We start from the raw sequence: 169,059 nt of genomic DNA, 5'->3' as shown, positions 1-169,059 counted from the left end.
AGCTGATCTGGCCCCCGTTTTACCGGACGGAATTAGGCGGTTGCAGAAACCAGTGCGCGATGCTCGCGCGGCGAACGCATTTTGAGCCCTGAGTGCGGGTGGTTGTCGTTGTAGTCCTCGATCCATCCGGCCAGCGATGTCAACGCGGTGAGTGCATCGGGGAGCGGCGAGACACGGACGTAATCTCGTTTGAGGGTATGCACGAAGGCCTCGGAGATGCCGTTGGACTGCGGGCTGCGGACAGGGGTGAAGCAGGGTTTGAGGCCCAGCTGCCGGGCAAAGGTCCGTGTTTCGCGGGCGGTATAGGCCGAGCCGTTATCGGACAGCATCTCGACCGGCGTGGTCGCGCGCATGCCGCCGAAGCGGGTTTCCACGGCTTCCAGCATGATGTCGCGCACGTCCGAGCCGCTGATGCCGGCATTGGCGACCGCGCTCCAGGCGATGATCTCGCGGTCATGGGCATCGATGATGAAGGCGCCGCGCACGACCTCGCCGTTCCAGCAGGTGAATTCGAAGCCGTCCGAGCACCAGCGCAGGTTGGAGCGGATCGTCACCACGACGCCGTCATGGCCATAGTCGGCACGCTCGGTATAGCGCCGCGCCAGCAGCAGGCGGTCCGCCGCCATGATGCGATAGACGCGCTTGTGGTTGACCGGCGCCAGCCCTTCGGCGCGCTGCTGTCGATTGAGGACCGCCGCGATGCGGCGGTAGCCGTATGTTGGCCGCTGCGCGGCGATCTGGCGAATGCGGGGCAGCAAATCCGCATCCTCGGCCTTGGTGTACGGCCCGCGAGCCTTGGTGCTGCCGGCCAGGCGGTCGTACACCGTCGAGCGCCCGACCCCGAGCGTGCTGGCGACCAGGCTCACCGGATAGTCTCCGGCAGCGGCGAGTGCATGAGCAAGCTCGCTTTTTTTGGGCGTGAACGCTCCAGCGCTTCCTTCAGGATCTCGACCTCCAGCGTCTTGCGGCCGAGCTGGCGCTCCAGTTCGCGGATGCGATTGTCCATCTCGCGGACCTGGCGGTTGCTGGTCACGTCATCGTCGCCGGCGACCGCTACGCTTCCGCCTTCCAGCATCAGCCGCCGCCAGCGGTACAGCAGGTTCGGCGCCACGCCGTTGCGGCGCGCCACCACCGAGATGCTCTCGCGACCGTCGAGCGTCTCCTCGACGATCCTCAGCTTCTCATGATGATCTCGGACACGGACATAAGCCTATGCTCAGGGGATAGCCCCAAGCCTCCTTCTTAGGCTTAATTCCGTCCGGTCAAAACAGGGGCCAGTTCAAAAGCGCGATGGTGGCGACCTTGTGTTCCCTGGCAGCAAGGAAGGCAAACCCCTGTCCGATATGACGCTATCCAAGCTCATGAAGGAGCTGAAAATCGCTGCCGTACCGCATGGCTTCCGATCATCATTCCGCGATTGGGCTGGTGAAGCGACGACTCACCCCCGCGAAGTTATCGAATTCGCACTTTCACACGTTATCAAGGATAAAGCAGAAGCAGCTTACGCCCGGTCGGACCTTTTCGATAAGCGAAAGGACCTCATGAACGATTGGTCAACGTTCACAACCGCTACTAAATAGTCCAGTATTATTTGCGCTAGTAATTGTTTTGCAATTATCCGCTGGACGAGTATGTCATCAGCGACGCGTTTTTGCTCTTCACAAGGCGTAATTTGGCACTACTTGTACCTCCACCGAACGAGGAGCAAGTAATGCAAGACAATCTCTTGCGCGGCAGTACCGTAATCAGCCGAACCGGTATCCCGCGAAGCACGATCTACCATATGATGAAGCAAGGGCGCTTCCCCTTGCCCGTGCGCATCAGTCAACGATCAGTCCGATGGCGAGAGAGTGACATTCAAAACTTTATTGAAAGCCCTTCTCGCTGGATGCTTGACAATATCACGCGATCCAAATCTGTTGATGGGAACAAATAATGGATACGCAGCTACGATTTAGCGTTAGTGGTGCTAGCAAGACACAGATTCGACAGGCGGTTGGTCAACTGCTAGTCTCTAAGGGGTTCACTAGAACAGGGAATTGGGACTTTTCACGTTCTGGTCAAATAACGCCGGAGGAAGCCCGAATAATAATTGATGATGCTTATGATATTGAAGCCCGTCACTTCCCTTCTCGTATCGTTACGTTACATATGCTGTCTGAGTTAATCGTGATGATAGTCAGACGTCACCGCAACCGATCTGCCTAGAGGTAAAAATGCGGCATACTGTATCCAGTCATGAGCGTTCAATTTATGCGGGCATACCTCCTCCTCCGCTAGGGTGATATCAATTAGATAAACCTTATTAGTTAGGTTATATAATCTAATGATATTAACGCGGAATCTTACACCCAAGATACTTTTTACAACTTCTAAAATAGCCTAACTGCGTTTTGCTCAATCCCTTGAAAGGAAGGAGACGGTAGCCACACCGTGTGATACCTAGTGACGCCACTAGGAGCATTAATATCAGCCCATATATACGTTAGGTTGTTCCATCGAACTATCTCTGTTCATCCGGAGGGTCGGAGGTTGGCCTTGCGGCTTCTAAGTTCCCCAAAGAAGTTAACTTGCCACCGCTACAAGGATACGGTGAAGGCGCGTTGCCCTAGGCCTGCTGCACATCGGCAATGAATGCCTTCGCAAGCTAGGTTGCTATCGATTTCGCGGACTCGGTCATTATAGCCTGACCGGTAGCATATAGCTTGGATGAGTTAAGGCGTTCCAGCTAGGGCAAGCATCGCCATTGCCGGGTATTGTAGCGCAACACCGCGTAAATTTCAAGGCGCGATGGGAGCTTAGTAGGTTTTCAACCTAACTGACAGCAAACAGCCCAAGCTACCTATACCGTAGGAGGAAAAACGCCCCCCGTACTATGTTTATTTCTTAGTCTGCTTAAACATGGGTAAACATACCTAAACCTCTGATAATGGTGACCCTTATAATAGACATTAATCCATCGCACTGCTTTATTTAGGTGTGAGGTTACCATGGTTCGGGTAGTTGACTGATCGTGCAAGCGTATGCGTACTTAGCAATCTTTCTAGGACTTCCCTCTTTTTTTACCTACCGCTCTATCGGGCATTCCTTTCCCCGCATCGAACGGAGCCTTGCTGCTTCAAGATCGCAGGCATGTTGTTTGATGGCTTCGGCTGCAAACCTCCTATTTGCGCCGCAACGACGATATTCAATCAGTCTTTCATGCAACTGGCGAAAATGTGGCTGACCGAGATAGGTGAGCTAGGAGGCGCAGTTATGATCTATTGACGGTCCGGTCATCGCCGGGAATTCCTCATAATTCTTTATTGGTCGAAGGCTTTGCGGTACGCCTCATCCCCTATTCATTTCGAGGTAACGATGACGGTTCCACTTTGGTTAGCAGCGCTTTTTCCGTTGCTAGGTGTCGTTACGATTTGGTTCGGAAAGATTGCTATTAAGAAGTATGTAGAACGTTCAGTGGAAGCAGCATTTGAACGCCGTATTGAAAGTGTCCGAAGTGATTTGCGCGTAAAAGAAGCAAAAATTTCGGCGTTACAATCTTCCGCCCTTTCTAACCGCGCTGGAAGGGACGCAATCATCGAAAAACGTCGAATAGAAGCTATTGAGAAGCTGTGGCAACTCTCGTTACAACTGCGTCAGTATAAGATGGCGGTGACTACATTCGGATTATTTAAGGTTGAGGAATTGAGTGCAAGGGCCGACAAACAGGAAGCTGTGAGGGAAGCCGTCAAGGCCATGTCTGGTGTAAGCAATGAAAGAATGCAGGAGCTTGCTAATATCGGCGGTGATAGTGAACGCTTGTTCGTTCCTCTAGACGCATGGGCGACTTATGTAGCGCTGCGCGCGGTTATAGTTTTTGCATTCGCGCGCCTCAATATGATTGCGATAGGAATCAAAGACTCACATAAGCTCATTGACGGCACTTACATTATTAATATCCTTAAAGCGGCAATGCCGGCCTACAATGACTATCTCGATCGCTACGGAGTTTCTGTTGTGGGCAAACTTGTTGACCCGCTCGAAGAGCTTCTTCTTAAGCAGCTTCGTAGTGCATTGAATGGAGACGATGCAGACCAACAGGCTGTCGAGCAGTCCGCCAAGGTTTTACGCCTTGTACGCGAGTTTCAAGCCGAAGCTGCTGCAACATTGCCAGAGAATTAGCGTCACTTCACCGAACGCATTATGAACGCCAGGTTTGCAGTAACGGATAGAAAATGGCTGCCAAGCAATATCATGTTTCGGCAAATAAGAGCGTTGCGCCCTAGTGCGAAAGTGCCCTGCTTCGCCGGTACTCGGGTGAATTGAATGTTAAGGGACGGTGCGAAACTGCTTGGATTTCGCTCCGCCCCAATGCGTTTACTGGCGAAGATACTTACATACGCCCGCGCCTCCCCCAAGGCCTAACAAGCCTTTAGCGGGGCCGTACACCCCGAAATCCAAGCCTTCCACGACGTTAACAGCCCGGTCACCGGAGAAGAGCACGGTATAAGGTTGGTAGCCGGTATACGCACCATAGGCATTCTTTCCGTTTATAGCGACGTTCGCAGCCCAACCTTCCCAAGCAACATTGCCGCTTAGCAAGCCGCCTTTACAGCGAGCAGGCTTTAGTTCCCCAACCTGATATTGTGCCGATTGCGGATCGCGTAGCCGTCCCGCCATAAGCTGTTTCGTGGCTGCGAGTGAGTCAGTTGGCTTCTCACCGACGTCGACAAACCCCATCTGGATAAGTGACAACGATGCAGCACCGGCTAGTGCCGCTGTCGCCAGCAAATTTAACATTTTGCATTCCCCGCGCTCTACCGCTCCAAACCCGACAAACCGGGTCGGTTGAACGACGCGAACACAGGAACACGTCTCCTGCGTATTCCCCGAAGGTATTATATTCCGCAGGCCGCCCGGAGAATCCGAGAGCCTGTGTTCACCGCCGTTTGCGGACGCTTCCTTCCGTTCAAAGTTGGAAGCGCAAAACCTGATTATGTCGCGTCAGTCACCGTGTCCACGCCTTTCCTGCCGTCGAGGTTCATCCACGAACGCGCCTTACCAACCGTCGCCGCTTCCGATCGTCCTTTGCCCTATCCCATTCGCTTTGATCGATACCCCAAGGCTTCCAATGCTGCGATGCCTTGGGACGGGAAAACCTAGGACGTGGCGGGGGCGGGTCATCGTCAGGCGGTGGCTGCGAAGGGGACCAAGTAACCTTCGGCCCCCGCGCACCGCATTGGCAACGCCGTCTTTTCGCAAAGTCGGGCCAGTCAGTACGCCAACCTTTCCGCCGCCAATGGGTTTGCAACTCAAAGGGGAAAACAGCGCGATCCTGCCACAGGCGCGGCATTCAGCCTGAACGGACCCGTCCTTTAGGTCGGTCAGATACTTGATAGGCTGAACCATGATTCACAGGGGAAGGGGGAGTTGGTTCCGATCCTGCATCGACAGGGGTTCGCCTGCATACTCACAAAGATGCGCGGCTAACGTCGTTGCCGCCTCAACGCGAAGCCGGGAGTCAGGCGCGGTAAGGCCCACTCGTGCCCATCCGGGCGCAGATAGTAGCGCAGCGGCGATCATTTCCTGCGAATCCAACATGGCGTTTCCTCCTACGCTTAGGTAGAACGAAACAAGAACATTTCACAAGATGGTTTGGGCTTGGTCGTCGTTACTCGACCAGCACTCGCAGGCGACACCGGTTGCGTTCGCCTGTGGCCTGCCCCATCGTCCGTCGTTGTAGTGAGGGGGGACGGCAATGTTCGGCATGTTGGCGATTGCAGCGTTCGGCGTTGTGCAAGGGCCTGCGGCGATGGACTTTAGCCAACCGCCCCAACTGCGCAACCCTCAAGCATTAATCACATACGAAGATTATCCCACGGAATCCTTACGTCGGAATGAATACGGCATAGTCAGCATAATGATTACCGTCTCGACTGACGGAAAGGTAAGCACCTGCCAAGTCACAGAGAGTAGCGGCTTTGCTACACTAGACCTAGCGACGTGTTCGTTGTTTAATAAGCGAGCTAAATTTGAACCTGCTAAGGACGCCGCAGGCTTGCCCATCGAAGGGAAGTACCGACTGTCGAATAGTTGGGGTTTAGAAGAGCATCAGCCAAGAACCACCATTGACGTACCCTTACAGGTATCTTCCGTTCCTTCTGACTACCGCTCGCCTGTAAAGGCCCGATTAGTCTTCGATGCGACCGGTCACGTTACAGCGTGTGAAGTTACCACTACCAGCGGCAGCGTCGTAGCAGACCGTGCAGCATGCGCTTACATAAAGCAGCAACTTGCCATCGCCGCACCTAAAAGTGCGTCTATGGACATTCCACCTGTAGCTGTACGCTATCTGATCGCAAGTCTGTCGAAACGGGAAGCCGATCCTTCTCCAAAGCAATAATTCGCCTGTCGCAACGGCAACCGTATGACCGCGATGGACCTTTAGCTCCCCCGCTTCTCCGCCCTTTGGATAGCTGCCCGCGTAACCCCATACCGAGCCGCTAGGACGCCCAAGGAAACGCCTTCTGCACGTTGTCCTAGGATTTCCTTGTGCTGTGCGTCAGTAAGGCTCCTAGGCCTTCCTAGAGCCTTCCCTTCGGCCTTTGCTCGCTGCAACCCGGCTTGGGTACGCTCAATCAGTAGATCGCGCTCAAACTCCGCCACGGCAGCAATAACCTGCATCGTCATACGACCAGCGGGGCTGCAAAGGTCAACGCCGCCAAGGGCAAGGCAATGTACCCTAACACCGATCGCGGAAAGGCTATCAACGGTCTGCCTAACGTCCGTGGCATTGCGGCCTAGGCGATCTAGCTTCGTAACGACCAGCACGTCACCGGCTTCCAACCGATCAACCAGCTTAGCGAAGCCCTTGCGCTCCATAGCGCCAACAGACCCCGATACGGTTTCGGTTACGATCCTGCGGGTATCGATGCTGAACCCGGCAGCTTCAATCTCACGAACCTGATTGTCGGTCGTTTGATCGATTGTGCTTACCCGGCAGTACCCAAACACCCGCGCCATGATCCGACTCCGTATCGATTTCCTGTATCGTTACTACTCATGTATCGAAAAGGCGTCGAGTCTATTTTTCAATGCGGCTAGCTGCGGTGTATCAAAAACGACCCATTTCGTGCGCATAGCGATCGCAAAATCTCAGGGCGATGGGAAGGCACCTGCCAATTCCTTGACGCAGCTTCTGTTGCGTTGCACCGATGAAGCTAATCACGAAAGGCTGTTCCCGATGCCTGAACAATTTAATATCGCTGCGATCCGTCACCTACGTACCGCAGAGCACTTAGAGGCCGGCGGTCATACCGATGATGCAGGCTACCATTTTGGCGTTTGCGCAGAAAACGCGGTGAAATGTGCGATGCGAGAAGCAGGCCTTGAAAGCTATTGGGCATCGCAAGGAAACCAAGCTCTAAGGGCTTCGCCAATGTTCGGACACTGGAGCTTGCTCGGTACAAAAATCGCTAACGCAGCTAGCATCATAAACGTGCATGCTCAAGGAAGACGTGCAAATCCGCTCAAGCAACTATCCGCTTCAGGCGCTACCGTATTCGCCGATTGGAGCATAGACATACGCTATGCCGATCCCACTCACGTACCTATTGACGGCGCGAAGTTGCATAGATGGAAACACGGCGCAGCGCAATTCGTCAACAGTTTTGTCTTGGTGTGAGATATGATATTTTACAACGAATCTTTGCCGCGATGTTTGTTGGCGCTGCAAGGCTGCGGAATTACGATAGACGATTCGATAACTATTGTGAGGGATGCCTCTGGTCGCCTAACTGCATGCCGTAATAATGTGGATGATATCAGTTCCGTTGAGATTGCTCTCAAGGACGCGTTAGGCGCCTATGCTGCGTCGCCTGCTATTATCGATGGGTTTTTGGCGGAAAGCCTAAATCGTGATCCGGCTGCAAAGCCCGTAGAGACAGATATTGACGGACGCTCCTACCAATTCAAGTTCATTGACCGAAGGATTGTTGGAAACGACTGGCTTGTAGGGCCATTTCCTACAGCTAAGCGCAAAACGCAGCGAATAGTCTTCGCCTCGCTCAAGGGTGGAGTCGGTCGAACCACCGCTCTTACGGTAGCGGCTGCGAATTTCGCACAGCAAGGGTTGAAGGTGCTCGCAATCGACCTTGACTTAGAGGCTCCTGGGATAGGATCGATGCTCCTGTCGCCTTCTACCGACAAATCTTTGGACAATCGTCCAAAGTACGGGGTAATAGACTACTTAATAGAGCAAGAGATTAGCGGCATTCCCGAGGAATACATTGTCGATTTTGTAGGGAACAGTAAATTCCACGATGGCTTTATTCAGGTTATACCTGCAACAGGTAGAATAATAGACGATTCTCCTAATGATTTTATACCTAAGTTATCGCGGGCGCTTACTGACGGAATTCAAGATGGTAAAATAGTGCCATTTTGGAAGAAGATAAATACAATGATAGAACGGTTTGAGGCGTTCGGAAATTATGATGTTGTATTGATTGATGCGAGGGCAGGCATATCTGAGATATCTGCCGCGCCGCTGATGACGCTTGGTGCAAATCTGCTATTATTCGGAACAGATCAGCAGCAGACATTTCTTGGATATAGATATATTGTTTCTTATATGTCGGCTCAAACCGATTATGGAGCACTCGAAGCAGGCGGCAACTGGAGAGAAAGACTGACGTTTGTTCAATCTAAAGCGCCTAGTACAGAAAGAATGCGGGAGCCATTCCGTAATAAGCTCTACGATATGTGTACGGATCTACTTTACGAATACGATGATTCATATGAATCAGAAGATTCATTCAACTTTGGACCGTCGGAAAAGGGTCTTTTCATACCACATGACGCAACGTTCATTAAGCATGATACTGCCTACGACGCTTTCGATCCGACGTTGAACGGCGACCAATTAGACGAAGAAGTTTATAGCGGACCATTCGGTCGCTTCTTGGAAAGGTTGGATGGTATCGTTCTATCCGGTACGGAGCGCCAAAATGAAATTTGAAGAAACCGAAGCAATCCGAACTGCCTTTCGGTCCATCCCTAAGGCAGGGGCTGCGTCCGTTGGGTCTCCGCCGACGGTTGAAGAAATGTACGTGCTGCCAGCACATTCCTTGGCGGTTGATCCCGACGTGTCGCTGGTGGTCGGAAACCGTGGAATGGGTAAGACCTTTTGGGCTACATCACTTGTAGATCCAGTTACTAGAAAAGCGGCAATGGCTGCACTTCCACCACGCCCGCGAGCTTTCCACAACGAAGTTGAGGTCGTCTTTGGATTCTCTGATCGCGAGGGTGTGCAGGGTATCAGTGCCGATGAAATACGATCAGTAGCTAACTGTCGCCCCGAAAGCATCTGGCGCGGTACGATCATACACATTTTGAGTAAAAGGTTTGGTAAGCAGATTTCTTTCAAGAATGCCGTGCAGCTCGCCGAGGCGCGGCCAGATGACGCGCGGCAAACATTGAGACGGTATGATGAAATTCTGACCAGAAATAAGACAAAATTTCTTATTCTATTCGATCAACTCGATCAGCTCGCAGAAACATGGCCAGAGATTCAGAGTCTCACGAAAGGTTTATTGAAAACTACTCTATCAATGAAAAGTTATCGATCTGTACGGCTGAAAGTCTTTATGAGGACGGATCAATTTTCAGATAGAGACCTTTTTGAGTTTGCTGATTCTTCAAAGGTTCATGGTGAAGCTACAAGGCTGAATTGGTTTAGTACAGACTTGTATGGTTTAGCATATTCCTGGCTATGGAGAGACCTAGCTGCGAGACAGGTTCTTGCGCCGCTCCTTCCCCTAACTGAGTTGGAGCGCAATGAAGCTATCGCTTCGGACAAAGCTCCTGTTTGTCTGCGTGCAGACCCTGATGTTCAAGCAGCAGTTTTCGACCTGTTGGCTGGTGACCAAATGGGCGGTGGCGAGAAACGTGGCCGACCGTACTCATGGATCATTACCCATTTGATGGACGGCATCGGGGAGATTTCACCGCGATCGTTTCTGCATGCATTGACTGTTGCTGCGGAGCGGATACCTGAAAGTAATCAGGGTCTTGCAATCGACTACGGAACGATACAGGCGGGCGTGTCATCTGCATCTGACATTCGGAGACGGGAATTATTTGAGGATTATCCTTGGATCGCAGAAGCGTTGGAGCCGCTACGCGGTATCACCGTTCCGGTGGAGCGTTCTGAGTTGAAACAAAAATGGCAGAAAGAAAGAACTCCTGAAAATATACTAAAGTTACATAAGGATGCTCGCGCACCAATAGAATTGGCTACTGCTCATAATAGTTCGGAATCGCGCTTAAAGGCGTTGGAAAGGGCGTTAGAGCAAATTGGTGTTATTCAGGAAAGAGATGAGGCGCGTGTGAACATTCCAGATATTTTTAGAATTGCGGCGGGAATAAAGCGGAAGGGTGGAATTAGACCTCAGCAAAGGCGTCAGATTTAGTCAACCTGTCGTAGGTTTTTGGGTTGGTTCGTTTGCGAGGTGCGGGTTTAGCTCGGTTTGCGGAACCGGCTTCAGTCTTGTTGCCGAGAAGCGACGTGTGCGCCGAAAGCCTGCTGCGCAATGTCAGCAAGAACCTGATGGTGTTTGGCGTAAAGCCGGTTAGGGCAAATGATGATTGGGTCGCCCGCCGATTGCTCAAGGGAGCATGCACCGTGTCGCGGTTTAATGCAGTCAGCTTCAACAAACGGACAGCGGGCAGACGCGGCATAAGTCGCGCCAACGGGGTCTAGTGGCCTGTAGCCGAAAAACTCAACGATACGGGTGCCCAAGTTCGATCCTTCGGCGATTCCATCGCTGTGCCGCCCTACCTGCCGGTACCAACGCAAAACCGAATGTGGGACGGAATGAGGGCTTCAGGCGATGCGTTTGCAAAAAAGTGAGTAAATTCAATATTTTCCAGCATGCGCTGGCGGAGACGGAGGGATTCGAACCCTCGGTAGGAGTAATCCCCCTACGGCGGTTTAGCAAACCGCTGGTTTCAGCCACTCACCCACGTCTCCCAAGCGCGTTGCGCCTTGGAGAGGGGGCCTATAACGAGGGTTTCCGCCGCGATCAACTCCTACGTTGAACGTAATTGACGGCCGATCGAACGCGCGTTCATTGCAGGGACAGGCGCTTGGCCGCTATCGTACGCCGACGGGCTTGCATGCGGGGAGTAGCGTGATGAAACGGTTGATCGGGTGGATGGCACCGCTGTTGTTGATAGCGATCCCTGCCCACGCACAGGTGCGCACCGTCGACCCCAATGACGCGATCGACGGCGATCTGGCACCCGCGCCGCAACCGCAGCCGACGCCGCGCAGCGACGTGCTGCCGGCCTATCGGCAGGAACCGGTCCAGCCCGCGCAGGACCAGCCGCCGGTCAGCCAGACCCCGCCCAGCAGCACCGCGACCAGCACCGCCAACGACACGTTCGAACGCGACGACCTGATCGGTGCGGCGGAGGGCGTGTTCGGCCGCGGTGCCGAGGGGCTGGCCGGCATCCTCGAAAACATCTTGAAGGATCAGGGCAAGCCCAACGCCTATATCGCCGGACGCGAAGCGGCGGGCGCGTTCGTCGTCGGCCTGCGCTATGGCTCGGGGATCATGAACCACCGCGTCGAAGGGCAGCGCCCGGTCTATTGGACCGGACCGTCGGTCGGGTTCGACGTCGGTGGCGATGCGACCAAGGTCTTCGTGCTGGTCTACAACCTCTATGATTCGCAGGAACTGTACAAACGCTTCCCGGCAGCCGAAGGTCGCGCCTATTTCGTCGGCGGTTTTTCCGCGAGCTACCTGCGGCGCGGCGATGTGGTCATGATTCCGGTGCGCCTCGGCGTCGGCTGGCGGCTCGGCGCGAATGTCGGCTATATGCGGTTCAGCGAAAAGCAGCGTTGGCTGCCGTTTTAAGGGAAAGGGCGGCCCGCAACTGCCGGACTCGCCCGAACCCGGCCGGCGGGCAAAGCCCGACCGACGACGCGGGGTAGAGGAACCACCAGGAGCGCCCCGGATCACGTCCGGGGCGACGCCGACCCGATCGCCCTCCCCGCTTCAACAGCCCCGAAACGCGGTCGATTCGAACCGGACCGGCGCGCCCAGCGCGTCCCCGACCAGTTCCGCTTCCCACATCGCGGTCCGCCCGCGCACGATGGTCCCGACCGGCCGCCCGGTCAGCGTATCGCCGGTGAACGGCGACCAGCCGGCACGCGACGCCAGCCAGCTTTCCTCGACCGTCCAGCGCCGCTTCAGATCGACGACGGTGAAATCGGCGTCATAGCCGAACGCGATCCGCCCCTTGCCCGCCAACCCGAAAATCCGCTGCGCGCCGGCGCTGGTGAGATCGATCAGCCGCGGCAGCATCAGCCGCCCTTCGGCGACATGGTTGAGCAACAGCGGCAGCAGCGTCTGCACCCCCGGCATCCCGCTCGGCGTCGCGGGATAACGCTTCGCCTTTTCCTCGATCGTATGCGGCGCATGGTCCGAACCGATCACGTCGGGCACCCCCTGGTTGAGCCAGAACCACAGCCCGTCGCGATGCGCGCCCGACCGGATCGGCGGGTTCATCTGCGCATAGGTGCCCAGCCGCGGATAGGCGTCCTCTCCGGCAAGCGTCAGATGCTGCGGCGTTACCTCGCACGACGCGATGTCCTTGTTCGCGCCCAGCAATTCCAGCTCGGCGGGCGTCGTCACATGCAGCACATGCACCCGCCGCCCCGCTTCCCGCGCCAGCCGCAGGATGCGCGTCGTCGCGATCAGCGCGCTTTCGTCGTCGCGCCACACCGGGTGCGAGGCCGGATCGCCGCTCACCCGCTCGCCCTCGCGGGCGATCATCCGCATCTCGTCCTCGGCATGGATCGCGACGCGACGCTGACCCGATCGCAACACGCGCAGCAGATCGTCATCCTCCGACACCAGCAAATCGCCGGTCGACGATCCCATGAAGATCTTGACGCCGGCCGTGCCCGGCAACCGCTCCAGTTCGTCGAGATGATGCGCGTTGCGCGCGGTCGCCCCGACATAGAAGGCGTGATCGCAATACATCCGCCCCTTTGCACGGGCGAGCTTGTCGGCGATCGCTTCCTCGGTATCGGTCGCCGGCTTGGTGTTCGGCATTTCGAACACCGCGGTCACCCCGCCCATCACCGCCGCGATCGATCCGCTGGCAAGGTCTTCCTTGTGCTCCAGTCCCGGCTCGCGGAAATGAACCTGCGTGTCGATGACGCCGGGCAGGATGTCGAGCCCGGTGCAGTCGATCGTCTCGCCGGCATCGCCCGCCACACCGATACCGGCGATGCGGCCGTCGGTAATGCCGATATCGACGCGCGCCGGGCCGCCGGGAAGGTGGACCGTGCCACCGGTAAGCTTGGTATCGAAGGTCACCATTGCCGCCTCTTGTAGCCAGGGGGTGGGCCGTCCTACCTGTTGACCATGACCGTTACCACCCCCGGAACCTGGCTTGCCGACCGCGCCGTGCTGCGCATCGCGGGCGACGAAGCACGCCCCTTTCTACAAGGGCTGGTGACGCAGGACATGGCAGCGGTCACGCCCGACACCCCGCAATGGGCGGCGCTGCTGAGCGCGCAGGGCAAGGTGCTGTTCGACTTCCTCCTGTGGGCCGACGACGACGCCATTCTCGTCGATTGCGAAGCCGACGCTGCCGATGCGCTCGCCAAACGGCTGACACTGTACCGATTGCGACGGACGGTAACGATCGAGCGCAGCGATGCCGGCGTGCACTGGTCGTACGGCGGCGGACGCGGCATCCCCGATCCCCGGCTCGCCGGCCTCGGCTATCGCTGGATCAACGCGCCGGGCGATCCGGCGCACGGCTGGACCGGGCATCGGTTACGCCATGGCGTGACCGAGGGCCGCGCCGAACTGGGCGACGGGCAGACGCTCTGGCTCGAATGCAACGCCCGCGAACTGAACGGGGTCAGCTTTACCAAGGGCTGCTACGTCGGACAGGAAAATACGGCGCGGATGAACTATCGCTCGACCGTCAACCGCCGGCTGGTCGTCGTCCCGACCGTGACCCCCGGTCCGCGCACCCGCTTCATCCACGAAGCCCTCGGGCTGGCGGTCGAACATCGCCGGATCGACGATCTCGGCGAGGCGCTCCGCCCCGACTGGCTGGCCACCGCCCTTGCCGAACCGGCCTGACCGCGTGTCAGAACAGTTCATCGAGCAGCAGATGAAAATCGATCTTGCGCTGCTCGGGCTTGGCGATGCCGTAGCGGTCGAACATCCGCCGGGTCAGTGCCGCATCGAATTCGTCCAGACCATGGCCGAGGATCGCCAGATCCTGATAGCGATCCGCGACCCCAACCCGACCTAAATCGATGCAGCCGACCACCCGCCCCCCGTCGATCAGCACATTGTCGAGCGAGAAATCGCCATGGGTCACGACCGCATCGGGCGACAACGGCAGCAACCGCCCCATCGCGTCCCAAACCTGCCCGGCGCTCCAGCCCTGCCGCGCGTCGTCGAAATCGGCTTCGTCGACCAGCCCGGCATCGATCCGCGCACGCGCCGCCGCAAGTCGAACGCCATGCCCGCTATCGAACGGACAGTCGCTGACCGGAATGGCATGGAACGACCGCAGGAAATCCACCAGCGCATCGACCAATTCGTCGGCACGCTCCGGTTCGGTGTCGAGAATCTGCCACGCCGTGCGTCCCGGCAGCGCCGTCGTCAACAGCCACGCCGTATCGGCCGTCGCCTCGCAACGCACGAGGGCCGGCACCGCGATCCGGCCGGCCAGCCAGCGTAACCGGACCAGTTCATCGACGATATCGTCGGCAACCGTGCCATGGCCGTGTTTCAGGAAGCGTTCGGGCACGCCTGCTTTGCCGTGTAGCCGGTAGATCGTCGCCCCCGACTCGCCGACGCCGTCCCGCGACCAGCGATAGCCGGCGACATCGGCGGCGAACGCCGATGGCACCTCGACCGGTGCGCAGGCGGTTTCACGCTCGTCCATAGCCCCTCTCCTGATTCAGACCGTACCTCGCCAGGCGAGACCTTTGCGCAAGTCCCGAACCGAGTCCGATCCCCGCTGCGCCCCGGCAGAGACCTCGATCCAGTCGGAAAGACGTTTTCGTGGGGTACCGGCGTCCCCTTGGAATCGCTTTCGATCGAATATGATCGCCCTCACCTTTCCACGGCTGCGCCACTCCCTCCCTCTCCCGCCGGGCGAGGGAAAAACGCTGAAGGCGGCGAAGGGTAAGCGCAACCAAAGGTGATGGAGTTCGACCTTGGCGGGCCAACGCCTTCTCCCGGTACCGATAAAGGACGTTCGCAAAGGTCTCGCGAACCAGGGCGCACAAACGAAAAGGGAGGCCGGTTGCCCGACCTCCCTTCCGAGAATTCTGCTTCGATGAAGAAGCTGAATTACATGCCCGAACCCGGACCGTAGGTGATTTCCACGCGACGGTTCTGCAGTTCGCGGACGCCATCGGCGGTTTCGACGCGCGGACGCGCTTCACCGAACGCTTCGGTCGAGATCGTACCACCCGAGATGCCACGGCCTTCCATGTACGCACGGACGGCATCAGCGCGACGCTGCGACAGACCGACGTTGTACTGGGCCGAACCCGAACGGTCGGTGAAGCCTGCCAGCATCACCTGGGCGTTGCCGCACGACTGGTAGTTCGAGATGGCGTTGTCGAGAATGCCAGCCGCTTCCGGCGTGACGTCCGACTTATCCCATTCGAAGAACACGATGTACGGTCCCGGGGTGCAGGTAACGACCGGCGCAACCGGTTCCGGCACCGGAGCAGGCGGCGGCGGAGCAACCGGTTCCGGCGGCAGCGGAGCCGGCGGCGGCGGGGTCGGCGCACCGAAGTTGAAGGTCAGGCCACCCAGCAGGCTGTGCGACCGGAAACGACCGTCATAGCCGACGCCACGAACGTTCACGAGGCGAACGTCATCGGCGTTGAAGAAGCGATACTTCAGCGAAACATCGACATTTTCGCTCAGCGGCGCACGGATACCCGCCAAAGCCTGCCATGCGAACACGGTGTCCGAATCATCGAGCGCCGCGAAGTTGTTGTTCACCCGATAATCGTGCGCCTTGACGCGCGCGACACCGGCACCGCCACCGACGAAGCCGCTGATGGCATCGTCATCGCCGAAGTCGAGCAGGGCATTCGCCATGAACGACAGCGCCGAGGTACGGCCACCGCCGCTATACGTGCCTGCGCCGACCGACGTCGATGCGCCGGTTGCGATCGAACCGGTGGTACGCAGTTCGTCGACGCTTGCGCTCTTGTACGCAACTTCGGTTTCGATGCGCAGCGCACCGAAATCGTAACCGACGGTGCCACCGACGTCGTAGCCATAGTTGCTGTCGACGGTGGTAACGCCACCGGCCGGCGTGGTCAGATCATAGTCGATATCTTCGACGATCATTGCGCCGCCTTCCACACCCACATACCACGCGTTGTCGCGGGCGAGGGCGGGAGTTGCGAGCGCAGTGGTCGCGAGCGCCAATGTGACGGCAAGCTTCCGCATTCTAGTCCCCTTTCACAGTTGTCCTACAGACAGCGCAAACCAAGTATCGAAGCGTTAGTTTCCACGCAAGCGCACAAAATCTGCGGTGTTGCACGATTACAACGGAATCAGGTGGCGATCAGCCCATGCCCGCGCAGCGCCGCCAGCACCGCCGACAACGTCTTGCGCGCCTCTTCGTCACGGACCGAACCGCCCTCTGCGCCTGCGATGGCAGCGCGTTGCGATCCAATCACCGGCACCCCGTCGATCGTCAATCGCGTACCGCGCAGGTCGCCGATGCGCCACGCACCCCCGCGGAACTCCACGGTCGTTTCGCTGGCGGACCACCAGAGCCGCATGCCGTCGCGCGGACCTGCGAACCGCCATCCGCCCGCCGTCATCCCCGCGAGATGCCGCGCTTTCCCCGCCCATGCACCGGTCGGCATCGCCCCGACGATCCAGCAGGTTCCGACCGTCGCATTCGTCGGCGGCGTGTCCTCCGCGACCCCGGCGACGCATCCATGCAACAGCATGTCGATCAGGGTCAGCGCCTCGTTGTGCGTCATTTCCTTCTGCGCCTGCGAGGCGTGCAGCAGCGGCAGCGACAGGCGGCTGGTCTGTTCGGTCATCATCTCGTCTCCGGTCGATAGATTGTCGTCGCCGCGCCCGACGGGCCATGAATGCCGATCTGGCGAACCTCGATGGTCAGCGGCATCGTCGGCAGCGCGACGCGCAGCAGCGGCTCGGCGATCTCGATGGTCCGCGTACCGCCCAGCGTGACGCGATACGCCTCGCGCTCCTCGCCGATCGGCACCTCGACGCCGTCGCGCCACGCCACCACACCCCGCGCGCACCGTATCCAGCGCAATTCGAGCATATTCTCCCGCATCTCGGCCGTCAGGTGGACCGGCGCGGGCGGCACCAGCCCGCGTCCTGCCGGAACGATGGTCGCGGTGGTGACGTCGTCGGCGGCGATCCCCACCGCCATCGCCGTCACCGTTCGTCCCACCGCCGGTACAGGCTCGTCGATCCGCCGCAGCGTCGCTGCGTCCAACAGGAAGAAGGCCTCGCCCGCCACGTGCCCGGCCATCGCCGCCGCGGTTCCACGCCGACCGCGCCACAGTCCCGACAGCCGCCAGCGTGCCGCCCCGATCCGCTCGGCCCGCGCGAACTGCACGATTTCGTCGCCGATCAGCGCCGCATTGCCGCCACGGTCGATCGCCGCCGCATCGATCCCGGTCAGCGTCATCGCGTCGTGCAGCAACGCGACCTCGACGCCATTCGTCCGGTCCTCGATCAGCGCACTCGCCGGTCCGGGCGGCACGGTGACGGTGCCGATCACCGCCGGTGCCGCGCTGTCGCCGATCTCGCTCCAGCCACCGGCATCGTCGCCCGTCAGCAACATTGCCCGCCGCCAGCCCGCCTGCGTTCCCGCCGCCGCCGCCGCAATCGCCGGCACGCTGTCGCCCGCGTCGGCCGGCAGCTCGACCAGCATCAGCCGCGTCCGGCCCGCGACCACGTCCGCCGCCAGTCGCGGCTGCCCGACCGCCGCCGGGGCCGGCAGGGTCGCCGCCGCGATCCGCACCAGTTCGATGGTCATCCGCATCGCCTCGATCCGGGTCCGTCGCACCCGCCACGATCCCGCCTCGCCCGCGATCGTCACCCGGTCGCCCGGTGCGACATCGATCGCACGCCAGTCGAGCACGACCGTCCGCACCTCCCCCGCCAGCACCGCGCGCGCGGCGATATCGCCCGCGATTTTCGCCGCACCCGCCGCATCCAGCACCGCCGGCAACTCGACCCGCAGCATGCTCCGCGCACCGCCGGGCCGCAGCACCTGCTGCACGCCCGCCTGATAATCGCGCGCGACATCGTGATAGGCGATGGCGACGTCGCTCGGGGTCGTCGGCGGCCGCCGCCATTCGGGCGCTTCGCCTGCCGGGCCATCGTCGCGGATCGTTCGCACCGGCCCGCCGCCGATCCGCAGCAGCGTGCCCTCGCCGTCGGGCGCATACCACCCGCCCAGCGGATCGACCAGCGCCGCCACCGCATCGCGCACCCGCGCCCCGCTCGCGGCATAGCCGATCAGCACCGGCCCGGCGGTCTCCGCCCGGATCGCGCCATCGCCCAGCGCCTCGGCGATGCGCCCGACCGGTACCGGCGCATCGTCCGCCATGACCTCGAAGGTCAGCGACGGAATCCGATTGCCGAAATCGGCCAGCGCCAGATCCTCGAACACGGCATAGGCCAGCCCACGATGCGCCGGGGCGTTGCCGATCCCGACGATGCTCTCGATCAGCGGATCGGGCGCTTGCGCCTCATCCCCCGGATACCAGCGGAACCCGGTCCGCGTCTTCCAGTCGCCCGCCGCCCCGCGCAACAGCTTGCCCTCGGCCCAGATCCGCCCGATTCCCCGGATCGGCCGTGCCGACAGCGCCACTGCGAACGACGCGGAATAGCTGTATTGCCGCACCCGCGACGATCCCTTGCCACTGGTCGTCCCCGCCTCGCGCAGGTCGGTCGCCCAGATCACCGTCCCCGCCACCCGCATCGTCCCGAACAGCTTCGGGATCGCCGCGCCATAGCTCGACAGCTGCACCTGCAATTCGCGCAGCCGCGGCCCCTCGCGCGGCGGCCCGGCGAACAGCTGGTCGTCGATCGCCCGCCCGGCCATCGCGCCCAGCGCCGCGCCGATCGGCCCCGCAATCGCGCCACCCACCACGGTCAGCACCACCGTCGCCATATATCCCTCCTATTTCCGCCAGATGCTCAGGATCGGCCACGGCACGTCGCGCCGCTCGACCACGCGCCGCGCCACCGCATCGGCGTGCAGGATGCCACCCCCGGTCGACAGCCCCAGATGCAACTGCCCCGGCCCGCTCAGCAGCAGCAGCACGTCGCCGGCCATCGCCCGATCGACCCGCCGAAACCCCGCCGCCGCCAGCACCGCCGCGACCCGCGTCGCATCGCCGCTGCGTCCGGGATAATCCGCCGGCACGTCGACCCCATGCGCCCAGCCGACCAGCCCGACACAGTCGAACCCGCCTTCGCCCCGACCCTGCCGCCGGAACCGCACGCCCACGACGCTGCGCGCCCGTTCGAGCGCGCTCATGCCCCCGGATAGCGCGTCAGCAGGTCGATCCCCGGCAGATACGGCTCGCCCCGAAAATTCGCGACATTGCCGAACCGGTCGCGACAGGTCGCCAGCGTCCCGTCGCACCCCTCGGCGATCTCGACCAGCGCCCCCACCCCATCGAAGCGCGGCGGCAGTTCCAGCGTCACGCCATCGCCATCCCCGGCAAGAATCACCGCCGACAGCCCGCCATTGGCACCGCCGATCCACCGCAGCCGCCCGCGCGCAAACCCCGCCCCGCCCGCCAGCGACAGCCGCGCGCCCTCCTGCGCCGTCACCCGCACCATCCGCCGCCGCCCCGCCATCGCCACCCGGCACCTGCGATCCCCCAGCGTCGCCCGGCACCCCGGCGACGTCGCCTCGACCACCGGCGCATCCAGCCGCACCTCACCCCCCAGCAGCTCCGCCGAGAAACTCCCGCGCCGCATCTCGACCCCGCCGATCCGCCCGGTCGCGACCGGCACCGGCACGCCCGGCGCGTCCCAATCGACCGCGAACACCGCCACCCGCGCGCCGTCATAGCGGCCGGCCAGCAAATCCCGCGCCCCGATCGCGCCGTGCGACAGCGCCCCCTCGATCGCCATCACCGGTGCGTCGAGCGTATCGTCGCGCACGATCGCCGACGGCACCATCCCCGGCGCGGCGCGATACGACAGCCCATCGACCACCAGATCGCGGTCATGCGCCGTCAGCCCGATCGTCACCCCGTCGCGCCGGTCGATCCGCCAGCACCACGTCAGCGTCGTCACCGCGCTCATGGCTCGCGCACCTCGATCAGCGGCACGCTGGCGGCACTCGCCGCGCCAAAGGTCGCGCGCGCCACCTGCAACCGGTCCTCGGCAAAGCGTACGGCCACGTCGAACGCGAACCCCGCCGTTATCGCCACACCCCTCGCCGGTGCGACATCGAGCTGCACCCAGCCGCCGGCGACCACCGCAAAGCCCTGCGTCTCGACCCCGCCGACGCCGACCCGCACGCTGCCCGCCACCGGCCGGGTGATCCGCCGCACCATCGCCCCGTATCGCTTCACCAGCGCGAAGCGCGTCGTCACCCCGTCGCCGGTCCCGATCGCCACGTCGCCGAACGCGGGCGGCACCCCCGTCGCGTGATCGAACGGATCCTGCAACCGGAACGCCCGCGCCGGCCCCAGCCGTGCCCGAAAGAAATCGAGCAGCACCGCCACATCGCGCTCCGACCGCACCCCTGGCCCGACATCATAGCGCGTCCGCGGCTCGGCCCAATCAACATTGCGCGCCTCGGCACCCCCGGCCCCAACCGCGATCGCGGTCGAGGTTTCCGGCATCACCTCCGCCTGCGCGCCCAGCGCCAGCGGAAAGCGCACGTCATCATACGCCTCCATCGCCCCCTCCTCCTCGAAATAGGTGAACCCGTCGCGCAACACCTGCGGCAGCGCCCAGACGAACGTCTCCGCCACGGCGCGCCCGCGCGCGACCTCCGCCGCCGCCGTGATCGCCGGCCACTGGCCACGATCCTCGGGCCGCAGCACGAAGCCCGAAAAATAATGCTGCTCATCGACCGGATAGCCGAGCCGTGCCCCCGCCGCGCTCACCCCGCGCGCGGTCAATCCGACATTGCCGGTCGCCGCCCAGTCATAATCCTCCAGTTGCAGCACATCGAACGCCGGCTTCGCCCAGCCGACCGGCATATTGGCCCGCTTCACCTGCGGACTGGCGGCATCAAGGATCGTCGGCAGATAGGCGAGCAACAGCGCCTGTTCCGCCCCCGCCCCGCGCGCCGCCGCGACCAAAGCCGCCGTCGATGCCGCCAGCAATTGCCCCGCCCGGTCGAGCACCGCCCGCTTCGCCACGGTCAACTCGCCGCGCACATCTTCGATCACCACCGGATTGCCGCCCAGCGCCGCCTTCGCCGCCGCATCGTACAGGCAGATGCGATGATCGGTCGTCACCCACCACCATGGTTCGCCGACCTGAAACCGCCCCTTGCCCCCCGCCGCGCGCGCGATCCCGACGAACGCCCGCGCCACCGCCTGCAAATACGCCATCGCCCCGCCATGCGCTGGCGACAGCAATGTCGATGGCGGCACCCATCCGGTCAGCGCTGGCGACCCGTCGCTCGCCCGCTGTTTCCAGTCGCCCCAGCAATGCGCGTCGAACACCTCGTAACTAAGCGACCAGATCACATCATAGCCCAGCGCGTCGGCACGCGCCGCGAAGTCGCGATGCCACGCCACGCAAGGGCCGTTCAGCACGCCCCCGGCCAGCGACACGAACAGCCCGTTCCCCGACCGTTCGAGCCGGAAATAATGGCTCATGCCCACATAATGGACGAGGGCACCACGATACCCCAGCCGCAGCGCATTGTGCAGCAACCGCGCGGGCGTCAGGTGATAGCTATCGTCATACCCGCTCGCGATGCGCAGCCCATGTTCGGGCACCACGACCTCGCCGATCGCCAGCACCGATCCCGGCCCGTCGCACCGGATCGCCGACAGCTCGACCCAGCCCTCCGCCGGGCTGCTGAGAAACCCGTCCCCCGCATCATAGTCCGGCGGCACCAGCGACACGAACATGCGGTCGACATCGCCCGCCCATACCGGCACGGCATCGTCGGGCAACCGGTACCCGCCGACGACATTCGCGAAATCGATCGCGATCTCCGCATCGTCGGGTGTACCCGTGGCATAGTTCCACAGCCGTACATACCAGGCGCGCGCGACACCCCCGGCATCGCGCCCCTCGATCGTCAGCACCGGCCCATGGGTCGCATCGAGCGGCCGGACTCCTCCCGAGCGCCAGCGAAACCGCAACCGGCAGTCGCGATAATCACGCGACGTCGCGTAGCGCAGCAACACATGGTCGTGCCGATCCTCCGACGCCCAGATCAGCCCCGCCAGATCGTCGCGCCGATAGAATACGCATGTCACCCGCAGCGCATCCGGCGCGGTCGTCACCACCGACGCCATCATCGGTCGCGGAAAATCGACGGTCCAGTACACCGGATCGAACCGCGTCAATACGCCCTCTTCCTGCACCGTCCGTTTATCGGCCAGCCAATGCCCCATCTCACGCCTCCATCAGCGCGGCGCGCACCGCGCGCGCGACCTGCCGGCTCGATTGTTGCAGCGCGCGCGGCGCATCCTGCCCAGGCGCATTCACCGTGATCGCCACCCGCACCTCGCGCGCAGGCCCGCCCTGCATCGCCACCACCTGTCCGCTGCTGGTCGGCACGAACAGTTCCGGCCCGCGCTCCCCCACCAGATACGGTCGCGCCGGGCTGACCGGTCCGCCGGTCGCCCGCCCCGGCGCGCCGCTCACCAGCGCCCCCAGCACGCCGGCGATCCCACCCGCCACGCCACCGCCGCCACCGCCCGAACCCAGCACCGCCGCCGCCGCGATCTCCGCCAGCATTTTCAGCGCCGTGTCGCGCAGGCCATCCAGATCGAGCTTGCCGGTACGGATCGCGCGGCCCAGCGCGGTCTCGATCGCCCGCCCCGCCCGCTCGACCCCACCGGCAAACGGCCCGTCCAGACTGGCCTGCATCGCCGCCACGTCGCTCGCAAACCCGGCGGTATCGGCGCGCACGCGCACGATCAGCCGTTCGATTTCCTCATCCATCGGGAAAACGCTCCTTCAGCGTGTCGATCGTCGCGCGGTCGCAGGGGGCGGGCGCATCGCCCCGCACCACCTGCACCAGCGCCCCCAGTTCGGCGGGCGTCGCCGCCCAAAACGCGTCCGGGCACCACCCGAACGCCACCCCCGCCAGCCCGGCCGCCCGCGCCGCGCCCTCGGCAAAACTCACCGCCCGCCCAGTATCTGCGCGATCAGCATTTTGAGCGCCGGCGTCGCCGCCGCGATCCCGGCCGCCGTCACGCCTTCCGCAAACTCCTCGCGCGACATCGCCACCGGATCGCGCAGGCAATGCCACAGCAGCGCCACCAGTTCGGCCAGCGTCAGCCGCCCCGCCGCCGCCCGCTCGACCAGCGCGAACAGCGACCCGACCTCGCCCTCCGCCGCGACCAGCGCCGCGAAACTGGGCCGCAGCACCAGCGTCTCACCCCGCACGCGCAGGCTCGCCTCGCCACGCGCCGCGTTCGCCGCGCCGCTCATGCCGACACCACCGGGCCGGAGGATTCGAGCGCCAGCGTGTAATTGCGCTCGCCATTATAATCGCCGGCATAGTCGAGCCGCGTGACGAGGAACCGCCCGGTCATCGTCTCGCCTCCCTCGAACGTCAGCCGATAGTCGTCGATCGAGCCGGCCAGCGCGTTGCTCCGCAGCCGGACCTCCGCCACCGAACCGGTGAACACCCCCGCCCCCGACACGCTGACCGACCGCACGCCCGCGCCCGACAGCAATTCGCGCCACCCGCCCGAATCCTTGCTGGTGATTGCCACCGCCTCGCCATTGACGCTCAACTGCGTCGTGCGCAGCCCCGCGACCGTCGCATAGGCCACCGGCACCGCCCCGTTCCCGATCTTCAGCAGGAACGCACTCCCCTTCTCTGCCGCCATGTCATTCTCCCGATGTTGATGATGCTCGCCGCCCCGCCTCCGGCGTATCCCCGCGAAGGCGGGGATCCAGAGCCACCGGCGCCACCTTTCCTCCACTCGTACCCCGGCGAAGGCCGGGGCCCGGTTGGGGGACGCTGCTTTGTCTTCAGAACCGTGCCGCAACTGGACCCCGGCCTACGCCGGGGTACGACCGTGCGGAAAAGCCATTCCCCTCACCCCGCCAGCATCCGCACCCGAAACTCGACCGACCCGATCCAGCCCTTGCCGTCGCGCACCACCCGGCTGCGCACGAACACCAGACTGACGATCCGCCACCCCGCCAGAGCCGCAGGCGCGGCCAGCACCGCCCCTTCCGCCGCAGCCGCCAGCGTCCGCAGCCGCACCGGCACCTCGCCATCGTCGAACAGCTGCACGACCACCCGCCCCTCGCGCCCGGCGGCGTCCTTGGTTCCCCAATCCGACAGCACCGGCATGTCGACCACGACAAAGGGCCGCGCGGCACGCACCGGCGGCGCATCGAACACGCTCGCTCCGGTCAGCACGCCCCGCAGCCGAGCGACCAGCATCGCCTGCAACAGCGTCCCCGCGATCATCGCCCCCACCCCGCGATATCCTGCAACCGCGGATCGACGATCGTCCGGCGCGTCAGCCCCTTGCCCGACAGCACCACCGCGTCGTCGACCGCTTCGGCCCGCACTCCCGGCACCGCCGCCGCTGTTGCCACCACCCGCGCCCGCATCTCGGCCGCTCGCTGCTCGGCCACCGCCGTGCCCCGCACCAGCGCCGCCCTCATCGCCGCGCCCCGGTCAGTTGCATCCGCCGCCACGGCCGCCACAGCGCCCCGACCGCTGCCGGGGGCGCGCCACTCGCCGTCCGCTGATCGAACAGGTGCGCGACCAGCACCACCACCCCTTGCGCGACCGCCGCCGGTACCGCCTCCCAATTCGCCGCAATCCCGGCGGTGAAGTGCACCGGGCTGGCCGCCGCCATCCGCACCCAACCCGTCCCGTCGGCATCGATATCGATCGCCGTGACCGGCGCGACCGCGACGATCGCGCTGACCGGTCCCACCGGCAACGCCCGCCACTCGCCGCTCGCCGCCATCATCGCCTCGTGCGGCCGCGCGAGGATCGCGGTCCCGGTATAGGCCTCGGCCAGCGCCAGCGCGGTCGCCGCCAGCCGATCGATCACCGCATCCTCGGCACTGCCCGTGATCCGCAGATAGTCCCGCGCCGCCGCGCGCACCCCCGCGATCGCCGCCGCCGGAAAAGGCGCTGCGCTCATGATATTCTCCCAGTTCGAGGAAGCAGGGGCGGAGGATCGCTCCGCCCCGCTCGATCACGCCGCCGCGATCTTGAGCAGCTTGATCGCCTCCGAATTGACCACCGCCCCGCCGACGCGCTTGGTCGCGTAGAAGTGGACGAACGGCTTGTTCGAATAGGGATCGCGCAGGATCTGCGTCTCGGCGCGCTCGGTGATCAGATACCCCGCCTTGAAATTGCCGAACGCGATCGGGAAACTGCCCGCCGCGATGTCCGGCATGTCCTCCGCCTCGACCACCGGATAGCCCAGCAGCGTATCGGGCTGCCCCGCCGCCAGCCCCGGCATCCACAGGAACGCGCCCTCGGCACTCTTGAACTTGCGGATGCGCGCCGCCGTCTGCGCATTCATCACGAAGGTCGCGCCCTGCCGATATGCTCCGCGCAGCGCCTGGACCAGATCGATCAGCCGGTTCTCCGGCTCGGCGCCAAAGTCCGCCGCCGCCCCGCTCGCCAGATATTGCATCGTCCCGAACGCCCGCGTCGCATCGCCGGTCACGGCGGTCGGCCCGCTCAGGAACCCGCGCGGCCGCCCCACGCCATTGCCGCTGACGAACGCCTGCCCCTCGGCCCGAGCGAACTCGCTCGCGATCTCGCCCGCCAGCCATTGCTCGACATCGAACGCAGCGTCATCCAACATCGCCTGGCTCGCCGCCCGATTGGCGTACAGCTCGCCCATCGGCGGTGCGATCTCGTTGAAGGTCGGCGTCGCCGTTTCCGGCCGCGCGCCGCCCTCGCTCGCCCAGCCCGACGGCGTGCCGCCGCTGGTCACCAGCTTGCGATAGCCCGCCGTGCCGACGCTCACCACCTGCGCGATGCGGCGGATCGGGCTGGCAGTCTTCAGCGTCGCGCCGATCATCGCATCGATCTCGCGCGGGACCCCCACCCCGCCCGCCGCATCGCTGGTCCCCGCCACCGCCTTGGTCTCGACCTCGGACCCGCTGCGCACGAACGCACCGAAGCCACCCCCCGGCGCGGCCCCGCTCAGCATCGGCCGGCTGCCACCGACACCCACACCCGAAAAGCTTCCCACCAGCGTATCGATCGTCATACCGTCTTCCCCATGCAAAAAGGGGCGCCGCACCTGCGACACCCCTTCGGTTGAAAAATGATCGTGAAACCGCAGCTTCACCCGTCCTCGACGGCATGAATCCGCGCCAGTGGCTGCATCGGCTGCGCGACCACACTGACCTCGACCAGCTCCGCCGCCGCGATCGTCCGCCACGCCCCCTGCCGCACCTGCGTCGCGCGATAGCCGAACGACAGCCCGGTCACCGCCCCACAGCCTACCAGCCGCGCCGCCTCGCCTGCCTCGATCCGACCGATCACCCGCAGGCCCCGCGCGTCCTCGCCCGCCAGCTCGACCGTCCCGATCGGCTCGCCCCGATGCTGCCACAGCAGCGGCACCCGCCCGACCGCCGTCAGCGCGCCGGGCAGCACCACATCGCCGCCCCGGTCGGCCCGCCCGAAGATCGCGGCGTACCCTGCGAACCTCACCGCGCCCATTCGGGCCACCCGCTCTTCACCGCGATCCCGACCAGCAGCAGCGCGAACACCATTCGCATCACCCATGCCAGCGCCGCGCGCACCGCCGATCGCTTGGCATCGCGCCACGCCTTCAACAGCTCGCGCAGTTCCTGCACATCGCCCGCCGCCGCCGCATCCGACAGCCCGATCCGCGCCATCGCCCGGCTCGCGCCCAGCTCGCCCGCCTCCTCCGCGATCGCCCGCAGCGTCTGCAGGTCGGCCCCGTCGCCCGCCGCCTGTCCCATCAGCTGCGCCAGCAGCACCCCGTCGCCCATCGCCTGTCTCCTGCCATCTGTGCTAGCGGCGTGTCGGTGAGACCCCGCCTGCGCATCATCCTCGCCGCCTTCGGCGCGGCCCTCCTCGCCTTCACCTTCGCGCTGCCCGTGCTGAAGGGGAAACGTTGCACCCAGGCCGGCGGCAGTTTCGACCGCCTGACCATGACGTGTGACCTGCCCCGCTAGGGCCGGTCACAACCCCACGAGCGTCCGCTTCTCCTCCGGCGTCAGGAAATCCGCCCCCGCCACCCGCGCCCACAACTGGTCGCGCTCGTCGCTAAGCGCGACCACCCGGTCGAGATCGACGCGCAGCGCCCCGCTCCCGATCCACCCGTCGATCGCCTGCCCCAAGGCACCCAGCACCCGCTCGCCCAAGGGCACGATCGTCTGCCGCCACAGCGCCCGGTTCGCCTCGCGATAATTCGCAAACGTATTGTCGCCGGGCAGCCCGAGCAGCATCGGCGGCACCCCGAACGCCAGCGCGATCTCGCGCGCCGCCTGTGCCTTCAACCCGACGAAATCCATGTCCGCGGGCGTCAGGCTCATCGCCTGCCATTTGAGGCCCCCGTCGAGCAGCATCGGCCGCCCGGCATTGGCCGCCCCGGCAAAGGCGTCGTCCATCTGCGCGCGCAGCCGGTCATATTGTTCGCCCGACAACACCCCGCCATCGCCCGGATCATGGACCAGCGCCCCCGACGGCCGCGCGGCATTGTCGAGCAGTGCCTTGTTCCACCGTGCCGCCTCGTTATGGATCGCCACCGCGCCTGTCGCCGCACCCAGACACCCCAGCCCATAATGATCGTCGAGCGGGTGGAAACCGCGAATATGCACCACCGCCGGCCGCCCCGCGCCGTCCTCGGCCGCGATCCGCGTCACGCGGTCGCCCACCCGATACCGATACGCGACCGGCCATCCCGCCGCATCCGCCTCGACGGTCACCCGCTCGGGGCGCAGCGCATACAGCTCACCGATCCCGCCCGCCCCGTCCTCGATCAACTGGATATAGGCATTGCCGTGCAGCAGCAGCTGCGCCCCCACGCTCTCCAGCAATTCCTGCCCCGCCGATCGCGCCGCGACCAGCGCCACCGCCCGCGCATCGCCCACGACCGGCATCGACGCGACCCCCTCGGCCACCAGCCGCACCGCGCGCTGCGCGATGGGATTGCCCAGATACGCCGCGCGCACCTGCGCCTCATAGCCCTGCGCCCATCCCCCCGCCGCCGGCCCGCTCCCCTCGCGCCACAGCACCGCACCGGCGCCGCCTCGCGCCAATACCGGACGCGACCCATCGCGCCCGGACCTGCGTCCGAACCATTTCATGTCGATTCTCCTGAAACCGAAACCGATGCCTCCCTCTCCCCTGCCAAGGGGAGAGGGATGCGCAGACTTGGTCTTTGCGAAGCAAAGGCCTAGTCGAAGCTGGGAGAGGGGTAGGCGCGCAGCGCGCGAGCCAAAGGCTCGCTCATGCCGACACTGAACCGGCCCCCGAAACATCCGCCCCGCAAAAGTGAAACCTTTGCGGAAGTCGGGCCTTCAATCTCTACTCCATCGTACCCCGGCGAAGACCGGGGTCCAGTTGGCAAGGCTTTTCCATAAGGTACGAACGTCCCCCAACTGGGCCCCGGCCTTCGCCGGGGTACGGAAAAGTGGTCGCAATGGTCTGGCGAAAGCCAGAGGCGGTCGCGAAACGCGCTCGCCGTACCCCAGCGAACGCCGCTATTCCTCCGGCTTGTCCACCGTCTCGCGCGTCACCTGCGTCTTGCGATAATTCGACAAGGCCACCGTCACCCCGACGATGATCGCCCCGCCCAGCGCCGCACCCGCCTCGGCCGCGCCGCTCGCCACCATATAGGCGACGATGCCCAGCATCATGACCAACGCGATCAGCATTGCCGCCAGACCGGCGATGTTCAGAACGAACTCCTGCGTTCCCGTCCGCCGGATCATCGCGTGGCGAAAACGCCGCTCTTCCGCCGCACCATCGGCGATCTCGCGTGCCAGCCCCGGCACGACCGCATCGTAATCACGCAGCAGGCTGGCCGGTGGCAGCGGTCCTTGATGGACGAGCATCGTCCGCTCGACGATCTCGCGCCGGACGTCGGGTTCGAACGGTTCGAGGATCGCCTCTACCCGTTCGGCGGCTTCTTCCTCCATGCTGTTGCGGTCGGGAACGATCGCCCGATCGTTCCGTCTGTCGGGGTCGTCCGGCCGTGGACCGTCACCCAATGGCGCGATCGCCCTTATGCTTCATCGACCGGCGCAGATCATCGCCCACCGCCTGCCAATCGGACAGGACCGATCCCTGTTCCAGCGACGACCAGGTCTTTTCCATGCGCGGCGGAACGATGATTCGCATCGCGCCATCCAACAGGGATCTACCGGTCCGGGCAGGGGTAATTCGCATCGCCTTCTTCATCGCTCAAATCGCCCGTCATCGCAACGACCACGTCATGCCATGAAGTAATTACGCGACGGTTGCGATCAATGTTCCCTCACAACACCCGCACCGTCGCGACCCCACGCCGCCCGAACATCAACTCCTGCATCGCCCACACCAGCGCATCGGCGCGGTCGGGCGACCGCCCCGGCCCCTGATAGCCGCCCCCGGCGATCAGCCCGCACAATTCGTCCTCCAGCGCCGGGAACGCGCCGACATGGAACGCCCGGCCATGTTCGTACAGTGCCACGATCGGCTCGGCCCGCGCCGCCTTGCCCCGCGATGCGTGGACCAACGTCACCGGCAGCCCGGCATCCGCCGCGCGCAGCACGCTGGCGACCATCGCCCCGCCCTGGTTCGATTCCGCCACCACCCGGTCGGCCCCATGCCGCGCCGCGCACGCCGCGACGGCGCCCGCCCAGCCCTCGGGCGACAGGCCCTGCACGCTCGCATCGGCCAGCACATAGCCATGGCCATCCTCGCCCAGCCCGACCGCGACGATCCCGCACGCATCGCCATCGACCCCCGCCGGCGGATCGACCCCGACCACCACCCGCACCAGCGTCGGCGGCATCGCCACCCGCTGCGTCTCGATCAGCGACCGCTGCCACAGCGCGCCCGCCACCTCCTCGATCAGTTCGCCGTCCAGCTCCTGCCGCCCCAGCCTTGTGCCCGCATAGCTGCCCTCGATCTGTGCGAAGTAACTTTCGGCCAGATGCCGGTTGTCGCGCGACCGTCCGCCCGTGATCCGCACCCCCGGCATCGCCCGGATGCGCCGCAGCAGCGGGATCAGGCGGGGCGTGGTCGTGACCAGCGTCTGCGGCCGCTCCCCCACCCGCATCCCCATCATCAGATTGTCCCAGGTCGCATCGGCATTGCGCCATTTCGCCAGCTCGTCGCACCACGCGATATGATGCTCCGGCCCGCGCAGCCCGTCCGGGCTTTCGGCGGCATAGACGAACGCCTGCGCGCCCGACCCGAACTCGACCATGCCGTGCGATGGCCGATAGTGGACGGTGCCATAATGTCGTCCGACCGCCAGCAGCCCGGCCGGTCCCCGCACCATCACCGTTTCGACATCGCGACGGTTCGCCCCGACCAACGCGATCCGCAGACCGGGCCGGTCCGCCGCCTGCGCGCATACCCATTGCGCCCCGGCGCGGGTCTTGCCGAAGCCCCGCCCCGCCTGGATCAGCCATACCGTCCAGTCAATGTCGGCAACCGTCTGTCCGGAATGGGCATAGACGCTCCACCGCGTCGCCAGTTCGAGCCGCCGGCTGGGGGTCAGCCGCGACACGATCCGCGCCTGATCGGCATCGTTCAGGCCGATCAGCTCGTCGATCATCGGATCGCGCGCGATCATGCCTGTTTCTCACGCTGGCCGCGCAGGATGCGCAATTGTTCCAGCAGCATCGCATCGGTTTCGGCCTGCGTCGCGCGATGCCGGGCCTCGCGAACTCCGGGACCGCCGCTACCCTTTTGCGACACCTGATAGCGTTCGAGCAGCCGCATCGCCTGATCGACGGTCATCGGTGCGACGATCACGTCCCCCACGTCCGTACCGCCGGTGTCGCCATCCTCGAACGCGGCCACGGCCTTGCGCAGCAATTCGGCTTCCAGCCGTTCATACCCGACCAGCATCGCGTTGCGCATCTGCTCGGCGAACACCGGATCGCGGCGGCGCAGCGCATAAAGGCCGGTCTTGGTCATGCCCACCGCCGCCAACGCCGCCGCCATGTTGCAGGTGGCGGCAATCTGATCGAGAAACGCCGCGCGACGCGCGTCGGTCCAGCCATGCACCACACGTCGTCGTTGCAGCGGACGGTTCGTCGCACTCCGGATCACGCTACCTGTTGCCATATCCCCACCCCCCCAGACGCCATTCGGGGCCGACGACGTTTCCGTCCGGCCCCGATCCCCACCATTTCCGATGTTCCTGTTTTGTGCCAGATGAGCGTGACGATGTCAAGCGCAATGTTCCCATCTGGTTCGTTTTGCATCGACCATGGCGACGGCGGCACCGCCTCCCCATATAGGGTGTATCGTTGGCAGATGGTCCGTAGGCGCCAGCGACCGGGAGACTCGCGTGCTTCCGCTTACGCTGTTGGGAGCGTCGAATATGGACCTCAACGATTTGCTGCACCGCCATCAGGTGGCGCTGATGCGCGCGGCCTCTGCCGCCACGAACGAGGCGCGCGAGTCGCACGACGGCACCGCGCGCTGCTACGAAACGAAGATCGAAACGGTGCGCAGCATCCTCGGTGCCTCCGGCCGGATGGTGGCAGCATGACCGCCGCCCCCGACACGCTGGCCGACCTGCCCGCCGACGCCGTGGCCGAACTTCCCGTCGAAGCCGTGGCCGAAGCCCCCGCCGAAACCCCGCGCAAGCCCGGCGCGATGCGCTTCAAGCGCAAATACACGACGGTACGCCTCACCCCCGATCAGGCCAGCCGTCAGGGCCAGGTCGCGACCAGCGCCTTTCGCCGCTTCGGCGAGCGGGACAAGGCGATGGCCTTCCTGAACGACCATGACGACGCCCTTGGCGGCCGCCCGCTCGACCTCGCCATCGCGAGTGCGGAGGGCCTGCAAAGCGTCGAAGCGGCGATGCTGGCGCGGACGGCATAATCACGCATCGATCCATCTCGCGGGGCAGGCGCTCCGCGAGAGTCGGATTGACGAGGGCCTCTGCGAACGTCCCGCGCTCCTTCTCGGCGTGACCATACCCACGCGCAGGCGGGGGTCCAGACGACCCGGTTCGAGCGCGACATACCCCGGAAGGCGTACCCCCGCGTAGGCGGGGGTCCAGAGCCGCACAAAACGACGGCTATTGCCGGCGGCCCTGGCCCCCGCCTGCGTGGTGGCACGGCAGAAGGCAACCGGCACTTCGCACGGGATTTGGCCAAGAGAGGCGAGACCTTCCCCCCCGTTCGGTTCGAGCGGCTTCGAGCCTGTCGAGAAGCGTCCGTCGAGAACCCCACCCGCCTGGGTCACCCCCTCTCGACAAGCCCGAACCGAACGGGAAGTGGCCAACTCACAACCCCGCCAACATTCCCTCCCAAGCCGCAACCTCCTCCTCGCGCCGCGCCACGATCCGCAGCGGCCCGACCGAACCGGTCGCCGGATCGACCTCGATCTCGCCGTCCCATGCGAATGTCGCATTCCCCGCGATCGTCACGACATCACCTACCTCGGCCGTCGCGCGCACCATGCCGCCCCGGTTGAAGACGCGCGTCTCGACGCTCCAGCCGATCCGTCCGGTCCGCGCCGCCGCCAGCGTCGATGCCGCCATCGCGCTGCCGCAGCTGTTGGTCAGCCCGACACCGCGTTCATAGGTCCGCACGAACAGCGCGCGCTCATGCCCCTGTTCGCGCAGTTCGACGAAACTGACATTGGCCCGCGCCGGGATCAGCGCCGGCCCCGCCTCGCACCAGTCGCCCAGCATCACCAGCTCGCCATCGTCGACCGCGTCGACGAACGCCACCAGATGCGGGTTGGGCATGGCGACGGCGGTGAAGCGTCGCTCGCTCGGCAATCCGGGGATCGCCGCCTCGACGAACGCCGCGTCGCCGACGGTCAGCCCGACGTCCGCCGGCAGCAGCGATACCGGTCCGACCTTCGTCTCGATCGTGGTGACGCCTGTCGCGATCGGCGCGACCCGCCGCGCCTCCGCGTCACTGACCTTCAGCCGCACCCGCCCGGCTTCGGTGTCCGTCACCTCGAACCCCAGCCGCGCGGTACAGCGCAGGCCGTTCAGGCACGTCTCCGCCTCCGACCCATCGGGATTGAACATCCGCATCCCGAAAATATGCGATCGATCTTCGCCAGTTAACAACAACAACCCATCGCCGCCAACGTCCCCGCGCCGGTCCGCCAACGCCCGCGCCACCCGCGCCCATTCCTGATCGGACAGATCGATCCCCCGCGCATCGATCAACGGAAAATCATTCCCCGACCCATGACAATGCAAAAACGAAAACCTCGTCACCCTACCTTACTCCGCACCTTGGCGATAAAACCGCGTTCCGCCGCCAGCCGCCGGGCAAAGGCTGGCCGCGCCAGCATCCTGTCCAGATAGCGCGCCAGTTCCGGATGGCCCGCCGCCTCGATCGGCGCGGTCGCATGCAGCGAACTCGCCAGCGCGCTGGTCACCGCGATATCGGCCAGCGTGAAACCGTTCCCGACCAGAAAGTCGCGCCCCGTCACCGCTTGTTCCAGATAGGCGAGGATCGGCGGCCACTGATCGCGCTCGGCCCGGTCCGCCGCCGCCGCATCGCCCGGCACCCCGCGCAGCAACGGCCCGACCACCCGATTGAACAACATCGTCCTGCCCGTGGCGAAGATCACCGTATCCGCCATTTCGTCGAACCAGATCGTTTGGCCGCGCAGTCGCGCATCGGCCGGGATCAACGCTGGTTCGGGATGTTCCGCCTCCAGATAGGCGATGATCGCGCTCGAATCGGACAGGGCGTAGTCGCCGTCGACCATCGCCGGAATCTGCCCGAACGGACTGATCGCGCGGAACGCCGGCGCGGTATCGCCCGGCGCGGTCGGGACGAGCTCGACCGCCAGCCGCTTTTCCTCGGCAAAGACCACCGCCTTGCGCACGAAGGGCGAGATGGTCGATCCGTATATCTTCATGGGTGCGTCTCCATTGGCCCCGAAGGGGGCGACACCGGCCCCCGGCCTGTGCCACAACCGGTGGTGGTGACGATAGTCCTCCTCCTCGCGGTGATCGCCCTGTCGGTCGCGCTGGCCCGGTTGCAGCGGCGCGTCGTGGCGCTGGAGGCACGACTGGCCGCCCCCACGCCGCCGATCGCCCTGCCCGAAGCGGCGGCACCGGCAGTACCGGAGGCGGTCCGCCCCCGCATCGCGCCGCCCCGCCCAAGGCTGCCGCGATCGACTATACCGAGCATCGATTTCGAAACGCTCGTCGGCAGCCGCCTGCCGGTGTGGATCGGCGGGCTGGCGCTGGTCGTCGGCGGCATCTTCCTCGTCCGGCTGTCGATCGAGGCGGGGTGGCTGACCCCGGCGATCCGCACCGCGTTCGCCGCCGCCTTCGCGCTCGCCCTGCTGATCGGCAGCGAAGCGGCCCGCCGCCTGCCCGCCACCCACGACGACCCGCGCATCGCGCAGGTGCTGGCCGGGGCCGGCATCGCCTCGGCCTATGCCACGCTCTATCTCGCCGCCGCGCTCTATCATCTGGTCGACCCGCTTGCCGGGTTCGCGATCATGCTGGCGATCACCGCGCTCGGCCTGTTCCTCGCGCTGCGCCACGGGCCGCCGACGGCGGTGATGGCGCTGGTCGGCGGGTTCGCGGCGCCGCTGGTCGCCGGCTATGACGCGGCGGGCATAGGTGCGCTGCTGGTCTATCTCGGCCTGTTCGTCGCTGCCCTGCTCAGCCTCGCCATCGTGCGTGGCTGGGCGTGGCTGGCGATGAGCGCGCTGGTTGCCGCGTTCGGCTGGGCGGGGTTGCTGATCGCGCTGGTCCCGCCCGACCGGCTGGCCGGAATCGGCGCGTTCCTCGTCACACTGGCGATCGGCGGCAGCCTCGCCGCCCCGCGCGCCGCGATCGAACGCCGCTGGCTGCGCGCCGCGCCGCTGCTCGCCGCGCTGGTCCAGATGCTGGCGATCGCGCCAATGCTCGATTTCTCGGCGATGGCATGGGGCTTCTACCTGACGCTGTCGGCGGCGGCGCTGTTCCTCGCATGGCGCGACGCGGCGCTGCTGCCCGCCGCGATCACCGCCGCGATCCTCGTCACCCTGCTGACCGCCGCCGGGATGGTGCAGGACGACGGCAACGCGACCGAATCGATGGTGCCGCTCGCCATGCTGATCTTCGCGGGGGCCGGTGCCGGATTGTCGCGGCGCAGTGCCGGCTGGGCAAGGGTCGCCCTGATCGGCAGCATCGGCCCGCTGCTGGCGACACAGCTTTGCACGCCATGGATCGCGCGCCCGGCGCTGTGGCTGTTGCTCGCATTGGCCGGGGCGGCGCTCGCATGGCGGCACCGCGACCGCAGCGGGGCAGGTGATGCCGGACTGGTCGGGGGTATCGCCACGGTCGCGCTGGCAGTCGGCATCCTGCTCGCCATCCATCTGCCCGCCCCATGGCTCGCGCTCGCGCCGCTGGCGGCGGGCGGAGTGCTGCTCGCGACGCTGCGCCTCGATCCGGTCGCGATCGGGCGGCTGGCCGCCCTGCCATGGCTGTTGCTGATCCTCGCCGCCAGCGAACCGATCGCGCAGATCGGCGTCGCGCTCGGCAAGTCGCTCGGCTTCGACGTCTTTCCCTACGCCTATCTGCCGCGCGCCGCCGATGCCGCCACGCTTATCCTCCTGCCCGGCATCGCCATCCTCACCGCGGCATGGCGCGCGCCGGCGCTGTTCGCATCGTTCCGCCGGGTCATCGTGCCGATCGAGATCGTGCTGACCGTCCTCGGCACCTATGTCCTGCTCAAACAACCCTTCGCCATCGCCACCCTGCCCGCCTTCGAGGCGAACGGGTTCATCGAGCGCGTCCTGCTGACCGACCTCGCGCTGCTGGTCGGTGCCGTGCTGTGGCAACGGCACCGCAGGCTCGCCACCGCCTTCCTCACGCTCGGCCTCGCGCGCCTCACTTGGTACGACCTGCTCGGCCTCAACCCGGTATGGATCACACAGGCGGTCGGCCCGCTCCCGCTGCTCAACGCCGCCACGCTCCACCTCGGCTTCGCCGCCGCGCTGGTCTGGCGGCTGAGCGACTTCCCCCGCCGCAGCCTGATCGCGGCGCTGCTCACCCTCGCCGCGACGCTCGCCACCATCCGCCAGCTTGCCCATGGCACGCTGCTGACCGGCCCGGTGTCGACGCCCGAAAACTGGGGCTATTCGGCGGCGATGCTCGGCCTCGCGATCGTGTGGCTGTGGCGCGGCCTGTCGGTGGGCAGCGCCGACCTGCGCCGCTTCGGCCTTGCGCTGCTGACCCTCACCACGCTCAAGGTCTTCCTGATCGATGCCGCCGCGCTGGCGGGCGTGCTGCGCATCCTGTCGTTCATGGGGCTGGGCGCGGCGCTGATCGCGATCGGCTGGGCGTATCGCAAGTTTCTGGTTGCGGCACCGGCCCACTCCCCCACCCCACCACTCACGCAAGTATCCTGAATGGGTGGTGGGGTGGGGGAGCGGGCCGGTGCCGTCTTCCTCAAAACCGGTAATGCGCCGCCAGCCGGTCGAGCGCCAGCGTAAGCACCAGCCGCCCGGCGCGCGCCGGCCAGCCCAGCGCCTTTTCCGCTGCCGGCAGCCCCTCGTTCGCGCACACCGTCCGCCACAGGATGTCCGACAGTCCGGGCCCAACCGCCGCGATCGCCGCATCGAACCGGGCTTTCGCCGCGACCTGCCTGCCCGACGGGTCGACCGGCGCGCCGTTGCCGCCGCGTGGCGCGCCGTCCCAGCGCATCGTCACCTGCGGCCCCAACGACGCGCGTTCGAAATCGCCGCGCAACCGCTCCCCCGCCTCATACTGCCGACCATCGACCAGCGACCGCGCCTTCAGCCAGTCGAGCGGCGATTCGCGCAGGTTGACCGTCACCCGCCGCCCGCCCGCCGCATCGCGGATCCGCCCGGCCTCCAGCCGCCGCTCCACCAGTTCGCGCATCCCGTACCTCCCATTACCGAGTCCGGCGGGCTTGCCATGGGGTCACCCTTGTAGGAAAGCGATTGTACCAGATGGGTTTGCGAAAGGGCCATTGATGATTACCGCCATCCGCGAGGTACGCCGCGCCCGCGGGCTGACGCTGGAGGAAGTCGCGATCCGGTGCGTGCCGCCCACCACCGCGCAGACCATCGGCCGCCTCGAAACCGGTACGCGGACCGTATCGGTCGGCTGGCTGAACCGCATCGCCGGGGCGCTGGCGGTCGATGCCGCCGATCTGGTCCGCCTGCCCGAACGGCCCGACATGCCCGTCGCCGCGCTGCTCGACGCATCGGGCGCCGCCGCACCGCGCCGGGCGATGAGCGTCACCCCGCCGCGCATCGAACCCGATCTCGTCACCGTGATCGTGCAGAGCGCGACCGGCGACTATCGCGCGGGCGACCTCGTCTGGTGCCGCCGCCTCGCACCCGCCGACTACCTCGCCGCGCTCCACCGGGACGTCCTCGCCCCCGGCCCCGCCGGCCGCTTCGTGTACGGTCGGCTGCTCGCGTTCGACGGCGACGCGGTGTCGCTGCTCCCGACCCGGCTCGGCGCCAGCCCCGTCGCGCTGATCGCCCCGTGGCTCGCGGTCGCCGAACGGCTGGTCCGCAATCTGTGATTGGCCCGCCTGAACAGGAACCGGACGTCGTCCCCGCGCAGGCGGGGACCCATATCCGCCACGGCGGCGCTTCCTGCCCGAACCTCGGCGTCAATGGATTCCCGCCTGCGCGGGAATGACGAGCAGTTGACGAGCCATCAGTACCCAATTCCCCCCGCCCCCGACCTAAAGCGTCGTGACGCCTCCTCCTTCCCGTGTTAGCCCTGCGCCATGCCCCTATCGGCCACTGCCTCCGCCCGCGAAATCCTGACGAACCTTCACGACGTGATGGCGTCGCGAAGTCCGGCGCAGGCCAAGCTCAACTCGGTCGTCCGCATCATCGCCGAGGCGCTCGATAGCGAGGTCTGCTCGATCTACCTGCTGCGCGAGGGGCTGCTCGAACTCTTCGCCACGGTCGGCCTCGCGCAGGAGGCGGTCCACGTCACCAAATTCGCGCCGGGCGAAGGGCTGGTCGGCACCATCGTCGCCAATGTCGAGACGCTGAACCTCGCCGAGGCGGCGAGCCATCCCGACTTCGCCTATCGCCCGGAAACGGGGGAGGACAAATATCACAGCTTCGCCGGCGTCCCGGTCATCCGCCGCGAACGCGCCGTCGGCGTGCTGACCGTGCAGCATGCCGACCCGCGCCGCTATGCCGATATCGAGATCGAGGCGCTGCAGACCGTCGCGATGGTGCTGTCCGAACTCATCGCCAATGCCGACCTGATCGACGCGACCGCCGGTGCGTCGATCCGGCCGCAGGCGACCGGCGCGGTGCGGGTGCCAGGCTTCAAGCTGGTCGAGGGGATGGGCGCGGGCGTCGCCGTCTTTCACCAGCCGCGCATCGTCATCGAACATACCGTGGCGGAAGATACCGAGGCGGAGCGCCACCGCGTCTATGCCGCGTTCGACAAGATGCGCGACCAGATCGAACGCATGTCGAACCAGGCCGAATTCGGCGTCGGCGGCGAACATGACGAGGTGCTCGCGACCTACAAGATGTTCGCCTATGACGAGGGCTGGGCACGCCGCATCAACGAGGCGATCGACAGCGGCCTGACCGCCGAGGCGGCGATCGAACGCGTGCAGCAGCGCACCCGGATGCGGATGCGCGAGATCAAGGACCCGTTGCTCGCCGACCGGATGCACGATCTGGAGGACCTGTCCAACCGGTTGCTGCGCATCGTGTCGGGCCAGCTCGGCACCGCCGCGCAAATGGGCCTGCGACAGGATACTGTCCTGATCGCGCGCAACCTCGGCCCCGCCGAGCTGCTAGAATATGACCGCCGCCGGCTGAAAGGGGTCGTGCTGGAGGAAGGGTCGCTGACCGCGCACGTCGTCATCGTCGCCCGCGCGATGGGCGTGCCGGTATTGGGCCGCGTCCGCGACGTCCGCCGCCTGATCGCGGAGGGCGACCGGCTGCTGCTCAATTCGGTCGAGGATCTGCTGGTCATCCGCCCGACCCCGGCGATGGAGGAAGCGTTCGAGGCGAAGCTGGCGCTGACCCAGAAACGCCGCGCCACCTTCGCCGCGATGAAGGGCGAACCGCCCGTCACGCGCGACGGCCATCGCATCACGATGATGGTCAATGCGGGCCTGCGCGACGACGTCGCCGCGCTCGACCTGACCGGGGCCGACGGCATCGGCCTGTTCCGCACCGAATTCCAGTTCCTCGTCTCCGCCACCCTGCCGCAGCGCGAACGCCAGCAGCGGCTCTATCGCGACGTACTGGATGTCGCCGGCGACCGCCCGGTCGTGTTCCGCACCGTCGATATCGGCGGCGACAAGGCGCTGCCCTATCTCGACCATGCCGAGGGGCATGACGAGGAAAACCCGGCAATGGGCTGGCGCGCGCTCCGCCTCGCGCTCGGTCGCGAAGGGTTGATGAAGGCGCAGGCCCGCGCCCTGATCGAAGCGGCATCGGGCCGAACCCTGAACGTCATGTTCCCGATGGTGTCCGAACCCTGGGAATTCGAGGAAGCCCGCACCCTGTTCGAGGCGCAGCGCGAATGGCTGCGCGGTCGCGGCAAGTCGCTGCCGACCGACATCCGCTACGGCGCGATGCTGGAGGTGCCGGCGCTCGCCGACGTGCTCGATTTCCTGTGGCCACAGTTGGATTTCCTGTCGATCGGCACCAACGACCTCACGCAATTCCTGTTCGCCGCCGACCGCGCCGATCCGCGCCTCGCCATGCGCTACGACTGGCTGTCGCCTGCGATCCTGCGCTTCCTGCGCCGCGTTACGAAGGCCGCCCATGAAGCCGGCAAGCCGGTCGCGGTGTGCGGCGAAATGGGCGGACGTCCCCTCGAAGCGATGGCGCTGATCGCGCTCGGCATCGACCGCCTGTCGATCACCCCGGCGGCGGTCGGCCCGGTCAAGGCGATGATCCGCTCGCTCGACCGGCAGGCGGCGATGGCCGAGATCGACCGCCTGCTCGCCATCCCCACCCGCACCCTCCGCCCCGCCCTCGAAGAATGGGCCAGGACGAACGGCGTGGAACTCTCCTGAAACTTCTCCCCGCCTGCGGGGAGGAGTCATGCGCCAACAAATCCTCCCCGCTCGCGGGGAGGGGGACCATGCGCAGCATGGTGGAGGGGGGCGTCCGCATACGGCATGGCTGCATCGCGCGGCGAACCCCCTCCGCCAACTGCCCCCACCCGCATGACATACGATCCCCGCCCCAATTCCCCGACAACTCCCCGCTCCGGCGTTGACAGGCGCAGCCTGCTGGCCGAAACCCCTCCGCGACCGGGGGCTGGCAGCAGCGGGTAAGAAGGGTAGTGATGATGGACGGCGACGGCACCACGGGCACGCCACGCACGGCGGGCATGATGCTGCGCTCCGCACGCGAGGCGCAGGGCCTGACCCTGTCCGACATCGCGCAGCGCACCCGCATTCCGCTCCGCCACCTCGAAGCGGTCGAGGACGGCAAGTTTCAGGCGCTCCCGTCCAGCACCTATGCGATGGGGTTCGGGCGCGCCTATGCCCGCGCGGTGAACATCGACGAGACCGATGTCGCCCGCGCGCTGCGCGCCGAACTCGCCACCAATTATCAACGTCCCGAACCGCTGCAGGACCTTGAGCCGATCGACGTGCGCCGTGGCCCGTCGGGCGGGCTGGTCGCCGCCGCCGCCGCGATCGCCATCGTGCTGTTGCTGGTCGCCGGTGTGTTCTTCGGCACGTCGCTGTTCCGGCAGGACGAACCGGCAACCCCCGCCGCAACCGTCGCCGGCGATCTCGGCATGTTGCCCGAAGCCACCCCGACCGCGGCCCCCGGCGGTGCCAGCGTCCCCGTCGCCGCCCCGGCCAGCGGCGGACAGGTGACGCTCACCGCCACCGGCCCGGTCTGGGTCCGGATCTTCGACGATTCAGGCACGCTGGTGAACAAGGAGATGGCGGCGAACGAGCGTTACGACGTGCCCGCGACCGCCAAGAATCCGCAGATCCGTACCGGCCGCCCCGACCTGCTGACCGTCACGCTCAACGGATCGAACGTGCCGCCGCTCGGCACCGCCGAACGTGCGGTCACCGTCGGCATCAGCGCCGACGCGATCCGCGGCCGCACAACGCCCACGCCGACCCCCAGCCCGGCGGGTTAAGCGTGGCGACAGGCGACATGCGCCACAGTCTTCCCCGTTCCGCCTCGAAGGGCCTTTCCATGCGACCTCTCCTCGGCCTGCCGCTCGCTGCGCTCGGCCTGCTCCTCGCCCTGCCCGCCACCGCCCAGGATCAGGGCGCGCTCGACGGCCGCGTCAACAAGCTCGAGCGCGAGATGCGCGCCGTACAGCGCAAGGTGTTCCCCGGCGGTGCCCCCAATCAGGTCGAGCCGCAGATCACCGCCCCGACCCAGCCGACCGACATTCCCGGTTCCCCGTCGAGCGGCCCGCTCGCCACGCTGACCGCGCGGATCGACGCGCTCGAATCGCAGCAACAGTCGCTGACCGGCCAGCTCGAACAGGTGCAGTACAAGCAGCGCCAGCTCGAGGAATCCTTCGCCGCCTACAAGGCCGCGACCGACGCCCGGCTGAAGACCGCCGAGGCCGGCGCGCTGCCCCCCGCCACCCCCGGCGCGGTCGCCGCGGCGGGCGACACCAGCACCGACACGCCGCCGCCGCCCACGCGCGGTCCGGGCAATGGCGGCGGCACGCTCGGCACGCCTGCCGCCGCGCCCGCCGCCGACCCGGCCCGCGCCGCCCGCGTGAACGCGATCGAAAAACCCGCGACCGGCGACGCGGCCGAGGACGGCTACACCTATGGCTACCGCCTGTGGAACGCCAAACTCTATCCCGAAGCGATCGCCGCGCTCCGTCCGGTCGTCCAGCAATATCCCAAACACCGCCGCGCCAGCTTCGCCCAGAACCTGATCGGCCGCGCCTATCTCGACGACGGCAAGCCCAGCCTCGCCAGCCGCGAGTTCTACGAAAACTACAAAAACGCCCCCGACGGCGAACGCGCGCCCGACAGTCTATTCTATCTGGCTGATGCACTGACCAAGCTGAAGAAGACGAAGGAAGCTTGCGATGTCTATGGCGAGCTGACCGATGTCTATGGTGACAAGATGTCGGCGACGATGAAATCCGACATTGTGAAGGGTCGGACGGCGAACAAGTGTGTGTGACGCACGACTATACGCACGTCGTTTATGCTGAGTAGGGACTGGACTTGTCGAGGGCCCGGATCGAAGCACTGGTGCAGGTCCTTCGCTATCCTGTTTTTACAGGCTCGACCGCACCCCAGGACGAACGGCGGAGGGTTGCGCTTTGGCGGCGCTACCGAACCAAGCTTCCCGTCGTTGGTGGGATAGCTTGCCACAACATCCCCCGTTCAGTTCGAGCAGCTTCGAGCGAAGTCGAGAAGCGTCCGTCGAGAACCCGTTCGTTTGGGCCGCCGCCTTCTCGACTACAGTTCTCGACAAGCTCGAACCTCCGCTCGAAGCAAACGGATGGGGGGAAGCAGGTGAATGTGAAACCACCGAACACCAACCCACAATGACCCTCCCCCCCAAAGCCATCACCCGCTTCACCACCGACCTCACCGCGCTCGCGCCGGCACCAACGCCCGCCGCCCCGCTCGCGGTCGCCGTCTCCGGCGGCCCGGACTCGATGGCGATGCTGGCCCTCGCCACCGCCGCCTTCCCGAACGCGGTCATCGCCGCCACCGTCGACCACCGCCTGCGCCCCGCCGCCGCGCACGAAGCCGCGATGGTCGCCAAATGGTGCGCAACCCACCGCATCCCCCACGCCACCCTGTCCCCCGATCACCCCCCGACCGGGGCCAGTATCCAGGCACAGGCCCGCCACCTCCGCTACGCTCTCCTCGCCGGCTGGGCGCTCGCGGCAAAGGCCGGCGCGCTCGCCACCGCGCACCATGCCGACGATCAGGCCGAAACCTTCCTGATGCGCGCCGCGCGCGGTTCCGGCCCCGCCGGTCTCGCCGGCATCCGCCCCCGCTGGGACTTTCGCGCCGATCGATGGGCAGCAGCAGCCGCCCCAAGCCATACCCCGGCGAAGGCCGGAGCCCAGTTGGGGGACGTCACCGCATACCAGCACCACCTTCCCGACTGGACCCCGGCCTCCGCCGGGCTACGGCCGGATGGCAAGGCACCGGCCCTCCCCGTCATCCGCCCCCTTCTGAACTGGCGTCGAGCCGAACTACGCACCCTCGCCGCCGACCTACCCTTCGTCGACGACCCGTCGAACGTCGATCCGCGCTACGACCGCACCCATGCCCGCGCGCTGCTCGCCACCGGCCAGATCGACCCGCTCGCGCTCGCTGCCGCCGCCGCGCATTGTCGCGACGTCGATACGGCGCTGACCGACACCGTCGACTGGCTCTGGCGCACCCGGCGCACGGCCGACGACGCAGCGACCCGGATCGACGTCACCGACCTGCCGCGCGAACTACGCCGCCGCCTCGCCCGCCGCGCGATCGGCGACGTCCGCGCGACTCACGCCGTCACCGAAGGCCGCTGGTCCGACGCCGCCAATATCGAATCGCTGCTCGACGCGCTCGAGCCGGGAAAACCGGCGACCCAGGCCGGCATCCTGGTCGTGCCGAAGCGGCAAATCTGGCGGTTTTCTCCCGCTCCGCCGCGTCGTTCAGTCTGATCGACGTTGTTCCATTGTCATTAACCTTCGCTGGCCTATCTTGTGGTTACTGAGAGGTAACACGTCCGCATGAACGACAACGACAAGCAGAACGGCCCCGACAACAATGGCGGCGGCAATCCGTGGATGAAGAGCCTGTTGATCTGGGTCGGCATCCTCGTATCGCTGGCGATCTTCGTCCAGTTGTTCAACGGTCCCTCGACGCAGAATCAGGGGCAGGTGATCCCGTATTCGACCTTCCTGAACAAGGTCGACGAAGGGTCGGTCCGCGACGTCAACATCGCGACGACCACCATCACCGGCACCTACACCAATGACGACAAGTTCCGCACCAACGCGCTGAACGATCCCAACCTGATCGAACGGCTGCGCGCGAAGAACGTCGTCATGAACGCGCGCCCCGACGAAGGGCCGAATATTTGGCTGGTCATGTTGTACCAGTCGCTGCCGTTCCTGCTGTTCCTCGGCATCGCCTTCGTCGTCCTGCGCCAGATGCAGAAGGGCGGCGGCGGTGGCGGCGCGATGGGCTTCGGCAAATCGCGCGCCCGGATGCTGACGCAGAAGGAAGGCAAGGTCACCTTCGACGATGTCGCCGGCATCGACGAAGCACGCGCCGAGCTGACCGAAATCGTCGACTTCCTCAAGGACCCGACCAAGTTCGCACGGTTGGGCGGCAAGATTCCGAAGGGCGCATTGCTGGTCGGCTCGCCCGGCACCGGCAAGACGCTGCTCGCCCGCGCCATCGCGGGGGAGGCCGGCGTGCCGTTCTTCACCATTTCGGGTTCGGACTTCGTCGAGATGTTCGTCGGCGTCGGTGCCAGCCGCGTCCGCGATATGTTCGAACAGGCCAAGAAATCGGCCCCGTGCATCGTCTTCATCGACGAAATCGACGCGGTCGGCCGTCATCGCGGCGCAGGTCTCGGCAACGGCAATGACGAACGCGAGCAGACGCTGAACCAGCTGCTGGTCGAAATGGACGGGTTCGAGGCGAACGAAGGCATCATCATCGTCGCCGCGACCAACCGTCCCGACGTGCTCGATCCCGCGCTGCTGCGGCCGGGCCGCTTCGATCGTCAGGTCGTCGTCCCCCGCCCCGATATCGAGGGCCGGATCAAGATCCTGCAGGTCCATATGAAGAAGGTGCCGCTGGCCCCCGACGTCGATCCGCGCGTCATCGCGCGCGGTACGCCGGGCTTCTCGGGTGCCGACCTCGCCAACCTCGTCAACGAAGCGGCGCTGACCGCGGCGCGCAAGGGCAAGCGCCTCGTCGCGAACCAGGAGTTCGAGGAAGCGAAGGACAAGGTCATGATGGGTGCCGAACGGCGCTCGATGGTCATGACCGACGACGAAAAGCGGATGACCGCCTATCACGAGGCCGGCCATGCCATCGTCTCGCTCCACGAACCGGCGTCGGACCCGATCCACAAGGCGACGATCATCCCACGCGGTCGTGCGCTGGGCATGGTGATGCGCCTGCCGGAACGCGATTCGTACAGCTATCATCGTGACAAGATGTACGCGAACCTGTCGGTCGCGATGGGTGGCCGCATCGCCGAGGAAATCATCTTCGGCTATGACAAGGTGTCGTCGGGCGCGTCGGGCGACATTCAGCAGGCGACGTCGCTCGCCCGTGACATGGTCACCCGCTGGGGCATGTCCGATGCGGTGGGTCCGGTCGAATATGGCGAACCGCAGGGCGAAAGCTTCCTCGGCTATTCGTCGTCGGCCCCGGCGCGGATGTCGAACAAGACCGCCGAACTGATCGACAGCGAGATCAAGCGTATCGTCGAAGGCGGTCTGGACCGCGCCCGCAAGCTGCTGACCGACCATGTCGATCAGCTGCACCTGCTGGCCGGCGCGCTACTCGAATTCGAAACCCTGTCGGGCGACGAGATCAAGCGCCTGATCGCGGGCGAGGATATCGGCCGCGACGAAGGCACGCCGTCCACCCCGCTGGCCGCCGGTGGCACCTCGATCCCAAAGACCCGCCGCCCCCGCGGCCCCTTCGGATCGCCAACGCCGCAGGGCGCATAACCTCGGTCCGGTGGTGGAGCCGTCGCTCCGCCACCGGATGCACCGCGTCGCACGAACGGCGTGCGAGTGTGACCTTTGTGACCTTTGGCGCGGATATGCCGATCGGGATGTTGACTTCCCCGACGGTCCGCCGAACGATGTGACATCATCGCATCGCCGCCCGGCGACACGGTCAGGAGTCCTCGTTCCCATGCGTATCCGCCCGCTTCTCCTTGCCTGCACCCTTGCCCTTGGCGCGTCGTCGCTCGCGGCGCAGACCGCCGCCCCCGGCCCCGACATCTGGCCGGCCAAGGGCGACATCCCGGCGAACTTCGTGCCGCCGACCGACAAATATGACTATGTGAAGCGCGAAGTGATGGTCCCGATGCGCGACGGGGTGAAGCTGCACACGGTCATCATGATCCCGAAGGGTGCGGTGAACGCCCCGATCCTGCTGACCCGCACCCCCTATAATGCGTCGGGCCGCGTCGCCCGCGCCGACAGCACCAGCTATGTCGCGACGCTGCCGCAGGGCGACGAGGTCTTTACCCGCGCCGGATATATCCGTGTGTTCCAGGACATTCGCGGCAAATACGGGTCGGAGGGCGAGTATGTCGTGACCCGCCCGGTCCGCGGCCCGCTCAACCCAACCGATGTCGATCACGTCACCGATGCCTATGATACGATCGACTGGCTGGTGAACAAGGCGAACCTGCCCGAAAGCAACGGCCGTGTCGGCATGCTCGGTTCGTCCTACGAAGGCTTCACCGTCGTCATGGCGCTGCTCGCCCCGCATCCCGCGCTCAAGGTCACCGCGCCCGAAAGCCCGATGATCGACGGCTGGATGGGCGACGACTGGTTCCATTACGGCGCGTTCCGCCTCGCCAATATCGGCTGGATCGGCAGCCAGACCGGCTATAAGGGCGCCGGTGCCGCCCCGCCGTCCACGACCTATGACGATTACGACCAGTTCCGGAACGTCGGCTCGGCGAACGACTGGGCCAAGGCGTCGGGCTATGCCCAGCTCCCTTTCTGGCAGCGTTTCGTCGCGCACCCGTCCTACGACGCCTATTGGCAGGGCCAGGCGCTCGACAAGCTGCTCGCCGCCAACCCCTCCAACGTGCCGACCATGTGGGAACAGGGGCTATGGGATCAGGAGGATATGTACGGCGCGATCACCGCATGGGAGGCGCTGAAGGCCAAGGGCAAGGGCGGCAACAATTTTCTGGTGATGGGCCCATGGCGGCACAGCGGTGCCAATTACGACGGCTCGACGCTGGGCGACCTGAAGTTCAACGGCGATACCGCGCTGCAATGGCGGGAAAAGTATCTGTTCCCGTTCTTCGATCAGTATCTGCGCGACGGCCGCCCCGCCTTCACCCCGCCACAGGCGCTGATCTACAATACCGGTGAGAACCACTGGGACGAGCTGCCCGACTGGCCGCTCGCCTGCGAGAAGGGCTGCGCCGCGCCGCTCAAGCCGATCTATCTGGGCGGCGACGGTGATCTCGGCTTCGCACCTGCCAAGCCCGGCGGCGATAGCTATGTCTCCGACCCCGCCAAGCCGGTTCCGCACCTGTCGCGCCCGGTCAATTTCGACGATGGCCGGTGGAAGGCGTGGCTGGTCAGCGACCAGCGCCATGCCGATGGCCGCACCGACGTCATGACCTACCAGACCCCGGTCCTGACCCAACCGGTCAAGGTGTCGGGCGCGCCGATCGCCGACATCTTCGCCAAAACGACCGGCACCGACGGCGATTTCGTGGTGAAGGTCATCGACGTCTATCCCGACGTCGTGCCGGGCGAACCGGCAATGGGCGGCTATCAGCTACCGATCAGCCTCGATATTTTCCGCGGCCGCTATCGCAACGACATGGCCAAACCGTCGGCGATCCCGGCGAACAGGACGCAACGCTATCGCTTCCGCCTGCCGACGGTGAACCATGTGTTCCAGCCGGGCCACCGCATCATGGTACAGGTGCAATCGTCGCTGTTCCCGCTCTACGATCGCAACCCGCAAACCTATGTCCCGAACATTTTCACCGCCCCCAAGGACGCGTACAAGAAGGCGACGGTCACGATCGAACGGGGTGGTGCCAGCCCAAGCGCGGTGTGGCTGCCGGTGGTGCCGGCGAAGTAAAGTCAGTCGCCCGAACCATACACGTCACCCCAGCGCAGGCTGGGGTCTCTCGGTGATAGCATATAGCAGGAACCGCGTGAGACCCCAGCCTTCGCTGGGGTGACGTTGTCGGTATGGGTGTCGGAACCCTACCCGTGATCGCGCCCGAAATCCTCGCGGGCGTCGTCCTGCCCCTGCTCGACGATCGACCGGCGGATCGCGCGGGTCCGGGTGAACAGGTCGAACAGCTCGTCGCCCTTGTCCCACCGGATCGCTCGTTGCAGCGCCGACAGGTCCTCCGAAAAACGCTGGAGCATCGCCAGCACCGCGTCCTTGTTGGCAAGGAACACGTCGCGCCACATCGTCGGGTCCGACGCGGCGATGCGGGTGAAATCGCGAAACCCCCCGGCCGAATATTTGATGACCTCGCTCTGCGTCACCGTTTCGAGGTCGGATGCGGTACCGACGATGGTATAGGCGATCAGGTGCGGCAAATGGCTGGTCACCGCCAGCACCAGATCGTGATGCGCCGCGTCCATCGTGTCGATCTCGGCACCCAGCCGCCGCCAGAACTCGGCGACCCGCTCCACCGCTATCGGATCGGCATCGGCCGCCGGGGTCAGGATGCACCACCGCCCCCGAAACAGCGTCGCGAAGCCCGCATCCGGCCCGCTGCGCTCGGTCCCCGCCACCGGATGCGCCGGGACGACCGTCACGCCCGGCAACACCTCGGCAAAGGCGGCGGCCACCCCGGCCTTGCTCGATCCGACGTCGCTGACGATCGCGCCTGCCGGCAGGTCGTCGGCGATCTCGGCGGCGACCGCACCGATTGCCCCCACCGGCACGCACAGGATGACCAGATCGGCATCGATCACCGCCGCCCCGGCATGATCGGTGCAGTCGTCGACGATCCCCAGCGCCCGCACCTGCTCACGCGCTTGCGGAGAGGCATCATGCCCGGTTAGCCGCACCGTCGGCATTTCCGCACGCACCGCCCGCGCGATCGACGATCCGATCAGCCCCAGCCCGATGATGGCGACGCGGGAAAAGGGCAGCATCAGCCGCCCACGATCTCGCGCAGGGCGGCGGCGACGCCGCGCACCTCCGCCTCGGTCCCGATCGAGATGCGCAGGCCATTGGCCAGCCCCTGTCCGGGCAGCCAGCGAACGATGAAGCCCCGGTCCATCAACGCCTGATACGCATCGCCCGCGCCGACCGGCCCGTCGAACAGCACCAGCACGAAATTGGCCTTGGACGGTACCGCGCGCAGGCCTGCATTGCCCATCGCCGCGATCTCGCCCTCGAACCACGTCCGCCACTGGCGGTTATGTTCGCGGCTCGCCTCGACGAACCCCTTGTCGCGGATCGCGGCGATCGCCGCCTGCTGCCCGGCGGTGGTCACGTTGAACGGCGCACGGATGCGGTGCATCGCATCGATCGCCTCTGCTGAACCATAGCCCCATCCGATCCGTTCAGCGGCAAGGCCATGGATCTTCGAAAAGGTCCGCGTGACCAGCACGTTCGGCTGCGTCCTCGCCAGTTCCAGCCCGTGATCGTCCTCGGCCGCGTCGAGATATTCGGCATAGGCCTGATCGAGGACCAGCAGCACGTGCGGCGGCAGGCCCGCATGCAGCCGGGCGATTTCCGACCGGGGGGAAAAGGTGCCGGTCGGGTTGTTGGGATTGGCCACGAACACCACGCGGGTCCGATCGGTCACGCAGGCGAGGATCGCGTCGACATCGGTCGCATGGTCCCTGTCGGGTGCGATCACCGGCGTCGCACCGACCCGCCGCGCCGCGATCTCATAGACCGCAAAGCCGTAGCGGACGAAGATCACCTCGTCGCCCTGACCCGCATAGGCCCCGGCCGCCAGATGCAGCACCTCGTCCGACCCGGTGCCATAGATGATCCGGGCCAGGTCCAGCCCATGCGCCTGCCCGATCGCCGCGCGCAGATCGGCCGCCCCGGCATCGGGATAGCGTTCGAGACTGCGGTCGGCGGTGGCAAAGGCCGCGCGGGCATGCGGCGAGGTGCCGAGCGGGTTTTCGTTCGACGACAATTTCGCCACCTGCCGCCCGTCGTCGGTCTTCGACCGGCCGGGGACATAAGGAGCGATGTCGAGAATCCAGGGCTTGGGAGCAGGCGCGTTCATGGTGCGGCACTGGCAAATGCCGCCGCCGAACGCAAGGCATCGGTCATGGGGAGCGGGCGCTCCTGCCCCCTTACCGCGATCCCGCCGCCTACAGTCCCGACGCGAAGCTCAGTTCGAGTTCCTTCGCATTCGCCGGAACGTCCAGCGCCGCGCTGTTGAAACTCAGGCTGCCGCTCGGTCCGATCGCCCGCGTCTGCGGCTTGATCGTCCAGCTATAGACGCTGCGATCCTGATCGTCCTTCAGCACCGCGCGAATATCGGGAATCCGCTGGCGGCTGCCGGTTTCGTTGATGATCTTGCCCGAAACCGCGAACAATTCGTTGCCGCTCGACAACAGCCGCCGTTCGGGCGTGTTGATGGCGAATTTCAGCGCCGCATCGGCATTGGTCGCGATCGGCAGGCCCAGTTGCTCGGCGATGCCCGGCGTGCCGGTGTACAGGATCGCCCCCGTCGCGGCGAGCATCGCGACGCCGGCGGCTACCGCGATCGCGGTGCGACGGCGCGCGGGATTGCGGCGCGGTACGAACGGCGGCTGATGGGCAAAGGCGCTGACCGTCTCGCCCCGCTCGGCGCGTTCGGCATCGGGGTCGATATAGCGCCGTGCCGGTTCGGCGGTGCGCGCCCGCAACGGCCGCGCCACATCGGCGGCATAGGCGGATTCGGCGAAGACCGGTGCCGCCGGGGCATAGTCGCCGACCGGGGCGGCACGCGGCATGTCGGGCACGGCATCGGCGACCACCGGCTGCGGCACGCGCACCGGCTCGGCTGGCGGCGGCGTCTCACGCGGACCGTGGCCCAGATCGACCATCGCCGGCGGCTGGAACCAGCTATGCCGGCATCCCGCGCAACGAACCGTGCGCCCCGCGGGTCCGATCGCCGAATCGGCGACCAGATAGCGCATATGGCATTGCGTACATTCGAGGATCATCGCGTCCCCTGCCCCCTGCATGAGCCGCGCCGCGCCACCGCTGATGCGGGGCGAACCGGGCGCGCCTTGAAATCAAGCGTTGAATCTACGTCCCCGACGCCATCCGGGCAAGGCGCGATGTTGCCCGGCTTGAGACAAACGCCCCCATGTGCGATTGGCAGGGTCGACCGGCGGAATCCAAGGGCGCACGTGGCCAGTATCGTTCAGTTCGAGAATGTCGGCCTTCGCTATGGTCACGGGCCGGAAACGCTGAGCGACCTCAGCTTCACGCTTAGCGAGGGTACGTTCCACTTCCTGCTCGGCGCATCGGGCGCGGGCAAGACCTCGTTGTTGCGCCTGCTCTATCTGGCGCAGCGGCCCAGCCGCGGCGTCATCCGGCTGTTCGGCGAGGATATGGTGCTGTCGCCGCGCGAACGGCTGCCGGGGTTCCGGCGGCGGATCGGGGTGGTGTTTCAGGATTTCCGGCTGGTCCCGCATCTCTCCGCCCGCGACAATATCGCGCTCCCCTTGCGCGTCGCCGGCATGCCCGAGGACGAACTGGCCGGGCCGGTTGCCGAGATGCTGGCATGGGTCGGGCTGACCGATCGTGCCGATGCCCGCCCGCCGACGCTGTCGGGCGGGGAGCAACAGCGGGTCGCCATCGCCCGTGCCGTCATCACCCGACCGGAAATCCTTATCGCCGACGAACCGACCGGCAACGTCGATCCGATCATGGCCGAACGCTTGCTCAAGCTGTTCGCCTCGCTCAATCGCCTCGGCACCACCGTCGTCATGGCGACCCACGACCATCACCTGCTCCACCGCGTCCCCGATGCGCTGGTGATGCAGCTGGACGCCGGACGGCTGCTCGCCGCCACGGACGCGGCATGATCGGGCGCGCGGCCGTGCAACCGCTGCTCGACGACCGACAGGGGCGGCGGGCGATGGTGTGGATCATGGCGATCATGATCTTCCTGACGACGCTCAGCGCCGCGCTCGGCCTGTCGACGCGAGGGGCCGGGCGCGCGCTCGACCGGCAACTGGCGGCACGGCTGACGGTCCAGGTGATCGAGGGCGACGCCGCCCGCCGCGACGCGGTCACCGCCGCGCTGCTCGGCCGGTTGCGCCGTTCCGCCGACGTCGCCCGCGCGAACGAGGTTGACCGTGCCCGCCTCGCCGAACTGCTCGAACCCTGGCTGGGCGAGGCGGGGCTGGACGCCGACCTGCCGATGCCGGCGATGGTCGATGTCGATCTGCGCAGCGGCGACGATGCCACCGTCGCCCGGGTCGACGCGCTGGCGAAGGCGGTTGGCGACGGCATCCGCGTCGATCGCCATGCGACGTGGCTGGCCCCGGTGCGCGCTTTCGTCGCGGCGCTCGGCTGGACCGCGCTCGGGCTGGTGATGGTGATGGCGAGCGCCACGGCGGCGGTCGTCCTGTTGGTGGCCCGTGCGGGGCTTGATACGCACCGCGGAACGATCGACATCCTGCACATGCTGGGTTCGACCGACCTTCAGATCGCGCGCCTGTTCCAGCGGCGCATCGGGCAGGATACGCTGACCGGCGGGCTGATCGGCGCGCTGGCCGGCGAGCTGCTGGTGGCGTTGCTGGGACAACGGATGGCGACGCTCGATTCGCAGCTGGCCGACGGCGTTTCGCTGCGGCCGCTCGACTGGCTGGTCATCGCCGTCCTGCCCGTCGCCTTCACCCTGCTTGCGATGTTCGCCGCGCGGATCGCGGTACTGCGGCGGCTGGCGCGGGTGTTGTGATGGGCCGGCTCTTCTCGGTCGCGCTGCTGCTCTATGCGCTCGGCTTCGCGCTGTTCGCGGTGACCCTGCCGCAGCCCGGCCCGCTGCAACAGCGGACCGATGGCGTCGTCGTGCCGACCGGCGGGTCGGGCCGGATCGAACGCGGGCTGGCGGTGCTGGCGGCGGGTCAGGCGCCGCGGATGCTCATCACCGGCGTCGACCCCGATGTCCGCCCGCGCGAACTGGCCGCGGCGATCGATGCGCCGCGCGCGTTGTTCCGCTGCTGCGTCGATCTGGGCAAGGAAGCGGTCGACACCCGCTCCAATGCCGACGAGACCGCCGAGTGGGTCCGCCGCAACCGCTATCGCTCGATCCGGCTGGTGACGTCGAACTGGCATATGGCGCGCGCGACGATGGAGTTGCGCCATGCGCTGGGCAATTCGGTCGAGATCGTGCGCGATCCGGTGACCGGTCATCCGGGCTTCGCGCTGCTGTTCGGCGAATATAACAAATATCTGGTGCGGGGCGTGGTGATGCGGCTGGGAATCGATCTGTGATCGCGTGGATCCGCACCTGGGTGTTCCGCATCCTGTTCTACGCCGCTTCGGGGCCGATCGTGCTGAGCGCGCCGGTCTCGGCATGGTTCGGGCAGCGCGCGATGCACGTCCACGCCCATGTCTGGATCGCCACCCACCGCTTCCTCGCCCGCTGGATATTGGGCGTGCGCGTCCGGGTAGAGGGGGCGCGCCCGCCCGGCACCTATCTGTTCGCGGTCAAGCATCAGGCGATGTTCGAAACGCTGGAGATGGCGCAGCGGATCGACGGCCCGCTGATCGTCATGAAGCGCGAGCTGATCGACATGCCCTTCTGGGGCCGTACCGCGCGTGCCTATGGCGCGATCGGCGTGGACCGCGATGCGTCGTCCAAGGCGCTGCGCCAGATGCTGAAGGAAGCCGCCGTCGCGCGGAAGCAGAACCGTTCGGTCCTGATCTTTCCCGAAGGCACGCGGGTCCCCGTCGGCGAAGCCCCGCCGCTCCGCTCGGGCTTTGCCGGGCTGTACAAGGCGCTGAACATGGCCGTCGTCCCGGTCGCACTCGACAGCGGCCACTGCATGCGACGCCCCGGCCCCAATCGACCGGGCGTCATCACGATCCGCTTCCTCGATCCGATCCCCCCCGGCCTTCCGCGCGAGGAGATCGAGGCGCGGGTCCATGCCGCCATCAACGCGCTGGAGCCGGCGGCGGGGGGCGTCGCGGCGGGGTGATCGGTTACCGTTCGCAGAAACCGATCACCGATCGGCGAGCCTATCGACTGGTTGCCGCAGTACCGTCCTTGAACTCGACCCGCACGGCAACGAATGGTGCCGTGCCCCGGTTCTTGACGGCATGCAGGCCCTCGGGTGCCCCGCGCACTGTCTGGCCGACGGTGAGGGCGTGTGCATCGAAGCGCTGGGTCTCGACGGGGCGACCGTCGACCAGCTTGTATTCGATATAGGTGATCGGCTGGGGCCGTTCGAAATACATGATACTTGGCCAACGGTGATCGTGCACCGGTTCCGTCGCGCCCGGCATCACTTCGACCCGCAACACACGCACCTTGTCATCCTCGAACAGAATGCGATGGCTCTTGGGGGCAGCAGCCACCGCATCGAAACCGGGGGTCTGCGCCGCCGCCACGGTCGCCGCGAACGGCGTGAGCGCCAAAAGCAACGTTCGCATCGAACCTCCTGTCATCACCGTTTACCGGTAGCCAAGGTACCCGACTTTCGGCCGCCATGCGAATGCCGGCCAGTAGCAAACGTGCCGGTCGATGCAAAAACATGCGTCAACCGTCACCGACCATCTGCCTTTCACGCCGCCGCCTTCGCCACCTTCCGATACGCATGCAGCAACGGCTCGGTATAACCATTGGGCTGCGCCAGTCCCTCGAACACCAGCGCCCGCGCCGCCGCCAGCGCGACGCCGCCCGCCAGCGGCCGATAGGCCGGATCGCCGGCATTCTGCGCGTCGACCTTGACCGCCATCCGGTCGAACGCCGCATCGACGTCCGCCGCCGAACACACCCCGTGCAACAGCCAGTTGGCGATATGCTGCGATGAAATGCGCAGCGTCGCGCGGTCCTCCATCAATCCGACGTCGTGGATATCGGGCACTTTCGAACAGCCAATCCCCTGATCGATCCAGCGCACGACATAGCCGAGGATGCCCTGCGCATTATTGTCGAGCTCCCGCGCAACCTCGTCCGCATCCCAGTTCCGCCCCACCGCGAGCGGCAAGGTCAGCAACCGCGTCAGCGGTACGACCGGTTCGGCCGCCCGTGCCGCCTGTCGCTGCGCAACATCGACCGCATGATAGTGCAGCACGTGCAGCGTCGCGGCGGTCGGCGACGGTACCCATGCGGTGCTGGCCCCGCTCATCGGATGCGCGATCTTCTGGTACAGCATATCGGCCATCCGGTCGGGCGCGGCCCACATCCCCTTGCCGATCTGCGCCCGCCCGCCAAGGCCGCAGGCAAGCCCGGTCCGGACGTTGCGATCCTCATAGGCCGCGATCCAGTCGGCCCCCTTCATCTCGCCCTTCGGGATCATCGGCCCGGCATGCATCGCGCTGTGCAGTTCGTCGCCGGTGCGGTCGAGGAAACCGGTATTGATGAACACGATCCGGTGGCGAACGGCATGGATGCACGCCGCCAGATTGGCGGAGGTGCGCCGTTCCTCGTCCATCACCCCGACCTTGATCGTATGGCGTGGCAGCGTCAGCAGGTCCTCGACCGCGTCGAACAACCGGTCGGTGAACGCGACCTCTTCCGGCCCGTGCTGCTTGGGTTTGACGATATAGATCGATCCGGCCCGGCTATTGGAGCGCGCACCGTTCAGGTCGTGCAGCGCGATCAGGCTGGTGACGATCGCATCGACGATGCCTTCGGGTGCCTCGCCGCCATCGGCCAGCAGCAGCGCGGGCGTCGTCATCAAATGCCCGACATTGCGCACGAACAGCAGCGACCGTCCCGGCAGGGTAAGTTCGCCGCCATCCATCCTGACATAGCGGCGATCGGCGGCGAGGGTGCGGGTGACCGTCCGTCCGCTTTTGGCAAAGCTGGCCGACAGATCGCCGCGCATCAGCCCCAGCCAATTGGCATAGGCGGCAACCTTGTCCTCGGCATCGACCGCCGCGACCGAATCCTCCAGATCGCATATCGTGGTCAGCGCCGATTCGAGCAGGATATCGGCCAGCCCCGCCGGATCGGTGCGCCCGATCGCATGGTCGCGATCGATGACCAGTTCGATGTGCAGCCCATGATGGCGCAGCAGCAGGTTGTCGCCCGCCCGACCGACCAGTTGCACGGGGTCGGCCAGTCGCGGCGCGTCGCCGGTCCAGTCGCGCCAGCTCGCCCCGGCCAGCGGCACCGTTTCGTCCAGAAACGCCTTCGCACGGTCGATCACCGCCTGCCCGCGCGCCGCGTCATAGCCGCCCGGTTCCGGCGTACCGGGGATCGCATCGGTGCCGTACAGCGCGTCGTAGAGGCTGCCCCAGCGCGCATTGGCGGCGTTCAGCAGGAACCGCGCATTCAGGATCGGCACGACCAGCTGCGGTCCGGCCAGCGTCGCGATCTCCGCGTCGACGCCGGTCGGGTCGACCTCGAACGGCGCAGGCTCGTCGACCAGATAGCCGATCGAACGCAGGAACGCCGCCTGTTCGGCCGGATCGATCGCTTGGCCCGCGCGATCGACGAACCATGCATCGAGCTGCGCCTGCAACGCATCGCGCCGGGCGAGCAGCGCGCGATTTTCGGGGGCGAAGCGCGCAAGGATCGCCGCCGACCCTGCCCAGAAGGAGTCGGCCGGGATACCGGTGCCGGGCAACGCCCGTGCTTCGATGAACTCGGCCAGTTCGGCGGCGACCGATAGTCCGGCGCGATCGACATAGGCTTGCAGCACGGCATCCTCCCCGCACGTCGTACCGGCAAATCCCGGAAGGACGGTTGTTGTGCGACGAAGTGCTACCACCTCGCTTTTCGCATCGGTAGCGATCATAATCGCAGGACAGTCATTCCATGGAGGAACGAATGACGCTCGACCCCGACCATGCGCTCTTCGTCGCGATCCTCGACAGCGGCAGCATCGCCGCGACCGCACGGGCCAGCGGCACATCGCCGGCGATGGTCTCGAAACGGCTGGCCCGGCTGGAGGCGCGGCTCGGGGTGCGATTGATCGAGCGAACGACCCGGCGGCTGCACCCGACCCCGGTCGGTACGCAACTCCATGCCGACCTGAAGCAGATTCTCGCCGCGCTTGCCGCAGCGGAGGCGCGGGTGACCGGTGCCGCTTCCGCTCCTGCCGGCCCGCTCCGCATCGCCGCACCGACCTCGTTCGCACGGCTGCACATCGCGCCCCATCTCGGCGACTTCCTGCGTCTCTATCCGGCGGTCGCCCTCGAACTGACGTTGTCGGACGGCTATGTCGATCTGGCCGCCGGCCGGATCGACTGTGCGATCCGCATCACCGCCGACCCGCCTGCCGGCTATGTCGCGCGGCGGTTGGCGGGCAACCGGCGGGTGGTGTGCGCCAGTCCCGCCTATCTGGCCGCGCACGGCGTGCCGACCAGCCCCGCCGCGCTGGCCGGCCACCGCCTGCTCGCGGCGGAGGGGCAATTGCCGTGGACGCTGCTGCGACCCGCCCGGCGCGCCGTGGTCGAGGGTGTGTCGCACGTTCGCACCGATTCGAGTGAGATCGTCCGTGAACTGGCACTGGCCGGGGTCGGTATCGCGCTGCGATCGCTATGGGATGTCGGCAAGGCGCTGGCCGATGGTCGGCTGGTCCGCGTCCTGCCCGAATGGGAGGGGGCCCATGACCTTGCCATCCACGCGCTGCACGCTGCCCAGCCGCGCCCGGCGGTCAGCGCCTTTATCGATTTCCTCGCCGATCGCCTGTCGCCGCCACCATGGGAGCCGCTTGACACATCGGTCGGTTAGGATCAGTTTCGTATCAATTGATACGAATTAGGAGGATGCCGCCGTGGAGCATATGGACGTCAACCCGATGGGTCTCGACGGTTTCGAATTCTGCGAATTCACTGCCCCCGATCTCGACCGCATGGCCGCCCAGCTCGAACAATTCGGCTTCGTCGCCGCATCGAAGCATCGCAGCCGCGACGTCGTGCGCTACAAGCAGGGCCGGATCAACCTACTGCTCAACCGTATTCCGAACGGCCATGCTGCGGACTTTGCTGCGCAGCATGGACCGTCGGCATCGGGGATGGCGTTCCGCGTCGCCGATGCGAAAGCCGCGTTCGAAGCCGCCGTCGCGCGCGGTGCGACGCCCGCCGATCCGGCGCTAGGCGTGCTCGGCGAAGGCTATGCGTTGCAGGGCATCGGCGGATCGATGCTGTATCTGGTCGACCGGCACGGCGCGGCCGGATCGCTGTACGACGACTGGGACGCGATTCCCGGCGCTGCCGAGGCGGAGGCCGCCAACAATGTCGGTCTCGACCTGCTTGACCATCTGACCCACAATGTGAAGCGCGGGCAGATGCGAACCTGGTCGACCTTCTACAACCAGATCTTCGGGTTCGAAGAACAGAAATATTTCGACATCAAGGGCAAGGCGACCGGCCTGTTCAGCCAGGCGATGATCGCGCCGGACAAGGCGATCCGCATCCCGCTGAACGAAAGCCAGGACGACAAGAGCCAGATCGAGGAATTCATCCGCGACTATAATGGCGAAGGCATCCAGCACCTCGCCTTCACCACCGCCGACATCTTCGACACCGTCGAAAAGCTGCGCGCGCGCGGCGTGAAGTTGCAGGACACGATCGAGACCTATTACGAACTGGTCGACAAGCGCGTACCCGGCCACGGCGAGGATCTCGAACGCCTGCGCCGCAACCGCATCCTGATCGACGGCAATGTCGGCGAGGAAGGGTTGCTGCTGCAGATCTTCACCGAACCGATGTTCGGGCCGATCTTCTTCGAAATCATTCAGCGCAAGGGCAATGAAGGGTTCGGCAACGGCAATTTTCAGGCGTTGTACGAAAGCATCGAGCTCGATCAGATCCGGCGGGGCGTCATTACGGTCGATGCTTGAGGCATCGGCCGGATGCGGGCACGCAGGTGCCCGGCCCCGCCCGGCCAGCGCAGCGGAGCCGGGCCATAAGGCGCGGCTTTGCCGCGACTGACGGCCCGGCGGGCAACGATCAAGCTCCTCCCCGTACCAGGGAGGATTGATGAGGTGATCATGACCTACCACCCCGGTTTCGCCAACCACATCGCCACCGAAGCCGTCGCGGATGCGCTGCCGATCGGTCGCAACAGCCCGCAGCATGTCCCGTTCGGCCTGTATGCTGAACAACTCTCCGGCACCGCCTTCACCGCGCCGCGCGGCGAGAACCGGCGTTCGTGGCTCTATCGCCTGCGCCCGACCGCCAATCACGGCGCGTTCGTGCCGTACACCGGCGCAACGACCGTCGAGACCGCACCGATCGCCGGTCCACCGCCCAGCCCCAACCGCATGCGCTGGGACCCGTTGCCCTTGCCGACCGAACCGACCGACTGGGTCGACGGTCTCGTGACCTATGGCGCGACCGGCGACGTCGCGGCGCAGAGCGGCGTCGGCATCCACCTCTATGCCGCGAACCAGGACATGGCGCGCGCCTTCTTCTCGGCTGATGGCGAATTGCTGATCGTGCCGCAGCAGGGTCGGCTGGCGATCGACACCGAACTCGGCCGGATCGATATCGCCCCGCTCCAGATCGCCCTGATCCCGCGCGGCGTCCGCTTCCGCGTGTCGCTACCCGATGGCGCGGCGCGCGGCTATGTCTGCGAGAATTACGGCAGCCTGTTCCGCCTGCCCGATCTCGGACCGATCGGCGCCAACGGCCTCGCCAACCCCCGCGATTTCGAGACGCCATCGGCATGGTATGAGGATCGCGACACCCCCTGCGAAGTGATCCAGAAGTTTCAGGGCGGCCTGTGGACCACCACCCTCGACCACAGCCCGTTCGACGTGGTCGCGTGGCACGGCAATCTCGGGCCGTGCCGCTATGACCTGACCCGCTTCAACACGATCAACACCGTCAGTTTCGACCATCCCGATCCGTCGATCTTCACCGTGCTGACCGCGCCCAGCGACACACCCGGCACTGCCAATTGCGACTTCGTGATCTTTCCGCCGCGCTGGATGGTCGCCGAAGACACGTTCCGCCCGCCCTGGTTCCACCGCAACGTCATGAGCGAGTTCATGGGACTCATCACCGGTGCCTATGACGCGAAGGAAGGCGGCTTCGCCCCCGGCGGCGCGTCGCTGCACAACCAGATGAACGGCCACGGCCCCGATCAGGCCAGCTATGACAAGGCCGTCGCCGCCGAGCTTAAACCGCACAAGATCACCGACACCATGGCCTTCATGTTCGAAACCCGCCACGTCGTGAAGCCGAGTCGCTGGGCGATGGCATCGCCGACCATGCAACTCGACTATGACGATGTCTGGACCGGTTTCGCCAAGGCACGCCTGCCCGGATGATCGACACCCGCGTCTTCGCCACCCCGGCCGGGGTGACGCTTGGAGCCTTGACCGACATCGCCGACGGTCGCGCACGCAATTACGTGCTGCAACTGCGCGCCGGGCGCTTCCACGGCTTCGTCGTGCGGCGCGGCGATGCGGTGGTCGGCTATGTCGACCGCTGCCCGCATATGGGCCTGCCCCTCGCCCAGACGCTCGACGCCTATCTGACGCCCGACGGCAGCGCGATCACCTGTAGCTGGCACGCCGCGCTGTTCGCGATCGACGATGGCAGGTGCCTCGGCGGCCCCTGCCCCGGCCAGTCGTTGACGCCATGGCCGGTGACGCTCGCCGACGGCGCGATCGTCACCGCCTGATTACGCCGCCACCGCCTCGGGCAATTCGGTCAGCGTCGATCCCTGCCCCAGCTGCGCGCCATGCGTGGCCAGCCACGCATCCGCCGTCGCCCGGCCTAGTTCGCGCAACGCCTCCAGCTGCGACCGGCGCGTATCGCTCTTGCCGGTCGGTCCCCGCTCGGACAGTGCCGGCGCGGCCTCCATCAGGTGCAGGTTGGTCTGCGCCAGTGCCGTGAAAGTATCGTCGATCGGCGGCGCGCGCCGCGCGATCGTCTGCACCTCGGTCAACGCCTTCAGGTCGCGCAACAGGCAGGCGTTGAACCCGATATCGCTCATCCGGCCCATCACCTCGACCAGCGTGTCGGGCGTCTCGTGGGTGGCGAACGGCGTGATCTGCACGATCAGCATGTCGGTCTGTCCATGCCCGTTGAAGATCAGCGGCTCCAGCGCCGGATTGGCCGAAAAGCCGCCATCCCAATAGGGTTCGCCGTCGATCGTCACCGGCCCGAACAGATCGGGCAGGCAGGCCGACGCCATCAGTGCACCGAGCGTGATCTCGTCATTCCGGAACAGCCGCGCCGCCCCGGTCGCGACCCGCGTCGCGGCGATCGACAACGGGATCGCGTCGGGCGACGTCAGCAGCGAGAGGTCGAGGCTGTCGCCGACTACCCGCCGCAGCGCCCGCATGTCCCGCAATCCCGGCGACAGCGGCGCGATATAGCGGCTGAACAGTTTACTGAATTCCAGCGACCGGCGGAGGAACGGTTCGAACGCCGGCATCATCCAGAAATCGGTATCGAACGCCTGCAACGGCGAGTTGCGCGAAACGCTGTCCCACAACCGCGCCAGCGCGTCCTTCGCCCCCTGCCGCCCGCCGCTGGCATAGCCGGTGACTAGCGCCGCACCGTTCAGCGCCCCGGCCGACGCGCCGCTTACCGCGACGATCGGCCAGTCTTCTTCGAGCAGCCGGTCGAGCACCCCCCAGCCATAGGCACCATGCGCGCCACCCCCTTGCAACGCGAGCGCCAGACGCGGCGATTGGGCGGGTGCGGTCATGGCGGTCTCCGGATAAATCGATTCCATGCTGCAACGCAATAATGCCCATTCGTATCCGATCGGCCCGTCATTGCCGGCCATGGCCCGTCTCACCCCGACACAGGCGACCGTACCGATTCCCGCCCCCTGCCGTACGCCCGCGCAGGCGGGGGGCCGGGGCGACGGCGGACACCGGCACTGACCGCCAGCAGGCGTACGCCCGCGCAGGCGGGGGGCCGGGGTCCTGAGCGCAAGCCGTTGTTATCCTTGGTGCCGCCCCTCGCCGGCGCGGGGGTACGGCGCGTTTCCGGCCAGGCCTGCGACGTTCGCAGCGGTCTGACACCACGGACACGGAAACCTTCGCGACAGGATTTCTACCGGCCCCGCGGACCTTGCCGCCGGTCTCGCCGGTTATCGGCGGACCATTGCGACGAAAGGACCATCATGCTCGAACATGTTCCGGGGTGGCTGGGCGCCTTGCTGCACAATGTCCGCGCGGGCGCGTCGAAGCTGACGATCGTCGATCCGGCGCTGGGCAGCTTCGCCAGCCTCGACCTCGCCAGCCTCGCCTTTGCCGACGGACAGCGGCTGCCCGAACGCTTCACCGCCGACGGCGAAGGGGTCTCACCGCCGCTGCACTGGCGCGGCGTTCCTCCGGAAGCGACGTCGCTGGCGCTGATCGTCGAGGACCCCGACGCCCCCTCGACCCAGCCGCTGGTCCACGCGATCCTGTGGGGCATACCCGCTGCCGACGGGCAGGTCGCCGAAGGTGCGATCCGCCCCGATGGCGACGGCGATGCCGCGCACGGCGATGTCGGCCGCAACAGCTATCTGCGCGAAGGCTGGCTGCCGCCCGATCCCCCGACCGGGCACGGCGAACATCGCTACGCTTTCCAGCTGTTCGCGCTGAAGGACGCGCCGCAGCTCGACCCCAATCCGGGTCGCGGCGCGGTGATGGAAGCGATGGCCGGCCGCGTCCTCGCCGCCGGCGTCCTCACCGGCATCTATTCGCGCGGCGAACCGGCGGAAATAGGTCCGGTCGGAGGCGTAGTGCCGGCCTAAAATCCTCCCCGGCACGGGGAGGGGGACGAGCCGCAGGCTGGTGGAGGGGGGTCTCCGCAAACGGAACGCCAGTGGAAATCCCCCTCCACCACCGCTTCGCGGCGGTCCCCCTCCCCGTGCCGGGGAGGAGCTACATCGTCAAACCGAAAACCGCTCGCGCAATTCCATCATCGCCAGCGCCGCCTTGGCCGCCTCGCCGCCCTTGTCCTTCTCGTCCCGCTTCGCCCGCGTCAGCGCCTGCGCCTCGTTCTCGACGGTCAGGATGCCGTTGCCGACCGGCACGCCTTCGAGACTCAGGTTCATGATCCCGCGCGCGCTCTCGTTCGACACGACCTCGAAATGATAGGTCTCGCCGCGGATGATGACGCCCAGCGCGACGAACGCGTCATAGACTTCCGCCGCATCGGCGATCGCGATCGCACCGGGTACTTCCAGCGCGCCGGGTACGGTCACCGTCTCGTGTTCGTGCCCCGCCGCCTCGATCGCCGCCCGCGCACCTTCGAGCAGCAGGTCGTTCAGATGGTCGTAAAACCGCGCCTCGACGATCAGTATCTTGGCCATATCAATTCTCCGTGATCGGCCGTTCGCCGACGATTTTCAGCCCATAGCCGTCGAGCCCCACCAGCGTGTGATGGGTGTTGGTCAGCACCACCATGTCCTCGACGCCCAGTTCGTTCAGGATCATCGCGCCGACGCCATAGTCGCGCAGTTCCTCCATGTCGGGCACCGGCGCGCCGCTGCGAGCATGGATCGCCAGCGTCAGCCCGTCGGGCCGCGGGCGGTTGATGACGACGACGACGCCCGCGCCCTCCTCGCCGATGATCCGCATCGACTGGCGCAGCAGCCCGCCGCGCTCGCCGCCTTCACCGAACAGGTCGGCGAACGGCGACAGCGCGTGCATCCGCACCAGCGTCGGCTTGCTCGGATCGATCAGCCCCTTGACCAGCGCGACCTGCTCGCTGCCGGTCGCCTTGTTCCAGAAGGTCATGGCGCGCCATTCGCCGCCCCATTCGCTTTCGAACACCGTGTCCGCGCGCTTTTCGACCAGATGGTCGTGGCGACGGCGATACGCGATCAGGTCGCGGATCGTCCCGATCTTCAGGCCGTGCAGCTGCGCGAAGCCGATCAGGTCGTCCATCCGCGCCATCGTCCCGTCCTCGTTCATGATCTCGCAGATCACGCCCGAGGGATTGAGGCCGGCCAAACGCGACACGTCGACCGCCGCCTCGGTATGGCCGGCACGCACCAGCACCCCGCCTTCGCGTGCGACCAGCGGGAACACATGGCCCGGCGTCACGATCTCCGACGCTTCCTTCGACGCATCGATCGCGACGGCGATCGTCCGTGCGCGGTCGGCGGCCGAAATGCCGGTCGTCACCCCCTCGCGCGCCTCGATCGAGACGGTGAAGGCGGTTTCGTGCCGCGTGCCGTTGTTGCGCGCCATCAGGTCGAGGCCGAGTTGCTCGACCCGCGACTTGGTCATCGCAAGGCAGATCAGCCCGCGCCCGTGCCGCGCCATGAAATTGACCGCATCGGGCGTCGCCATCTGCGCCGGGATGACCAGATCGCCCTCATTCTCGCGATCCTCGTCATCGACCAGGATGAACATCCGCCCGTTACGGGCTTCGTCGATGATCTCTTCGGGGGAGGACAGGAAAGCGTGGCGGAGACCCGCCAGTTCAGCGTTGGCCACGGACTTGTTCCATTCGCATCAGATAACGGGCGAGCACGTCGATCTCGATATTGACCGACTGCCCTTCGGCGAGGTCCCCGAGCGTCGTGACCGACTGGGTATGGGGGATCAGGTTGACGGTGAAGCGGGTGCCGGTCGCGTCGTCGGCCACGTCGTTGACGGTCAGCGAAACGCCGTCGATCGTCACCGATCCCTTGGTCGCGACGAACGGGCTGAGCGCGCGATCGATCGCGAAAGTCACCCGCGTCGAATCCTTGTCGGCGCTCCGGTCGACGACCGTGCCGACGCCGTCGACATGGCCGGTAACGATATGCCCGCCCAGTTCGTCGCCCAGCTTCAGCGCGCGTTCGAGGTTCAGCGGGCGTCCCGCGATCCATTGGTCGGCGGTGCGCGACACCGTCTCGCCCGACACGTCGACCGCGAACCAGCCCGGCCCCTTTTCGACCACGGTCAGGCACACGCCCGAACACGCGATCGACGCGCCCATATCGATGGTGGCGGTGTCATAGGCGCAACCGATGCGGACGCGCAGGTCGCCCGGCCCGTCGATCGATTCGATGCGCCCTACGTCGCTGACTATTCCGGTGAACACGCTTCGCTCCTTCTCGCGGATCGATCGACACATCGCCCTTCGTCATCCCCGCGCAGGCGGGAATCCATACACGCTGCCGACGGGAAAGTGCCGAAACGTCAGCGGCTATGGATTCCCGCCTGCGCGGGAATGACGATGGGGCCAGCCTATGGCTCGATCCTGACGCGCTCGTAGACTTCCAACCGGTCGCTGCCAAGCATCCGGGCGTCGTGCAGTCGCCAGCGGCCATGCGCCGCCGCCAGATCGGTCAGGGCGATATCGGGCAGCGTCCGGCCATGGCCGATCAGGATCGGGGCGCGGTACAGCAGCAACCGGTCGACCGCATCGGCGCGCAGGAACGCCGCCGCCGTCGCCGCACCGCCCTCGACCAGCACATGGTCGCCCGGCAGGTCGGACAGCGCCTCGACCCCCGGCAGCATCGTGAACCCGTCCATCGCCTCGCAATCGGCCGACAACACCACCCGCTGCGGACTGCGCGCGTTCAGCCCCGGCAGGCGCACGTCCAGCTTCGGCCGGTCGATCTCGGCGGTGCCCCGCCCGACCAGGATCGCTTCGTGGCGGCTGCGCTCCAGATGGCCGTGCGCGCGTGCCTGCGGTCCGGTGATCCACTGGCTCTGGCCATCGGCCCGCGACACCGCGCCGTCCAGCGACAGCGCCAGCTTCAGCGTGACGAACGGCCGCCCCAGCGCGCGCCGGGTCAGGAACCCCGCCATCGCCCGCGCCGCATCCCCGGCACAAACGCCGCTGACGACCGCGATCCCCGCCGCCTGCAACCGCGCGATCCCCAGCCCGTCGGTCCGCGGATCAGGATCGCGCAGGCCGATCACCACCCGCGCCACGCCGTGCCCGATCAGCAGGTCCGAACAGGCCGGCCCGCGCACCGACGCATGCGCGCACGGCTCCAGCGTGACATAGGCGGTCGCGCCCCGCGCGGCGTCGCCCGCCTGCGCCAGCGCCACCGCCTCGGCATGCGGCCGCCCGCCCGCCCGCGTCCAGCCGCGCCCGACCACCCGGCCGTCCGCCACGACGATGCAACCGACATTGGGATTGGGCGCGGTGGCCCCACGCGTCCGCGCCGACAGCGTCAGCGCCGCGCCCATCCAGCGCGCATCCTCGACCGGGTCGGTCAGATGCCCCAGCTTTTGAGCTTGTCGTCGATCTTCTTCCACTCGGCCTGCCGCTTGGCGCGTTCGCGCTCGAACTCGGCGTTCGCCGCGTCCTGCTTGGCCTGGTCGATCTTCTGCTGCGCGATGATCTCCGCATCGGTGCGGTTCGCGGGCCAGCTTTCGACATAGATGATGTTCGGCCGGTACACGCGTTCGAAATAGGAATCGTGCACGAAGCCCCATCCGATCAACAGCACGATGCAGATCGACGCCAGCAGGAACCACCATTCATGCTTCTCGCGCGTCCGCGCGAACCCGATAAAGTCCCGCACGGCATGAACCGGCGAAAAGAGATGGCGCAATTTCATCGCCGCCAGAGATAGGCGCACCCGCCGCCCACCGCCAGCCCCCTGCGCGGTCGGAAGACCTTACCGCCCGGGGACAGGTCGATGGAGGCCGCTGACACGGGAGACGCCGGGGCGATCGCAACCCCTCCGCGCCTCCGCGTGAACCACCTTCTTCCTCTACCGGCGAAGCATCGGCAAACGCTCAGCCATCCTGCATCGTGAAGCGCACCGTCATCTCGCGCCAGCTTTCGACCGCCACCCCGTCGCGGGTCGCGGGACGGAAGCGCCATTTCGACAGCGCGCGCTTCTTCGTGGCTTCGAAGAACGCGTCGCTGGTGGCGCGCACCGGCTCGATCGCGCGCACCCGCCCGTCGCCGCCGACCAGCACGCGGACGACCACCACGCCGTCACGGCCGATATTGCGTTCGAATGCGGGATAATCGGGCTGGAAATCGGCGCGATAGCGCGGATCGACGCTGGCCGACACCAGCACCGGCAGCGGCGTGGCGACCGTCACCGGCCCGCCTGTTCCGGCCCCACTTGGCGTCGTCGGCAGCGATAGCGGCGTCGGCGGAGCCGGCGGAATGACCTCGGTGCTTTCGATCGTCGGGCCGGTCACCGGATAGGGCGCGGGCGGCACGACGGGCAGCGGCACGGGGGCGGGATCGTCGATGACCCACTCGACCGGCTTTACCTCGTCCGGGATCGGCGGCGGTGGCGGATCGATCGGGATGGCGGTGGCCTCGAACGGATGGTCGACCGGCCCGCGCAGGACCGTCGTCGCCGTCATCATCGCCAGCGCCAGCAAGCCGCCGTTGATCGCAATCGCAATACCCAAGCCCACCGGGCTCAGGCCACGTTGTCCCTCATATGCCATGCCACCGTCCCTTCGATTCGTATCTCCTGCCGTCCACTCGGCCCGTGCGATGAGATACCCTCACGAAGGATCTGTAAAGCTGACGTGCGCGTCAGCGGCGCAGCCGATCGACCGCGCGCGCCCGCCCGATCAGCGGCAGCAGCGTCGCCATGTCCGGCCCATGATCAATACCCGTCAGCGCGCGGCGCAACGGCAGGAACAACGCCTTGCCCTTGCGCCCGGTCTCGGTCTTCAGCGCGGCGGTCAGCTGGCCCCATGGATCGGTCCAGTCCAGCCCCGCCGCGACCTCGGCCGCCCGGTCCAGAAACGCGCGATCCTCCGGCGCGACCGGCACCGGGTCGACCGGCCCGGTGACCACCCGCCACCAATCGCCCGCCTCGTCGACTCGCGCGATATTGCCGCGCACTGCGTCCCACGCCGCCGCATCCATTCCCTCTGGCAACGCGCCCTCGACCCGTTCGAACGGCAGCTGATGCACGATCCGCGCATTCACCTGCGCCAGCTCGCCCTCGTCGAACCGCGCCGGCGCACGCCCGAACCGGCCGAAATCGAACGCCGCGATCAACGGTGCCGGATCGATCACCGCCTCTACGGGATCGCTGGTCCCCAGCCGTGCGAGCAGCGCCACCACCGCCTCCGGCTCAATACCCTGCTCCCGGAAATGCTCGACGCCCAGCGACCCCAGCCGCTTCGACAGCTTGCCCTCGTTCCCGACCAGCAACGCCTCATGGGCAAACGCCGGCGGCACTGCCCCCATCGCGGAGAACATCTGCATTTGCGTGGCCGTATTGGAGACATGATCCTCGCCACGCACGACATGGGTCACGCCCATATCGGCATCGTCGATCACCGACGGCAACAGATACAGCCACGACCCGTCGGCCCGCCGCACCACCGGATCGGACAGCAGCGCCCCGTCGAACGTCTGCGGCCCCCGCACCATGTCGTCCCACGCGATCGGCTCGGCTTCCAGCCGGAACCGCCAGTGCGGTCGCCGCCCCTCATCCTCCAGCCGCGCCCGATCCGCGTCGGTCAGTTTCAGCGCGGCGCGATCATAGACCGGCGGCAGCCCCCGCCCCGCCAAAATCTTGCGCCGCAAATCCAGCTCTTCGGGCGTCTCATAGGCAGGATAGATGCGCCCGGTCGCGACCATGTCGGCGAACACCGCCTCATACCGGTCGAACCGCGCCGACTGCCGTTCCTCGCCATCGGGCACCAGCCCCAGCCACGCCAGATCGCGCCGGATCGCCTCGACGAACCGCTCCTCGCTGCGCGCGCCATCGGTGTCGTCGATCCGCAGCAGGAACCGCCCGCCCCGCTGCTTCGCGAACATCCAGTTGTGGAGCGCGGTGCGCAGATTGCCGATATGCAGAAAGCCGGTCGGGCTGGGAGCGAAACGGGTCACGGTCATGCCCGCCGTTTAGGGAGCGGGCGTGGCCGCGGCAACCGCATCAGCGGCGCGGCAGCCCTGCATCGGTCAGTATCGCCTCCACCTGCGCCAACTGGCCCGCATCGAACGCACGCCGCGGGATGAAATAGGCGAGCAGGTCGTTGCCATAGAGCAGCAACACCTCGCGCCCGAGATGCCAATGGAGCAACTCGCCCCATGGCAGCGCGATATCCGCCCGGACGCTCTGCTGGCGGAACCCGGTCGCATCGAATATCGTGCGATGCTCGTGATGTAGCGTTTTTTGCTGCACGAACAGCCGTCGCGACCGGCGCGGCAGCAGCAGGCGATTGACGCCGATACATGCCGCCAGTCCGACCGCACCGCTCGCAGCGCCTCCGACGGCGATCACCAGCGCCACCAACGGCGGATCCCCCGTCGTCAGCAGCAGAAGGAATATGCCCAGCACCACGACGCCTAGCAACAGCGCTGTCCGCCCGAAGAACCGGCGTGATCGCAACTGTCGCGCGAACATCGCCTTCTGTACCGCGACATAATCCTCGGCCGTCGGCGTGAACGTCACTTCGACCATCGCTCATCCCTTCGCGTCACATGGCTTTCACAATTCGTCCGCGGCCTCTATGGCGCACCCATCTTTTCATCGATACGGGCGCACCCATGAAGCTGCTGGCGGGCAATTCCAACCTTCCCCTGTCGACCGCGATCGCGGACTATCTGGAGATTCCGCTGACCACGGCCAGCGTGCGCCGCTTCGCCGACGAGGAAATCTTCGTCGAGGTGCTGGAGAATGTGCGTGGCGAGGACGTGTTCGTTGTCCAGTCGACCAGCTATCCGGTCAACGACAACCTCATGGAAATGCTCATCATGATCGACGCGCTGAAACGCGCGTCGGCGCGTCGCATCACCGCCGTCCTCCCCTATTTCGGCTATGCGCGGCAGGACCGGAAGCCCGGCCCCCGCACCCCGATCTCGGCGAAGCTGGTCGCGAACATCATTACCGAAGCCGGTGCCGACCGCGTGCTGTGCGTCGACCTGCACGCCGGACAGATTCAGGGCTTCTTCGATATCCCGACCGACAATCTCTATGCCGCGCCGGTGATGTCGGAGGATATCAAGACCCGCTTTGGCGAGCATAACCTGATGGTCGTGTCGCCCGACGTCGGCGGCGTGGTCCGCGCGCGCAGCCTCGCCAAGCGCCTCCACAACGCCCCCCTCGCCATCGTCGACAAGCGTCGCGAGCGGGCCGGCGAATCGGAGGTCATGAACATCATCGGCGATGTCGAGGGCCGTTTCTGCGTCCTGATCGACGATATCGTCGATTCGGCCGGCACGCTGTGCAACGCCGCCGCCGCCCTCAAACAGGCGGGCGCGGTCGGCGTCGTCGCCTATTGCACCCACGGCGTCCTGTCGGGCGGTGCGGTGGCGCGGGTCGAGGCGTCGGCGCTCGAGGAACTGGTCATCACCGATTCGATCGGCAACCACGACGTGATCGCACAGGGCAAGAAGATCCGCCACCTGACCATCGCGCCGCTGCTCGCCGAAGCGATCCGGCGCATCGCGGATGAATCGTCGGTATCGAGCCTGTTCGACTGAGGCGTTTCGCTCCGGGCGCGCCTTGTCAGCCGGTCGTGATGCTCTAGCATGGCGGCATCATCCTTTGGGGGAAGGAACCAGGTCATGCATGCCAGTCAGATCGCAACCGGGGCACCGACATGGGTCTATGCCCTGCTGGCGGGCCTCGTGTTCCTCGGCGTGCGGCGGTTGCGGACGCGCGAGGTGCCGGTCGCGGTCGCGCTGCTTCCGTCCATCGCCTTCCTGTTGTGGAGCGTGATCGGGGTCGCGGCCTTCGCCCATCAGGTCGGGATCCTGCCTGCACTGGCGGCCTGGGCAGGCGGTGCTGCGCTGGGGGCGGCAAGCGGTGCGTTCCTGCCCGATCCGCGCGGGCAGCGGTTGCCGGGCGGGCGGGTCCGCCAGCCGGGGTCGCCGTTGCCGCTGATCCTCTATCTCGGCGTATTCGTCGTCCGCTTCGCCTGCGGCGCATGGGCGGCGGTCGTTCCGGCGCAGGCGGTGCTCGCCACCGCGATCGGCATCGCGGCGGGGGCGGCGGTGATGGCACGGCTGCTGGTGGGCGTCGCGCGTTGGCGCACGGTTTCAACCCTGCCCGCCTGAATGCGCTGTGCGCATTTTTGCGGTGCCGGCCCGCTCCCCCACCCCACCACCCATGCAGGTATAATGACCTGGGTGGTGGGATGGGGGAGCGGGCTGGCACCGCCGGCAAAACTCGCTCTACCGCGAGTTTTCAAACAGCCTCTGGGCGGTCACATCACCCCATCCCATACCAACTTCACCCCCACCGCGATCATCAGCACATAAATCGCGGTATAGAACCGCTTCGCCGACACCCGCCGCACCAGCCACACCCCGGCAATGGTCGCCGCGATCGCCACCGGCAACAGCACCGCCGACGTCGCCAGATTCGCCGCCGTGAACTGCCCCAGCGCCAGATAGGCCGGCACCTTCAGCCAATTGACCGCGCCGAAGAACAGCGCGGTCGTGCCCACCAGCACGTCGCGGGGAAGCTGACGCGGCAACACCCATAGCTGGAACGGCGGCTGCCCGGCATGGGCGATCTGGCTGGTGAACCCCGATGCCACGCCGAACGTCGTGCCGACCCAGCCCGGCGACTGCCGCGCGACCGGCATCCCGCTGCGTTCGGTCCATAGCCGCCACAGCCCGAACGCGATCGAAATCCCCCCGACCACCGCCAGCACCGCCGAAGGTTGCACCGCGCTCGCAAAGCCATAGCCCAGCAGGATGCCGATCCCCGCGCCCGGCAGCATCCATGCGATCACCTGCCAGTCGATCGTCCGCCGGAACGCCCAGATGCCGACGACGTCCTGCACGATCAGGATCGGCAACAGGATTGCCGCCGCGCGCACCGGATCGACCGCCAGTGCCAGCATCGGCAGCGACAATGCCCCCATCCCCGAAAAGCCGCCCTTGGCCAGCCCCAGCATCAGCACCGCCGGCACCGCCAGCGCATAGAAGAACGGATCGTCGATCATGCGGTCAGTCGCGCCGCTCGCCCAGCTTCTGCGCGATGCGGAACAGCGCCAGCACTCCGACCGCCATCACCGCGACCAGCGCCAGCACCGCATAGGTCAGCACCTCCAGCCAGCGCGCAACGGCGCGGGTGGCATCGGCCTGCCGGGCGATCGCGATGCTCTGCGGCGTTTCGACCCGCGGCGCGCCGGTGGTGAACGGGGCCGGCGGCAGCGGCGGCATCGGCACGCCGGTGCGCGGATCGACCCGCTGCACGTCGCCGGTGTCAACTTCCGCGCCGGGACGCGACGTTCCGCCATCGGTCGACATGGTCGCGACCGCGCCGACCATCGCCAGCGTGGCAAAGATCGCCAGCGCCCATGACAGCGCCCGGGCCTGCCAGCCTTCCGGCGTCATCGGTGGTCGCCCCGCTCGCAGAACGGCGCGGTCGCCACGCGGACCCGCCGACGCATCGGTGGGCGATCCGCGGGACAGGCGACCCGTGCCGCGAACCCCGCCATGACGGCCATGACGGCCATGGGCGCGACGACGATCGGGATGGCGATTGCCCAGTGCATCCAGCGGCTATAGCGGCTCGGCGATGACATTGCGACGCCTTCCCGTCCCGTTCCTCCTGACCCTCGCACTCGCCGGCTGCGCCGTGCCCGAGGCGCGGTTGCGTAGCGGGTTGCAGGGTGCGGGACTGTCGCGGTCGCTGTTGGCCTGCATGGCGCGGCACATGGTCGACCGGCTCGGCCTCGCCCGATTGTTGCGGCTGTCCGACCTGCCCGCCGCGCGCGACGCCGACGACCTGCCGGCGTTTCTGCGGCGGGTGCGGGCGCTCGGCGATCCCGAAATCCTTGCGGTAACCGGCAGTTCGGCGGCGCTCTGCGTGACCGGTCTCCGATAAAGCACCTGCGACGCAATTGCATTAAGCCAGTTTACCACTGGATTCGGCGGTCGGCATGTGCTTTAGGCGTGGCAACTTTGCCAACTTACCAGACACCCACCCGAGAGGCGGAAGGCGAATCCATGAACATTCACGAATATCAGGCCAAGGAACTGCTCGCGAAGTTCGGCGTGCCCGTGCCCGCCGGCTTCTCGGCGATGACCGTCGACGAAGCCGTCGAAGCCGCCGGCAAGCTCCCCGGGCCGCTCTATGTCGTCAAGTCGCAGATCCACGCCGGTGGCCGTGGCAAGGGCAAGTTTGTCGAACTCGGCCCGGATGCCAAGGGGGGCGTCCGCCTCGCCTGGAACCTCGACGAAGTACGCGCGCACGCGACCGACATGCTCGGCAACACGCTGGTCACGATCCAGACCGGCGACGCGGGCAAGCAGGTCAACCGCCTGTACGTGACCGACGGCGCGAACATCGCCAAGGAATTCTACCTCGCGCTGCTCGTCAACCGCGCCACCGGCCGCGTGTCGATGGTCGCCAGCACCGAAGGCGGCATGGATATCGAAGCGGTCGCCCATGACACGCCCGAGAAGATCCATTCGATCGACATCGATTCCGCGACCGGCTTCATGCCGCACCATGGCCGCGCCATCGCCGCCGCGCTCGAACTGAAGGGCGACCTCGCCAAGCAGGCCGCCAGCGTCGCGTCGAAGCTGTACGACGCGTTCCTCGGCACCGATGCCGAGCAGATCGAAATCAACCCGCTCGCCGTCACCGAGGAAGGCCAGCTGGTCGTGCTCGATGCCAAGGTCGCCTTCGACGGCAACGCCATGTTCCGTCACAAGGACCTGATGGAACTGCGCGACACCACCGAAGAAGACGCGATGGAGCTGGAGGCGTCGAAGTACGACCTCGCCTACATCAAGCTCGACGGCGATATCGGCTGCATGGTCAACGGTGCCGGCCTTGCCATGGCGACGATGGACATCATCAAGCTGAACGGCATGTTCCCGGCCAACTTCCTCGACGTCGGCGGCGGCGCGAACAAGGAAAAGGTCACCGCCGCGTTCAAGATCATTCTCGCCGATCCGGCGGTGAAGGGCATCCTCGTCAACATTTTCGGCGGGATCATGAAGTGCGACATCATCGCGGAGGGCATCGTCGCTGCCGCGAAGGAAGTGAACCTGTCGGTGCCGCTGGTCGTTCGTCTCGAAGGGACGAACGTGCAGGCCGGCAAGGACATCCTCGCCAATTCGGGTCTGGCGATCGTGCCGGCCAACGATCTGGGCGATGCCGCCAAGAAGATCGTCGCGGAAGTGCAGAAGGCCGCCTGATCCATGGCGGTCCGGCGCGCACCCGGCGACACGCGACTGGCATGGTCGTTTGCCAAGGGGACAGCGGCCGGTGCCTTGGTCGTGATGGTTCTGGTCCGGCTGCTGTAAGTGCTGGACCCGGCGGAAATGGGGTCCGGGCGGAAACGTCCGGGCCCTTTTTCGTTGGGGAGGCAAGGTGATTCGGTCTAGGGTCGCCGCCTGCCGCTACGGCGTCCCGGCGTTTCCATACCGGACTTGCGAAACCCACGCAAAACCGCCACAGAAACGCGCGATGCCACCGCGCAAGACGTTTTGAGAGGGAGTGCCCATGAAGGTGCTGGTGCCGGTCAAGCGTGTGCTTGATTACAATGTGAAGCCCCGTGTGAAAGCCGACGGAAGCGGGGTCGACCTCGCCAACGTCAAGATGAGCATGAACCCGTTCGACGAGATCGCGGTCGAGGAAGCGATCCGGTGCAAGGAAAAGGGCGTGGCGACCGAGATCGTCGTCGTCTCGATCGGCGAGGAAAAGGCGAAGGACACGCTGCGCACCGCGTTGGCGATGGGCGCCGACCGTGCGATCCATGTCGTCACCGACGCGAAGGTCGAGCCGCTGGTCGTCGCCAAGCTGCTGAAGGCGATCGTGGACGAGGAACAGCCCGGCCTGGTGATCCTCGGCAAGCAGGCGATCGACGACGACAACAACCAGACCGGCCAGATGCTGGCGGCGCTGACCGGCTACCCGCAGGGCACCTTCGCCAGCAAGGTCGAGGTGTCGGGCGAGACGGTCAACGTCACGCGTGAGGTCGATGGCGGGCTGGAGACGGTCGCGCTCAACCTGCCGGCGATCGTCACCACCGACCTGCGCCTGAACGAGCCGCGCTATGCGTCGCTGCCCAACATCATGAAGGCAAAGTCGAAGCCGCTTGCGGCCAAGACGGCGGCGGATTTCGGCGTCGATGTCAGCCCGCGCCTGACCATGGTGAAGGTCGAGGAGCCGTCGAAGCGGCAGGCCGGGGTCAAGGTCGCCGATGTCGACGAACTGGTCGGCAAGTTGAAGACGCTGGGAGTGGTCGCATGAAGACGCTGGTTTGGGTCGAACATGACGGACAGGTGGTGAAGGACGCGACCTATGCCGCCGTCACCGCCGCCGCCAAGCTGGGCGAGGTCGAGGCACTGGTCGCAGGGCAAGGCGTCGATGCCGTCGCACAGGCCGCTGCGCAGATCGCCGGCGTCGCCCGGGTGCTGGTCGCCGACGACGCCGCCTTTGCCCACAATCTTGCCGAGAATGTCGCACCGCTGGTCGTCGACCTGATGGGCAGCCACGATGCGTTCGTCGCGACCGCGACGACGACGGGCAAGAACATCGCGCCGCGTGTCGCCGCGCTGCTCGACGTGATGCAGATCAGCGAAATCCTGTCGGTCGAGGGGCCGGACAGCTTCACCCGCCCGATCTACGCCGGCAACGCGATCGCGACGGTGAAGACCAGCGATCCCAAGCTGGTGCTGACGGTACGCGGCACGGCGTTCGACAAGGCGGAAGCGACCGGCGGATCGGCCATCGTCGAGGCGGTTACCTCGACCGGTGACAAGGGCGTGTCCAAATTCGTCGGTGCGGAAATCGCCGCGTCGGAACGACCCGAACTGACCAGCGCCAAGATCATCGTCTCCGGCGGTCGCGCGCTGGGATCGGAAGAGCAATTCCATGCGCTGATCGATCCGCTCGCCGACAAGCTCAACGCCGCCGTCGGCGCATCGCGTGCGGCGGTCGATGCCGGCTATGCGCCCAACGACTATCAGGTCGGCCAGACCGGCAAGATCGTCGCGCCGGAAGTCTATATCGCGGTCGGCATTTCGGGCGCGATCCAGCATCTGGCGGGGATGAAGGATTCGAAGGTCATCGTCGCGATCAACAAGGACGAGGACGCACCGATCTTTCAGGTCGCCGATGTCGGGCTGGTCGGGGATCTTTTCACGCTGGTGCCGGAGCTGACTGCCAAGCTTTGAGCGAAGCAGCGCAAGCTGCTGAACGGTGCGCAAGGGGCAAAGCCCCAAGCGCACAAAGCGACGGCCGGCCGGCGTCGCCATCGCAACGACCGACGACGCGGGATTCACTCCCGCGTCGGCCCTTTGTCGAGCAAACCCGTCCAGTCGAGCACTGCGCCCAGAGGTCGTCGTGGAACCGATGGCCCCTGCAACGAACGAGCCCCCGATCCTCCAGGCACGGGGAGGGGGACCATGCATAGCATGGCGGAGGGGGCTGTCCGCCAACGGGACGGAAGCGTTCCGCGCCCGCCCCCTCCACCAGCTACGCTGGTCCCCCTCCCCGTGCCGGGGAGGAATTACAGCCCGATCGCACCATCAACCCCTTACTTCGCTGCCGCCACCGGCAACGGCAACGGCACCGCCGGATCGAGCGGGATCGCGATCCGCTTGGCCCGCTCCTTCTTAGACGGCCTGCCCTTCACGCCGCGCACGACATCGCCGATCAGCTTACCGAAACTCGTCGCCTCGCCGGGTTCTTCGCAGCAACTGTTCGGATCGATCAGCTTGCCGACCGCGCGGATGAGGAAGGTGCCCCCGCCAAAAATATCGACCCCGGTCGTACATCCTTCCGACAGCGTCGCGCACGGACTGGACGTCGCCGCCATCGCCCCGCGCCCATCGGCATAGGGATTGGACGGCAGCGGCCGGTCGGGCGGCGTGCGTTCGGATGGCAGCGGAAGCCGCGGCGTCTGCACCCCCTTGCCGCAGACGAGGATTTCGTCGTCCTGCGAATTGCGCCGTGCCGACGCACACGGATCGACGAGGATCGAAATTCGCTCGGGCGGCGCGTCGATCGGGACGGCGGGGGTCGCGGCCTGTCCGGCAAGCAACAGCAACAGGGGAACCATCGGCGCATCTCCCTTCGGCCATGCACGCAGCCTATGACCTGCCGCTGCTGTAGCACTTGTCTCGCGCCTGCGCGACGCGGTAGCTTGGCCCCCGATGCTGCTTCCCCTGCTCCTGCTCGCTGCGCAGGCTCCTGCGCCGACCGCCGCCGACATCGCGCGCGCCGAACGCGTGCTGGCGCGCACGCCGATCATCGACGGGCATAACGACCTGCCTTGGGGAATTCGCGACGGGCATCACGCCGCGGTCGAGACGGTCGACCTGAGTGCCGATACCAGCCGCATTGAACCACCGCTCCAGACCGACCTGCCACGCCTCGCCAGGGGGCATGTCGGCGGACAATTCTGGTCGGTATGGATTCCGGTGACGACCACCGGTCCGCAGGCGGTCGAAATGACGATCGAACAGATTGACATCGTCCGCCGCATGATCGCCGCCAATCCGACGCGCATGGCGCTGGCCCGCGACGCCGCCGACATGGCGCGGATTGCGAAAAGCGGTCGCGTCGCCTCGCTGATCGGCGTCGAGGGTGGGCACCAGATCGACGGCCGGCTGTCGGTTCTAAGACAATTTTATAATCTCGGCGTCCGCTACGTGACTCTGACCCATGGCAAGAGCGTCGGTTGGGCCGACAGTTCGACCGATGCCCCGCAGGCAAACGGCCTCACCCCGTTCGGACGGCAGGTCGTGGCGGAGATGAACCGCCTCGGGATGCTGATCGACGTCGCGCATGTGTCCGATGCGACGATGGCGGCGGCGCTGGCGGCGACGAAGGCACCGGTCATCGCCTCGCATTCCAATGCCCGCGCGATCGCCGACCGGCCGCGCAACATTCCCGATCCGTTGCTGGCGGCGATCGGCCGCAACGGCGGGGTGGTGATGGTCAACGCCTATCCCGCCTTCCTGTCGAGCGCGTGGAACGACTGGGACAATCGGCGCGGTGCCTTTGCCAAGGCACAGGGCCTGCCGGGCAATCGCTATGGCAAGGAGACGCCGGCGGCGGTCAAGGCTTGGGAAGCCGCCAATCCGGCCCCCCGCGTCACCGCCGCGACGATGGCCGATCATGTAGAGCATATCGCAAAGATCGCCGGCCGTGCCCATGTCGGCATCGGCGGCGATTATGACGGCATTTCGGGCACCGGACCGGAGGGCATGGGCGGTGTCGACGGCTATCCGCACTTGTTCGCCGAACTGGCGCGGCGCGGCTGGTCCGACAGCGACCTGAGCGCACTGGCGCAGGGCAATGTCCTGCGCGTGCTGGGTCAGGCAGAGGCCGTGGCGAAGGCGATGGCCGGTCAGAAGCCGGTCGACGCTATCTACCCCTGACCGGCGCGAACCGCAGCAGCGCGGCACCGAGCAATGCCGACAACAACGATCCGGCCAGCACCCCGATCTTGACCTGATCGATCGCCGCCGCATCGCCGGCAAAGGCGAGGCCGCCGATGAACAGGCTCATGGTAAAGCCGATCCCGGCCAGCGCCGCAACGCCCCATAGATGCACCCAATTGGCATCGCCCGGCCGGCACGACAGTCCGCTGCGCACCGCCAGCCAGATCGCGCCGAGCACGCCGACCTGCTTGCCGACGAACAGCCCGACCGCGACCGCCAGCGGCAGGGGCGCCCACAGGATCGACAATGGCACGCCCGTCACCGCGACCCCGGCATTGACGAAGCCGAACACCGGCACGACCGCGAACGCGACCCATGGGTGAATGGCATGTTCGAGCCGGTGGAGCGGTGAATCGATCGCCTCCGGCGCGCCCGGTGTCGGTTTGACCGGAATGGTCATCGCAGCCAGCACCCCGGCAACGGTCGCATGGATGCCGGACAGGAACACGAGATACCATAAAGGCACGGCCAGGATCAGATACGGGGCCAGCCGCACCACGCCTGCCCGGTTCAGCGCGATGAGCATCGCCAGCACCAGCGCCGCACCGCCCAGTGCCGTCAGATCGAGATCGCTGGTATAGCCCAGCGCGATGATCGCGACCGCGCCCATATCGTCGACGATCGCCAGCGTGGTCAGGAACAGCTTCAGCGCCGCCGGCACGCGCTTTCCCAGCAACGCCATCACGCCGACGGCGAAGGCGATGTCGGTCGCCGCCGGGATCGCCCATCCGCGCGCGATGCCGGGCGTCGATCGCGCGACCAGGAGGTACAGGATCGCCGGCGCGGCCATGCCCGCGATCGCCGCGATCACCGGCAGGCGGCGCTGCTCCCATGTCGCCAGTCGCCCGTCGACCAGTTCGCGCTTGATCTCCAGACCGACCAGCAGGAAGAACAGCGCCATCGCCGCATCATTGACCCACAGATGCAGCGTCATAGGGCCATGTCGGGCGCTCAGCACCGGCCCGGTGGTCAGGTGCAGCAGATGAAAATAGGCGGTGGCGGTGCCAGGCAGGTTGGCGAGCACCAGTGCCAGCGCCGACGCCAGCATCAGGGCGATCCCGCCCGATGCCTCACCGTGAAGGAACGTGCGAAGCATGGAGCGGGGGCGGGTCATGGTGCCCCGTACCAAATCCTCCCCGGCACGGGGAGGGGGACCGCCGCAAAGCGGTGGTGGAGGGGGTTGGCCACGCGACGCAACGGCTGCGTAAGCGGACATCCCCCTCCACCAGCCCGCGGCTCGTCCTCCTCCCCGTGCCGGGGAGGAATTTCGGTCAGTCGCGCAGCAGGTCGTTGATGCTGGTCTTGCTGCGCGTTTGCGCATCGACGCGCTTCACGATGACCGCGCAGTACAGCGCCGGCTTGCCGTCGCCGCCACCGATCGATCCCGGCACCACCACCGCATAGGGCGGCACTTCGCCGTGGAAGGTTTCGCCGGTCGCGCGGTCGATGATCTTGGTCGATGCGCCCAGATACACGCCCATCGACAGCACCGCACCCTCGCCGACGCGCACGCCCTCAGCCACTTCGGCCCGCGCGCCGATAAAGGCGCCGTCGCCGATGATGACCGGATCGGCCTGCAACGGCTCCAGCACGCCGCCGATGCCCGCACCGCCCGACAGATGTACGTTCTTCCCGATCTGCGCACAGCTGCCGACGGTCGCCCAGGTATCGACCATCGTGCCTTCGCCGACATAGGCGCCGATGTTGACGAAGCTCGGCATCAGGATCGCGCCCTTGCCGACGAACGCGCCGCGGCGGACGATGCTGCCCGGCACCGCGCGGAACCCGGCGTCGCGGAACCTGTGTTCGCCCCAGCCGGTGAACTTGCTCGGCACCTTGTCGAACCAGTTGGTGCCGCCGGGGCCGTCCATGATCTGGTTGTCGTTCAGACGAAACGACAACAGCACCGCCTTTTTCAGCCACTGATGGACCTGCCAGCCATCGCCAACCGGCTCGGCCACGCGTGCCTCGCCCGAATCGAGCAGTGCCAGCGCGGCGTCGACGGCGTCACGAACCTCGCCCTGCGTATGGACGGTCAGCTCGGCACGGTTTTCCCATGCAGCATCGATCTGGGCAGCAAGGTCGGTCATGATTCCTCCACGAAGCGTAGCCACGCGACGATATCGTGCGTGATGTAATCGATATGGTCGCGGCCGACGGGCAGCCCCTGTTCGGACCCGTTGTCGACCCAGACCGTCGTCATGCCCACTTCCTTTGCGGGGACGAGGTTGCGGGCCATGTCCTCGGCGAACAGCGCGGCCTTGGGGTCGATCTCCCACGCTGCGCACAGCCCGTCATACGCGCTGGTATGCGGTTTCGGGCGATAGGCGGTGGCATGGATGTCGTGGATGCCGGCAAAGCTGTCGGACAGGCCGAGCTTGTCGAGCACCCGCTGCGCATATGGCGCATCGCCATTGGTGAACACCAGCTTGCGCCCCGGCAATCCGGCCAGCAGCCGCGGCAGATCGGGATCGGGGACCAGCGGCGACAGGTCGATGTCGTGGACGAAATCGAGGAAATGGTGCGGATCGACCGCCTGTTCGGCCATCAGTCCCGACAGCGACGTGCCATGATTGTGAAAATGCATCTTCTGGACCCGGTGCGCTTCTGCCGCATCGCAGCCGAGCAGGTCGCAGATATATTGCCCCATGCGCGCCTCGACCTCGGCGAACAGGTTGCTCGACGCCGGATAGAGCGTGTTGTCGAGATCGAAGATCCATTCACGGACATGGGCGAGCGCGGGGTGCATCGGTCGCGGGCTGTAGGCGGGTGCGAGATATGCTGCAAGCTCCTCCCCGGTACGGGGAGGGGGACCGCCGCGCAGCGGTGGTGGGGGTTGGCCGCGCAACGCAACCGTCGTGGATGCCGACAGCCCCCTCCACCATGCTGCGCATGGTCCCCTCCCCGTGCCGGAGAGGACTTACGCTGCCTCCGTCGTCTCGATCCAGCCGCCGCCCAGCACTCGTTCCCCGGCATAGAGCACCGCCGCCTGCCCCGGCGCGACGCCATATTCGGGCGCATCGAACACCAGCCGGTCACTCTCCAGTCGCGCTGGTACCGGCTTCGCCATCGATCGCACCTTGGCGGTCAACGGCCCGACATGATCGCCGCCGATCCAGTTGATCTCCGACAGCCGCGCCGCACCGACCGCCAGCGCACTGCGCGGTCCGACGACCAACCGCTTCGTCTCCGGCTCCAGCCGCACGACATAGAGCGGCTCGGCAAGGCCGCCGATCTCCAGACCACGCCGCTGCCCGACGGTATAGCCGACCAGCCCGCCATGCTGGCCCAGCACCTGTCCGCCCAGATCGACGATCTCGCCGCCCTCGTTCGCTTCGGGGCGCAGCTTGCGGACCAGCCCGGCATAGTCGCCATCGGGCACGAAGCAGATATCCTGACTGTCGGGCTTGCCCGCGACGCCCAGCCCCAGTTCGGCGGCGATCTCACGTACCCGCGCCTTGGGCATGCCGCCCAGTGGAAAGCGCAGGAAATCGAGCTGGTCCTGCGTCGTCGCGAACAGGAAATAGCTCTGGTCGCGCGCCGGATCGACCGCGCGGTGCAGTTCCGCGCCCGCCGCGCCCATCGCCCGGCGGATATAATGGCCGGTCGCGAGGCAATCCGCGCCCAGATCACGTGCCAGCGCGAACAGATCGGTGAATTTCGGCCCCATATTGCACTTCACGCACGGGATCGGCGTCCGTCCCGCTAGATACGCATCGGCGAAATCGTCGATCACCGTCTCGCGGAAACTGGTCTCGTGATCGAACACATAATGGGCGATGCCCAGCTGGTCGCAGACCGCGCGCGCGTCACGAATGTCGCGGCCAGCGCAGCACGACCCCGCCCGGCCGACCGCCGCGCCATGGTCGTAGAGTTGCAGCGTGACGCCGATCGTCTCCGCGCCCGTGGCATGGGCAAGCGCGGCCACGACCGAACTGTCGACCCCACCCGACATGGCGACGACGATCCGTCGCGCGGCAACCGGCGATTCGAGTTGAAAATCAGCAGTATTCATAGGGCCGCCGATAATCCTTTCGCGGCCGGCTTGCAAAAACGGGACGTCATTTACCGGACCTTCAGGTGTGTCGGGTAGCACCGGGGTTCGAAACCCATGTGGGAAAGATGCATTGGAACTGAGCTTCGCCCGTTTCGACCGTGGTAGCACGGTCACACCGTTACCGACGGAGCTGGCCGTGTTGCTGGCCTCGGCAACGGGTCGGCAGGCGGCGACGCCGACGGCCCGGTTGCAGACGCAACTGACGTGGAAACGCGCGCCGGTATCGCTGCTGACTCCGACCGAGGGCGCGTTCAACTGCTGGACGGCGACGCTGCTCGACCCGCGTATCGTCGTGGGGCAACGGTCCATCGCCAATCCGCCATGGGTGCCGCGCGAATGAAGACCATGTTTACCTAGCCGTTTTAGCTCATGTTCAGCCGTGTTCAGTATGACCGAAAAAGTAGGTTTCAGGGGTCTCCCACCCCGGCTCGAGGTCCAGTATGATTGAGAACCAGAAAATTCGTCCGGCAAAGGTGATCGGTCCGCTCGGCGAACCGCTCACGCTCGACACGCTGCCGCCCGCCGAAACGACCCGGTGGGTCGTCCGGCGCAAGGCGGAAGTGGTCGCGGCGGTCAATGGCGGGCTGATCACCGTCGACGACGTCTGTATGCGATACAATCTGTCGGCGGAGGAGTTCGCCGGATGGCAGCGCGCGGTCGACCGATCGGGTATGCCGGGGCTGCGGGTGACCCGGATCCAGCATTACAAAACGCTCTACGAACGCCAGCAGCGCAAATATTAAGCTATTCATTGAATACGGAGGCGGAACAACCCAGTCCCTTGAGAGTCTTTCCCTCAGTACGCCCGGTACGCACAGCATCGGGTCGCAGGCACCAAATGGAGGGACGTCAAATGGGTATCATTCTCTGGCTGATCGTGGGCGGTGTCGTTGGCTGGCTGGCCAGCATCATCATGCGGACGGACGCGCAGCAGGGCATTTTCCTGAACATCGTCGTCGGCATCGTGGGCGCGGTGATCGCCGGCTTCGTGACCGGTGCCAACATCAACAACGGCATTACGGTTACCAGCTTCCTGTATTCGCTGGTCGGTGCGGTCGTGCTTCTGGCGATCGTGAACCTCGTGCGTCGCGGGACGGTGCGGTAAGCATCTGCTCTCGAACCGAGACGAATGGGCCGCCCCTCACCGGGCGGCCTTTTTCGTTTTCGAAGACCGGGTATCTTTTGTTCGTAGCGGAAGGAGTGCCTGCAACCGTGTAGAAACGGGTTCTGCGGCACCGGCAGCCTTCAGCCCCCGGTCAGCGCCGATACCGCAGCGCGCATCGTCACCACGACCCCTTCCGGTTCGAAGCAGGTATCGCTGTCGCCATTGCCGGTCAGTCCCAGCCGCAATAATTTCGACCCGAAACCACGGCGCGTAGGCGCCCGGACCGCAGGGCCGCCGCGTTCGCGCCAGGTAAAGCACAGCACGCCGTCCTCCACGATCCAGTCGACGAAGACGCGTCCGGTGCCCGTCGACAACGCACCATATTTGACCGCGTTCGTGCCCAGTTCGTGAAGGCTCAGCGCCAGCGACAGCGCCGCCCGTGCACCGAGCGCGACGTCGGGACCCGACAGGGAGATGCGGTCGTCGCAGCCGAAGACGGCGAGCACCTGCCGTACCGTCGCATGCATATCGGCACCGACCCAGTTGCGTTCGACCAGCACGTCATGGGCAACGCCCAATGCCTGCAGGCGCTGCTCGAACGCGTCGAGCGGCTCGCGCGCGATCGTCCCGCGCAACGTCTGCGACGCGATCGCCTGCACCATCGACAGCGTGTTCTTCAACCGATGCGCCAGTTCCTGGATCAACAGGTTCCGGTGCACTTCGGATTCGACCTGCGCCATGCCGACCTCGACGCGGTCGGCGACCTTGCGCAGGAACACGATCTCCTCGGGTCGCCAGTGCCGCGGTGCCGGATCATGGACCACGAAGGCCGAAACGATGCGTCCGTCCCGCCGCACGGGGACGATCACGAACGCGGCGACCGACATCGCCAGCAAGGCATCGGCCCGATGCAGCGTGCGCGGATCGGTCTGTACGTCGCGCACGACCACCGCTTCTCCCCGTTCGATTTCGTCCTGCAGCGTTCCGAACGTGGCGAGATCGTGCTGCCCGGCGAGCGAGGAGCCGTCGCCCGTCGTCCAGTCTGGCCCAATGTCGATCTGTGTCGTCATCGCATCGATCCGGCCGAATCCGGCACCGCCGACGCCCATTGCCTTCCCGACCAACGCCGATGCCACCTGCGCCACGGCGGCGGCATCATGGCAGTCGCGCAACACGTCGCCGAGTTCGATCAGGGCGCTCTGTCGCCCTTCGGCACCGCGCTCGTCAGTGATATCCTGCAGGATCGCACCGAACCGTTCGCCGTCGATGCGAAAACAATGTCCGCGAAACCAGCGGCGCAGCGTCGGGATATGATGGACGAACCCGACCGGCGTGCCGTCGTGCAGCAATCCGTGCAGATCGTCAGCCCAGCTTCCCGGAGCAGCCGCGTCCAATATGCGTCCGGTCCTCGACAGCATCGTCGCGCGATCGATCCCCCACAGCGCATACCAGGATGGATTGGCGTCGAAAAACTGCCAGTCGACGACTCGGCCATCGTCGTCCCGCAATGCCTTGCCCAGCGCAAAACCGTCGCCGAGATTCTGGAACAGGCCCTGCCAGCGTTGCTCGTTGCCGCTCAGCGCGGTTTCGGCATCGGCGATCCGCGCCAGCGTAACGTCGCGTTCGGCCAGCAACCGCCGCATTTCCAGCATCGCCACCACCTGCCGTGCCAGGCTGCGCATCATCTCGCGCTGGATGTCGCTCAATCCGTCCGGCCGGGGAACGACGTCGAGTACGCACAGCGTACCGGTCGCCACGCCGTTCAGACGCAACGGGACCCCGGCATAGAAGCGGACTTTGGGGCCGGCCGTAACGATCCCGCTATCGCGCGTCCGCGGGTCGATCGACAGGTCGGGAATGACCAGCATGTCGTCGGCATCCAGCGCATGGATGCAGATCGCGTCGTCGAGCGACGTGCCCGGCGCATCGGTGCCGACCCGTGCCGAAAACCATTGCCAACCGGTATCGATGATCGTGACGAGCGCCACCGGCGCTGCACATATCTGTGCGGCCAGCCGTACCAGATCGTCCTGCGCCGCATCGCCGGTCGGTTGTATCAAGCGATAGTCGCGTATCGCCGCCAGCCGTTCCGCCGTCGCGGGGTCATCCGTCGCCCCCATGTCCTCTGCCCCCCAAGGCCATGTTCTGAATAGCAATTCTGCGTACACAGCACAAGGGCCGCACCATGGTTGGCACGGCCCTTGCACCATTCAGCTCCCGCCGCTCAACCGAAATCCCATCGGTTCCGGTGGCGTCCGGCCTGGATCAGGCGGTTTCGGCGCTCCGCGTCCGCGCCGCGAAGCTCTTGCGCAGCTTTTGCAGCTTGGGCGGAATGATCGCTAGGCAATAGGGATTACGCTGCCCCTCGCCGTCCCAATATTCCTGATGATAGTCCTCGGCAGGATACCAGGTCGACAGCGGTTCGATCGTGGTCACGATCCTGCCGCGTCCTTCGCCCGCCCGTTCGATCCCGGCGCGCGCCGCCGCTTCCTGTTCGGGCGACATCGGGAAGATCGCCGAGCGATACTGGGTGCCGACGTCGTTGCCCTGCCGGTTCAATTGCGTCGGATCATGCGTCGCAAAGAAGATGTCGAGCATGTCGTCATAGCCGATCACCGCCGGATCATAGGTAACCCGGATCGCCTCGGCATGGCCGGTATTCCCGCCGCAGACCTGTTTGTAGGTCGGATGTTCGGTCGTGCCGCCGATATAGCCGCTTTCGACCTGTTCGACCCCGATCACATCGCGAAACACCGCTTCGGTGCACCAAAAACATCCGCCGGCGAATATCGCCTGTTCGGTAGCCATTGCGTAATCTCCTTCTGTCAGGGAGATAGGCGCGCGCTGCGGCGGTACAATCGGGGACAGACAAGATGAGCGACGGCAAGGTTCTGGTTACGGGCGGGGCGGGGTATATCGGCAGCCATGCGGTGCTGGCGCTGCTCGATGCGGGGCATGACGTCGTCGTCGTCGACAATCTGGTCACCGGCTTCGACTGGGCGGTCGATTCGCGTGCCGCGCTGGTCGTCGCCGACATCGCCGACGACAATGCCGTCCGCGCCGCGCTTCGCGAGCACAAGGTCCATGCGATCCTGCACTTCGCCGGATCGGTGGTGGTGCCCGAATCGGTCGAGAACCCGCTGAAATATTATCGCAACAATACCGCCGCCTCGCGCAGCCTGATCGAAAGCGCGGTCGCCGAGGGGGTGAAGCACTTCATCTTCTCCTCGACCGCCGCGACCTATGGTATCCCGGAGGTCGTGCCGGTGCGCGAGGACAGCCCGAAACAGCCGATCAATCCGTACGGCATGTCAAAGCTGATGACCGAGATCATGCTGGCCGATGTCGCCGCCGCGCATCCGATCAACTATGCCGCGCTGCGCTATTTCAACGTCGCCGGGGCCGATCCCAAGGGCCGCTCGGGCCAGTCGACGGCCGGTGCCACCCACCTCATCAAGGTCGCGGTCGAGGCGGCGATCGGCAAGCGCAGCCATGTCGGCGTCTACGGCACCGATTTCGCCACGCCCGACGGCACCGGCGTGCGCGACTATATCCATGTCAGCGATCTGGCCGACGCGCATGTCCATGCGCTCGACCTGCTGATGGCCGATCCGACCAGCAACCACACGATGAACGCCGGCTATGGCCGCGGCTATTCGGTGCTCGAAGTGCTCGACGCCGTCGACCGGGTCACCAACCTGACCATCGACCGCCGGCTGGAAGGTCGCCGCGCCGGCGATCCCGACGCGCTGGTCGCCGACAACAGCACGATCCTGTCGACGCTGCCGTGGCGGCCGCAACATGCCGATCTCGACCAGATCGTCCGCGACGCATTGGGATGGGAACGCGCATTAGCGGAGCGCAACGCGCAGTAATCACCGATCGGGCAACACCTGATCGGCGACACCCCAGCCGGCCAAAAGCCGGCTGTCGGCACGCTTCAGCAATTCCCCGGCGTCGCGGATCGTCCAGCGCGCCGGGCTGTCGATATCATCGAGTTCCCGCCATGCGACCGGGGCCGCGACCGGCGCGCCGGCCCGCGCCCGCGCCGAATAGGGGAGCACGGCGGTGCTTCCGCGCTGGTTGCGCAGCCAGTCGATGAAGATGCGCCCCTTCCGCTTCGCCTTCGCCATCGTCGCCACGAAGCGGTCGGGTTCGGCCTGCGCCAGCGCCCGGGAGAAGCGATCGGCAAAATCCTTGACCGCCGGCCACTGCGCATCGGGGGTCAGCGGCACGACGACATGCACCCCCTTGCCCCCCGACAGCATCGCGAAGCTCGCCAGTCCGAGGTCGGCGAGATGGCGGTGCAGGTCGTGCGCGGCGCGCTTCACATCGTCGAAATCGAGGCTCTCATCGGGATCGAGGTCGAACACCATCCGGTCGGGCCGCTCGACATCCTCGACCCCCGCGCCCCAGCCGTGAAACTCGATCGTCCCCATCTGCACACAGGCCAGCAACCCGGCGGCGTCGCGCACGAACAGATAGGGTTCGCGCCCGCCATCCTTCTCGGCGATCTCGACCGACAAGACCGCATCGCCGAAGCTGCCAGCATGATGCTTCTGGAAGAAACACGCCTTGGCCCGCCCCTGCGGACAGCGCACCAGACTGATCGGCCGGTTCGCCGCCCATGGCAGCAACAGCGGCGCGACCGCCTCGACATAGTCGGCCAGATCGCCCTTGGTCAGCCGATCGCCGGGAAAGATCACCCGGCCGGCGCTGGTGATGCGCGCCTTCGATGCCCGTTCGACCGGTGCCGGCGTCTCGCGCACGACATCCTTGGCTGCCTTGTCGCCGCGCAGGCCCAGAAAGCTGGCATGACGGACGATGTCGTCGGCGGTGAATTCAGCAAAGGCGACCTCGGCGACCAGCGTCGGCGTCACGAACCGCGCCCCCCGCCGGACGGCGGCGGGCAGATCGAGCGGCGGGGTCTTGCGCTCCAGCGGCGCCAGCGCATCGCGCAGTTGCGCCATCGTCGCGGCATCGAACCCGGTTCCGACCCGGCCGGCATAGCGCAAGCCATCCTCGCCCTGCACCGCCAGCAACAGCGACTTGAACGGCCGGCCGCGTGCCTCGCTCGGCACCCAGCCGACAAGGATGAACTCCTGCCGGTGGGTACATTTGACCTTCACCCACCCCTTGGTCCGGGTGCCGCGATAGGGGGCGTCGGCCTGTTTCGACACGATCCCTTCATACCCCTCCCGGCACATCGCCGCGAACAGTTGCTCGCCCGATCCGGTCACATGGTCGGAATAGGCCAGCCGGGGATCGACATCGGCCAGCACCCCCCGTAACCGTTCCTTGCGCCGCACCAGCGGTTCGTCGCGCAGGTCGCCGCCGGCATCGTGCAGCAGGTCGAACAGGAAACAGCGCATATCGCCGCCGTCCTTGATCGCCGCCTGCAACGACGAGAAATCGGGCTTGCCGTCGCGGAGCGCCACTACCTCGCCATCCAGCAACAGCCCCGGCGGCAGGCTCCGCGCAGCCTCGGCAACGTCCGGAAACCTGCTCGTCCAGTCCAGCCCGGTCCGCGTATAGAGGCGCGGTCCGTCGCCGCCGGTCGCGATCAGGATGCGATAGCCGTCATATTTGACCTCGTGCAGCCAGTTGCTGCCCGCCGGCACGCTATCGACCAACGTCGCCAGTTGCGGATCGACGAAGGCCGGTCGCGCGACCTTCCCCTTTCCCCGTTTCGTCGGCTTCGTCGGCCTCGTAGGCTTCACCGATGGCTTGCCGGCGGCGATCTCCTCCATCGTCCGCCCGGTCTCGACGCTGGTCAACAGCGTATCGGTCAGCAGGTCGGTGCCCCCCGCGTGCGGGTCGGCGACCTTGCGCAACAGCCAGTTCTCGCGTTTTTCGTTTCCGCGCGGCTTCAGCCGGACCAGCAGCCATTCGCCACGCATCCGCTTGCCCGCCAGCACGAAGTGAAGATGGCCCTTGTCCAGATCCTTTGCCGATTTGCCGGCGATCGGCAACCAGGTGCCGGTATCCCATAGCATCACCGTGCCGCCGCCATATTCGCCCGCCGGGATCACCCCTTCGAACTCGGCATAGGATAGCGGGTGATCCTCGGTGCGGACCGCCAGCCGCTTCTGGTCGGGATCGATGCTGGGACCGCGCGTCACCGCCCAGCTTTTGAGCACGCCATCGATTTCCAGCCGGAAATCATAATGCAGCCGGGTCGCGTCATGCTTCTGGACGATGAAGCGATTGCCCTTGCCCTTGGCCAGCGTCCCCGCCGGTTCGGCGGTGCGCGCGAAATCGCGCTTCGCGTTATAGCCTGCCAGCGGGTCCGGTTTCGCCGCCATGTCAGGCGCGCTTGGCGGCCGCCGGCTTGCGCGCGGTCGTCTTGGCAGCCGGCTTGGCCTTCGGAGCGGCGCGTTTCTTGGGCGCAGGCTTGTCGTCACCGGTCTTCGCCGCGCCTCCCTTTTCGAGCGACTTCTTGAGCGCGGCCATCAGGTCGACGACATTGCCGCCGCTCGGCCGTTCCTCCTCGGTGGTGTCGACGATCTTGCGGCCTTTCGCCTTCACCTTGCGTTCGACCAGATCCTTCAGCGCATCGACATAGCGGTCGTGAAACTCCTGCGGATCGAACTTCGCGGTCTTCTTTGCTATCAGCGTCTCGGCAAGGTCAAGCAGATCGTCGTCGGGCTTGGCATCGGGAATGTCGCGAAAATAGCCCTGCGCGCGGTTGACCTCGTCGGCATAGCGCAGCGTTTCGAGCACCAGCCCGCGCCCGCAGGGTTTCAGGCTGACGACATATTCGCGTCCCCGCAGCGCCAATTGGCCCAGCCCGACCTTCTTCGTGCGCTTCAACGCTTCACGCAGGACGATGAACGCCTCTTCGGCCAGGTCGTCGGCGGGCACAACGAAATAGGGTTTTTCGTAATAGATAACGTCGATCTCGTGCGCGTCGACGAACTGGGTCAGCTCCAGCGTTTTCTTCGACTCCAGCTTGACCGCATCGATCTCCTCCTGATCGAGCAGGACATATTCGCCCTTCTCGATCTGGTACCCCTTCATGATTTCGTCCGGATCGACCGGGCCGATGCCCGTGACCGATTTTTCGTAATGGATCGGCTTGCCACTGGGTTCGTGGATCTGGCGAAAGCTGATGCTCGCCCCCGATTTCGTCGCGGCATAGATTTCGACCGGGATCGATACGAGAGCGAGGCGGATCTGCCCCTGCCAATATGCACGTGCCGCCATGTCGGAGTTCCCGGATTGTTACCCAACCGATTCAATTCACAGGGGAATGACTCGTTCCGCACCACCGGTCCGCGCGGGGTGAAATCGCCGCCGGAATTGCGTATGTGGCGGGACATGACCGATCCCTTCTCCCTGTTCGATCAATGGTTCGCCGAAGCCAAAACCAGCGAGCCGAACGATCCCAATGCGATGGCGCTCGCCACCGCCGATGCCGCCGGACGTCCGTCGGTGCGGATGGTGCTGTTGAAAGGGCACGGCCCCGACGGCTTCATGTTCTACACCAATCGCGAGGGGCGCAAGGCCGCCGACCTGGCCGCCAATCCCCACGCCGCGCTGCTGTTCCATTGGAAATCGTTGCGGCGGCAGATCCGGATCGAGGGGCCGGTGACGCTGGCGACCGACGCCGAATCGGATGGATATTTCGCATCGCGCGGTCGCGATTCGCAGCTGGGGGCATGGGCATCGGACCAGTCGCGGCCGCTCGCCGACCGGGAAACGTTCGAAGCGCGCTTTGCCGAAATGGCGGATCGGTTCGAGGGGCAGGCCGTGCCCCGCCCGCCCTTCTGGGGCGGCTACCGCGTGACGCCGGTATCGATCGAGTTCTGGCAGGACCGCGCCCACCGGCTCCACGAACGTCGCGTCTTTACGGCGGTCGATGGCGGCTGGAGCGAAGGACTGTTGTTCCCATGACGGAGACCGAACGCAAGCGGGTGATCCCGCTCGCCACCCGCGCCGCCATCGCGTCGGTGACGATGGCGCTGTTCCTGCTGGGGCTGAAGGGCTTTGCCGCGTGGCATACCGGATCGGTGGCGATGCTCGGCAGCCTTGCCGACACCGCGCTCGATCTACTCGCCAGCCTCGTCACGCTGTACGGCGTACGCCTGGCGGCAACGCCGGCCGATCATGACCACCGCTTCGGCCATGGCAAGGCGGAGGCGCTGGCGGCGTTGTTTCAGGTCATGCTCATCACCGCGTCGGCCGCCGGCATTGCCTGGCGCGCCATTGCCGCCTTCGGTGCGCCGGGGGAGACGCAGGACGTCGAATTCGGCATCGGCGTGTCGGTGATCGCGATGGTCGCGACCTTCGCATTGCTTGCCTATCAGAAATCGATCATCGACCGCACCGGATCGGTCGCGATCCGTGCCGACAATGTCCATTATCAGAGCGACTTGCTGCTCAACCTCGCGGTGATCGTCGCGATGGTGCTCGATCAGGTCTTCCACATCCGCGGTGCCGACCCGGTGATGGGGATCCTGATCGCGCTCTGGCTTGGCTGGGGCGCGTTTCAGGCGTCGAGTCAGGCGATCGACCAGTTGATGGACAAGGAATGGCCGGAGGACGAGCGTCGGGCGTTCCTCGACGTCGCCGCCCGGCAGGATGGCTTGCGCGGCATTCACGACTTCCGCACGCGCCGTTCGGGCAGCCACGATTTCGCGCAGTTCCATATGGAGGTCGCGCGCGACATGACCGTCGCCGACGCGCATGACGTGGTCGAGGGCGTCGAACGCGCGCTGCGCAGCGCCTTCCCCAAGGTGGAGGTGCTGATCCATCTCGATCCCGAAGGCCATGTCGACACCGACAATCCGCTGGTCGAGGCCGATGTGACCCCGCACTGGTTCGGCAAGCGCGTGGGAAGTTACTGATGGCAATGCCGTTCACCGTCGTCGACGCCTTCACCGATCGGCCGTTCGCGGGCAATCCGGCAGCGGTGATGCTGCTCGACGCATGGCCCGACGACGCACTGCTTCAGTCGATCGCGCTGGAGCATAACCTGTCGGAAACGGCGTTCGCGGTGCCGACAAGCGGTGAGGCGGATTACGAGCTTCGCTGGTTCACTCCGACCGTCGAGATCGCGATGTGCGGTCATGCGACGCTGGCAAGCGGCCATGTCGTGCTGGGCGACCGGGATACCGTCCGCTTCGCCACGCGCAAGGCCGGGGTGCTGACCGTCGGGCGCGATGGCGATGGCTATACGCTCGACCTGCCGGTGACCCGCGTCGCGCCAGCGCCCGATGCGGCGTTGCTGGCGGCGCTGCGGTGCGAGGGGGAGGTGTTCGCCAGCGTCTCCGGCGCGCAGCAGACCAGCATCATCCTGCTGGCCGATGCCGCCGCCGTTCGGACCTGCGCGCCCGACATGGCCGCGCTGGCGGCCTGCGAAGTGATGGCGATCGTCACCGCGCCGGGCGACGTCGCCGATATCGTCAGCCGGGTATTCGTGCCCGCCTGGGGCGTCGACGAAGACCCCGTTACCGGATCGGCGCATGCCGCGCTCGCGCCCTTCTGGGCCGAACAATTGGGTCGCGACCGCTTCACGGCGTATCAGGCGAGTCCGCGCGGCGGGCATCTGACCTGTACGCTTCGCGGCGAACGTGCGGTGCTGGGCGGGCAGTGCGTTACGGTGATGCAGGGCGAACTGTTGCTCTGATTGATTGTTCACGCGAAGGCGCGGAGGTACGAAGAGAAGGGGTTATGCGCGCAAAGGCGCAAAGGGCGCTAAGGGCGCAAAGGGGTTGCGCGCAGCGCGATCATTCCCGCTCCAGCGGCCTCATTCCATGGATGCTTAAGACGAAAAGTCTCGCAATCGCGATTGGCCGAACCAGAGCGTAACTCCTCGGCGTCCTTCGCGCCTTCGCGCGAACCAATTTCTTCCCCGCACGCCCCAAGCAACGCTTCGGTAGCAATCCGCAACCGAGTGCCCATTTATCTCCCATGACCCGCTATTCGATGCTCGACCTTGTCCCCGTCCGTCAGGGCGGCACCCCCGGCGAAGCGCTGGCCGCTGCCGCCGCCCTTGCCGCCCATGCCGAGGCGGAAGGCTATCACCGCTATTGGGTGGCCGAACATCACGGCATGCCCGGCATTGCCAGCGCGGCGACGGCGGTGGTGATCGGCCATATCGCCGCCGCGACGAAGGCGATCCGCGTCGGTGCGGGCGGGATCATGCTGCCCAATCACGCGCCGCTGACCATCGCCGAGCAGTTCGGCACGCTGGATGCGCTCCATCCGGGGCGGATTGACCTTGGCCTCGGCCGCGCACCGGGATCGGACCAGATCGTCGCACGGGCGCTGCGCCGGACGCTCGACAGCGATCCCAACGCCTTTCCGCAGGACGTGGTCGAGTTGCAGCGCTATTTCGCCGATGACGCCCGGGGCGGTATCCGCGCGGTGCCGGGTGCCGGGGCGAAGGTCTACCTTTGGATACTGGGCTCGTCGCTGTTCGGGGCACAACTCGCGGCGATGCTCGGCCTGCCCTATGCCTTTGCCTCGCACTTCGCACCGGCCGCACTCGATCAGGCACTCGACGCCTATCGCCGCAACTTCCGGCCGTCGGCAGTGCTCGACAAGCCCTATGCCGCGGCGGCGTTTAACGTGCTGGCGGCCGATACTGACGACGAGGCGCGGTTGCTCGCCAGTTCGACCGAACAGATGTTCGTGGCGATCCGTACCGGCCAGCCGATCGAACTGCCGCCGCCCGTCGCCGGCTATCGCGAGCGGATCGGCGCGCAGGGCAATGCGATCCTCGACCATGTGCTCGAATGCTCGGCGATCGGTGGGCCGGAAACGGTGCGTGCCGGGCTGGCCAGGTTCCTCGATCGGACGCAGGTCGATGAGGTCGTCATCACCGGCGCGATGTTCGAACCGGCGGCGCGCAGGCGCAGCGTGACGATCGCGGCAGAAGCGATGCGCGCCCTTCAGGCCGCGGGCAGCCGCAACCTGACCAGCAGCCCGCCCAGATCCTCGCTCTCTTCGAGGGAAGCGGTGCCCTCGTAGATCTCGGCCACGTCGCGGACGATGGCGAGGCCGAGGCCGGTGCCCGGTTTGCCCGAATCAAGCCGGACGCCGCGATCGAAGATGCGCAGCCGGTCCGCTTCCGGGATGCCGCGCCCGTCGTCCTCGACCAGAAGCTCGACGAAGCCGGCATCGGCGCGCACCGTCATGAACACGCTGCCCCCGCCATATTTGGCGGCGTTCTCGACCAGATTGCCGAGGATCTCGTCGAGATCCTGCCGCTCGATCCGCGCGACCAGATCCTTCTGCCCGTCGATATCGATGCGGACATTGGGATAGAGCCGGGCGACGGCACGCTCGACCGCCTCGACCGACGTCCATACTTCCGCGCGGCTATGCGCCGATCCGCGCCGCCCGACCGCGCGGGCACGGGCGAGGTGATGATCGACCTGTCGCCGCATCGTCCGCGCCTCGCGGATGACGGTGTCGGCCAGATCGTCCTGCCCGGCGGCCGCAGCGTTCATGATGACGGTCAGCGGCGTTTTCAGCGCATGGGCGAGGTTGCCGGCGTGTCGCCGCGCTTCCTCCGCCTGCCGGTCGTTATGTTCGACCAGCGCGTTCAGTTCCTCGACCAGCGGCGCGACCTCGGCGGGCATCGAACCCTCGACCCGTGCTGATTGTCCCGCACGCAGCCGCGCGATCGCGTCGCGCACCGATCGCAGGGGGAGCAGACCATACCAGGTCTGGAGCGCCGCCATGACGATCAGCCCCAGCCCCAGCAACGCGAACGACCGCACCAGCGTCTTGCGCAGCGCGGCGATCAGGTCGTTCAGCACGTCGCGCGACTCGGCGACCTGAAACCGCCAGACGGTCGGCGATCCGGGTAGCGTCAGGTCACGCTCGACGATCCGCAGTTCCTGTTCCGGGAACGGTTTGGCGTCGTACACCCGGATATCGGTATAGCGGTGGCTGCGGTCGACCGGCAGCTTGCGATCCCATAGCGAGCGCGACGGCCACGTCTCGTGCCCCGGTCCGCTCACCTGCCAATACAGCCCAGAATAGGGTTCGAGGAAACGCTGATCGGACAATTGCCGGTTGAACGTCACCTCTCCGCTGGTGTCGATCTCCGCCGACACGATCAGCGAATTGAGCAGATATTCCAGACCATCGTCGGTGTTGCTGGTCACCGCCGATACCAGCACCCGGTCGAGCGCGAAGCCGCCGCCGGCGAGCAGCAGCATGATCCACAGCGCCGCGACGACGATCATCCGCCGCGACAGCGACCCCGTCACCCGGACATAGGGACGCGGTGCCGGCGCGCGGGGGGCAGGGTCGGCACCGGTCGCCATCGCGTGTGCCTTTAGTCCTCCGCGCCCGCCGGCTTCGGCGCGCCCGGTTCGTCGAGGCTGTAGCCGAGCCCGCGGATCGTCGTGATGACGTCGGCCCCCAGCTTCTTTCGAATACGCGTCACGAACACTTCGATCGTGTTCGAATCGCGATCGAAATCCTGATCGTAGATATGCTCGATCAATTCGGTGCGGCTGACCACCTTGCCCTTGTGATGGAGCAGGTAGCTGAGCAGCTTGTATTCCTGCGCGGTCAGCTTCACCGGTTCGCCGGCGCGCGTGACCTTGCCCGACCGGGTGTCGAGACGGATGTCGCCCGCGGTCAGTTCGGCCGATGCATTGCCCGACGCGCGCCGGATCAGCGCGCGCAGCCGGGCGATCAGTTCCTCGGTCTGGAACGGCTTGGCGACATAATCGTCGGCCCCCGCGTCCAGCCCGGCGACCTTGTCCGACCAGCTGTCGCGCGCGGTCAGCACCAGCACCGGCGCGCTGCGGCCTTCCTTGCGCCAGCGATCGAGCACGGTCAGCCCGTCGATCTCGGGCAGGCCAAGGTCGAGGATGATCGCGTCATATGTCTCGGTCGACCCGAGGAAATGTCCCTCCTCGCCATCGGTGGCGAGGTCGACGGCATAGCCCGCACCCTCCAGCGTGCTACGCAGCTGGCGGCCGAGATTGGGTTCGTCCTCGACGATCAGGACGCGCATCGGCTTCTCTCCCCTTTTTTGATTTAACGACTACGGCCGGTGATCTGACCGGTACGGGCATCGACATCGACCCAGATCACCGCGCCATCGCGCAGGAATTTGAGCGTGTAAATGCCGGTCGCCGGATCATAGTCGAAACCGAGATATTGCGCGCCGCGCATCTGCGGCACGACCCGGCGTTCGATCTCGCGCATCGGCAGGATGCGCCCCTCTTCGCGGGCAGCCTGCGCCGCGCGGTGATCGCGCAGCCGCTGGTCGGCCGTCGCCTGCGCGACACCCGACACCGCCAGCAATCCCAGGGCAAGGAACCGAACGACCATCACCATGGGGCGTGGCATAGGGGCAACGCCTTGAACAGCCCGTGAATAGGGCAGACAGGCTGGCGTAACTTGCTTCGTTCGCAACTGCGGCTTACCTGCCACACATGGCTGCACCGATATTGTCCTATGAGGGCCTTGGATTGATCCAGGGCAATGGCTGGCTGTTTCGCGGCCTCGACATCCATGTCGGCACCCGGGACCGGCTGGCGCTAATCGGGCGCAACGGGGCCGGCAAGACGACGCTGCTGAAGCTGATCGCCGGTGCGGTCGATGCCGATGAGGGCCGGCGGACGATCGTGCCGGGTACGCATGTCGTGCTGCTGGAACAGGACCCGCAGGTCGACGGCTATGCGACGCTGCGCGATTTCGCGCTGCGCGGACCGCGTGCGCCGGCCGAGCATGAGGTCGACGCGATCGCCGACCAGCTCGGTATCGACCTGAACCGCGAGGCGGCGACCGCATCGGGCGGCGAGCGGCGGCGGGCGGCGATCGCGCGCGCGCTGGCCGAGAACCCGGATGTGCTGCTGCTCGACGAACCGACCAACCATCTCGACCTGTCGGCGATCGAATGGCTGGAGGAATGGCTGAACCGTTTCAACGGCGCGTTCATCGTGATCAGCCACGACCGGACCTTCCTGACGCGGCTGACCAAGTCGACGCTGTGGCTCGATCGCGGCGGCATCCGCCGGGCGGAGATCGGGTTCGGCGGGTTCGAAGCGTGGATGGAACAGGCCGCCGCCGAAGAGGAACGCGCGGCGCAGCGGCTCGACGCCAAGCTGAAGATCGAGGAGCATTGGCTCCACCGCGGCGTCACCGCGCGGCGCAAGCGCAACATGGGTCGCCTCGAAAAGCTGCATGAATTGCGGGCGCAGCGCGCGGCGATGCAGGGGCCGCAGGGCACCGCCAAGCTGCAGGTCGAGGCTGACGATACCAAGACCAAGGTGGTGATCGACGCCGAGCATGTGACCAAGGCGTTCGGCGACCGCACGGTGCTGAAGGACTTTTCGCTCCGCGTCCGGCGCGGCGACCGGATCGGCATCGTCGGCGGCAACGGTGCGGGCAAGACCACGTTGCTGCGGCTGTTGACCGGCGACCTCGACCCCGATTCGGGCAAGATCATGCGGGCACAGACGCTGGAGGGGATCGTGATCGATCAGCAGCGCAAGCTCATGGCTCCGGAAAAACGTGTCCGCGACGTGCTGGCCGATGGTGGCGACTGGATCGAGGTCAATGGGTCCAAGAAGCACGTCCATGGCTATCTGAAAGAATTCCTGTTCGATCCGTCGATTGCCGAGGCGCGGATCGGCACGCTGTCGGGTGGCGAGCGGTCGCGGCTGCTGCTGGCGCGCGAATTCGCGCGGCCGTCGAACCTGCTGGTGCTCGACGAACCGACCAACGATCTCGACCTCGAAACGCTCGATCTGTTGCAGGAGGTGATCGGCGACTATGCCGGGACCGTGCTGATCGTCAGCCACGACCGCGACTTTCTCGACCGGACGGTGACGGTGACGCTGGGCATGGACGGCAGCGGGCATGTCGATGTCGTGCCGGGCGGCTATGCCGACTGGGTCGCCAAGCGCCGCGAACGGAGCGCGGCGAAGGCCAAGGCGAAGCCGGTCGAGGCCGCGCCGGCCAAGCCGAAATCGTCCAAGATGAGCTACAAGGACCAGCGCGACCTCGACATCCTGCCCAAGCGGATCGAGGAACTGGAAGCGGCGATCGAACGCGACGAAGCGCTGCTGGCTGATCCGGCGCTGTACACCAAGGACCCGAAGCGGTTCGCGGCGCTGAACGCGCAGATCGACAAGGCGCGGGCGGAAAAGGATGCGGCGGAGGAGCGTTGGCTGGCGCTGGCGGAAATGGCGGAGGCTTAACTCCTCCTCGGCACGGGGAGGATCTAGACGGCCTTCCCGTGCCGCCCGGCCAGCTCCGTCACATATTGCCATGCGACCCTCCCCGACCGGCTCCCGCGCTTCGTCGCCCAGTTGATCGCTTCCTGCCCGTCGAACGGCAGGTCGTACGCCGCGCAGTACCGCTCGACGATCGCGACATAATGGTCCTGATCGACGACATGGAAGCCGAGCGACAGGCCGAACCGGTCGGCCAGCGCCAGCGCATCGTCGATGCCATCGCGCGGGTTGATCGCGCTATCCTGCTCCTTCAAATCGCGGGGCACCAAATGACGGCGGTTGGCGGTGACGATCAGCCGGACATTGGACGGCCGCCCTTCCGCGCCACCCTCCAGTAACGATCGCAGCGCACGGCCATCGGCAGGCGTGTCGAAGCCGAGATCATCGACGAACACCACGAACGCGCGCTCGACCGATGCCAACAGCGCGAACAGCGCGGGCAGTTTGGCAAGCGCGGTCGCCGGTGCCTCGACCAGCGCCAGCCGACCACCGGCCGCCTGCACCTGCCCGACCGCCGCCTTGACCAGCGCCGACTTGCCGGTGCCGCGCGCACCCCATAGCAGCACGTCATGCGCCGCCGCCCTCCTCGCCAGTCGGTCGAGATTGGCGGTCAGCGCGTCGCGTTGCGCCTCGATCCCGACCAGCCGCTCGATCGGCAAGGGGCGGAACCCTCGCGCCGCCGACAGCACCGCGCCGTCCCAGCCATAGGCCGGATGCGCCAGCGGATCGGCGGCGGGCGGCGGCGGTGGCGACAGGCGTTCGAGCGCGGCGGCGATGCGAAGGAGCGGATCGGTCATGTCGCCGCCCTAGCCAGCGACTAGGGCGCGATCAACGCCTGTGCCGCCGCACGATCGGCAAAGCCCCTGTCCGCCAGCGCCGCGCGCGCATTGGCGGCTGCGACGGCGCGATCCCCGGCGGCGGCGGCGATCTGTGCCATGTGCCACCGGATGCCGGCATGGGCCGGTGCGATCCGCACCGCCTTTGCCATTACCGGGATCGCCGCACCGATATTGTCGTTCGCGAACAATGCCCAGCCGAGTGCATCCGCCACCAGCGGATTGGCCGGCGCGATGCGATAGGCGGCGGCGGCATAGTCCTGCGCGATCCCCGCCTGCCCGGCACCGGCATAGGCATTAGCCAGTTCCGCCAGCACCGCCGCATCACCGTCACCGACCAGCGCGCGCAACCGTTCGAGCGTTTCGATCGCCGCGTCGTCGTCCCCGGCGGCCGCCTGCCACTGCCCCGCCAGCCGGAGTGCGGCGACGCTTGCGGGGTTCTGCGCCAGATAGAGCGACAGTGTGGCGCTGGCCTGCGGGCGCTGTCCGGCGCGGTCGCGGGCATCGACCAGCCGCAGCATCGTCGCTTCGTCGAACCGGGTCGCGGCGGCGCGCGCATAGGCATCGGCCGCCTCGCCCATCCGCCCGGCGGCGGACAGCGTATCGCCCAGCACCAGTTGCGCGGCGGGCGCGCCGGGATTGGCCACCGCCACCCGCTGCGCCGACGCGACCGCTTCAACGTTCCTGCCGGCCGCCGCCAGCGCCCGGATATAGGGGACCGCCGCCGCCGGATCGCCGGGCGTCAGCCGCGCATCCTCCGCCAGCATCGCCAGATCCTCGTCGGGGACGAAGGCGGTCGAGCGGCCGCGTCCCGGCGACGCGGCGCGATCGAGCATCGCCGCCGCCCCGGCGCGGTCGCCCAGCCGCTCCATCGCCCGCACCGCCAGCGTCAGCGTATAGCTGTCGGCATCGCCCCGCACCGCTGCCGGTCGGATATAGTCGAGCGCGTCCTGTGCGGCATTGCTCTTGAGCAGTGCCAGCGCCAGCAGCTTGCGCGCGGTGACGTTGGTCGGCTGCCGCGCGACCAGTTCGCGCAGCGCGACCGCCGCCTGCCCCTCATTGCCCTGCGCCAGATCGATCGAGCCGCTCAGCAGCAATGCGCCGGGCACGCCGGCGACACCGCGCCCGGTCTTGTCGAGGATGCTGCGCGCGGTGTCGTAATCGCCTGCCCGCGCCGCCAGCACCGCCTGCAGATAATAGCCCTGTGCGCTGCCCGGCCGGACCGCCATCGCCCGCCGCACCGCGTCCAGCATCGCGCTCGCGCGGCCGGCATCGCCGAGCGTCGCGGCATATTCGATCAGCGTGTCATAACCATAGGGATCGCGCTTCAGCGCCGCTTCGAACCAGGGCAGTGCCGCGACCAGTCCATATTGGACGCGCACCGTTTCGGCGCGCAAGCGCAGCGCGTCGGGCGACGAGGGTTCGGCGCGAACTGCCGCCGCAGCGGCGTTGACCGCGCCGACCATGTCGCCCGCGCTCATCCGTATCTGTCCGAGCGCGACCCATGCAGCCGCGTCCTGCGGCGCGCGCGCGACGATCGCCTCCAGCGCGTTCAGCCCGGCGGCGACGTTCCCGCCCGCCGCGACCGCCTGTGCACGGATGCGGTCGGCATAGGGGCGATAGCGCGCCGGAGTCTTGTCCGCCTCGGTCACCGCGCCGGCCGCATCGCCCTGTAGCAGCCGGGCATGGGCGCGCAGCTGATGGATGCGCTGGGGATCGAAGCCGTCGGCCACCGCCCGGTCGATCGCACCCTGTGCCGCGACGCCCTCGCCCAGCACCAGATGGGTGCGCGCCAGCACCGCCTGCGCCAGTCCCCATTTCGGGTCGGCGGCCGTCGCCGCCTGTGCCGCTTCACGCGCCTGCGTCCAGTGCCCGGCTTCATAGTGCGTCAGCGCCTGCGCCAGTCGGGTCCGGGCATCGGCGGCATCGGCGCGGGCGGGCAGCGCCCCGCCGATCGTGGCGAGCATCCCCGCCACGATTGCCAGCCCGCCCATGCCGAGCAGCGCGCGGATCGATCGATCAGGGTTGCAGGTCATAGCTTTTCATCAGATCGTAGAGCGTCGGGCGACTGATCCCCAGAAGCCGCGCCGTGCCCGAGATATTGCCCTGCGCCTGTGCCAGCGCCGACCGGATCGCCGATCGGTCCGCCGCCTCGCGTACCGCCTTCAGATTGATCGGTCCCGACAGCGCCTGCGCGGTGCCGAGGTCGAGATCGACGGCGGTCACCGCCTTGCCATCGGCCATGATCGCGGCGCGCTTCACCCGGTTTTCCAGCTCGCGGACATTGCCCGGCCAGCCCCATGCCTCGATCGCCGCCAGCGCGTCGGGGGCGAAACGCTTCACCCCCAGCCCCATCTGCGCGGCATGGCGGTCGAGGAAATGGCGTGCGAGCAGCGCCGGATCGCCCGGCCGCTGCGACAGCGACGGGATGCGCACCACGATCTCGGCCAGCCGGTAATACAGGTCCTCGCGGAACCGGCCATCGGCGACCATCGCATCGATATCCTGATGCGTCGCGCACACAATCCGCGTGTCGACCGGAATCGCTTTCCGCCCGCCGATCCGTTCGATCACCCGTTCCTGCAGGAAGCGCAGCAGCTTGACCTGCAGGGCAAGCGGCACATCGCCGATCTCGTCGAGGAACAGCGTGCCGCCCGCCGCCTGTTCGATCTTGCCCTCGGTCGTCTTCACCGCGCCGGTGAACGCGCCCTTCTCATGCCCGAACAGCTCGCTTTCGAGCAGCGTTTCGGGGATGGCGGCGCAGTTGATGGCGATGAAATTGCCGCGTTTGCGCCGCGATGCGTCGTGCACACCACGCGCCAGCAATTCCTTGCCGGTGCCCGACGCGCCGAGCAGCATCACCGACACATCGGCCGGCGCGACGCGCTCGATCGTGCGCGTCACCTTCAGCATTTCGGGCGCGGCGGTAATCATGCCGCCCAGCACCGCCTGCCCCTCGATCCGGTCGGCGAGACGACGGTTCTCCGCCTCCAGCGCATGGACGTGGAAGGCGCGCGCGACGATCAGGCCCAGTGCGTCGATGTCGATCGGCTTCGCATAGAAATCCCATGCGCCCAGATCGATGGCGCGCAATGCGCTCGCCCGGTAGCCATGGCCGCTGGCGACGACGATCTTGGTATCGGGCTTGATGGCGAGGATGGCCTCCATCGTCGCAAAGCCTTCGGTCACGCCATCGGGATCGGGCGGCAGGCCGAGGTCGAGCGTCACGACCTGCGGTTCCTCGGCACGCACCGCCGCGATCGCCGCGTCACGGTCTCCGGCGACGACGATGTCATAGCCTTCATAGGCCCAGCGCAACTGGCGTTGCAGCCCGGCATCGTCCTCCACGATCAACAGGCATTTCCGGCTTGTCATGCCGCTTGCTCCAGCATCGGATGCGCCGCCGCCAGGGTGACGCGAAAGCGCGATCCCCGTCCCGGCTGGCTGTCGACAGCGATATGGCCGCCCATCGCGACCGCGAGTTGGCGCGCCTCGAACGCACCGATGCCGAAGCCCGACGGCTTCGACGAGACGAACGGACGGAAGAGTTCGTCGCGAATGAACTGCCGGGTCATGCCGATGCCGGTGTCGATCACGTCGACCCACACCCGGTCGCCCGCATCGCCCAGCACGATGCGGACCGGATCGCTGCCGCCTGCGTCGAGGGCATTGTGGACCAGATGGTCGATCACCTGCTGCAACCGTGCCGGATCGGCCGAGGCGCACAGCGTCGCCGGCCCCTCGACCGCGACTGCCCCGCGCGCACGGAAGCGCGCGGCCGATCCCGCCGCGATGCTGGCCAGCGCGACCGGGCGCAGCGCCTCGCCACGCGCGGGTTCGCGTTCGGACAGGCGGGCGAGCAGGTCGTTCATCCGCGTGGCGGATTCGTTCAGCGTCGCGACCATGTCGGCTCGGAAATCGGGATTGTCGGCATGACGGACGGCGTTGCGCGCGACGAGGCTCAGCTGGCTGACGATGTTCTTCACGTCGTGCAGGATGAAGGCGAAGCGGCGGTTGAACTCCTCGAACCGGCGCGCTTCGGCCAGTGCCGACTGGGCGCGCTCCTCGGCCAGATAGCTTGCCACCTGTCGCCCGGCGATGCGCAGCAGGTCGAAATCCTCCCAATCGAGCGCGCGGGCAAGCAGCGGCCGCGCGAGCAGGATCGCGCCGGTCAGCCGGCCGAGATGCGGCAGGGGAACGACCACCCACGCGTCGCCATGCACCAGCATTGCCCCGGGCACGGCCGCCCCGTCCGCGCAATCGGGCTGGTCGCGCAGCGGATCGAGTTCGAGGATGCGGCCGGTCGCGCGCAGATGCCCGGCAAGCGCCATGCCGTCGGTGGCGGTGCCCAGCGCGTCACCCTCCCAACGCCACGATGCGCCGACCGCCAGCCCGTCGCCTTCCGCGACCAGCAGCAGGCCGGCGGGCGAGTCGGTCAGGTCGGCCACCGCCTTCACCAGCCGTTCGTCGAGCGGCGCGCCACCCTTGGGCTCGCCCAGCGTTTCGGTGAAGCGGGTCCATTCGGAACGATAGTCGTAGCGGTGAGTAAACAGGTGCTTGACCAGCTTGACCTTGATCCATGCCCGCAGCCAACCCGACGAGGCGGCGGTCAGCACCGCGACGGTCGATCCGAACACGAATGCGGTCTGGCCGATCCGGACATGGTCGCCACCCAGCGCCGCGATCAGGCTGATCGCCATGATCGTCACCGCGAAATACGCCATCAGCCCCAGCACCGACAGGGTGTGGAAGGTCGCGACGCGCGACAGTTGCACCCCGCCACTCCCCGGCCGCGACAGCGCCAGTGCGACCAGCAGCGCCATCGCCGCCAGGGCGACGCCGCGCGCCGCGATCAGTTCGGCCGGGGCCTGCCCGACCAGATAGGCGGCGATGCACAGATTGACGTCGATCAGCCAGAATGCGCCGGCCGCGACCAGCACCATCCGCGTCGCCGCCGATGCCGCCATCGGGAAGAGATCATGGAGCAGCAGCAGCGCGCCGAGGGCCGCCAGTGCGCCGAGCACCGTCGATACCGCGCCGATCATCGCCGCCGCCTGCGACCCCGGCATGGTCGCGCCGGCCAGGTCGAGCACGAGCTGCGCGATATCGACGGCGGCGACGGCGGCATAGGCGAGAATGCGGCCCAGCCCCGCATCGTCTTGGCCGGCGCGACGCTGGACGACCATCAGCAGCACCAGCCAGCCGAGCGTGCGGGCACCGGCGAACAGATGCGATACCGCCTGCGCATCGCCGATCCCCGCCACCGACAAGGTCCACAGCGCGGTCAGTCCCAGCGCCAGCGCCAGCCAGCCGCCCGGCAGCGCCGTATCGACCGCACCGCGCCGGACCGTCCAGAACGCGAGCGCGCCGAACAGCAGCGCCGCGATCGCATGTCCCCAGACGATGATCCCGATCAGCATGCGATCACCGCGCCCCGCCCGACCAGATCACGACGCGCAGCGTCTGCAACAGGATCAGCAGGTCGAGGAACGGCGAATAGTTCTTGGCATAATACAGGTCGTATTCCAGCTTCTGCCGGGCATCGTCGATCGATGCGCCATAGGGATAGTTGATCTGTGCCCAGCCGGTGATGCCGGGCTTCACCATATGCCGTTCGGCATAATAAGGCAGCTTGTCCTCCAGCGCGGACACGAACTCCGGGCGTTCCGGGCGGGGGCCGACGAAGCTCATCTCGCCGACCAGCACGCTCCAGCACTGCGGCAGCTCGTCGATCCGCGTCTTGCGCAGGATGCGGCCGATGCGGGTGATGCGGGAATCGTTCTTTTCGGCCCAGACCGCGGTCCCGGCCGCTTCGGCATCGGTGCGCATCGACCGCAGCTTCGGAATGTCGAAGCCGCTGCTGTACAGCCCGACGCGGCGCTGGCGGTAGAAGACCGGGCCGCGGCTGTCGAGCTTCACCGCGATCGCCGCGACCAGCAGGACCGGCAGCGTCAGCGTCAGCAGCAACAGGCTGGCGGCGATGTCGAACATCCGCTTGAACACGCTCGACACCATCCGTCCCGACGAGAAGCCGTCGGAAAAAATCAGCCATGACGGGCTGACGCTGTCGAGGTCGACGCGACCCGTTTCGCGTTCGAGGAAGGTCGAGATCTCGTTGACATGGACGCCGGTGGTGCGGATGCGCAGCAAGTCCTTCAGCGGCAGGGCGTTGCGCCGCTCCTCCAGCGCCAGCACGACCTCCGACGCGCCGAGCAGCACGACGTGATCGGCAAGGTTGTAGATGGCGTCGCGGGCGATCGCTTCGGGGATCACCCGGTTCGCCTCGCTCATCGCGACATAGCCGACGACGACGAAACCGGCACCGGGCGTCCGGCCGAGATCCTTCAGCCGCTGCGCGCGCGGGCCGGCTCCCAGCACGATCACCCGCCGCTTGAACGCCTGCCCCCCGAACAGCGTACCGGTCAGGATGCGCAAGGTCAGCAGCAGCACCGCCGCGAAGCCCAGCCCATAGGCAAGGTTCGACCGCCAGAAGGTGATCGACGGCGCGAGGAAAAAGACGACCGCGAGGAAGATCGCCCCCACCGCGACCGCGACGATCAGCCGCGCCGCGGCGAACTTGATCGATTGCAGCGCATCGGTGCCATAGATGCCGACCGCGACCAGTGCCGTTTCGAGACAGACGGCGAAGCTGAGCAATTGCGGGATGCGGGTGTGGATCGGCTCGACCGCCATGTCGATCTGCATCGCCCGCGTGACCCAGCCGAGTTCGGCCGCCACCAGCAGGACGAGAAAGTCGAGCAGACCCAGCAGCAAGACGGCGTGCGGAATATAATGTTTGAACAGCCGAATCATCGCCGGGCTCTCGATACAGGTGTAAGCCAGTCCGACACCCACCCCGTATCGCGCGAAAGCGCAAAGAAATACTGAACGCGACGGATACGCATCGTCACATCGTTGTTGTATCGCAACAGTCGCTTGCCCTTCCGGGCGGGCCCTTTTTGCCTGCCTGATCCTGTTCGGAGATCCGATCCATGCCCGTTTCGTCCGCCATCGTCCCCGTCATTCTGTCCGGGGGGGCGGGCACCCGCCTGTGGCCGATGTCGCGGCCCGAACGGCCCAAGCAGTTCCTCGCGCTGACCGCCGCCGAGACGATGTTGCAGCTGACCGCGCGCCGGGCCGCCGGCGAAGGCTATGCCGCGCCGATCGTGGTCGCCAACGCCGCCCATGCCGATGCGGTCGCCGACCAGCTGTCGGCCATCGGCTCGACCCCGCAGGCGATCATCCTCGAACCGATGGGCCGCAACACCGCGCCCGCCATCGCGCTGGCGGCGATCGCGGCGGGCAGCGGCGATGCACCGTTGCTGGTGATGCCGTCGGACCATGTCATCCTCGACCTCGAAGCATTTCGCGCCGCGATCGACCGCGCACTGCCGCTGGTCGAGGATGGCTGGATGGTGACGTTCGGCATCGCCCCCGACGCGCCCGAGACCGGCTATGGCTGGATCAAGGTCGGCGCGCCGTTGGCGCATGGCGTGCACCGCGTCGACCGCTTCGTCGAGAAGCCGCCGCTGGATGCGGCGGAGGCGATGCTGGCGTCGGGCGACCATGCGTGGAACGGCGGCATCTTCCTGTTCCGCGCCGACCGGTTCCTTGACGCGATCGGCCGGTTTGTGCCGACGATGCTGGAAGCGGCGCAGGGATCGATGGACCGGGCGCAGCGCGACGGCATCTGCATCCGCCCCGAAGCCGAGGCGTTCGCCGCCAGCCCGTCCGACTCGATCGACTATGCGGTGATGGAACGCGATGACCGGGTGGCGGTGGCGCCGGTGGCGATGGGATGGAGCGATGTCGGCAGTTGGGACGCGCTGCACGCGATCAGCGACCGCGACGATGCGCACAATGCCACCGGCGGCGACGTGACGCTGGTCGACACCAGCGGCTGCCTCGTCCGGTCGGACGGGGTGCGGATCGCGATGGTCGGGGTCAGCGACCTGATCGTCGTCGCCAGCGGCAACGACGTCATGATCCTGCCGCGCGGACGTTCGCAGGAGGTCAAGCGCCTGCTGGAGGCGATGAAGGGGAACTGAACCGAACCAGTACGTTAGCGCACCGGCGAAACCCCCTTCCCTTCGCCGGTACGTAGCCTAGGCTGTCGCGACAGTATGGAGTGCGCGTAGTGCGGGCAGGATTCGGTGCGGCGTTGGGCGTATTGGCGATGCTATCGGCCTGCGGAGGCGGGGGCGGAAGCGGCAGCGTCCTGGGTGGCGGCAGCAGCGGCGGGGTTTCCCCGACGCCCTCCGCCACGCCGACACCGACCCCTACCACCACGGCGGGCTGTTCGCTGCGCGAGCGGCAGGACTGGGCACTGGCCCAGCTGCGCGAATGGTATCTGTTCCCCGAAACGCTGCCGACGAGCCTCAGCCCCGCGCCCTATGCCACGGTCGACGCCTATGTCGACGCGCTGACCGCGACCGCGCGGGCGCAGGGGCGCGACCGGTACTTCACCTATCTGACGTCGATCGCCGAGGAAAACGCCTATTACGACGCGGGCGAGACCGCCGGCTTCGGCACCCGCTTCGCGCTCGACACGACCGGCCGCCGCCTGTTCGTGATCGAATCGTTCGAAGGGACGCCGGCGCTGAACGCCGGTATCGATCGCGGGACCGAGATCCTGCAGATCGGCACCAGCGGCGGCAGCCTGCGCAGCGTATCGGCGATCATCGATGCGACCGGTATCGACGGCCTGAACGATGCGCTGGGCCCCGATACGGTCGGCACCGCGCGCACGTTCGAGTTCCGCACCGCCGAGGGCACGACCCGCACCGAGACCGTCGCCAAGGCCGACTATGCGCTGCTGCCGGTATCGACCCGCTATGGTGCCAAGGTGCTGACCGATGGCGGCAAGAAGGTCGGGTATATCAACCTGCGCACGTTCATCACCACCGCCAACCAGCCGCTGCGCGATGCCTTCGCCAGTTTCCGGGCGCAGGGGATCACCGAGTTCGTCATCGATTTCCGCTACAATGGCGGCGGGCTGATCTCGGTCGCCGATCTGATGGGCGACCTGTTGGGCGGCGGCAAATCGACCAGCCAGGTTTATAGCTACACGACCTTCCGTCCCGAGAAATCGTCGGAGAACGAAACGAAATACTTCGCGCCGACCGCACAGTCGGTGACGCCGACCAAGATCGCGTTCATCGGCACCGGCCGCACCGCATCGGCCAGTGAATTGGTCATCAACGCCTTCGTCCCCTATCTCGGCAACAACATGGCGCTGATCGGCACCAACACCTATGGCAAGCCGGTCGGGCAGATCGCGGTCGATCAGGCAGCGTGCGACGACCGGCTGCGCATCGTCGCCCTGTCGGTGCAGAATTCGGCGCGCTCGGCGGCCTATTTCGATGGCCTCGCATCGGTGGTGCCCAACACCTGTTCGGCGACCGACGACATCAACTATCCGCTGGGCGACCCGCGCGAGCAATCGGTCGCCCGCGCGCTCGACTTCCTTGCCGGGCGCAGCTGTTCGCGGATCGGATCGGCGGCGGCGACCGCAGCGGCCCGCGAAGGCTTGCGCGTCGCCGGCGACGGGGTCGAGGGACGGACGCTGCTGCAACCCGCCCGCCCGTCGACCGTGCAGCGCGAGGTCCCGGGCTTGTTCTGACCCGGCCCGCTCGGCTACCCCGGCGGCGGCAAGGGGGACGGCATGGGCGACGACGACTATATCTATGACGAGGCGACCGGCGAATGGGTACCCGCGTCGCAGGCGGCGGGACCCGCGACCGACGACGACGCGGTCGTGGTGCGTGACGCGGTCGGCAACGTGCTGGCCGATGGCGATCAGGTGACGCTCATCAAGGACCTGACCGTCAAGGGCGCAGGCCAGACGCTGAAGCGCGGCACACTCATCAAGTCGATCCGCCTGACTGGCGATGCGCAGGAGATCGACTGCAAGTTCGACGGGATCAAGGGGTTGGTGCTGCGCGCCGAGTTCGTCCGCAAGCGGACATGATCGCCGGGATCGATCCCAGTTGGGAGCCGGCGCTTGGGCCCCTGCTGGCCAGCGACACGATGGCGCGCCTGCGCGATTTCCTGAAGGGCGAGAAGGCGGCGGGCAAGCGCATCCTGCCGCATTCGCGCGACTGGTTCGCGGCGCTGGCGCTGACGCCGCTGGATCAGGTGCGGGTCGTCATTCTGGGGCAGGACCCGTATCACGGGCCGGGACAGGCGCATGGCCTGTCCTTTTCGGTCCGACCGGGCGTCGCGGTGCCGCCGTCGCTGCGCAACATCTTCAAGGAATTGCAGACCGATCTGGGCCTGACGCCGCCCGCCCATGGGTTTCTCGAGCATTGGGCGCGGCAGGGGGTGCTGCTGCTCAACACCGTGCTGACCGTAGAGCAGCACCGCGCTGCATCGCATGCCGGGCGCGGGTGGGAGGCGTTCACCGACGCCGTCGTCCATGCCGTCGCCGACCGGGCGGAACCGACCGTGTTCCTGCTATGGGGCGCACATGCCCAGAAGAAGGCCGCGTTCGTCCGCGACGTGGGCGCAGGGGGTCGCCACCTCGTGCTGCGCGCCCGTCACCCCTCCCCGTTGTCGGCGCATAGCGGCTGGTTCGGCAGTCGTCCGTTCAGCCAGGCCAATGCGTTTCTGGCCGAGCATGGCCGGGGGACGATCGACTGGTCGCTGCCCGAACTCGATACGATGCCGGAACCATCCGTCCCCGTCGACGATTGATGCGGCCGACCGCCAGCCCGGCGGGACCGACTTCAAGGGGTTACAGATGAAGAAGATGATGACGGCGACCGGCCTGGCCACGTTGATGCTGCTGGGTGCCTGCGGCGGCAATGCCGACGACAAGGCCGCCGACAATATCGAGGCGATGACCGAGAACAGGGCGGACGCGCTGGAAGACCAGGCCGACCTGACCAGCAACGAGCAGGTCGAGGACGCACTGGAAGCGCAGGCCGAGAACGTCCGCGACATGGGCGAGGACGCCGCCGACAAGGCCGACGACGACGACAATGCGCAGGTCGAACAGGCCGTCCGCAACCGGATGTAAGCGGAACCGCCGCACCCCCGATCGCGGGGGTGCGGCACCGTTGCCCCCCTATCCGGCGAGCGATGCGTCCGGTGTCGCCACCACCGGTGGCAGATCGGGCATGCCCGGCAGGTCGTAGCGATCCATGCTGACCCCGGCGCAGCCATAGGTCGCCCTGTTTTGCCACTGCGCCCTGGTCAGCTTCGCCGCCAGTGCGGGTTGCCGCGTCGCCAGCGTCCTGGCCGCATCGTCGCCCTGCCCCGCAAACAGCACACCGTCGAACCGCTTCCCATCGGCCTGCCGCGCATTCACATAGGGTACGAAGTCGCCGAGATAGGCGACCTGTCCGGGTTCGACATGCACCATGGGCGCGCCGAAGCAGTTGGTGGTGGTGACCGGCAGGTTCGCGACCGACATCGCGTTCAGCACATAGTCGCCCGGCGTCACACGCAGCACCTGCACCTCATAGGGTGACTTCCGGTCGCCGCTGTTGACCGTCACGCCATAGGTGGTCAGGTCGTTCTTCGCCTTCCAGTCGCGCGGGCGGTACAGCGCGTCGTGCTTGCCCGCATCGTAGCGCAGCAGCTGCAACTGCGTCGAGCGGCCGGCGCTGGCCGCGTCGAGCCGGCGGAAGGCGACGACGATCGCCGCCTCGCCCGGTGCCAGCACGAACGGCGCGGCGGCATCGACCTTCTTGCCGAGGAACACCGTCCCCGGCAGCGTCAGCGGCGCATCGATCCGCCACGACGGATCGACCGGGGTGGTGAAGCCGGTGCGCTCGGTCACCTTGCCGGCGACCTCCGCCTCGCCGATCTGCCGGTCGAGATAGGCGATCCGATCGGCCTCGGGCATCGCCGTGATCTTCGCGGCGGCGGCATCGTCGCGCTCGACCAGCCGCCAGCCACGGATCAGCAAACAGCTTTGCCGGTTCGCCCGCCGCTGCTGCCCCTGCGCGATCGCGCCGGCGATCAGCCCGCCGAGCAGGCCACCGGCCCCCGCCGCGATCGGGGAGATCACCGCCGGGTTATAGACCATCGGCACCGTCCCCGCCGGGGTGCGCGATCCGCGCGCGATCAGCCGGCATTGCTGCCACGCCAGATCATAGTCGGCCCGCGTCGCGCCGGGCCGGTTGTAGAAGCGCGACGGCGTCAGGTCGCGCGCGGCATCCTCGGCGATCTCCTTGGGATCGTCGACGGGCTCGACCGCGTCCTGCGCGACGGGCGTCACCGCCCCGCCCTGCATCGTCTGCACCGCCTGCGCCAGCACCTGCCCAGGCAGCATCGCCGCCATTCCCGCGATCAGGATCGAACGTTTCATCTTACCCCCCTGCCGGCGCTCGCCCCCGAGGCCGGTCGACGGGACGATAGCATCGTATCCGGATCAGGAAAGCGGGCAGGCGCAGGGCAACGACAGGTTGGTCGATCGACCTTCGGTCCCGACAGCCTGCAAATGGCGGTTTCGCGCGCTTCCACTGCGCACGTTCCGACAAGATGCCGCGCGCCGGGCCACGCAAAACAACCGTTTCCGGCACATCCTCCTTCGAGGATCGACCGGCCTTCGAACGGGACGCCGGAGTCAGGCGGAGCCGCCGTCCCGTCCAAAGGTCACAAAAGTCACACTCGCCGCGTGGCGCAACCCGCGCGTGGATGCGTGGTTTTGGGCCGCGGGCGTTTGGGGCGGGGAACGGTGATGCCGCGCTTGGCCAGTTCCAGTTCGATCTCGAACGCCTCGCCCAGCGGCCCGGGTTCGGGAATATACCGGTCGTCCTGCGCGGCCCATGCCATCGCCAGTTCCGCGGACAACTGCGGCTCGATCGGTGCCGCGACCGGTTCGGGACGGCGATCGGGGTCGAGCCAACCGGGCAGTGCGCCATCGTTCAGATCGGCGACCTCGATCGCAACGTCGAGATCGGCGGGGGCCATCAGCTTTTCGGGCTCGGCGGGCGGCACGGGGGTGAGCGCGTCGAGCGCCTCGGCGACGCTGGGCGTCGGGGTTGGGGCCGGTGCCTCCGCCTCGCCGCGCGCCGGCCGGCGGCGCTGCTGTTTGCCGTAGCGGTCGGGATAATGGGCGGCGAGCAGGAACATCAGCATCCGGTCGCCGGGGCGATGCCGCGACCCGACCCGCCGCCCATTGGCATCGAGCACCGGTTCGACAGTGCCGTTGATCGCCCGGTCGAACGCGACATCGACCAGCATCCCCACGGCTTGCGCGACGGCGGCATCCCACGCGCGCGCGAAGGCCTCGCCACCGGGTGAACGGCGCAGGCGATAGGCGGTGCTGGGCGACATGCCGACCGCGCGCGCCGCATCGGCGACCGACCCGCCATCGGCGAGCGTTTCGATGAAATCGCGCTGTTTCTTATCGGACCAGCCGTCGCTGCGCGGTTTGCGGCGGACGGGGACCCATTGATAGTCGGCGGGGTCATAGCCGTTGGCGTCGAGATAGGGTGTCTCGGACGGAACGGTCAGGTTCGAGGGGGCGTGCGCCGGGACGGGCGCGGGCGAATGCTCGGAGAGCTGGCTTTGGTTGCGCATGGGCGGGAGGGGAACATATTGGGAACTTGTAGGACAGTGGTTTTTGCTTCGGATTAATGATGCTGGCTTTGCTAACGACGAAAAGCCATAGTCTTCGCCATCCGAACGCTTGGCGCTTCTGTGCCGATGGATCATCCGTCTGGAGAGGTCGCTGTAATGAAACACTACTCCCTGAAAGAGGTTTTTACTCCGGGCGGCCTTCCATCGGTAACATACGTCGACCGAGAACATCTTGACCTTGAACGAAAAATCAAAAGAGCCGTCACTCGTGGCTATGCGATAAACGTTGTCACTGGTCCTACCAAATCAGGTAAATCCGTTTTATGCCACCGGGTTCTTGGTACTGTTAATTTAGTGGCTATTGAAGGTGGGCAAATACAGTCGGAAGACGAGTTCTGGCAGTTAGTCGCGCATAAGATGCAAGTTGCAGCAAGCGAAAAGACTTCTAACACTGAAGGTTCTAAAGCAACTGTATCCGGCAACGTAGGTTGGAAGCTTGCTGCACTTTTGACACTTGGCAGCTCCCTTGAAGCTAACGACAGCAAGACTTCCGAGAAAACTCTTGTAAAATCATTAAAAATTGCCTGCATTGACAGCCTTATCAATAGCAAAGCTGTTCTACTAGTGGATGATTTTCACTACATATCCCAGAACGTCCAGAAGTCTATTATCCAAGCCGTCAAAGGCCCAGTAATGTCCGGGCTGACGGTATTTTTGCTAGCGGTACCGCATCGGGCCTTCGATCCAGTGACTGTCGAAAATGAGGTTGAGGGACGTTTCAAGCATATTGAAATTCCCCCTTGGTCAATCGACGACCTTCTATTGATACCCCATCGCGGATTTCCAGCACTGAATGTAAATTGCCCAACTTCAGTTCAGGAAAATATTTGCAGGGAAGCTTTCGGAAACCCGTTGCTTGTGCAGGAGGCTTGCTCTGAGTTGTGCCTCGAAAATGATATAGAAGAAACGCAAAAAACTTTGAAGAATATAGATGGCTCTCGGTTGGAAGCAGCCTTTTCTGAGATTGCAAGGAGTAAGGGTTTTCCTAAATTCGAGAAATTGAAGAAGGGCCCACAAGCTAGAAAGGCGCGACAACCCCGCTCGCTGGCCAATGGAACTGAGGAAGATATTTATTCAACCATCATGATAGCTATCGCAGCGAGCGGCCCAAAAGCCAAAACTTCTTACGACGACATAAGAGCCTCTGTCAAAGAAGTCCTCGCTGACGGGGCGAAGATGCCTCAGAAGAATGAGATTACTTCGGCCCTTAATCATATGAGCAATATCGCCAGAAAAGATATTAAAGGCGAACCACCTCTCGAATGGGTCAGAGATGATGACGATCTAATCATCACCGATCCATTCCTTCTATTTTACATGAAGTATGCCTTTAAAAATTAGATTACCCTCAAAGACTTTCGAATGATTGAGGTTTAATTCAATACAACCTTTCGAACGGCTCCTCCCTGCGATGCGAGGAGCCGTTCGTAACGCCTCACTCCGCCGGCAGATACACCTCGCTGCCCTTCTCGCGGAACTTCTCGCTCATTTCCGCCATGCCGGCTTCGGCCGCTGCGACCGATCCGGTGCCGTTGGCAAAACGGGCACGGTCCGCGTCGGCGTGATCGGCGGCGAGGAACGTATCCGCCGGGGCGTTCTGCTTGGCGGCAAACTCGCGCACCTCTGCCGTGATCTTCATCGAGCAGAATTTCGGGCCGCACATCGAACAGAAATGGGCGGTCTTGGCGCCTTCTGCGGGCAACGTCTGGTCGTGGTAGGATTCCGCCGTGTCGGGGTCGAGCGACAGGTTGAACTGGTCGCGCCAGCGGAAGTCGAAGCGGGCGCGCGACAGGGCGTCGTCGCGCATCTGTGCCGCCGGGTGGCCCTTGGCCAGATCGGCGGCATGGGCGGCCAGCTTGTAGGTCACCACGCCGACCTTCACATCGTCGCGGTCGGGCAGGCCCAGATGCTCCTTGGGCGTGACGTAGCAGAGCATCGCCGTGCCGTACCAGCCGATCATCGCCGCGCCGATGCCGCTGGTGATATGGTCGTAGCCCGGCGCGATGTCGGTGGTGAGCGGCCCGAGGGTATAGAAGGGCGCTTCACCGCAGACCTGCAGCTGCTTTTCCATATTCTCCTTGATCTTGTGCATCGGCACATGGCCGGGGCCTTCGATCATGACCTGCACGTCCTGCGCCCAGGCACGGTGGGTCAGTTCGCCGAGCGTGAAGAGCTCGCTGAACTGCGCTTCGTCATTGGCGTCGGCGATCGAACCGGGACGCAGGCCATCGCCCAGCGAATAGGCGATGTCATACGCCTTCATGATCTCGGTAATCTCGTCGAAATGTTCGTAGAGGAACGATTCGCGGTGATGGGCCAGGCACCATTTCGCCATGATCGACCCGCCGCGCGAGACGATGCCGGTGACGCGCTTTGCGGTCATCGGGATATAGGGCAGGCGGACGCCGGCATGGATGGTGAAGTAATCCACGCCCTGTTCGGCCTGTTCGATCAGCGTGTCGCGGAAGATGTCCCACGTCAGTTCCTCGGCGATGCCGCCGACCTTTTCCAGCGCCTGATAGATCGGCACCGTGCCGATCGGCACCGGCGAGTTGCGCAAGATCCATTCGCGGGTGTCGTGGATGTTGCGGCCGGTCGACAGGTCCATGACCGTGTCGGCGCCCCAGCGGATCGACCAGACCAGCTTGTCGACTTCGGCGGCGACGTTCGATGCGACCGCGCTGTTGCCGATGTTGGCGTTGATCTTGACGAGGAAATTGCGGCCGATCGCCATCGGTTCGGTTTCGGGGTGGTTGATGTTGTTGGGAATGATCGCCCGGCCGCGCGCCACTTCGTCGCGGACGAATTCGGGGGTCACGTAATCGGGGATCGCCGCGCCGAAGCTCTCGCCGTCGCGGACATAGTCGCGCAGCATTTCGCGGCCGAGATTCTCGCGGGTCGCGACATATTCCATTTCCGGCGTGATGATGCCGCGCCGGGCATAGTGCATCTGGCTGACGTTCGCACCGGCCTTGGCGCGCAAGGGCCGCTTGACGACATTGGGGAAGGGCTGGACTCCCCCTGAGCGGTCGGGACCGAGCTGGCCGTTATCTTCGGGGCGCAGTTCGCGGGCGTCGTAGCTCTCGACGTCGCCGCGGGACATGATCCAGTCGCGGCGCAGTTGCGGCAGGCCGGCCATGATGTCGATGCGGGCATTGGGGTCGGTGTACGGCCCCGACGTGTCATAGACGTTGAGCGGCGGTTCTCCGCAAGACGGATCGAGGTCGATCGCGCGCATCGCGACGTTCAGGGGGCCGATATGCACCTTGCGGCTGCCACGGATCGGGCCGGTGGTGACGCCGATTTCGGTCTTTGCGGGGATGTCTGCCATATTCCACTCCATGCGGAGGGGGCGGAATTGTCGTGACCGCGCCCTCCCTACGCCGGTGTCAGCCGGATCAGGTTCAGCGGGTCGAAGGCTGCGGCCTTCCTCTCAAGCGTGACGGAACGCTCCCCCGGGGACGGTGCGGTTGTAGGCGCGTTGCGGGCGGGCGTCAAAGTGTTGGTGTCCCCTTCGTCACCCCGGACTTGATCCGGGGTCCCGCTTTCTCACGACCGCACAAGAAGGAGCGGGACCCCGGATCAAGTCCGGGGTGACGGATGGGGGTAGGGTCCGTTCACATTACAACAGGTCGAGCTGGCCGGTCGGCGGCTCCTCCCCGCCGAAGCCGGCCATCGTCACCCCCACCAGCCGCAACCCCATGCGCAACGGATAGAGCGTCGCGATCAGGCCGCGCGCGGTGGCGTGCAGCGTCGCGCGGTCGCGGACCGGTGCGCCCAGCGTGCGGCTGCGGGTGACGATGCGGAAATCGGCGTATTTCGCCTTTACGGTGACGGTGCGGCCATGTTGTCCGGTCTTCTCCACCCAGTCCCAGACGTCGTCGGCCATCGCCAGCACCCGCTCCTCGATCGCTTCCGGATCGGTCAGGTCGTTGTGGAAGGTGGTTTCGGACCCCGACGATTTGCGTACACGGTTGGGGCGGACCGGGCGGTGGTCCTCGGCGCGGGCGATGCCGTGATACCAGCCGCCCGCCTTGCCGAAGGTGCGTTGCAGGTCGGGCAGCGTCCAGCCCGCCAGATCGGCGCCGGTGCGGATGCCCAGCGCCTCCATGCGCTCGACCGTCTTGGGGCCGATGCCGTGGAACTTGCCGACCGGCAGCGACGCGACGACGCGCGGGCCGGCCTTGACCGGAATGACGAACTGGCCATTGGGCTTGTTCATGTCGGACGCCAGTTTGGCGAGGAACTTGTTGTAGCTGATCCCCGCCGAGGCGGTGAGGCCGGTGACCGAAAGGATGCGGGCGCGGATTTCCTGCGCCGTCGCGGTGGCGCTGGGCAGGCCGCGCCGGTTGGCGGTGACGTCGAGATAGGCCTCGTCGAGCGACAGCGGCTCGACCAGGTCGGTATAGTCGAGAAAGATGTCACGGATCTGGCCGCTGACCGCCTTGTACACCTCGAAGCGGGGGCGGACGAAGATCAGGTCGGGGCAACGCCGGATCGCAGTGACCGACGGCATGGCGGAGCGCACACCGAACACGCGCGCTTCATAGGATGCGGCGGCGACCACGCCACGCCCGCTCGACCCGCCGACCGCGACCGGCTTTCCTTTGAGCTCAGGCGCATCACGCTGTTCGACCGACGCGAAAAAGGCGTCCATGTCGACATGGATGATCTTGCGGGTAGGGTCCGACATCTCGCGGGTTTACAATGGCCTGCGGTAGCGGCCCGCGCAAGAACAAAAGGCGAATGCGTACTCTCTCGTCAGCCCCGGCTCAAGGCCGGCGTGACGTCGCATACTTATCGGTAGAACTCAGTTGTTCGTCAGGTTGAGGAACACATCCTCCAGATCGGCCTCGCGCGTCACCACGTCGACGATGCCGTATCCTTGCGCCGCCACCGCCGCCAGCACCTCACCCGCATTCGCGACATCCTTGCGATAGGTGATCGCCAGCAGCCGGTCGCCCTTGCGCTCGACCTTTTCGAAGACCCCGGCGGCGGGCAGGTCGGTCAGGTCGCGGTCGAGCGTCAGTTCGACGGCCTTTTCCTGCGCCATGCCCAGCAGTTCGCGGGTCGGCTGGTTGGCGACGACGCGGCCATGGTTGATGATGGCGATGCGGTCGCACAACTGCTCCGCCTCTTCCAGATAATGGGTCGTCAGCACCACCGTCACGCCGTCGGCGTTCAGTTCGCGGACATAGTCCCAGAGCTGCTGGCGAAGCTGGATATCGACGCCGGCGGTCGGTTCGTCGAGCACCAGCACCGGCGGCGAATGGACCATCGCCTTGGCCACCATCAACCGCCGCTTCATGCCGCCCGACAGGGTGCGGGCATAGGCGTTGGCCTTGTCCTCCAGATGCACCGCGCGCAGCAGGTCCATCGTGCGGCGCTTCGCCTTCGGCACGCCGTACAGGCCAGCCTGGATCTCCAGCGTCTCGGCAGGGGTGAAGAACGGGTCGAACAGGATCTCCTGATTGACGATGCCGATCGACGCCTTGGCATTGCGCGGATGCTGGTCGATGTCGAAGCCCCAGATCGACGCGGTGCCGCTGGTCTTGTTGACGAGTCCCGCCAGCGTATTGATGAGCGTCGACTTGCCCGCACCATTGGGGCCGAGCAGCCCGAAGATTTGGCCGCGCGGTACATCGAACGACACGCCGTCGAGTGCGACCTTGGCCGGTGCCCCGCCCTTTCCGGCGGCATAGGTCTTGCACAGGTCGCGGATCGAAATGGCGGCTTGGGTTTCCATAGCGTCCGCCGATACGCCCGCCCCGGCCCCAAGCCAAGCACCGATCCAACTTGTCGAGCCATCGCGGCATTGCTATCGCAGGAACCATGCTGCCCCCGCCCGAACTCCTCCGCGTCTCCACCCCTCGCGTCGCCTGCGACGGCTCCGGCGAAATCGCCGCCGCACTGGGCCACCCGCGCGTGTGGTTGCAGATCGACGACACGGGCTACGTCGATTGCGGCTATTGCGACCGGCGCTTCGTGCTGATCGGTGGCCCGGCCGATGGGGCGGACCAGAGCAAGCTGAAGGATCATGGGGACGGCGCGGGCCGGTAAGGCCGAACGCAGTTCGGACGAACCAGCAGGCCCGCGCCCGGCCGGCGGCGGGCAGGCTCGGCATTGCCCGCCGACCGACGACGCGGCTTTGCCGCGGCGGTGCTGAACTCCCTCCCGTCTCTCCGAACGTCATTCCAGCGAAGGCTGGGATCTCCCGATGATGACGCGTGACAGGAGCCGCTGAAGGCCCCAGCCTAGGCTGGGGCGAAGGTTTATCCGGTCGCTGACAATACGTTCTTTCGAACGTCCCCGGTCGGACCGGCATAAGCACGCACGTTGAACGGCGTAGCCGCGCAACGCCTTATCCGCCGAGCATTTCGATCCGCTCGTGCTCAGTGCATAGCGCGATCGCGGCTAGCGTTCGCTGTCCCTTCGCCAGCGCTATTACCGTTATCAAACTGCGCACCAAGCTGTCGTCCTGTGCCTCCCGCAGATCGCGCAACGCCAACGGCAATGCAGATTTCCAAGCGGTTTCGTAATCACCAGCGAGTTCGACCGGCATTGGCACACTGCCTCCCGCCAGACGCGCCTCTTCGATCGAAGCAATCAACGCATAGCCGTTCCAATCGGGCAATTCCGCCTGTTCCAGCATCCGCACAATCCCGGGGACGGCGGCATAGGACGCCGAGTTTACCGAGCCTTGATGGTATAGATTGTCCCACAGCTCGCGGACGACCTCAGAAGCCGCGCTTTCAGGCCATGCCTCGATCAGTGGACCGGGGTCGAATGGCTCACCATAAGCGTTCAGCAGAACAGTGGTCACATGGCACTCCGCCTATCGATGGTTTCCTGCAATGCCCAAATAGATACGAAGAGTCATCTGGGTCGCTGATGTGCGCCGTGTCGCACGTCCTGCGCATTCTGCGCCAACTCTGTTCCCCATTCCCCCACGCCGCCGCCACCCTATATTCCACCAATGACCCCGACCGATCCCCGCTCGTACCTCTATGCCGGCGACCTCGACCCCGCCGCCGCCCTTCGCGCCACGCAGGAGACGCTGCGACATGCCGAGGATGGCGAACTCTATCTCCAGTATCGCCGCTCCGAGGCGTTCGGGTTCGACGACGGCCGGTTGAAGACCGCGTCGTACGACACCCATGCCGGCTTCGGCCTGCGCGCCGTGTCGGGGGAGACGACCGCGTTCGCCCATGCCAACGAACTGTCCGAAGCGGCCATCCGCCGCGCGGGCGAGACGATGGCGCTGATCGATCCGGCCAAGGGGGCCAAGGCACCGCCGCCGCGCGGCAACAACCGACATCTCTATACCGCCGCCGATCCGCTCGACCTGATCCCCTTTGCCGACAAGGTGGCGCTATGCCAGTCGATCGACGCCGCTGCCCGCGCGCGCGATCCGCGCGTCTGCCAGGTGTCGGCCAGCCTGCTCGGGTCGTGGACGGTGGTCGAGATCGTCCGTCCCGACGGCTTCGTCGCCACCGACGTCCGCCCGCTGGTGCGAATGAACGTGTCGATCGTGGTCGAATTGAACGGACGGCGCGAAACGGGCAGCTACGGCATTGGCGGGCGCTATCTGTACGACTCGCTGTTCGCGCCCGAGACGTGGAACCGCGCGATCGACGTCGCGCTGGCGCAGGCCCTGATCAATCTGGAGGCGGTCGACGCGCCGGCGGGCGAGATGACGGTGCTGCTCGGCAATGGCTGGCCCGGCATCCTGCTGCACGAGGCGATCGGCCACGGGCTGGAGGGCGATTTCAACCGCAAGGGCACCAGCGCCTTTTCGGGGCGGATCGGGGAGCGGGTCGCCGCGCCCGGCGTGACGGTGATCGACGACGGATCGATCGCCGACCGGCGCGGATCGCTGTCGATCGATGACGAGGGCACGCCGACCCAGGAGAATATCCTGATCGAGGACGGCATCCTGAAAGGCTATATCCACGACCGGCTCAACGCGCGGCTGATGGGCGTTGCGCCGACCGGCAACGGCCGGCGGCAGGATTTTTCGCATGCGCCGATGCCGCGCATGACCAACACCTTTCTGTCGGGCGGCAAGGACGATCCGGCCGAGCTGCTGTCGCGGGTGAAGAACGGCATCTTCGCCAAATCCTTCGGCGGCGGGCAGGTCGATATCGTGTCGGGCAAGTTCGTGTTTTCGTGCACCGAGGCGTACCGCGTCGAGAATGGCCGGATCGGGGCCCCGATCAAGGGCGCGACGCTGATCGGCGACGGGCCGGAGGTGTTGAAGCAGGTGCGCGGCATCGGCAACGACTTCGCGCTGGACGAGGGCGTCGGCATGTGCGGCAAATCCGGGCAGTCGGTGCCGGCGGGCGTCGGACAGCCGACCTTGCTGATCGACGGGCTGACCGTCGGCGGCACCGCCTGATGGCGCTTGCGGAACTCGGCCGCTTTCCGCGCGTCGAGGCGCAGATCATCGTCGGGCGGTTGACGAGCGAAGGCATCCCGGCGGTGGCGTTCGATGGCGAGGCGAGCATCGGCGACGGCAGCTGGCTGTTGATCCCGGTGCGGGTGATGGTCGATGCCGACGACCTGTCCGATGCCCGCCGGATCGTCGATCAAGCTGCCTGAAAAACGGGCAGTCGTGCGGCATTGCACAAATTAACCGCGCGGTAACTAATTTGCCAAACCGCCAATCGGCGCAAAACACCGCAAAACCTGGTTTGGCACGGAGGTTGCGAGGCTCCCCCACGAGCAATCATGCGACGAGGGGGCGACATGAAATTAGTCATCGCCATCATCAAGCCATTCAAGCTGGATGAGGTACGCGAAGCACTGACCGAGATCGGCGTCGCGGGCATGACCGTGACCGAGGTCAAGGGATTCGGCCGGCAAAAGGGCCAGACCGAAATCTATCGCGGCGCGGAATACAGCACCAACATGGTGCCCAAGATCAAGATCGAGGTCGTGTGCGACGCCGACATCGCCGCGCGCGTCGTCGAAGCGGTGCAGGCCGCCGCCAACACCGGCGCGATCGGCGATGGCAAGATCTTCGTTCTCGACGTCGGACAGGCGGTGCGCATCCGCACCGGCGAAACCGACCTGACCGCGCTGTGATGGGGGGCATCATGCAACATCCGAAGACATTGATGGCGGGTGCCGCACTCGGCCTGTTCGCCGCGCTGCCCGCTTGGGCGCAGGACGTGGCGCTGCAGGCCCCGGCCGCCGCCGCCGCGCCCGTCGCGACGGTGAACAAGGGCGACACGGCATGGATGATGGTGTCGACCGTCCTCGTGCTGATGATGATCGTCCCCGGCCTCGCGCTGTTCTATGGCGGTCTGACCCGCACCAAGAACATGCTGTCGGTGATGACGCAGATCGGCGCGGTCGCGTCGCTCGCGATGCTCATCTGGGTGATGTACGGCTATTCGCTGGCCTTCGGTCCCGACGTCGCGAACACGACGCTGTCGGGCTTCATCGCCAGCCCGGGCAAGGCGTTCCTGTCGGGCGTCACCGCCGCGTCGCAGGCGGCGACCTTCACCGTCGGCGTCGAAATCCCGGAATATGTCTTCATCTGCTTCCAGATGACCTTTGCCGCGATCACGATCGCGCTGGTGCTGGGATCGGTGGTCGAACGCATCAAGTTCGCCGCGGTCATGGTCTTCGCCATCGTCTGGCTGACGATCACCTATTTCCCGATCGCGCACATGGTGTGGGCGACCAGCGGCTATTTCTTCAAGGCGGGCGCGCTCGACTTTGCGGGCGGCACCGTGGTCCACATCAATGCCGGCGTGTCGTCGCTGGTGCTCGCCCTGCTGCTGGGCAAGCGGATCGGCTTCCCGACCGAGCGCATGGCGCCGCATTCGCTGACGCTGACCATGGTCGGCACCGGGCTGCTGTGGGTGGGCTGGTTCGGCTTCAACGCCGGCTCGGCACTCGAAGCCAACGGCACCGCCGGCCTCGCCATGATCAACACCTTCGTCGCCACCGCCTCGGCCGGGCTGTTCTGGATGCTGGCCGAGAAGTTCTCGGGGCATAAGGGTTCGGCGCTCGGCTTCTGCTCGGGTATCATCGCCGGGCTGGTCGCGGTGACGCCGGCCGCCGGCAACTCGGGTCCGTTCGGTGCGATCGTGCTGGGTGCCATCGCCTCGGTCGTCTGCTTCTTCGCGGTGACGGTGCTCAAGCCCAAGCTCGGCTATGACGATTCGCTCGACGCGTTCGGCATCCACGGCGTCGGCGGCATCATCGGCGCGATCGGTACGGCGGTGGTCTATGCCCCGTCGCTGGGCGGTCCGGGTGCGGCCGATTACGACATGGGTGCCAAGCTCGGCGTGCAGGTGTTCGCGGTGATCGTGACCATCGTCTGGGCGTCGGTCGGTACCGCGATCGCTTGGGTTATCGCCAAGGCGCTGACCGGTGGCCGGGTGTCGAAGGAAGTCGAACTGGAAGGTCTCGACCTCGGCGAGCATGGCGAGCGCGCCTACAACTACTGAGTTTCTCCTCTTCCGGGCGGCGGCCTAGTCCCCTGCCGTCCGGTCACCACTTTCCTCCTGCGGAAAACCCCTGGGCCGGTGCGGAAACGCATCGGCCCTTTTTTGTTTTTGGGCGAGTGGGGGAAGAAGAAGTAGGGGGTTCACGCGGAGGCGCAGAGGCGCGGAGGGGTTGCGCTGGGGGACATGTCGCGCGTCAGCGCTATCGCCTTGCCCGGTTGCGACGCGGGATCAGGCCGCTGGCGTGGGGGACGTTGCCGCAAGCGCCACCTCCGCGCCTCCGCGCCTCCGCGCGAACCTCTTTTGCTTCTTCTGCTTTGCGGACTAAGACGACGCCATGACGCCTTACCTCGACCTGATGCAGCGCGCCTTGAACCACGGCGTTCCGACCGACGATCGCACCGGGGTCGGCACCCGGTCGGTGTTCGGGCACCAGATGCGCTTCGACCTGTCCGCCGGCTTTCCGGTGCTGACGACCAAGAAGCTGCATCTGCGCTCGATCATCATCGAGCTGCTGTGGTTCCTGCGCGGCGACACCAATGTGCGGTGGTTGCAGGAGCAGCGGGTCAGCATCTGGGACGAATGGGCCGATGCGAACGGCGATCTCGGCCCGGTCTACGGCAAGCAGTGGCGCGACTGGGCGGCGGCGGACGGGCGGCATATCGACCAGATCGCGGAACTGATCGCGACCATCCGCACCAACCCCGCCTCGCGCCGGCAGATCGTGACCGCGTGGAATCCGGGCGAGTTGCAGGCGATGGCGCTCAGCCCATGCCACTGCCTGTTCCAGACTCATGTCGCCAATGGCAAGCTGTCGTTGCAACTGTATCAGCGCAGCGCCGACATCTTTCTCGGCGTGCCGTTCAATATCGCCAGCTACGCGCTGCTGACCCATATGCTCGCGCAGCAATGCGATTTGGGCGTAGGTGAGTTCATCTGGACCGGCGGCGATTGCCATCTGTACGAGAACCATCTGGATCAGGCACGTGAGCAGCTGACCCGCACGCCCGGCCCTCTGTCCCGGCTGGAGATTGCGCGGCGGCCGGATGCGATCGACGGCTACGCGATCGAGGATTTCGTGCTGCACGATTATGTCGCGCAACCGCATATCAAGGCGGCGGTGGCGATATGATCGACGCGATCCTCGCCCGTGCCGACAATGGCGTGATCGGGGTCGATGGCACCCTGCCATGGCATTTGCCCGCCGACCTGAAGCGGTTCAAGGCGCTGACGATGGGCCGCGCGATGGTGATGGGCCGCAAGACGTTCGAGAGTTTTCCATCGCCGCTGCCCGGCCGCCGCCATATCGTGCTGACCCGCGCGTCGGGGTGGCAGGCGGCGGGGGCGGAAGTCGCGCACGATCCCGACGCGGCGCTGGCGCTGGCCGGGCCGGACGCCGCGGTAATCGGCGGCGCGGAGATCCTCGCGCTGCTGCTGCCGCGGATCGAACGGATCGAATTGACCGAAGTCCATGCGACACCCGCGGGCGATGCTGTCGTGCCGCCATTTACCGGCTGGCGCGAAGCGTGGCGCGAGGACCACAGTGCCGCGGGAGATCGTCCGGCCTACAGCTTCGTCACATTGCTCCGCCCGGCCCCGACCGCGTAAGGGACTGGTCGGTGCCGAATCCAGCACCGCAGGGGTTAAACGACGGATGCGCAAGGCGGTTTGGTGGGGCGTCGCGTTGCTGGCGGTGCTGGCGGCTGCCTTTTTCGCGCTGGTGCCGGGCATCGTCGAGCGATCGATGAACAAGGTCGAGCCGTCGACGGCGCTGGCCAGACGGATCGCAACCCCGCCGCGCCCGAGCTTTGCCGGGCCGATCGTCGACCTGCATGCCGACACGCTGCTATGGTCGCGCGACCTGCTGACGCGGGCGACGCGGGGGCAGGTCGATCTGCCGCGATTGCAGGAGGGCAATGTCGCGCTCCAGATCTTTTCGTCGGTGACGAAGACGCCGCGTGGGCAGAATTACGAGGCCAATGACGGCGACAGCGACAATATCACCCCGCTGGTGATCGCGCAGTTGCAGCCGGTGCGGACCTGGGGATCGCTGCTCAACCGGTCGCTCTGGCATGCCACGCGGCTGCGGCGGGCGGCGCGGGCGTCGGGCGGGCAGTTGCGGGTGGTGACCACGCCGGCCGGACTCGACGCACTGCTGGCGGCACGCGCGGCGGGCGGGCCGGTGCGGCCGGTCGGGGGGATGCTGTCGGTCGAGGGGCTGAACGGGCTGGCGGGGGATCTCGGCAATCTCGACCGGCTGTATCGAAGCGGGTTCCGGATGGCGGGGCTGACCCATTTCTACGACAACGAGGTCGCCGGGTCGATGCACGGCGAGGCGAAGCGCGGGCTGACCCCGTTCGGGCGGCAGGTGGTCGCGCGGATGGAGGCGATGGGGATGATCGTCGACGTCGCCCATGCCAGCCATGCCGCGCTGGCCGATGTGCTGACGGTCGCGCGCCGGCCGGTGGTGTCGAGCCATGGCGGGGTGCAGGCGACCTGCAACATCAATCGCAACCTGACCGATGCCGAGGTGCGGGGCATCGCGCGGACCGGCGGGATCGTCGGCATCGGATATTGGCCGGGCGCGGCGTGTTCGACAGATCCGGCCGCGATCGCCCGCGCCATCGTCCATGTCCGTGACATTGCCGGGATCGACCATGTCGCGCTGGGGTCCGATTTCGACGGGGCGGTGACGACCGGGTTCGACACCGCATGGGTCGGGTTGGTCGCCGAGGCGCTGCGGCAGGCGGGGTTGCACCAAAGCGAGATCGACAAGGTCATGGGCGGAAATGCGCTGCGCGTGCTGCGCGCCGGCATGCAGCCCCTTTCGCACGAAGCCGCTGGACGCTAGGGGGCGGCGATGCAGCGTCTCGACGGAGGCGCGGCGATTCCGGCGGCGATGCGCGGGGGGATCGTCGCGCTCGGCAATTTCGACGGCTTTCATGCCGGGCACCAGGCGGTGGTCGCCCGCGTCGTCGCACGCGCGCGGGCCGAGGGACGACCGGCGATCGTCGCGACGTTCGACCCGCATCCGCGCCGCTATTTCCAGCCGCATCTGCCGCCGTTCCGGCTGACCAATCTCGACCAGCGCGAGCGGTTGTTCGCCGCCGCCGGGGCCGATGCGATGCTGGTCTTCGCGTTCGATGCGGCGCTGGCCGGGCTGTCGGCCGAAGCGTTCGCGGCCGAACGGCTGGCGGCGATGACCGGGGCGGCGGGCGTGGTGACCGGGACCGACTTCACCTTCGGCAAGGGGCGCGGCGGTACCGTCGGCGTGCTACGGGCCTTGGGCGAGCAATACGGCTTCGTCGCCGAAACGGTCGCGCCGGTCGGCGACGGACAGGCGGTGGTGTCGTCGTCGCGCATCCGCGATTGCCTACGCGAAGGACGGCCGCGCGAGGCGGCGGCGATGCTGACCCGGCCGTTCGCGGTCGAGGGGGTGGTCGAGCCGGGCGCGCAACTGGGGCGGCAACTCGGCTATCCGACCGCCAACCTGTCGATGGGCAAGTATCTGCGCCCGGCCTATGGCATCTATGCGGTGACCGGGCGGCTGCCCGATGGGCGGGTGTTGCAGGGCGCGGCGAATCTGGGCATCCGGCCGACGATCGCGGGCGAGCCGATCGAGTTGCTGGAGCCGTATTTCTTCGATTTCTCGGGCGATCTGTACGGGCAGGTGATTGAGGTCGCGTTGATCGAGTTTCTGCGCGCGGAGGCGAAGTTCGAGTCGCTCGATGCGCTGAAGGTGCAGATGGCGGCGGATTGTGAGCGGGCACGGGCGGTGCTGGCGGCCTAGAAGAAATTGGTTCGCGCAGAGGCGCGGAGGCGCGGAGGGGGTTCGCTCGGCGCGACCGCATCCGCGCCAGCGGCCTTTATTCCCGCTGCAACCGGCGTCGGGTCTCCCGATCTCCGGGCGGGCGCCATATGCGCAACCTCCTCTGCGCCTCCGCGCCTTTGCGCGAACCAATTCTGCTTCTTTTCAACCAACGCCCCCGACAGAAAACCACCCGCTGGCGTAGCGACGCGGCATCGGCTAATCGCGGGCATTCCTATGACCGATACGCCCGAACCCACGCGCGACTGGCGCGACACCGTCTTCCTGCCGAAGACCGACTTCCCGATGAAGGCCGGCCTTGCCGCCAAGGAACCGGCGATCCTCGATCGCTGGGCGAAGATCGGGCTGTACGAGCGGCTGCGGCAGGCACGTGCCGGGCGCGAACGCTTCCTGCTGCACGATGGCCCGCCCTACGCCAATGGCGACATCCATATGGGCCATGCGATGAACAAGGTGCTGAAGGACATCGTCGTCCGCACCCAGTCGCTGATGGGCAGGGATGCGCCGTACATCCCCGGCTGGGACTGTCACGGCCTGCCGATCGAATGGAAGATCGAGGAAGCCTATCGCGCCAAGAAGCGCAACAAGGACGAGGTCCCCCCGGCCGAGTTCCGCGCCGAATGCCGCGCCTATGCCGCCAAATGGGTCGATGTGCAGAAGGGCCAGTTCCAGCGGCTCGGCATCATGGGCGATTGGGAAGACCCCTATCTGACCATGAAGTTCGACGCCGAGGCGACCATCGCCGAGGAATTGCTGAAGTTCGCCATGTCGGGCCAGCTGTATCGCGGGGCCAAGCCGGTGATGTGGTCGCCGGTCGAAAAGACCGCGCTGGCCGAGGCCGAGGTCGAATATGAGGACGTCGTGTCGACGCAGATCGACGTGGCGTTCGAGATCGTCGATGCGCCGAATGCGCCGGAACTGGTCGGCGCGCATGCGGTGATCTGGACAACGACGCCGTGGACGATTCCGGTCAATCAGGCTTTGGCTTATGGGCCGGAGATTGATTATTCGGCCGTCCGCGTTGGGGATCGAGTATACCTGCTGGCGACCGAACTGATCGCATCGGCTCTAGGTCGATACGGCAGCAGCCCGTGGCTTTCTGAAGGTCCCGGCTGGACGATTGTCTGGTCGGGTAAGGGCACCGACCTCGCCGGAGCCACCGCCCGCCATCCGATGCATGCGCGCGGCGGGTTCTTCGCCAAGCCGCGTCCGCTGCTGCCGGGCGATTTCGTCACGACCGATGCCGGTACCGGGCTGGTCCATATGGCGCCCGACCATGGCGAGGACGATTTCGAGCTGTGCAAGGCGCATGGCATCGAACCCGTGTTCGCGGTGCAGGGCGATGGGCGGTATCGCGACGACTGGGCGTGGCTGGGCGGCGAAGGCAGCGTCATCAACCCGAAATTCGTTGCCGCCGGGCATGGCGGCAAGCTGGAGGAAGGGCCGATCTGTCGCGACCTGCGCGAAGCGGGCGCGCTGCTGGCGGCGTCGGACGACTTTGCGCACAGCTATCCGCATAGCTGGCGGTCGAAGGCGAAGGTCATTTTCCGGGCGACGCCGCAGTGGTTTATTCCGATGGATCGGAGCGCGAACAGCGACCTGCCGGGGGCAGGTCGCAGCGCGGAGATCGGCGCGGGAACCGCGCCGTCGGCCAGTGGCGATCCGCTGCTCGATGTAACCAACCTCACCGCACTTCCCCTCTCCCCAACCCTCTCCCCTGAAGGGGAGAGGGAGAGTAACGGTGCTACCCTTCGCGAAATCGCGATAGACGCGATCGAGCGGACGCGGTTCGTGCCCGAAAAGGGGCGCAACCGGATCGGGGCGATGGTGTCGGGGCGGCCCGACTGGGTCATCAGCCGCCAGCGCGCATGGGGCGTACCGATCGCGCTGTACGTCAACCGGACGACCGGCGACTATCTGCGCGACCCCGCCGTCAACGACCGCATCTTGACCGCCTTCCGCGAGGGCGGGGCCGATGCGTGGTATGCGGCGGAACATCAAGCGCTGCTGGGGCCGGACTATGCGCTGGCCGATTACGAGGTCGTGACCGACATTCTGGACGTGTGGTTCGATTCGGGCTGCACCCATGTCTTCACCATCGAAAAGCGGTTCGGGGCGGGCACCCGCGCGAACCTGTATCTCGAAGGGTCGGACCAGCATCGCGGCTGGTTCCAGTCGTCGCTGCTCGAAAGCTGCGGAACGCGGGGACAGGCGCCGTACGACACGGTGCTGACCCACGGTTTCGCGCTGGACGGCAATGGCCGGAAAATGTCGAAGTCGCTCGGCAATGTCGTCGATCCGTTGAAGGTGATCGGCGAATCGGGCGCGGACATCCTGCGGCTGTGGGTCGCGCAGACCGATTATTTCGAGGATGTGCGGATCGGCAAGGAAGTGCTGGCCGGCACCGGCGATACCTATCGCAAGCTGCGCAACACCTTCCGCTACATGCTGGGCGCGCTGGACGGTTTCAGCGAGGACGAGCGGGTGCCGGTGGCGGCGATGCAAGGGCTGGAACGCTATGTCCTGCATCTGCTGGGGTCGCTCGACACCGAATTGCGCAGCGCGGCGGAAGCGTTCGAGTTCAACCGCTATGCCCGTGCGCTGACCGATTTCGCGAACGAGGATCTGTCGGCGTTCTTTTTCGATATCCGCAAGGATTCGCTCTATTGCGATGCAGCGGACGACGTGCGGCGGCGGGCGTATCGCACGGTGCTCGACATACTGTTCCACGCGCTGGTCCGCTATGCCGCACCGATCCTGGCGTTCACCGCCGAAGAGGTGTGGCAGGCGCGGTTCCCGAGCGAGGACGGGTCGGTCCACCTGCTCGAATGGCCCGAATTGCCGCATCTGCCCGCCGATCAGCCGCTCGGCACCGAATGGGCCGATGTGCGCCGCCTGCGTAGCCAGGTGACCGAGGCGATCGAGCCGCTGCGCCGGAACAAGACCGTGCGGTCTAGTCTGGAGGCGGAGGTGACCGTGCCGGCGCTGCCGCTGTCGGCGGACGAACTGGCCGAGTTGTTCATCGTGGCGAAGGTCGCGGCGGGCGATGGCGAGATCGCGGTGACCCGGACCGAGGAAGCGAAGTGCGGGCGCTGCTGGCGGCATCTGCCCGACGTGGCGACCGACGGCGACCTGTGCGGGCGCTGTGCAGCGGTGGTGGCGTGATGCGCAAGATCGCGATCGTCCTCGCGCTGGCCGTCTTCGCGTTCGACCAGCTGGTGAAATACTGGGTCACCGGGCCGATGGGTATCGACTATCCGGGTGCCGAGCTGAACGTGCTGCCGATCTTCACGCTGCGGTTCGTGCAGAATTTCGGCGTCTCGCTGGGGCTGTTGCAGGCGGGCAGCGATACCGCGCGCTGGGCGCTGGTGGCGATGACCGCGTTGATCGCGACCGGCGTGGCGGTGTGGATCCGGCGCGAGACGCAAAAGCCCGAGCTGATCGGGCTGGGGCTGGTACTCGGCGGGGCGCTGGGCAATATCGTCGACCGCATCCGGTTCGGCTATGTCGTCGATTATGCCGACCTGCACGTTTTCGGGTACAGCCTGTTCATGGTATTCAACCTCGCCGATGCGGCGATTTCGATCGGCGTCGTGATCCTGCTCATCCGGGCATTGTTCACCCGAGAGCCGAAAACCGACGTTCCTGTGGAGAAGGCCAATGCGTAAGTTCATCGTTCTCGGCAGCCTGGGCCTGATCCTTGCCGGGTGTCAGGGCAATGCCCTCAACCGATCGCGCCCCGACGAATTCGCGGTCGCGCGACAAGCGCCGCTGGTAATTCCGCCCGATTATTCGCTGGTACCGCCGCAGCCGGGTGCCGCCCGTCCGCAGGACACCGCTGCGTCGACGCAGGCGATGCAGGCACTGTTCGGCGGCCCGGCCCCGCGCAGCGCCACCGAGCGGCTGACGCTGGAGCAGGCGGGCAATGCCGACGCCGATACCGGCATCCGTTCGGCCGTGGCCGATCCGGGCACCAACGTCGTCGACAAGGGGTCGACGACCCGCGACATCATCGCCGCTCCTGCCGGCGACGGACAGAGCGCGCGGACGACCACGCCGTAAGGGTTGCGGGTTCGGACAAGCGAAAAGGCCGGTCGCCCTGTCGGGTGGCCGGCCTTTTTGTGGTTGCATGACCTTAGGGGTTGGGCTCTGGGCCTCAACCCCATCTCCCATTCCCCATCCGCTTGCTTCGAGCGCAGGTTCGAGCTTGTCGAGAACCGAAGTCGAGAAGGCGGTGCCCTAAACGGGGCGTTCTCGACGGACGCTTCTCGACAAGCTCGAAGCTGCTCGAACCGAACGGATAGGGCGGGTGACCTTTCAGCCCCAGCCAGTCACGCTAACACCCCGACCACAACCGTCCCCCAGCGCAGACTGGCGTCTCTCGCGGCGAAGGTGTCGCCCGTTCCACGGAATATCCCGGCGTGCGTGGGCATGACGATGGTCGTGAATCTCCGTCCCGTCGGCGGGCGGTTGTACCGCCCGCCGTCCGATCAGAACGCCGCGGTCAGCGATACCACCACCGTGCTGGCGGCGATCGGGCTGCCATTGGTGGTCTTGCTGAAGTTCGGCTGGATATAGGCCGATTCCGACCGCGAAATGTCGGTATCGACATAGGCGACGCCCAGCGTCAGATTCTTGTAGGTATAGTCCGCGCCGACCAGCCAGTCCCAATATTTGCCGGTCGGGGCAAGGCTGGTGCCGTTGGGGCCGAGGCCGGGGTTGCCGTCCGAATAGCCGATATGCGCCTTCAGGGTGACCGGCGTCGACGGCACGCCGGCCGCGGCGTCGCCCGAGAGGTACAGGTTCTTCTGGCGGCTGCCGTCGCCCGCCACCAGCGGCGTGGCCGAGGCGGTGAAGTAACCGAGCGACGTCTGCTTGGGCGCGTAGAACACGCCGCCGGTCAGCGTGGCGGGACCGGCGGTGCCCGACAGCTTGCCATAGAATTCGACGACGTCGGTTTCGTCGGCACCGCCCGGATAGGTGTACCAGGTGACGCCGGCATCGACGGTCGCGGTGCCGAAGGTCTTCTTGTAGCCCGCGATCAGATCGAGTTCGAGGTTCGCGCCGCCGAACGTGCCCCAACCGGCGAGGTTCGAGCCCCAGGTGCCGATATAGAGACCGCTGTCATGGGCGATGGTAATGCCGCCCTGAACGGCGACGTTCTTGTCGCTCTGCGACACGCCGCGAAAACGATAGTCGGAGGTGACGCCGGCGCTGCCGCTGATCGTGATCGGTGCGGGCGGCGCGGTTTCGTCCTGCGCCATGGCGGGCATCGCGGTGGTGGCGGCCAGAATGGCGGCCGGGAGAATGATCGAGAATCGCATCGTAAACCCTTTCTAGGTTCCGTGGTGATTCTCCTGCGTTCGAACGTCGCCGCGATTCGGTGGGCCTGCTGGCCCGTGCGGTCTGACGCTCTGCGATCGAATATGTCTTAGCGTACCGCGCCGCACAATCGGAATTGCGCGTGGACAAGAGACGACGCGCCGGCTGTTGCGCGATCGCAACAGCCCGCCGCTCGTAAACCACGCGAATACGCGCGACGGAGGGCACCGGCCCGCTCCGGACGAGAGAGTGGGCCGGTGCCGAAGGGCTTACGGCCGGATGGCGAGGATCGCGTCGATCTCCACCACGGCACCCAGCGGCAGGACCGGCACGCCGACCGCGCTGCGGGCGTGACGGCCGGCGTCGCCGAACAGTTCGACCATCAGTTCGGACGCGCCGTTGGCGACCTTCGGCTGGTCGGTGAAGCTGCCCGCCGAATTGACGAACACGCCGAGCTTCACGACGCGTTCGATACGGTCGAGGCTGCCGAGCGCCTTTTCGGCCTGCGCAAGGATCATCAGCGCACATTTCTGCGCGGCGCTGGTCGCATAGGCAAGATCGCGGTCCTCGCCGGCGCGGCCGGTCATCAGATTGCCGTCCTCGAAGGGCAGCTGGCCCGAGAGGTGGAGCAGCCCGCCGGCCTCGACGGCCGGAACATAGGCGGCGACCGGGGCGGCGGCGGCGGGGAGCGAAAGGCCGCGTTCGGCCAGCTTTGCGGGGATGTCATATGCCATGGATGCGTTCCTTTCGTTGATCGGGGGCAAGGTCAAGCCTGTGCCGGGCGTCCTTCGGCAAACCGTGCCTCGATCCAGCCTCTGGCCTCCACCCAGTCATCGATACGGGCATGGGCGGCGGGGGCCGGCGCGACATGCACCGCAAGGTCGGGTTCGGACACCATGTGCAGCCGGAACACGTCCGGCGCGGTATCGGCGACCGATTGGTGATGCACGGCGAGGTCGTCGACGAACACGGTAACGCTGGGAGCATATTCGGCGACCAGCCGCGCGACCGGTGGCCCCTTGCCGCCCTGATTGCATTCGACGCGGTGGACGATGCCGTGCGTCGCCAGCTGGTCGATGCGGTGGCTGCGGCAATGATCCTGCAGGTTGGTGAGGACGACGATGTCGGCCTGTTCGGCCAGCGCCGCCAGTGCATCGCGGGCATGCGGCACCAGCGTCTGCCGCGCCATTTCGGCGGGGAAGAAGCCGTCGAGCAACCCCCACATCTCCAGCGGTTCGACCGTCGTACCGTCGGCGCGGGTCATGGATTCGGCGAATCCACCCCCGTGCAGGCGGAAATCGATCGCGTGCGCGTCCTTCAGCCAGGTGCCGAAATGGCGGACCATGTGCAGCAGGACTTCGTCGCAATCGGTGATGAGCAGCGGTTTCATGCAGTCTCCAGTTCGGCGCGGGCCTGCACCAGCGCGGCGGGCGGCACCGCCAGCGCATCGGCACAGGCCAGCAGATCGGGTTCATGGGATTCGAGATGGGCGACGACCTGCGCCAGAAATGACGGCTCACCGGCCCGCGCGCGCAGATCGGCCGGGTCGATGCCGGTCAGCGCGAGGAAGCGCGAGGCGCGGGTCTCATCGCCGATCACCCAGCCAAGTGCCTGTAACGCAAGGGTTGCCGCGTCTTGATTTGTCTCGCGCTGTCGCATCGCTTACACCGTCGTTGGAACTATCAGGGGATGCAACGCGCGTGGCAAAAAGGGTACTCGTTGTCGAGGACAACGAACTCAACCTGAAACTGTTCTGCGACCTGCTGCGCGCGCACGGGTACGACACCGAACCGGTGCGCGACGGGCGGGAGGCGGTGACGCGGGCGCGCGCCTTTCTGCCCGACCTGATCATCACCGATATCCAGCTGCCGCATATGACTGGCCTCGAGCTCATCACCATGCTGAAGGGCGATAGCCGGCTGCGGACGATCCCGATCATGGCGGTCACCGCCTATTCGGGGCGCGACGACGAGGACCGGGTGCGCGGGGCGGGGGCCAATGCCTATGTGACCAAGCCGATTTCGGTGGTGCGGTTCATCGGCGAAGTGCGCGGGTTGTTGCCGGCGGAGGGGGAAGTTTAAAGGCGGTCGTACGGAAGCCGGTCCGTTCGTGCCTGATGGGGGCTCAGCGAAGTTTCGAAGCACCTGTTAAGTCCTTCGATACGCCATTTCGACCAGCTCAACAGCAATTCAGGACGAACGGGGACATTCCCTTCCCCGTTTGCTTCGAGCGCAGGTTCGAGCCTGTCGAGAACCGAAGTCGAGAAGGCGTTGCCCCAAGCGACCGAGTTCTCGACGGACGCTTCTCGACAAGCTCGAAGCTGCTCGAACTAAACGGATAACGGATTTGAGCGGGTGGCGAGGAGCAAAGATCTGCGGCACCTATTGCAGGTCGACCCGCGCGACCAGCATCGTCAGCAGCGCCGACAGCGCGGCAACGACCCACAGTGCCGCCAACCCCAGCCAGTTCCAGCCGATCGTGCCGATCGTCACCCCCGCCACGAAGCCCAGCCACAATAGCGCGTCGCGACGCAGCCCCGGTGCCGAGCGGTCGCCGAGCAGCCGCCGCGCGGCGCGCTGGCCGATGCGGACCAGCGTGCCGGTCATGTAGGTGAGGCCGACCCGCACCTCGCCATCGGGGGCGACGACGCCGTTCTGCGCACCCATCGCCGCGGCGAGCAGCAGCATGGCGAGCGTCAGTGGGGCGAAGGCGGCCATCGCCGCGCCGATCGCGAGCAGCAGGGTGACGACCCCCATCACCGCCTCCGCCCGACGCCCCTGCCCCAGCCGTTCGGCCGCGGCCGCGCCGGCGATGGTGCCGAGCATCGCCCCGGCGACGAACGACAGCACCAGCGCGGCGGCCGTCGCGGCGGCATAATCCCAGCCATGGGCGAGGCCGACGCCCAAGCGCGTCGAGTTGCCGCTCATGAACGACGCGAAGAACCCGCCAAGGCCGCTGAACGCCAGCGCGTCGACGATACCGGCCAGCGCGGCCAGCAGGACGGTGGTGAGCGTGGCGGCGGAGGACAGGCGTCGCATGGCGGTTCCTTTGCCCGATCGGGCGGTGGGTCGGCAAGGGCGGGGCGCGGCCGACTCGACCTCCATCGGCTTTACGCACCGGTGCCGGCGTGGCGACCAAGGAACGATCGAGAAAAACCGACCGGCCCGCATGTTTTTGGAACGGACTCTTCCCCTGCGGTACGTTAGCGAGACGCCATGGTTCCTTCTCCGCAGGCGCTGGGGCAGATGCTCGGGGCGCTCGACATGATCGGTATCGCGGTGTTCGCGGCGTCGGGGGCGCTGGCGGCGACCCGGGCGGCGCAGACGTTCGTCACGGCGGCGTTCTTCGCGCTGATCACCGGAGTCGGCGGTGGCACGGTGCGCGACCTGTTGATCGGGGCACCGGTCTTCTGGGTCCATGGATCGCCGGTAGCGGCGATCTGTGTCGGCATGGCGATGCTGGTATGGATCACCCCCGAACATTGGTGGCGCGACAAGGCACTCGACTGGCTCGATGCGGCGGGGTTGGCGGCGTACGGCGTGTTCGGCGCGGCCAAGGCGCTGACCTATGGCGTGCCACCGTTGCAGGCGGCGGTGATGGGGGTGCTGACCGCGTGCGTCGGCGGCATCCTGCGCGACGTGCTGGCGGGCGTACCGTCCATCCTGATGCGGCCGGAACTGTATGTGACGGCGGCGGCGCTGGCGGCGGGGCTGCATGTGGTGCTGGTCGCGCTGGGCCTGCCGCCGTTCGTGGCGGCGCTGCCGGCGGCGACGGCGGGCTTCGCGCTGCGCGGGGCGGCGATCCGGTTCCGGATCGCGCTGCCGGCGTATCGGGGAAAGCGGTAGGGGGTGCCGGTCGAACGCCGTTCGTCCTGCGTCGCTGTCGAGCTTGTCGAAACAGCGTATCGACGGGGCCGTGCTTCGATACGGGTCTTGGACAGGCTCGGCCCCTACTCAGCACGAACGGTTTTGGCACGGGCGTTGTCGGTCTGCGTCTGCCGGGCGCTCCCCTCCCCCGTTCGCTTCGAGCGGAGGTTCGAGCCTGTCGAGAACCGTAGTCGAGAAGGGGGTGCCTCAAGCGGCCCGTTCTCGACGGGCGCTTCTCGACTTCGCTCGAAGCTGCTCGAACCGAACGGTTGGGGGGGGCAAACGGATGCGAGCAAGAAGGTAGGCGCGGTTTACCCCCGCACCACCCCGACCGCACTGAACGCCCGCGGTTCCTTCGGCGGGACGGTCCCTTCGTTCAGCCGGCATTGCCAGAAGCCGACATCGATCCAGCGCCCTTGTTTGAACCCGACCCCGCGGTACACCCCGGCACGGCGGAAGCCGACCGCCTCGTGCAGCGTGATCGAGGCGTCGTTGGGCAGCGACAGCACGCCGATCGCCTGCGTGAACCCCTGCGCGCGCAGGGTGTCGATCAACGCTTCGTACAATAGCCGTCCGGTGCCGCGCTGTTGCGCGCTGCCGGCCATGTAGATCGAGGTTTCGACGACGTAGCGATAGGCCGGGCGCTCGCGAAACTTCGTCGCATAGGCATAGCCGAGCACGGCATCGCCCCCCGCCTCCCCGGTGGTCGCGACCAGCCACGGATAGAAACCGTCGCTGGCGGCCATGCGGTGGCGGATCGCGCGGGTGTCAGGGGCGTCGGTTTCGAACGACACCGTGCCGCCCAGCACATAGGGCGCATAGATCGCGGCGATCGCGGCGGCGTCCTCGGGCCGGGCGGCGCGGATCGCGATCATCGGAACAGCCGCGCCACGATCAGGTCGAGCAGCGACGCATCGTCGGCCGACACCGTCACCGGTCCCAGCCCGGCGCATTCGAGGCAGCGCGCCTGCACGCCGGTCCGTGCGGTCAGCATCCGGCGGGCATCGCCCAGCGCCTGCGCCATCAACGCGCGCTGTTCGATCGCGGCGGCCCCGAGCAGGTCGGTGGCGGCCTCGGTCGTCTCGCCCTTCTCGCGATCGGCAAAGCTCTTCAGCAGCTTTTCATAGGCGCTGGGTTCGCGGTCGAGATAGACGGCACGGGCGCTGGCCGGGTCGAGCTTCGCGCGGCGGGCAGCCTCGGCGACGGCATCGTTCAGATTGCCGAAGCGGTCGACCAACCCCAGCTGGCGCGCGGTGCCGCCGTCCCACACTCGGCCCTGCCCGATCTGGTCGACGCGCTGCGGCGTCAGCTTGCGCGAGGTGGCGACGAGGCCGGTAAAGCGGCGATAGATATCCTCGACATTGCCCTGCATGATCGCGTCGAACGCCGGGCTGGTGCCGCGCATCACGTCGGGCTGGCCGCTCAGGGGGGTGGTGGCGACGCCGTCGGACGTGACGCCGATCTTCGCCAGCGTGTTTTCGAAGGTCGGAATGACCCCGAACACCCCGATCGATCCGGTGATGGTGTTGGGTTCGGCGAAGATCACGTCGCCCGGCGTCGACACCCAATAGCCGCCTGATGCGGCAAGCCCGCCCATCGATACCACGACCGGGATCTTCGCGACCTGCTTGGCCTGCAGGATCGCCTGACGGATGCGTTCGGAGGCGAGCACCGATCCTCCCGGCGAATCGACGCGGACGACCAGTGCCTTCAGGTTCTTGGTCGCGAGCCCGTCGAGCAGCAGCTTGGCGATGGTGTCGCCGCCCGCCGTACCGGCCTTCGCCTCGCCATCGACGATCGTGCCGGCAACGGTGATGACGCCGACTGCGTCGCCGCCGGTCGGGACCGGGTTCGCCGCCAGCCAATTGGCATATTTGATCGTACGGAAACTGCCCGCGGCCTTGCCCGCATCCTCACCGGCCAGCGCCGCGACGCGCTTGCCGAAGGCGATGCGGTCGCCGAGCTGGTCGATCAGCCCGCCGCGCAGATTGGCTTGGGCAATGTCGCCGCCCGCCGCCTGCACCGTTTCCGCCGGGCGGGTCAGGAAGGCGTCGAGCTGCGCCTTGGGCCGCGCCTTTTGCACCGCCGCGCGCCATTGGTCGAAGATCGCGCCGTACAGCGCCTGATTGGCGGCGCGGGCCGGTTCGGACTGGTCGGCGCGGGTAAAGGGTTCGACCGCCGACTTGAACTGGCCGACGCGGTAGACATGGGCGTTGACGCCCAGCTTGTCGATCAGCCCCTTGTAATAGGGCTGCGACCCGCCGGGGCCGCGGAACAGCGTGCCGCCGAACGGATTCTGCCAGATCTCGCTGGCGTTCGATGCGATGCGATAGCCGCCATCGGTATAGAGCGTGGCATAGGCCAGCACCGGTTTGCCCGACGCTCGGACACGGGCGACGGCATCGCCGACCTCGGCCAGTACCGCCGGATAGCCGCCGGCGAACTTGTCGAGGTCGAGCACGACGACCTTGACCCGCGCATCGCCCTTTGCCGCATCGAGCGCGCGAACCACGTTGCGCAGCCGCAATTGTTGGGCGACCGGCTGGCCGCTCAGCACCGCGACCGGATCGGTCTCGGCGGGTTGCTCGACGATCGATCCCGACAGGTCGAGCAGCAGCGCGCCATCGGTCACCCGGGTATTGGGCCGGGTGGACAGGGCAGCGAACAGACTGCCGAAGAACAGCAGCAGCAGGAACAGGACCAGTGCGTCCTTGATCCCGACCAGCAGCTTCCACGCACCCCGGACCAGTTTCACGGCAATTCCTTCATTTATCGTCTAGCGATAAATAGCCGGATGGTCGGGCGAGTAAAGTGGAGTCCGCACGGATGCCCGAACGGTCTTCCCCATAAACGTCATCCCAGCGCAGGCTGGGATCTCCCGCGGCAAGCAGACCGCGCCATCACGGGGAGATCCCAGCCTTCGCTGGGATGACGTGTTTGGCAGCAGAAAGACGCTGCGTCAGACGCGCATCGGCATCAGCACATAGAGCGCGGGCGACGCGTCATTTTCACGGATCAGCGTCGGGGCGGCTGCGTCCGACAGATGGACTTCGCACAGGTCGCTGTCGATCTGCCCAAGAATGTCGAGCAGATAGCGGCTGTTGAAGCCGATTTCGAAGGGGAGCGCGGTATATTCCCCAGGCACTTCCTCCGCCGCCGCACCGTTTTCGGGGCTGGTCACCGACAGGGTGATCTTGTCGCGGTCGAGCGCCATCTTCACCGCGCGGGTCTTTTCAGTGGCGATGGTCGACACGCGGTCGACGCCGGCCATGAAGCTTTTCGGGTCGAGTTTCAGCAGCTTGTCGTTCGCAGTCGGGATGACGCGCGAATAATCGGGGAAGGTGCCGTCGATCAGCTTGCTGGTCAGGATCGCCTGCCCCAGATCGAAGCGGATCTTGCTGCCCGACAGCGACACGCCGACCGAGCCGTCGACTTCGTCCAACAGCTTGCGCAGTTCGGCGACGCATTTGCGCGGCACAATGACGTCGGGCATCTTTTCCGCGCCTTCCGGCCGGTCCACGGTCATGCGGGCGAGGCGGTGGCCGTCGGTCGCCGCAGCCTTCAGCACCGGCTTGCCGTCGTTTTCGGCGACGTGCAGGAAGATGCCGTTGAGGTAATAGCGCGTTTCCTCGGTCGAGATCGCGAACCGGGTCTTGTCGATGATCGCCTTCAGCGTCGTCGCGGGTAGTTCGAACTGGGTCGGCAGCTCACCTTCGGCGATCACCGGGAAATCGTCGCGCGGCAGCGTCGCGAGGCTGAAGCGCGCGCGCCCGGCCACCACGGTCAGCCGCCCTTCGGCTGCCGACAATTGCACCTGCGCGCCATCCGGCAGCTTGCGCGCGATGTCGAACAGCGTGTGCGCCGATACGGTGATCGCGCCCTGCTGATCGATCGCCGCCGAAATCGTCTCGTCGATCTGGAGATCGAGGTCGGTCGCCATCAGGCGCAGCGTCGATTCGCCGGCCTCGATCAACACGTTCGACAGGATGGGGATGGTATTGCGCCGCTCGACCACCGACTGGACGTGGCTGAGGCCCTTTAACAGGGTCGCGCGTTCGATCGTCGCCTTCATGATGTTCCCCCGCGCGGATGCGCTCGCACTCGGGCCGGCGGATTCGGTGCCGACCCCTTAGAAAACCGAGCAGCGTGTCTAGCGCAAAGAAGGGCCGGCGCAAACTGCTCCGACCCTCCTCGCGCAACTTGGTTACCGGGATGTAAACGCACACGGTCTGGTCGCTCTCTCGAGCGACTTGCGGTGCCGGCCCGCTCCCCCGCCCCGCCACCCATTCAGGATACTGTCGTGGGTCGCGGGGCGGGGGAGCGAGCCGGCACCGCCTGCGGGAACGCGCATCGGGGCGTTCCCGTCGACGATCAGAACCGGATGCCGACGCCCGCCACGACCTGATGCCGGTCGGTATCGATGTCGAACTGCGACGTGGTGCTGCCATCCACGCGCTGAAAATCGGCGTTGTTGTAGTTCGAATAACGATATTCGAGCTTGGCATAGGCGCGCGACCCGATCGCCTGCTCGACGCCGGCACCCACGCGGTAGCCGTTCAGTTCGAAATTCTCGCGGCTGTCGACGGTGCCGTCGCTGGCCAGCACGTTCAGGCGGGCGTTGGTATAGCCGCCCTTCACATAGGCGAGCGTGGTCGGCGCGACGACCAGACCGGCGCGGGCACCAACATAGAGGTCGCGGCCTGTCGACACGCTGCCGAAGCCGAAGAAGTTCGGGTCGGTGCGCGCGGTTTCGACCTTGCCGGTCGATCCGGTATATTCGCCTTCGACACCGACGAGGAAGTTGCTCAGCGCGAAATCATATCCGGCATCGACGCCATAGAGCAGGCCGTTGACCGTCTGGTTATCGCCGTCGAGGTCGGTATCCTGGGTACTGCCCGGACGGATGCCGTCATAGCCGGCGAGCGCGCCGACGCGGAAACCGGTGAAGGCCGGGTTCACGTCCTGCGCCATGGCGGGTGTAGCGGAAAGGGCGGTGCCGGCAGCGGCAAGACCAAGGATGAGGGTACGCATCGTCAAAACTCCATAAACACCGTCCATATGGACGCCGGGGTTCAATGGACGCATTCGCCGGGCGTTGCATGAACCTCACCTAAACAGCGAAAACCGTTGCATTCGCGCAACACGGGCTTGAAAGCAGGACCATGACGATCCACCCCCACGCCGCCCGCAAGGGACGCGATTTCATCGCCCGCCACGGCGAGACCGTGTACAATATCGCGCAGCGGATGCAGGGCGATCACCCGCACACCCCGCTGACCCGCGCGGGGTTCGCCCAGGCCGATGCGATGGGCGCGGCGCTGCGCGACCTGCTGGGGGTCAAGCCGAAGCTGACGCTATGGGCGTCGAGCGCGGGGCGGGCACTCCAGACGCTGGCGATCATCGCCGAGCATCTCGAACTCGACTGGCATGCGGCACAGCGCGACGACCGGCTGGTCGAAATCGGCATGGGCGACTGGTCGGGGCGCTATTATCGCGAACTGACCGGGCCGGACGCCGACTTCCTCGACGTCGAGGCGCGCCTGTATCGTCGCCCCGCCCCCGGCGGCGAATGGTATGATGCGATCGCGGCGCGGGTGGGCGCGTGGGCCAGCGATACCGACGACGATCCCGGCGACCGGCTGGTCATCATGCACGGCATGTCGAGCCGGGTGCTGCGCGGCGTCCTGACCGGCATACCGGTCGATCCGCGGTTCGCCGCGCCGGTCGCCGACGATCTGCCGCAAGGATCGATCGCGCTGATCGAGGGCGGGCACGAGACGATCGCGCATCGGGGCAGCGGCGGGCCGTCGATGGCGGCACCGGCTTGATTGCGCTGTTGCTGGCGGTGGCGGCACCGCAGGCGATCGGTATTCATCAGCGTTGGGGTGCGTTTCGCGACGACGCGCCGACCCGCTGCTATGCGATCAGCCGACCGGTGCGCGGGCGCAGCGGCACATCCTTCGCCAGCATCGGCAACTGGCCCGGTGCGGGCGCGCGCGGTCAGGTCCATGTCCGGTTGAGCCGTGCGCGCAGCGACAGCGCGCGCGTGGTGCTGGCGATCGGCGAGCGGCGGTTCGAACTGAAGGCCGGGCGGGTCGACGCATGGAGCCCCGACACTGCCACCGACCGCGCGATCGTGGCGGCGATGCGCGGCGGGCGGTCGATGAGTATCGAAAGCGTCGCCGAAAACGGCGCTGCGTTCGTCGACGTCTATGCGCTGGCGGGTGCCGCGACCGCGATCGATGCGGCGGCGCTGGGGTGTTTGTAGGGTAGCCGAGCGCATCCATCGTCATGCCCGCGAAGGCGGGAATCCATTTCCGCCGACGTTCGTGCCGGAGTCGCTGCCGCTGCGTTTATGGATCCCCGCCTGCGCGGGGATGACGGCGTCGGCTGATGCGTGAAAGAGCGATCACGCAGGGACTCCGCCCGCGCGGGGATGACGGTTGGTGGGCGGGTCGTAGCGGCCAGTGGAAATCCTGCCGCAAATCGGCTATATCCCGCCGATGCTGACAGTCTCGTCGCCCCCCATGCCGATTCCCGGCCATGTCGACCCCGTGCCCGTTCCGCGGCCGCTGGCCCCGCGTCCCGATGGGCGGACCGATCTGGTCGGCCTGTCGAAACCGGAAATCCGCGCCGCGCTCGAAGCTGCCGGGTTCGACGCCAAACAGGCGAAGCTGCGTGCCAAGCAGATCTGGCACTGGATCTATAATCGCGGCGCGACCGAATTTTCGGCGATGACCGATATCGCCAAGGCGCAGCACCCGACGCTCGAACGTCACTTCGTCATCGGTCGCCCCGATGTAAAGGAGGCGCAGGTGTCGAACGACGGCACGCGCAAATGGCTGCTGACCTCGCCCGACGGGCAGGATTACGAGATGGTGTTTATCCCCGATGCCGATCGGGGAACGCTGTGCGTGTCGAGCCAGGTCGGCTGTACGCTCAATTGCACCTTCTGCCACACCGGCACGATGCGGCTGGTGCGCAACCTGACCCCGGGCGAGATCGTGGGACAGGTGATGCTGGCGCGCGATGCGTTGGGCGAATGGCCGAGCCAGCCCGAGGGGCGGATGCTCACCAACATCGTGATGATGGGCATGGGCGAACCGCTGTATAATTTCGATGCGGTGCGCGATGCGCTGAGCGTCGTGATGGACGGCGACGGCCTTGCGCTCAGCAAACGGCGGATCACGCTCAGCACGTCGGGCGTCGTCCCGATGATGGCACGCGCGGGTGCCGAGATCGGCGTGAACCTCGCCGTATCGCTGCACGCGGTAACCAAGGAAGTCCGCGACGAGATCGTGCCGCTCAACCGCAAATACGGCATCGAGGAATTGTTGCAGGCGTGCGCCGATTATCCCGGTGCCAACAATGCCCGGCGCATCACGTTCGAATATGTGATGCTGAAGGACAAGAACGACAGCGACGCCGATGCGCGCGAACTGGTGCGGTTGCTGCGCAAGTACCAGCTGCCGGCCAAGGTCAACCTGATCCCGTTCAACCCATGGCCGGGCACCTTCTACGAATGCTCGACGCCGGAACGCATCCGGGCATTCAGCGACATCGTGTTCGAAGGCGGCATCTCCGCGCCCGTACGCCGGACGCGCGGGCAGGATATCGGCGCGGCCTGCGGCCAGTTGAAGACGGCGGCGGAGAAGAAGAGCCGTGCCGAGCGCGACCGCGAGGAAGCGGACGCGCTCGGAGCGGATTGATCGGGCGGGGCGGCGGTCGCCCTGATCGCCCCGCTCGACAACGCCGGCCCGATCGTATCTAGCGCGACGATGCTGGACGTGACCTCCCTTGCCCTTGCCGCCGGTGCCGGTGTGCTCGGCGGCGCGATGAATGCGCTGGCCGGGGGCGGTACCTTTGCGACGATGCCGGCGCTGATCGGGCTGGGCCTGCCCGGATCGATCGCCAACGCGACCTCCAACGTCGCGCTGCAACCCGGCGCGATCGCCAGCGCATGGGCCTATCGCCGGGGTCTAGGGCCGCTCGGCGGGCTGCCGATCCGGTTGCTTGCCAGCATTACCTTCGTCTCCGGGCTGCTCGGCAGCCTGTTGCTGGTGTGGACGCCCAGCAGCCTGTTCGACGTGATCGTGCCATGGCTGTTGCTGGTCGCGTTCCTCGCCATTGCGGTCGGGCGGCGGGCGGCGGACTGGCTGCATGACCGGGTCACGATCGGGCCGGCGACGCTGGTCGTCGCGCAAGTGCTGCTGGGGATCTATGGCGGCTATTTCGGCGGCGGCGTCGGCATGATGGTCACCGCGACCTATGGCCTGCTGGCCGGGCAGAGCGTCCAGTCGATGGCCGCGCCGCGCACGCTGATGCTGGCCACCGCCAACAGCGCGGCGGCGATCGTGTTCGTCGCCTGCGGGATGGTCATGTGGGCGGCCTGCATTCCGATGATCCTCGGCGGCATCCTCGGCGGATGGCTGGGCGCGAAGCTGGGCGCGCGGCTGACGCCGGGGCAGATCCGGGCGTGGACGCTGCTGGTGACGTTCAGCGTGACGGTAGTCTTCTTCGTCCGCGCCTATCGCTGAACCTCAGCGCGGCCGGCGCATGTCGAAGCGTTCGCCGGGTTCGAAATAATCCCCCGCCCCGCCGCCGCGCAGGATCGGATGCGCGCGTTCGGTGCGGTAGATGCCGTCCTCCAGCAGCGCCGGGTCGATATGGACCTGCACCACTTCGCCGAGCACCAGCCACGTATCGATCTCATCGCCCGCATGATCGGTCAGGCGGACGATCTGCGTCTTGCGGCATTCGAACTGGACCGGCGATCCGGCGACGCGCGGCGGGGCGACGGTCAGCGACGGCACGGTGTCGAGGCCGGCGAGCGTGAATTCGTCGGCTTCGGTCATTGCCGACGTCGCGTTCATCGCCTCCGCCTGCGCCCGCGTCGCGAGGTTCCAGACAAACTCACCGGTCGCGCGGACATTGGCGAGCGTGTCCTTGGCCCCGGTCGATGCGAAGCCGATGATCGGCGGATGATAGTTGAAGGCGTTGAAGAAACTGTAGGGGGCGAGATTGCGTTTTCCCTGCTCCGACACGCTGGCGATCCAGCCGATCGGGCGCGGCGCGACGATCGCGTTGAACGGATCATGGGGCAGGCGATGGCCGTCGGCCGGCGCATAGGAATGGAAATCGGTCATGCCCGTCCCCAACGCACGATGCGCACCATCGACGCAAGCGTGCTTCGCATCGGCGGCGATCGGGCCTAGGGTCGGGTCATGACGGCGCAGAACATCTATCGCCACCGGCTGGCCACACGGCTGTGGCATTGGGTCAATGCGGTGGCGGTCATCATCCTGATCGGCAGCGGGCTGATGATCCTGAACGCGCATCCCCGGCTTTATTGGGGACGCTATGGCGCGAACTTCGATGCCGCCTGGCTGACCTTCGACCGGTTTCCGGGGTGGGTCACGATTCCGCAGACCTATAATCTGGCGCTGGCGCGTAACTGGCATCTGACCTTTGCGCTGGTGCTGGGCTTCGGGTTGCTGGCCTATATGATCGTCAGCCTGATCAACCGCCATTTCCAGCGCGACCTGGCGATCCGGCGGGGCGAATTGTCGCGGCGGCATGTGGCTGCCGATATCCGCGCGCATCTGGCGTTCCGCTTCCATGATCCGGAAGCGCCGGGTGACTATAACGTGCTCCAGAAACTCAGCTATGTGCTGGTGATCTTCGGCCTGTTGCCGCTCGCGATCCTGACCGGGATCGCGATGTCGCCGGGGCTGAACGCGGCGTTTCCGTGGGTGTTGGACCTGCTCGGCGGGCGACAGTCGGCGCGGTCGGTCCATTTCCTTGCGGCCAGCGGCATCACCCTGTTCGTCATCGTCCATCTGGTGCTGGTGATCCTGGCCGGAGCGGTGAACGAGGTGCGGTCGATGGTCACCGGTCGCTGGCGGGTGCCCGAATGAGCCGGATCTTGTCGCGGCGATCCGCGCTGGTGGTCGGTGCCGGCGGGCTGGTGGCGGCGTGCGACCGGGTGGCGCAGCTACCCGCCGCCCAGACACTGCTCGGCGGAGCGGAGGTCGCGCATCGCGGGCTGCAACGCGCGATCACCGCGCGTGACGCGCTGGCGGTCGAATATCGGCCGGATCAGCGGTCGCCGGTGTTTCGCGCCAATGGCACCAACAATCCCAACACGCCCGACTATAACGCCCATGCCGCGAACCGCTTCGCCGATTGGCGGGTGACGGTCGACGGGCTGGTCGCGCGGCCGCTGTCGCTCCGCCTCGACCAGATCCGGTCGATGCCGTCGCGCCAGCAGATCACGCGCCATGATTGTGTCGAGGGGTGGAGCGCGATCGGCAAATGGACCGGGCCGCGGCTGTCGCGCATTCTCGACCTCGCGGGGCTGCGGCCCGATGCCCGCTATCTGGTGTTTCACTGCGCCGATGCGATCGGCGGGCGACGCTATTACGAATCGATCGACCTGATCGACGCGTTTCACCCACAGACGATCCTGGCTTGGGCGCTCAACGACCGGCTGCTGGGGGTGCCGAACGGCGCGCCGCTCCGGCTGCGGGTCGAGCGGCAACTGGGCTATAAACACGCCAAATATGTCGAGCGGATCGAGGCGGTCGCCGCGCTGAACCCGATTGCGGGTGGCAAGGGCGGGTTCTGGGAGGATGTCGCCGGTTACGACTGGTATGCCGGCATCTGATCGACGCGGGTCCATGCCGCCGCCCGGCCGACCAGCCATGGCACCCGCCCTCCGGCCAGTAACAGCGTGCTGCCCCGCCGGTCCTCGGCCAGCGTCCTGAGCAGCCCCGCCAGCAGGATCGGACGGCGCAGCGCACGGGCCAGATCGTGCTGATAGCCGATCGCCCCCGCCGCGCCCTGACGCTGCCACGCCGCCACCGCGCGGATCGCGCTGGCGATAGCGATCCCCATGCCTTCGCCGGCGAGCGAGGGGATCACTCCCGCCTGATCGCCCAGCCGATAGACGCCCGTTTCGGTCGCGCGCGCGCGCCAGCCATAGGGGACGTTGGCGATGGCATCGATCGTCGGAGTTTCGCCGATATAGGCCAGCCGTTCGCCGAGCGCCGGACATTCGACCGCCAGCACCCGCAGCAACGCCGGCAGATCGCCCGCCGCGCGCAGCCGCGACCGGCGCAGCGCCATGCACAGATTGGCGCTGCCATCCTCCTGCGCGACCAGCCCGCCATAGCCGCCGGCAAAGGCGTGCAGTTCGATCGCATCGCCGACCAGCCGGGTCAGCGCCGGATGCGGTCCCAGCCGGACCCGCACCCCCATCGCCGGATCGGCACCGGGATCGGCATCGCGCATCGCCCCGCGCAGGTCATGCTTGCCGGTGGCGAGGAACAGCGTCTCGCCGACGACCGTGGCACCATCGCCGGTGTGCAGCGTGCGTCCCTCCGCCGACCGGATCGTCACGCCACGCTCGACGCCCGCCCCCGCCGCCTGCGCCGCTTCGAGCAGGAACGCATCGAGCCGTCGCCGCGACAGGCCGATCGCGGGTGCCGGCAAGGGGGATTCGGACCGGCGACCGCCCGCGAACAGCACCACCCGCCGCACGACATGGCCGTCCGGTTCGACCCCGATCTGGCGGAGCGACGCCAGCGTCCGCCACGACAGGAAGCCGCCGCACAGCGCGTCGGGCGTGCCGCGCGACCGCTCCAGCAGGACCGGTGCCGCGCCATGCCGCGCCAGCAGCAGCGCCGCGACCGCGCCGGCCGGGCCGCCGCCCGCGATCAGCGCCGACGTTCGACGCATAGCCGGAACGGAAAATACCGCCGCACCTGCGCGTCCGCAATCCCTGCTTCGGCAAGGATCGGCGACCATTCGGCCGGTCGATAGGAACGCGCGATCGACAGCGTCCCGTCGGCACGCACGATCGGGTGCCAGCGCATCAGCGTCGCCAGCAACGGATAGCCGCGATGGGCGAACCGATGGCGGTGCAGGTCGTTGACGAACCAGCCGCGCGTCGCCTGTGCCTCCATGAACCGCAAGAACACGACGAGCTGGTCATGGGTCATGTGATGCGCGACGAGGCTGGAGACGATCACGTCCCAGCCCTGCCCCGCCAGACCGGCATAATCGCCGGTGCGATAGGTTATGGCCAGATCGGCAGGCGTATCGGCGCGGGCGATGGTTTCGCTGCGCGGGTTCAGGTCGATGCCGACCAGTTCCGCCTCGACGCCCCGTGCCGCCGCCCAGCGGGCAATGCGGCGCAGCATGTCGCCATCGCCATAGCCGACATCGAGCAGTTTCAGCCGATCACCGCGCTTGGCGATGACCGATAGGAAGGCGAGCGTCGGTCGCGCCGCCATCGTCACCCGGTTGACCCGCGCCAGATCGCGCAGCACCGCGGCATAGACGGCGGGGTCAAGCGCGGGATCGTCCATCGCCTCCTCGGCATCGACGCGCGCAAAGCTCATGCCGCGCTCCGGAAGCCGAACCCTTCGGCGGCAAGGCCGGGACCGAAGGCCAGCGCGATGCCACTCGACACCGGCGGTCCGGCCAGCAGTTCCGCCAGCACGAACATCAGCGTCGCCGACGACATGTTGCCGTTCGCGGCCAGCACCCCGCGCGACGCGTCCAGCGCATCGGGCGACAGCGACAGGCTGCGTTCGACGGCGTCGAGGATCGACCGCCCGCCGGCATGGACCGCCCAGCCGTCGACGTCGCTGAGCGACCGCCCACCGGTCGCCGCCGCCGCAAACCCCGGATCGGTGAGCGCGGCAGCGATGCGGCCGGGCACCTCACCCGACAGATGCATCGCGAAACCGGCATCGGTGATGTCCCAGCGGATCAGGTCGGCCGAATCGGGCAGGGCGGCGGCGAACGGCGTTTCGATCGCGAGGCCACTCGGATCGCGGGTGACCAACGCCGCCGCCGCACCGTCGCCGAATTGCAGCATCGCCAGCAACGGTTCGAGGGTGACGGCCGGTTGCAGGTGCAGCGTCGACAGTTCGACCGTCAGTACCAGCACCCGCGCATCGGGTTCGGACCGGACGATATGGCGGGCGCTGCGCAATGCGGCGACGGCGGCGTAACAGCCCATGAACCCGATCAGCAACCGTTCGGTGGTGGACGGCAGGCCGAGCCGCGCGGCGACGATCTGATCGATGCCTGGCGCGACGAAACCGGTGCAGCTCGCCACGACCAGATGGGTGACATCGCCGAGCGGGGTGCGGGCCGAAAGGCGGTCGATCGCCGACAGCGCCAGCGCCGGGGCGGCTTCGGCATAGATGCGCATCCGGGCGGCGGTGCCCGGCATCGCATCGGCATAGAAGCCACCGGCCGCGACCGGCGATCCGCCATCGCTGCCGACCGGCAGCACCGACCAGCGACGTCCGATGCCGGCCCGCTCGACCATCCGGTCGAACAGCCGCGCCTCGCGCGGCGACAGTCGCTCGCGTGCCCAGTCGATAAACGCGTGATGGATATCGTGGTCGGGCGTCGCGGTGGCGATCGCGTTGATCCAGGCGACGGGCGCGGCGGTCGAAGTCATTGCGGCGTCAACGCACCGGAGCCGCGAATGGCTACGACGTCAGTCCTTCCACGCCCACCACAATTGGGCGGGCGGCATGTTCCACCATTCCATGTCGTGATCGATCCGCGCGAATTGGCGGTCGAGAAAGTCACGGACGCGCGGATTGAACTGATAGACGAGGAACGCGCCGCCCGGCCGCAGCACCGCCTGCGTCGCCGCGGCGATGTCGTCACCGACTCCGGCGGGCAACGTCGAGAATGGCAGGCCGGACAGCACGTAATCGGCATGGGGCTGCCCATGATCGGCGACGATCCGTTCGACGTCCGCCGCCGACCCATGGACCGCCGAGAACCGCGAATCGAGGATCGTCGCGTTGAGGTAGTCGATGAAATCGGGGTTGGTATCGATGACGATCAACTGCGCATCGGGAGCGAGGCGTTGCAGGATCGGGCGGCAGAAGGTGCCGACGCCGGGGCCATATTCGACCACCACCTTGGCCGTGGCCCAGTCGATCGGGCCGAGCATCTTGCGGATCAGGCGGTTCGACGACGGGATGACCGACCCGACCATGACCGGATGCTTCACGAACCCACGCAGGAAAATGCCGGCCGGCGATGGTACGCCGCGCGGCTTCCGTCGGGTCGCGGCGTTGGAACTCGTCGTCATGGAAATCCTCGAACGGATGGCCGGGCGGCCATGGTCTTCGCGTCGTCGCAAAAGCGAAACCAACTTGCAAGCATATCGGTTGCGCGGTCCGTCGCAGGTACGCGCCCCGCCTCATTCCGGTACGATCGCGATGACGGGTCCGGACGGGTCGTCGCGTCACTCCGAACCGGCTCCGGCGTGACGCGCGGCGGGGGCTATCCCTTCGGACCGCGCCCCTCGACCATGCCCGGCGCGATGAAGCCCAGCGGCTGGATGGACAGCGCATCCTGCTTCAGCCGCGACGACATGGCGCGATATTCCTCCTCCATCTCCGGCGTCACCGATGCGCGCGACTCCCCAAGTGCGGATTCGAAATGCGCCATCGTCACCGCGCGCGTATCCAGCGATTCCCGCAGCGCGAACAGGCCGGCACGGCGGACCACATCCTCCAGATCGGCACCGGTGAACCGGTCGGTCCGGCCGGCGACCACATCCAGATCGACATCGTCGGCCAGCGGCATCTTCTGCGTCTGGATGCCGAGAATGCGCGCGCGCCCTGCCCGGTCGGGCACGCCGACATAAATCAGTTCGTCGAAGCGGCCGGGACGCAGCAATGCGGGATCGACCATGTTCGGCCGGTTGGTCGCGCCGATTACCACCACGGATTGCAGTTCCTCCAGCCCGTCCATCTCCGCGAGGATCGTGTTCACGACCCGCTCGGTCACCTGCGGTTCGCCAAGGCCACCGCCACGCGCGGGCACCAGCGAATCGAGTTCGTCGATGAAGATGACCGTCGGCGCGACCTGCCGCGCGCGGGCGAACAGGCGGGCAATCTGCTGCTCGCTCTCGCCATACCATTTCGACAGCAGGTCGCTCGATTTGGTGGCGATGAAATTCGCCTCCGCCTCGCGCGCGACCGCTTTCGCCAACAGCGTCTTGCCGGTGCCGGGCGGGCCATAGAGCAAAAAGCCCTTGGCCGGCCGGATGCCGAGCCGGCGGAAGGATTCCGGCGACTTGAGCGGCAGTTCGACGCCTTCTTTCAGCTTCATCTGCGCATCGTCGAGACCGCCGACATCGTCCCAGCGGACGGTCGGGGCCTGCACCATCACCTCGCGCATGGCGCTTGGCTGCACCCGCTTCAGCGCCTCGACGAAATCGTCGCGGGTGACCGACAGGCTGTCGAGCACGTCCTGCGGGATCGTGCCCGCCGACAGGTCGATGCGCGGCATGATCCGCCGCACCGAATCGATGGCCGCCTCGCGGGTCAGCGCCGCCAGATCGGCACCGACGAAACCATAGGTGGTGCGCGACAGCTCGCCGAGGTCGACATGCTCGTCGAGCGGCATACCGCGGGTGTGGATGCCCAGAATCTCGCGCCGTCCGCGTTCGTCGGGCACCCCGACCACGATCTCGCGGTCGAACCGGCCCGGCCGGCGCAGTGCTTCGTCGATCGCCTCGGGCCGATTGGTCGCGGCGATGACGACGATGTTGGCACGCGATTCGAGCCCGTCCATCAGCGTCAGCAACTGCGCGACCAGCCGCTTTTCGGCCTCGCCCGACACCTGCCCGCGTTTCGGCGCGATCGAATCGATCTCGTCGATGAACACGATCGACGGCGATGCCTTCGTCGCCTCCTCGAACACTTCGCGCAGCCGCTTTTCCGACTCGCCATAGGCCGACCCCATGATTTCGGGACCGTTGATCAGGAAGAATTCGGCATCGGACTCATTGGCGACGGCGCGTGCCAGCCGCGTCTTGCCGGTGCCGGGCGGCCCGTGCAGCAACACGCCCTTGGGCGGATCGACGCCAAGCCGCTGGAAGAGTTCGGGATAGCGCAGCGGCAATTCGACCATCTCGCGCAACTGGTCGATCGTCTGTCCCATGCCGCCGATATCGTCATAGGTGACGTCGGCCCGGCGCGTCTCGCGCGGCGTCTCATATTCCGAGCGGAGTTCGATCTCGGTCGATTCGTCGATATGGACCACGCCCTTGGGCGTCGCCGAGACGACGAGGAGGCGGATTTCCTGCAACGAAAAGGCGGGGGCGTTCACATAGCGGCGGACATTGGGCGACAGATTGTCGACGCGCTGATGGCCGGTGGTGGCGACGATATCGCCCTGACACAGCGGCCGCCCGAAAAAGGTGCGCTTGAGCGCGTTCGACGACCCCTGCAGCCGCAAATTTTGCTGTGCGGGTGCGAAGACGACGCGGGTGGCCGGGCGCGATTCGGCTTTGCGGACCTCGACCTGATCGCCCGACCCGACGCCGGCATTGGCGCGCTGCAACCCGTCGATGCGGACGATGTCGAGGCCTTCATCCTCGGGATAGGGGGCGATGGCGCGCGCGGGCGTCGTCTTCTTGCCGACGATCTCGACCACGTCGCCTTCGTTGATGCCGAGCAGGGCCATGACCGAGCGGGGCAAATGGGCGATGCCGCGTCCGCTATCCTCTGGCCGGGCATTCGCCACCTGCAACCGCCGCCCGCCTGTTTCGCTGTCCGCCATCTATTCCCGCCATGCTCAACGCAATTGAACGGCGGATATGGGCGGTGCGCCGCCGGCAACAAGACGAAAAAAAAGGCCGGTCGCAAAGGACCGGCCGGAAAGTTTTTAGGAGAGGATGCCTGAAAGGCCTGCTCTAATTGCGGCGCAGCGTATTTTTGTGCAAGTGCGAACGAAGCAATCGATATTGCAGATTCTGCAACACGTCACCGGTCGGCAGTTGCCATACGGGCGATCGGGGTGCAGCCTGTATCGCACCGCAACGAAGTTAGGGTATCGGATGCGTCGCCTTCCGCCATTGACCGCCATCGAAGCATTCGTGCACGTCGCACGCCTCGGCTCGGTCAAACTTGCCGCCGACGAACTGGCGCTGTCGTCGCCCGCGCTCAGCCGCCGGGTGCAGGCACTCGAACGCTTCATCGGCAAACCTCTGTTCGAACGACGGCATCAGGCATTGCGCCTGAACGACGATGGCGAACGGTTGCTGACGCTGTTGTCGGGCGCGCTCGACACCCTGTCCGATGCGGTCGAACAAATGTCGGGCGCGGTCACCGTGCTGCGCCTGCGGCTGGGCGTGCTGCCGCTGTTCGCGATCCAGCGGCTGATGCCGCGCATGGGCGACCTGCACGACCAGCATCCCGAACTGCATCTCGATTTCGACACCGCGCATCATGGGTTGGGACGGCTGGGCGAAGGGATCGACGTCGCGATCGTGCTCGACCATGCGATCGACCCGGCGCTCTATGCCCGGCGGCTCGATCGGAACCGTGTCTATGCCATTGCCGGACGGGCGTTGATCGACCGGTCGCCGATCACCGATCCCGCGCAACTGGCGCAGCATACCGCATTGATCCACCGCGACATGCCCGACACCTTTTCCGACTGGATGCACGCCGCGGGCCTGCCCGATCTCGAGCCCGCCGCGATCGACCGGTTCGATTCGGGCACATTGATGCTGGAGGCGGCGGCGCAGGGGCTTGGCGTCGCCTTCATGCTCGAATCGCATTTCGAAACGGCGCGCGACGACCGGCTGGTGCCGCTGTTCGATCGGGCGGTCGATTCGACCTATAGCCACTGGTTCGTGTGCCGCCCGCGCATGTTGCAGCAGCGACCGGTGAAGCTGTTCCACGACTGGCTGGTGCAGGCGCTGGGCGCGCCGGCGGAGTAGGGTCGGGAGCGCCTTCGCCGCCCCCCCGTCATTCCGGCGAAGGCCGGAATCCATTGTGTCGGACGCTATCGAACGATCGCTGCCGTCCCCCCCGTCCGTGGATTCCGGCCTGCGCCGGAATGACGGATGGAGGTTGCCTCCCCCGTCGTCACCCCCGCGAAGGCGGGGGTCCATACACGCCGACCTCGGCGATCGAACCGGACCGTCAGCGGCAATGGATTCCCGCCTACGCGGGAATGACGAAGGGATTTACAGCAAAGGCGTCATTCCGGCGGAGGCCGGAATCCATTGTGTCGGGCGCTATCGAACGATCGCTGCCGTTCCCCCATCCGTGGATTCCGGCCTGCGCCGGAATGACGGACGGGGGAGCAAACCGCTTACGCTTCGCTACGTGCGGTCACGATCTTGCCGGGGTTGCGGGGCGGTTCGCCCTTGGGCAGCGCGTCGACGGCGTCCATGCCGCTCTCGACCACGCCCCACACCGTGTACTGACGGTCGAGGAAGGTCGCATCGTCGAGGCAGATGAAAAACTGGCTGTTGGCCGAGTTCGGGTCCTGCGTCCGCGCCATCGAACACACGCCGCGCACATGCGGTTCGGCGTTGAATTCCTGCTTGAGGTTCGGTTCCTTCGACCCGCCGGTGCCGTCGCCGCGACCGCCGTCGCCGCCCTGCGCCATGAAGCCGTCGATCACGCGGTGGAACACCACGCCGTCGTAAAAGCCCGAATCGGCAAGCTTGACGATGCGTTCGACGTGGTTGGGCGCCAGATCGGGGCGCAGCTTGATCCGTACTTCGCCCGTGTCGAGCGTCATCACGAGCGTGCTGGGGGTATCGGCCATTGAAAGCTCCTTGAAAGTCGCGCCTAGCTAGGGTGCCGGAACGGCACTGGCAACCGCACAGGGTTTGCACGGCGGTGCAGCATGGCTACAGCGGCCGGACGCACGTGGCAGGAGGGTTGCACCCATGACCGAACTCGACCTTCCCGAAACGACCAGCGAACTGGACGAGGACGACCGGCTGAAGCCCGAATTCGTCCGCGCCGTTTGCGAAGCGGTCGATCGCGGCGACGACGAGGCGGCGCGCGAGCTGGTCGAGCCGCTCCACCCTGCCGATCTCGCCGATCTGTTCGAACTGGTGCCGGGCGAACAGCGCGCGGCACTGGCGGCGGCGATCGCCGAGCGGCTGAACGGCGACGTGCTCGCCGAGATGAACGACTGGGTGCGCGATGCGGTCATCGACGCGCTGACCGCGACGCAGGTCGCCGATCTCGCCGCACAGCTCGACACCGACGACGCGGTCGCGATCATCGAGGATCTCGACGATGCCGATCAGCGCGCGGTGCTGCGCGCGCTCGACCCCGACGATCGCGCGGCAATCGAGGAGGCACTGTCCTACCCGGAGGAATCCGCCGGCCGGTTGATGCAGCGCGAACTGGTCGCGGTGCCCGAGCATTGGAGCGTCGGCGACGCGCTCGACTATCTGCGTGCCGACGAGGTGCTGACCACCGATTTCTGGGAAATCTTTGTGGTCGATCCGGCGCACAAGCCGATCGGCACCTGTCAGTTGTCGTGGATTCTGCGGACGCCGCGCGACGTCGCGATCGGCGACGTGATGGCGCGCGAACAGACGCTGATCCCGGTCGACATGGATCAGGAAGAAGTCGCGCTCCGTTTCCAGAAATACGCGCTGATCTCCGCGGCGGTGGTCGATGGCAGCGGGCGGCTGGTCGGCATGATTACCGTCGACGACGTCGTCCACATCATCCAGGCCGAGGCGGGCGAGGACGCGCTGCTGCTGTCGGGCGCGGGCGAAGGCGACATCAACGAACCGATCCGCGATTCGTACAAGGCGCGCGTGCGCTGGCTGATTACCAATCTGATCACCGCGCTGTTGCCCGCGACGATCATCGGCGCATTCGGGGCGACGATCGACCGGATGGTGACGCTGGCGGCGCTGATGCCGATCGTCGCGGGTCTGGGCGGCAATGCGGGGACGCAGACCATGGCGGTCACCGTCCGCGCGCTGGCCACCAATCAGCTGACCCAGTCGAACACGCTGCGCGCGATCCGGCGCGAGATGGTGATCGCGCTGATGAACGGCCTGACCGTCGCCGCGCTGATCGGCACCGGCGTGACGCTATGGTTCGGCAACCCGCAACTGGGGGCGGTGATCGGCACGGCGATGCTGCTGAACGTCGTCATCGCCGGCTTTGCCGGGGTGTTCGTGCCGCTGACGCTCGACCGGTTCAATGCCGATCCGGCGGTCGCGTCGTCGATCTTCGTGACGATGACCACCGATTCGATGGGGTTTCTGGTGTTTCTCGGCCTTGCGACGGTCAGCGGACTGACAGCTTGAGGCACGCGACTGCGCTTCCCATGTGGGTCGCGTGCCGCTGCATCTCACCAAAGTCGCGTTCGCCATCGAATCGGTCGAACAACTCGCCGAACGGCTGGCCGCGCGCCATGCCGAGGGCGGGGCGCTGACCACCCGCTATCTGCCGAAACGCGCCGCCGAGATCGAGGGCGGGTCGCTGTTCTGGATCCTGAAGCACCGGCTGGTCGCGCGCTCGCCGATCCTCGGCTTCGGCGAGGCCGAGGGTGGCCGCGTTGCGATCCATCTGGGGCCGAAACTGGTGCTGGTCGAGGCGCGACCCAAGCGGGCGCATCAGGGGTGGCGCTATCTGGAGGAGGCCGACGCGCCCGCCGATCTGGGTGGCGAGGGCACGGGCGCGGACGCGTTGCCGCCGCGTCTCGTCGGGGAGTTGATGGCGCTGGGGTTGCTGTAAGAAGAGTGGTTCGCGCGGAGGCGCGGAGGCGCGGAGGAGGTTGCGGCTTCCCGCGGTTCCGCGTCAGCGGAACCTTCCATTTCATGGCAGCGATCGAGAGGATTGATCGCTGCGCGATCCAGTTGCAGCGAACGCAACTGCTCCGCGTCTCCGCGTGAAACCGAATCTTCTTCTACCCAACCAGCCCCGGATACGCCGCCCGTGCCGCCGCGACCTTCGGCTTGTCCCACCGCACGATATACGGATGCGACGGGTTTCGCCGTGCGAAGTCCTGATGACCGGCTTCGGCGGGGTAGAAGGCACCCGTCTCGACCTTCGTCGCGATCGGCTTGGGGAACGCCTTCGCCCGGGTCAGTTGCGCGATATAGCGGCGCGCCACCGCCGCCTGCTCGGGGGTCTGCGCAAAGATCGCCGAGCGATAGCTGGGGCCGCGATCGGGATATTGGCCGTCGACCTGCGTCGGATCGTGCGCGACCGAGAAATACAGGCGCAGCAACGTGCCATAGCTGACGACGCGCGGGTCGTAGGTGATGCGAATCGCCTCTGCATGACCGGTGCGTTCGGTCGATACCTGGTCGTAGGTGGCGGTAGCGCGGGTGCCGCCGGCATAGCCGCTGACGACCGATCGCACGCCCTTCACCCGTTCGAACACCGCCTCCATGCCCCAGAAACAGCCACCCGCCAGCACAGCGGTGGCAGCGCCGGGGCTGGCGGGAACATCGCTGGCGATGGCGGGGACCGGCACCGCGCGTTCGGCGGTGGCGGGCTGGATCGTCAGTGCGGCAGCAAGGCCGATGGCACCGATCGACAGAGGTAGCAGGGGTTTCATGGTCGGTTCCTCGACGCGGACCGACCAAAGATGGGGCGCGACCGTGCGCCCCGCCAGATCAACCGATGCGTTCGACGACCGCCGGTGCGGAACGGACCGACTTCGCATCGCTCGGATCGGCGATCTGCACCGCGAACAGCGCGACGGCGCCCATGGCGAAGCCGCTGACGAAATGGCGAAGGAATCCGGTGCGCTTGGCGGTCATCTGTCTCATCCTCTTGCCCGGCCGCACACCCGGATGGTGCGCGGCAGCGGGTCGATCGCCATGGCGGCGGGCGACCCGTTCTTCAGCGGCAAGATATAGTTGGGGGCGGTGAACCGATGCTGGCGCGTCCGTTCATCTCCTGCACAGCCTCAACCATGTTGCGGGTGCGAAATCAAGTCGATGACGGGGTGGATTTCGGAAACGCTGCGTTGCACGACCGGCATTTTGGTGCGGTTGCGCTGCTTGACGGCATACATGTCGTGGTCGGCGGCGACGATCAGGTCGGTGATATGGTCGAGCGTCCCGACCGCGGTACCGATGCTGAGCGCGACGGGCAGGTCGCCCGGCACGATTCCCGTCATCGCATGGGCATAGCGGACGGCGATGGCGGCGGCGGTGGCATCGGCCCCCGCCTGATCGGCATCGGGCAGGACGCACACGAATTCGTCGCCGCCCCAGCGAAACACCCGCCCCCCGTCGGGCAAGGCCGCCGTCGTCGCGCGGACCAGCGCGACCAGCGCGGCATCGCCCACCGCATGGCCGCAGCGATCGTTCAACGGCTTGAAATGGTCGAGGTCGATCATCAGCACCGCGCCCCCGCCCCGCCACCGCGCCAGCCGCCGGTCGAACCCGGCACGGTTATAGGCATTGGTCAGCGGATCGCGTTCGAGCAGCGCCGACAGCGCCTGATGCCCGCGCTCGGCATCCATCGTCAGCAGCGACACGCCGCGGAACATGATGAACGAGATCGGCAGCACGGTCAGCCACGCCCCCAGCCCGTGTTTCATGCCCGTCAGGCTGGTGCCGATATCGCCATGATACGCCGACCATGATCGCGCGACGAACAGCGGTACGGTCGGCGCGAACAGCGCGACGACGATCCACGCGGTATGCAGCGATTCACGCCGCGCCAGCCGGATCGCGGTCAGCACGATGGCAAGGTCGAACAGCGCGCGCAGGCTGCTGAGATACCCGACCCGGAACCCGAGTTCCTCGATCCGGACCGAGAAGAACAGCGGAGTCGCCGCGACCAGCGCCGCCGCGAGGATCAGCCGGTTGCTGCCGTCCGGATAGGCGAAGGTGCGCAGGCCGATGAAGATCGCGGCATAGGCGACCACTGCCAGCGGGTTGCCCAGCCAGACGATATAGTCGCCACCACCCATATCGCGGAACACCGCGCCGGCCGCGGTGACACCGAGCAGGATATGCCCGAACCCCCACCATGCGGCCCAGTTGTCGAACCGCCCGGTCGCCCACGGAACGACATGGATGATGCCGGCAACGATCGATGCCAGCGAAACCATGACGTACATTGTGGAAAGATCGAGCAAGCCGTCCTCACTATCGCAACCAAAGTCGCGATAGATCAAAAAGGCCTAATAGTCTCTTTCTACTCGGTGGTTACTTCAGCGCGGCGCACGCGGTACGGATACGCGCACAAGCCTCGCGCAGCAATGCATCCGACGTCGCATAGCTGATCCGCATCGCCGGCGAGAGGCCGAACGCCGCGCCCTGCACCGCCGCGACCTTCGCATCCTCCAGCAGATAACCGACGAAATCCTCGTCGGTGGCGATCCGCCGGCCCGCGGGCGTCGACGTGCCGATCAGCCCCGACAGGTCGGGATAGACGTAGAAGGCACCCTCGGGCATCGGACAGGTCACGCCGTCGATCGCATTCAGTTCGGCGACGACCATGTCGCGGCGACGCTGGAACGCGGCATTGCGCTCGGCAAGGAACGACTGGTCGCCGTTCAGCGCGGCGACGGCCGCCGCCTGTGCGATCGAACACGGGTTGGAGGTCGATTGCGACTGCAGCTTGGCGATCGCCTTGATCAGCCATGCCGCGCCGCCGGCATAGCCGATCCGCCAGCCGGTCATCGCATAGGCTTTCGAACAGCCGTTCACGGTCAGCGTGCGATCGTACAGCGTCGGGTTCACCTCCGCGATCGTCGCGAATTCGAATCCCGGATAGACGATATGCTCGTACATATCGTCGGCAAAGATCCAGACATGCGGATGCCGTTCCAGAACCTTGCCCAGTTCGCGCAGTTCGGCGCGGGTATAGCCGGCACCGGTCGGGTTGGACGGCGAATTCAGGATCACCCACTTGGTGCGTTCGGTGATCGCGGCGTCGAGCTGTTCGGGCGTGATCTTGTACTGCTGGTCGGCCCCGGCGGCGATGAACACCGGCGTGCCGCCCGCGAACTGGACGACGTCGGGATAGCTGACCCAATAGGGGGCCGGCACGATCACTTCATCGCCGGCGTCGACCGTCGCGACCAGCGCGTTGAACAACGTGTGCTTGCCGCCGACATTCACGCTGACCTGATTCGCGGCGTAGGTCAGGCCGTTGTCGCGCTTGAACTTCGCGATGATCGCGTCCTTCAGCTCGGCGGTGCCGTCGACATTGGTGTATTTCGTCTTGCCGGCGCGAATCGCCTCGATCGCGGCTTCCTTGACGAAATCGGGTGTGTCGAAATCGGGTTCGCCCGCGCCCAGCCCGATGACGTCGACGCCCTGCCGCTTCAGTTCGAGCACCTTCGACGTGATGGCGAGGGTCGGCGACGGATTGATGCGGTCGAGCGCGGCGGAGGGCTTCATGGGACGTCCGATGCTGAGAAGGAACAGGTGCCGCGCCCTTAGCCGCCCCGTTCCCCCGCCGCAACCAGCCGCGCATCAATCAATCCGCGAACGGCGTTGCCGATGTAAAATCCTTGCGCAAGATCGGCCGGCGTCAGCGGCATTTCGACCGCATCGCCGCGCGCGATCAGTTCGGCGCGCAGCACCCCCGGCAACAATCCCCGATCGAGCGGCGGGGTCAGCAGCTGCCCGCCCTCCTCCCGCCGGACGAAGATCGAGGTGAAGCTGCCCTCGGTCACCTCGCCATCGGCGCGGGTGAAGATCGTTTCGAAACAGCCCGGCGGCGGCGCGGGCCAGAAGCGCCGGTCGCTGGTCTTGTGGGCGATGCGCAGGTCGGTCGCGGCCAGCGGCAGCGGCGCGACCGCCACCAGGACCGGCCCGGCGGGCAGCGTCGGCAGCGGCGTGACATCGACCGAGATCGCGCCCGATCGCGACAGCAACAGCCGGATGCGCGACGGATTGCGCAGGCGAAAGGTCGCCGCCTGCAATTCGTTGCGCGTCGCATGGCGATCGAACGCGAAGCCCAGCCGCCGCGCGCTTTGCGTCAGGCGGGCGATATGCCCTTCGAGCAGGGCGATCCCCTCCAGCGGATCGAACGCCATCGTTTCGACCAGATCGTAGCGCGCCGGCGGCAGGTTCAGGAACCGTGCCTTGGCGAGACATTCGGACCATTCGTCGGCGGCGCGCGAATCGGCGACGATCCCCGATCCCAGCCCCAGCGTCGCATGGGCGCCTTCGGGTGCCAGATGCAGCGTGCGGATCGCGACGTTGAATGACGCGTCGCCAGTGCCGTTGATCCAGCCGATCGCCCCGGTATAGATGCCGCGCGCGCGATCCTCGATACCGTCGATCGCCTCCATCGCCCGCTTCTTGGGCGCGCCGGTGATCGACCCGCACGGGAACAGCGCCGCCAGCGCATCGACCCCATTCCGGTCGGGCAGCAGGTCGGCGGTGACCGACGACACCATCTGATGGATGCTCGGATAGGTTTCGACGACGAATCGCTCGGGCACGTGCACGCTGCCCGCGACGCTGACCTGCGACAGGTCGTTGCGCATCAGGTCGACGATCATCAGATTTTCGGCGCGCTGCTTGGGATCGGCGGCCAGTGCGCGCGCGGCGGCGGCATCGCGCGCCGGATCGGGATCGCGCGCGGCGGTGCCCTTCATCGGCCGCGCGGTGATGCGCCGCCCGTCGACCGCAAAGAACAGTTCGGGCGAGAAGGAGAGAATCCAGTCCTCGCCGGTCCACACCACCGCGCCATGCCCCGCCGCCGCGCACGGCCGAATCGCGGCATACAGCGCCAGCGGATGGCCCGCGACCGGCACCTGCGCGCCGAAGGTCAGGTTCGCCTGATACAGGTCGCCCGCCGCGATCAGGTCGAGGACGGTGGTGCATTGTGCCGTGTAGCGATCGGCATCGATCGCCGGCTCGACCTCGCCGATCCATGCGCCCTGCGGGTCGGGCAAGGCAGCGGCGACGTCGACCGTTTCGGCCGCGGCGAAGACGCCGAACCACAGCAACGGCGCAGTACCGCTGCGCATCCGCAGCCCCGGCACCAGTGCTGCCCCGGCTTCATACTGGAGATAACCCGCGACCGACGCGCCTTCGCCGATCGCGGTCGACAAGTCGGCCAGCGCCGCCGCCACCTCGCCGACGTGATCGGCACGAATGATGCGGGACGGCGCGCGATACAGCTTGCCCGAGCCGCCCGGCCGGGCATCGTCGAACAGCACGAAAGGCCGGGTCGTATCGAACATCGCCCACGCTTGCCGTTTGCCGCCGCGCGGGGCAAGCGTCGAACCGCGCTTTGTCGGTACGGTATTCGGCGGTAAGGCACGGGCATGACCCCATCCCCGATCCGCGCGGCGATCATCCCGGTGACGCCGCTCCAGCAGAATTGCACGCTGCTCTGGTGTACCACGACGATGCGCGGCGCCTTCGTCGATCCCGGCGGCGACCTGCCGCGCCTGCTCGCCGCTGCCGAGCACCATGGCGTGCGAATCGAAAAGATCCTGCTCACCCACGGGCATATCGATCATTGCGGCGAGGCCAAGCCGCTCGCCGAGCAACTGGGCGTACCGATCGAGGGGCCGCACGAGGCCGACCGGTTCTGGATCGCGCGGCTGGACGAGGACGGCAAACGCTGGGGCCTGCGCGGCGTCCCGTTCGAACCCGATCGCTGGCTGGTCGAGGGCGACACCGTCACCGTCGGCGAGGCCAGCTTCGCGGTGTACGAGACCCCCGGCCACACCCCCGGCCATGTTATCTTCCATCACGCCGACGCCAAATTCGCGCTGGTCGGCGACGTCCTGTTCCAGGGATCGATCGGTCGCACCGACTTTCCGCTGTCGGATACACAGGCGCTGATCGATTCGGTCGTGACGAAGCTGTGGCCGCTGGGCGACGATATCGCGTTCGTGCCGGGCCATGGTCCGGGCAGTACCTTCGGCCATGAGCGGGCGACGAATCCATTTGTCGGTGACAAGGTGCTGGCGGGATAGCGTCACCTTATATAAGGCTGCCCTTCCTGAAGTTCGTCACCCCAGCGCAGGCTGGGGTCTTGCGCGGCTCCTGTCCCGAACCGTCACCGGGAGATCCCAGCCTTCGCTGGGATGACGCGGAGAGATCGGCATCGCGCTGGGCGCTGAATCCAACCCGAAGCTTGCAACCCCGCTCGAAAACGCTATAGGCGCGGTTCGCTTCGCGACCAGCCTGTCTGCCGGTCCGGCGGGTCGCCGGTCGCGGAAAGCGGTCGGGCACTTGCCTGGGCCGCGTCGTCAGTTGGTGGTGAAACCAACCGATACCCAAGTGATAAAGGTGCCGAAATGGCAGTTCCCAAGAGAAAGACCTCGCCCTCCAAGCGCGGTATGCGTCGCAGCCACGATTCGCTGAGCGTCGAATCGTTCCAGGAATGCCCGAACTGTGGCGAACTGAAGCGTCCGCACAACCTGTGCAACGCCTGCGGCCATTATAACGGTCGCGAAGTCGTCTCGGTCGAAGCGTAACCGCCGGACCGGACAGGGAAGCACGCATGGCTGACGGGTCCTGGATCGCCATCGACGCGATGGGCGGTGACGAAGGGCTTGCCACCATGCTGGCGGGCGTCGCCCATGCGCGACGCCGCCACGAATCGATGCGGTTCCTGCTGGTCGGGGACGAAGCGGCGATTCGTGCCGGACTCGAATCGCACCCGAACCTGTCCGCCGCGTCGGAAATCGTCCACGCCCCCGAAGTCGTCGGATCGTCGGACAAGCCCAGCCAGGCGATTCGCCGGGCCAAGACGACGTCGATGGGCGTCGCCATCGGGCTGGTGAAGCAGGGCCGTGCCGCCGCTGCGGTGTCGGCGGGCAATACCGGCGCGCTGATGGCGATGGCGAAGCTGGCGCTGCGCACCATGCCGGGCATCGATCGCCCGGCACTGGCGGCGTTGCTGCCCAGTCTCGGCGACAATGACCTCGTCATGCTCGACCTCGGCGCCAATGCCGAGTGCGATGCCCGCAACCTCGTCCAGTTCGCGGTGATGGGGGCGGCCTATGCCCGCACCGCGCTCGACCTCGAATCGCCCCGCGTCGCGCTGCTGAACATCGGCACCGAGGAGCTGAAGGGCATCGACAGCGTCCGGGAAGCAGCAGCGATCCTGCGCGCCTCGCCGCATTTGCCGATGACCTTTTCGGGCTATATCGAGGGCGATCGCCTGTCGCGCGGACAGGTCGATGTCGTCGTTTGTGACGGCTTTTCGGGCAATATCGCGCTGAAGACCGCCGAGGGCACCGCGCGATTCGTCGCCGACCTGCTCAAGCGCGCCTTCCGTTCGTCGATCCGGTCGAAGATCGGGTTCCTGATCTCGCGCCCGGCGACCGAATTGCTGCGCCATCACCTCGATCCCAACAACCACAACGGCGCGGTCTTTCTCGGCCTCAACGGGCTGGTGGTCAAAAGCCATGGCAGCGCCAACGAAGCCGGCATTTCGAACGCGATCCAGGTCGCGGCCAAGATGGTGCGCGACGACCTGACCCGCAGCATCGCCAGCGATCTCGCGGCGATCGAGGCGCGCGCGGCATGATCCGTTCGGTCGTCACCGGCACCGGTTCCGCGCTCCCTGCCCGGCGGGTGTCGAATGCCGAACTGGCCGAACAGGTCGATACGTCCGACGAATGGATCGTCGAACGGACCGGCATCCGCTTCCGCCATATCGCCGCCGAGCATGAGACGACCGGGACGCTCGCCGCCGATGCCGCCCGCGCCGCCATCGCCGCTGCCGGGATCGAAGCGCAGGCGATCGACCTGATCGTGCTGGCGACCGCCACCCCCGACCAGACCTTCCCGGCGACCGCGACGAAGGTGCAGGCGATGCTCGGCATCGACGACTGCGTCGCGTTCGATGTGGCGGCGGTGTGCTCGGGCTTTCTCTATGCCGTGCAGGTCGCCGATGCGATGCTGCGCACCGGTATCCACCACCGGGCATTAGTGATCGGAGCCGAGACATTCAGCCGCCTCCTCGACTGGCAGGACCGCACCACCTGCGTCCTGTTCGGCGACGGCGCGGGTGCGATCGTTCTCGAGGCACGTGAAACCGGTGGCGACGCGCCGCAGGGCATTCTCGCGACCCGCCTTCACGCCGATGGCCGGCACAATGGCCTGCTCTATGTCGATGGCGGTCCGTCGACGACCGGCACGGTCGGCAAGCTGCGCATGAAGGGCAAGGAAGTGTTCCGCCATGCGGTGGTCAATCTGGCCACCGTCATGGGTGAATCGCTCGAACTGGCGGGCCTGACCGCCGACGATGTCGACTGGGTCGTGCCGCACCAGGCCAATGCCCGCATCCTCGACGCAACGGCGCGCAAGCTGGGCCTGCCGCGGGAAAAGGTCGTGGTGACCGTCGACATGCACGCCAACACCTCGGCCGCATCGGTTCCGCTCGCGCTCGACGTCGCCACCCGCGACGGACGGATCAAGCGCGGCGACATCGTCGTGCTGGAGGCGATGGGCGGTGGTTTCACCTGGGGTGCCGCCGTAGTGCGTTGGTAATCCTTTAGTATTTTTGAATCTTCGTATACGCTATGCTAGCGGCAGGCGGTGTAGACGAAAAAGGATTTCACTGATGGTTTCCGATGGTACGCTGACCCGCGCCGATCTCTCCGAAGAGATGCACCGCGAGATCGGTCTGTCGCGGGCCGATTCCGCGCGCGTCGTCGAACAGATCCTCGATCATATGTGCGAGGCGCTGTCGCAGGGCGAGAACGTCAAGATTTCGGGCTTCGGCAGCTTCGTGCTGCGCGACAAGGGCGAGCGGGTCGGCCGCAATCCCAAGACCGGGGTCGAAGTGCCGATCGCGCCGCGCCGCGTCCTGACCTTCCGCGCCAGCCAGATGATGCGCGACCGCATCACCGCCAACTGAACGAGGCCGATTGCCGCCCCCGGTCGACAAATCCGCCAACGCCTATCGCACGATCGGCGAAGTGGCGCGCGAACTGGGGGTGCCGCAGCATCGGCTCCGCTATTGGGAAGGGCGTTTCGCGCAGATCCGCCCGCTGACCCGCGCCGGCGACCGCCGCTATTACCGGCCGGAGGATGTGGCGCTGCTGCGCCGTATCCAGACATTGCTGGGGGATCAGGGCTATACCGTGCGCGGCGTGCAGCAATTGCTGGCGCAGGAGGCAAAGGCCCCGGCGAACCCCGTCGCCCCGATCACCCGCCGCGCCGCACGCATCCTCGAATTGCGCGCGATCCGATCGCTGCTCGCCGACGCGCTCGCGACCGACGGCGCGGCCGAGTAGCACGGCAGCGCCCCGGCACAGCGCCGATCGACGCGCCGCTTTCCCCGACCGCCAAACCTGCTAAACCGCGCGGGCGATGAGCGTATCCGAACCCGACACCTCCCCCGCCCCGTCCCGGCGGGCGCGTTTCGCCCGCATCCGGCGACGGTGGTGGTTCCGCCTGCCCGCGATCGCGCTGTTGCTGTCGGGGATCGGCGTATTCCTGATCTGGCTGCTGCTGTGGCGCACCCTGCCATCGGTCGATTCGCTGCGCGCCTATGAACCGCCCTTGCCCACGAATGTCCGGGGAATAGAGGGCGATCCGATCCACAGCTATGCCCGCGAACGCCGCGTGCAGCTGTCCTATGCCGAATATCCGCCGCTGCTGGTCCGCGCGTTCCTCGCCGCCGAGGACCGGACGTTTTTCGAGCATCACGGCGTCGACTATCCCGGCATCGCATCGGCGATGCTCACCAATCTGCGCAACGACGGTCGCCCGATCGGCGCGTCGACGATCACGCAACAGGTCGCCAAGAACCTGCTGCTGACCAGCGAGGTCAGCTATGTCCGCAAGGCGAAAGAGGCGCTGCTCGCCTGGCGTATCGAAGACGCCCTGACCAAGCAGCAGATCCTCGAACTCTATCTCAACCAGATCGCGCTCGGCCGCAACGCGTTCGGCGTCGAGGCGGCGAGCCATGCGTATTTCGGCAAGGAACTGCGCGAGCTGACCCTGCCGCAAATGGCGTATCTGGCGATCCTGCCGAAAGGACCGTCGAACTACACGCCCGAGCGCGGATACGACCGCGCGATCACCCGCCGCAACTGGGTGTTGGGCGAAATGGAGCGCAACGGCTTCATCACCGCGGCCCAGCGCGCCGCCGCCATCGTCCAGCCGCTCGGCACCATCCCGCGCCAGACTCCGCGTCAGGAAACGGCAGGCGGCTATTTCATCGAGGAAGTCCGCCGCCAGCTGCTCGGCCAGTTCGGGGAGAATGTGAAGGACGGGCCGTACAGCGTCTATGCCGGTGGCCTGTGGGTCCGCACCTCGCTCGACCCGAAGATTCAGGCCGATGCGCAGAATGCGCTGCGCAGCGGGCTGATCCGGTTCGATGCGGGGCGCGGCTGGTCCGGCCCGCTCAACAAACCGCGCACGACGATCGATGGCGACAACTGGCAGCAGGCGCTGCTCAACACCAATATCGGCGTCGATTATCAGGATTGGCAGGCGGCGATCGTCATCGACAAGGACGGCGGCGAGGCACGGATCGGCTTTGCCGACGGCCGCACCGGCGCGTTGGCGCGCGGCAATGCGCAGATGCCGGTTCGCGGCGGCACCGGCAACGCCTTCGGCGCGATCCAGCGTGGCGACATCCTCGCCGTGGCACCGGCCGGCGGCGACTGGTCGCTGCGCTCGGTCCCGCGCGTGTCGGGCGGCATGGTGGTCGAGGACCCGCGCACCGGCCGCATCCTCGCGATGCAGGGCGGATTCGACAGCCGGATCCAGTCGTTCAACCGCGCGACGCAGGCGATGCGCCAGCCGGGATCGACGATCAAACCGATCGTCTATGCCGCCGCGCTGGAGGCAGGGATGACCCCGGCCTCGATCATCGTCGACGGCCCGTTCTGCGTGAATCAGGGCGGGCGCCTGGGCCAGAAATGCTTCCGCAACTTCGGCGGCGGCGGGGCCGGCCCGCATACCATGCGCTGGGGCGTCGAACAGTCGCGCAACCTGATGACGGTGCGCGCCGCCGCCCAGACCGGCATGGACAAGGTCAACGACCTGATCCAGCGCGTCGGCATCAGCGACGAGAAGTTTCCGCCCTATCTCTCCTATGCGCTGGGTGCGGGCGAGACGACGGTGCTGCGCATGGTCAACGCCTATTCGATCCTTGCCAATCAGGGCCGCGAGTTGAAGCCGACGGTCATTGATTTCGTGCAGGACCGGCGCGGCAAGGTGATCCTGCCCGAAAACTGGCGCGCCTGCGACGGCTGCAACGCCGCCGATTGGGACGGCAAGCCGATGCCGCGTCCGCAGATCAGGTCGCGCCAGGTCATGGACGCGATGAGCGCGTACCAGATGGTCCACATCATGGAAGGGGTGATCCAGCGCGGCACCGCCACGACGCTGCGCGACCTCAATCGTCCGATCATGGGCAAGACCGGCACCTCGACCGGTCCGACCGATGTCTGGTTCGTCGGCGGCACGCCGCAGATGATCGCCGGCCTCTATCTCGGCTTCGACAGCCCCCGCAATCTCGGCGGCTATGCGCAGGGCGGGACGATCGCCGCGCCGATCTACAAGACCTTCGCGGTCAAGG

At 66.5% G+C, this 169,059-nt stretch carries 170 protein-coding genes, 1 tRNA gene, 1 pseudogene and 1 riboswitch (1 of these 173 running past the window's edge); of the genes and pseudogenes, 80 read left to right on the top strand and 92 right to left on the bottom strand.

From position 1 onward, the window contains the following. Nucleotides 1–32: 32 nt before the first annotated feature. Nucleotides 33–1,206: pseudogene (locus tag ASE70_RS08735) on the bottom strand (IS3 family transposase). A gap of 505 nt (nt 1,207–1,711) precedes the next feature. Between ASE70_RS08735 and ASE70_RS19140 the strand changes: the two are divergent. Further along, the gene (locus tag ASE70_RS19140; RefSeq protein ID WP_082450882.1) at nt 1,712–1,936 is read left to right on the top strand and encodes a helix-turn-helix transcriptional regulator; all 225 of its coding nucleotides are present in this window, start codon (nt 1,712–1,714) and stop codon (nt 1,934–1,936) included. A gap of 1,421 nt (nt 1,937–3,357) precedes the next feature. Continuing rightward, on the top strand, nt 3,358–4,161 hold the full coding sequence (locus tag ASE70_RS19605; protein ID WP_156356093.1) for a hypothetical protein: 804 nt from the start codon (nt 3,358–3,360) through the stop codon (nt 4,159–4,161). Nucleotides 4,162–4,356: 195 nt separating this feature from the next. Here the strand turns inward: ASE70_RS19605 and ASE70_RS19600 are convergent, their stop codons facing one another. Both ASE70_RS19600 and ASE70_RS20980 read right to left on the bottom strand, forming a co-directional pair. Next, nucleotides 4,357–4,779 carry a hypothetical protein gene (locus tag ASE70_RS19600; protein ID WP_156356092.1) on the bottom strand — a complete coding sequence of 141 codons (423 nt, stop codon included), beginning with the start codon at nt 4,777–4,779 and terminating at the stop codon, nt 4,357–4,359. Between the two features lie 612 nt (nt 4,780–5,391). Continuing rightward, nucleotides 5,392–5,562 carry a DUF6771 family protein gene (locus tag ASE70_RS20980; RefSeq protein WP_327196827.1) on the bottom strand — a complete coding sequence of 57 codons (171 nt, stop codon included), beginning with the start codon at nt 5,560–5,562 and terminating at the stop codon, nt 5,392–5,394. 175 nt (nt 5,563–5,737) lie between these two features. On the opposite strand from ASE70_RS20980, the gene ASE70_RS19130 reads away from it, so the two are divergent. Next, nucleotides 5,738–6,382, top strand: coding sequence for an energy transducer TonB (locus ASE70_RS19130; protein WP_082450878.1), 645 nt, complete (start codon nt 5,738–5,740; stop codon nt 6,380–6,382). A gap of 41 nt (nt 6,383–6,423) precedes the next feature. Here the strand turns inward: ASE70_RS19130 and ASE70_RS08720 are convergent, their stop codons facing one another. Further along, on the bottom strand, nt 6,424–7,002 hold the full coding sequence (locus ASE70_RS08720) for a recombinase family protein (RefSeq protein WP_056503484.1): 579 nt from the start codon (nt 7,000–7,002) through the stop codon (nt 6,424–6,426). Here ASE70_RS08720 and ASE70_RS19595 point away from each other — a divergent pair. Genes ASE70_RS19595 through ASE70_RS19590 form a run of 3 tightly spaced genes read left to right on the top strand, consistent with a single transcriptional unit; the run spans nt 7,001 to nt 10,451 of the window. Then, the gene (locus tag ASE70_RS19595) at nt 7,001–7,663 is read left to right on the top strand and encodes a hypothetical protein (protein ID WP_156356091.1); all 663 of its coding nucleotides are present in this window, start codon (nt 7,001–7,003) and stop codon (nt 7,661–7,663) included. The two genes, ASE70_RS08720 and ASE70_RS19595, sit on opposite strands and share 2 nt — an antisense overlap. Nucleotides 7,664–7,666: 3 nt before the next feature. After that, the gene (locus ASE70_RS19125; protein WP_082450876.1) at nt 7,667–8,998 is read left to right on the top strand and encodes a KGGVGR-motif variant AAA ATPase; all 1,332 of its coding nucleotides are present in this window, start codon (nt 7,667–7,669) and stop codon (nt 8,996–8,998) included. Continuing rightward, nucleotides 8,988–10,451: a hypothetical protein gene (locus tag ASE70_RS19590; protein WP_156356090.1), complete on the top strand. Its 1,464-nt coding sequence runs from the start codon at nt 8,988–8,990 to the stop codon at nt 10,449–10,451. Before ASE70_RS19125 ends, ASE70_RS19590 begins: the two co-directional genes overlap by 11 nt. Before the next feature lie 467 nt (nt 10,452–10,918). Here ASE70_RS19590 and ASE70_RS08715 read toward each other — a convergent pair. Then, a tRNA-Ser gene (locus ASE70_RS08715) sits at nt 10,919–11,011 on the bottom strand. A 163-nt stretch (nt 11,012–11,174) separates the two neighbouring features. Here ASE70_RS08715 and ASE70_RS08710 point away from each other — a divergent pair. After that, the gene (locus ASE70_RS08710) at nt 11,175–11,900 is read left to right on the top strand and encodes a DUF1134 domain-containing protein (RefSeq protein WP_056402228.1); all 726 of its coding nucleotides are present in this window, start codon (nt 11,175–11,177) and stop codon (nt 11,898–11,900) included. A gap of 141 nt (nt 11,901–12,041) precedes the next feature. On the opposite strand, the gene ASE70_RS08705 is transcribed toward ASE70_RS08710, so the two are convergent. After that, nucleotides 12,042–13,373, bottom strand: a complete 1,332-nt coding sequence (locus ASE70_RS08705; protein ID WP_056402232.1) for a dihydroorotase — start codon at nt 13,371–13,373, stop codon at nt 12,042–12,044. A gap of 45 nt (nt 13,374–13,418) precedes the next feature. On the opposite strand from ASE70_RS08705, the gene ygfZ reads away from it, so the two are divergent. Further along, nucleotides 13,419–14,150: a CAF17-like 4Fe-4S cluster assembly/insertion protein YgfZ gene (gene ygfZ / locus ASE70_RS08700; protein WP_056503481.1), complete on the top strand. Its 732-nt coding sequence runs from the start codon at nt 13,419–13,421 to the stop codon at nt 14,148–14,150. Between the two features lie 7 nt (nt 14,151–14,157). On the opposite strand, the gene ASE70_RS08695 is transcribed toward ygfZ, so the two are convergent. The 17 genes from ASE70_RS08695 to ASE70_RS08615 form a co-directional block, all read right to left on the bottom strand. Beyond that, nucleotides 14,158–14,967, bottom strand: a complete 810-nt coding sequence (locus ASE70_RS08695; RefSeq protein WP_056402240.1) for an APH(3')-I family aminoglycoside O-phosphotransferase — start codon at nt 14,965–14,967, stop codon at nt 14,158–14,160. A gap of 410 nt (nt 14,968–15,377) precedes the next feature. After that, complete coding sequence (locus ASE70_RS08690; RefSeq protein WP_056402241.1) at nt 15,378–16,499, bottom strand: OmpA family protein; 1,122 nt, start codon at nt 16,497–16,499, stop codon at nt 15,378–15,380. Nucleotides 16,500–16,606: 107 nt separating this feature from the next. Beyond that, nucleotides 16,607–17,107: a DUF2793 domain-containing protein gene (locus ASE70_RS08685; RefSeq protein ID WP_235512379.1), complete on the bottom strand. Its 501-nt coding sequence runs from the start codon at nt 17,105–17,107 to the stop codon at nt 16,607–16,609. After that, nucleotides 17,107–19,221 carry a phage tail protein gene (locus tag ASE70_RS08680; RefSeq protein WP_056503478.1) on the bottom strand — a complete coding sequence of 705 codons (2,115 nt, stop codon included), beginning with the start codon at nt 19,219–19,221 and terminating at the stop codon, nt 17,107–17,109. Before ASE70_RS08680 ends, ASE70_RS08685 begins: the two co-directional genes overlap by 1 nt. 9 nt (nt 19,222–19,230) lie before the next feature. Then, entirely contained in the window at nt 19,231–19,590 is a 360-nt protein-coding gene (locus tag ASE70_RS08675; protein ID WP_056503476.1) for a hypothetical protein, read from the bottom strand. Continuing rightward, nucleotides 19,587–20,369: a DUF2163 domain-containing protein gene (locus ASE70_RS08670; RefSeq protein WP_056503472.1), complete on the bottom strand. Its 783-nt coding sequence runs from the start codon at nt 20,367–20,369 to the stop codon at nt 19,587–19,589. The genes ASE70_RS08675 and ASE70_RS08670 overlap by 4 nt, the downstream gene beginning before the upstream one ends. Then, the gene (locus ASE70_RS08665; RefSeq protein WP_056503469.1) at nt 20,366–22,654 is read right to left on the bottom strand and encodes a DUF2460 domain-containing protein; all 2,289 of its coding nucleotides are present in this window, start codon (nt 22,652–22,654) and stop codon (nt 20,366–20,368) included. The genes ASE70_RS08670 and ASE70_RS08665 overlap by 4 nt, the downstream gene beginning before the upstream one ends. 1 nt (nt 22,655) lies before the next feature. Beyond that, on the bottom strand, nt 22,656–23,207 hold the full coding sequence (locus ASE70_RS08660; RefSeq protein ID WP_056503467.1) for a hypothetical protein: 552 nt from the start codon (nt 23,205–23,207) through the stop codon (nt 22,656–22,658). After that, nucleotides 23,200–23,391, bottom strand: a complete 192-nt coding sequence (locus ASE70_RS08655; RefSeq protein WP_056503465.1) for a phage tail assembly chaperone — start codon at nt 23,389–23,391, stop codon at nt 23,200–23,202. The genes ASE70_RS08660 and ASE70_RS08655 overlap by 8 nt, the downstream gene beginning before the upstream one ends. Then, nucleotides 23,388–23,699, bottom strand: coding sequence for a GTA-gp10 family protein (locus ASE70_RS08650; protein WP_056503462.1), 312 nt, complete (start codon nt 23,697–23,699; stop codon nt 23,388–23,390). The genes ASE70_RS08655 and ASE70_RS08650 overlap by 4 nt, the downstream gene beginning before the upstream one ends. Continuing rightward, entirely contained in the window at nt 23,696–24,103 is a 408-nt protein-coding gene (locus ASE70_RS08645) for a phage major tail protein, TP901-1 family (protein ID WP_056503460.1), read from the bottom strand. Before ASE70_RS08645 ends, ASE70_RS08650 begins: the two co-directional genes overlap by 4 nt. A gap of 212 nt (nt 24,104–24,315) precedes the next feature. Further along, entirely contained in the window at nt 24,316–24,696 is a 381-nt protein-coding gene (gene gp17 / locus ASE70_RS08640) for a tail completion protein gp17 (RefSeq protein ID WP_056503609.1), read from the bottom strand. After that, entirely contained in the window at nt 24,693–24,896 is a 204-nt protein-coding gene (locus ASE70_RS08635) for a hypothetical protein (RefSeq protein WP_056503458.1), read from the bottom strand. Before ASE70_RS08635 ends, gp17 begins: the two co-directional genes overlap by 4 nt. After that, nucleotides 24,893–25,387, bottom strand: coding sequence for a hypothetical protein (locus tag ASE70_RS08630; RefSeq protein ID WP_056402271.1), 495 nt, complete (start codon nt 25,385–25,387; stop codon nt 24,893–24,895). The genes ASE70_RS08635 and ASE70_RS08630 overlap by 4 nt, the downstream gene beginning before the upstream one ends. 54 nt (nt 25,388–25,441) lie before the next feature. After that, nucleotides 25,442–26,473: a phage major capsid protein gene (locus ASE70_RS08625; protein ID WP_056503604.1), complete on the bottom strand. Its 1,032-nt coding sequence runs from the start codon at nt 26,471–26,473 to the stop codon at nt 25,442–25,444. Nucleotides 26,474–26,550: 77 nt separating this feature from the next. Next, entirely contained in the window at nt 26,551–26,928 is a 378-nt protein-coding gene (locus tag ASE70_RS08620; protein ID WP_200925610.1) for an HK97 family phage prohead protease, read from the bottom strand. Next, a complete protein-coding gene (locus ASE70_RS08615) occupies nt 26,916–27,224 on the bottom strand; it encodes a DUF6127 family protein (RefSeq protein ID WP_056000993.1) in 309 nt (102 codons plus the stop codon). Before ASE70_RS08615 ends, ASE70_RS08620 begins: the two co-directional genes overlap by 13 nt. Before the next feature lie 36 nt (nt 27,225–27,260). On the opposite strand from ASE70_RS08615, the gene ASE70_RS19585 reads away from it, so the two are divergent. After that, a complete protein-coding gene (locus tag ASE70_RS19585) occupies nt 27,261–27,410 on the top strand; it encodes a hypothetical protein (protein WP_156347491.1) in 150 nt (49 codons plus the stop codon). Nucleotides 27,411–27,416: 6 nt separating this feature from the next. On the opposite strand, the gene ASE70_RS08610 is transcribed toward ASE70_RS19585, so the two are convergent. The 5 genes from ASE70_RS08610 to ASE70_RS08595 form a co-directional block, all read right to left on the bottom strand. Then, on the bottom strand, nt 27,417–28,544 hold the full coding sequence (locus ASE70_RS08610) for a phage portal protein (RefSeq protein ID WP_056503454.1): 1,128 nt from the start codon (nt 28,542–28,544) through the stop codon (nt 27,417–27,419). 396 nt (nt 28,545–28,940) lie between these two features. Beyond that, nucleotides 28,941–29,378 carry a DUF2335 domain-containing protein gene (locus tag ASE70_RS08605; protein ID WP_056503451.1) on the bottom strand — a complete coding sequence of 146 codons (438 nt, stop codon included), beginning with the start codon at nt 29,376–29,378 and terminating at the stop codon, nt 28,941–28,943. A 64-nt stretch (nt 29,379–29,442) separates the two neighbouring features. Beyond that, nucleotides 29,443–29,640, bottom strand: coding sequence for a hypothetical protein (locus ASE70_RS19580; protein WP_156356088.1), 198 nt, complete (start codon nt 29,638–29,640; stop codon nt 29,443–29,445). Between the two features lie 76 nt (nt 29,641–29,716). Further along, nucleotides 29,717–31,024 carry a DNA-packaging protein gene (locus tag ASE70_RS08600; RefSeq protein WP_056503448.1) on the bottom strand — a complete coding sequence of 436 codons (1,308 nt, stop codon included), beginning with the start codon at nt 31,022–31,024 and terminating at the stop codon, nt 29,717–29,719. Further along, complete coding sequence (locus ASE70_RS08595; RefSeq protein ID WP_156356087.1) at nt 31,021–31,521, bottom strand: hypothetical protein; 501 nt, start codon at nt 31,519–31,521, stop codon at nt 31,021–31,023. Before ASE70_RS08595 ends, ASE70_RS08600 begins: the two co-directional genes overlap by 4 nt. 259 nt (nt 31,522–31,780) lie before the next feature. Between ASE70_RS08595 and ASE70_RS20340 the strand changes: the two genes are divergently transcribed. After that, complete coding sequence (locus ASE70_RS20340; RefSeq protein WP_200925607.1) at nt 31,781–31,951, top strand: hypothetical protein; 171 nt, start codon at nt 31,781–31,783, stop codon at nt 31,949–31,951. Continuing rightward, complete coding sequence (locus tag ASE70_RS08590; RefSeq protein WP_235519681.1) at nt 31,948–32,286, top strand: antitoxin Xre/MbcA/ParS toxin-binding domain-containing protein; 339 nt, start codon at nt 31,948–31,950, stop codon at nt 32,284–32,286. The genes ASE70_RS20340 and ASE70_RS08590 overlap by 4 nt, the downstream gene beginning before the upstream one ends. A 406-nt stretch (nt 32,287–32,692) precedes the next feature. Here ASE70_RS08590 and dapF read toward each other — a convergent pair whose 3' ends face one another. Next, nucleotides 32,693–33,646, bottom strand: a complete 954-nt coding sequence (gene dapF / locus ASE70_RS08585) for a diaminopimelate epimerase (RefSeq protein WP_056503442.1) — start codon at nt 33,644–33,646, stop codon at nt 32,693–32,695. Continuing rightward, nucleotides 33,643–34,299, bottom strand: coding sequence for a glutathione S-transferase family protein (locus tag ASE70_RS19575; RefSeq protein ID WP_056503439.1), 657 nt, complete (start codon nt 34,297–34,299; stop codon nt 33,643–33,645). Before ASE70_RS19575 ends, dapF begins: the two co-directional genes overlap by 4 nt. A 66-nt stretch (nt 34,300–34,365) precedes the next feature. Between ASE70_RS19575 and ASE70_RS08575 the strand changes: the two genes are divergently transcribed. After that, entirely contained in the window at nt 34,366–36,789 is a 2,424-nt protein-coding gene (locus tag ASE70_RS08575; protein ID WP_162235945.1) for a DUF2339 domain-containing protein, read from the top strand. Nucleotides 36,790–36,829: 40 nt separating this feature from the next. On the opposite strand, the gene ASE70_RS08570 is transcribed toward ASE70_RS08575, so the two are convergent. Then, the gene (locus ASE70_RS08570) at nt 36,830–37,282 is read right to left on the bottom strand and encodes a DUF6456 domain-containing protein (protein WP_056503431.1); all 453 of its coding nucleotides are present in this window, start codon (nt 37,280–37,282) and stop codon (nt 36,830–36,832) included. Between the two features lie 94 nt (nt 37,283–37,376). Here ASE70_RS08570 and ASE70_RS08565 point away from each other — a divergent pair, with 94 nt between their 5' ends. The 7 genes from ASE70_RS08565 to ASE70_RS08535 all read left to right on the top strand — a co-directional run bounded on the left by ASE70_RS08565 (nt 37,377) and on the right by ASE70_RS08535 (nt 48,176). Beyond that, entirely contained in the window at nt 37,377–37,937 is a 561-nt protein-coding gene (locus tag ASE70_RS08565; protein WP_056503428.1) for a helix-turn-helix domain-containing protein, read from the top strand. Nucleotides 37,938–38,147: 210 nt separating this feature from the next. Then, nucleotides 38,148–40,424: a phosphoenolpyruvate--protein phosphotransferase gene (ptsP, locus tag ASE70_RS08560; RefSeq protein WP_056402301.1), complete on the top strand. Its 2,277-nt coding sequence runs from the start codon at nt 38,148–38,150 to the stop codon at nt 40,422–40,424. Nucleotides 40,425–40,699: 275 nt separating this feature from the next. Beyond that, nucleotides 40,700–41,515, top strand: coding sequence for a helix-turn-helix domain-containing protein (locus tag ASE70_RS08555; protein WP_082450870.1), 816 nt, complete (start codon nt 40,700–40,702; stop codon nt 41,513–41,515). A gap of 59 nt (nt 41,516–41,574) precedes the next feature. Continuing rightward, nucleotides 41,575–42,534 carry a hypothetical protein gene (locus ASE70_RS08550; protein ID WP_056503422.1) on the top strand — a complete coding sequence of 320 codons (960 nt, stop codon included), beginning with the start codon at nt 41,575–41,577 and terminating at the stop codon, nt 42,532–42,534. 370 nt (nt 42,535–42,904) lie between these two features. Next, nucleotides 42,905–44,023 (top strand): tRNA lysidine(34) synthetase TilS, encoded by a 1,119-nt coding sequence (gene tilS, locus ASE70_RS08545; protein WP_056503417.1) that lies wholly within the window; start codon nt 42,905–42,907, stop codon nt 44,021–44,023. A gap of 69 nt (nt 44,024–44,092) precedes the next feature. Next, the gene (gene ftsH / locus ASE70_RS08540; protein ID WP_056503416.1) at nt 44,093–46,057 is read left to right on the top strand and encodes an ATP-dependent zinc metalloprotease FtsH; all 1,965 of its coding nucleotides are present in this window, start codon (nt 44,093–44,095) and stop codon (nt 46,055–46,057) included. Between the two features lie 190 nt (nt 46,058–46,247). After that, a complete protein-coding gene (locus ASE70_RS08535) occupies nt 46,248–48,176 on the top strand; it encodes a CocE/NonD family hydrolase (RefSeq protein ID WP_056503412.1) in 1,929 nt (642 codons plus the stop codon). Nucleotides 48,177–48,304: 128 nt separating this feature from the next. Here ASE70_RS08535 and ASE70_RS08530 read toward each other — a convergent pair whose 3' ends face one another. The 3 genes from ASE70_RS08530 to ASE70_RS08520 all read right to left on the bottom strand — a co-directional run bounded on the left by ASE70_RS08530 (nt 48,305) and on the right by ASE70_RS08520 (nt 51,235). Further along, complete coding sequence (locus tag ASE70_RS08530) at nt 48,305–49,213, bottom strand: prephenate/arogenate dehydrogenase family protein (RefSeq protein ID WP_056503409.1); 909 nt, start codon at nt 49,211–49,213, stop codon at nt 48,305–48,307. After that, nucleotides 49,213–50,307 (bottom strand): histidinol-phosphate transaminase, encoded by a 1,095-nt coding sequence (gene hisC, locus ASE70_RS08525; RefSeq protein WP_056503407.1) that lies wholly within the window; start codon nt 50,305–50,307, stop codon nt 49,213–49,215. Before hisC ends, ASE70_RS08530 begins: the two co-directional genes overlap by 1 nt. An 88-nt stretch (nt 50,308–50,395) precedes the next feature. Continuing rightward, the gene (locus tag ASE70_RS08520; protein ID WP_082450896.1) at nt 50,396–51,235 is read right to left on the bottom strand and encodes a zinc-ribbon domain-containing protein; all 840 of its coding nucleotides are present in this window, start codon (nt 51,233–51,235) and stop codon (nt 50,396–50,398) included. Nucleotides 51,236–51,424: 189 nt separating this feature from the next. Between ASE70_RS08520 and ftsE the strand changes: the two genes are divergently transcribed. Genes ftsE through ASE70_RS08500 form a run of 4 tightly spaced genes read left to right on the top strand, consistent with a single transcriptional unit; the run spans nt 51,425 to nt 54,226 of the window. Further along, the gene (gene ftsE, locus ASE70_RS08515) at nt 51,425–52,105 is read left to right on the top strand and encodes a cell division ATP-binding protein FtsE (RefSeq protein ID WP_056503400.1); all 681 of its coding nucleotides are present in this window, start codon (nt 51,425–51,427) and stop codon (nt 52,103–52,105) included. After that, a complete protein-coding gene (locus ASE70_RS08510; protein WP_056503397.1) occupies nt 52,102–52,983 on the top strand; it encodes a cell division protein FtsX in 882 nt (293 codons plus the stop codon). Before ftsE ends, ASE70_RS08510 begins: the two co-directional genes overlap by 4 nt. Then, a complete protein-coding gene (locus tag ASE70_RS08505) occupies nt 52,980–53,519 on the top strand; it encodes a YdcF family protein (RefSeq protein WP_056503394.1) in 540 nt (179 codons plus the stop codon). The genes ASE70_RS08510 and ASE70_RS08505 overlap by 4 nt, the downstream gene beginning before the upstream one ends. Continuing rightward, entirely contained in the window at nt 53,516–54,226 is a 711-nt protein-coding gene (locus ASE70_RS08500) for a lysophospholipid acyltransferase family protein (protein ID WP_056503390.1), read from the top strand. Before ASE70_RS08505 ends, ASE70_RS08500 begins: the two co-directional genes overlap by 4 nt. Before the next feature lie 40 nt (nt 54,227–54,266). On the opposite strand, the gene ASE70_RS08495 is transcribed toward ASE70_RS08500, so the two are convergent. Both ASE70_RS08495 and ASE70_RS08490 read right to left on the bottom strand, forming a co-directional pair. Further along, nucleotides 54,267–54,680: a hypothetical protein gene (locus tag ASE70_RS08495; RefSeq protein WP_082450868.1), complete on the bottom strand. Its 414-nt coding sequence runs from the start codon at nt 54,678–54,680 to the stop codon at nt 54,267–54,269. A 131-nt stretch (nt 54,681–54,811) separates the two neighbouring features. After that, nucleotides 54,812–56,896: a malate synthase G gene (locus ASE70_RS08490; protein ID WP_056402545.1), complete on the bottom strand. Its 2,085-nt coding sequence runs from the start codon at nt 56,894–56,896 to the stop codon at nt 54,812–54,814. Nucleotides 56,897–57,027: 131 nt separating this feature from the next. On the opposite strand from ASE70_RS08490, the gene ASE70_RS08485 reads away from it, so the two are divergent. The 4 genes from ASE70_RS08485 (at nt 57,028) to ASE70_RS08470 (ending at nt 60,834) form a co-directional block, all read left to right on the top strand. Continuing rightward, nucleotides 57,028–57,933: a LysR family transcriptional regulator gene (locus ASE70_RS08485; RefSeq protein WP_056503379.1), complete on the top strand. Its 906-nt coding sequence runs from the start codon at nt 57,028–57,030 to the stop codon at nt 57,931–57,933. A gap of 52 nt (nt 57,934–57,985) precedes the next feature. Next, a complete protein-coding gene (gene hppD, locus ASE70_RS08480) occupies nt 57,986–59,044 on the top strand; it encodes a 4-hydroxyphenylpyruvate dioxygenase (RefSeq protein ID WP_056503376.1) in 1,059 nt (352 codons plus the stop codon). A 150-nt stretch (nt 59,045–59,194) separates the two neighbouring features. Beyond that, nucleotides 59,195–60,478, top strand: a complete 1,284-nt coding sequence (hmgA, locus tag ASE70_RS08475; protein ID WP_056503374.1) for a homogentisate 1,2-dioxygenase — start codon at nt 59,195–59,197, stop codon at nt 60,476–60,478. Next, complete coding sequence (locus tag ASE70_RS08470; RefSeq protein ID WP_056503372.1) at nt 60,475–60,834, top strand: Rieske (2Fe-2S) protein; 360 nt, start codon at nt 60,475–60,477, stop codon at nt 60,832–60,834. Before hmgA ends, ASE70_RS08470 begins: the two co-directional genes overlap by 4 nt. Here the strand turns inward: ASE70_RS08470 and ASE70_RS08465 are convergent, their stop codons facing one another. After that, entirely contained in the window at nt 60,835–61,869 is a 1,035-nt protein-coding gene (locus ASE70_RS08465; protein WP_235519675.1) for a patatin-like phospholipase family protein, read from the bottom strand. A gap of 423 nt (nt 61,870–62,292) precedes the next feature. Here ASE70_RS08465 and ASE70_RS08460 point away from each other — a divergent pair, with 423 nt between their 5' ends. Continuing rightward, a complete protein-coding gene (locus tag ASE70_RS08460) occupies nt 62,293–62,910 on the top strand; it encodes a YbhB/YbcL family Raf kinase inhibitor-like protein (RefSeq protein WP_056503368.1) in 618 nt (205 codons plus the stop codon). A 138-nt stretch (nt 62,911–63,048) separates the two neighbouring features. Here the strand turns inward: ASE70_RS08460 and ribH are convergent, their stop codons facing one another. The 8 genes from ribH to ASE70_RS08420 all read right to left on the bottom strand — a co-directional run bounded on the left by ribH (nt 63,049) and on the right by ASE70_RS08420 (nt 69,504). Continuing rightward, the gene (gene ribH / locus ASE70_RS08455) at nt 63,049–63,471 is read right to left on the bottom strand and encodes a 6,7-dimethyl-8-ribityllumazine synthase (protein WP_056503366.1); all 423 of its coding nucleotides are present in this window, start codon (nt 63,469–63,471) and stop codon (nt 63,049–63,051) included. A 1-nt stretch (nt 63,472) separates the two neighbouring features. Beyond that, nucleotides 63,473–64,603, bottom strand: coding sequence for a 3,4-dihydroxy-2-butanone-4-phosphate synthase (ribB, locus tag ASE70_RS08450; protein ID WP_056402361.1), 1,131 nt, complete (start codon nt 64,601–64,603; stop codon nt 63,473–63,475). Beyond that, on the bottom strand, nt 64,590–65,195 hold the full coding sequence (locus ASE70_RS08445) for a riboflavin synthase (RefSeq protein WP_056402550.1): 606 nt from the start codon (nt 65,193–65,195) through the stop codon (nt 64,590–64,592). Before ASE70_RS08445 ends, ribB begins: the two co-directional genes overlap by 14 nt. 146 nt (nt 65,196–65,341) lie before the next feature. Further along, nucleotides 65,342–66,295 (bottom strand): bifunctional diaminohydroxyphosphoribosylaminopyrimidine deaminase/5-amino-6-(5-phosphoribosylamino)uracil reductase RibD, encoded by a 954-nt coding sequence (gene ribD, locus ASE70_RS08440; protein ID WP_056503364.1) that lies wholly within the window; start codon nt 66,293–66,295, stop codon nt 65,342–65,344. Nucleotides 66,296–66,321: 26 nt separating this feature from the next. Next, entirely contained in the window at nt 66,322–66,669 is a 348-nt protein-coding gene (locus ASE70_RS08435) for a hypothetical protein (protein WP_056503361.1), read from the bottom strand. A 181-nt stretch (nt 66,670–66,850) separates the two neighbouring features. Further along, nucleotides 66,851–67,492: an energy transducer TonB gene (locus ASE70_RS08430; protein ID WP_443024855.1), complete on the bottom strand. Its 642-nt coding sequence runs from the start codon at nt 67,490–67,492 to the stop codon at nt 66,851–66,853. Between the two features lie 124 nt (nt 67,493–67,616). Continuing rightward, nucleotides 67,617–68,936, bottom strand: a complete 1,320-nt coding sequence (gene gltX / locus ASE70_RS08425; protein WP_056503355.1) for a glutamate--tRNA ligase — start codon at nt 68,934–68,936, stop codon at nt 67,617–67,619. A gap of 40 nt (nt 68,937–68,976) precedes the next feature. Beyond that, nucleotides 68,977–69,504, bottom strand: coding sequence for a YcxB family protein (locus ASE70_RS08420; protein ID WP_056503352.1), 528 nt, complete (start codon nt 69,502–69,504; stop codon nt 68,977–68,979). Between the two features lie 86 nt (nt 69,505–69,590). Between ASE70_RS08420 and ASE70_RS08415 the strand changes: the two genes are divergently transcribed. Both ASE70_RS08415 and ASE70_RS08410 read left to right on the top strand, forming a co-directional pair. Further along, entirely contained in the window at nt 69,591–70,526 is a 936-nt protein-coding gene (locus ASE70_RS08415) for a ribose-phosphate pyrophosphokinase (protein ID WP_055999154.1), read from the top strand. 84 nt (nt 70,527–70,610) lie between these two features. Continuing rightward, nucleotides 70,611–71,102 (top strand): DUF6622 family protein, encoded by a 492-nt coding sequence (locus ASE70_RS08410; protein WP_056503348.1) that lies wholly within the window; start codon nt 70,611–70,613, stop codon nt 71,100–71,102. A gap of 149 nt (nt 71,103–71,251) precedes the next feature. Here ASE70_RS08410 and ASE70_RS08405 read toward each other — a convergent pair whose 3' ends face one another. Genes ASE70_RS08405 through ASE70_RS19570 form a run of 3 tightly spaced genes read right to left on the bottom strand, consistent with a single transcriptional unit; the run spans nt 71,252 to nt 72,583 of the window. Beyond that, complete coding sequence (locus ASE70_RS08405; RefSeq protein ID WP_056503344.1) at nt 71,252–71,998, bottom strand: sulfite exporter TauE/SafE family protein; 747 nt, start codon at nt 71,996–71,998, stop codon at nt 71,252–71,254. 4 nt (nt 71,999–72,002) lie between these two features. Next, a complete protein-coding gene (locus ASE70_RS08400; RefSeq protein WP_056402384.1) occupies nt 72,003–72,392 on the bottom strand; it encodes a hypothetical protein in 390 nt (129 codons plus the stop codon). Beyond that, nucleotides 72,389–72,583 (bottom strand): hypothetical protein, encoded by a 195-nt coding sequence (locus ASE70_RS19570; RefSeq protein ID WP_056402387.1) that lies wholly within the window; start codon nt 72,581–72,583, stop codon nt 72,389–72,391. Before ASE70_RS19570 ends, ASE70_RS08400 begins: the two co-directional genes overlap by 4 nt. On the opposite strand from ASE70_RS19570, the gene ASE70_RS08395 reads away from it, so the two are divergent. The 4 genes from ASE70_RS08395 (at nt 72,577) to ASE70_RS08380 (ending at nt 76,190) form a co-directional block, all read left to right on the top strand. Continuing rightward, nucleotides 72,577–72,885, top strand: coding sequence for a hypothetical protein (locus ASE70_RS08395; RefSeq protein WP_056503343.1), 309 nt, complete (start codon nt 72,577–72,579; stop codon nt 72,883–72,885). The two genes, ASE70_RS19570 and ASE70_RS08395, sit on opposite strands and share 7 nt — an antisense overlap. A 122-nt stretch (nt 72,886–73,007) precedes the next feature. Further along, complete coding sequence (gene sucC, locus ASE70_RS08390) at nt 73,008–74,207, top strand: ADP-forming succinate--CoA ligase subunit beta (RefSeq protein ID WP_055999141.1); 1,200 nt, start codon at nt 73,008–73,010, stop codon at nt 74,205–74,207. Between the two features lie 307 nt (nt 74,208–74,514). Then, the gene (locus ASE70_RS08385) at nt 74,515–75,264 is read left to right on the top strand and encodes an electron transfer flavoprotein subunit beta/FixA family protein (protein WP_056503339.1); all 750 of its coding nucleotides are present in this window, start codon (nt 74,515–74,517) and stop codon (nt 75,262–75,264) included. After that, entirely contained in the window at nt 75,261–76,190 is a 930-nt protein-coding gene (locus tag ASE70_RS08380) for an electron transfer flavoprotein subunit alpha/FixB family protein (protein WP_056503335.1), read from the top strand. Before ASE70_RS08385 ends, ASE70_RS08380 begins: the two co-directional genes overlap by 4 nt. Nucleotides 76,191–76,552: 362 nt before the next feature. Here ASE70_RS08380 and ASE70_RS08375 read toward each other — a convergent pair whose 3' ends face one another. Next, nucleotides 76,553–77,077: a hypothetical protein gene (locus ASE70_RS08375; RefSeq protein ID WP_056503332.1), complete on the bottom strand. Its 525-nt coding sequence runs from the start codon at nt 77,075–77,077 to the stop codon at nt 76,553–76,555. Nucleotides 77,078–77,171: 94 nt separating this feature from the next. On the opposite strand from ASE70_RS08375, the gene ASE70_RS08370 reads away from it, so the two are divergent. Further along, nucleotides 77,172–78,401: a dipeptidase gene (locus ASE70_RS08370; protein WP_056503328.1), complete on the top strand. Its 1,230-nt coding sequence runs from the start codon at nt 77,172–77,174 to the stop codon at nt 78,399–78,401. Here the strand turns inward: ASE70_RS08370 and nhaA are convergent. The 4 genes from nhaA to mnmA all read right to left on the bottom strand — a co-directional run bounded on the left by nhaA (nt 78,388) and on the right by mnmA (nt 82,479). After that, nucleotides 78,388–79,578, bottom strand: coding sequence for a Na+/H+ antiporter NhaA (gene nhaA / locus ASE70_RS08365; RefSeq protein ID WP_056503322.1), 1,191 nt, complete (start codon nt 79,576–79,578; stop codon nt 78,388–78,390). The genes ASE70_RS08370 and nhaA overlap by 14 nt on opposite strands. A gap of 157 nt (nt 79,579–79,735) precedes the next feature. Continuing rightward, nucleotides 79,736–80,554 (bottom strand): 2,3,4,5-tetrahydropyridine-2,6-dicarboxylate N-succinyltransferase, encoded by an 819-nt coding sequence (dapD, locus tag ASE70_RS08360; RefSeq protein WP_056503319.1) that lies wholly within the window; start codon nt 80,552–80,554, stop codon nt 79,736–79,738. Then, nucleotides 80,551–81,213, bottom strand: coding sequence for a pyrimidine 5'-nucleotidase (locus ASE70_RS08355; protein WP_056402409.1), 663 nt, complete (start codon nt 81,211–81,213; stop codon nt 80,551–80,553). The genes dapD and ASE70_RS08355 overlap by 4 nt, the downstream gene beginning before the upstream one ends. A gap of 171 nt (nt 81,214–81,384) precedes the next feature. After that, nucleotides 81,385–82,479 (bottom strand): tRNA 2-thiouridine(34) synthase MnmA, encoded by a 1,095-nt coding sequence (mnmA, locus tag ASE70_RS08350; protein ID WP_056503315.1) that lies wholly within the window; start codon nt 82,477–82,479, stop codon nt 81,385–81,387. Between the two features lie 178 nt (nt 82,480–82,657). Between mnmA and ASE70_RS20335 the strand changes: the two genes are divergently transcribed. The 3 genes from ASE70_RS20335 (at nt 82,658) to ASE70_RS08335 (ending at nt 83,626) form a co-directional block, all read left to right on the top strand. Further along, a complete protein-coding gene (locus ASE70_RS20335) occupies nt 82,658–82,861 on the top strand; it encodes a hypothetical protein (RefSeq protein WP_200925606.1) in 204 nt (67 codons plus the stop codon). A gap of 100 nt (nt 82,862–82,961) precedes the next feature. Beyond that, nucleotides 82,962–83,264, top strand: a complete 303-nt coding sequence (sciP, locus tag ASE70_RS08340; RefSeq protein WP_055999108.1) for a CtrA inhibitor SciP — start codon at nt 82,962–82,964, stop codon at nt 83,262–83,264. A gap of 110 nt (nt 83,265–83,374) precedes the next feature. Beyond that, nucleotides 83,375–83,626: a GlsB/YeaQ/YmgE family stress response membrane protein gene (locus ASE70_RS08335; RefSeq protein ID WP_055999105.1), complete on the top strand. Its 252-nt coding sequence runs from the start codon at nt 83,375–83,377 to the stop codon at nt 83,624–83,626. Between the two features lie 140 nt (nt 83,627–83,766). Here the strand turns inward: ASE70_RS08335 and ASE70_RS08330 are convergent, their stop codons facing one another. Beyond that, entirely contained in the window at nt 83,767–85,746 is a 1,980-nt protein-coding gene (locus ASE70_RS08330; protein ID WP_056503312.1) for a GAF domain-containing protein, read from the bottom strand. Nucleotides 85,747–85,891: 145 nt separating this feature from the next. Further along, nucleotides 85,892–86,434, bottom strand: a complete 543-nt coding sequence (gene msrA, locus ASE70_RS08325; RefSeq protein ID WP_056402418.1) for a peptide-methionine (S)-S-oxide reductase MsrA — start codon at nt 86,432–86,434, stop codon at nt 85,892–85,894. 65 nt (nt 86,435–86,499) lie between these two features. Between msrA (ASE70_RS08325) and galE the strand changes: the two genes are divergently transcribed. Then, the gene (galE, locus tag ASE70_RS08320) at nt 86,500–87,501 is read left to right on the top strand and encodes a UDP-glucose 4-epimerase GalE (RefSeq protein WP_056503307.1); all 1,002 of its coding nucleotides are present in this window, start codon (nt 86,500–86,502) and stop codon (nt 87,499–87,501) included. On the opposite strand, the gene ligD is transcribed toward galE, so the two are convergent. After that, nucleotides 87,502–89,931, bottom strand: a complete 2,430-nt coding sequence (gene ligD, locus ASE70_RS08315) for a DNA ligase D (protein ID WP_056503304.1) — start codon at nt 89,929–89,931, stop codon at nt 87,502–87,504. It lies immediately after the preceding gene. Nucleotide 89,932: 1 nt separating this feature from the next. Continuing rightward, nucleotides 89,933–90,832: a non-homologous end joining protein Ku gene (gene ku, locus ASE70_RS08310; protein WP_056503301.1), complete on the bottom strand. Its 900-nt coding sequence runs from the start codon at nt 90,830–90,832 to the stop codon at nt 89,933–89,935. A 114-nt stretch (nt 90,833–90,946) separates the two neighbouring features. On the opposite strand from ku, the gene pdxH reads away from it, so the two are divergent. From pdxH to ASE70_RS08290, 4 genes are all read left to right on the top strand, one after another. Next, a complete protein-coding gene (gene pdxH, locus ASE70_RS08305) occupies nt 90,947–91,522 on the top strand; it encodes a pyridoxamine 5'-phosphate oxidase (RefSeq protein ID WP_056503596.1) in 576 nt (191 codons plus the stop codon). Next, nucleotides 91,519–92,475, top strand: a complete 957-nt coding sequence (locus ASE70_RS08300; protein ID WP_056503297.1) for a cation diffusion facilitator family transporter — start codon at nt 91,519–91,521, stop codon at nt 92,473–92,475. Before pdxH ends, ASE70_RS08300 begins: the two co-directional genes overlap by 4 nt. Beyond that, entirely contained in the window at nt 92,475–93,257 is a 783-nt protein-coding gene (locus tag ASE70_RS08295) for a PhzF family phenazine biosynthesis protein (protein WP_056503294.1), read from the top strand. Before ASE70_RS08300 ends, ASE70_RS08295 begins: the two co-directional genes overlap by 1 nt. A gap of 284 nt (nt 93,258–93,541) precedes the next feature. Then, nucleotides 93,542–94,603 carry an LLM class flavin-dependent oxidoreductase gene (locus ASE70_RS08290; RefSeq protein ID WP_082450864.1) on the top strand — a complete coding sequence of 354 codons (1,062 nt, stop codon included), beginning with the start codon at nt 93,542–93,544 and terminating at the stop codon, nt 94,601–94,603. Here ASE70_RS08290 and ASE70_RS08285 read toward each other — a convergent pair. The 3 genes from ASE70_RS08285 to ASE70_RS08275 are packed head-to-tail and all read right to left on the bottom strand — an operon-like array spanning nt 94,525 to nt 96,937. Further along, the gene (locus ASE70_RS08285) at nt 94,525–95,910 is read right to left on the bottom strand and encodes a sensor histidine kinase (protein ID WP_056503293.1); all 1,386 of its coding nucleotides are present in this window, start codon (nt 95,908–95,910) and stop codon (nt 94,525–94,527) included. The two genes, ASE70_RS08290 and ASE70_RS08285, sit on opposite strands and share 79 nt — an antisense overlap. A gap of 11 nt (nt 95,911–95,921) precedes the next feature. Beyond that, a complete protein-coding gene (locus ASE70_RS08280) occupies nt 95,922–96,611 on the bottom strand; it encodes a response regulator transcription factor (RefSeq protein WP_056402447.1) in 690 nt (229 codons plus the stop codon). A gap of 23 nt (nt 96,612–96,634) precedes the next feature. After that, nucleotides 96,635–96,937 (bottom strand): hypothetical protein, encoded by a 303-nt coding sequence (locus tag ASE70_RS08275; RefSeq protein WP_156347495.1) that lies wholly within the window; start codon nt 96,935–96,937, stop codon nt 96,635–96,637. Between the two features lie 98 nt (nt 96,938–97,035). Between ASE70_RS08275 and ASE70_RS08270 the strand changes: the two genes are divergently transcribed. Next, on the top strand, nt 97,036–98,805 hold the full coding sequence (locus ASE70_RS08270; RefSeq protein WP_056503289.1) for an ATP-binding cassette domain-containing protein: 1,770 nt from the start codon (nt 97,036–97,038) through the stop codon (nt 98,803–98,805). A 23-nt stretch (nt 98,806–98,828) separates the two neighbouring features. On the opposite strand, the gene ASE70_RS08265 is transcribed toward ASE70_RS08270, so the two are convergent. The 5 genes from ASE70_RS08265 to ASE70_RS08245 are packed head-to-tail and all read right to left on the bottom strand — an operon-like array spanning nt 98,829 to nt 106,490. Continuing rightward, the gene (locus ASE70_RS08265) at nt 98,829–99,638 is read right to left on the bottom strand and encodes a DUF815 domain-containing protein (RefSeq protein WP_056503286.1); all 810 of its coding nucleotides are present in this window, start codon (nt 99,636–99,638) and stop codon (nt 98,829–98,831) included. Between the two features lie 20 nt (nt 99,639–99,658). Beyond that, complete coding sequence (locus ASE70_RS08260) at nt 99,659–101,713, bottom strand: tetratricopeptide repeat protein (RefSeq protein ID WP_056503284.1); 2,055 nt, start codon at nt 101,711–101,713, stop codon at nt 99,659–99,661. Next, the gene (gene prsR, locus ASE70_RS08255; protein WP_056503279.1) at nt 101,697–103,052 is read right to left on the bottom strand and encodes a PEP-CTERM-box response regulator transcription factor; all 1,356 of its coding nucleotides are present in this window, start codon (nt 103,050–103,052) and stop codon (nt 101,697–101,699) included. Before prsR ends, ASE70_RS08260 begins: the two co-directional genes overlap by 17 nt. After that, nucleotides 103,049–105,097 (bottom strand): XrtA/PEP-CTERM system histidine kinase PrsK, encoded by a 2,049-nt coding sequence (gene prsK, locus ASE70_RS08250; protein WP_056402464.1) that lies wholly within the window; start codon nt 105,095–105,097, stop codon nt 103,049–103,051. Before prsK ends, prsR begins: the two co-directional genes overlap by 4 nt. Before the next feature lie 4 nt (nt 105,098–105,101). Continuing rightward, a complete protein-coding gene (locus ASE70_RS08245) occupies nt 105,102–106,490 on the bottom strand; it encodes a TIGR03013 family XrtA/PEP-CTERM system glycosyltransferase (RefSeq protein ID WP_056503278.1) in 1,389 nt (462 codons plus the stop codon). 179 nt (nt 106,491–106,669) lie between these two features. On the opposite strand from ASE70_RS08245, the gene ASE70_RS08240 reads away from it, so the two are divergent. The 5 genes from ASE70_RS08240 (at nt 106,670) to ASE70_RS08220 (ending at nt 110,697) form a co-directional block, all read left to right on the top strand. Next, nucleotides 106,670–107,725: a mannose-1-phosphate guanylyltransferase/mannose-6-phosphate isomerase gene (locus ASE70_RS08240; RefSeq protein ID WP_082450862.1), complete on the top strand. Its 1,056-nt coding sequence runs from the start codon at nt 106,670–106,672 to the stop codon at nt 107,723–107,725. 128 nt (nt 107,726–107,853) lie between these two features. Further along, the gene (locus ASE70_RS08235) at nt 107,854–109,299 is read left to right on the top strand and encodes a S41 family peptidase (protein WP_082450860.1); all 1,446 of its coding nucleotides are present in this window, start codon (nt 107,854–107,856) and stop codon (nt 109,297–109,299) included. Between the two features lie 42 nt (nt 109,300–109,341). Continuing rightward, entirely contained in the window at nt 109,342–109,647 is a 306-nt protein-coding gene (locus ASE70_RS08230; protein WP_056402467.1) for a zinc ribbon domain-containing protein YjdM, read from the top strand. Beyond that, the gene (gene ung, locus ASE70_RS08225) at nt 109,644–110,372 is read left to right on the top strand and encodes a uracil-DNA glycosylase (protein ID WP_082450858.1); all 729 of its coding nucleotides are present in this window, start codon (nt 109,644–109,646) and stop codon (nt 110,370–110,372) included. The genes ASE70_RS08230 and ung overlap by 4 nt, the downstream gene beginning before the upstream one ends. A 46-nt stretch (nt 110,373–110,418) precedes the next feature. After that, a complete protein-coding gene (locus tag ASE70_RS08220; RefSeq protein ID WP_056503277.1) occupies nt 110,419–110,697 on the top strand; it encodes a hypothetical protein in 279 nt (92 codons plus the stop codon). Nucleotides 110,698–110,745: 48 nt separating this feature from the next. Here the strand turns inward: ASE70_RS08220 and ASE70_RS08215 are convergent, their stop codons facing one another. Beyond that, a complete protein-coding gene (locus tag ASE70_RS08215; RefSeq protein ID WP_156356085.1) occupies nt 110,746–111,993 on the bottom strand; it encodes a hypothetical protein in 1,248 nt (415 codons plus the stop codon). A gap of 296 nt (nt 111,994–112,289) precedes the next feature. Then, nucleotides 112,290–113,210 (bottom strand): hypothetical protein, encoded by a 921-nt coding sequence (locus ASE70_RS08210; RefSeq protein WP_056503275.1) that lies wholly within the window; start codon nt 113,208–113,210, stop codon nt 112,290–112,292. Nucleotides 113,211–113,366: 156 nt separating this feature from the next. Between ASE70_RS08210 and ASE70_RS19565 the strand changes: the two genes are divergently transcribed. Further along, the gene (locus ASE70_RS19565) at nt 113,367–114,611 is read left to right on the top strand and encodes a hypothetical protein (RefSeq protein ID WP_156356084.1); all 1,245 of its coding nucleotides are present in this window, start codon (nt 113,367–113,369) and stop codon (nt 114,609–114,611) included. Between the two features lie 94 nt (nt 114,612–114,705). Here ASE70_RS19565 and thiC read toward each other — a convergent pair whose 3' ends face one another. The 3 genes from thiC to ASE70_RS08195 all read right to left on the bottom strand — a co-directional run bounded on the left by thiC (nt 114,706) and on the right by ASE70_RS08195 (nt 119,016). After that, complete coding sequence (gene thiC / locus ASE70_RS08205; RefSeq protein WP_056503271.1) at nt 114,706–116,601, bottom strand: phosphomethylpyrimidine synthase ThiC; 1,896 nt, start codon at nt 116,599–116,601, stop codon at nt 114,706–114,708. Nucleotides 116,602–116,642: 41 nt separating this feature from the next. After that, nucleotides 116,643–116,731, bottom strand: a riboswitch (TPP riboswitch). A 161-nt stretch (nt 116,732–116,892) separates the two neighbouring features. Continuing rightward, complete coding sequence (dinB, locus tag ASE70_RS08200) at nt 116,893–117,963, bottom strand: DNA polymerase IV (protein WP_056503267.1); 1,071 nt, start codon at nt 117,961–117,963, stop codon at nt 116,893–116,895. 117 nt (nt 117,964–118,080) lie between these two features. Then, nucleotides 118,081–119,016 carry an ABC transporter ATP-binding protein gene (locus ASE70_RS08195; protein ID WP_056396041.1) on the bottom strand — a complete coding sequence of 312 codons (936 nt, stop codon included), beginning with the start codon at nt 119,014–119,016 and terminating at the stop codon, nt 118,081–118,083. 86 nt (nt 119,017–119,102) lie between these two features. Between ASE70_RS08195 and ASE70_RS08190 the strand changes: the two genes are divergently transcribed. Continuing rightward, a complete protein-coding gene (locus ASE70_RS08190) occupies nt 119,103–119,330 on the top strand; it encodes a zinc-finger domain-containing protein (protein ID WP_055999033.1) in 228 nt (75 codons plus the stop codon). A 301-nt stretch (nt 119,331–119,631) separates the two neighbouring features. Here ASE70_RS08190 and ASE70_RS08185 read toward each other — a convergent pair whose 3' ends face one another. After that, entirely contained in the window at nt 119,632–120,093 is a 462-nt protein-coding gene (locus ASE70_RS08185) for a hypothetical protein (protein WP_056396038.1), read from the bottom strand. Nucleotides 120,094–120,246: 153 nt separating this feature from the next. Here ASE70_RS08185 and tldD point away from each other — a divergent pair, with 153 nt between their 5' ends. The 11 genes from tldD (at nt 120,247) to ASE70_RS08130 (ending at nt 131,621) form a co-directional block, all read left to right on the top strand. After that, nucleotides 120,247–121,668: a metalloprotease TldD gene (tldD, locus tag ASE70_RS08180; RefSeq protein ID WP_056396033.1), complete on the top strand. Its 1,422-nt coding sequence runs from the start codon at nt 120,247–120,249 to the stop codon at nt 121,666–121,668. Next, a complete protein-coding gene (locus ASE70_RS08175; RefSeq protein ID WP_056396030.1) occupies nt 121,668–121,871 on the top strand; it encodes a putative signal transducing protein in 204 nt (67 codons plus the stop codon). Before tldD ends, ASE70_RS08175 begins: the two co-directional genes overlap by 1 nt. 147 nt (nt 121,872–122,018) lie before the next feature. Continuing rightward, complete coding sequence (locus ASE70_RS08170; protein ID WP_055999021.1) at nt 122,019–122,357, top strand: P-II family nitrogen regulator; 339 nt, start codon at nt 122,019–122,021, stop codon at nt 122,355–122,357. A gap of 11 nt (nt 122,358–122,368) precedes the next feature. Continuing rightward, on the top strand, nt 122,369–123,733 hold the full coding sequence (locus tag ASE70_RS08165; protein WP_056396098.1) for an ammonium transporter: 1,365 nt from the start codon (nt 122,369–122,371) through the stop codon (nt 123,731–123,733). Between the two features lie 334 nt (nt 123,734–124,067). Next, on the top strand, nt 124,068–124,862 hold the full coding sequence (locus ASE70_RS08160) for a thymidylate synthase (RefSeq protein ID WP_056503265.1): 795 nt from the start codon (nt 124,068–124,070) through the stop codon (nt 124,860–124,862). After that, nucleotides 124,859–125,338 carry a dihydrofolate reductase gene (locus ASE70_RS08155; RefSeq protein WP_056503263.1) on the top strand — a complete coding sequence of 160 codons (480 nt, stop codon included), beginning with the start codon at nt 124,859–124,861 and terminating at the stop codon, nt 125,336–125,338. The genes ASE70_RS08160 and ASE70_RS08155 overlap by 4 nt, the downstream gene beginning before the upstream one ends. Before the next feature lie 46 nt (nt 125,339–125,384). After that, nucleotides 125,385–126,581: a dipeptidase gene (locus tag ASE70_RS08150; RefSeq protein ID WP_056503259.1), complete on the top strand. Its 1,197-nt coding sequence runs from the start codon at nt 125,385–125,387 to the stop codon at nt 126,579–126,581. 9 nt (nt 126,582–126,590) lie between these two features. After that, nucleotides 126,591–127,520: a bifunctional riboflavin kinase/FAD synthetase gene (locus ASE70_RS08145; protein WP_056503257.1), complete on the top strand. Its 930-nt coding sequence runs from the start codon at nt 126,591–126,593 to the stop codon at nt 127,518–127,520. A 255-nt stretch (nt 127,521–127,775) separates the two neighbouring features. Next, nucleotides 127,776–130,724, top strand: a complete 2,949-nt coding sequence (gene ileS, locus ASE70_RS08140; protein WP_056503254.1) for an isoleucine--tRNA ligase — start codon at nt 127,776–127,778, stop codon at nt 130,722–130,724. Then, on the top strand, nt 130,724–131,227 hold the full coding sequence (lspA, locus tag ASE70_RS08135; protein ID WP_056503586.1) for a signal peptidase II: 504 nt from the start codon (nt 130,724–130,726) through the stop codon (nt 131,225–131,227). The genes ileS and lspA overlap by 1 nt, the downstream gene beginning before the upstream one ends. Further along, nucleotides 131,220–131,621, top strand: coding sequence for a DUF3035 domain-containing protein (locus tag ASE70_RS08130; protein WP_056396014.1), 402 nt, complete (start codon nt 131,220–131,222; stop codon nt 131,619–131,621). Before lspA ends, ASE70_RS08130 begins: the two co-directional genes overlap by 8 nt. A gap of 428 nt (nt 131,622–132,049) precedes the next feature. On the opposite strand, the gene ASE70_RS08125 is transcribed toward ASE70_RS08130, so the two are convergent. The 4 genes from ASE70_RS08125 to ASE70_RS08110 all read right to left on the bottom strand — a co-directional run bounded on the left by ASE70_RS08125 (nt 132,050) and on the right by ASE70_RS08110 (nt 134,540). Next, a complete protein-coding gene (locus tag ASE70_RS08125) occupies nt 132,050–132,883 on the bottom strand; it encodes a TorF family putative porin (RefSeq protein ID WP_056396009.1) in 834 nt (277 codons plus the stop codon). A 267-nt stretch (nt 132,884–133,150) separates the two neighbouring features. Further along, nucleotides 133,151–133,615: a RidA family protein gene (locus ASE70_RS08120; RefSeq protein WP_056396006.1), complete on the bottom strand. Its 465-nt coding sequence runs from the start codon at nt 133,613–133,615 to the stop codon at nt 133,151–133,153. A gap of 32 nt (nt 133,616–133,647) precedes the next feature. Continuing rightward, nucleotides 133,648–134,271 (bottom strand): hypothetical protein, encoded by a 624-nt coding sequence (locus ASE70_RS08115; RefSeq protein WP_056396003.1) that lies wholly within the window; start codon nt 134,269–134,271, stop codon nt 133,648–133,650. Further along, nucleotides 134,268–134,540, bottom strand: coding sequence for a DUF3572 domain-containing protein (locus ASE70_RS08110; protein WP_056396000.1), 273 nt, complete (start codon nt 134,538–134,540; stop codon nt 134,268–134,270). Before ASE70_RS08110 ends, ASE70_RS08115 begins: the two co-directional genes overlap by 4 nt. 41 nt (nt 134,541–134,581) lie before the next feature. Between ASE70_RS08110 and ASE70_RS08105 the strand changes: the two genes are divergently transcribed. Then, complete coding sequence (locus ASE70_RS08105) at nt 134,582–134,962, top strand: response regulator (RefSeq protein WP_056395998.1); 381 nt, start codon at nt 134,582–134,584, stop codon at nt 134,960–134,962. A 300-nt stretch (nt 134,963–135,262) separates the two neighbouring features. Here the strand turns inward: ASE70_RS08105 and ASE70_RS08100 are convergent, their stop codons facing one another. Then, nucleotides 135,263–135,919: a YoaK family protein gene (locus ASE70_RS08100; RefSeq protein WP_056395996.1), complete on the bottom strand. Its 657-nt coding sequence runs from the start codon at nt 135,917–135,919 to the stop codon at nt 135,263–135,265. Nucleotides 135,920–136,096: 177 nt separating this feature from the next. Here ASE70_RS08100 and ASE70_RS08095 point away from each other — a divergent pair, with 177 nt between their 5' ends. Then, nucleotides 136,097–136,726 carry a trimeric intracellular cation channel family protein gene (locus ASE70_RS08095; protein ID WP_056395995.1) on the top strand — a complete coding sequence of 210 codons (630 nt, stop codon included), beginning with the start codon at nt 136,097–136,099 and terminating at the stop codon, nt 136,724–136,726. Nucleotides 136,727–137,058: 332 nt separating this feature from the next. Here ASE70_RS08095 and ASE70_RS08090 read toward each other — a convergent pair whose 3' ends face one another. The 4 genes from ASE70_RS08090 to ASE70_RS08075 form a co-directional block, all read right to left on the bottom strand. Further along, nucleotides 137,059–137,622: a GNAT family N-acetyltransferase gene (locus ASE70_RS08090; protein WP_056395993.1), complete on the bottom strand. Its 564-nt coding sequence runs from the start codon at nt 137,620–137,622 to the stop codon at nt 137,059–137,061. Then, a complete protein-coding gene (sppA, locus tag ASE70_RS08085) occupies nt 137,619–139,502 on the bottom strand; it encodes a signal peptide peptidase SppA (RefSeq protein WP_056503251.1) in 1,884 nt (627 codons plus the stop codon). Before sppA ends, ASE70_RS08090 begins: the two co-directional genes overlap by 4 nt. 204 nt (nt 139,503–139,706) lie before the next feature. After that, the gene (gene dnaN / locus ASE70_RS08080; protein ID WP_056395987.1) at nt 139,707–140,819 is read right to left on the bottom strand and encodes a DNA polymerase III subunit beta; all 1,113 of its coding nucleotides are present in this window, start codon (nt 140,817–140,819) and stop codon (nt 139,707–139,709) included. Between the two features lie 299 nt (nt 140,820–141,118). Continuing rightward, nucleotides 141,119–141,778 (bottom strand): outer membrane protein, encoded by a 660-nt coding sequence (locus ASE70_RS08075; RefSeq protein ID WP_056503583.1) that lies wholly within the window; start codon nt 141,776–141,778, stop codon nt 141,119–141,121. 131 nt (nt 141,779–141,909) lie between these two features. Here ASE70_RS08075 and ASE70_RS08070 point away from each other — a divergent pair, with 131 nt between their 5' ends. From ASE70_RS08070 to ASE70_RS08055, 4 genes are all read left to right on the top strand, one after another. After that, complete coding sequence (locus ASE70_RS08070) at nt 141,910–142,575, top strand: histidine phosphatase family protein (protein WP_056503249.1); 666 nt, start codon at nt 141,910–141,912, stop codon at nt 142,573–142,575. Beyond that, nucleotides 142,572–143,015: a hypothetical protein gene (locus ASE70_RS08065; protein ID WP_056503245.1), complete on the top strand. Its 444-nt coding sequence runs from the start codon at nt 142,572–142,574 to the stop codon at nt 143,013–143,015. The genes ASE70_RS08070 and ASE70_RS08065 overlap by 4 nt, the downstream gene beginning before the upstream one ends. 235 nt (nt 143,016–143,250) lie before the next feature. Next, a complete protein-coding gene (rlmN, locus tag ASE70_RS08060; protein ID WP_056503580.1) occupies nt 143,251–144,456 on the top strand; it encodes a 23S rRNA (adenine(2503)-C(2))-methyltransferase RlmN in 1,206 nt (401 codons plus the stop codon). 69 nt (nt 144,457–144,525) lie between these two features. Then, nucleotides 144,526–145,284, top strand: a complete 759-nt coding sequence (locus tag ASE70_RS08055; RefSeq protein WP_056503242.1) for a TSUP family transporter — start codon at nt 144,526–144,528, stop codon at nt 145,282–145,284. 3 nt (nt 145,285–145,287) lie between these two features. Here the strand turns inward: ASE70_RS08055 and ASE70_RS08050 are convergent, their stop codons facing one another. Then, the gene (locus ASE70_RS08050) at nt 145,288–145,893 is read right to left on the bottom strand and encodes a flavin reductase family protein (RefSeq protein ID WP_056503239.1); all 606 of its coding nucleotides are present in this window, start codon (nt 145,891–145,893) and stop codon (nt 145,288–145,290) included. A gap of 78 nt (nt 145,894–145,971) precedes the next feature. Between ASE70_RS08050 and ASE70_RS08045 the strand changes: the two genes are divergently transcribed. Together ASE70_RS08045 and ASE70_RS08040 are read left to right on the top strand one after the other, a co-directional pair. Further along, on the top strand, nt 145,972–146,664 hold the full coding sequence (locus tag ASE70_RS08045; protein ID WP_056503236.1) for a cytochrome b/b6 domain-containing protein: 693 nt from the start codon (nt 145,972–145,974) through the stop codon (nt 146,662–146,664). Next, on the top strand, nt 146,661–147,413 hold the full coding sequence (locus ASE70_RS08040; RefSeq protein ID WP_056503232.1) for a molybdopterin-dependent oxidoreductase: 753 nt from the start codon (nt 146,661–146,663) through the stop codon (nt 147,411–147,413). Before ASE70_RS08045 ends, ASE70_RS08040 begins: the two co-directional genes overlap by 4 nt. Here ASE70_RS08040 and ASE70_RS08035 read toward each other — a convergent pair. The 5 genes from ASE70_RS08035 to ASE70_RS08015 all read right to left on the bottom strand — a co-directional run bounded on the left by ASE70_RS08035 (nt 147,389) and on the right by ASE70_RS08015 (nt 153,358). Next, on the bottom strand, nt 147,389–148,486 hold the full coding sequence (locus ASE70_RS08035; RefSeq protein ID WP_056503228.1) for an NAD(P)/FAD-dependent oxidoreductase: 1,098 nt from the start codon (nt 148,484–148,486) through the stop codon (nt 147,389–147,391). The two genes, ASE70_RS08040 and ASE70_RS08035, sit on opposite strands and share 25 nt — an antisense overlap. Beyond that, nucleotides 148,465–149,151 (bottom strand): methyltransferase domain-containing protein, encoded by a 687-nt coding sequence (locus ASE70_RS08030; protein ID WP_056503225.1) that lies wholly within the window; start codon nt 149,149–149,151, stop codon nt 148,465–148,467. Before ASE70_RS08030 ends, ASE70_RS08035 begins: the two co-directional genes overlap by 22 nt. Beyond that, nucleotides 149,148–150,227: a type III polyketide synthase gene (locus ASE70_RS08025; protein WP_056503222.1), complete on the bottom strand. Its 1,080-nt coding sequence runs from the start codon at nt 150,225–150,227 to the stop codon at nt 149,148–149,150. The genes ASE70_RS08030 and ASE70_RS08025 overlap by 4 nt, the downstream gene beginning before the upstream one ends. A gap of 39 nt (nt 150,228–150,266) precedes the next feature. After that, nucleotides 150,267–150,875: a class I SAM-dependent methyltransferase gene (locus tag ASE70_RS08020; RefSeq protein WP_056395956.1), complete on the bottom strand. Its 609-nt coding sequence runs from the start codon at nt 150,873–150,875 to the stop codon at nt 150,267–150,269. 194 nt (nt 150,876–151,069) lie between these two features. Continuing rightward, nucleotides 151,070–153,358 carry a CDC48 family AAA ATPase gene (locus ASE70_RS08015; protein ID WP_056503218.1) on the bottom strand — a complete coding sequence of 763 codons (2,289 nt, stop codon included), beginning with the start codon at nt 153,356–153,358 and terminating at the stop codon, nt 151,070–151,072. Between the two features lie 277 nt (nt 153,359–153,635). Between ASE70_RS08015 and ASE70_RS08010 the strand changes: the two genes are divergently transcribed. Further along, on the top strand, nt 153,636–154,523 hold the full coding sequence (locus ASE70_RS08010; protein ID WP_056395950.1) for a LysR substrate-binding domain-containing protein: 888 nt from the start codon (nt 153,636–153,638) through the stop codon (nt 154,521–154,523). Between the two features lie 377 nt (nt 154,524–154,900). Here ASE70_RS08010 and ASE70_RS08005 read toward each other — a convergent pair whose 3' ends face one another. Further along, entirely contained in the window at nt 154,901–155,362 is a 462-nt protein-coding gene (locus ASE70_RS08005; protein WP_055998934.1) for a peptidylprolyl isomerase, read from the bottom strand. 124 nt (nt 155,363–155,486) lie between these two features. On the opposite strand from ASE70_RS08005, the gene mgtE reads away from it, so the two are divergent. Both mgtE and ASE70_RS07995 read left to right on the top strand, forming a co-directional pair. Continuing rightward, on the top strand, nt 155,487–156,878 hold the full coding sequence (gene mgtE, locus ASE70_RS08000; protein ID WP_056395947.1) for a magnesium transporter: 1,392 nt from the start codon (nt 155,487–155,489) through the stop codon (nt 156,876–156,878). A 31-nt stretch (nt 156,879–156,909) separates the two neighbouring features. Then, the gene (locus tag ASE70_RS07995; protein WP_056503215.1) at nt 156,910–157,308 is read left to right on the top strand and encodes a DUF1489 family protein; all 399 of its coding nucleotides are present in this window, start codon (nt 156,910–156,912) and stop codon (nt 157,306–157,308) included. A 172-nt stretch (nt 157,309–157,480) separates the two neighbouring features. On the opposite strand, the gene msrA (ASE70_RS07990) is transcribed toward ASE70_RS07995, so the two are convergent. The 5 genes from msrA (ASE70_RS07990) to pabB form a co-directional block, all read right to left on the bottom strand. Then, nucleotides 157,481–158,137, bottom strand: a complete 657-nt coding sequence (gene msrA / locus ASE70_RS07990; protein WP_056395940.1) for a peptide-methionine (S)-S-oxide reductase MsrA — start codon at nt 158,135–158,137, stop codon at nt 157,481–157,483. 58 nt (nt 158,138–158,195) lie between these two features. After that, nucleotides 158,196–158,342 carry a hypothetical protein gene (locus ASE70_RS19560; RefSeq protein ID WP_156347291.1) on the bottom strand — a complete coding sequence of 49 codons (147 nt, stop codon included), beginning with the start codon at nt 158,340–158,342 and terminating at the stop codon, nt 158,196–158,198. Between the two features lie 149 nt (nt 158,343–158,491). Further along, a complete protein-coding gene (locus ASE70_RS07985) occupies nt 158,492–159,655 on the bottom strand; it encodes a GGDEF domain-containing protein (RefSeq protein ID WP_056395937.1) in 1,164 nt (387 codons plus the stop codon). A gap of 88 nt (nt 159,656–159,743) precedes the next feature. Beyond that, a complete protein-coding gene (locus ASE70_RS07980; protein ID WP_056395934.1) occupies nt 159,744–160,943 on the bottom strand; it encodes a pyridoxal phosphate-dependent aminotransferase in 1,200 nt (399 codons plus the stop codon). 38 nt (nt 160,944–160,981) lie between these two features. Further along, nucleotides 160,982–162,742, bottom strand: a complete 1,761-nt coding sequence (gene pabB / locus ASE70_RS07975) for an aminodeoxychorismate synthase component I (protein ID WP_056395931.1) — start codon at nt 162,740–162,742, stop codon at nt 160,982–160,984. Between the two features lie 84 nt (nt 162,743–162,826). On the opposite strand from pabB, the gene ASE70_RS07970 reads away from it, so the two are divergent. The 7 genes from ASE70_RS07970 to ASE70_RS07940 form a co-directional block, all read left to right on the top strand. Further along, on the top strand, nt 162,827–163,486 hold the full coding sequence (locus ASE70_RS07970) for an MBL fold metallo-hydrolase (protein ID WP_056395928.1): 660 nt from the start codon (nt 162,827–162,829) through the stop codon (nt 163,484–163,486). Nucleotides 163,487–163,810: 324 nt separating this feature from the next. Further along, nucleotides 163,811–163,990 carry a 50S ribosomal protein L32 gene (gene rpmF, locus ASE70_RS07965; RefSeq protein ID WP_055762192.1) on the top strand — a complete coding sequence of 60 codons (180 nt, stop codon included), beginning with the start codon at nt 163,811–163,813 and terminating at the stop codon, nt 163,988–163,990. Between the two features lie 26 nt (nt 163,991–164,016). After that, nucleotides 164,017–165,048, top strand: coding sequence for a phosphate acyltransferase PlsX (gene plsX, locus ASE70_RS07960; protein ID WP_055998921.1), 1,032 nt, complete (start codon nt 164,017–164,019; stop codon nt 165,046–165,048). Beyond that, nucleotides 165,045–166,013, top strand: coding sequence for a beta-ketoacyl-ACP synthase III (locus tag ASE70_RS07955; protein WP_056503209.1), 969 nt, complete (start codon nt 165,045–165,047; stop codon nt 166,011–166,013). The genes plsX and ASE70_RS07955 overlap by 4 nt, the downstream gene beginning before the upstream one ends. Nucleotides 166,014–166,086: 73 nt before the next feature. Continuing rightward, complete coding sequence (locus ASE70_RS07950; protein ID WP_056395921.1) at nt 166,087–166,383, top strand: integration host factor subunit alpha; 297 nt, start codon at nt 166,087–166,089, stop codon at nt 166,381–166,383. Nucleotides 166,384–166,393: 10 nt separating this feature from the next. Beyond that, nucleotides 166,394–166,762 carry a MerR family transcriptional regulator gene (locus tag ASE70_RS07945; RefSeq protein ID WP_056395918.1) on the top strand — a complete coding sequence of 123 codons (369 nt, stop codon included), beginning with the start codon at nt 166,394–166,396 and terminating at the stop codon, nt 166,760–166,762. A gap of 76 nt (nt 166,763–166,838) precedes the next feature. Further along, a protein-coding gene (locus tag ASE70_RS07940) for a penicillin-binding protein 1A (RefSeq protein ID WP_056503207.1) crosses the window boundary here: on the top strand, nt 166,839–169,059 show its 5' portion. It continues 290 nt past the right edge of the window; only the first 2,221 of its 2,511 coding nucleotides appear in the window; the start codon lies at nt 166,839–166,841; its stop codon lies beyond the right edge, outside the window.

Source organism: Sphingomonas sp. Leaf22 (assembly GCF_001421715.1).
Taxonomy (GTDB): Bacteria; Pseudomonadota; Alphaproteobacteria; order Sphingomonadales; family Sphingomonadaceae; genus Sphingomonas.
This window is presented reverse-complemented; position numbering and strand designations above follow the sequence as displayed.

Excerpts from the sequence above, each read along its gene's own strand:
- ASE70_RS19140 (WP_082450882.1), top strand. The coding sequence starts at position 1,712 with ATGCAAGACAATCTCTTGCGCGGCAGTACCGTAATCAGCCGAACCGGT.
- ASE70_RS19605 (WP_156356093.1), top strand. The coding sequence starts at position 3,358 with ATGACGGTTCCACTTTGGTTAGCAGCGCTTTTTCCGTTGCTAGGTGTC.
- ASE70_RS19600 (WP_156356092.1), bottom strand. The coding sequence starts at position 4,779 with ATGTTAAATTTGCTGGCGACAGCGGCACTAGCCGGTGCTGCATCGTTG.
- ASE70_RS20980 (WP_327196827.1), bottom strand. The coding sequence starts at position 5,562 with ATGATCGCCGCTGCGCTACTATCTGCGCCCGGATGGGCACGAGTGGGC.
- ASE70_RS19130 (WP_082450878.1), top strand. The coding sequence starts at position 5,738 with ATGTTCGGCATGTTGGCGATTGCAGCGTTCGGCGTTGTGCAAGGGCCT.
- ASE70_RS19595 (WP_156356091.1), top strand. The coding sequence starts at position 7,001 with ATGATCCGACTCCGTATCGATTTCCTGTATCGTTACTACTCATGTATC.
- ASE70_RS08720 (WP_056503484.1), bottom strand. The coding sequence starts at position 7,002 with ATGGCGCGGGTGTTTGGGTACTGCCGGGTAAGCACAATCGATCAAACG.
- ASE70_RS19125 (WP_082450876.1), top strand. The coding sequence starts at position 7,667 with ATGATATTTTACAACGAATCTTTGCCGCGATGTTTGTTGGCGCTGCAA.
- ASE70_RS19590 (WP_156356090.1), top strand. The coding sequence starts at position 8,988 with ATGAAATTTGAAGAAACCGAAGCAATCCGAACTGCCTTTCGGTCCATC.
- ASE70_RS08710 (WP_056402228.1), top strand. The coding sequence starts at position 11,175 with ATGAAACGGTTGATCGGGTGGATGGCACCGCTGTTGTTGATAGCGATC.
- ASE70_RS08705 (WP_056402232.1), bottom strand. The coding sequence starts at position 13,373 with ATGGTGACCTTCGATACCAAGCTTACCGGTGGCACGGTCCACCTTCCC.
- ygfZ (WP_056503481.1), top strand. The coding sequence starts at position 13,419 with ATGACCGTTACCACCCCCGGAACCTGGCTTGCCGACCGCGCCGTGCTG.
- ASE70_RS08695 (WP_056402240.1), bottom strand. The coding sequence starts at position 14,967 with ATGGACGAGCGTGAAACCGCCTGCGCACCGGTCGAGGTGCCATCGGCG.
- ASE70_RS08690 (WP_056402241.1), bottom strand. The coding sequence starts at position 16,499 with ATGCGGAAGCTTGCCGTCACATTGGCGCTCGCGACCACTGCGCTCGCA.
- ASE70_RS08685 (WP_235512379.1), bottom strand. The coding sequence starts at position 17,107 with ATGACCGAACAGACCAGCCGCCTGTCGCTGCCGCTGCTGCACGCCTCG.
- ASE70_RS08680 (WP_056503478.1), bottom strand. The coding sequence starts at position 19,221 with ATGGCGACGGTGGTGCTGACCGTGGTGGGTGGCGCGATTGCGGGGCCG.
- ASE70_RS08675 (WP_056503476.1), bottom strand. The coding sequence starts at position 19,590 with ATGAGCGCGCTCGAACGGGCGCGCAGCGTCGTGGGCGTGCGGTTCCGG.
- ASE70_RS08670 (WP_056503472.1), bottom strand. The coding sequence starts at position 20,369 with ATGAGCGCGGTGACGACGCTGACGTGGTGCTGGCGGATCGACCGGCGC.
- ASE70_RS08665 (WP_056503469.1), bottom strand. The coding sequence starts at position 22,654 with ATGGGGCATTGGCTGGCCGATAAACGGACGGTGCAGGAAGAGGGCGTA.
- ASE70_RS08660 (WP_056503467.1), bottom strand. The coding sequence starts at position 23,207 with ATGGATGAGGAAATCGAACGGCTGATCGTGCGCGTGCGCGCCGATACC.
- ASE70_RS08650 (WP_056503462.1), bottom strand. The coding sequence starts at position 23,699 with ATGAGCGGCGCGGCGAACGCGGCGCGTGGCGAGGCGAGCCTGCGCGTG.
- ASE70_RS08645 (WP_056503460.1), bottom strand. The coding sequence starts at position 24,103 with ATGGCGGCAGAGAAGGGGAGTGCGTTCCTGCTGAAGATCGGGAACGGG.
- gp17 (WP_056503609.1), bottom strand. The coding sequence starts at position 24,696 with ATGATCGCGGGGACGCTGTTGCAGGCGATGCTGGTCGCTCGGCTGCGG.
- ASE70_RS08635 (WP_056503458.1), bottom strand. The coding sequence starts at position 24,896 with ATGAGGGCGGCGCTGGTGCGGGGCACGGCGGTGGCCGAGCAGCGAGCG.
- ASE70_RS08630 (WP_056402271.1), bottom strand. The coding sequence starts at position 25,387 with ATGAGCGCAGCGCCTTTTCCGGCGGCGGCGATCGCGGGGGTGCGCGCG.
- ASE70_RS08625 (WP_056503604.1), bottom strand. The coding sequence starts at position 26,473 with ATGACGATCGATACGCTGGTGGGAAGCTTTTCGGGTGTGGGTGTCGGT.
- ASE70_RS08620 (WP_200925610.1), bottom strand. The coding sequence starts at position 26,928 with ATGGGCGCGGTGAGGTTCGCAGGGTACGCCGCGATCTTCGGGCGGGCC.
- ASE70_RS08615 (WP_056000993.1), bottom strand. The coding sequence starts at position 27,224 with ATGGGCGACGGGGTGCTGCTGGCGCAGCTGATGGGACAGGCGGCGGGC.
- ASE70_RS08610 (WP_056503454.1), bottom strand. The coding sequence starts at position 28,544 with ATGAAATGGTTCGGACGCAGGTCCGGGCGCGATGGGTCGCGTCCGGTA.
- ASE70_RS08605 (WP_056503451.1), bottom strand. The coding sequence starts at position 29,378 with ATGGAGGAAGAAGCCGCCGAACGGGTAGAGGCGATCCTCGAACCGTTC.
- ASE70_RS19580 (WP_156356088.1), bottom strand. The coding sequence starts at position 29,640 with ATGAAGAAGGCGATGCGAATTACCCCTGCCCGGACCGGTAGATCCCTG.
- ASE70_RS08600 (WP_056503448.1), bottom strand. The coding sequence starts at position 31,024 with ATGATCGCGCGCGATCCGATGATCGACGAGCTGATCGGCCTGAACGAT.
- ASE70_RS08595 (WP_156356087.1), bottom strand. The coding sequence starts at position 31,521 with ATGGCAACAGGTAGCGTGATCCGGAGTGCGACGAACCGTCCGCTGCAA.
- ASE70_RS20340 (WP_200925607.1), top strand. The coding sequence starts at position 31,781 with ATGGACCTCAACGATTTGCTGCACCGCCATCAGGTGGCGCTGATGCGC.
- ASE70_RS08590 (WP_235519681.1), top strand. The coding sequence starts at position 31,948 with ATGACCGCCGCCCCCGACACGCTGGCCGACCTGCCCGCCGACGCCGTG.
- ASE70_RS19575 (WP_056503439.1), bottom strand. The coding sequence starts at position 34,299 with ATGAAGATATACGGATCGACCATCTCGCCCTTCGTGCGCAAGGCGGTG.
- ASE70_RS08570 (WP_056503431.1), bottom strand. The coding sequence starts at position 37,282 with ATGCGCGAACTGGTGGAGCGGCGGCTGGAGGCCGGGCGGATCCGCGAT.
- ASE70_RS08565 (WP_056503428.1), top strand. The coding sequence starts at position 37,377 with ATGATTACCGCCATCCGCGAGGTACGCCGCGCCCGCGGGCTGACGCTG.
- ptsP (WP_056402301.1), top strand. The coding sequence starts at position 38,148 with ATGCCCCTATCGGCCACTGCCTCCGCCCGCGAAATCCTGACGAACCTT.
- ASE70_RS08555 (WP_082450870.1), top strand. The coding sequence starts at position 40,700 with ATGATGGACGGCGACGGCACCACGGGCACGCCACGCACGGCGGGCATG.
- ASE70_RS08550 (WP_056503422.1), top strand. The coding sequence starts at position 41,575 with ATGCGACCTCTCCTCGGCCTGCCGCTCGCTGCGCTCGGCCTGCTCCTC.
- tilS (WP_056503417.1), top strand. The coding sequence starts at position 42,905 with ATGACCCTCCCCCCCAAAGCCATCACCCGCTTCACCACCGACCTCACC.
- ftsH (WP_056503416.1), top strand. The coding sequence starts at position 44,093 with ATGAACGACAACGACAAGCAGAACGGCCCCGACAACAATGGCGGCGGC.
- ASE70_RS08535 (WP_056503412.1), top strand. The coding sequence starts at position 46,248 with ATGCGTATCCGCCCGCTTCTCCTTGCCTGCACCCTTGCCCTTGGCGCG.
- ASE70_RS08530 (WP_056503409.1), bottom strand. The coding sequence starts at position 49,213 with ATGCTGCCCTTTTCCCGCGTCGCCATCATCGGGCTGGGGCTGATCGGA.
- hisC (WP_056503407.1), bottom strand. The coding sequence starts at position 50,307 with ATGAACGCGCCTGCTCCCAAGCCCTGGATTCTCGACATCGCTCCTTAT.
- ASE70_RS08520 (WP_082450896.1), bottom strand. The coding sequence starts at position 51,235 with ATGATCCTCGAATGTACGCAATGCCATATGCGCTATCTGGTCGCCGAT.
- ASE70_RS08510 (WP_056503397.1), top strand. The coding sequence starts at position 52,102 with ATGATCGGGCGCGCGGCCGTGCAACCGCTGCTCGACGACCGACAGGGG.
- ASE70_RS08495 (WP_082450868.1), bottom strand. The coding sequence starts at position 54,680 with ATGCGAACGTTGCTTTTGGCGCTCACGCCGTTCGCGGCGACCGTGGCG.
- ASE70_RS08485 (WP_056503379.1), top strand. The coding sequence starts at position 57,028 with ATGACGCTCGACCCCGACCATGCGCTCTTCGTCGCGATCCTCGACAGC.
- hppD (WP_056503376.1), top strand. The coding sequence starts at position 57,986 with ATGGACGTCAACCCGATGGGTCTCGACGGTTTCGAATTCTGCGAATTC.
- hmgA (WP_056503374.1), top strand. The coding sequence starts at position 59,195 with ATGACCTACCACCCCGGTTTCGCCAACCACATCGCCACCGAAGCCGTC.
- ASE70_RS08470 (WP_056503372.1), top strand. The coding sequence starts at position 60,475 with ATGATCGACACCCGCGTCTTCGCCACCCCGGCCGGGGTGACGCTTGGA.
- ASE70_RS08465 (WP_235519675.1), bottom strand. The coding sequence starts at position 61,869 with ATGACCGCACCCGCCCAATCGCCGCGTCTGGCGCTCGCGTTGCAAGGG.
- ASE70_RS08460 (WP_056503368.1), top strand. The coding sequence starts at position 62,293 with ATGCTCGAACATGTTCCGGGGTGGCTGGGCGCCTTGCTGCACAATGTC.
- ribH (WP_056503366.1), bottom strand. The coding sequence starts at position 63,471 with ATGGCCAAGATACTGATCGTCGAGGCGCGGTTTTACGACCATCTGAAC.
- ribD (WP_056503364.1), bottom strand. The coding sequence starts at position 66,295 with ATGGGCGCGGCGCTGACGCTGTCGGCGCGGACGCGTGGGGCCACCGCG.
- ASE70_RS08435 (WP_056503361.1), bottom strand. The coding sequence starts at position 66,669 with ATGAAATTGCGCCATCTCTTTTCGCCGGTTCATGCCGTGCGGGACTTT.
- gltX (WP_056503355.1), bottom strand. The coding sequence starts at position 68,936 with ATGACCGTGACCCGTTTCGCTCCCAGCCCGACCGGCTTTCTGCATATC.
- ASE70_RS08420 (WP_056503352.1), bottom strand. The coding sequence starts at position 69,504 with ATGGTCGAAGTGACGTTCACGCCGACGGCCGAGGATTATGTCGCGGTA.
- ASE70_RS08415 (WP_055999154.1), top strand. The coding sequence starts at position 69,591 with ATGAAGCTGCTGGCGGGCAATTCCAACCTTCCCCTGTCGACCGCGATC.
- ASE70_RS08410 (WP_056503348.1), top strand. The coding sequence starts at position 70,611 with ATGCATGCCAGTCAGATCGCAACCGGGGCACCGACATGGGTCTATGCC.
- ASE70_RS08405 (WP_056503344.1), bottom strand. The coding sequence starts at position 71,998 with ATGATCGACGATCCGTTCTTCTATGCGCTGGCGGTGCCGGCGGTGCTG.
- ASE70_RS08400 (WP_056402384.1), bottom strand. The coding sequence starts at position 72,392 with ATGACGCCGGAAGGCTGGCAGGCCCGGGCGCTGTCATGGGCGCTGGCG.
- ASE70_RS08395 (WP_056503343.1), top strand. The coding sequence starts at position 72,577 with ATGACATTGCGACGCCTTCCCGTCCCGTTCCTCCTGACCCTCGCACTC.
- ASE70_RS19570 (WP_056402387.1), bottom strand. The coding sequence starts at position 72,583 with ATGTCATCGCCGAGCCGCTATAGCCGCTGGATGCACTGGGCAATCGCC.
- sucC (WP_055999141.1), top strand. The coding sequence starts at position 73,008 with ATGAACATTCACGAATATCAGGCCAAGGAACTGCTCGCGAAGTTCGGC.
- ASE70_RS08385 (WP_056503339.1), top strand. The coding sequence starts at position 74,515 with ATGAAGGTGCTGGTGCCGGTCAAGCGTGTGCTTGATTACAATGTGAAG.
- ASE70_RS08380 (WP_056503335.1), top strand. The coding sequence starts at position 75,261 with ATGAAGACGCTGGTTTGGGTCGAACATGACGGACAGGTGGTGAAGGAC.
- ASE70_RS08375 (WP_056503332.1), bottom strand. The coding sequence starts at position 77,077 with ATGGTTCCCCTGTTGCTGTTGCTTGCCGGACAGGCCGCGACCCCCGCC.
- ASE70_RS08370 (WP_056503328.1), top strand. The coding sequence starts at position 77,172 with ATGCTGCTTCCCCTGCTCCTGCTCGCTGCGCAGGCTCCTGCGCCGACC.
- nhaA (WP_056503322.1), bottom strand. The coding sequence starts at position 79,578 with ATGACCCGCCCCCGCTCCATGCTTCGCACGTTCCTTCACGGTGAGGCA.
- dapD (WP_056503319.1), bottom strand. The coding sequence starts at position 80,554 with ATGACCGACCTTGCTGCCCAGATCGATGCTGCATGGGAAAACCGTGCC.
- ASE70_RS08355 (WP_056402409.1), bottom strand. The coding sequence starts at position 81,213 with ATGCACCCCGCGCTCGCCCATGTCCGTGAATGGATCTTCGATCTCGAC.
- mnmA (WP_056503315.1), bottom strand. The coding sequence starts at position 82,479 with ATGAATACTGCTGATTTTCAACTCGAATCGCCGGTTGCCGCGCGACGG.
- sciP (WP_055999108.1), top strand. The coding sequence starts at position 82,962 with ATGATTGAGAACCAGAAAATTCGTCCGGCAAAGGTGATCGGTCCGCTC.
- ASE70_RS08335 (WP_055999105.1), top strand. The coding sequence starts at position 83,375 with ATGGGTATCATTCTCTGGCTGATCGTGGGCGGTGTCGTTGGCTGGCTG.
- ASE70_RS08330 (WP_056503312.1), bottom strand. The coding sequence starts at position 85,746 with ATGGGGGCGACGGATGACCCCGCGACGGCGGAACGGCTGGCGGCGATA.
- msrA (WP_056402418.1), bottom strand. The coding sequence starts at position 86,434 with ATGGCTACCGAACAGGCGATATTCGCCGGCGGATGTTTTTGGTGCACC.
- galE (WP_056503307.1), top strand. The coding sequence starts at position 86,500 with ATGAGCGACGGCAAGGTTCTGGTTACGGGCGGGGCGGGGTATATCGGC.
- ligD (WP_056503304.1), bottom strand. The coding sequence starts at position 89,931 with ATGGCGGCGAAACCGGACCCGCTGGCAGGCTATAACGCGAAGCGCGAT.
- ku (WP_056503301.1), bottom strand. The coding sequence starts at position 90,832 with ATGGCGGCACGTGCATATTGGCAGGGGCAGATCCGCCTCGCTCTCGTA.
- pdxH (WP_056503596.1), top strand. The coding sequence starts at position 90,947 with ATGACCGATCCCTTCTCCCTGTTCGATCAATGGTTCGCCGAAGCCAAA.
- ASE70_RS08300 (WP_056503297.1), top strand. The coding sequence starts at position 91,519 with ATGACGGAGACCGAACGCAAGCGGGTGATCCCGCTCGCCACCCGCGCC.
- ASE70_RS08295 (WP_056503294.1), top strand. The coding sequence starts at position 92,475 with ATGGCAATGCCGTTCACCGTCGTCGACGCCTTCACCGATCGGCCGTTC.
- ASE70_RS08290 (WP_082450864.1), top strand. The coding sequence starts at position 93,542 with ATGACCCGCTATTCGATGCTCGACCTTGTCCCCGTCCGTCAGGGCGGC.
- ASE70_RS08285 (WP_056503293.1), bottom strand. The coding sequence starts at position 95,910 with ATGGCGACCGGTGCCGACCCTGCCCCCCGCGCGCCGGCACCGCGTCCC.
- ASE70_RS08280 (WP_056402447.1), bottom strand. The coding sequence starts at position 96,611 with ATGCGCGTCCTGATCGTCGAGGACGAACCCAATCTCGGCCGCCAGCTG.
- ASE70_RS08275 (WP_156347495.1), bottom strand. The coding sequence starts at position 96,937 with ATGGTGATGGTCGTTCGGTTCCTTGCCCTGGGATTGCTGGCGGTGTCG.
- ASE70_RS08270 (WP_056503289.1), top strand. The coding sequence starts at position 97,036 with ATGGCTGCACCGATATTGTCCTATGAGGGCCTTGGATTGATCCAGGGC.
- ASE70_RS08265 (WP_056503286.1), bottom strand. The coding sequence starts at position 99,638 with ATGACCGATCCGCTCCTTCGCATCGCCGCCGCGCTCGAACGCCTGTCG.
- ASE70_RS08260 (WP_056503284.1), bottom strand. The coding sequence starts at position 101,713 with ATGACCTGCAACCCTGATCGATCGATCCGCGCGCTGCTCGGCATGGGC.
- prsR (WP_056503279.1), bottom strand. The coding sequence starts at position 103,052 with ATGACAAGCCGGAAATGCCTGTTGATCGTGGAGGACGATGCCGGGCTG.
- prsK (WP_056402464.1), bottom strand. The coding sequence starts at position 105,097 with ATGCTGATCGGGATCATCGTCTGGGGACATGCGATCGCGGCGCTGCTG.
- ASE70_RS08245 (WP_056503278.1), bottom strand. The coding sequence starts at position 106,490 with ATGATTCGGCTGTTCAAACATTATATTCCGCACGCCGTCTTGCTGCTG.
- ASE70_RS08240 (WP_082450862.1), top strand. The coding sequence starts at position 106,670 with ATGCCCGTTTCGTCCGCCATCGTCCCCGTCATTCTGTCCGGGGGGGCG.
- ASE70_RS08235 (WP_082450860.1), top strand. The coding sequence starts at position 107,854 with ATGCTATCGGCCTGCGGAGGCGGGGGCGGAAGCGGCAGCGTCCTGGGT.
- ASE70_RS08230 (WP_056402467.1), top strand. The coding sequence starts at position 109,342 with ATGGGCGACGACGACTATATCTATGACGAGGCGACCGGCGAATGGGTA.
- ung (WP_082450858.1), top strand. The coding sequence starts at position 109,644 with ATGATCGCCGGGATCGATCCCAGTTGGGAGCCGGCGCTTGGGCCCCTG.
- ASE70_RS08220 (WP_056503277.1), top strand. The coding sequence starts at position 110,419 with ATGAAGAAGATGATGACGGCGACCGGCCTGGCCACGTTGATGCTGCTG.
- ASE70_RS08215 (WP_156356085.1), bottom strand. The coding sequence starts at position 111,993 with ATGAAACGTTCGATCCTGATCGCGGGAATGGCGGCGATGCTGCCTGGG.
- ASE70_RS08210 (WP_056503275.1), bottom strand. The coding sequence starts at position 113,210 with ATGCGCAACCAAAGCCAGCTCTCCGAGCATTCGCCCGCGCCCGTCCCG.
- ASE70_RS19565 (WP_156356084.1), top strand. The coding sequence starts at position 113,367 with ATGAAACACTACTCCCTGAAAGAGGTTTTTACTCCGGGCGGCCTTCCA.
- thiC (WP_056503271.1), bottom strand. The coding sequence starts at position 116,601 with ATGGCAGACATCCCCGCAAAGACCGAAATCGGCGTCACCACCGGCCCG.
- dinB (WP_056503267.1), bottom strand. The coding sequence starts at position 117,963 with ATGTCGGACCCTACCCGCAAGATCATCCATGTCGACATGGACGCCTTT.
- ASE70_RS08195 (WP_056396041.1), bottom strand. The coding sequence starts at position 119,016 with ATGGAAACCCAAGCCGCCATTTCGATCCGCGACCTGTGCAAGACCTAT.
- ASE70_RS08190 (WP_055999033.1), top strand. The coding sequence starts at position 119,103 with ATGCTGCCCCCGCCCGAACTCCTCCGCGTCTCCACCCCTCGCGTCGCC.
- tldD (WP_056396033.1), top strand. The coding sequence starts at position 120,247 with ATGACCCCGACCGATCCCCGCTCGTACCTCTATGCCGGCGACCTCGAC.
- ASE70_RS08175 (WP_056396030.1), top strand. The coding sequence starts at position 121,668 with ATGGCGCTTGCGGAACTCGGCCGCTTTCCGCGCGTCGAGGCGCAGATC.
- ASE70_RS08170 (WP_055999021.1), top strand. The coding sequence starts at position 122,019 with ATGAAATTAGTCATCGCCATCATCAAGCCATTCAAGCTGGATGAGGTA.
- ASE70_RS08165 (WP_056396098.1), top strand. The coding sequence starts at position 122,369 with ATGCAACATCCGAAGACATTGATGGCGGGTGCCGCACTCGGCCTGTTC.
- ASE70_RS08160 (WP_056503265.1), top strand. The coding sequence starts at position 124,068 with ATGACGCCTTACCTCGACCTGATGCAGCGCGCCTTGAACCACGGCGTT.
- ASE70_RS08155 (WP_056503263.1), top strand. The coding sequence starts at position 124,859 with ATGATCGACGCGATCCTCGCCCGTGCCGACAATGGCGTGATCGGGGTC.
- ASE70_RS08150 (WP_056503259.1), top strand. The coding sequence starts at position 125,385 with ATGCGCAAGGCGGTTTGGTGGGGCGTCGCGTTGCTGGCGGTGCTGGCG.
- ASE70_RS08145 (WP_056503257.1), top strand. The coding sequence starts at position 126,591 with ATGCAGCGTCTCGACGGAGGCGCGGCGATTCCGGCGGCGATGCGCGGG.
- ileS (WP_056503254.1), top strand. The coding sequence starts at position 127,776 with ATGACCGATACGCCCGAACCCACGCGCGACTGGCGCGACACCGTCTTC.
- lspA (WP_056503586.1), top strand. The coding sequence starts at position 130,724 with ATGCGCAAGATCGCGATCGTCCTCGCGCTGGCCGTCTTCGCGTTCGAC.
- ASE70_RS08130 (WP_056396014.1), top strand. The coding sequence starts at position 131,220 with ATGCGTAAGTTCATCGTTCTCGGCAGCCTGGGCCTGATCCTTGCCGGG.
- ASE70_RS08125 (WP_056396009.1), bottom strand. The coding sequence starts at position 132,883 with ATGCGATTCTCGATCATTCTCCCGGCCGCCATTCTGGCCGCCACCACC.
- ASE70_RS08120 (WP_056396006.1), bottom strand. The coding sequence starts at position 133,615 with ATGGCATATGACATCCCCGCAAAGCTGGCCGAACGCGGCCTTTCGCTC.
- ASE70_RS08115 (WP_056396003.1), bottom strand. The coding sequence starts at position 134,271 with ATGAAACCGCTGCTCATCACCGATTGCGACGAAGTCCTGCTGCACATG.
- ASE70_RS08110 (WP_056396000.1), bottom strand. The coding sequence starts at position 134,540 with ATGCGACAGCGCGAGACAAATCAAGACGCGGCAACCCTTGCGTTACAG.
- ASE70_RS08100 (WP_056395996.1), bottom strand. The coding sequence starts at position 135,919 with ATGCGACGCCTGTCCTCCGCCGCCACGCTCACCACCGTCCTGCTGGCC.
- ASE70_RS08095 (WP_056395995.1), top strand. The coding sequence starts at position 136,097 with ATGGTTCCTTCTCCGCAGGCGCTGGGGCAGATGCTCGGGGCGCTCGAC.
- ASE70_RS08090 (WP_056395993.1), bottom strand. The coding sequence starts at position 137,622 with ATGATCGCGATCCGCGCCGCCCGGCCCGAGGACGCCGCCGCGATCGCC.
- dnaN (WP_056395987.1), bottom strand. The coding sequence starts at position 140,819 with ATGAAGGCGACGATCGAACGCGCGACCCTGTTAAAGGGCCTCAGCCAC.
- ASE70_RS08075 (WP_056503583.1), bottom strand. The coding sequence starts at position 141,778 with ATGCGTACCCTCATCCTTGGTCTTGCCGCTGCCGGCACCGCCCTTTCC.
- ASE70_RS08070 (WP_056503249.1), top strand. The coding sequence starts at position 141,910 with ATGACGATCCACCCCCACGCCGCCCGCAAGGGACGCGATTTCATCGCC.
- rlmN (WP_056503580.1), top strand. The coding sequence starts at position 143,251 with ATGCTGACAGTCTCGTCGCCCCCCATGCCGATTCCCGGCCATGTCGAC.
- ASE70_RS08055 (WP_056503242.1), top strand. The coding sequence starts at position 144,526 with ATGCTGGACGTGACCTCCCTTGCCCTTGCCGCCGGTGCCGGTGTGCTC.
- ASE70_RS08050 (WP_056503239.1), bottom strand. The coding sequence starts at position 145,893 with ATGACCGATTTCCATTCCTATGCGCCGGCCGACGGCCATCGCCTGCCC.
- ASE70_RS08045 (WP_056503236.1), top strand. The coding sequence starts at position 145,972 with ATGACGGCGCAGAACATCTATCGCCACCGGCTGGCCACACGGCTGTGG.
- ASE70_RS08040 (WP_056503232.1), top strand. The coding sequence starts at position 146,661 with ATGAGCCGGATCTTGTCGCGGCGATCCGCGCTGGTGGTCGGTGCCGGC.
- ASE70_RS08035 (WP_056503228.1), bottom strand. The coding sequence starts at position 148,486 with ATGCGTCGAACGTCGGCGCTGATCGCGGGCGGCGGCCCGGCCGGCGCG.
- ASE70_RS08030 (WP_056503225.1), bottom strand. The coding sequence starts at position 149,151 with ATGAGCTTTGCGCGCGTCGATGCCGAGGAGGCGATGGACGATCCCGCG.
- ASE70_RS08025 (WP_056503222.1), bottom strand. The coding sequence starts at position 150,227 with ATGACTTCGACCGCCGCGCCCGTCGCCTGGATCAACGCGATCGCCACC.
- ASE70_RS08020 (WP_056395956.1), bottom strand. The coding sequence starts at position 150,875 with ATGACGACGAGTTCCAACGCCGCGACCCGACGGAAGCCGCGCGGCGTA.
- ASE70_RS08015 (WP_056503218.1), bottom strand. The coding sequence starts at position 153,358 with ATGGCGGACAGCGAAACAGGCGGGCGGCGGTTGCAGGTGGCGAATGCC.
- ASE70_RS08010 (WP_056395950.1), top strand. The coding sequence starts at position 153,636 with ATGCGTCGCCTTCCGCCATTGACCGCCATCGAAGCATTCGTGCACGTC.
- ASE70_RS08005 (WP_055998934.1), bottom strand. The coding sequence starts at position 155,362 with ATGGCCGATACCCCCAGCACGCTCGTGATGACGCTCGACACGGGCGAA.
- mgtE (WP_056395947.1), top strand. The coding sequence starts at position 155,487 with ATGACCGAACTCGACCTTCCCGAAACGACCAGCGAACTGGACGAGGAC.
- msrA (WP_056395940.1), bottom strand. The coding sequence starts at position 158,137 with ATGAAACCCCTGCTACCTCTGTCGATCGGTGCCATCGGCCTTGCTGCC.
- ASE70_RS19560 (WP_156347291.1), bottom strand. The coding sequence starts at position 158,342 with ATGACCGCCAAGCGCACCGGATTCCTTCGCCATTTCGTCAGCGGCTTC.
- ASE70_RS07985 (WP_056395937.1), bottom strand. The coding sequence starts at position 159,655 with ATGTACGTCATGGTTTCGCTGGCATCGATCGTTGCCGGCATCATCCAT.
- ASE70_RS07980 (WP_056395934.1), bottom strand. The coding sequence starts at position 160,943 with ATGAAGCCCTCCGCCGCGCTCGACCGCATCAATCCGTCGCCGACCCTC.
- pabB (WP_056395931.1), bottom strand. The coding sequence starts at position 162,742 with ATGTTCGATACGACCCGGCCTTTCGTGCTGTTCGACGATGCCCGGCCG.
- ASE70_RS07970 (WP_056395928.1), top strand. The coding sequence starts at position 162,827 with ATGACCCCATCCCCGATCCGCGCGGCGATCATCCCGGTGACGCCGCTC.
- rpmF (WP_055762192.1), top strand. The coding sequence starts at position 163,811 with ATGGCAGTTCCCAAGAGAAAGACCTCGCCCTCCAAGCGCGGTATGCGT.
- plsX (WP_055998921.1), top strand. The coding sequence starts at position 164,017 with ATGGCTGACGGGTCCTGGATCGCCATCGACGCGATGGGCGGTGACGAA.
- ASE70_RS07955 (WP_056503209.1), top strand. The coding sequence starts at position 165,045 with ATGATCCGTTCGGTCGTCACCGGCACCGGTTCCGCGCTCCCTGCCCGG.
- ASE70_RS07950 (WP_056395921.1), top strand. The coding sequence starts at position 166,087 with ATGGTTTCCGATGGTACGCTGACCCGCGCCGATCTCTCCGAAGAGATG.